At 53.0% G+C, this 209,633-nt stretch carries 183 protein-coding genes, 1 other RNA gene, 4 pseudogenes and 1 other annotated feature (1 of these 189 only partly in view); of the genes and pseudogenes, 111 read left to right on the top strand and 77 right to left on the bottom strand.

Going from position 1 to position 209,633, the window contains the following annotated elements:
* Nucleotides 1-177: 177 nt before the first annotated feature.
* Nucleotides 178-747, top strand: coding sequence for a DJ-1/PfpI family protein (locus tag NNO08_RS01185; protein WP_271456004.1), 570 nt, complete (start codon nucleotides 178-180; stop codon nucleotides 745-747).
* Between the two features lie 56 nt (nucleotides 748-803).
* On the opposite strand, the pseudogene NNO08_RS01180 reads toward NNO08_RS01185, so the two are convergent.
* The 3 genes and pseudogenes from NNO08_RS01180 to NNO08_RS01170 all read right to left on the bottom strand — a co-directional run.
* Nucleotides 804-938 (bottom strand): annotated as a pseudogene (locus NNO08_RS01180) (SAM-dependent methyltransferase); the annotation flags it as partial.
* Between the two features lie 91 nt (nucleotides 939-1,029).
* Complete coding sequence (locus tag NNO08_RS01175; protein ID WP_048212521.1) at nucleotides 1,030-1,287, bottom strand: YjhX family toxin; 258 nt, start codon at nucleotides 1,285-1,287, stop codon at nucleotides 1,030-1,032.
* 217 nt (nucleotides 1,288-1,504) lie between these two features.
* Nucleotides 1,505-2,131, bottom strand: a complete 627-nt coding sequence (locus NNO08_RS01170; RefSeq protein WP_271456003.1) for a LysE family translocator — start codon at nucleotides 2,129-2,131, stop codon at nucleotides 1,505-1,507.
* A 109-nt stretch (nucleotides 2,132-2,240) separates the two neighbouring features.
* On the opposite strand from NNO08_RS01170, the gene NNO08_RS01165 reads away from it, so the two are divergent.
* The 3 genes from NNO08_RS01165 (at nucleotide 2,241) to foxA (ending at nucleotide 6,475) form a co-directional block, all read left to right on the top strand.
* The gene (locus NNO08_RS01165) at nucleotides 2,241-3,146 is read left to right on the top strand and encodes a LysR substrate-binding domain-containing protein (RefSeq protein WP_271456012.1); all 906 of its coding nucleotides are present in this window, start codon (nucleotides 2,241-2,243) and stop codon (nucleotides 3,144-3,146) included.
* Between the two features lie 115 nt (nucleotides 3,147-3,261).
* The gene (locus NNO08_RS01160; RefSeq protein WP_271456002.1) at nucleotides 3,262-4,245 is read left to right on the top strand and encodes a helix-turn-helix transcriptional regulator; all 984 of its coding nucleotides are present in this window, start codon (nucleotides 3,262-3,264) and stop codon (nucleotides 4,243-4,245) included.
* A 121-nt stretch (nucleotides 4,246-4,366) separates the two neighbouring features.
* The gene (gene foxA, locus NNO08_RS01155) at nucleotides 4,367-6,475 is read left to right on the top strand and encodes a ferrioxamine B receptor FoxA (protein WP_271456001.1); all 2,109 of its coding nucleotides are present in this window, start codon (nucleotides 4,367-4,369) and stop codon (nucleotides 6,473-6,475) included.
* Between the two features lie 104 nt (nucleotides 6,476-6,579).
* Here foxA and NNO08_RS01150 read toward each other — a convergent pair whose 3' ends face one another.
* Nucleotides 6,580-7,089, bottom strand: coding sequence for a hypothetical protein (locus tag NNO08_RS01150; RefSeq protein WP_271449948.1), 510 nt, complete (start codon nucleotides 7,087-7,089; stop codon nucleotides 6,580-6,582).
* Nucleotides 7,090-7,270: 181 nt separating this feature from the next.
* Nucleotides 7,271-9,433, bottom strand: coding sequence for a TonB-dependent siderophore receptor (locus tag NNO08_RS01145; RefSeq protein ID WP_271456000.1), 2,163 nt, complete (start codon nucleotides 9,431-9,433; stop codon nucleotides 7,271-7,273).
* A 446-nt stretch (nucleotides 9,434-9,879) separates the two neighbouring features.
* Here NNO08_RS01145 and NNO08_RS01140 point away from each other — a divergent pair, with 446 nt between their 5' ends.
* Genes NNO08_RS01140 through NNO08_RS01120 form a run of 5 tightly spaced genes read left to right on the top strand, consistent with a single transcriptional unit; the run spans nucleotide 9,880 to nucleotide 14,625 of the window.
* On the top strand, nucleotides 9,880-10,707 hold the full coding sequence (locus NNO08_RS01140; RefSeq protein ID WP_137384452.1) for an ABC transporter ATP-binding protein: 828 nt from the start codon (nucleotides 9,880-9,882) through the stop codon (nucleotides 10,705-10,707).
* Nucleotides 10,704-11,717 (top strand): FecCD family ABC transporter permease, encoded by a 1,014-nt coding sequence (locus NNO08_RS01135; protein WP_271455999.1) that lies wholly within the window; start codon nucleotides 10,704-10,706, stop codon nucleotides 11,715-11,717. Before NNO08_RS01140 ends, NNO08_RS01135 begins: the two co-directional genes overlap by 4 nt.
* Nucleotides 11,714-12,766, top strand: coding sequence for a FecCD family ABC transporter permease (locus NNO08_RS01130; protein ID WP_271455998.1), 1,053 nt, complete (start codon nucleotides 11,714-11,716; stop codon nucleotides 12,764-12,766). Before NNO08_RS01135 ends, NNO08_RS01130 begins: the two co-directional genes overlap by 4 nt.
* 15 nt (nucleotides 12,767-12,781) lie before the next feature.
* Entirely contained in the window at nucleotides 12,782-13,729 is a 948-nt protein-coding gene (locus NNO08_RS01125) for an iron-siderophore ABC transporter substrate-binding protein (protein ID WP_271455274.1), read from the top strand.
* Nucleotides 13,730-13,731: 2 nt separating this feature from the next.
* Nucleotides 13,732-14,625, top strand: a complete 894-nt coding sequence (locus tag NNO08_RS01120; protein WP_005127925.1) for a MurR/RpiR family transcriptional regulator — start codon at nucleotides 13,732-13,734, stop codon at nucleotides 14,623-14,625.
* Nucleotides 14,626-14,698: 73 nt separating this feature from the next.
* On the opposite strand, the gene NNO08_RS01115 is transcribed toward NNO08_RS01120, so the two are convergent.
* The 3 genes from NNO08_RS01115 to NNO08_RS01105 all read right to left on the bottom strand — a co-directional run bounded on the left by NNO08_RS01115 (nucleotide 14,699) and on the right by NNO08_RS01105 (nucleotide 18,133).
* Nucleotides 14,699-15,805, bottom strand: coding sequence for a 4Fe-4S binding protein (locus NNO08_RS01115; RefSeq protein ID WP_271455997.1), 1,107 nt, complete (start codon nucleotides 15,803-15,805; stop codon nucleotides 14,699-14,701).
* A 219-nt stretch (nucleotides 15,806-16,024) separates the two neighbouring features.
* A complete protein-coding gene (locus NNO08_RS01110; RefSeq protein WP_271455996.1) occupies nucleotides 16,025-17,413 on the bottom strand; it encodes a diguanylate cyclase in 1,389 nt (462 codons plus the stop codon).
* A gap of 87 nt (nucleotides 17,414-17,500) precedes the next feature.
* Nucleotides 17,501-18,133: a LysE family transporter gene (locus NNO08_RS01105; protein ID WP_137384458.1), complete on the bottom strand. Its 633-nt coding sequence runs from the start codon at nucleotides 18,131-18,133 to the stop codon at nucleotides 17,501-17,503.
* Between the two features lie 348 nt (nucleotides 18,134-18,481).
* On the opposite strand from NNO08_RS01105, the gene yahO reads away from it, so the two are divergent.
* Entirely contained in the window at nucleotides 18,482-18,757 is a 276-nt protein-coding gene (gene yahO, locus NNO08_RS01100; RefSeq protein ID WP_003830901.1) for a DUF1471 family periplasmic protein YahO, read from the top strand.
* 48 nt (nucleotides 18,758-18,805) lie between these two features.
* Here yahO and prpR read toward each other — a convergent pair whose 3' ends face one another.
* Nucleotides 18,806-20,401 carry a propionate catabolism operon regulatory protein PrpR gene (gene prpR / locus NNO08_RS01095; RefSeq protein WP_271455995.1) on the bottom strand — a complete coding sequence of 532 codons (1,596 nt, stop codon included), beginning with the start codon at nucleotides 20,399-20,401 and terminating at the stop codon, nucleotides 18,806-18,808.
* Nucleotides 20,402-20,652: 251 nt separating this feature from the next.
* Between prpR and prpB the strand changes: the two genes are divergently transcribed.
* The 4 genes from prpB (at nucleotide 20,653) to prpE (ending at nucleotide 26,245) form a co-directional block, all read left to right on the top strand.
* Complete coding sequence (prpB, locus tag NNO08_RS01090) at nucleotides 20,653-21,537, top strand: methylisocitrate lyase (protein WP_137384459.1); 885 nt, start codon at nucleotides 20,653-20,655, stop codon at nucleotides 21,535-21,537.
* 119 nt (nucleotides 21,538-21,656) lie between these two features.
* Complete coding sequence (gene prpC, locus NNO08_RS01085) at nucleotides 21,657-22,826, top strand: bifunctional 2-methylcitrate synthase/citrate synthase (protein WP_137384460.1); 1,170 nt, start codon at nucleotides 21,657-21,659, stop codon at nucleotides 22,824-22,826.
* A gap of 40 nt (nucleotides 22,827-22,866) precedes the next feature.
* On the top strand, nucleotides 22,867-24,318 hold the full coding sequence (locus tag NNO08_RS01080) for a bifunctional 2-methylcitrate dehydratase/aconitate hydratase (RefSeq protein ID WP_137384461.1): 1,452 nt from the start codon (nucleotides 22,867-22,869) through the stop codon (nucleotides 24,316-24,318).
* Between the two features lie 40 nt (nucleotides 24,319-24,358).
* Entirely contained in the window at nucleotides 24,359-26,245 is a 1,887-nt protein-coding gene (prpE, locus tag NNO08_RS01075; protein WP_271455994.1) for a propionate--CoA ligase, read from the top strand.
* 87 nt (nucleotides 26,246-26,332) lie between these two features.
* Here prpE and NNO08_RS01070 read toward each other — a convergent pair whose 3' ends face one another.
* Nucleotides 26,333-29,410: a beta-galactosidase gene (locus NNO08_RS01070; protein WP_271455993.1), complete on the bottom strand. Its 3,078-nt coding sequence runs from the start codon at nucleotides 29,408-29,410 to the stop codon at nucleotides 26,333-26,335.
* Nucleotides 29,411-29,516: 106 nt separating this feature from the next.
* The gene (locus NNO08_RS01065) at nucleotides 29,517-30,611 is read right to left on the bottom strand and encodes a LacI family DNA-binding transcriptional regulator (protein ID WP_271456011.1); all 1,095 of its coding nucleotides are present in this window, start codon (nucleotides 30,609-30,611) and stop codon (nucleotides 29,517-29,519) included.
* A 125-nt stretch (nucleotides 30,612-30,736) separates the two neighbouring features.
* Here NNO08_RS01065 and NNO08_RS01060 point away from each other — a divergent pair, with 125 nt between their 5' ends.
* Nucleotides 30,737-31,387 carry a class I SAM-dependent DNA methyltransferase gene (locus NNO08_RS01060; RefSeq protein ID WP_271455992.1) on the top strand — a complete coding sequence of 217 codons (651 nt, stop codon included), beginning with the start codon at nucleotides 30,737-30,739 and terminating at the stop codon, nucleotides 31,385-31,387.
* Here the strand turns inward: NNO08_RS01060 and NNO08_RS01055 are convergent.
* The gene (locus NNO08_RS01055) at nucleotides 31,384-32,334 is read right to left on the bottom strand and encodes a GlxA family transcriptional regulator (RefSeq protein ID WP_271455991.1); all 951 of its coding nucleotides are present in this window, start codon (nucleotides 32,332-32,334) and stop codon (nucleotides 31,384-31,386) included. The two genes, NNO08_RS01060 and NNO08_RS01055, sit on opposite strands and share 4 nt — an antisense overlap.
* Nucleotides 32,335-32,352: 18 nt before the next feature.
* Nucleotides 32,353-33,129 carry an MBL fold metallo-hydrolase gene (locus tag NNO08_RS01050; RefSeq protein WP_271455990.1) on the bottom strand — a complete coding sequence of 259 codons (777 nt, stop codon included), beginning with the start codon at nucleotides 33,127-33,129 and terminating at the stop codon, nucleotides 32,353-32,355.
* Nucleotides 33,130-33,400: 271 nt separating this feature from the next.
* On the opposite strand from NNO08_RS01050, the gene NNO08_RS01045 reads away from it, so the two are divergent.
* The 10 genes and pseudogenes from NNO08_RS01045 (at nucleotide 33,401) to NNO08_RS01000 (ending at nucleotide 49,959) form a co-directional block, all read left to right on the top strand.
* Nucleotides 33,401-35,092: a ShlB/FhaC/HecB family hemolysin secretion/activation protein gene (locus NNO08_RS01045; RefSeq protein ID WP_442870770.1), complete on the top strand. Its 1,692-nt coding sequence runs from the start codon at nucleotides 33,401-33,403 to the stop codon at nucleotides 35,090-35,092.
* Nucleotides 35,093-35,104: 12 nt separating this feature from the next.
* The gene (locus tag NNO08_RS01040; protein ID WP_271456010.1) at nucleotides 35,105-45,037 is read left to right on the top strand and encodes a hemagglutinin repeat-containing protein; all 9,933 of its coding nucleotides are present in this window, start codon (nucleotides 35,105-35,107) and stop codon (nucleotides 45,035-45,037) included.
* Nucleotides 45,030-45,272, top strand: a complete 243-nt coding sequence (locus NNO08_RS01035) for a hypothetical protein (protein WP_271449933.1) — start codon at nucleotides 45,030-45,032, stop codon at nucleotides 45,270-45,272. The genes NNO08_RS01040 and NNO08_RS01035 overlap by 8 nt, the downstream gene beginning before the upstream one ends.
* 15 nt (nucleotides 45,273-45,287) lie before the next feature.
* Nucleotides 45,288-45,956: pseudogene (locus NNO08_RS01030) on the top strand (VENN motif pre-toxin domain-containing protein); the annotation flags it as partial.
* Nucleotides 45,953-46,171: a hypothetical protein gene (locus tag NNO08_RS01025; RefSeq protein ID WP_271455988.1), complete on the top strand. Its 219-nt coding sequence runs from the start codon at nucleotides 45,953-45,955 to the stop codon at nucleotides 46,169-46,171. The pseudogene NNO08_RS01030 and the gene NNO08_RS01025, both read left to right, overlap by 4 nt.
* 179 nt (nucleotides 46,172-46,350) lie before the next feature.
* Nucleotides 46,351-46,903, top strand: a pseudogene (locus NNO08_RS01020) (VENN motif pre-toxin domain-containing protein); the annotation flags it as partial.
* Between the two features lie 409 nt (nucleotides 46,904-47,312).
* Nucleotides 47,313-47,558, top strand: a complete 246-nt coding sequence (locus NNO08_RS01015; protein WP_271449927.1) for a YmjA family protein — start codon at nucleotides 47,313-47,315, stop codon at nucleotides 47,556-47,558.
* Nucleotides 47,559-47,644: 86 nt separating this feature from the next.
* Nucleotides 47,645-48,121: a cold-shock protein gene (locus NNO08_RS01010; protein WP_048212495.1), complete on the top strand. Its 477-nt coding sequence runs from the start codon at nucleotides 47,645-47,647 to the stop codon at nucleotides 48,119-48,121.
* A 431-nt stretch (nucleotides 48,122-48,552) separates the two neighbouring features.
* Complete coding sequence (locus tag NNO08_RS01005; protein ID WP_271441860.1) at nucleotides 48,553-49,269, top strand: YebC/PmpR family DNA-binding transcriptional regulator; 717 nt, start codon at nucleotides 48,553-48,555, stop codon at nucleotides 49,267-49,269.
* 237 nt (nucleotides 49,270-49,506) lie between these two features.
* Nucleotides 49,507-49,959 (top strand): acyltransferase, encoded by a 453-nt coding sequence (locus NNO08_RS01000; protein WP_271442649.1) that lies wholly within the window; start codon nucleotides 49,507-49,509, stop codon nucleotides 49,957-49,959.
* A 125-nt stretch (nucleotides 49,960-50,084) separates the two neighbouring features.
* Here the strand turns inward: NNO08_RS01000 and catA are convergent, their stop codons facing one another.
* The 3 genes from catA to NNO08_RS00985 form a co-directional block, all read right to left on the bottom strand.
* On the bottom strand, nucleotides 50,085-50,762 hold the full coding sequence (gene catA, locus NNO08_RS00995; RefSeq protein ID WP_271455986.1) for a type A chloramphenicol O-acetyltransferase: 678 nt from the start codon (nucleotides 50,760-50,762) through the stop codon (nucleotides 50,085-50,087).
* A gap of 148 nt (nucleotides 50,763-50,910) precedes the next feature.
* On the bottom strand, nucleotides 50,911-51,222 hold the full coding sequence (locus NNO08_RS00990; RefSeq protein WP_271442651.1) for a putative quinol monooxygenase: 312 nt from the start codon (nucleotides 51,220-51,222) through the stop codon (nucleotides 50,911-50,913).
* Nucleotides 51,223-51,357: 135 nt separating this feature from the next.
* The gene (locus NNO08_RS00985; protein ID WP_271455985.1) at nucleotides 51,358-52,170 is read right to left on the bottom strand and encodes a DNA-binding transcriptional regulator; all 813 of its coding nucleotides are present in this window, start codon (nucleotides 52,168-52,170) and stop codon (nucleotides 51,358-51,360) included.
* Between the two features lie 191 nt (nucleotides 52,171-52,361).
* Here NNO08_RS00985 and NNO08_RS00980 point away from each other — a divergent pair, with 191 nt between their 5' ends.
* From NNO08_RS00980 to mmuM, 9 genes are all read left to right on the top strand, one after another.
* Nucleotides 52,362-54,026 carry a bifunctional 3-(3-hydroxy-phenyl)propionate/3-hydroxycinnamic acid hydroxylase gene (locus tag NNO08_RS00980; RefSeq protein WP_271455984.1) on the top strand — a complete coding sequence of 555 codons (1,665 nt, stop codon included), beginning with the start codon at nucleotides 52,362-52,364 and terminating at the stop codon, nucleotides 54,024-54,026.
* A gap of 1 nt (nucleotide 54,027) precedes the next feature.
* Nucleotides 54,028-54,972 carry a 2,3-dihydroxyphenylpropionate/2,3-dihydroxicinnamic acid 1,2-dioxygenase gene (gene mhpB, locus NNO08_RS00975; protein ID WP_271442654.1) on the top strand — a complete coding sequence of 315 codons (945 nt, stop codon included), beginning with the start codon at nucleotides 54,028-54,030 and terminating at the stop codon, nucleotides 54,970-54,972.
* A gap of 17 nt (nucleotides 54,973-54,989) precedes the next feature.
* Nucleotides 54,990-55,856, top strand: a complete 867-nt coding sequence (gene mhpC / locus NNO08_RS00970) for a 2-hydroxy-6-oxonona-2,4-dienedioate hydrolase (protein WP_271456009.1) — start codon at nucleotides 54,990-54,992, stop codon at nucleotides 55,854-55,856.
* Between the two features lie 9 nt (nucleotides 55,857-55,865).
* Nucleotides 55,866-56,675, top strand: coding sequence for a 2-keto-4-pentenoate hydratase (mhpD, locus tag NNO08_RS00965; protein WP_271455983.1), 810 nt, complete (start codon nucleotides 55,866-55,868; stop codon nucleotides 56,673-56,675).
* Nucleotides 56,672-57,622 (top strand): acetaldehyde dehydrogenase, encoded by a 951-nt coding sequence (gene mhpF, locus NNO08_RS00960; protein ID WP_271455982.1) that lies wholly within the window; start codon nucleotides 56,672-56,674, stop codon nucleotides 57,620-57,622. Before mhpD ends, mhpF begins: the two co-directional genes overlap by 4 nt.
* Nucleotides 57,619-58,632, top strand: a complete 1,014-nt coding sequence (gene mhpE, locus NNO08_RS00955; protein WP_271455981.1) for a 4-hydroxy-2-oxovalerate aldolase — start codon at nucleotides 57,619-57,621, stop codon at nucleotides 58,630-58,632. The genes mhpF and mhpE overlap by 4 nt, the downstream gene beginning before the upstream one ends.
* A gap of 68 nt (nucleotides 58,633-58,700) precedes the next feature.
* Nucleotides 58,701-59,915 (top strand): 3-(3-hydroxy-phenyl)propionate transporter MhpT, encoded by a 1,215-nt coding sequence (mhpT, locus tag NNO08_RS00950; RefSeq protein WP_271455980.1) that lies wholly within the window; start codon nucleotides 58,701-58,703, stop codon nucleotides 59,913-59,915.
* Between the two features lie 273 nt (nucleotides 59,916-60,188).
* Nucleotides 60,189-61,592 carry an S-methylmethionine permease gene (mmuP, locus tag NNO08_RS00945; RefSeq protein ID WP_271442662.1) on the top strand — a complete coding sequence of 468 codons (1,404 nt, stop codon included), beginning with the start codon at nucleotides 60,189-60,191 and terminating at the stop codon, nucleotides 61,590-61,592.
* A complete protein-coding gene (mmuM, locus tag NNO08_RS00940; RefSeq protein WP_271455979.1) occupies nucleotides 61,579-62,511 on the top strand; it encodes a homocysteine S-methyltransferase in 933 nt (310 codons plus the stop codon). Before mmuP ends, mmuM begins: the two co-directional genes overlap by 14 nt.
* A gap of 251 nt (nucleotides 62,512-62,762) precedes the next feature.
* Here the strand turns inward: mmuM and fbpC are convergent, their stop codons facing one another.
* From fbpC to NNO08_RS00910, 6 genes are all read right to left on the bottom strand, one after another.
* Nucleotides 62,763-63,809: a ferric ABC transporter ATP-binding protein gene (gene fbpC, locus NNO08_RS00935; protein ID WP_271441122.1), complete on the bottom strand. Its 1,047-nt coding sequence runs from the start codon at nucleotides 63,807-63,809 to the stop codon at nucleotides 62,763-62,765.
* Between the two features lie 11 nt (nucleotides 63,810-63,820).
* Nucleotides 63,821-65,899: an ABC transporter permease gene (locus NNO08_RS00930; protein WP_271441121.1), complete on the bottom strand. Its 2,079-nt coding sequence runs from the start codon at nucleotides 65,897-65,899 to the stop codon at nucleotides 63,821-63,823.
* A gap of 136 nt (nucleotides 65,900-66,035) precedes the next feature.
* Nucleotides 66,036-67,067: an ABC transporter substrate-binding protein gene (locus tag NNO08_RS00925; protein ID WP_271455978.1), complete on the bottom strand. Its 1,032-nt coding sequence runs from the start codon at nucleotides 67,065-67,067 to the stop codon at nucleotides 66,036-66,038.
* Nucleotides 67,064-68,368: an MFS transporter family glucose-6-phosphate receptor UhpC gene (gene uhpC, locus NNO08_RS00920; RefSeq protein ID WP_271455977.1), complete on the bottom strand. Its 1,305-nt coding sequence runs from the start codon at nucleotides 68,366-68,368 to the stop codon at nucleotides 67,064-67,066. The genes NNO08_RS00925 and uhpC overlap by 4 nt, the downstream gene beginning before the upstream one ends.
* An 85-nt stretch (nucleotides 68,369-68,453) precedes the next feature.
* On the bottom strand, nucleotides 68,454-69,995 hold the full coding sequence (locus tag NNO08_RS00915; protein WP_271449916.1) for an MASE1 domain-containing sensor histidine kinase: 1,542 nt from the start codon (nucleotides 69,993-69,995) through the stop codon (nucleotides 68,454-68,456).
* Entirely contained in the window at nucleotides 69,995-70,624 is a 630-nt protein-coding gene (locus NNO08_RS00910) for a response regulator transcription factor (RefSeq protein ID WP_271449953.1), read from the bottom strand. Before NNO08_RS00910 ends, NNO08_RS00915 begins: the two co-directional genes overlap by 1 nt.
* A 338-nt stretch (nucleotides 70,625-70,962) precedes the next feature.
* On the opposite strand from NNO08_RS00910, the gene tauA reads away from it, so the two are divergent.
* The 4 genes from tauA to tauD are packed head-to-tail and all read left to right on the top strand — an operon-like array spanning nucleotide 70,963 to nucleotide 74,377.
* Nucleotides 70,963-71,925, top strand: a complete 963-nt coding sequence (gene tauA / locus NNO08_RS00905) for a taurine ABC transporter substrate-binding protein (protein WP_271455976.1) — start codon at nucleotides 70,963-70,965, stop codon at nucleotides 71,923-71,925.
* A gap of 12 nt (nucleotides 71,926-71,937) precedes the next feature.
* Complete coding sequence (gene tauB, locus NNO08_RS00900; protein WP_271455975.1) at nucleotides 71,938-72,705, top strand: taurine ABC transporter ATP-binding subunit; 768 nt, start codon at nucleotides 71,938-71,940, stop codon at nucleotides 72,703-72,705.
* The gene (gene tauC, locus NNO08_RS00895; RefSeq protein WP_271455974.1) at nucleotides 72,702-73,529 is read left to right on the top strand and encodes a taurine ABC transporter permease TauC; all 828 of its coding nucleotides are present in this window, start codon (nucleotides 72,702-72,704) and stop codon (nucleotides 73,527-73,529) included. Before tauB ends, tauC begins: the two co-directional genes overlap by 4 nt.
* Nucleotides 73,526-74,377, top strand: a complete 852-nt coding sequence (gene tauD, locus NNO08_RS00890) for a taurine dioxygenase (protein WP_271449912.1) — start codon at nucleotides 73,526-73,528, stop codon at nucleotides 74,375-74,377. Before tauC ends, tauD begins: the two co-directional genes overlap by 4 nt.
* Before the next feature lie 58 nt (nucleotides 74,378-74,435).
* Here the strand turns inward: tauD and NNO08_RS00885 are convergent, their stop codons facing one another.
* From NNO08_RS00885 to ampH, 3 genes are all read right to left on the bottom strand, one after another.
* Nucleotides 74,436-76,151 carry a lysophospholipid acyltransferase family protein gene (locus tag NNO08_RS00885; protein WP_271455973.1) on the bottom strand — a complete coding sequence of 572 codons (1,716 nt, stop codon included), beginning with the start codon at nucleotides 76,149-76,151 and terminating at the stop codon, nucleotides 74,436-74,438.
* 112 nt (nucleotides 76,152-76,263) lie between these two features.
* Nucleotides 76,264-77,238: a porphobilinogen synthase gene (hemB, locus tag NNO08_RS00880; RefSeq protein ID WP_045440399.1), complete on the bottom strand. Its 975-nt coding sequence runs from the start codon at nucleotides 77,236-77,238 to the stop codon at nucleotides 76,264-76,266.
* Between the two features lie 156 nt (nucleotides 77,239-77,394).
* Nucleotides 77,395-78,552: a D-alanyl-D-alanine-carboxypeptidase/endopeptidase AmpH gene (gene ampH, locus NNO08_RS00875; RefSeq protein ID WP_271441112.1), complete on the bottom strand. Its 1,158-nt coding sequence runs from the start codon at nucleotides 78,550-78,552 to the stop codon at nucleotides 77,395-77,397.
* A gap of 381 nt (nucleotides 78,553-78,933) precedes the next feature.
* Here ampH and sbmA point away from each other — a divergent pair, with 381 nt between their 5' ends.
* Nucleotides 78,934-80,154, top strand: coding sequence for a peptide antibiotic transporter SbmA (sbmA, locus tag NNO08_RS00870; protein WP_137384667.1), 1,221 nt, complete (start codon nucleotides 78,934-78,936; stop codon nucleotides 80,152-80,154).
* A 14-nt stretch (nucleotides 80,155-80,168) separates the two neighbouring features.
* Nucleotides 80,169-81,272: a DUF1615 domain-containing protein gene (locus NNO08_RS00865; protein WP_271455972.1), complete on the top strand. Its 1,104-nt coding sequence runs from the start codon at nucleotides 80,169-80,171 to the stop codon at nucleotides 81,270-81,272.
* Here NNO08_RS00865 and NNO08_RS00860 read toward each other — a convergent pair.
* Nucleotides 81,257-81,580 (bottom strand): YaiY family protein, encoded by a 324-nt coding sequence (locus tag NNO08_RS00860; protein WP_048212467.1) that lies wholly within the window; start codon nucleotides 81,578-81,580, stop codon nucleotides 81,257-81,259. The genes NNO08_RS00865 and NNO08_RS00860 overlap by 16 nt on opposite strands.
* 263 nt (nucleotides 81,581-81,843) lie before the next feature.
* On the opposite strand from NNO08_RS00860, the gene NNO08_RS00855 reads away from it, so the two are divergent.
* Entirely contained in the window at nucleotides 81,844-82,065 is a 222-nt protein-coding gene (locus NNO08_RS00855) for a DUF2754 domain-containing protein (protein ID WP_137384665.1), read from the top strand.
* A gap of 22 nt (nucleotides 82,066-82,087) precedes the next feature.
* Here the strand turns inward: NNO08_RS00855 and ddlA are convergent, their stop codons facing one another.
* Nucleotides 82,088-83,182 (bottom strand): D-alanine--D-alanine ligase, encoded by a 1,095-nt coding sequence (gene ddlA, locus NNO08_RS00850; protein WP_271441110.1) that lies wholly within the window; start codon nucleotides 83,180-83,182, stop codon nucleotides 82,088-82,090.
* Between the two features lie 301 nt (nucleotides 83,183-83,483).
* Here ddlA and NNO08_RS00845 point away from each other — a divergent pair, with 301 nt between their 5' ends.
* From NNO08_RS00845 to adrA, 5 genes are all read left to right on the top strand, one after another.
* Nucleotides 83,484-84,680 (top strand): multidrug efflux MFS transporter, encoded by a 1,197-nt coding sequence (locus NNO08_RS00845; protein WP_202039330.1) that lies wholly within the window; start codon nucleotides 83,484-83,486, stop codon nucleotides 84,678-84,680.
* Nucleotides 84,681-84,928: 248 nt separating this feature from the next.
* Nucleotides 84,929-85,171 carry a sigma-S stabilization anti-adapter protein IraP gene (locus NNO08_RS00840; RefSeq protein ID WP_271441109.1) on the top strand — a complete coding sequence of 81 codons (243 nt, stop codon included), beginning with the start codon at nucleotides 84,929-84,931 and terminating at the stop codon, nucleotides 85,169-85,171.
* Between the two features lie 104 nt (nucleotides 85,172-85,275).
* On the top strand, nucleotides 85,276-86,691 hold the full coding sequence (gene phoA / locus NNO08_RS00835; protein ID WP_271455971.1) for an alkaline phosphatase: 1,416 nt from the start codon (nucleotides 85,276-85,278) through the stop codon (nucleotides 86,689-86,691).
* A 147-nt stretch (nucleotides 86,692-86,838) separates the two neighbouring features.
* Complete coding sequence (psiF, locus tag NNO08_RS00830; RefSeq protein WP_048212462.1) at nucleotides 86,839-87,159, top strand: phosphate starvation-inducible protein PsiF; 321 nt, start codon at nucleotides 86,839-86,841, stop codon at nucleotides 87,157-87,159.
* A 91-nt stretch (nucleotides 87,160-87,250) separates the two neighbouring features.
* Entirely contained in the window at nucleotides 87,251-88,366 is a 1,116-nt protein-coding gene (gene adrA / locus NNO08_RS00825; RefSeq protein WP_271441123.1) for a diguanylate cyclase AdrA, read from the top strand.
* A gap of 14 nt (nucleotides 88,367-88,380) precedes the next feature.
* On the opposite strand, the gene proC is transcribed toward adrA, so the two are convergent.
* Entirely contained in the window at nucleotides 88,381-89,190 is an 810-nt protein-coding gene (gene proC, locus NNO08_RS00820; RefSeq protein WP_048212460.1) for a pyrroline-5-carboxylate reductase, read from the bottom strand.
* A gap of 189 nt (nucleotides 89,191-89,379) precedes the next feature.
* On the opposite strand from proC, the gene NNO08_RS00815 reads away from it, so the two are divergent.
* The 4 genes from NNO08_RS00815 (at nucleotide 89,380) to ppnP (ending at nucleotide 91,877) form a co-directional block, all read left to right on the top strand.
* A complete protein-coding gene (locus NNO08_RS00815) occupies nucleotides 89,380-89,835 on the top strand; it encodes a YaiI/YqxD family protein (protein ID WP_101741820.1) in 456 nt (151 codons plus the stop codon).
* 184 nt (nucleotides 89,836-90,019) lie between these two features.
* On the top strand, nucleotides 90,020-90,565 hold the full coding sequence (gene aroL / locus NNO08_RS00810; protein WP_137384660.1) for a shikimate kinase AroL: 546 nt from the start codon (nucleotides 90,020-90,022) through the stop codon (nucleotides 90,563-90,565).
* Between the two features lie 278 nt (nucleotides 90,566-90,843).
* The gene (locus NNO08_RS00805; protein WP_271455970.1) at nucleotides 90,844-91,521 is read left to right on the top strand and encodes an AroM family protein; all 678 of its coding nucleotides are present in this window, start codon (nucleotides 90,844-90,846) and stop codon (nucleotides 91,519-91,521) included.
* A gap of 71 nt (nucleotides 91,522-91,592) precedes the next feature.
* Nucleotides 91,593-91,877 (top strand): pyrimidine/purine nucleoside phosphorylase, encoded by a 285-nt coding sequence (gene ppnP, locus NNO08_RS00800; protein WP_003021477.1) that lies wholly within the window; start codon nucleotides 91,593-91,595, stop codon nucleotides 91,875-91,877.
* Nucleotides 91,878-91,970: 93 nt separating this feature from the next.
* On the opposite strand, the gene rdgC is transcribed toward ppnP, so the two are convergent.
* Complete coding sequence (gene rdgC / locus NNO08_RS00795) at nucleotides 91,971-92,882, bottom strand: recombination-associated protein RdgC (RefSeq protein ID WP_137384658.1); 912 nt, start codon at nucleotides 92,880-92,882, stop codon at nucleotides 91,971-91,973.
* 91 nt (nucleotides 92,883-92,973) lie between these two features.
* Between rdgC and mak the strand changes: the two genes are divergently transcribed.
* Nucleotides 92,974-93,882 (top strand): fructokinase, encoded by a 909-nt coding sequence (gene mak / locus NNO08_RS00790; RefSeq protein ID WP_271455969.1) that lies wholly within the window; start codon nucleotides 92,974-92,976, stop codon nucleotides 93,880-93,882.
* 4 nt (nucleotides 93,883-93,886) lie between these two features.
* Here the strand turns inward: mak and araJ are convergent, their stop codons facing one another.
* The 3 genes from araJ to sbcD form a co-directional block, all read right to left on the bottom strand.
* Entirely contained in the window at nucleotides 93,887-95,056 is a 1,170-nt protein-coding gene (gene araJ, locus NNO08_RS00785; protein ID WP_137384707.1) for an MFS transporter AraJ, read from the bottom strand.
* 194 nt (nucleotides 95,057-95,250) lie between these two features.
* A complete protein-coding gene (gene sbcC, locus NNO08_RS00780; protein WP_271455968.1) occupies nucleotides 95,251-98,394 on the bottom strand; it encodes an exonuclease subunit SbcC in 3,144 nt (1,047 codons plus the stop codon).
* Entirely contained in the window at nucleotides 98,391-99,593 is a 1,203-nt protein-coding gene (gene sbcD, locus NNO08_RS00775; protein ID WP_271455967.1) for an exonuclease subunit SbcD, read from the bottom strand. The genes sbcC and sbcD overlap by 4 nt, the downstream gene beginning before the upstream one ends.
* Nucleotides 99,594-99,782: 189 nt before the next feature.
* Between sbcD and phoB the strand changes: the two genes are divergently transcribed.
* The 5 genes from phoB (at nucleotide 99,783) to malZ (ending at nucleotide 106,958) form a co-directional block, all read left to right on the top strand.
* Entirely contained in the window at nucleotides 99,783-100,472 is a 690-nt protein-coding gene (gene phoB, locus NNO08_RS00770) for a phosphate response regulator transcription factor PhoB (RefSeq protein WP_003021496.1), read from the top strand.
* A gap of 50 nt (nucleotides 100,473-100,522) precedes the next feature.
* Nucleotides 100,523-101,818, top strand: a complete 1,296-nt coding sequence (phoR, locus tag NNO08_RS00765) for a phosphate regulon sensor histidine kinase PhoR (protein WP_137384654.1) — start codon at nucleotides 100,523-100,525, stop codon at nucleotides 101,816-101,818.
* Between the two features lie 407 nt (nucleotides 101,819-102,225).
* Nucleotides 102,226-103,545 (top strand): branched-chain amino acid transporter carrier protein BrnQ, encoded by a 1,320-nt coding sequence (gene brnQ, locus NNO08_RS00760; RefSeq protein ID WP_040232748.1) that lies wholly within the window; start codon nucleotides 102,226-102,228, stop codon nucleotides 103,543-103,545.
* An 81-nt stretch (nucleotides 103,546-103,626) separates the two neighbouring features.
* Nucleotides 103,627-105,000 (top strand): proline-specific permease ProY, encoded by a 1,374-nt coding sequence (gene proY, locus NNO08_RS00755; RefSeq protein ID WP_271455966.1) that lies wholly within the window; start codon nucleotides 103,627-103,629, stop codon nucleotides 104,998-105,000.
* Between the two features lie 140 nt (nucleotides 105,001-105,140).
* The gene (gene malZ, locus NNO08_RS00750) at nucleotides 105,141-106,958 is read left to right on the top strand and encodes a maltodextrin glucosidase (RefSeq protein ID WP_271455965.1); all 1,818 of its coding nucleotides are present in this window, start codon (nucleotides 105,141-105,143) and stop codon (nucleotides 106,956-106,958) included.
* On the opposite strand, the gene NNO08_RS00745 is transcribed toward malZ, so the two are convergent.
* Nucleotides 106,952-107,854: a LysR family transcriptional regulator gene (locus NNO08_RS00745; protein WP_271455964.1), complete on the bottom strand. Its 903-nt coding sequence runs from the start codon at nucleotides 107,852-107,854 to the stop codon at nucleotides 106,952-106,954. The two genes, malZ and NNO08_RS00745, sit on opposite strands and share 7 nt — an antisense overlap.
* Before the next feature lie 273 nt (nucleotides 107,855-108,127).
* On the opposite strand from NNO08_RS00745, the gene NNO08_RS00740 reads away from it, so the two are divergent.
* From NNO08_RS00740 to NNO08_RS00730, 3 genes are all read left to right on the top strand, one after another.
* Entirely contained in the window at nucleotides 108,128-108,769 is a 642-nt protein-coding gene (locus NNO08_RS00740) for a hydrolase (protein ID WP_047416914.1), read from the top strand.
* Nucleotides 108,770-108,941: 172 nt separating this feature from the next.
* On the top strand, nucleotides 108,942-109,487 hold the full coding sequence (locus tag NNO08_RS00735) for an antibiotic biosynthesis monooxygenase (RefSeq protein WP_005125120.1): 546 nt from the start codon (nucleotides 108,942-108,944) through the stop codon (nucleotides 109,485-109,487).
* 21 nt (nucleotides 109,488-109,508) lie between these two features.
* Nucleotides 109,509-111,377 carry an amidohydrolase gene (locus NNO08_RS00730; RefSeq protein WP_271455963.1) on the top strand — a complete coding sequence of 623 codons (1,869 nt, stop codon included), beginning with the start codon at nucleotides 109,509-109,511 and terminating at the stop codon, nucleotides 111,375-111,377.
* 60 nt (nucleotides 111,378-111,437) lie between these two features.
* On the opposite strand, the gene NNO08_RS00725 is transcribed toward NNO08_RS00730, so the two are convergent.
* Nucleotides 111,438-112,040 (bottom strand): peroxiredoxin, encoded by a 603-nt coding sequence (locus tag NNO08_RS00725; RefSeq protein WP_003021524.1) that lies wholly within the window; start codon nucleotides 112,038-112,040, stop codon nucleotides 111,438-111,440.
* A 169-nt stretch (nucleotides 112,041-112,209) separates the two neighbouring features.
* Nucleotides 112,210-112,791: an ACP phosphodiesterase gene (gene acpH, locus NNO08_RS00720; RefSeq protein WP_271441097.1), complete on the bottom strand. Its 582-nt coding sequence runs from the start codon at nucleotides 112,789-112,791 to the stop codon at nucleotides 112,210-112,212.
* A gap of 90 nt (nucleotides 112,792-112,881) precedes the next feature.
* Between acpH and queA the strand changes: the two genes are divergently transcribed.
* From queA to NNO08_RS00685, 7 genes are all read left to right on the top strand, one after another.
* A complete protein-coding gene (gene queA / locus NNO08_RS00715; protein WP_271455962.1) occupies nucleotides 112,882-113,946 on the top strand; it encodes a tRNA preQ1(34) S-adenosylmethionine ribosyltransferase-isomerase QueA in 1,065 nt (354 codons plus the stop codon).
* 208 nt (nucleotides 113,947-114,154) lie between these two features.
* On the top strand, nucleotides 114,155-115,282 hold the full coding sequence (gene tgt, locus NNO08_RS00710) for a tRNA guanosine(34) transglycosylase Tgt (RefSeq protein WP_045440480.1): 1,128 nt from the start codon (nucleotides 114,155-114,157) through the stop codon (nucleotides 115,280-115,282).
* Between the two features lie 22 nt (nucleotides 115,283-115,304).
* The gene (yajC, locus tag NNO08_RS00705; protein ID WP_061155582.1) at nucleotides 115,305-115,637 is read left to right on the top strand and encodes a preprotein translocase subunit YajC; all 333 of its coding nucleotides are present in this window, start codon (nucleotides 115,305-115,307) and stop codon (nucleotides 115,635-115,637) included.
* A gap of 27 nt (nucleotides 115,638-115,664) precedes the next feature.
* Complete coding sequence (secD, locus tag NNO08_RS00700; protein WP_137384646.1) at nucleotides 115,665-117,512, top strand: protein translocase subunit SecD; 1,848 nt, start codon at nucleotides 115,665-115,667, stop codon at nucleotides 117,510-117,512.
* A 10-nt stretch (nucleotides 117,513-117,522) separates the two neighbouring features.
* Complete coding sequence (gene secF, locus NNO08_RS00695) at nucleotides 117,523-118,494, top strand: protein translocase subunit SecF (protein WP_137384645.1); 972 nt, start codon at nucleotides 117,523-117,525, stop codon at nucleotides 118,492-118,494.
* Between the two features lie 168 nt (nucleotides 118,495-118,662).
* Nucleotides 118,663-119,028, top strand: a complete 366-nt coding sequence (locus NNO08_RS00690) for a VOC family protein (RefSeq protein ID WP_271441094.1) — start codon at nucleotides 118,663-118,665, stop codon at nucleotides 119,026-119,028.
* 23 nt (nucleotides 119,029-119,051) lie between these two features.
* Nucleotides 119,052-119,744: a helix-turn-helix transcriptional regulator gene (locus NNO08_RS00685; protein ID WP_271441093.1), complete on the top strand. Its 693-nt coding sequence runs from the start codon at nucleotides 119,052-119,054 to the stop codon at nucleotides 119,742-119,744.
* Nucleotides 119,745-119,789: 45 nt separating this feature from the next.
* Here the strand turns inward: NNO08_RS00685 and NNO08_RS00680 are convergent, their stop codons facing one another.
* Both NNO08_RS00680 and NNO08_RS00675 read right to left on the bottom strand, forming a co-directional pair.
* Complete coding sequence (locus NNO08_RS00680) at nucleotides 119,790-120,671, bottom strand: nucleoside-specific channel-forming protein Tsx (RefSeq protein ID WP_271454028.1); 882 nt, start codon at nucleotides 120,669-120,671, stop codon at nucleotides 119,790-119,792.
* 298 nt (nucleotides 120,672-120,969) lie between these two features.
* Nucleotides 120,970-121,509 (bottom strand): DUF3251 domain-containing protein, encoded by a 540-nt coding sequence (locus NNO08_RS00675; RefSeq protein ID WP_271455961.1) that lies wholly within the window; start codon nucleotides 121,507-121,509, stop codon nucleotides 120,970-120,972.
* Nucleotides 121,510-121,663: 154 nt separating this feature from the next.
* Here NNO08_RS00675 and nrdR point away from each other — a divergent pair, with 154 nt between their 5' ends.
* From nrdR to pgpA, 6 genes are all read left to right on the top strand, one after another.
* Nucleotides 121,664-122,113 (top strand): transcriptional regulator NrdR, encoded by a 450-nt coding sequence (gene nrdR / locus NNO08_RS00670; RefSeq protein ID WP_003021571.1) that lies wholly within the window; start codon nucleotides 121,664-121,666, stop codon nucleotides 122,111-122,113.
* 3 nt (nucleotides 122,114-122,116) lie between these two features.
* Nucleotides 122,117-123,220 carry a bifunctional diaminohydroxyphosphoribosylaminopyrimidine deaminase/5-amino-6-(5-phosphoribosylamino)uracil reductase RibD gene (gene ribD, locus NNO08_RS00665; protein ID WP_271455960.1) on the top strand — a complete coding sequence of 368 codons (1,104 nt, stop codon included), beginning with the start codon at nucleotides 122,117-122,119 and terminating at the stop codon, nucleotides 123,218-123,220.
* 86 nt (nucleotides 123,221-123,306) lie between these two features.
* Entirely contained in the window at nucleotides 123,307-123,777 is a 471-nt protein-coding gene (gene ribH / locus NNO08_RS00660; protein ID WP_003021575.1) for a 6,7-dimethyl-8-ribityllumazine synthase, read from the top strand.
* A 19-nt stretch (nucleotides 123,778-123,796) separates the two neighbouring features.
* Nucleotides 123,797-124,216, top strand: coding sequence for a transcription antitermination factor NusB (gene nusB, locus NNO08_RS00655; RefSeq protein ID WP_000801129.1), 420 nt, complete (start codon nucleotides 123,797-123,799; stop codon nucleotides 124,214-124,216).
* Between the two features lie 76 nt (nucleotides 124,217-124,292).
* The gene (gene thiL / locus NNO08_RS00650; protein WP_271450111.1) at nucleotides 124,293-125,270 is read left to right on the top strand and encodes a thiamine-phosphate kinase; all 978 of its coding nucleotides are present in this window, start codon (nucleotides 124,293-124,295) and stop codon (nucleotides 125,268-125,270) included.
* Nucleotides 125,248-125,766 carry a phosphatidylglycerophosphatase A gene (gene pgpA, locus NNO08_RS00645; RefSeq protein WP_003021578.1) on the top strand — a complete coding sequence of 173 codons (519 nt, stop codon included), beginning with the start codon at nucleotides 125,248-125,250 and terminating at the stop codon, nucleotides 125,764-125,766. Before thiL ends, pgpA begins: the two co-directional genes overlap by 23 nt.
* Before the next feature lie 106 nt (nucleotides 125,767-125,872).
* On the opposite strand, the gene yajO is transcribed toward pgpA, so the two are convergent.
* From yajO to xseB, 4 genes are read right to left on the bottom strand one after another with little or no spacing between them, the layout of a single operon-like run.
* Nucleotides 125,873-126,847, bottom strand: coding sequence for a 1-deoxyxylulose-5-phosphate synthase YajO (gene yajO / locus NNO08_RS00640; RefSeq protein ID WP_271450110.1), 975 nt, complete (start codon nucleotides 126,845-126,847; stop codon nucleotides 125,873-125,875).
* 57 nt (nucleotides 126,848-126,904) lie between these two features.
* Nucleotides 126,905-128,767 carry a 1-deoxy-D-xylulose-5-phosphate synthase gene (dxs, locus tag NNO08_RS00635; RefSeq protein WP_137384639.1) on the bottom strand — a complete coding sequence of 621 codons (1,863 nt, stop codon included), beginning with the start codon at nucleotides 128,765-128,767 and terminating at the stop codon, nucleotides 126,905-126,907.
* Nucleotides 128,768-128,791: 24 nt separating this feature from the next.
* Nucleotides 128,792-129,691: a (2E,6E)-farnesyl diphosphate synthase gene (ispA, locus tag NNO08_RS00630; protein ID WP_271454026.1), complete on the bottom strand. Its 900-nt coding sequence runs from the start codon at nucleotides 129,689-129,691 to the stop codon at nucleotides 128,792-128,794.
* Complete coding sequence (gene xseB / locus NNO08_RS00625) at nucleotides 129,692-129,934, bottom strand: exodeoxyribonuclease VII small subunit (protein ID WP_096759458.1); 243 nt, start codon at nucleotides 129,932-129,934, stop codon at nucleotides 129,692-129,694.
* A gap of 196 nt (nucleotides 129,935-130,130) precedes the next feature.
* Between xseB and thiI the strand changes: the two genes are divergently transcribed.
* Nucleotides 130,131-131,579: a tRNA uracil 4-sulfurtransferase ThiI gene (thiI, locus tag NNO08_RS00620; RefSeq protein ID WP_137384637.1), complete on the top strand. Its 1,449-nt coding sequence runs from the start codon at nucleotides 130,131-130,133 to the stop codon at nucleotides 131,577-131,579.
* 96 nt (nucleotides 131,580-131,675) lie between these two features.
* On the opposite strand, the gene yajL is transcribed toward thiI, so the two are convergent.
* Together yajL and panE are read right to left on the bottom strand one after the other, a co-directional pair.
* Complete coding sequence (gene yajL, locus NNO08_RS00615) at nucleotides 131,676-132,266, bottom strand: protein deglycase YajL (protein ID WP_271455959.1); 591 nt, start codon at nucleotides 132,264-132,266, stop codon at nucleotides 131,676-131,678.
* Complete coding sequence (panE, locus tag NNO08_RS00610; protein WP_271455958.1) at nucleotides 132,229-133,140, bottom strand: 2-dehydropantoate 2-reductase; 912 nt, start codon at nucleotides 133,138-133,140, stop codon at nucleotides 132,229-132,231. Before panE ends, yajL begins: the two co-directional genes overlap by 38 nt.
* A gap of 174 nt (nucleotides 133,141-133,314) precedes the next feature.
* Between panE and NNO08_RS00605 the strand changes: the two genes are divergently transcribed.
* Nucleotides 133,315-133,806, top strand: coding sequence for a YajQ family cyclic di-GMP-binding protein (locus tag NNO08_RS00605; protein WP_003831002.1), 492 nt, complete (start codon nucleotides 133,315-133,317; stop codon nucleotides 133,804-133,806).
* A 46-nt stretch (nucleotides 133,807-133,852) separates the two neighbouring features.
* Here the strand turns inward: NNO08_RS00605 and NNO08_RS00600 are convergent, their stop codons facing one another.
* The 8 genes from NNO08_RS00600 to NNO08_RS00565 all read right to left on the bottom strand — a co-directional run bounded on the left by NNO08_RS00600 (nucleotide 133,853) and on the right by NNO08_RS00565 (nucleotide 142,793).
* Nucleotides 133,853-135,217: an MFS transporter gene (locus NNO08_RS00600; RefSeq protein ID WP_271455957.1), complete on the bottom strand. Its 1,365-nt coding sequence runs from the start codon at nucleotides 135,215-135,217 to the stop codon at nucleotides 133,853-133,855.
* A 221-nt stretch (nucleotides 135,218-135,438) separates the two neighbouring features.
* Nucleotides 135,439-136,329, bottom strand: a complete 891-nt coding sequence (cyoE, locus tag NNO08_RS00595) for a heme o synthase (RefSeq protein WP_271455956.1) — start codon at nucleotides 136,327-136,329, stop codon at nucleotides 135,439-135,441.
* A gap of 11 nt (nucleotides 136,330-136,340) precedes the next feature.
* A complete protein-coding gene (locus NNO08_RS00590) occupies nucleotides 136,341-136,670 on the bottom strand; it encodes a cytochrome o ubiquinol oxidase subunit IV (protein ID WP_003831006.1) in 330 nt (109 codons plus the stop codon).
* Nucleotides 136,670-137,284 (bottom strand): cytochrome o ubiquinol oxidase subunit III, encoded by a 615-nt coding sequence (locus NNO08_RS00585; RefSeq protein WP_271441080.1) that lies wholly within the window; start codon nucleotides 137,282-137,284, stop codon nucleotides 136,670-136,672. The genes NNO08_RS00590 and NNO08_RS00585 overlap by 1 nt, the downstream gene beginning before the upstream one ends.
* Nucleotides 137,274-139,265, bottom strand: coding sequence for a cytochrome o ubiquinol oxidase subunit I (cyoB, locus tag NNO08_RS00580; RefSeq protein ID WP_003021610.1), 1,992 nt, complete (start codon nucleotides 139,263-139,265; stop codon nucleotides 137,274-137,276). Before cyoB ends, NNO08_RS00585 begins: the two co-directional genes overlap by 11 nt.
* A gap of 19 nt (nucleotides 139,266-139,284) precedes the next feature.
* Nucleotides 139,285-140,232, bottom strand: a complete 948-nt coding sequence (gene cyoA / locus NNO08_RS00575; RefSeq protein ID WP_271441079.1) for a cytochrome o ubiquinol oxidase subunit II — start codon at nucleotides 140,230-140,232, stop codon at nucleotides 139,285-139,287.
* A 459-nt stretch (nucleotides 140,233-140,691) separates the two neighbouring features.
* Complete coding sequence (gene ampG / locus NNO08_RS00570; protein ID WP_271456008.1) at nucleotides 140,692-142,167, bottom strand: muropeptide MFS transporter AmpG; 1,476 nt, start codon at nucleotides 142,165-142,167, stop codon at nucleotides 140,692-140,694.
* A 47-nt stretch (nucleotides 142,168-142,214) separates the two neighbouring features.
* Nucleotides 142,215-142,793: a lipoprotein gene (locus NNO08_RS00565; protein WP_005125164.1), complete on the bottom strand. Its 579-nt coding sequence runs from the start codon at nucleotides 142,791-142,793 to the stop codon at nucleotides 142,215-142,217.
* 306 nt (nucleotides 142,794-143,099) lie between these two features.
* On the opposite strand from NNO08_RS00565, the gene bolA reads away from it, so the two are divergent.
* The 9 genes from bolA (at nucleotide 143,100) to fadM (ending at nucleotide 153,522) form a co-directional block, all read left to right on the top strand.
* Nucleotides 143,100-143,417 (top strand): transcriptional regulator BolA, encoded by a 318-nt coding sequence (gene bolA / locus NNO08_RS00560; protein WP_040232707.1) that lies wholly within the window; start codon nucleotides 143,100-143,102, stop codon nucleotides 143,415-143,417.
* A gap of 345 nt (nucleotides 143,418-143,762) precedes the next feature.
* Entirely contained in the window at nucleotides 143,763-145,061 is a 1,299-nt protein-coding gene (tig, locus tag NNO08_RS00555) for a trigger factor (RefSeq protein WP_137384629.1), read from the top strand.
* A gap of 247 nt (nucleotides 145,062-145,308) precedes the next feature.
* Nucleotides 145,309-145,932, top strand: a complete 624-nt coding sequence (clpP, locus tag NNO08_RS00550; protein ID WP_003021624.1) for an ATP-dependent Clp endopeptidase proteolytic subunit ClpP — start codon at nucleotides 145,309-145,311, stop codon at nucleotides 145,930-145,932.
* A 126-nt stretch (nucleotides 145,933-146,058) separates the two neighbouring features.
* Nucleotides 146,059-147,333 (top strand): ATP-dependent protease ATP-binding subunit ClpX, encoded by a 1,275-nt coding sequence (clpX, locus tag NNO08_RS00545; protein WP_271441619.1) that lies wholly within the window; start codon nucleotides 146,059-146,061, stop codon nucleotides 147,331-147,333.
* A 184-nt stretch (nucleotides 147,334-147,517) separates the two neighbouring features.
* Entirely contained in the window at nucleotides 147,518-149,872 is a 2,355-nt protein-coding gene (lon, locus tag NNO08_RS00540) for an endopeptidase La (RefSeq protein ID WP_271455955.1), read from the top strand.
* A gap of 190 nt (nucleotides 149,873-150,062) precedes the next feature.
* Nucleotides 150,063-150,353, top strand: coding sequence for a nucleoid-associated protein HU-beta (hupB, locus tag NNO08_RS00535; protein ID WP_219352570.1), 291 nt, complete (start codon nucleotides 150,063-150,065; stop codon nucleotides 150,351-150,353).
* Between the two features lie 267 nt (nucleotides 150,354-150,620).
* A complete protein-coding gene (gene ppiD / locus NNO08_RS00530; protein ID WP_271455954.1) occupies nucleotides 150,621-152,495 on the top strand; it encodes a peptidylprolyl isomerase in 1,875 nt (624 codons plus the stop codon).
* A 147-nt stretch (nucleotides 152,496-152,642) separates the two neighbouring features.
* Nucleotides 152,643-153,017, top strand: a complete 375-nt coding sequence (locus tag NNO08_RS00525) for a helix-hairpin-helix domain-containing protein (RefSeq protein ID WP_271441617.1) — start codon at nucleotides 152,643-152,645, stop codon at nucleotides 153,015-153,017.
* 106 nt (nucleotides 153,018-153,123) lie between these two features.
* Entirely contained in the window at nucleotides 153,124-153,522 is a 399-nt protein-coding gene (gene fadM / locus NNO08_RS00520) for a long-chain acyl-CoA thioesterase FadM (protein ID WP_271441616.1), read from the top strand.
* A gap of 103 nt (nucleotides 153,523-153,625) precedes the next feature.
* Here fadM and queC read toward each other — a convergent pair whose 3' ends face one another.
* Both queC and NNO08_RS00510 read right to left on the bottom strand, forming a co-directional pair.
* Nucleotides 153,626-154,321 (bottom strand): 7-cyano-7-deazaguanine synthase QueC, encoded by a 696-nt coding sequence (gene queC / locus NNO08_RS00515; protein ID WP_271449483.1) that lies wholly within the window; start codon nucleotides 154,319-154,321, stop codon nucleotides 153,626-153,628.
* A 65-nt stretch (nucleotides 154,322-154,386) separates the two neighbouring features.
* On the bottom strand, nucleotides 154,387-156,087 hold the full coding sequence (locus NNO08_RS00510; RefSeq protein WP_271455953.1) for an SgrR family transcriptional regulator: 1,701 nt from the start codon (nucleotides 156,085-156,087) through the stop codon (nucleotides 154,387-154,389).
* A gap of 143 nt (nucleotides 156,088-156,230) precedes the next feature.
* Here NNO08_RS00510 and cof point away from each other — a divergent pair, with 143 nt between their 5' ends.
* Nucleotides 156,231-157,049: an HMP-PP phosphatase gene (gene cof, locus NNO08_RS00505; protein WP_271454020.1), complete on the top strand. Its 819-nt coding sequence runs from the start codon at nucleotides 156,231-156,233 to the stop codon at nucleotides 157,047-157,049.
* Between the two features lie 51 nt (nucleotides 157,050-157,100).
* Here cof and NNO08_RS00500 read toward each other — a convergent pair whose 3' ends face one another.
* Entirely contained in the window at nucleotides 157,101-158,156 is a 1,056-nt protein-coding gene (locus NNO08_RS00500; protein WP_271441612.1) for a PLP-dependent cysteine synthase family protein, read from the bottom strand.
* Between the two features lie 112 nt (nucleotides 158,157-158,268).
* Here NNO08_RS00500 and decR point away from each other — a divergent pair, with 112 nt between their 5' ends.
* The 5 genes from decR to amtB all read left to right on the top strand — a co-directional run bounded on the left by decR (nucleotide 158,269) and on the right by amtB (nucleotide 164,228).
* A complete protein-coding gene (gene decR / locus NNO08_RS00495; RefSeq protein WP_005125175.1) occupies nucleotides 158,269-158,727 on the top strand; it encodes a DNA-binding transcriptional regulator DecR in 459 nt (152 codons plus the stop codon).
* A gap of 44 nt (nucleotides 158,728-158,771) precedes the next feature.
* Nucleotides 158,772-160,544: a SmdA family multidrug ABC transporter permease/ATP-binding protein gene (locus NNO08_RS00490; protein WP_271455952.1), complete on the top strand. Its 1,773-nt coding sequence runs from the start codon at nucleotides 158,772-158,774 to the stop codon at nucleotides 160,542-160,544.
* Nucleotides 160,537-162,315, top strand: a complete 1,779-nt coding sequence (locus tag NNO08_RS00485) for a SmdB family multidrug efflux ABC transporter permease/ATP-binding protein (protein ID WP_271455951.1) — start codon at nucleotides 160,537-160,539, stop codon at nucleotides 162,313-162,315. The genes NNO08_RS00490 and NNO08_RS00485 overlap by 8 nt, the downstream gene beginning before the upstream one ends.
* Before the next feature lie 256 nt (nucleotides 162,316-162,571).
* The gene (gene glnK, locus NNO08_RS00480) at nucleotides 162,572-162,910 is read left to right on the top strand and encodes a P-II family nitrogen regulator (RefSeq protein WP_003021657.1); all 339 of its coding nucleotides are present in this window, start codon (nucleotides 162,572-162,574) and stop codon (nucleotides 162,908-162,910) included.
* Between the two features lie 31 nt (nucleotides 162,911-162,941).
* Entirely contained in the window at nucleotides 162,942-164,228 is a 1,287-nt protein-coding gene (gene amtB, locus NNO08_RS00475; RefSeq protein ID WP_271441609.1) for an ammonium transporter AmtB, read from the top strand.
* Between the two features lie 73 nt (nucleotides 164,229-164,301).
* Here the strand turns inward: amtB and tesB are convergent, their stop codons facing one another.
* Nucleotides 164,302-165,162, bottom strand: a complete 861-nt coding sequence (tesB, locus tag NNO08_RS00470) for an acyl-CoA thioesterase II (RefSeq protein WP_271441608.1) — start codon at nucleotides 165,160-165,162, stop codon at nucleotides 164,302-164,304.
* 212 nt (nucleotides 165,163-165,374) lie between these two features.
* Here tesB and NNO08_RS00465 point away from each other — a divergent pair, with 212 nt between their 5' ends.
* A complete protein-coding gene (locus NNO08_RS00465) occupies nucleotides 165,375-165,944 on the top strand; it encodes a YbaY family lipoprotein (protein ID WP_137384617.1) in 570 nt (189 codons plus the stop codon).
* Nucleotides 165,945-165,975: 31 nt separating this feature from the next.
* Here NNO08_RS00465 and NNO08_RS00460 read toward each other — a convergent pair whose 3' ends face one another.
* Nucleotides 165,976-166,287 carry an MGMT family protein gene (locus NNO08_RS00460; RefSeq protein WP_137384616.1) on the bottom strand — a complete coding sequence of 104 codons (312 nt, stop codon included), beginning with the start codon at nucleotides 166,285-166,287 and terminating at the stop codon, nucleotides 165,976-165,978.
* 162 nt (nucleotides 166,288-166,449) lie between these two features.
* On the opposite strand from NNO08_RS00460, the gene ffs reads away from it, so the two are divergent.
* From ffs to NNO08_RS00445, 3 genes are all read left to right on the top strand, one after another.
* An RNA gene (gene ffs / locus NNO08_RS00455) (signal recognition particle sRNA small type) lies at nucleotides 166,450-166,546 on the top strand.
* A 196-nt stretch (nucleotides 166,547-166,742) separates the two neighbouring features.
* Nucleotides 166,743-166,994, top strand: coding sequence for a hypothetical protein (locus tag NNO08_RS00450; protein ID WP_048212417.1), 252 nt, complete (start codon nucleotides 166,743-166,745; stop codon nucleotides 166,992-166,994).
* Nucleotides 166,991-167,209, top strand: coding sequence for a hypothetical protein (locus NNO08_RS00445; RefSeq protein ID WP_271441606.1), 219 nt, complete (start codon nucleotides 166,991-166,993; stop codon nucleotides 167,207-167,209). Before NNO08_RS00450 ends, NNO08_RS00445 begins: the two co-directional genes overlap by 4 nt.
* A gap of 47 nt (nucleotides 167,210-167,256) precedes the next feature.
* Here the strand turns inward: NNO08_RS00445 and yczR are convergent, their stop codons facing one another.
* On the bottom strand, nucleotides 167,257-168,684 hold the full coding sequence (gene yczR, locus NNO08_RS00440) for a MocR-like transcription factor YczR (protein ID WP_271455950.1): 1,428 nt from the start codon (nucleotides 168,682-168,684) through the stop codon (nucleotides 167,257-167,259).
* 86 nt (nucleotides 168,685-168,770) lie between these two features.
* Here yczR and yczE point away from each other — a divergent pair, with 86 nt between their 5' ends.
* Both yczE and NNO08_RS00430 read left to right on the top strand, forming a co-directional pair.
* Entirely contained in the window at nucleotides 168,771-169,382 is a 612-nt protein-coding gene (gene yczE / locus NNO08_RS00435; protein ID WP_271449476.1) for a membrane protein YczE, read from the top strand.
* An 82-nt stretch (nucleotides 169,383-169,464) separates the two neighbouring features.
* On the top strand, nucleotides 169,465-169,818 hold the full coding sequence (locus tag NNO08_RS00430) for a DUF1428 domain-containing protein (protein WP_061067436.1): 354 nt from the start codon (nucleotides 169,465-169,467) through the stop codon (nucleotides 169,816-169,818).
* Nucleotides 169,819-169,872: 54 nt separating this feature from the next.
* On the opposite strand, the gene NNO08_RS00425 is transcribed toward NNO08_RS00430, so the two are convergent.
* Nucleotides 169,873-171,426, bottom strand: coding sequence for an EAL domain-containing protein (locus NNO08_RS00425; protein WP_271455949.1), 1,554 nt, complete (start codon nucleotides 171,424-171,426; stop codon nucleotides 169,873-169,875).
* Nucleotides 171,427-171,614: 188 nt separating this feature from the next.
* Between NNO08_RS00425 and NNO08_RS00420 the strand changes: the two genes are divergently transcribed.
* Nucleotides 171,615-171,875 (top strand): type B 50S ribosomal protein L31, encoded by a 261-nt coding sequence (locus NNO08_RS00420; RefSeq protein WP_005125189.1) that lies wholly within the window; start codon nucleotides 171,615-171,617, stop codon nucleotides 171,873-171,875.
* Between the two features lies 1 nt (nucleotide 171,876).
* Nucleotides 171,877-172,017, top strand: a complete 141-nt coding sequence (gene ykgO / locus NNO08_RS00415) for a type B 50S ribosomal protein L36 (protein WP_005125190.1) — start codon at nucleotides 171,877-171,879, stop codon at nucleotides 172,015-172,017.
* 77 nt (nucleotides 172,018-172,094) lie between these two features.
* Here the strand turns inward: ykgO and NNO08_RS00410 are convergent, their stop codons facing one another.
* The 6 genes from NNO08_RS00410 to acrA form a co-directional block, all read right to left on the bottom strand.
* Nucleotides 172,095-172,565 (bottom strand): YlaC family protein, encoded by a 471-nt coding sequence (locus tag NNO08_RS00410; protein ID WP_271455948.1) that lies wholly within the window; start codon nucleotides 172,563-172,565, stop codon nucleotides 172,095-172,097.
* Between the two features lie 116 nt (nucleotides 172,566-172,681).
* On the bottom strand, nucleotides 172,682-173,233 hold the full coding sequence (gene maa, locus NNO08_RS00405) for a maltose O-acetyltransferase (protein WP_271441601.1): 552 nt from the start codon (nucleotides 173,231-173,233) through the stop codon (nucleotides 172,682-172,684).
* A 188-nt stretch (nucleotides 173,234-173,421) separates the two neighbouring features.
* Nucleotides 173,422-173,640, bottom strand: coding sequence for an HHA domain-containing protein (locus NNO08_RS00400; protein ID WP_002892050.1), 219 nt, complete (start codon nucleotides 173,638-173,640; stop codon nucleotides 173,422-173,424).
* 27 nt (nucleotides 173,641-173,667) lie between these two features.
* Nucleotides 173,668-174,042, bottom strand: coding sequence for an Hha toxicity modulator TomB (gene tomB / locus NNO08_RS00395; protein ID WP_003021733.1), 375 nt, complete (start codon nucleotides 174,040-174,042; stop codon nucleotides 173,668-173,670).
* Nucleotides 174,043-174,530: 488 nt separating this feature from the next.
* Nucleotides 174,531-177,680 (bottom strand): efflux RND transporter permease AcrB, encoded by a 3,150-nt coding sequence (acrB, locus tag NNO08_RS00390; protein WP_137384610.1) that lies wholly within the window; start codon nucleotides 177,678-177,680, stop codon nucleotides 174,531-174,533.
* Between the two features lie 22 nt (nucleotides 177,681-177,702).
* Nucleotides 177,703-178,896: a multidrug efflux RND transporter periplasmic adaptor subunit AcrA gene (gene acrA / locus NNO08_RS00385; protein ID WP_048212410.1), complete on the bottom strand. Its 1,194-nt coding sequence runs from the start codon at nucleotides 178,894-178,896 to the stop codon at nucleotides 177,703-177,705.
* Nucleotides 178,897-179,037: 141 nt separating this feature from the next.
* Here acrA and acrR point away from each other — a divergent pair, with 141 nt between their 5' ends.
* Both acrR and mscK read left to right on the top strand, forming a co-directional pair.
* Nucleotides 179,038-179,688 (top strand): multidrug efflux transporter transcriptional repressor AcrR, encoded by a 651-nt coding sequence (gene acrR, locus NNO08_RS00380; protein ID WP_271441600.1) that lies wholly within the window; start codon nucleotides 179,038-179,040, stop codon nucleotides 179,686-179,688.
* Nucleotides 179,689-179,815: 127 nt separating this feature from the next.
* Nucleotides 179,816-183,181: a mechanosensitive channel MscK gene (mscK, locus tag NNO08_RS00375; protein WP_271454015.1), complete on the top strand. Its 3,366-nt coding sequence runs from the start codon at nucleotides 179,816-179,818 to the stop codon at nucleotides 183,179-183,181.
* 253 nt (nucleotides 183,182-183,434) lie between these two features.
* Here the strand turns inward: mscK and rsmS are convergent, their stop codons facing one another.
* Together rsmS and priC are read right to left on the bottom strand one after the other, a co-directional pair.
* Nucleotides 183,435-183,602 carry a pleiotropic regulatory protein RsmS gene (gene rsmS, locus NNO08_RS00370; protein WP_096758034.1) on the bottom strand — a complete coding sequence of 56 codons (168 nt, stop codon included), beginning with the start codon at nucleotides 183,600-183,602 and terminating at the stop codon, nucleotides 183,435-183,437.
* A gap of 14 nt (nucleotides 183,603-183,616) precedes the next feature.
* Nucleotides 183,617-184,144 (bottom strand): primosomal replication protein N'', encoded by a 528-nt coding sequence (priC, locus tag NNO08_RS00365; RefSeq protein WP_271455947.1) that lies wholly within the window; start codon nucleotides 184,142-184,144, stop codon nucleotides 183,617-183,619.
* Nucleotides 184,145-184,213: 69 nt separating this feature from the next.
* On the opposite strand from priC, the gene NNO08_RS00360 reads away from it, so the two are divergent.
* From NNO08_RS00360 to adk, 7 genes are all read left to right on the top strand, one after another.
* Entirely contained in the window at nucleotides 184,214-184,591 is a 378-nt protein-coding gene (locus NNO08_RS00360; RefSeq protein ID WP_271449471.1) for a DUF454 family protein, read from the top strand.
* A 277-nt stretch (nucleotides 184,592-184,868) separates the two neighbouring features.
* Complete coding sequence (apt, locus tag NNO08_RS00355; RefSeq protein ID WP_006685676.1) at nucleotides 184,869-185,420, top strand: adenine phosphoribosyltransferase; 552 nt, start codon at nucleotides 184,869-184,871, stop codon at nucleotides 185,418-185,420.
* A gap of 210 nt (nucleotides 185,421-185,630) precedes the next feature.
* The gene (gene dnaX / locus NNO08_RS00350; protein ID WP_271449470.1) at nucleotides 185,631-187,556 is read left to right on the top strand and encodes a DNA polymerase III subunit gamma/tau; all 1,926 of its coding nucleotides are present in this window, start codon (nucleotides 185,631-185,633) and stop codon (nucleotides 187,554-187,556) included.
* Nucleotides 186,889-186,953, top strand: a sequence feature (DnaX frameshifting element). (Overlaps the previous gene by 65 nt.)
* Nucleotides 187,557-187,613: 57 nt before the next feature.
* Nucleotides 187,614-187,943, top strand: coding sequence for a YbaB/EbfC family nucleoid-associated protein (locus NNO08_RS00345; RefSeq protein ID WP_003021764.1), 330 nt, complete (start codon nucleotides 187,614-187,616; stop codon nucleotides 187,941-187,943).
* Nucleotides 187,943-188,548 carry a recombination mediator RecR gene (recR, locus tag NNO08_RS00340; RefSeq protein ID WP_079938353.1) on the top strand — a complete coding sequence of 202 codons (606 nt, stop codon included), beginning with the start codon at nucleotides 187,943-187,945 and terminating at the stop codon, nucleotides 188,546-188,548. The genes NNO08_RS00345 and recR overlap by 1 nt, the downstream gene beginning before the upstream one ends.
* A 110-nt stretch (nucleotides 188,549-188,658) precedes the next feature.
* Nucleotides 188,659-190,533, top strand: coding sequence for a molecular chaperone HtpG (gene htpG, locus NNO08_RS00335; RefSeq protein WP_271449469.1), 1,875 nt, complete (start codon nucleotides 188,659-188,661; stop codon nucleotides 190,531-190,533).
* Nucleotides 190,534-190,770: 237 nt separating this feature from the next.
* Nucleotides 190,771-191,415, top strand: a complete 645-nt coding sequence (gene adk, locus NNO08_RS00330; protein WP_003021773.1) for an adenylate kinase — start codon at nucleotides 190,771-190,773, stop codon at nucleotides 191,413-191,415.
* Nucleotides 191,416-191,431: 16 nt separating this feature from the next.
* Here the strand turns inward: adk and NNO08_RS23145 are convergent.
* Nucleotides 191,432-191,512 (bottom strand): annotated as a pseudogene (locus NNO08_RS23145) (hypothetical protein); the annotation flags it as partial.
* A gap of 82 nt (nucleotides 191,513-191,594) precedes the next feature.
* Between NNO08_RS23145 and hemH the strand changes: the two are divergent.
* Entirely contained in the window at nucleotides 191,595-192,557 is a 963-nt protein-coding gene (gene hemH, locus NNO08_RS00325; protein WP_271441594.1) for a ferrochelatase, read from the top strand.
* Here the strand turns inward: hemH and aes are convergent.
* Nucleotides 192,554-193,513 (bottom strand): acetyl esterase, encoded by a 960-nt coding sequence (gene aes / locus NNO08_RS00320; RefSeq protein ID WP_271441593.1) that lies wholly within the window; start codon nucleotides 193,511-193,513, stop codon nucleotides 192,554-192,556. The two genes, hemH and aes, sit on opposite strands and share 4 nt — an antisense overlap.
* Before the next feature lie 153 nt (nucleotides 193,514-193,666).
* On the opposite strand from aes, the gene gsk reads away from it, so the two are divergent.
* Nucleotides 193,667-194,971, top strand: coding sequence for an inosine/guanosine kinase (gsk, locus tag NNO08_RS00315; RefSeq protein WP_137384601.1), 1,305 nt, complete (start codon nucleotides 193,667-193,669; stop codon nucleotides 194,969-194,971).
* Between the two features lie 91 nt (nucleotides 194,972-195,062).
* Here gsk and ybaL read toward each other — a convergent pair whose 3' ends face one another.
* Complete coding sequence (gene ybaL, locus NNO08_RS00310; protein ID WP_271455946.1) at nucleotides 195,063-196,742, bottom strand: YbaL family putative K(+) efflux transporter; 1,680 nt, start codon at nucleotides 196,740-196,742, stop codon at nucleotides 195,063-195,065.
* Between the two features lie 225 nt (nucleotides 196,743-196,967).
* On the bottom strand, nucleotides 196,968-198,188 hold the full coding sequence (fsr, locus tag NNO08_RS00305; RefSeq protein WP_121584311.1) for a fosmidomycin MFS transporter: 1,221 nt from the start codon (nucleotides 198,186-198,188) through the stop codon (nucleotides 196,968-196,970).
* Between the two features lie 178 nt (nucleotides 198,189-198,366).
* On the opposite strand from fsr, the gene ushA reads away from it, so the two are divergent.
* Nucleotides 198,367-200,019, top strand: coding sequence for a bifunctional UDP-sugar hydrolase/5'-nucleotidase UshA (gene ushA / locus NNO08_RS00300; RefSeq protein WP_271455945.1), 1,653 nt, complete (start codon nucleotides 198,367-198,369; stop codon nucleotides 200,017-200,019).
* 112 nt (nucleotides 200,020-200,131) lie between these two features.
* Here ushA and ybaK read toward each other — a convergent pair whose 3' ends face one another.
* The 3 genes from ybaK to copA all read right to left on the bottom strand — a co-directional run bounded on the left by ybaK (nucleotide 200,132) and on the right by copA (nucleotide 204,267).
* A complete protein-coding gene (gene ybaK / locus NNO08_RS00295; protein ID WP_137384598.1) occupies nucleotides 200,132-200,611 on the bottom strand; it encodes a Cys-tRNA(Pro)/Cys-tRNA(Cys) deacylase YbaK in 480 nt (159 codons plus the stop codon).
* 202 nt (nucleotides 200,612-200,813) lie between these two features.
* Complete coding sequence (locus tag NNO08_RS00290; RefSeq protein ID WP_271454010.1) at nucleotides 200,814-201,608, bottom strand: TraB/GumN family protein; 795 nt, start codon at nucleotides 201,606-201,608, stop codon at nucleotides 200,814-200,816.
* A gap of 154 nt (nucleotides 201,609-201,762) precedes the next feature.
* A complete protein-coding gene (gene copA, locus NNO08_RS00285) occupies nucleotides 201,763-204,267 on the bottom strand; it encodes a copper-exporting P-type ATPase CopA (RefSeq protein ID WP_271455944.1) in 2,505 nt (834 codons plus the stop codon).
* 108 nt (nucleotides 204,268-204,375) lie between these two features.
* On the opposite strand from copA, the gene cueR reads away from it, so the two are divergent.
* Nucleotides 204,376-204,786 carry a Cu(I)-responsive transcriptional regulator gene (gene cueR / locus NNO08_RS00280; RefSeq protein ID WP_126318972.1) on the top strand — a complete coding sequence of 137 codons (411 nt, stop codon included), beginning with the start codon at nucleotides 204,376-204,378 and terminating at the stop codon, nucleotides 204,784-204,786.
* Here the strand turns inward: cueR and NNO08_RS00275 are convergent.
* From NNO08_RS00275 to NNO08_RS00260, 4 genes are read right to left on the bottom strand one after another with little or no spacing between them, the layout of a single operon-like run.
* Nucleotides 204,783-205,499, bottom strand: a complete 717-nt coding sequence (locus tag NNO08_RS00275) for a DUF3142 domain-containing protein (RefSeq protein ID WP_271441936.1) — start codon at nucleotides 205,497-205,499, stop codon at nucleotides 204,783-204,785. The genes cueR and NNO08_RS00275 overlap by 4 nt on opposite strands.
* Nucleotides 205,469-207,613, bottom strand: a complete 2,145-nt coding sequence (locus tag NNO08_RS00270; protein WP_271455943.1) for a hypothetical protein — start codon at nucleotides 207,611-207,613, stop codon at nucleotides 205,469-205,471. The genes NNO08_RS00275 and NNO08_RS00270 overlap by 31 nt, the downstream gene beginning before the upstream one ends.
* A gap of 20 nt (nucleotides 207,614-207,633) precedes the next feature.
* Nucleotides 207,634-208,092: an NfeD family protein gene (locus tag NNO08_RS00265; RefSeq protein WP_271454006.1), complete on the bottom strand. Its 459-nt coding sequence runs from the start codon at nucleotides 208,090-208,092 to the stop codon at nucleotides 207,634-207,636.
* The gene (locus tag NNO08_RS00260) at nucleotides 208,089-209,006 is read right to left on the bottom strand and encodes an SPFH domain-containing protein (protein ID WP_005125227.1); all 918 of its coding nucleotides are present in this window, start codon (nucleotides 209,004-209,006) and stop codon (nucleotides 208,089-208,091) included. The genes NNO08_RS00265 and NNO08_RS00260 overlap by 4 nt, the downstream gene beginning before the upstream one ends.
* A gap of 134 nt (nucleotides 209,007-209,140) precedes the next feature.
* Between NNO08_RS00260 and fetA the strand changes: the two genes are divergently transcribed.
* A protein-coding gene (gene fetA, locus NNO08_RS00255; protein WP_271455942.1) for an iron efflux ABC transporter ATP-binding subunit FetA crosses the window boundary here: on the top strand, nucleotides 209,141-209,633 show its 5' portion. It continues 179 nt past the right edge of the window; only the first 493 of its 672 coding nucleotides appear in the window; it begins with the start codon at nucleotides 209,141-209,143; its stop codon lies off the right edge, out of view.

The raw sequence follows: 209,633 nt of genomic DNA, 5'->3' as shown, positions 1-209,633 counted from the left end.
AATTTATATTTATTAAATGCACGTTGCTTTATCTAACTCACAGAAAGCCCTTCTGACGGGCCTCTGTATAGACTGTGATCCAGCCGATTGTTCTGCGGTATTTAGTAATGTCCCGAGTCGTGTGAACTATAGTAAAGATGGCCGTTATTTCTCATTATTAATAACCGTGAGTGGGGGATGTGCATGAAGAAGATTCTGATGCTGGTCGGGGATTATGCCGAAGATTATGAAACGATGGTGCCTTTCCAGGCTCTGCAAATGCTCGGTCACCGGGTTGATGCCGTCTGCCCGGATAAAAAACAAGGCGACTATGTTCAAACCGCCATTCACGATTTTGATGGGGCGCAGACCTACAGTGAGAAACCAGGGCATCGCTTCACCTTGAATGCGAATTTCTCTGATGCGCGCGAGGCGGATTATGACGCCTTGTTGATCCCTGGTGGGCGGGCTCCGGAGTATTTGCGTCTGAATCCGGATGTCATTCAACTGGTACAAGACTTTAACTCTGCGGGTAAACCTATCGCCGCTGTGTGTCATGGCCCGCAATTGCTGGCGGCAGCCGGGGTGTTAGAAAATCGGACCTGTAGCGCGTATCCAGCGTGTGCGCCAGAAGTTCGATTGAGCGGTGGGCATTATGCCGATATCGGGATTGACCAGGCGCACGTCGATGGCAATCTGGTTACCGCGCCGGCATGGCCTGCCCATCCTGCCTGGTTGGCTAAATTTGTTGAAGTATTAATGAAGTAACGGGTACCGGCTTTGCAGGTCGGTATAACTCATACGGCTATACCGACTGCAAAAAATTACCGTTGCATGAGTGCGAATACTCCCCAGCCGAGATATTCCCGGGTGAAGGTGACATGGCGCCCCGGTGACGTCCTCAGTTGCTCTCTGACTTCCTGCGTAAAGTCATCGTTTGGGTTCACCTCCAGCCATCGAACTGCCCCCGCATGCCTGGGCAATATCTTTCGTGGCGGGTATTTGACGCCAGTAATAGTAAAAATTCTGGGAATATCCATCACTCTCTCCTTAGCGATTATCTAACTGGGCGCGAACATTGTTTAATCCGGTGGTGTTGATGCGGTAGGGCTGACCATTGACGGATTTGATCAGTTTTTTGGTTCTGAGCTTTTTAAACACCTCAAGCGTGCAGTCGCAGAGCAGCAATCCTTCGCGGCTATAACATTCAACGGATGTGACGCGGCCAGCGCTATCTCGGACGTGCGCAATTCGGCCACCTTTGGCGAGAACGTGTAAGGTACGTTGTTCCTGACGGGATAAATTCATACTGGAAAACCTGTTTAATCATCATGTGCAAAACGTGCAAACACACTGCGGTGTCCGCATTCGATTTCGGCGCATTGATAACCAGTCCGGCCTGATAAGGTCGGCAAACTGATTATCTGATGATGACATTCTCCAGCATCAAAGCCTCGGGTTGAGTTGAAAGGTATTTACATGGTGAATAATAACAGGCGGTCCCTCGAGGGGAACCCTTGTGACGCTAATTTGTGATCTGTAACCGCAGTGCGGCCACATTATAGATAATGCCAAACACCGCTACCGCCAGCAGGAACAGGGATGAGATAAAAACGCTGTATCTGACACACCGCGTGGGCATCCAGCGTTTGAAAATCACGATATAAAATGACAGAACGGCAACGTCAAAAATGACCCATACCAGCGTGAGTACCAGCATGCTGGTGGCGAAATTATGTGTAACGGTGATGAACTGTGGAAAGAATGAAACGAAAAACAGAATATCTTTCGGGTTTGACACGCCAATCAGAAAACCGTTGATAAATCCCCCATGAGACGGCTGACGAGAGTCTTCGCGGGCGGCTTGATTTCTGGCCCACAGGCTGCAAAACGCGCTATAGCCGATATACAGCGATCCGGCGAGACCCAGCACACACAGCAGCAGAGGAGAGAGTGATACCACCCCCGCCAGCATCAGCGCAGCAAGCGCGAGCAGTAGCAATGAAGCACCGTTCGTTCCGCATAGCGTCATAAAGGCCTGGCGATAGCCGTACTGTACCGCCGTCGCGGTAATCAGCGCCACAACAGGGCCAGGCGTTAGCAACAGTGTTAGCACCGAGAGGCTGTATACAGCCAGTAAAGCGAGATTCATATCTGATGATCCTGACGTTATTTTTCATCAGTATTCCGCCTGCGTGTCACATTGAAAAACGAATAAAACTGCGCTCTACTGTGAGTAAAACTCAACATAGAAGCCGATGATGACGCTACCCCCACTGTATGCCCTGAGAGCTTTCGAAGCTGCTGCCCGTCTGGGGTCCTTTAGTAAAGCGGCTATTCAACTGAACGTCACGCCTGGTGCGGTAAGCCGTCATATCCGCACACTGGAAGCCTGGTTTGGCTGCGAACTGTTTGTTCGTAGCGGCCCCCGTATTGAGATAACGCCTTCAGGACAGGGGTTAGCGCAACAGCTGACGGTCGGGTTTCAAAGTTTAGAACATGCCTGCCATGCTTTCCGTAGCAGTAGTCATGAGCTGCGGTTGAAAGCACCCTCAACGTTGACCATGCGCTGGCTGCTGGATGTGCTGCGTCATTTCCGGGAAGCCCATCCAACGCCGGTGATTGAAATCTCCAGCGTGTGGATGGACACCGACTCCGTCGCATTCAGTCGCGAACCGTATGACTGTGCAATCCTGTTGGGGAATGGTTATTTTGGTGAGGATACGGACAGCCGTTTGCTGTTTCAGGAGTGGCTTATCCCGGTATGCGCGCCTGCGTTACAGGCTCAGGCGCAAAGTGATATCGCCGTCTGTGAATTGATTCATCCTTCCGCCGATCGCCGCGACTGGCGTCGGTGGCTGCAGCGTACCGGGGTATTTCCTGCGTTGAACCTGGCACGTGGCAAAGTGTTCGATACCCTGGAACAGGGGAGTCTTGCGGCAATGAGCGGGCATGGGGTAGCGGTCGCCGATCTGCTATTAAGCCTGACGGCTATTCAGACCGGGATGCTGGCGTTACCGTTTAAACAGGCGGTCGCGACAGGAGACGGCTATTACCTCGTCTGGCCAAAAGCGTCAACCCGGCTTCGAAATATTGAGTTGCTGTATCGCTGGTTAAAAGAAGCTGCGCCTGAGGCTGACATGGCAGAACTGCTCTGGCTGAAATAACCCGCTGAACACCATATTGATAACAATTCTCATTATTATTGTTGTGTTGTGCGGGTAATGGTAATGTTGCCACCAGTCGTACGTTGCAAATTCCATTTCCTGTGCAGAAGACAGCATGAACAACACCACCGCCCAGAATGCATCCGGACGTTTTACCCGCACCTTCTCCGTCAGTGAGTTTAGGGACTTTGGTGAGCGTTACGGGATCGATTACCGTTTTCCGTTGCTGGCGAAAAAACCGGGTCTTCCGTGTTCCAGTGCAGTGTTGCAAGGGGAAGTCGAGGAGATGATGCTCCCTTGCGGGATGTGCGTCACACACTCTGATGTACAGGTGCTGCAACCGTATGAAACCACCTCCCGGCACAGTAGTCCCTTGTATATGCTGGTGGTGCTGGAAGGTTGCGTGATACTGACGCTCAACGGGCAGGAACATGTGGTACGTTCTGGCATGGCGTTTAGTTCGCGTCTGAGTGAACACCTGGTAATGAGCGCCCGCCACCCTGCAGACTGCAAGCTACGGACGCTATCACTTGGGTTATATCCTGACGGGGCATGGCGCACAGGATTGCTTGAATCCCTTATGCGTGAGTGGGAAAGCTGCCAGACGCCAACGCTTATCTGGCAGGTGCCGGGGTTTTTACTCAGCGGATTACAGTATGCGCAGCAGGGCTCGCTTAGCCATGTTTCCCGCCAGTTGATGCTGGAAGGACTGATTTTACAATTATTTGGTCACGGTCTCAGTGTTTGTCAGGTAGAGAGCGGTACATGCCTCGCTGCCAGTGGCGAGCAGCAACGGCTGGAAAGTGTGCGTCGCCTGTTGGAGCAAACCCCTGAAAATGACTACACGCTTAACGAGTTGGCGCAGCGCGCAGCGATGAGCCCCAGCAGTTTGCGCAGTAAATTTCGCATGGCCTATGGCTGCTCGGTGTTTGACTACCTGCGTGACTGCCGCCTGGAGCGCGCGCGTGGCTATTTGTTGGAAGGGTATAGCGTACAGCAAGCGGCATGGATGTCTGGCTACCAGCACGCCACCAACTTTTCTACAGCCTTTCGTCGTCGCTATGGCTTCCCGCCTGGTGATGTTCTCAAACTTTGCTAATCCATTTTCCCGTTTTATGCGCGTGGCAGATTAATAATTTGGCGTTGCGCATACGCAACCTGGCATTCGGCATAGCGACTCCTGATACAAAAATGGCAATAATTCTCATTTACAATTAGATATGCCTTGGGAGATGTTCATGTTCGCGAAGACTCGGTTGGCGCTGCTGGTAGGATGGGTGACCGGCAGTGTGGCTTTTCCTCTGCTGGCGCAGGAAACACCAAAAAACGATACGGTGGTTGTCACCTCGCAAATGCAAAGTGGGGCAACCAAGCTTGCCACACCGGATATCGAAACGCCGCAATCGGTCTCTATCGTTACCCGTGAACAATTTGAAGAACAAGGTGCAACCAGCGTGCGCCAGGCCGTCAGCTATACGCCGGGGGTGTACAGCAATCAGATTGGCGCCTCCAACCGCTTTGACTACATCGTGCTGCGTGGCTTTTCTGACGGTAGCCTGGATAACGTCTATCTCGATGGTCTGAAGATGATGGGCGACACCAACTCGCACAGTTCGCTGGTGGTCGATCCGTGGTTTCTCGACAATATTGAAGTGGTGCGCGGCCCGGCTTCCGTGCTGTACGGCCGATCGTCTCCGGGCGGGATCGTGGCGCTGACATCGCGTAAACCGTCGTTTGATGCGGGCGGAGAAGTGAAACTGTTTGCCGGAAACAACAATCAGCGCGGCGCCGCGTTTGATGTCACCGGGGCGCTGGACGATAACGACCGCGTGGCGGCGCGCCTGAGTGGAATGACGCGCTATGCTGATTCGCAGTTTGGCCCGTTGAAAGAAGAGCGCTACGCGCTGATGCCCAGTCTGACCTGGCGCATCACCGATCAGACGCGTCTTGACCTGATGGCCTATCTGCACCGTGACCCGGAAGGTGGCAGCCACTCTGGCCTGCCGTATGACGGCACCGTTGTGCCACACTATGGGCAGAAGATCGCCAACACCTTCTACGAAGGCGAGGACGAATACGACAAATACGATCGCCGTGAAAATATGGTCGGCTACAACATTGAGCACATGTTTGATAGCGGCTGGTCGGTGCGGCAAAAGTTACGCTATTTGCATACCGACGTTGAACTGAACCAGGTGTATGCGGCAGGCTGGTTGAATGAAACAGAGCTTAATCGCGGTTATTCCGGCTCAGACGAAAAAATGTCGGCGATTACCCTGGATAATCAACTGGATGGTAGTTTTGATACCTGGCAGGTCAATCATCGCTTGCTGGTGGGCATCGATTATCAGGATCGCAGCAACAATACTACCGGCTATTACGGGGCATTTCCGCCGATCGATGCGTTTAACCCGGTGTACGGGGCGAAGCCGGATTACATCGATATGTATGCGCGCGAGAAGCACAAGTTGCGCCAGACGGGCTACTATTTGCAGGATCAGATGTCATGGGATCGCTGGCGTATAACGCTCGGTGGCCGCTACGATCAGGTGAGCATATCGAATATTGATAAGCAAAATGGCACTCGCAGCGATCTGGACAAAAATAACTTTAGCAGCCGCGCTGCTCTGCTTTATTTGTTCGATAACGGTGTTGCGCCGTACATCAGCTATTCCACCGCCTTTACGCCAACCAGTTTTGCTGATGAGAACGGTAACCTGTTGGAACCGATGAAAGGCAAACAATGGGAAGCCGGGCTGAAATATGAACCGGAAGGGTTGAATAGCCAGTTTAGCGCGTCGGTGTTCCGCATTAATCAGACCAATATTGCCACCAAAGAAGAGCCGACCGATCCGTACCGTTCGATTGGCGAAATTGAATCTGAAGGGGTGGAGCTGGAAGCTATTAGCCAACTGACGGACAGTTTCCGTTTGCAGGCGGCGTATACCTACACCGATATTCGCTATAAGAAAAGCAGCCCGGAGGAACAGGGTAAGCGTGCCGTTTATGCACCGCGCAATCAGGCCAGCACCTGGTTAAGCTACGATGTGAAAAGTGGCCCACTGGAGGGGCTGACGTTGGGTTCAGGCGTGCGCTACGTTAATGGTATTACCAGCGATCGCCAGAATACTCACACCCTGCCATCGTATACGCTGGTGGATCTGGCGGTGGGTTATGACTTAACGAACATCGGTATAAAAGGACTCAGTGCGCAGCTCAACGTTAACAACCTGACCGATAAACGCTATGTCGCGGCCTGCAACTCGCTTTCTTATTGTTACTTTGGCGCAGAGCGCAGCATTGTTGGTAGCGTATCCTGGAAATTCTGAGTCTCTCTTTTTAGCCGGATGCGGCGCTGGCGCCTTATCCGGCCTACGGCAGTGTGCAAATTGTGGGCCTGATAAGCGCAGTGCATCAGGCATAGTGAGTGCGGCTATTTTGTAAAACCGTTTTGCATACAAATCTGCGCGCTGGTTCTCAGGGTAAAGGCTAACTTGTCAGGATACTGACTGTAATAGTTATGTTCTTCTTCCAGCCCTTTTGCCTGCGCCAGACGTACCGTCTCCAACGAACAGGTTCGGTAGATCAAATCTTTATTCATATTACTCTGCTTCTCGCGCTGTTTATCTGCAGACAGCGCCAGCCAGCGTTCTGAAAGCGTATAATCGTAGACTACCCGATTATCTTTCGCCTGAACGTTCTCAATGGTAATGAATTCGTCAATTTTCAGTCTTGGCTGCCCGCGCATTTTTTTCTTATCTTCTGCGGCGGCATATTGCGCCAGCGCATTAATATCCATGCCGGCTATTTTTTGCTTATAGACTTCAACGTAAGCCGCAGGCTGCTGATAATGCTGAGCATAGGTATTTCTTAATTCCCCGTCACTCATTGAACAGCCAGCTAAAAATAAAGGTAATAGCAGCGTCAGTTTTGTTTTAGTCATAATGTTATCCCATTCATTATTGTGGTCCCCAGTCGCCCATAACAAAATAAACGTCATCGTATTACAGGTGATCTTTAGGGTTGTATAAACGGGGCGGCGACAGCACAAGTGCAATTATCTTAAAATGGTGGAGTAAGCGGGAAACCCTGCCAGAATTGGCAGGGTTAATGGATGAAGAAGATCAGAATTCCATTTTCACCGTGAACTGCACTTCTCGTGGGTCACCAATCTGATTACCCAGATTATTGGTGGCAATGGATGAGGTGTAATAGGTCTTATCAAACAGGTTTTTCACATTGAGCTGCAAGGTGACCGGATACTGCAGCTTCATTTTATAAGCGGCAAAGGCATCGGCGACAAAATAGCCCGGCAGATAATAGTCTGCGCCATTGGTTGCGGAACGGCGACTCACTCCATGACCCCCACCGCCAATCGTCAGGGTATTACCCATAAAGGCATTCTGAATATCGTAGGTGAGGAATAATGAGCCGGTATGCTTCGGTACATTAGGCAGCGGCTTACCTTTGTAATCAGGATCTTCCGTCACTTTCGCGGCGGTATAACCGTAGCTGGCGATGATATTGGTGTTGGTGGTCAACGAACCGGCGACATCCACTTCCACGCCTTGTGAACGCACGCGACCCGCCGTTTTCGCCACGGTTTCGCCATTGATCATTTCGTTGTACAGCACATTGCGTTTATCAATATCAAACAGAGCAATATTGGCGGTGATACCGTCAAAGATATCGAATTTTGCCCCCACTTCATACGCTGTTGAGGTTTCAGGTGGCAGTTCGCCAATATAACTGGCAATAGAATATTGCGGCATGAAGGATCGCGACACGTTACCGAACAGCGATACGGACGGCGTCAGTTTGTAAACCATACCGAATTTGGGCACCCACTGTTGGTCGGTACTGTCGGTATTGACGTTGAACGGACGGCCTTTGCCAGCGTATTCGGTGTAGTACTGATAACGCATCCCGGCGACGGCGATCCATTTATCGGTCAGGTACAGCGCGTCCTGCACATACGCAGAATAGCTCTCTTGTTGAATGGTCTGATCGCTATCAGCGGCAGAAACGTTAGTACATTTACCCAACGTACCGTAGACAGGATTATAAATATTGAACCCTTTTACGTTCTTACAGCGGATCATGTCGGTGCGTAGCAGATCGTAGTTCTCATAAGAGACACCGGTGAGGATCTCGTTATAAAAGCCAGCGATATCGACGTTGCCCTGCAAATCGGCACGCGTGGCGTGCATGCGCTGGGTGGAGCCTTGAGTGGCATCTACACGGCGGGTTAGATTTCCGGTGGCAGAATCATAAGCCATCACGCGAGCCTGATTATCGCTGTATTTATCCTGGCTAAAGCTGTAGTCGAATTTCGCTGTCCATTCGCTGTTGAAGCGGTATTCGGCATTCAACTGCGCCAGATCTGATTCGCCATCGGTGATATTAAACGGCTCATCAAAACGGGTTTTGCTATCCACATTCACCGCGTGTTTGGTGTTGAGATCGAAAATGGTGCCGCGATCGAACGGGGCTTTATAGTCGCGATGTGAGTAGAGCACGTTGACGGTGGCGTTGTCGCCAAACCAGGTCAGGGACGGGGAGATGAAAGTGCTCTGATTCGTGCCGAAGTTACGCCAGTAATCCTCATGCTGATATTCGCCAATCAGGCGATAGGCCAACTGCGTGCCTTCAATCGGCCCGGTCACGTCAAACTGTCCTGTGCCGCCGCCGAAGCTGCTGGAGGTTGCTGAAATCGACCCGCCAAACTGCGTTTCCGGACGTTTGGTGACGACATTAATCAGCCCGCCGGGATCGAGAATCCCGTACAGGGTTGAGGCCGGGCCTTTCAGCACTTCTACGCGTGAGGTGGCGGCGTTAAAGCTGCGCGGCAACACGGTTTTCAGACCGTTGGTCATCACCGAGCCGTCACGGTTTGCGCCGAAGCCGCGGCGGACAAACGCATCCTGCGTGCCACCTAATGTGTTGGTTTGCACAACGTTACTGACGTTATACAGCGCTTCGTCCAGCGTCGTGACATGCTGATCTTCCAGAACGTTATCGCTGACAGTGCTCACCACTTGTGGAATATCCAACAATGGCATGGATGTCAGCGTCGCGGTGGACGAGCTCAGCGGTTGGTAACCCGATGTTACGGCCTGATCGGCAGAAGACGCATCTGCCCGAACAGTGATGGTATCTTCCCCTGTAGGCGGAGTTGTCTCTTTCTCCGCTGCGAATACCGTAGATGTTGTTGTCATGCCCAGAAAGAGAGCAGAGCACAATGCCCGCCCTTTCATCCCCGAAAAGTAAGTCGTTAACTCAGCCATTATTTTATTTATTCCGCAAAAGACCCTGCCAAAAATGGGCAGGGAAACAGGTTGATTCAATTCATTGCCCGGCTTGCCAGCCCTGCATTTATCCATCTGTAAACCAGCGTTACTGGCGTCAGATGTGTAATTGAGAATCATTCAATCATGGGCGTTTGTAGTAGTAAACGTAAAAATGAAAAAGAAACTACAGGCGATTTACCGCAATTTAACCGTCTTTTTTTTGAGGGTATTTAATTTTCAATACATTGAAAAAGAATGATTTTTATTGATTTTTCAGCGGTTTTTATTTGTGCTTTAGTTGTTGGCTACAAGTGATGTAACTACAGGGTGTAATTGCTTGACTACTACAGTGCAAGCCAGCAAGATCACAAAGAGAATGAGTTTTATTTTTATTTAGAGAGTTACGCATGCAGGCTTTGCCATGCGGCGGCGCAGGAGTGAACATGCCACAGCATGTGGAAAATACCGCCCACAGAACGGGCATTGAACTACAACAGCTTTCTGCGGGTTATCGCCATAACACCATTGTCCACGATATCTGCCTCACTATCCCGCAAGGTAAAATGACGGTGCTGGTGGGGGCGAACGGCTCGGGTAAATCAACGTTGTTAAGCACAATCGCCCGTATGTTGAAACCGCACGGTGGCAGCGTATTACTGGATGGTAAAGCCATTCATCAGCAGCCCACCAAAGCGGTTTCACGGCAGCTCGGGATCCTGCCGCAATCCCCATTGGTGCCCGAAGGACTCACCGTTTTCGAACTGGTATCGCGCGGGCGTTTTCCCTGGCAGAACATGCTTTCGCAATGGACGGACGATGACGAACGCGCCGTGGAGCAGGCACTCCAGTTGACCGGAACTGCTGATTTTGCGCATTTACCGGTAGAGAGCCTTTCCGGTGGGCAACGTCAGCGCTGCTGGATTGCGATGGCGCTGGCACAGCAAACGCCGGTCATCTTGTTGGATGAGCCGACTACGTTTCTCGATCTGCGCTATCAGGTAGAGATCCTCGAACTGCTGCATTCACTGACTCGCCATCATGGCCGTACAGTGGTTGTGGTCCTGCATGACCTGAATTTTGCCGTGAATTACGGGGACATGCTGGTGTTCCTCAAGCAGGGGACGTTGCAGGGCGTCGTGCATGATGGCGAAAACTGCACGCCCGAGTTGATTAAGCATGTATTTGACGTCGACGTGCAGATGTCTGTGAATCCTCTCACCGGCAAACCGTTCTTTATGCCGTTCCGCGCGCCGGGCGGGCAAGCGCAATGACGGTCATGGCAACCACACAGGCTCGTCGCCGTGGCCGGTTTATGCTGGCGCTCCCCGTGTTAACGCTGCTGTTGTGTGTTTTGGCGGTGGTGCACCTGGGTGTTGGCGCACGCACTATCAGCCCGCAGACCGTCGTACAGGCGCTGTTCCACTTTGATGCGAAAAATTTTGACCACCGGATTATTGTCTCCTTACGTCTGCTGCGTATGACGGCGGCGATGCTGGTCGGCGCGGCGTTAGGTGTTGCGGGTGTGCTGTTGCAGGCATTGATTCGTAATCCGCTGGGAGAGCCGCATATTCTGGGGCTGAATGCCGGTGCGGCGTTTGTCGTTGTGTTGTGTGCCGCGCTTGGCGTGACGGGGGCAAGCCAGCCATTGCTGGCGGCAGGCGGTGCTGCGGCACTTTTTTCGTTGGTGATGGCGCTTTCATCTGCCGGGCGCGGTGGCTTAACGCCGCTGAAGGTCACGTTGTGCGGTGTGGCGTTGTCGGCCATGGTGTCATCGCTGACTGCGGCGATCCTGATTCTGGATGAACAAACCCTGTTGGCAATGCGCACCTGGCTGGTGGGGGGGCTCGCGGGTCTGAGTTGGGAAAGTGTCAAAAGCGCCGTTCCCCCGTCGCTTGCCGGTATGGTGCTGGCGCTCGCTATCGCGCCGGGCCTGAATATTCTGGCCCTCGGAGACCGTATGGCCTGTGGGTTAGGGGTGAACATTCTGCGCATACGCGTGCTGGCGATGATCGCCATTGCGCTGCTGTGCGGTGCGGCAGTCTCCGTCGTGGGGCCGCTGGGGTTTATCGGCCTGTTAGTACCTAACGTTATCCGCCGTCTGGTAACAGACGATATTCGTCAGATGCTACCGACGTCGGCATTGCTGGGTGCGGCGCTGCTGCTGCTGGCGGATATTGCCGCCCGCACGGTGCTGGCTCCGCAGGAGCTGGCTACAGGGATCATGACCGCCCTGGTGGGTGCTCCGGCGTTTATTTTCATTGCGTCGAGGTTTTTGAAATGAACGATATGCTGCAGCGTGCAGGGCTTCGTGCATGGCGGGTGGGGGGATTTTCTCGTGTCATTCGTCCCAAAACCGTGCTGTACAGCCTCGGCCTGACGGTGTTGGCCATCGCATTACTGCTGTTCGGCGTGATGCAGGGTTCGCTCCCGGTTCCGGCTTCCGCTATCGGACGGGCGTTATTTGATCCTCAGGCGTTGACGGCTCAGCAACAGTATGTCGTTTGGGATGTTCGACTGCCGCGACTGCTGATGGCGCTTCTGTGCGGGGCGATGCTCGGATTGGCCGGGGCGGCAATGCAATCGATCACCCGCAACGGGTTGGCCGATCCCGGGCTTATCGGTGTCAAAGAAGGGAGTTGCGTGGTGGTGCTGGCCCTGGTGCTGCTTTTCCCGTCCGCTAGTCTGGTCTGGCGGCCCCTGGCGGGAATGGCCGGCGGCGCACTGGTCGCCACACTGGTGATGCTGCTGGCCCGTGATTTCTCCCGGCCTCGCTTCGTGTTGATAGGCATTGGTGTGTCATGGTTCTTTGCAGCGGGAATGGGCGTATTTATGACCACCGCCGATGTCCGTGACGTACAGACTGCGCTGGTCTGGCTGGCGGGCAGCCTTCATGCCGCCACCTGGCCACTGCTGCTGGTGGCGCTGGTCTGGACGTTGCCTGCGGCCATTATCTTATTTGCCACGGCGCGAGCTTCGGATGTGGCGCTGCTTGGCAATGCGACGGCAACGGGGCTGGGGGTACGTTTACCCCGACTGGCGTTGTTGCGTTTTCTCGCGCCGGTTGTACTCACCGCCGCCAGTGTTGCCTGCGTGGGTAGCCTCGGTTTTGTCGGGTTGATGGCGCCACACATGGCACGATTCTGGCTGCGTGGCGGACAAACAGCGCTGCTGTGGGGAAGTGCGTTGATCGGTGCGTTGCTGGTGCTGGTGACCGATACCGTGGGTCGTCTGGCGTTTGCACCACTGCAAATCCCAGCAGGGATCGTCATTGCCCTGGTCGGTGGACCGTTCTTTTTACTGTTGCTCTGGCGTCGCCGGGATCGTTTGTAATTGTTAAGAGGGTATATGCGCTTAATCTTTTCATTGCTGCTGCTGGTCGGCTGCACCGTCCAGGCGGCGGGGCCTGTTCAGTCATTTACTGACGATCTCGGGCGGGTGGTGAACGTACCGCTACATCCGCAGCGCATTGTGTCATTGCACGATCTCGACATCACTATTCCGCTGATCGAGCTGGGCGTGCCTCCGGTGGCCAGTCACGGCCGAACGCGCCCGGATGGCAGCCATTTTTTACGCTCCGGCGTGCTGCTGACCGGCGTGGATTTTGATAATTCGACCATGACGTATATCGGTACGGCAGACATTGATATTGAAGCCATTGTCGCAGCGAAACCGGATTTAATTATCACCGAACCCAGCCGTAACACGCCGATTGAGCAACTGGAAAAAATAGCGCCGACGGTCAGTATCGACCATCTCGATGGCGGTGCGCCGGAGATCTACCGCAAGCTGGCGCAACTGACAGGTACGCAGAACCGGCTGGCATTGCTGGAACGGCGCTACCGTGAAGAAATTGCCCAGCTCAAGCGGACGGTCGATACGCAGCACATCTCTGTGGCGGTAATACAGGCCAATCAGGGCAAAATTAATGCGTTGCACACCTATCATTCCCTGGGGCGAGTGTTACGCGATGCTGGCTTCACCTTCCCGAAGCTTATTGACAGCATTCCGCCGGGTGGGCGCATTGATGTCAGTGCGGAACGTCTGCCTGAACTGGATGCAGATTTTGTCTTCGCGACCTGGCGTGGCGATACCGGCGGTAAACCGCAGGATGAAATCGCGGCGATGGATGCGGTGATGCCGGGCTGGTGTGAGTTCCTGACCGCCTGCCAGCGCGGACATTACGTTTTACTCTCCCGTGAAGAGGCGATATCCAATTCCTATGCCTCGCTGAGCCTGATGGTGGCGCAGGTGCAAACGCACATCGCCGGACGATGGCTACCGGAGGCTAAATAACCATGCTGACGGCGAAAAAAGCCAAAAATCGTATTGATGTCTATGGTGACCGTTTTCGCGCCAGGGCGCATTTACTCTCGCCACGTATGCAGGCCGTGGCGCGTTATATCAACGAAAACCGCGAAGTGGTGCTGGAGTTTACGGCGATAGAAATCGCTGCCGCCACTCAAACCTCTGATGCGACGGTGGTCAGGGCAATTCAGGCACTGGGGTTTGCCGGGTTGCGCGATTTAAAGCAGACCATTGAACACTGGTTTGGTCCTGGCGTGACCTCAGAAGAGAAGATGACCACCACGGTGAATACGCTCTCTTGCGATGTGAACTCCAGTATTGATTTTGTCTTGCAGGGCCATCAGCGCACCTGTGAAGCCCTTTCTACACCGCAAAACCGCTATGCAATTGCGCAGGCGGTGGCATTATTGGTAGAAGCTCGTCAGGTGGGGATTTTTGGTATTGGCGCATCCGGCGTATTGGCGGATTATACCGCGCGTCTGCTCAGCCGTATTGGCCTGCCTGCAGTAGCGTTTAATCGCACCGGGATTAACCTCGCGGAGCAACTGATCGCATTGCAGCGGGGAGATGTGCTGATCATGATGGCGCAAAAATCACCGCACCGGGAAGGGCTGACGACCATTCGTGAGGCCAGGCGGTTGGGTGTCCCGGTTATTTTACTGACGAACGCGCTGGACTCCCGTTTTAGTAAAGAAGCGGATGTGGTGATTAACGTGCCACGCGGCGGCGAGAATGGGAAAATGCCGCTCCACGGTACGGTGCTGGTGTGTCTGGAAATGATCGTGCTGTCTGTCGCGTCTACCGCGCCGCAGCGATCCATTAAATCCGTGAAGCGGATTAACGAACTGTACCGGGGCATTGGTAAATCCGGGGCGAAGAAATAAACCAGTGATACCCGATATGCAGGCCGGGTAGGGGGTCGTCACCACCCGGCATAAAGGCAGACAGATCAAACCATTAATGGCCGATCATTCTGGCCTTCGGGATCAGCTGGAAATACATATGATCCGGCACCGGCGTTTGCCAGACGTTGGCGTACACCGCATAGCCTACGGCGGCAAACAAAATACCGAGCAGCAGTAGCGTCATTGTCCACCCTGATAACCTACCTTGTCGCCACCATTGTTTCGGCGCTGCGCTGTGCCCTGATTGTGCGCCAGGCGGTGTTTTCAGTGACAGGGTCAGCGTCGAGGCTACCGGACAGGATTCCACACAGGTCATACATCCCGTGCACTCAACGGTGCGTACCTGAATTAAGCGATCGACCGGAATATTCGACGGGCAGTTCTTTGCGCATTTGCCGCAATCGATACAGCTGTCGGCATTGCGGCGGATCTTAAATGGCGAAAGCAAAGAGAACAGACCAAGCAGTGCGCCATAAGGGCACAGATAACGGCACCACGCATTGCGAATAAACAGGCTCATAATGCTGATAACCGCCACCACGATGAGCGTTGTCGTGCCGATATGACGAAAGAAATCGAGCATCTTAACGTCAATAATCATGCCGTAAGCTGACATCAGAAAATACTGAATCCCCTGTGCTGGCATCGACAGGGCGATATACAGAAAGAAGCTCAGCAGCAGATATTTCAGGCTCAGCAAAGGGAGATCCAGCCAGCGAGGCAGGGTGAAGTTGCGACCCACTATTTTTTTGCCCAGATTACCTATCAGCTCAGACAGCGTCCCCACCGGGCACAACCACGAGCAGAACGCTTTTTTTAACAGCAAACTCATCAGGATAAAGGCAACCAGCAGCAGCATGGAAGCGGCGTGAATGGGGGGAAGAAAACCGGTTTCCAGTGTGTATCTGATATTCATCAGACCGGCAATGGGAAGCCATCCCTCAATACCGCCGGGTCTTGGGATATAAACGCTGGTACCGGCTGTTTCGAAATAGCGAACCCAATACCAGAACGTCACGCCAATATAGATATTGATGGCCAACAGGAGAAACTGGGTGGCTTTTCTCCAGCTACTGGCATTGCGCCAGTCATTCCACGGCAGTTTCCCTCCGACTGTTCCAGGGCGGCGCTGCCAGCGCGTTTTCTTCTTCCCGTTCATGATCTCTTATTATCCCTCATATTTCCCCCTGCATTCAGGAAGACTCATCACCGGGATATGCTACCGCTATAAAGATATAGTGTATTTGATTTGCATCTTATTAATCGGCTGCCATTTCTATCACGCTAATGGGCATGTATAAAAATAACAGCACGATATTTATCACAGGTCAGATAAATACCCTGAACGGGGTATTTATTTATCTGTGGGGGACGACAGTCATTCCTGGTACGTTTCTACGCGGTTACGGCCATGGCTTTTCGCCAGATAGAGCGCGCGATCGGCTTTATCAACCAGTTGTTTGTAGTCGGGGTGATAGTCATATTCGGCAACGCCGATACTGACAGTAATAGAGAAGGATTCAGTCATGGAAGCAGCGATACGCAGCTCGGCAATTTTCTTACGCAGCGTTTCCAGAATAATCGAGGCCTGCGATTCGTCTGATTCGACCAGCAGGATCATAAACTCTTCACCACCATAGCGGAATACGTAATCGCTGCTGCGGATGTGCTCATAAATAACGGCTGCGACGTTTTTCAGCGTCATATCGCCAGTGTTATGTCCGTAGCTGTCGTTGATCTGCTTAAAATAATCAATGTCCAGCATTGCCAGGGTAAAGGGTTTTCGTGAATGTAACGCCAGCGAGATTTCACGGCGCATAATCGTCGGAATAAAGCGGCGATTAAGCAGCTGGGTCAGCGAATCTTTGCCATTTTCCTGTTTGACCAGCGCTTCAAACATTGAGGCGAGGAGAAAATGGATTTTGGCCGAGAGCTGTCGGACATCCTGCAATAAGCTCATCCGTTCGGCTTCGCCAGGCTGATGCTGATTCGAGAGCGTCTGTGTCAGACGGTTATCGATTTCAGCGATCACGGATTCCATTTCTGCCAGCAGATTACCGCTGCCAAGAATGTGTTTTCCCTTATGGGAGAACCACATACCAAAATCAGAGTCTGCCAGGAACACCAGATCACCGGACGGTAATCCGGTCGCAATGTTGTAGATAAACTGATTTTCCCAATCGGTAAACGAACGGATTTGCCGTTCGCGCTCGACGTTGACGTCGTCGTAAATGGTCTGCAGCCGATACTGCTCCTGCGTGTGCAGCGAGTTTTGATAGCTCGGGGAGTAGGAAACGGTCATGGCCTCCAGTGCGGTGTCCATCGCCAGGCTGCTGAAACAGATAGCATCGCTCAACAGGCTGACAGAGTAGTCTGCCTTACTTTTCAGCAACTGATACAGCTCTTCTTTTAGCTTACGCGCCCCGCGGTTAACCAGATCGATAGGCAGGCCGATACGGGCGTGTACCACACCTATTTCACGCTGTTTTGCCAGCAAGAGCGGGAGGTCTTCATATGCGCTGCCGAGCACGCTGCGCAACCAGTCAAACATACTGCCGCTCAGGCGCGTACTGACCTGCTCGGTATTCAAAAACAACGCGCTCTCCGCGTGAGAGAGCATGTAGTCATAAAAAACGGTCACTAAATGGCGGATCTCATCGTCGCTTAACCCTGTGAGGATCGTATGAACTTCAGGGGATGTCTGGCGTATTAGCGCCCGCCATTCTGTAAGGAGTAATGTGTCGTTTACGGGATCAACCTGTTCCATCTCACAGCCACTCAAATGTGATTGAAAAATTCAGGCGGTATTACGGACAATTACCTCACGATGGTCAAGTGAAACTCTCTTTACGCATTAACGATGGCGAATACCTTCATAAATCAGCCTTAAGGCGAAGACGCCGATGATGGCACCAATCACCCGGCTGGCAACGCGCTGAATACGACCATATGCACGACGCACCGCAGGAAGAGAAAACGCCTGGCTGAGAAAAATACGCCAAATAACAGAAGAAAGCACAATGCCTGCCCATGCCATCAGCCTGGCCCAGGTTGGGGTTTCTGCGCTTAAGGTGACCGAGAAAATACTAATAAAAAACAGTACGGTTTGCGGATTGGATAAATCCGTTAACAGCCCGCGACGAAAGAATACGTACCAGGGGGCGGAGATTGGTTGCTGTAAGGTGGGCATTTGCGGTGTGGCCTGATGGCGTATGCTGTTCCAGGCAAACCACAGTAAGTAGGCACCGCCGACGATTTTTATCAGTGAGAATATCTCTTCACATTGGGTGATAAGCGTCGCCATACCAAACAGGCCAAGCCCGGAGTAGAACGCATCGCCTAAGGCAACGCCCAGACCGGTCATCACACCCGCGCGTCGTCCCGACGCCAGGCTGGTTTGCACCACCACGAACAGGTTTGCTCCGGGGTTGAAAAAGGTTAAAACAAACAGGCTAACGGTGAGCACGACGGCGTGCAGAGGTTCCATAGACAACGATTCCATCAGTGAGAAAATGAATGTTTACCCGCAGGTCATTTAAGAATCTGCACCTACTATAGTTTTAGTGCAATCAATATTCTGAGTATTCACTCACAGTGCACCATCAAACGCAGTTAATTTCTCAATGTCATCATTAACACTATTTGTGTCACCGGAATCGTTGGATAACGCGGCAGCGCTGGATCGCCTGTTGTGGCTACGGCGCAAGATTTCTTTATATTTCCGTTGGCTCTGGATCTTTTAATCAGGCTGAACTACTTATTAATCATCCTTGACTCGCATGATGGATGTTCAGGGGTCGATGATGGCATATATAACAAAACCTGGAGCTTTGATATGAAAACTGGATATAAAGTACTTATTGGTGCGTTAGCTTTAGTTTTTTCCAACGCCTATGCTGCGGAATTTATGACAAAACTTGAGTTTGAAAAGGTTGAGTCGCAGTACACAAAAATCGGTGATATTTCAACGAGTAATGAAGTTTCTGTTGCAGATGCTAAAGAAGAGCTGCTGAAGAAAGCTGAAGAGAAAGGCGCTGATGTGGTGGTATTAACCTCCGGCCAAACGGATAACAAAATCCATGGCACAGCTAATATTTACAAGAAAAAATAACGCGCTGCATTGAAAGATAAAATACCCGCCAGCCTCTGTACTGGCGGGTTATTCTTTTAATCTGCGCCAAAACGTGGTTCGGCTGATACCGAGATATCGTGCCGCTGCGGTTTTATCGCCGTTGAATTGTGCCAGCACCTGTTGTGGTGTCAGTGATGATGATATCTGGGGTATTTCGGCGACAGTCGCCAGCTCGGGCAATAATTGCTGCAAGAAATGGACGTTAAGTTCTGGTTGTGGCTCAACGCTTAAAAATAATGCCAGACGCTCCATCATATTGCGTAGCTCACGAATATTCCCCGGCCAGCCGTAATTCAGCAGCATATGTTGGCTGAGCCCCAGTCCTTTACGCACAGGCTCAGAAAACGGCACATCTAATTCCGCCAGTGACTGTTTTAAAAAGCCTTCCGCCAGCGGTAAAACATCGGGTAGCCGTTCGCGTAGCGGGGGGAGTTTGAGGCGCAGAATGCTCAGGCGATAAAACAGATCGGTACGAAACTCGCCTTGTTTCATCTCTTGTTCCAGGTTGCAGTGCGTGGCGCTAATCACCCGTACCTCTACCGGAATCGGTTGATGTCCACCTACCCGGGTGACCTCTTTTTCTTCCAGTACGCGCAGCAGTCGGGTTTGTAGCGGCAACGGCATTTCACCGATCTCATCAAGAAACAGTGTTCCGCCGTGGGCGATTTCAAACAGACCCGCGCGTCCGCCGCGCCGTGAGCCGGTAAAAGCACCATCCTCATAGCCGAACAACTCCGCTTCCAGTAAGGATTCGGTGATTGCCCCGCAGTTGACGGCAACAAACGGTGGTGAGGGTTTACCGCGTCGATTCTCCTGACGGGTGAAATATTCACGATGAATGGCCTGCGCCGCCAGCTCTTTCCCCGTCCCCGTTTCGCCCTGAATCAGCACCGGTGCGCGAGAACGGGCATAGAGCATTATGGTGTGCCGTACCTGTTCCATCTGAGCAGAGTGGCCGCGCATATCTCCCAGTGCATAGCGGGTGCGCAGCGTATCGCCAGACGTGTATTGACCATTTCGCCGTAGCGTCAGGCGCGTCATATCCAGCGCATCGACAAAGGCCTGGCGCACGGTAGCCGCTGAATAGATAAAGATGCCGGTCATACCGGCTTCTTCCGCCAGATCGGTAATGAGTCCCGCCCCGACCACTGCTTGAGTGCCGTTGGCCTTCAGCTCGTTGATTTGTCCTCGGGCATCTTCTTCGGTGATATAGCTACGCTGTTCAAGCTGTAAATTGAAGGTCTTTTGAAAGGCGAGAAGCGCAGGAATGGTTTCCTGATAGGTAATGACGCCAATCGATGACGTGAGTTTTCCCGCTTTCGCCAATGCCTGTAGCACATCGAAGCCGCTGGGTTTAATCAGGATCACTGGAATTGATAAGCGGCTTTTCAGATAGGCACCGTTGGAGCCCGCCGCAATGATCGCATCACATCGCTCGGTCGCCAGCTTCTTGCGGATATAGGTGACCGCTTTTTCAAAACCGAGCTGGATAGGGGTGATGGTCGCCAGGTGGTCGAACTCCAGGCTGATGTCGCGGAACAGTTCAAACAGACGCGTAACGGAGACCGTCCAGATAACCGGTTTGTCGTCATTCATCCGCGGCGGAAGATGCGTATCAGCCATAAGCAACCCAAAAAGTAAGGAACTGAATATTGGGTTTAGTTGTGTTTCATAAATGTTGCAATGAAACGTTCATCTCGGTTTCATGAAACGATAGCTGACACGCTTTTGTACATAAAAAATGCAGATTTTAAATGTAATTCTTTGTTTTAAAAATGAAAAATAGAATTTGAGCCAAAATTCAGGTCTTTGGCATACCCCTTGCTTTAGGTTAATCAACGAACGATAACAAGTTGATAACAAGAGGACGGGATATGTCTCTACACTCCCCAGGGCAGGCGTTCCGCGCTGCGCTCACCAAAGAAAATCCATTACAAATCGTGGGTACCATTAACGCCAACCATGCGCTCCTGGCCCAACGCGCCGGATACCAGGCAATTTACCTGTCAGGCGGCGGCGTGGCGGCCGGCTCATTGGGATTGCCCGACCTCGGCATCTCTACGCTGGATGATGTGCTGACCGATATCCGCCGTATCACCGACGTTTGCCCGCTACCGTTGCTGGTGGATGCTGATATCGGGTTTGGATCGTCGGCATTTAACGTGGCGCGAACCGTGAAGTCGATTGCCAAAGCCGGTGCTGCTGCGCTGCACATTGAAGATCAGATTGGCGCTAAGCGCTGCGGTCATCGTCCGAACAAGGCGATCGTCTCGAAAGAAGAGATGGTCGACAGGATCCGCGCCGCCGTGGATGCGCGTACCGATCCCAACTTTGTCATCATGGCGCGTACCGATGCGCTGGCGGTGGAAGGGTTAGAGGCGGCTATCGATCGTGCGCAGGCGTATGTCGAAGCGGGCGCTGACATGCTGTTCCCGGAAGCGATCACCGAGCTGTCTATGTACCGCCAGTTTGCAGACGCGGTGCAGGTGCCGATCCTCGCTAACATTACCGAATTTGGTGCGACACCGCTGTTCACCACCGATGAGCTGCGCAGTGCAAATGTGGCGATGGCGCTCTATCCGCTGTCTGCCTTCCGTGCCATGAACCGCGCCGCTGAACGGGTATACAACGTGCTGCGCCAGGAAGGTACGCAAAAGAGCGTGATCGACATTATGCAGACGCGTAACGAGCTGTACGAAAGCATCAACTACTACCAGTTCGAAGAGAAACTCGACGCGCTGTACACCACGAAGCCGTAGGCCTGATAAGGCGCAGCTGCCATCAGGCAATGCCGGATGGCACTACGTTTATCCGGCCTACAACGTACTACGCGATGCATACCCTCAATACCCTATATATAAAAAATAACGAGGACAACATGAGCGACACAACGATCCTGCAAAACAGTACCCATGTCATTAAGCCGAAAAAATCCGTCGCGCTGTCCGGCGTCCCCGCCGGAAATACGGCGTTGTGTACCGTTGGTAAAAGTGGTAACGATTTACACTATCGTGGCTACGATATTCTCGACCTGGCGCAGCAGTGTGAATTTGAAGAGGTTGCGCACCTGCTGATCCACGGAAAATTGCCTACCCGCGATGAGCTCAACGCCTACAAGAGCAAATTAAAAGCGCTGCGTGGCTTACCTGCTAACGTGCGTACCGTGCTGGAAGCGCTGCCGGCAGCATCACACCCAATGGACGTCATGCGCACCGGCGTCTCCGCGTTAGGTTGTACGTTACCGGAAAAAGAGGGGCATACCGTCTCTGGCGCGCGCGACATCGCTGACAAACTTTTAGCCTCACTTAGCTCAATCCTTTTGTATTGGTATCACTACAGCCACAACGGCGAGCGCATTCAGCCGGAAACTGACGATGATTCGATTGGCGGCCACTTCCTGCATCTGCTGCATGGCGAAAAGCCGTCGCAAAGTTGGGAAAAGGCGATGCATATTTCGCTGGTGCTGTACGCCGAGCACGAATTTAACGCCTCCACCTTTACCGGCAGAGTGATCGCCGGTACTGGCTCAGACATGTATTCCGCGATTATCGGGGCGATTGGCGCACTGCGCGGCCCGAAACACGGCGGAGCCAACGAGGTATCGCTGGAAATCCAGCAGCGTTATGAAACACCGGATGAAGCCGAAGCGGATATCCGCAAACGTGTGGAAAACAAAGAAGTGGTTATTGGCTTTGGACATCCGGTGTACACCATTGCCGACCCGCGTCATCAGGTTATTAAGCGCGTGGCGAAACAGCTCTCTCAGGAAGGCGGTTCGCTGAAAATGTACAACATCGCCGACCGTCTGGAAGCGGTGATGTGGGAAACGAAAAAAATGTTCCCTAACCTCGACTGGTTCTCGGCGGTCTCCTACAACATGATGGGCGTCCCCACCGAAATGTTCACACCGCTGTTTGTCATCGCCCGTGTTACTGGCTGGGCGGCGCACATTATCGAACAGCGTCAGGACAACAAAATTATCCGTCCTTCCGCCAATTATGTTGGCCCGGAAGATCGCGAATTCGTCGCAATTGAAAAACGTTGCTAATGCCAAACCTCTAAAGATAAAAAAACAGGAAATGTACCCTATGTCTGCACATATTTCGAACGTTCGCCCTGAATTTGACCGTGAAATTGTTGATATCGTTGACTACGTTATGAATTACGAGATCACCTCAAAGGTGGCGTATGACACTGCACATTATTGCCTGCTTGATACCCTCGGCTGCGGCCTGGAAGCGCTGGAATATCCGGCCTGTAAAAAGCTGTTAGGGCCGATTGTGCCGGGTACGGTGGTGCCGAACGGTGTTCGTGTACCGGGCACTCAGTTCCAGCTCGATCCCGTTCAGGCGGCATTTAATATCGGCGCGATGATCCGTTGGCTGGACTTCAACGACACCTGGCTGGCCGCTGAATGGGGCCATCCTTCCGATAACCTCGGCGGTATTCTGGCGACGGCTGACTGGTTGTCACGCAATGCGGTGGCGGCGGGAAAAGCGCCGTTAACCATGAAAAAAGTGCTGACCGGCATGATTAAAGCCCACGAAATTCAGGGCTGTATCGCGCTGGAAAACTCCTTTAACCGCGTTGGACTTGACCACGTCCTGCTGGTGAAAGTCGCCTCGACCGCCGTTGTTGCCGAAATGCTCGGATTGACCCGCGATGAGATCCTCAACGCGGTGTCGCTGGCGTGGGTCGACGGACAGTCGCTGCGCACCTATCGCCATGCCCCGAATACCGGCACACGTAAATCCTGGGCTGCTGGCGATGCCACTTCACGTGCCGTGCGTCTGGCGCTGATGGCGAAAACCGGCGAGATGGGCTACCCGTCTGCGCTGACGGCAAAAACCTGGGGCTTTTATGACGTCTCCTTCAAAGGGGAATCGTTCCGCTTCCAGCGCCCGTACGGCTCATACGTGATGGAAAACGTGTTGTTTAAAATCTCCTTCCCGGCCGAGTTCCACTCACAAACAGCGGTTGAAGCGGCGATGACGCTGTATGAACAACTGCAGGCGGCGGGTAAAACGGCGGCGGATATCGAAAAAGTGACCATTCGTACGCACGAAGCCTGTATTCGTATCATCGATAAAAAAGGTCCACTGAATAACCCGGCGGATCGTGACCACTGCATTCAGTATATGGTGGCTATCCCGCTGCTGTTCGGACGCTTAACCGCAGCTGATTACGAAGACGGTGTGGCGCAGGACAAACGCATTGATGCGCTGCGCGAGAAGATCAATTGCTTCGAAGACCCAACCTTTACCGCGGACTATCACGACCCGGAAAAACGCGCCATCGCAAACGCCATCACCGTGGAATTTACCGATGGATCACGTTTTGAAGAAGTTGTGGTGGAGTACCCCATCGGCCACGCGCGTCGTCGTCATGACGGGATGCCGAAACTGGTCGAAAAATTCAAAATCAACCTGGCGCGTCAGTTCCCGACCCGTCAGCAGCAGCGCATTCTGGATGTCTCCCTGAACAGAGCAAGCCTGGAGCAGATGCCAGTCAACGAATACCTTGATTTGTTCGTTATCTAAACCTGCGTGCGGCAAGGCGTAAGTTCAACAGGAGAGCATTATGTCTTATAGCGATTTTTATCAGCGTTCGATTACGCAACCTGAGTCGTTCTGGGCCGAGCAGGCCCAGCGTATTGACTGGCAGCAGCCGTTTGCTCAGGTACTGGATCATTGTCATCCACCGTTTGCTCGCTGGTTTTGTGGCGGGACGACGAATCTGTGCCATAACGCCATCGACCGCTGGCTGGAGAAACAGCCTGACGCGCTGGCGCTGATCGCGGTTTCATCGGAAACCGAAGAAGAGCGCACATTTACCTTTCGTCAGTTGTATGACGAGGTAAACGTCGCGGCGGCGATGTTGCTGTCGCTGGGCGTACAGCGCGGCGACAGGGTGCTGGTTTATATGCCGATGATCGCCGAGGCGCACATTACGCTGCTGGCCTGTGCGCGGATTGGGGCGATCCATTCCGTGGTATTTGGCGGATTTGCCTCGCACAGTGTGGCGGCGCGGATCGACGATGCCCAGCCAAAGGTCATCGTATCGGCGGATGCCGGGGCGCGCGGCGGCAAGATCCTGCCGTATAAAAAGCTGCTCGATGATGCAATTGCGCAGGCTCAGCATCAGCCGCGCCATGTGGTACTGGTTGATCGTGGCCTGGCGAAAATGGCGTGGGTTGAAGGACGCGACCTCGACTTTGCCGCGCTGCGCCAACAGCATCTCGGCGCACGCGTGCCGGTGGTCTGGCTGGAATCGAATGAAACCTCCTGCATTCTCTACACGTCCGGTACAACCGGTAAACCAAAAGGCGTGCAGCGTGATGTCGGCGGTTATGCGGTAGCGCTGGCCACCTCGATGGACACCATTTTTGGTGGCAAAGCGGGCGGCGTGTTCTTCTGCGCGTCGGATATCGGCTGGGTGGTGGGACACTCGTACATCGTCTATGCCCCGTTGCTGGCGGGGATGGCGACAGTGGTGTACGAAGGGTTGCCAACCTGGCCGGACTGCGGCGTGTGGTGGAAAATCGTTGAAAAATACCAGGTCAGCCGGATGTTCTCGGCACCGACCGCCATCCGTGTGCTGAAGAAATTTCCGACCGCGCAGATCCGGAATCACGATCTCTCCTCGTTGGAAGTGCTGTATCTGGCCGGCGAGCCGCTGGATGAACCGACGGCAAGCTGGGTAACCCAAACGCTGGGTGTTCCGGTTATCGACAACTACTGGCAGACCGAATCTGGCTGGCCGATTATGGCGATTGCCCGTGGGCTGGACGACCGACCGTCGCGCCTGGGCAGTCCTGGCGTGCCGATGTACGGCTACAACGTGCAACTCCTCAATGAAGTGACTGGCGAACCTTGTGCTGCAAATGAGAAGGGGATGCTGGTGATTGAAGGGCCGCTGCCGCCGGGTTGCATTCAGACCATCTGGGGCGATGACGAACGCTTTGTGAATACCTACTGGTCGCTGTTCTCCCGCCAGGTGTACGCCACCTTTGACTGGGGCATTCGTGACGACGACGGGTACTACTTCATTCTGGGGCGTACGGATGACGTGATCAACGTCGCCGGGCACCGGTTGGGCACGCGCGAGATAGAAGAGAGTATCTCCAGCTATCCGAACGTAGCTGAGGTAGCGGTAGTGGGGGTGAAAGATGCGCTAAAAGGGCAGGTGGCCGTCGCGTTTGTCATTCCAAAGCAGAGTGACAGTCTGGAAGACCGCGACATTGCGCATTCTGAAGAGAAGGCGATTATGGCGCTGGTGGACAGCCAGATTGGTAACTTTGGCCGCCCGGCACATGTCTGGTTTGTGTCACAATTGCCGAAAACACGCTCCGGAAAAATGCTCAGGCGTACGATCCAGGCGATCTGCGAAGGCCGCGATCCTGGCGATCTGACCACCATTGACGATCCGACATCGTTGCAGCAAATCCGCCAGGCGATCGAGGAGTAAGGCGTTTCCGGATGGTGGCTTCGCCTTATCCGGCCTACGAAACCGCGTACCGTAGGCCGGATGAGCGCCGCGCCATCCGGCGCAGAGTTAGCACCAACTCAGCTGATAATGATAACGCCCTGCGCTCAACTGAAATTCCGGCGACACTGAAGGGCTCCACGAATCATCCCCGCCGACGCCCATATGGAAACCGTCAATGTTGAGCCATGTTCCGGCTTCAGGCTGCAGCAGGTGACGATGGCTGGTTTCCATCAGTTGCTTCTGGCTGTAACGGCTGATGTTGAACTGGAAGTCACCACGCCACAGGTGCGTCCCGTAGCGTAATTCGCGTGTCCCGCAGCGCAGGCCGTTTTCACTCGGGAAGACGTACGGCGTATACATCTCATCCAGCGTCAGTTCCCAACGATCAAAACAGGCAGCGCTCAGGCGATCCGGGTAGTTCTCGTGCGGCCCAAGGCCTAACCAGTTCACCCGTTCAGCCACCTGCGCCAACTGGCAGCTCAGGCCGATACGCGCCGGGTGCGGCGTGCCGTTGGCTACATCGACATCCACGGTAATCTGCATCTCGCCGTGGCCGTCGAAATGATATGACTTACGGCTGACGAACAGCGTTTCACCCTGATACTGCCAGGCATGCGCGGTGGTGATAAGGATGCTGTTCGACAGCGCTTCGGCTTCGCATTGCAATAGTAGTGGCTCAGCATGGTAATGGCCTGCGGCCTTCCAACGTTCGACCCAGGCATTAGGATCGATGCGCGTGACTTCGCTGATGCCGATATCGTTATCCAGCGGCGCGCGGGTAAACTGATCGATTAACGGCGCTAACAGTTGTGCTTCTTCGGCCAGCCAGTATTGTGTCAATAAACCTGTCTGGCGGCAGAATTCCCAGCGTTTATCGCTGACGATTACCGTAAATGTATCATCGCGGGTCGTCAGCTGTGGCGCTGTGTTGGCGCGAGGTTTAAGCGCCAGGCTGAGTTTCTCTTCCAGCTTCCACTGCTGCCAGGCACTGATATGCCCGGCGTCTGACCACGCAGTAGCCTGGGGTTGTTCCACGCGAACCGTCAGCCACAGCTGGCCTGCGGTTTCCGGCATCGGGATAGCCGGCAGGGTGATCAGCTGGCGGCCCTGTGGGGCGATATTCAGAGCGATTTCTCCGGCGGCCAGCGGGTTGCCGTCCTGGGTGATGGACCAGTGCAGGATTTCGTTATCGCTGCGGCGGAACAGGTATTCGCTGCGAACTTCAATCTGGCGCTCGTCACCCGGTAACAGCGTAAACTGGAAAAACTGCTGCGCGTGTTTGGCCTCATACAGCGACGGATGCGGCGTGCGGTCGGCAAATACCAGTCCGTTCATGCAGAACTGGCGGTCGTTCGGTGTGTCGCCAAAATCCCCGCCGTAGGCTGACCACGGATTACCGTTGTCGTCATATTTAATGAGCGACTGATCGACCCAGTCCCAGACGAATCCTCCTTGCAGACGCGGATACTGGCGGAATGCCTGCCAGTATTTGGCGTAGCCGCCGAGGCTGTTACCCATCGCATGAGCATATTCGCAGAGGATCAGCGGGCGCAGCTCGCCGGGCATCGACAGCCATTTTTTGATTGACCATTTGGGGACCGCCGGGAAGGGCTGATCCTGGTCTACGCGGGCGTACATCGGGCAAATAATGTCGGTGGCTACGGTATCCGCGCCGCCGCCTTCGTACTGCACAGGGCGAGAGGGATCTTCCGATTTCAGCCAACGATACAGCGCGTCGTGGTTCGCGCCGTGACCGGACTCATTGCCCAATGACCAGATGATGATACTTGGATGATTGCGGTCACGCTGTACCATGCGCGTGACGCGCTGGCTCATGGCAGGAAGCCATGTAGGGTCGTCGCTCAGGCGATTCATGGGCACCATACCGTGGGTTTCGATATTGGCCTCATCCACCACATACAGGCCGTAGCGGTCGCACAGGGTGTACCATAGCGGGTGGTTTGGGTAATGCGAGCAACGCACGGCGTTAAAGTTGTTCTGTTTCATCAGGATGATGTCCTGCACCATCGTCGCTTCGTCCATCACCTGACCGTTTTGCGGGTGATGTTCGTGGCGGTTAGCACCACGAATCAGCAGCGGTTGACCATTCAGCAACAGCAGGCCGTTTTCGATGCGGACCTCGCGGAAGCCGACGTCACAGGCCTCGGCTTCAATCAGCGTACCGTCAGCAGTATGAAGCTGCACCACGGCGCGGTACAGATTAGGCGTTTCGGCACTCCACAACGCCGGGTGTTGAACGTTGAGGCGCAGCGTAGTGCGATCGTGATAAGCGCCGCGTTCATCAACAATCTCGCTGCCGGGCGGTGAGGTGAGTTCGCCAACCAACGTTTCGCCGTTCCACAATTGCAGGGTTACGCGTACATCTTCACGCACGTCGCCTGCTATCCGGACTTCCGCTTCCATCACCGCGCGGCTGAAATCATCATTAAAGCGGGTGTTGATACGTAGGTCACGGATCTGTGTTGTGGGTTTATGCAGCAAAGAAACGTCGCGAAAGATGCCGCTCATGCGCCACATATCCTGATCTTCCAGATAGCTGCCATCGCTCCAGCGCAGCACCATGACGGCCAGGCGGTTTTCGCCGTGCAGCAGATAATCGCGAAGATCAAATTCAGACGGCAGGCGGCTGTCCTGACCGTAGCCGACCCAACGACCGTTGCACCACAGATGAAACGCGGAGTTCACGCCGTCAAAAATAATGCGCGTCTGACCCTCATCTAACCACGCATCTTCGATATGAAATGTGAGCGAGTAACACCCGGTAGGGTTCTGCGTCGGAACAGCGGGCGGATTGACCGGGAATGGATAGGTGATATTGGAGTAGATTGGCGCATCATAACCGCTCATCTGCCAGTTAGACGGTACGCAGAGGGTATCGGCCTGCGGTAAATCATGCTCAAGCCAGCTTTCTGGCACGGCCTCTGGTGCGGAAAACCAGGCGAACTGCCACTCGCCATTTAACGAAATCCGTTGGGATGAAGGCCGGTTGTTACGGGCATCATCCACGCAGCGCCAGCTACAAAATGGTGGATGTGCCTCCAGACGGTTTATCTGTGTGACGCCGGGGTTTTCCCAGTCACGGCGCGCCAGTACGGCGGCGAGTGAGTCCGAGCTTAGAGTCATAGCGGTATCTCATGTTTGTTATTCGCTCACAATTCAATAAACATAAGGCGTGCGGTGAGATGCTGTAAAGCCGGGCGGGTTTAATGGGTGAACTGACTCACAGTAATTAGCGTTCGCCGGATGGCAGCAGAGAGACCTGACGCGCCAGTTGCATCAACGACTCCGCCAGCATCTGTGGCGTGGCGGTTTGTGTGTCAGGCGGCAGTACGGTTTTCCGTTCGACCAGCGTGACCGGCAGCAGCAGATTGCCGGGGGCGGACATGCCCTGCGTAAGCTGCAACAGCCTGTCGACGCTGGTCTGTCCGAGCGTGGGGAAATCCTGCCTGATGGTGGTCAGCGGCGGGATGTAGCAGGCACTGTCTTCGGTGTCGTCGTAGCCGATCACGGAGATGTCCGCTGCAACTCGCAGGCCAGACTCGCTGATTGCCCGCATTGCGCCCAGCGCCATTTGATCGTTGGCGACCAGCATGGCAGTTGGAATGATACCGTCGTTAAGCATGTGCATGGTTTGATGAAAGCCGGACAGGGCGCTCCAGTCACCTTCACGTTCCGCAATGGGACGTAGCTGATAGTGAGCCAGGTATTTATGCCACCCGCTATGCCTTAACCTGGCGGAGACCGATGAGTGCGGCCCGGACAGCAGGGCAATGCGCTGATGTCCGTGTTGAATCAGATGTTCAACGCCGAGTCGCGCGCCGTCATCATGGGAGAAAACGATGCTATTAATCGGCACCTGGTCAGAGACATCGAGAAACAATACGGGCACCGTGCCGCAGGTGGCGGCGACCATCATGGCGTCTTCTTCATCCAGCGGATAGTTGATGATAAGCCCGGTTACGCGTTGAGAAAGCAGGTTGTGTATCGCGGCTTTACACGCCTCAACACCACTACGCTCAACCATGGCGATCACCACGCTGGCGCCGGACTGGTCGGCGCGGCTTTTTATGGCGGCCACAATTTGCGAGGGGGCATGCAGAGCAAGATTCGATGTGGCGACACCAATTAACGGCGTCTGTTTGCCTGCCAGCTGCTGCGCGACGCGGTTAGGAATGTAATTGAGCTCCGCCATCGCGGCCTCAACTTTTTGCCGGGTTTTTGTGGAAACGTGGCTGGCCTGATTTACGACGCGTGAGACGGTCTGGTAAGAGACGCCTGCATGGTCTGCGACATCGTATAGCGTTACCGGTTTCACATTGTTCACCCTGATCATGACGTTATCCACGCGCTATCATGCCACAGCGCAGACTATTTTTGGCTATTTGTGGTCGGGTTCTGCGAGTTGCATTCCAGGGACATGAATTGGGCGCTGGCAGGTCAACAGCCTTTATGCTTAACATAATGACAGAACAGCAGAAAAGTGAGGACATCGTGAGCGATGCTGCGGCAAACAACATTCTTTCTATCTATCGGCGTCATGCGGAGGCTTTTGCCCGCCAGCGTTCGTGCGCGCTGTTTGAAAAAAACTGGCTGGATAAGTTCATCGCGGTGATGGGCGGGCAGGGTCATATTGTGGATATTGGCTGCGGAAACGGCCAGCCGATTGCCGGTTATTTTATCCAGCAAGGTTTGCAGCTAACGGGGATTGACGGCTCGGCGGCGATGCTGGCGCGTGCCCGGCTCGCCTTTCCCGGGCAGCGCTGGCTGGAGCAGGATATGCGCGAGCTAACGCTTGATGAAACCTTTGACGGTCTGATCGCCTGGGACAGCTTTTTCCATTTAACCCAGTTGGACCAGCAAAAGATGTTCCCCATTTTTGACCGCCTCAGCCATCCCGGCAGCGCGCTGATGTTTACCAGCGGTACGGACAACGGCATCGCCATGGGACAATTTGAGGGCGAGCCGCTGTTTCACGCCAGCCTCGCGCCTGATGAGTACCACGCATTGTTGTCGGCGCACGGCTTTACGGTGATAGAGAGGGTGATGGAAGATCCGCTCTGTACCGGGCACACCATCTGGCTGGCGCAAAAAAGAGGTTAGTCGCCGCGAAAGGTTTTACGCCATTCAGCCGGACTGACGCCGAAGCGGGATTTAAAATGCTGCCGCCAGGTGACGGGAGAGAGAAAACCCACCTGTTCGGCAATGCGTTCAACGGGTAACTGACTGGACTCCAGCAGGATCTGGCTGCGGCGCAGGCGCTCGGTAATCAGCCATTCCGCCACGCTTGACCCGGTGGCCTTCATAAAATGACGGGTCAGCGTGCGACGACTCATCATTACCCGCTGCGCCAGAACGTCGAGATTATGCGGCTCGTGGAGATGTTGGCGCAAATAGTCGAGCAGGGCGTTGATGCGTTGATCCTGGGTATTTTTCGCGACCGGTTGTTCGATAAACTGGGCCTGACCGCCCTCACGATGCGGTGGCACAATCATCCGGCGGGCAATCTGATTCGCCACCGTGCTGCCAAAACGCTGGCGGATCACGTACAAACAGCAATCCAGCGCAGCGGCGGTACCTGCCGAGGTAATTATGCCGTCGTCATCCACGTACAGTGCGTTGATATCCAGGTGGGCCGCAGGAAAGCGCGCCTGAAAATCCTGCTCGAACTCCCAGTGTGTGGCTGCTCGTTTACCATCCAGTAACCCCGCATAGCCGAGGACAAACGCCCCCAGGCACAGCCCAACAATCTGTGCGCCGTTTTGCCGCGCACGGTTGAGCGCATCAAGCAGGCTTTGTGGTGGACGATGCGCGGTGGTGCCCCAGTAAGGGATTACCACGATGTCGGCTGCCTCCACCGCTTCATAGCCATGGGTTGCGGTAACGGAGAAACCATCCTGCGAGGAGATGATGCCCGGTGTTTCGGCGCACATCTGTACCTCAAAGCGCTTTTTCGCCGCCATTTTGTCACTGAAAATGATGCACGGCACCGAGAAGTGAAACGGGCTGAAATCTTCCACGGCAACAATGGCAACGTTAAGCGGCTGCATACGATTCCTTTGTAGAGATTAAAATGTCAGGGTTTCCCCATCTTCCGGTACGTGGACACATTGCGCAATCTGGTTGTCGCGGGCGTATTCTTTCAGAGCCGCGCGGGTCAGAAGACAGTGGTTAATCGCCTCCATATGGGTCGCCACAATTTGTGCTTCGGGTAGTGTGAAGTGGGTTTTCAGCACATCTTCCGCGCCCATGATAATTGGGCCAAACCCGATGACGTGCGCAAAACCCGCATTCAGAACCACCACGCCAGGCTGGAAAGTATGCATGTTGGCTTCCACCTCGTCTCGCCAGAGGGTGTCCCCGACCAGATACAACGTTTTTTCCGCCGGATGCATAAAGATAACGCCACAGGCATCACCCAGGCGCTCTGCCATTTGTGGAATGGCATAGGCGCGATCTGAGCCGTGCTGGCCGCCGGTTTTACGCAGGGTGATAGCGCCGACCACGGTATTGTGCGTCAGCACGGTGAGTTGTGTGAAACCCTGCTCCCGCAGCACGTGTGCATCATGGTCATTTTGCACATAGATTGGTTTGTCTTTCGGCACGACTCGAGCGGCAGCCTCGTCCCAGTGATCTTCATGCAGATGGGTCACGATAATCGCATCGACATTTAGCAAGGTATCGATGTCGATGGGCAGATCGACGGTTGGGTTGCGAATTTCGGCACGTGCGGTTCCGGCAAAACCCGGATATGCGCCTTTCGCGGCCAGCATAGGATCGACCAGAAAAGTCATTCCACCAAAGGTGATGCGCTGTGTGGCATTACGGATTTGCGTGATGTTCATGGTGTGCGCTCTACGTGTTGGGTTAGTGGTGTCATCGTAGAGTGTTGTCCAGAAGATGAATGTGGGCAAATGGGCGACTAACGGTGGGATTGGGCCAATAGGCGGGTCATTGAACGTAACAGGAGAACGTATTTAATTGTGGACCGGGCAATTTTCCTAAAAAGCAATAGGAAAGCGGTTACAAATTGAATATCACCGTGTCATTTATTTACATTTTGTGCCTTTTAACCTAGTTTGCTCATTTTTTAACAGCCATGATGGATTATGGAAAATGGGGCTGCGGGTGAAGATCAGGGACGTCGGGATTACTTTTTTACTGTCAGGGTGGGCTCTGTTATTGACCACCACGGGGCACGCCGCGCCTTTATCTCCTGCCGATCGCAGTTCCGTTCAACAACAGCAGCAGCAATTGCTTGATGAGAATCAGCGCCAGCGCGAAGAGTTAGGCCGTAGCGTGATCCTCCCTGAATCAGAAAGGTCAACGCTTCCTGCCACGCCCTCTGGTGCCTGTTTTACGACCTCTCGTATCGATATTGAGGGGGCAAACCAGTTATCACCCAAAGCCGCCAGAAAATTAACCGCGCCGTGGGTGAATCAGTGTCTGGACATCGCTCGTCTGACGGCGCTGACGAACGCGATTTCTGACTGGTACATCAGCCGCGGTTTTATCACCAGCCGTGCTTTTTTAAACGAGCAGGATCTCTCCTCCGGTGTGCTGCACATTGCGGTACTTGAGGGAAAATTGCAGGAGATTCGTCTCGAAGGTGTCCCGTCACGCACGCTGAAAATGACCTTCCCGGGACTGGAAGGAAAAATCCTTAATTTGCGCGATCTTGAACAGGGCATGGAGCAGTTGAACCGGGTTCGTCAGACGCCAGTGGAAATAGAAATTTTACCCGGCAGCCAGCAAGGTTTCTCGATAGTTAACCTGACGGCTGCCCCTGAATTCCCCGTTAACGGCTCCGTCAGTTTTGATAACAGCGGACAAAAGAGTACCGGTACCGGACAACTGGGCGGGGCATTATTTTTCAATAATATGCTTGGGCTGGCGGATAAATGGTTTATCAGCGGCGGGCGTAGCAGCGATTTTTCCAGCAGTAAAGATGCGCAGAACGTTGCTGCTGGCGTGAGTGTTCCTTACGGCTACGGATTGCTGGATTACAGCTACAGCTGGAGTAACTACCTCAGCACTATTGATAACAATGGCTATGCCTGGCGTTCGACTGGCGACAGTGAAACCCATCGTCTGACCGGCTCCTGGGGGCTGTTTCGCAATGGCGATATCAAAACCGTGGCTGCGCTGGGCCTGACCCATCGAATAAACCGCAATAAATTGAACGAGGTATTGCTGGAGACCAGCAGCCGCAAACTTTCCAGTATTTCACTGGGTATCAACCATACGCAAAAAATCGCCTCCGGTGTTGCCACGTTCAACCCCACTTTTACCCAGGGGGTGCCGTGGTTTGGCGCAGAGAATGACAAGAATAAACAGGGTGATGTTCCGAAGGCAGAATTTCGCAAGTGGAGCGTCAGCGGCAGCTTTCAGCGACCGCTGACAGAGAATCTGTGGTGGCTGAGCAGCGTCTATTTTCAGTGGTCACCGGACCGGCTTTACGGCAGCGAACGCCTGACGCTGGGCGGTGAAACATCAGTACGTGGCTATAAAGAACAATACATTTCAGGAGATAACGGCGGCTACTGGCGTAACGAAGTGAATTATTCGCTGTTTACGCTGCCGGTATTCGGACAGATTGGCGCGATGGCGGCATTTGACGGCGGCTGGCTGAAACAGGATGGCTTTGATCGTTATGCCTCCGGCACGTTGTGGGGGGCCGCGCTGGGATTAACCAGTTCAGGGCGCTGGTTCTCCAGTCAGTTTACCGTAGGAATGCCAGTGAATTATCCGGACTGGCTGGCACCGGATCATCTCAATTTGTATTACCGCATGGCCGTGGCATTTTAAGGAAGCAGGATGATGAAAAAGGATCAGATTCGTTTCTCTCAGCGTGTACTTAGTGGGGTATTGAGCGCTCTGTTAGCCACGCAGCCGCTGTTTCCGGCCATAGCTGCCACCATCACCCCTGCCGGCAATACGCAAATGGATAAAGCCGCCAACGGTGTTCCGGTAGTGAACATCGCTACGCCGAACGCGTCCGGAATTTCACACAACAAATATAACGACTACAACGTGGGAAAAGAGGGGCTGATTCTTAACAACGCCACCGGGCAATTAAATCAGACCCAGCTTGGCGGCATTATCCAGAACAACCCGAACCTGCGTTCAGGAAAAGAAGCGACAGGGATCATCAACGAAGTTACCGGGAGTAGCCGTTCACAACTCCAGGGCTATACCGAAGTGGCGGGGAAAGCTGCCAACGTCATGATCGCCAACCCTTATGGCATTACCTGTAACGGGTGCGGATTTATCAACACGCCTAACGTCACCCTGACTACCGGTAAACCGGTGCTGGATGCTAACGGGAATCTGCAGTCGCTGGATGTAAGTAAAGGCAGCATTACCATTGAAGGCAAAGGGCTGGATGGTAGTCAGGGCGATGCGGTGTCGATTATTGCCCGCGCCACGGAAATCAACGCGGCGCTGCATGCAAAAGATCTCAGTGTGATCGCTGGAACCAACCGCGTAACGACGAAGGGACAGGTGAGCCAACTACAAGGCGAAGGAGAAGCGCCAAAGGTGGCGGTGGATACCGGGGCGCTCGGCGGCATGTACGCCAATCGAATTCGTCTGGTTTCCAGTGAGAAAGGATTGGGGGTCAACCTCGGGAATCTGAATGCCCGTCAGGGTGATATCACGCTTGATGCGAATGGAAAACTAACCGTTAAGTCCAGCCTGGCCAGTGGGGCTATCTCCATGAAAGGGCAAGATATTGCGCTTTCTGGCGATCATAAAGCAGGGGGGAATGTATCCGTCGCCAGCCAGAGTGACATCGCCCTGAATGAAAGCGCACTGGTCAGTGATAAAACCCTGCTGCTGACTGCGCAAGGAAAGCTGGAGCAGAAGGGCGGCGCGCTTACTGCGGGTCAGGATATTGTGCTGACAGCCGGCGATATAGCCCAGCAGCGTGCGGCGCAAATGGATGCCGCCGGAAATGTTTCGCTGACCGGGCGCAATCATGTTGCCACGCAGGGAACGGTCACTGCCGGAAAACAGCTGAGAGTTAATGGTGATTCGCTGAGTAACAGCGGCCAATGGAGCGCGGGTGACGCCGCCCGTATTCAGGGCGGCAGCGTAACCAACAGCGGTGTGATGCAGGGGACATCGCTGGATATTGCCGCCACGCGTGATGTTAATCTTAGTGGTCAGCTCAATGCGGGAGATACGCTGACGATTAAAGGCCAGCGTATTTCTACAGCCACGGATGCTCAGGTGCAAAGCGGGAAGAATATCGCCTTGCAAGCCGAGACGGTAAGTCTGAACGGCACCCACGCGGCGAAAAATGACCTGACCGTGACGGCAAACACCCTCACCCATAACGGTAAATCGAGCGCCACGCAAATGAACCTGAACGTGGCGCAAACTACCACTCAAAACGGCACGCTGGTGGCAGACAGCCTCAGACTCGACAGTCAGCATATCGCCAACAGCGGTCTGCTGCAGGGTAACGCAGCGTTGAATCTGCAGACCGATAATCTGCAAAACCTGAGCGGCGGTACTATCTACAGCCTTGCCGCTCTGGTGCTGGACATTCCGTACCTGACTAACGACGGGATTATTGCTACCGATGGCGATCTGCGCCTTGGTGGTCTTCAGTTGATTAACGCAGGCGACATCCAGGCCGACACGCTTGAGCTGCAACTGCGCGACGCGATAAATAATTCCGGGCGTCTGCTCGCACATCAGAGTGCACAACTCTCGGCGCAAGCGCTGGAAAATAACGGCATGCTGGTGGCGAATACTATCACTCTCGACGGAAACACTGTTCAGAACGGTGGTCTGGTTCAGGGTAATGACAGCGCCTTGATTTCTGCGGGTACTCTGACGACGGAGACAACGGGGCAATGGTTAACCGGTAATGCGCTGACGGTGAATGCGGGTACGGTAGAACACGCCGGGGTGATGCAGGGTGATACCCTTACATTGACAGCCGATACGCTCAATAACAGCGGGGTGCTTAACGGCTTACGTGGCCTGGAAGGGACACTGACCGGGCAGTTGACCAATGTCGGGCAAATTCAAAGCGGCGGCGGGCTCTCGCTCACCGCAAACGACCTGACCAGCACCGGGCGTATCGTGGGGGATTCACTCACGCTTGCGGCAACGACGCTACGTAACAATGGCTTGTGGCAGGGGGCTAACGGACTGACTTTACGCAGCGATACGCTCAGCACGGACACAACGTCACTGACGCTGAGCGGCGGCGCGCTGACCGTTGATGTGGATACTCTGATCACGCAGGGCACGTTGCAGGGACAACAGGTCGCGGTGACGTCTGATGACTGGCGGCACGAGGGGGCGTTGGTCAGCCTTGGCGCACTGACGGCTGACATCAGTAACCGATTTACCCTGCCGGGCGAATTGATGAGTCAGGGAGCTCTGTCGTTAGCTGCACAGCAGTTGAAGAACGACGGAAACATCCTCAGTGAAAGTGACATTACGCTCAATGGTCAGCAATTTACAAACAGTGGGGTGGTACAGGGAAATACCCTGACGCTAAGCCAGGATCGTATTCATAACCAGGGCGTATTGATTGGCCTACAAAACCTGACGGTGGCAGCCCCGCAGCAGGAGCTGATGAATGCGGCGGGTGGGTCGCTACTGACCCAGGGAATGCTGAAAGTGACGTCCGGCGATGTGACCAACGCAGGAACGTGGCAGGGGCAATCGATTCTGCTCAATGCGCAGTCGCTGACTAACAGCGGAGCAATCCAAAGTGCGGATGCGTTACAGCTTATGCTCGTCAAAAATTTCACGTCTGCAGAGGGCAGCAAAGTCACCGCACTCGGTAATGCCACGCTCCAGGCGCTATCCCTGACGAATAACGGGCAATGGGCGGCGAGTCATTTGACGTTAAACGGCACCACGCTGGATAACGCCGGGGCGATCAGCGGGGTCAATGGCCTGACGTTAGCCATGAATGGTGAGGTCAACCAACAGGTGTCGGGTAGCATGCTCACCGGCGGCGCATTGGATCTCAATGCGGCATCGGTGGCTAACGCAGGCAGCATTCAGGGGACGACGCTAAGCATAACGTCCGGTGTGTTAACCAATAGCGGACGACTGCAGGGGGATAATGACGCCACGCTGGCGCTGAACGGTGAACTGACGAACCTGGCAGGGGGGGAAATTGTAAGCCGTCAGGGACTGGCGATCGCCACGCCCGTAATGTTTAACTACGGCTTCATTCAGAGCGGCGGCAACACACGTATTAACGCCACAACCCGCGCGCTGAACGAGGGGAAGCTGCTTTCCGGCGCCGAGTTGAGACTCGCCACGCCGCAGTATTCCGGCGCAGGCTGGTTACAGGCGACAAATCTCATTCTGAATGCGGCAACGGCCACCAACGACGGAAACTGGCTTGCCGACAGCGCAACGCTGACGGGGAGTCAGTTCACTAACCAGGGGACGACGCAGGCGGGACAACTAACACTCAATTACCAGCAGTTGACCAATAACGGTACGGTGTTAGGAACGTCTCAACTGACGGTTAATGCCGAACGCGTGAACCAGAATGCGGCTGGCAAACTGTTCAGCGGTGGCGATTTGACTCTCACTAGCCAGTCTCTGGAAGCGCTCGGGCAGGTGGTTGCGCTGGGTAATCTGACGCTGAAACTGGTGAATGCGTTCACCGCCAACAGCACGCTTGCTGCGGGCAACATCCTCACGATTAACAGCGAGGGCTCCATCGACAACCGCAACGTCATGCAGGGGCAGGCGGTCAACCTGACGGCAGGCGGGCAGTTGAGTAACAATGGGCAAATCACCACCGGCAGCGGTACGAGCAGCCTCAGCGGCAGCAACGTGGCGCTTAATGCCGCCGGAACGGTACAGGGTGGGGGTGACATCATGGTCACCAGTCACGGCAATATTACCGTAGACGGTTTTACCGGCACGCGCGGAACGCTCACGCTCAATACGCCGGGGGCAATCATCAACACGGCGCTGCTGTATGCGGCAAATAACATGGCGCTGTATGCCGACTCTATTACCAATCAGCGCGGCGATATTCTTGCGGGCAACAGCCTGTGGATGCAGAAGGATGCGGCGGGAAATGCCAACCGCGAGGTCATCAACACTTCCGGCACCATCGAGACGCAGGGCGGCGATATCACGATTAAAACTGGGTATCTGCTGAATCAGCGAGATGGGCTGGTGGTAAGCAAGGGTAACACTGAAGATCTGACACAACAGTATGCATGGCTGAATGAGGGATATGCCGACATTCCTCTGTCAGAGCTTACTCTGGGAATCGACTATGGCTATGTTGTTAGCGAATCCTGCAGCGGAGGCGGTAGCCCAGGGCACGGAGCTGCCCCCAGCTGTCGCGATATCGCAACACCCCGGGCGATGAAAAATAGCCCAGCAAAAGAGATCGCCATTTCACGTTCTACTCTTTCAGTCTCCGCAAACGGCGGTGCCGGGCGCATCAGTGCCGCGCGCGGGATGGTAATCCAGGCAGATCATCTGGAAAATAATGCCAGCACGTTGCTTGCGGGCGGGGATATGTCCCTTTCCGGTTCAACCCTGCAAAATCAGTCCTGGACTGACGGGACGATCACCCGTTATCGGACGTATGTTGCTGATCAATCAGGTTTTACCTGGGAGACCCCTGCCGCTTCGGTAGACGCGGATAGATATAATAGCGGCCCGATTCACTATATCGCTCAGGGTAATGACCGGGAGGAAACCTCTGGAGGAACGGCATACCGCGCTGTTATTCAGTCTGGTGGAACTGTTCTGGCTAATTTTTCGCAAGATATCAGTAATACCACAACCACTCCCAGTGCGGGTGGGGCGATAAACACCCTCGTTACCCCTACCCTGAACGCACTCAGTAACCAGACCATCGACGCTGGGGTGCAAAAGCAGACACTGGCAGATAGTGAAGCGGTTAGCGTTAATTCGCCGCAGTGGAACGATCAACTGCAAGATGCCCTGCAGCAGATTAACGGCGGTACGCTGGATGCCGGGAATGTCGCGGATACCACGCTGGACACGGTCTCTACCGATAAGAACAGCCAGATTAATCAGGAGAAAACGGTGGATACCAGTGAGTATCCATTGCCTTCTGGTCAACACGGTTACTTTGTTGTTTCCGACGATCCGCAAAGCCCGTACCTGATCAACATTAACCCCAAGCTCGATGGTTTGGGTCAGTTGGACCCGGCTCTGTTTGTCGAGTTGAACGCACTGCTGGGGATTACGCCTGGCGATGCCCCACGTGAAACCAACAGCGCCTATACCGATCAAAACCAGTTTCTGGGATCGGCGTATATGCTGGACCGTCTCAACCTGAACCCGGAATACGATTACCGTTTTCTTGGTGATGCGGCGTTCGATACCCGCTACGTCAGTAATGCGATGCTGAATCAGACAGGAAGCCGTTATATCAACGGTATAGGTTCTGATCTGGAACAAATGCGTTATCTGATGGACAGCGCCGCCGGCGCACAGCAGTCGCTGGGGCTGAAATTTGGCGTGGCCCTGACGGCGGAGCAAATTGCCTCTCTTGAGCAGAGCATGCTGTGGTGGGAAGCGGCGACCGTCAACGGTGAAACGGTGATGATACCGAAGCTCTATCTGTCGCCGAAGGATATCACCGTCAATAACGGGAGCGTCATCTCCGGAAATAACGTTCAGCTGGCAGGCGGTACTATCACTAACACCGGCAGTACGTTGCTGGCGAATAACACCCTGACCCTCGACAGCCAGAACAGCATTAACAATCTCAACAATGGCCTGATGCAGGCCGGGGGCGACCTCGACCTGAGCGCTATTGGTGATATCAATAACATCAGCGCGGCTATTAGCGGAAAAACGGTTCAGTTGACAAGTCTCGACGGCAGCATCAATAACCTGACGCAGGTGGAGCAGATTGACATCAATGCGTGGGATAAATACGGCAATGTGAGTTTTAAAGACACGCTGCTGGGCACGACGGCGTCGATTACCGCACAGGATGGGCTGTCGCTATCGGCAGGCACAAATATCACCGTCACGGGCGCAACGCTTTCGGCGGGCGATTCACTGCAGATGAATGCTGCGGGAGATATTGCGGTGAATGCGAATCACATTAACGATGCGCAGAGCCATGCCGGACGCTGGACTGACGAGACCAGCCGTTCATCACAGGGCTGGCAGGGAAGCAGCATCAGCGCGGGAGGGGACCTTGGCATCAATGCCGGGAATAATCTCAACCTGACGGCAAGCGACGTGAACGCTGGCGGTAGTGCGGTGCTGACTGCGGGTAACGATCTCAACCTGAATGCGGCCAGCACGCGTGAGAACAGCCGCGACGGGGGCAGCGAATCACACCGTTCCGGGCTGGATCGCACCACTATTTCTGCGGGCGATAACCTGGTCCTGATCGCGGGTCAGGATATTAACGCCCACGCGGCGGGCCTGGCGGCGGAAAATGATGTGGGTCTGCAGGCCGGACGTGATGTCAATTTGCTGGCCGAGGCCACGGCTGAAGGCGACAGTTACCACGCGAAGAAAAAAACCATCATCAATGAGTCCGTGCGCCAGCAGGGTACGGAAGTTGCCAGCGGTGGCGACACGGTCATTATAGCCGGACGCGATGTGAATGCGCAGGCAACCGATGTGATTGCTCAGGGAGATATCGGCGTAGCGGTGGGCCGGGATGTGAATCTCATTACGGCGACGGAAAGTGACTACCACTACGAAGAAACCACCAAAACCAAAAAAGGATTCCTCAATAAAAAGACCACCCACACGATTGAGGAAGACAGCGCCACGCGTGAAAAAGGCGCGTTGCTGAGCGGTGACAATGTGACTGTAGCTGCCGGGAACAGCATTCTGGTACAGGGCTCTGCCGTCGTCGGTGATGGTGATGTGGCGCTCGGTGCCGGAAACAACGTCGACATTATTGCCGCAACCAATACCGATACCTCTTGGCGGTTTAAAGAAACGAAAAAAAGCGGCGTGATGGGAACGGGCGGGATCGGTTTTTCCATCGGCAGCAGTAAAACCACGCATGATTTACGCGAGCAGGGCACCACCCAGAGCGAGAGCTTCAGCACGGTCGGGTCAACCGGCGGCAACGTCAGCATTTCCGCCGGTCAGCAGGTGCATATCGGCGGTGCGGATATCATCGCACAGAAAGATATTGCTATGCTCGGCGACAGCGTGGTGATTGAGCCAGGACATGATAAACGTACCCGCGATGAGACGTTTGAGCAGAAGAGCAGCGGCCTGACGGTGGCGCTGTCGGGGGCTGCAGGCAGCGCAGTAAACAGCGCAGTGCAGACTTCGCAGGATGCGAAGGGGGAGAGCGATGATCGTCTGGCGACACTGCAGGCCACCAAAGCGGTGCTTTCTGGCGCGCAGGCGGTGCAGGCGGCAGCGGTTGCCCGGGCCAGCGACAAAGCGGACAGCGGGCTGGGTATCAGCGTCTCGCTGACGTCGCAGAGCGCCAAATCTGAGCAACATGTTCAGACGGATACCGTGACGGGCAGTACCCTGAGTGCCGGTAATAATCTGATTATCGCTGCGACGGGCAGCGGCCAGAGCGGCAACAGCGGCGATATCCTGATCGGTGGCAGCCAGATAAAGGCGGGTGGTGACACCACGCTGGTGGCGGCGAACGATATTGTGCTGAGCGGTGCGGCAAACACTCAACAGACGACGGGCACAAACAGCAGCAGCGGGGGCGGGGTGGGCGTCGGTATCGGCGTCAACGCTGACAGTTACGGCATCAGCGTCTTCGCCAACGTCAACGGCGCAAAAGGCAGTGAAAAGGGTAACGGCACGGCGTGGACGGAGACCACGCTGGACAGCGGCGGTACGGTTTCGCTGGTCAGCGGGCGTGACGCCATCCTGAACGGGGCGCAGGTCAGCGGTGACCGCGTGGTGGCGGATATCGGTGGCGACCTGTGGATGAGCAGTGCCCAGGACAGCAATGACTACCGGTCGAAGCAGAGCAGCGCAGCGGCCGGGGGCAGCTTTACCTACGGCAGCATGTCCGGCTCAGGTTATATCAGCGCCAGCCAGGACCAGATGAAGAGCGACTACGCCTCGGTGCAGGAGCAGACGGGTCTGTTTGCCGACGACGGTGGATTTGACGTAACAGTGGGCGGGCACACGCAGCTGGACGGCGCGGTAATCGCCTCGACGGCGACGGCGGATAAAAACAGCCTGGACACCGGAACGCTGGGTTTCAGGGATATTCATAACGAAGCGGACTTTACGGTCAGTCATGCGGGAGCTGGCATGAGCGCTGGCACCGGAGACACGGGCGGCGGGTTCAAAGGCAACATGCCGGTCGGGATGGTCACGGTCGGGGGCAACAGCGGTCATGCGGACGGGACGACGCAGGCGGCGGTAGCGGACGGGACAATAACGGTTCGCGACGCGGCGAATCAGCAGCAGGATGTGGCGGGTCTGAGCCGTGACACAGAGCATGCGAACGACAGCATCAGCCCGATTTTTGACAAAGAGAAAGAGCAGAAACGGCTGCAGGAAGTGAGCCTCATCGGGGATATCGGCAGCCAGGCGGCGGATATCGCGCGGACGCAGGGGGAGCTGAATGCGCTGGAGGAAGCACGGAAGGTTTACCCGGATAAAACGGTGGAAGAGCTGAAAGAGACGCAGACCTGGCGTGATGCACAGGCGGAATATGGTACGGGGAGTGATTTTCAGCGTGGAATTCAGGCAGCGACGGCAGCGCTTCAGGGGCTGGTGGGCGGAGATGCCGGCGCGGCGCTGGCGGGGACATCGGCCCCGTACCTGGCGAATATAATTGGTCATGATTTGGGATTAAGCGATGAAGCGGCGCTGATAGCGCATGCGATACTGGGTGGCGCGGCAGCGGCGATGCAGGGAAACAGCGCGGCGGCGGGAGCGGCAGGGGCTGTCTCAGGCGAGCTGGCGGCAAAAGCGATAATGGAGGCGATGTATCCGGGTAAGCGGGTCAGTGAGCTGAGCGAAGCGGAAAAGCAGACCATCAGCATGCTGGCAAGTCTCTCAGCGGGAATGGCAGGCGCTCTGGCGGGAGACAGCTCATCATCAGCAGCAGCGGGTGCGCAGGCCGGGAAGAATGCGGCGGAGAATAACCTGATGGGCGGGAGTGAGGATGCGCAGGCTGCCTGGATACGCCAGCACGGCATCGATATGGCGACCTGTTCCGACAATCCGAGTGGGGCCGCATGTCAGAAAGCGATAAATGAGCGTGATGCGGTAGGGCTGGCGCTTGCAACAGGTACAGTGGCTCTGCTTCCTGGCAGTGCTCAGGCGATGTGGGGACTGGGCGCGGGGGCAAATGCAGGAATTGGCTACCTGGCGGATGGCACTATAGACCCGGCAAACGTAGCTATTGCGGGCTGGGTGAATGTGTTCAGTATGGGGAATGGCCTGGTGGGTACTGTTGGCTGGAATGCGGCAGGTGGTGCATTTGGTAACTGGATAGATGACAAAGATCCGCTGTCTGGGGCGATTATTAATGGTGCCGGTTCTGGTATCGGTTATGGCATTGGTAAAGGACTTTCATGGGGTGTTAATGCCGGAGCAAACTGGTGGAAAGGTGGCTGGGATCCGAAATTTAACCCGACACTTCAGAAGTATACTGAAGTAAAAGGTGATTTTGGGATTTCTAAGGAAATTACACCAAGCCAAATTCCCGGCATTGCTGGTGATGTAGCCGCTTCTTTCGCATCGGAATATGAGAGTAAAAGAATTGAATCCCATATTCAGGGAGAAAAAAATGAGTAATCGGCAGACAAGTTTAACTGATTTATCGGTTATTTTTTTGATCGCATTTTTATCAATTATCCTTTCTTTTCTTTGTATAGATATCCTTTTCTCTATTTTTGAGTGGATAGTTACAGGAAAGTTGAACATTACATGGAATAGTGTAAGCCGTGTTTTATTCATGGGGTGTGTGATTGGCTCATTTATCGGTGTTGGATGTGTTATAGCCCGGTGTTTAGGATTAAAAGGGTTTTAATAGCTGTTTGTTGCCAAGAATAACCTGATGGGCGGGAGCGAGGATGCGCAGGCAGCATGGATACGGCAGCATGGGATAGATATGGCGAGCTGTTCTGATAATCCTGGAGGGGCCGCCTGTCAGAAAGCGATAAATGAGCGTGATGCGGTAGGGCTGGCGCTGGCAACAAGTACAGTGACTCTGCTTCCTGGCTGTGCCCGGGCGATGTGGGGACTGGGCACGGGGGCAAATGCAGGAATTGGCTACCTGGCGGATGGCACTATAGACCCGGCAAACGTAGCTATTGCGGGCTGGGTGAATGTGTTCAGTATGGGGAATCGAGTGGTGGGAACTGTAGGCTGGAATGCGGCAGGTGGTGCATTTGGTAACTGGATAGATGACAAAGACCCGCTGTCTGGGGCGATTATTAATGGTGCTGGTTCTGGTATCGGTTATGGCATTGGTAAAGGACTTTCATGGGGTGTTAATGCAGGGGCAAACTGGTGGAAAGGTGGCTGGGATCCGAAATTTAACCCGACACTTCAGAAGTATACTGAAGTAAAAGGTGATTTTGGGATTTCGAAGGAAATATCCCCTAGCCGTGTTCCTGGTGCTTTTGGTGATTTTGGCGGCTCATTCTTCTCTGAAATAACAGGTAAAGGTATAGAAAAACGTACGGGCTCTGCGGGAGAGGGAGATAAATGATTAATGTTCTCTTTTTTATCTTCTCTGTAGTTGCGGGGATTATCATGGCTGAACTGGCTTATTTGTCATTACTTATTATTGATTATGTCATCCGGGGTAGCTTCAGTTTTTCTTTGCCCGAAGCCCTGCATAATCTAAAAGTAGGTGGCGGCGGTGGCTTTATTATTGGCGTTGGGATCGTTCTATGTCGTCTTTTTAAGATCAAAGGATTTTAATCGCGGAGAATAATACGCTGAGTGTTGCTCAAAACAAGTCCTGTGCTCAGAAAATGACTCAGTGCCCGGGCAATGTGGCTTGAGAAATTACGCCTCGGTGCAGGAGCAGACGGGTCTGTTTGCTGGCGACGGTGGATTTGACGTAACAAACGGTGGAAGAGCTGAAAGAGACGCAGACCTGGCGTGATGCACAGGCGGAATATGGTACGGGGAGTGATTTCCAGCGTGGAATTCAGGCAGCGACGGCAGCGCTTCAGGGGCTGGCGGGCGGAGATGCCGGCGCGGCGCTGGCGGGGACATCGGCCCCGTACCTGGCGAATATTATTGGTCATGATTTGGGATTAAGCGATGAAGCGGCGCTGATAGCGCATGCGATACTGGGTGGCGCGGTAGCGGGTGCGCAGGCCGGGAAGAATGCGGCGGAGAATAACCTGATGGGCGGGAGTGAGGATGCGCAGGCAGCATGGATACGTCAGCATGGGATAGATATGGCGAGTTGTTCTGATAACCCTGGTGGAGCCGTCTGTCAGAAAGCAATGAATGAACGTGATGCGGTAGGGCTGGTGCTGGCAACAGGTACAGTGGCTCTGCTTCCTGGCAGTGCTCAGGCGATGTGGGGACTGGCGCGGGGGCAAACGCAGGAATTGGCTACCTGGCGGAGGGCACTATAGACCCGGCAAACGTAGTCATTGTTGGCTTAGTGCATGAACGGTAGGCTGGAATGCAGCGGGGAGTTTGGTTAGCCTCTATTCGAAAGGGGACGGTGGCGAGTCACTGCCTGATGCGCTGCGCTTATCAGGCCTACGGGGTGAATCTTTATTTGCTTGCGTTAAATTAGCGGTAAATCGCTAAATCATGTAGCACACCAGGAAAGGTTTTTAACTATAGGGTCACTTTATGTTTATTAAGGCATCTTCGTACTGCGGTTAAAATAAAAACTTTCTTCATTACACTTTTATTTCACTAAAATTATTATACCGAACTGAATAAAATAAATGCGAAGCGGCTTCAGAAATATATTGGTTAAATGCAACATATTGCAACCAATAAAACAGATCGCGAACCATGAAATAACAATGCTATCATTCACCCCAGACGCGGCAGGCAACTGCTGGCACACGCATTTACCCCGGAGCACCTGATGAACAACGACATTCCGCTAAAATATTATGATATCGCCGATGAGTACGCGACCGAGGCCGCAAAGCCGGTGAGCGATGACGAACGCGATGCGCTGGCGCACTACTTCCAGCAACTGATCACCCGTTTGATGAACAACGAAGAGATCAGCGAAGACGCGCAGCAGGAGATGGCAACGGTGGCCGGCGTCGACGCACAGCGTATTGATGATATCGCGGAGTTTCTCAATCGCTGGGGTAACGAGTAGCCAAAGACGGGGCCTGTGTTTTACACTGCGCGCAAATTGAGTAGGTATACTCTACGAGTATTCGGTTTAATCAGGCGGAAACAGCAATGAACGGAACAATCACAACGTGGTTTAAAGATAAAGGCTTTGGATTTATCAAAGATGAAAACGGCGACAACCGCTATTTTCATGTGATTAAGGTTGCTAATCCTGAGCTGATCAAGAAAGACGCGGCGGTGACTTTTGAACCCACCACCAACAACAAAGGCCTGTCTGCCTATGCGGTGAAAGTCATACCCGACAGCAAGTACATCTATATCGCGGGCGAGCGCCTGAAGCTCACAGCGATCAAGTCTTACCTGGTGTACAGCGAAGAAGTACCGGTTGAAACCCGTATCGATAAAGAAAACGCGGTGCTGTCTGTCGGCGTGCTGATGAACAGCATCCGACCGAAATCAGACGTGAAGCCAGGCGAAATGCGCACACTGAAAAAGCTGGCGATCACAACCTTCCAGGGCACGACGCTGATCTTCTCGGAAGATGAAATTGACATCGACGAGACGGTGAAACTGCTGAAAGTCTGACGTCCTTCAGAGTGAATGAATGCCGAAACGCTGCGCTTTTCAAAAGCAGTGTTTCGGTTTTTTTTGCATTCAGTCAGACTGGGCAGGTATGTGGACGCAAAAGTGGCTTTGTGTCAGAAGAAAATGTGAGCGTTTTATATAAAAAGTGAACGCGGGACTATGCCGGGGTTATTACTTTTGATTCTCTTGTCTTATCTATTATTGCTGCGACTCCATTATTAAAAATAAAAACAGAAGCACCAGAATAAAATTTTGGAATAACTTATCCATAATGTTAATTATTGATGAAATTAAAGTAACACTCCGTAAGGTTTGGATGTTTTTATTTCTCATAGACGAGAATTTACATATGGTGATATAATATGGCGGGAAAAACAGGCAGGTTATTAACCTGCCTGTTATGTAAATAAATTTTCGAGGAGACTATTCCAGTGGGACGTAAATGGGCCAATATTGTTGGTAAAAAAACGGCTAAAGACGGTGCAACGTCTAAAGTATATTCAAAATTCGGTGTGGAAATCTATGCTGCGGCTAAACAAGGTGAACCAGACCCAGAATTAAACACAGCTTTAAAATTCGTTATTGAACGTGCGAAACAAGCCCAGGTTCCAAAGCATGTTATTGATAAAGCTATTGATAAAGCCAAAGGTGGCGGCGGCGAAACGTTCTTGCAAGGACGTTATGAAGGCTTTGGTCCAAGTGGTTCCATGATTATCGCTGAAACCCTGACTTCAAACGTTAACCGCACGATTGCTAATATTCGCTCAATCTTCAATAAAAAAGGCGGGAATATCGGGGCGGCAGGTTCTGTCAGCTACATGTTTGATAATACAGGTGTGATCGTATTTAAAGGCACTGACCCTGACCATATTTTTGAAATTTTGCTTGAAGCTGAAGTTGATGTTCGTGATGTCACCGAAGAAGAAGGCAACATCATTATTTACACTGAATCTACAGACCTCCATAAAGGAATTGCAGCCCTCAAAGCAGCGGGGATTACTGAATTCTCAACCACAGAATTAGAAATGATAGCTCAATCAGAAATTGAACTTTCACCAGAAGATTTAGAAATCTTTGAAGGACTTGTTGATGCCCTTGAAGATGATGATGATGTTCAAAAAGTATATCATAACGTTGCAAATCTCTAATTATAAATTAAAGAAATCTGTCATTATGGCAGATTTTATAAATTGTAAGTTTGTTATAATCAACATGTCTGATAAGATGTGTTGATTGTAAAAAAATAGATAAAGTACTATCGCTAAAAGAAACGCATTAGTTGAAATTTCTGGCCTTGGCTATCTGATGATAGATAGCGAAGGAGTTCCTGAAAATTCAGGTTTTCAATGCTGAGACGTATTATCTTGAGTAAGGACAGTGCTGATATGAATATTATTGAAAGTGGTATTCGTGACGTAAAACAAGGTAAAAATGTCACAATAGTCATGCCTGTGAATCTTTATGAATGCGACCTGGGCCATGATGTGTTTGTCGGACCATTTGTTGAGATACAAAAGGGATGCGTCATAGGCGATAGAACTAAAGTGCAGTCCCATACTTTCATCTGTGAGAACGTTACCTTAGGCGAGGACTGCTTTATAGGGCATGGCGTGACCTTTGCTAACGATCTTTTCAAGAGCGGAAGTCCTGACGCTTCTGCAAAAAGCTGGATTAATATTGTATTAGGCAATGCAGTAACGGTGGGGAGTGGAGCCACAATTTTAACAACGGAAATTTGCAGTGGTGCGGTGATTGGTGCCGGTAGTGTGGTGACAAAGCCCGTGCTGGTAAAAGGCGTGTATGCTGGCAATCCGGCCAGACTTTTGCGAAAGCTTTAGGTATTACCTTTGCTATCGCGAACCCCAATTTATGTTCTTCCCAGACCGTTCATGTCGACCCCGCTTGTTCGCAGACATGGCGATTATTCTTGCTGTTCACGCTATATAAAGAAACGTCTGCTGCATCAGACGTTGCGTTCCTCTGAATGGTGCCGTAGGTCATGACTCATTTCCTGTAGTTCATTGATTAGTCTTGCTAAATGAAAACCATCGCACACGGAGTGATGTACCTGAACGGCGAGAGGTAACACTACTTTCCCATCTTGTTCATAGTATTTTCCAAGTGTGAACATGGGGGCAAAAAAGTTCTGCATGTTCGCAATGTTGATATTAAAACTGGTAAAACTTACCCAAGGAATAGCCGATACGAAAAATACATTTTCCGGAGACTCTCCCTTCGGCCAATAAGAAAGATTATGACAATAGCGTGCAACGTCTTCTGAATAAGTGTTTTGGAAGTGATGAATATTGCCATCGTAGCGGCTCCATAATGATGAAAAAGTCTCAGTTTCATTATGGAAAATGGTATAACTTGGATGAATTTCATTCCATATGACAAGCTCATTGTTTTTTATGGCCATACGGAATTCAGTATGCTTGTTGACAACGTTAGCAAGGAGGGAAATCATAGTAGGGTAAAATTTCCAGCCAACCTCTTTTATATGTTTTAGTACCGCGGTAATGTCTAACAGAACAGTTTGGTTAATGGTACTTTGAGCAAAAGACTGAAATACCTCAAAATGCTCTTTTCTTGCCCAACGAGATAAGTCAACAGTCGTATATTCTGGAGTCGTTTTTTTCATTTTTTATCCTTCGATTTGCAATCAAGTACCATATTTTAGCCTAAGTCTTTCCGTGACTTAATCAAGCTACATGTCCCGAAGCATGTTACCAGCGAACGCATTTGTGAGAGTAGCGTAACCTTATACAGGAGGAAAGATTAAAGCTTCTTCACAAGAGACTTTGCGCCCCTGGATTTACGATGTTATTCATCAATATGTAACGTGCTTCTTTGCGCGTGTATTGATCGATTAACGGCACAAGTCGTCTGAAATGCTCGCTCGCACAATGTTCATCAAGCGCCGCGTGGTTTGGCCATTCTTCTATAAAAATAAAATGGCCGGGATCTTTTTCATCAATATAGAGGTCATAAGCAAGACAGAGTGGTTCTTTCTTCGTGGCGGATATGAGTTCACGATACAAAGGGAGAACGGTTTCAATATATTCAGGTTTTATAAAATCTTCAGCAATGACCTTTAACATGTAGCCTCCTGGCAGAAAATGAATGCACACTCTGCAATGAAGATATCATTTAAGCAAGATGACACCACGTGATATCGGCTGATGAGTGAATCATTCCAGCTATCAATCAGATGATGCGTATAACTGTGATCCACCTCACCTCCCGGCAACCAAAATCTCCTGCGATTCGACGCCATCTTCTATCTGTTTTGCCACCTTTTGTAAGGCCGGAAGATGTTTTTCCGCAGCCTGTTCGATGGTCATCGCGCTGGCCATATACACCAGGTTCAGACAGCCGATCACCCGCTGTTCGCTGCGAATGGGGACGGCGATGGAGGCGATTTTTTCCTCCAGATCCCAGCCGCGATAGTTCTGGCCAAAGCCGTCTTTCCGCGCGCGGGTCAGGATGGCATTGAGCTTCAGTGGCTCACGCGCCAACTGGTATTCTTCTCCGGGTCGCGAGGCCAGCATTTCAATCAGTTCCTGACGCTCATTCTCCGGGCAAAATGCCAGCCAGGTCAGGCCGGAGGCGGTTTTCAAGAGCGGTAAGCGACGTCCAACCATCGCGCGGTGAAACGATAAGCGGCTGAAGCGGTGGGTGGTTTCGCGCACCACCATTGCATCCACATCCAGGGTGGAAACATCGGTCGGCCAGATGACCTCGCGCAGCAAATCGCCCAGCAGCGGGGCAGCCAAGGCAGAAATCCACTGCTCATCACGAAATCCCTCACTGAGCTGGCGGACTTTAATGGTTAAACGAAAGCTGTCATCGGAAAGGCTGCGCCGGACGTAACCCTCATCCTGCAACGTTTCCAGTAGTCGCCTGACCGTGGTGCGGTGCAGGCCGCTCAGCTCAGCCAGCAGGCCAACGCTGGCTCCACCATCGAGCCGGTTTAACATATTTAATAACATTAATCCGCGCGTTAATCCGCGTACGGTTTTGTATTCGGCAGCGTCGTCATTTTTCATATTTATTGACAAATCTACAGGTAAAACAACGTTGTGCACTTAGTGCACATCCAGGCATGTTTTGATTGTAGCGCAAAAACCCACTCCTATACTGACCGCACAATAAAAAATTATTCACATTTTTTTAACGAAATGAGTTGCACCTCGCCAGGGTCTGCAATTGCGTTTTGTCCGAGTAGTGAGGTTCTGAAATGACAACGATAAACCCGGATATCCAGCCTGCTGTACAGCACACCGTGCAGGTGGCGATTGCTGGTGCCGGCCCGGTAGGGCTGATGATGGCCAACTACCTTGGCCAGATGGGCATTGAGGTACTGGTGGTGGAGAAACTCGACAAACTGATCGACTATCCCCGTGCCATCGGCATTGACGATGAAGCGCTGCGCACCATGCAGTCCGTTGGCCTGGTCGAAAACGTTCTGCCGCATACCACGCCGTGGCACGCGATGCGCTTTCTTACGCCGAAAGGCCGCTGCTTTGCCGATATCCAGCCGATGACCGACGAATTTGGCTGGTCGCGCCGCAACGCGTTCATTCAGCCACAAGTGGACGCGGTGATGTTGGAAGGGCTGTCGCGTTTTCCCAATGTGCGCTGCCTGTTCTCCCGCGAACTGGAAGCCTTCAGCCAACAAAACGGCGAAGTGACGCTGAACCTGAAAACGCCAGACGGTCAGCGCGAAACGGTGAAGGCGCAGTGGCTGGTGGCCTGCGATGGCGGCGGCAGCAATGTCAGACGTTCGTTGAATGTACCGTTTGAAGGCAAAACCGCGCCGAATCAGTGGATTGTGGTGGATATCGCCAACGACCCGCTCAGCACACCGCATGTCTATCTGTGCTGCGATCCGGTGCGTCCGTATGTCTCTGCCGCTCTGCCTCATGCGGTGCGTCGTTTTGAATTTATGGTGATGCCGGGGGAAACCGAAGCGCAACTGAGTGAGCCGCAGAATATGCGCCAGCTGTTGAGCAAAGTGCTGCCGAACCCGGATAACGTCGAGCTGATCCGCCAACGCGTATATACCCATAACGCCCGTCTGGCCGAACGTTTTCGGATTGACCGCATACTGCTGGCAGGCGACGCGGCGCACATTATGCCGGTCTGGCAGGGGCAGGGTTACAACAGCGGCATGCGTGATGCCTTCAACCTGGCGTGGAAACTGGCGTTGGTGATCGAGGGTAAAGCCGGTGATGCGCTGCTGGATACCTACCAGCAGGAACGCCGTGACCACGCCAAAGCGATGATTGATTTGTCCGTTACCGCAGGCAACGTGCTGGCTCCGCCGAAACGCTGGCACGGCGCGGTGCGCGACGGAGTCTCCTGGTTGTTGAACTACCTTCCGCCAGTCAAACGCTACTTCCTGGAAATGCGCTTTAAACCGATGCCGCAGTATCACGTCGGGGCGCTGGTACGTGAAGGCGAGGCGAAAACGTCACCGGTCGGCAAAATGTTTATCCAGCCGAAGGTGACGCGGGAAACGGGCGAGGTGACGCTGCTCGACAACGTTATCGGGGCGAATTTTGCGGTCATTGGCTGGGGCTGTAATCCGTTGTGGGGCATGAGCGAGGCGCAGATCCTGCAGTGGCAGGCGTTGGGCACGCGGTTTATTCAGGTGGTGCCGGATACGCAGATTGCCACCGATCAGGATAACCATGACGGCGTTATCCGCATTGGTGATACGCAGAACCGTTTGCGTGCCTGGTTTGCTCAGCATAACGCCGCGCTGGTGGTGATGCGCCCGGATCGCTTTGTTGCTGCCGTTGCCATTCCGCAAACCCTGGGCAATACCCTGAATAAACTGGCGTCGGTGATGACGCTGACTCGCGTCAATGCCGATCTTCTTGTTGAAAAGGTAGCCTGATATGCACGCTTATCTTCACTGTCTTTCCCACTCGCCGCTGGTGGGCTATGTCGACCCGGCGCAATACGTGCTCGATGAAGTCAACGGCGTGATCGCCAGCGCGCGTGCACGCATTGCGGCGTTCGATCCTGAACTGGTGGTGTTGTTTGCCCCCGATCATTACAACGGTTTTTTCTATGACGTGATGCCGCCGTTCTGTTTAGGCGTAGGTGCCACGGCAATTGGCGATTTCGGCAGCGCGGCGGGGGAACTGCCGGTGCCGACAGATCTCGCTGAAGCTTGTGCCCACGCGGTGATGAAAAGCGGCATTGATCTTGCCGTTTCCTACAACATGCAGGTCGATCACGGCTTTGCGCAGCCGCTGGAGTTTCTGCTCGGCGGTCTGGATAAGGTGCCGGTGTTACCCGTGTTTATTAACGGTGTCGCCACGCCGCTACCGGGCTTCCAGCGTACTCGTATGCTCGGCGAAGCGATTGGTCGTTTCGCCAGTTCGCTGAATAAGCGTGTGTTGTTTTTAGGTTCCGGTGGGCTGTCGCATCAGCCGCCGGTACCGGAACTGGCAAAGGCTGACGCGCATATGCGTGACCGTCTGCTCGGCAGCGGCAAACAGCTACCCGAAAACGAGCGAGAACTGCGCCAGCAGCGGGTAATCAGCGCCGCCGAGAAGTTCGTGACCGATCAAAACACACTGCACCCGCTTAACCCCGTCTGGGATAACCGCTTTATGACCCTGCTTGAGCAGGGACGTTTGCAGGAGCTGGATACGGTCAGTAATGAAGAGTTGTCCGCGATGGCGGGCAAATCAACACACGAAGTTAAAACCTGGGTTGCCGCCTTCGCCGCCATTTCTGCCTTTGGCAACTGGCGCAGTGAAGGCCGTTATTACCGCCCGATCCCGGAGTGGATCGCCGGGTTTGGCTCCCTGAGTGCCACTACACAGAACTGAATATGCAGGAGAACATGATGACTTACCAACCGCAAACCGAAGCCGCCACCAGCCGTTTTCTGGAGGTGCAGGAAGCAGGTGAAACCCTGCGTGTGCATTTTAATGACTGTGGGCAGGGCGAAGAAACCGTCGTGCTGTTACATGGTTCAGGACCGGGGGCGACGGGCTGGGCGAACTTCAGCCGTAATATCGATCCGTTGGTGGAGGCCGGTTATCGGGTGATCCTGCTGGATTGTCCTGGCTGGGGAAAAAGCGATGGGATCGTTAACCGTGGGTCGCGATCCGATCTCAATGCCCGCATCCTGAAAAGTGTGGTTGATCAACTGGATATTCAGAAAATTCATCTGCTGGGTAACTCGATGGGGGGCCACAGCTCAGTGGCATTTACCCTGAGCTGGCCGGAACGCGTGGGCAAACTGGTGCTGATGGGCGGCGGGACGGGCGGCATGAGCCTGTTTACCCCGATGCCGACCGAAGGAATCAAGCGCCTGAATCAGCTGTATCGCGAACCGACCATCGAAAACCTGAAACTGATGATGGAAATCTTCGTTTTCGATACCAGTGATTTGACCGAATCGCTGTTTGAGGCGCGTCTGAACAACATGCTGTCGCGCCGCGACCACCTGGACAATTTTGTTCAGAGTCTGGAAGCTAACCCGAAACAATTCCCGGATTTCGGTCCACGTCTGGCGGAAATCAAAGCTCAGACCCTGATCGTCTGGGGGCGCAACGACCGCTTTGTGCCGATGGATGCGGGGCTGCGTCTGCTTTCCGGTATTGCTGGCTCTGAGCTGCACATTTACCGCGATTGCGGGCACTGGGCGCAGTGGGAACATGCGGAAGCCTTTAATCAGCTGGTGCTGAACTTCCTCGCACGCCCTTAAGGAACGGACATGACGAAGCAAAATCTTGAGCAGTTAGCCGCCGATTTACGTCAGGCGGAGGAAAAGGGCGAAGCGATAGGGCCATTGCGTGAGTTGATTGGCATGGACAACGCCGAGGCGGCTTACGCTATTCAGCGCATCAACGTGCAGTACGATGCGGCGCGCGGGCGTCGCGTGGTTGGGCGCAAAGTGGGATTGACGCACCCGAAAGTGCAGCAACAGCTGGGTGTCGATCAACCGGACTTCGGTACGCTGTTTGCCGACATGTGCTACGGCGACAACGAAACTATCCCGTTTTCCCGCGTGCTGCAACCGCGTATTGAAGCCGAAATTGCGCTGGTACTGAACCGCGATTTGCCTGATGCCGACACCACCTTTGATGAGCTGGTCAACGCCATTGAGTGGGTATTACCGGCGCTGGAAGTGGTCGGTAGCCGTATCCGCGACTGGTCAATTCAGTTTGTCGATACCGTGGCGGATAACGCCTCCTGCGGCGTGTATGTGGTCGGTGGTCCGGCGCAACGTCCGGCGGGATTAGATCTGAAAAACTGTGCGATGACAATGACGCGCAATAACGAAGAGGTCTCCAGCGGACGCGGCAGCGAATGTCTGGGGCATCCGATCAACGCCGCCGTCTGGCTGGCGCGCAAAATGGCCAGCCTCGGCGAGCCGCTGCGTGCGGGAGACATCATTCTCACCGGGGCGTTAGGTCCGATGGTGGCGGTGAATGCGGGCGATCGTTTTGAAGCCCATATCGACGGTATTGGTTCAGTCGCCGCCACCTTTTCTGCGGCGGTTACAAAAGGAAGTCAGTCATGAGTAAGCGTAAAGTCGCCATTATCGGCTCCGGCAACATCGGCACCGATTTGATGATTAAAATTCTGCGTCACGGCACGCATCTGGACATGGCGGTGATGGTCGGTATTGATCCGGAGTCCGATGGTCTGGCACGCGCCCGGCGCATGGGCGTTGCCACCACTCACGAAGGGGTGATGGGGCTGATAGCGATGCCGGAGTTTGCCGATATTGACATCGTCTTTGATGCCACCAGCGCGGGGGCGCACGTGAAAAACGATGCCGCCTTACGGGCGGTGAAACCAGGCATTCGCCTGATCGATCTCACACCCGCGGCCATTGGCCCATACTGCGTACCCGTGGTGAATCTGGAAGCCAACGCTGATCAGCAGAACGTCAATATGGTGACCTGCGGCGGGCAGGCGACGATCCCAATGGTCGCGGCGGTTTCTCGTGTGGCACGTGTCCATTACGCCGAGATTATTGCCTCAATTGCCAGTAAATCGGCGGGGCCGGGCACCCGCGCCAATATCGATGAGTTTACTGAAACCACGTCGAAGGCGATTGAAGTGGTGGGGGGCGCGGAAAAAGGTAAAGCCATTATTGTGCTTAACCCTGCCGAGCCGCCGCTGATGATGCGCGATACGGTGTATGTACTGAGTGAAGCGGCCTCGCAGGCGGAAATTGAGGCGTCGATTAATGAAATGGCTGCGGCGGTACAGGCGTATGTGCCGGGCTATCGCCTGAAGCAACGTGTGCAGTTTGACGTCATCCCTGAGGATAAACCAGTGAATCTGCCGGGTATCGGCCAGTTCTCCGGGCTGAAAACTGCGGTCTATCTGGAAGTGGAAGGTGCGGCGCATTACCTGCCAGCCTACGCCGGCAACCTCGATATTATGACCTCCAGTGCGCTGGCGACCGCAGAGAAGATGGCGCAGTCACTCACCCGTCAGGCAGGAGAAGCAGCATGAACGGTAAGAAACTTTATATCTCTGACGTGACCCTGCGCGATGGCATGCACGCCATTCGTCACCAGTATTCACTGGATAACGTGCGCCAGATTGCCAAAGCGCTGGACGACGCGCGAGTCGATTCCATTGAAGTGGCACACGGTGACGGTTTACAGGGCTCCAGCTTTAACTATGGCTTTGGTGCACACAGCGATCTGGAGTGGATTGAAGCCGCAGCGGAGGTGGTGAAACACGCCAAAATCGCCACGTTATTACTGCCGGGTATCGGCACCATTCACGATCTGAAAAATGCGTATCAGGCCGGTGCGCGGGTCGTGCGCGTGGCGACCCACTGTACCGAAGCAGATGTGTCGGCCCAGCATATTCAGTATGCACGCGAACTGGGCATGGATACCGTCGGCTTTCTGATGATGAGCCACATGACCACGCCGGAAAATCTGGCGCAGCAGGCGAAGCTGATGGAAAACTACGGCGCCACCTGTATCTACGTGGTCGATTCCGGCGGGGCGATGAACATGAGCGATATTCGCGCCCGCTTCCGCGCCCTGAAAGCCGTACTGAAACCGGAAACGGAAACCGGGATGCACGCCCACCATAACCTGAGCCTCGGTGTGGCGAACTCAATTGCCGCGGTGGAAGAGGGCTGCGATCGTATCGATGCAAGCCTGGCGGGGATGGGCGCAGGCGCGGGTAATGCGCCACTGGAGGTGTTTATCGCCGCGGCGGATAAGCTCGGCTGGCAGCACGGCACCGATCTTTATGCGTTGATGGACGCCGCCGACGATCTGGTGCGCCCGCTGCAGGATCGCCCGGTGCGGGTGGATCGTGAAACACTGGCGCTGGGCTATGCCGGGGTGTACTCCAGCTTCCTGCGCCATTGCGAAGTGGCGGCAGCGCGTTACGGTTTGAGCGCGGTCGATATTTTGGTTGAACTGGGCAAACGCCGAATGGTCGGCGGCCAGGAAGATATGATCGTTGATGTGGCGCTGGATCTGCGCAACAGCAAGTAAAAATGATTACGCGGCTGGCAATGTATCAGCCGCGATTCACCTGCATCGTGACCTCTGAGGGACATCTTATGACGACCCGTACCCCCGCATCCTCTTCGCGCCTGACGCTGACCGTCGGGCTTTGCTTTTTAGTCGCCCTGATGGAGGGGCTGGATTTACAAGCTGCCGGTATCGCTGCCGTTGGTATCGCTCAAGCCTTTGCGTTGGATAAAATGCAAATGGGCTGGATCTTCAGCGCCGGGATTTTGGGATTACTGCCCGGCGCGTTGGTGGGCGGCATGCTGGCCGACCGCTATGGGCGCAAGCGCATTCTCATTGGCTCCGTGGCGCTGTTTGGCCTGTTCTCCCTGGCAACAGCGCTGTCGTGGGACTTTTCAACGTTAGTCATCGCCCGCCTGATGACCGGCGTCGGACTGGGAGCCGCATTGCCGAACCTGATTGCCTTAACCTCCGAAGCAGCGGGCCCGCGTTTTCGTGGTACAGCGGTGAGCCTGATGTACTGCGGTGTGCCAATTGGTGCAGCGTTGGCGGCGGCGCTCGGGTTTAGCGGCCTGGCGTCTGCCTGGCAAACGGTATTCTGGGTGGGAGGTGTGATCCCGCTGCTGCTGGTGCTGCTGTTGATGTGCTGGCTGCCGGAATCACAGGTTTATACCCAGCAAACACAGGTGGCCGCTGCGCCGCTGCGCGCGCTGTTCGCTCCTGCTACCGCGACCGCTACGCTGCTGCTGTGGCTGTGCTATTTCTTCACCTTGCTGGTGGTGTACATGCTGATTAACTGGCTGCCGATGCTGCTGGTGGAGCAGGGCTTTCGCCCATCGCAGGCGGCAGGCGTGATGTTTGCTCTGCAAATCGGTGCGGCCAGCGGCACGTTAATCCTCGGGGCGTTGATGGACAAGCTACGTCCGGTGGTGATGTCGTTACTGATTTACACCGGGATGCTGGTCTCGTTGCTGGCGCTGGGGACGGTTTCGTCATGGAGCGGCATGCTGATGGCCGGCTTTGTTGCTGGCATGTTTGCCACCGGCGGACAAAGCGTGCTGTATGCGCTGGCGCCTCTGTTTTATAACACGCAGATTCGCGCCACCGGCGTGGGCACCGCCGTTGCAGTCGGACGTTTGGGCGCGATGAGCGGCCCGCTGCTGGCCGTGAAAATGCTGGCGCTGGGCACCGGAACTGTGGGCGTAATGGCGGCGTCTGCGCCGGGGATTTTGCTGGCCGGTCTGGCGGTATTTATTCTGATGAGCCGTAAATCGCAGATGACGGTCCAGGCCAGCGGTTCCTGAGGGTCATCCGGTTGTATGAACGGGAACATTCGCTTCCTACTTCCGGATGAACGCAAGTCGGCGGCTCTGTTGCCAGAGTTTACATACAGTCTGGCAACGGAGGCGTTATGAGCTGGCGGCCCTTTTTATATCTCATTATTAACCCTCATCCAGTGTTAAGCGCCCGACGCGGGCATCTGCATCTGGTGCAGGGTTGACTTTGCATTCTGTTAACAAACACGGTATAACAAACCTTCTTTGGATGTTTAGATGTCCATACGTTTAGAAGGTTATATGCAAACAACACAACAAAATGCGCCACTGAAGCGCACGATGAAAACGCGTCACCTGATTATGCTCTCCTTAGGCGGCGTGATTGGCACAGGGTTATTCTTCAATACCGGGTACATCATCTCGACCACGGGGGCGGCGGGAACGCTGCTGGCATATCTGATAGGTGCGCTGGTGGTCTGGCTGGTGATGCAGTGCCTGGGCGAGTTGTCGGTCGCGATGCCGGAAACCGGGGCGTTTCACGTCTATGCTGCGCGCTACCTCGGACCGGCGACGGGGTATACCGTCGCCTGGCTCTACTGGCTGACCTGGACTGTGGCGCTGGGTTCGAGCTTTACTGCTGCCGGATTCTGTATGCAGTACTGGTTTCCTCAGGTGCCGGTATGGATCTGGTGTGTGGTGTTCTGCGCGATTATTTTTGCCCTCAACGTTATCTCTACACGCTTTTTTGCCGAAGGGGAGTTCTGGTTTTCGTTAGTGAAAGTGGTCACCATCATCGCTTTTATTCTCCTCGGCGGAGCGGCTATTTTCGGCTTTATCCCGATGCAGGATGGTTCACCCGCACCGGGACTGAGTAACATCACGGCGGAAGGCTGGTTCCCGCACGGCGGCCTGCCGATCCTGATGACCATGGTCGCGGTGAACTTTGCCTTTTCGGGGACTGAGCTTATCGGTATTGCCGCCGGCGAAACGGAAAATCCGCGCAAGGTGATCCCGGTGGCGATTCGTACCACCATCGCCCGGTTGATTATTTTCTTTATCGGCACTGTGTTTGTACTGGCGGCGCTAATCCCAATGCAGCAGGCCGGCGTGGAGAAGAGCCCGTTTGTGCTGGTGTTTGAGAAAGTGGGCATTCCGTATGCCGCTGATATTTTTAACTTCGTGATCCTGACCGCCATTCTTTCTGCGGCGAACTCCGGGCTGTATGCTTCCGGGCGCATGCTGTGGTCGCTGTCGAATGAACGAACGCTGCCAGCCTGTTTTGCGCAGGTCACGAAAAATGGCGTACCGTTGACGGCGCTGTCGGTCAGTATGCTTGGCGGTGTGCTGGCGCTGTTTTCCAGCGTCGTGGCCCCGGATACGGTGTTTGTCGCATTGTCGGCGATCTCCGGATTTGCGGTAGTGGCGGTATGGCTGAGTATCTGCGCCTCGCATTTTGTGTTTCGCCGCCGCCATCTGCAGCAGGGTAACGCATTGAGTGAATTGCATTATCGCGCCCCCTGGTATCCGTTGGTACCCGTACTGGGTTTTGTGCTGTGCCTGGTGGCCTGTGTGGGACTGGCATTCGATCCGGCGCAGAGAATTGCGTTGTGGTGCGGGTTACCGTTTGTCGCGTTGTGTTATGGTGCTTATTTCCTTACTCAACCCCGTAAAGCAAAACAGGAGCCAGAACATGTCGCAGAATAATCCGTTACGCGCTCTCCTTGATAAACAGGATATCCTGTTGCTGGATGGTGCTCTGGCGACGGAGCTGGAAGCGCGAGGGTGTAACTTAGCCGACAGCCTGTGGTCTGCCAGGGTGCTGGTAGAAAACCCGGCGCTTATCCGCGAAGTTCACCTGGATTACTTCCGGGCAGGGGCACAGTGCGCAATCACCGCCAGCTATCAGGCAACTCCCGCGGGTTTTGCCACGCTCGGCCTGGATGAGGCGCAGTCGAAAGCGCTGATTGGCAAAAGCGTGGAGCTGGCGCGCAAAGCGCGTGAGGCGTATCTGGCGGAAAATCCGCAGGCCGGGACGTTACTGGTGGCGGGTTCCGTCGGACCTTATGGTGCCTTTCTGGCCGATGGCTCCGAGTACCGTGGCGATTACGCGTTAAGCATTGAAGCGTTACAGGCATTTCATCGTTCGCGTGTTGAAGCGTTGCTGGATGCCGGGGCCGATCTGCTGGCCTGTGAAACCCTGCCAAATTTTGCCGAAATTCGCGCACTGGCTGAGTTGTTGACCGCGTATCCACGTGCGCGGGCATGGTTCTCGTTTACCCTGCGTGACAGCGAACATCTGATCGACGGTACACCGCTGCGCGACGTGGTCGCTTTCCTCGCGCAATATCCGCAGGTGGTGGCGTTAGGCATTAACTGCATTGCGCTGGAAAAGACCACCGCTGCGTTGCAGCATCTGCATGGCTTAACGGCGCTGCCGCTGGTGGTGTATCCGAACTCGGGCGAGCAGTACGATGCGGTGAGCAAAACCTGGCATCATCACGGTGATCATTGCGCGCAGCTGGCGGATTATCTACCGCAGTGGCAGGCGGCGGGCGCACGGTTGATTGGCGGGTGCTGTCGCACCACGCCTGCGGATATCGCCGCGCTAAAAGCGCGAAGCTGAGCGTTATTGCCCGATGGCGGCTTACGCCTTATCGGGCCTACAAATAGCACGAACTATAGGCCTGATAAGCGCAGCGCATCAGGCATTGCCGGGTGGCGGCACAAGCGCCTAATCGGGTCTACAAATAGCACGAACTGTAGGCCTGATAAGCGCAGCGCATCAGGCATTGCCGGGTGGCGGCACAAGCGCCTAATCGGGCCTACAAATAGCACGAACTGTAGGCCTGATAAGCGCAGCGCATCAGGCACAAGTCATGCCGCATCCGCCAGGATAAACATGCCGTACGGGTGGATTTCGAGGTAATACTGTTCGCCAACGTCCGGCTGCAGACGCGTGGCGTTAACCTGCAATAGAATCTCCTGCCCGTGCCACTCCACCGTGACCTCATACTGCGGCCCCATATAGGCCACGTGGCTGATCACGCAGCGCTGACTCTCTTCGCCGCGATCGCTAAGCGTGATGGCCTCCGGGCGCACGCCGACCATGCCTTCCCCCTGCGTGCCAAAGTGCAGCGGGCGCGGCAGATGATAGCCGTGGATATCCACGTATTTGTCGCTGAAGGTCGCCGGAAACAGGTTGGCATCGCCCATAAAGCTCGCCATAAAGCGTGAGGCCGGCTGGCGATAGAGATCCTGCGGTGAGCCAATCTGCATGATGTGCCCCTTGTTCATGACCAGTACGGTATCGGACACCGCAAAAGCTTCGCTTTGATCGTGGGTGACGTACAGCGAGGTGATATCAAACTGTTTTTGCAGCTCGCGGATCTTATCGCGCATGCTGCGGCGCAGGTTGGCATCAAGGTTACTTAGCGGCTCATCAAACAGCAGTACCTTTGGTTTGAGGATCAGCGCGCGCGCCAGTGCTACGCGCTGCTGCTGCCCCCCGGAGATTTGATCGACATAGCGGTCTTCGAAACCCTCCAGATCGACCATCGCCAGCGCTTCTTTGACGCGAGCCTTCACCTCTGAGCGCGATACGCCAAGCATTTTCAGACCATAGCCGACGTTTTCCCCCAGCGACATATGCGGAAACAGGGCGTAGGACTGAAATACCATACAGATATCGCGCTGCTGAATAGAGCGGTGGGTGACATCTTCGCCATCAATAAAAATCTGCCCTTCGCTCGGTTTTTCCAGTCCGGCAACCAGGCGCAAAATGGTGGTTTTGCCACAACCGGACGGGCCGAGCAGCGTCACCATTTGCCCCTGCGGGATGGTGAGGTTGATATTGTCGATAACCGTGTTGCTGCCAAATCGTTTGGTGACGTTGCGCAGTTCAACGAAATTTTTCTGAGTCATAGTGCGCTCCATTACGCCTGGTTTTTGGCTTTTGAACGGGAAGTACGTGATTCACCGATCAGCCAGTCAAAGATAAAAATAATCGCCAGCATCACCACGATCAGAATTGAACCGTAGGCAATTGCCACGCCGTATTCGCCGTCTTCTACGCGGTTCAGTATGTAAGCCGTTGCCACACGGGTATCCGGTGTGACGAGGAACACAATGGCGCTGACGGTGGTAATAGCACGGACAAAGCTGTAGATCAGCGCCGAGAGGATTGCCGGGCGCAGCAGCGGCAGCAGGATATGCGTAATAGTACGCAGCGAACCGGCACGCAGGCTGAGTGAGGCTTCATCCAGTGATTTATCGATCTGGCCTAAGCCCGCGATACCCGCACGAATACCGACCGGTACGTTACGCATCACCATCGAGATAATGACGATGGCTGCGGTACCGGTGAGGTATACCGGGGCGCTGTTAAAGGCCAGAATATAGGACACACCCGCGACGGTACCCGGTACGGCAAAGCACAGCATGGTGGTGAACTCGATGGTCTTCTTACCTTTGAACTGCTGACGCACCACAATCCATGCGATAAGCAGACCGAAGATGGCGGTGATCGGTGCGGCAATCCCGGCGTAGAGTAGGGTATCGAGCAGTGAAGGCCATGCACCGTCGCTCATTCCCTGGCCGAACAATTTGGTAAAGTTCGCCAGCGTCAGGGTGTAGTCCACGCCCCAGTTGACGGTGAAGCTGCCGTAGAAAATACTTCCGTACAGCAGGGCGTTAAAGGCAATCCACACCGCCAGCAGGGCAACCACGCTCCACACCAGCGTGACAGGTAGCGGCTGCACGTCGCCACGATAGGATTTACCAGAAACGGTGACGTACGAGCGTTTACCGATCCACATGTACTGCACGCAGAATACCAGCAGTGAGAACAGCAGCAGGAAAGCGCCCAGCGTACTGGCGGCCTGGTAGTCGAGCTGTGAGCCGGTGATATAGAAGTAAATTTGCGTTGCCAGCACGTCGAAGTTACCGCCGAGCACCAGTGGGTTACTGAAGTCGGCCAGCGACTGCACCACCACGATCAAAAAGGCGTTCGCCAGCGCCGGTTTCAGCAGCGGGACAAATACGCCGTTAAAGGTCTGCCAGCGGCTGGCACGCAGGGTGTATGACGCCTCTTCCAGCGAGGGATGAATGGTTTTGATCGCGCCGTCGAGGATCATAAACGCCATCGGGGTAAAGGCCAGTACTTGCGCCAGCCAAATGCCAGTAAAGCCGTACAGCCAGTTGGTGTTGGTTAAGCCAAACCACTCGACCATAAATTCGGTGATGTAGCCGGAGCGTCCCATCATCAGGGTGACACCCAGGCCAACGACAAACGGCGGGGTGACGATCGGCAGAATCGAGAAAATACGTCCGATAATGGCGCTGCGTTTGGCGATGCGGGTGGTGTAGATCGCCAGCACCAAACCGAAGAAGGTACAGCCAATACCAACGGCAATCGACAACATAATCGAGTTGAGGATCACTTGAATAATATGCGCCTGGGACAGCACATTCATAAACGCCAGCGGGGCAAACTCCCCGGTGTCGTTAGTGAACATCGGAATGAAAATCGCGATGCTCGGCCAGACGATAAAAATACCGATCAGCGCGACAATCGCGGTGAGTGAACCGATGACGAAACGGTCACCACCTAGCCATTCCAGACGGGTAAGCGCCAGGGTCATGATTGCGCCCAGGGCGACAAACAGTACGATGGTGGCATAACCTAAGCCGCGCCCTTCAAGGGTGGCGCTGGCAACGATAAAGGCCATGCAGAAGAATGCCCAGCCCGCGTCAAGATAATGGCGGCTGCGCTGTTCGCGTCGGGCTTCATTAAACGGACGCACCAGCAGCAGGCTCGGCAGCAGATACCATAGCCAGCTAATGTTGAAATGTGACCAACTGTAGGCGTCGAGAATTTCGTCGCGCGTCGACTCCAGCAGACCGTAGTCCAGGCTCCAGCTCGGCAGCAGAGCAAATGCCAGCCAGCCGAGCAAAACCCAAAGGAATATCGCATCCCGTTTTTTCACGGGATGGAGTGCAAGTGTCTGTGACATAGCGTTTCCGGTGTTCAATCCTGATGTAGGCCGGATAAGCGTATGCGCCATCCGGCATTCAGGGTGACAATCGTTGCCGGATGCGGCGTTGCCTTATCCGGCCTACGTAACCTTATCCGAAGAAGGTCATCATGTTTTATTTACCCATCTTCACTTCGCTAACCCACTTATTGATCAACGCTTTACGCACGTCAGTGGAACCGTACTTATCCATGTCGTAATTGATAAGCTTCAGATCGTCGAGTTTCAGCGAGTTTGGCGAGGTCTCGGCGGTGGTGTTGGTCAGGATCTGATAGGACTTGCCTTTCTTCCACGCCAGCTCCTGAGCCTCTTTTGACAGTACCCAGTCAACGAACAGTTTGGCGTTGTCGAGGTTACGCGCCCCTTTCAGAATGCTGACGCCGCCAATTTCATAGCCGGTACCTTCGCATGGGGAGATGAGCTCCAGCGGGGCACCCTGTTCTTTTTCCAGCGAGTAGTCGTGCAGGAAGCCAATGCCAATCGCCGTTTCGCCACGGGCGGCGTTACGCGCTGGGGCAATGCCTGATTTAGTGTATTGAGAGACGTTGGCGTTGAGCTGTTTCAGGTAGTCAAAGGCCTGATCTTCCCCCCACAGTTGAGCAAAGGTCGCCAGTGCGGTGTAGGCAGTGCCTGAGCTTTGCGGGTCGGCAATCTGAATTTCGCCTTTGTATTCCGGTTTGGTCAGATCTTTCCAACATTTTGGCACCGGCAGGTTTTTCTCTTTCAGACGCTGAGTATTGACGCCAAAGCCCAGGATACCGACATAAACCGCGGAGGAGAGGTTGCCTTTTACTTTTGCCGGATCGCGGAATTTCTCCATGATTTGTGTGAGGTTTGGTGATTTATACGGTTGCAGCAGACCCATTTCGCCCGCCTGAGACTGCGGGTCCAGCGTACCGCCGTACCACACATCCGCCTGTGGGTTTTTCTTCTCGGCATCGACTTTCGCCAGCGTACTGCCGGAGCCGTTGCGAATGAACGACGTCTTCACGTCATATTTGTCGCCGAAGGCTTTGGTTTCGGTTTCACACATCTCGTTCGTGGCGCTGCAATAGACCACCAGACGACCTTGTGCTTGTGCCGCACTGCTGAAGGCAGCCAGCGCCAGAGTAGAGGCAATCAGGGTAGAGGTAGGCGTCAGTTTCATTGTTTTATCCTTTGACTGAGAGAAGGGGCGATACCCGCGATGAGCAGCGGCATCAGCAATAAACCCATAAAGACAGCGGCAACCGAGAGCAAACTGAACATCCCCGACCAGCCGTAATGTTCTATGACCAACGACAGCGGCCAACCCGCTAACGCGGCCCCCAGATAGGCGAAGAGCCCGAGAAAACCGGTGATTGAACCTGCTGCCGCCTTGTGTCCGCATTCGACGGCCGCCAGACCAATCAACATCTGTGGGCCAAAAACGAAAAAGCCCACGGTAAAGAAACAGACAGCCAGCAGCGCGTAGTGGTGAACCGGCGCCAGCCACAACGCGGCGACGGAAACCATCAGCCCCAGCGTGAACAGCAAAATCATCGGCGCACGCTGGCCGCTGAACAGCAAATCCGATCCCCAGCCGGCAAACAGCGCACCGAGCAAGCCGCCGACCTCAAACAGCATCACCGTGGCATTAGCGCTGAGCAGATTCACGCCGTGGCTTTCCGTCAGCCAAATGTTGCCCCAGTCGTTGAGCGCGATGCGGATCAAATACACCAGCACATACGACACCCCCAGCAGCCAGATCATCGGATTCTTCAGCATGGTGGTGCGTAACATTTGCCACAACCCCATCGGTGGGCTTTGCTGCTCCTGACGCAGCTCCAGCGGGTCATGCCGCCATTCTCCAACGGTAGGGAGTCCCTCTTCGCGGGGCGTGCCTTTCAGTTGCAGCGTCAGCCAGATACCTAATGCCATGCTGATGATCCCTGGTGCCAGCATCGCTGCCTGCCATCCCCACCAATGGGCGGCAAAGGCGCTAATCAGTGGGATGATGGCCCCACCGATGTTGATTGACATATTCCAGCAGCCCCACCAGAAGCCGCGTTCGTTACGCGAATACCAGTGGGTCAGCAGGCGGGCGCAGGGCGGCCAGCCCCAGCCCTGAAAAAATCCGTTGAGCGTCCAGACCGCCAGCAGCAGCGTTAGCGATTCACCAAACGCGAACACCACGTTCAGGATGCCGGTAGCGAACAGGCCTATTCCCATAAATGCGCGCTGCCCATGGCTGTCGTGCCAGAGTCCCGCGGTAAACTTCGACAAACCATAGGTCAGGTAAAACAGCGAACCCAACAGACCGATATCACTTTTATCCAGTCCCAGATCCGTTTGCAGTGCCGGGAGCACGTAGTTAACGCTTTTGCGCGTCAGGTAAAACGCGGCGTATCCCACCACCATACACATCAGCAGCCGGGGACGTAGTGCCCGATAACGTTGGTCTGTTTCGCTGGCTGAGCGTGCATGCATAGCTGTCTCCGTTTGTGCTGACTATAGGTAAGCGAAAGCAAAAGGGGATGAGAGAAAGTCCGGAGTGACTAAGACTTTTTCCTGGTTAAGGGGCGGTTTGTTGCAAATTTGTGGGCAGGTTAACAATTACCCGCGTGCCGTGGTGAGACTCGAGGGTCAGCTCGCCGCCGAGCGCGCTGACCCGTTCACGCATCCCCTGGATACCAAAGCCGGGAATTTTTTCAGGAAGAATGCCCACGCCGTTGTCCGTGACTTCCAGCAACAGGCAGCGATCCCGTTGGCGCAGCGCAATCGACACCTCGCTGGCATCGGCATGTTTACAGACATTATTGAGTAACTCCTGCAACAGACGGTACAGCGTAAAGCGCACCGTTTCATTTTCAGGCGTATTTGCCAGTCGGTAATCAAACCGGCAGTGAATACCCCGTTCGGCAAAGGCAAATTCATTGACCAGATGGTGTAGCGCATCTTTAAAAGACAGCTCGTCAAGCGCGGGCGGGCGTAGCTGGCGCAGTAATTGGCGGGTCGAGTGGTGGATACGCCGGGCAAGATCGTTGATCTGGTTCGCCGCGTCGAGCGCTTGCTCAGGACCCTGCGAACGTTTAACCAACTGAGACTGAATTTGAATGGCGGTAATGTTCTGGCCAATTTCATCATGCAGTTCCCGCGCCAGGCTTTTGCGCGTGTTTTCTTCCGTGCGGATCAGTTGTTCAGTTAACGCGCGGCGGGCCGCCAGTTCGCTTTCCAGACGCTGGCGATAATGGTGCAGGTTTTGCGCCAGATGCTGCTGGCGGCTGATGGCGATTCCCAGCCCTATGCCCAGCAGCGCCTGGGTGGCGAGGAAAATCTCCAGTTCGACGAGGTTGCTAAATCCCACGCCTATCTGGCGGGCGATGGTGATCATCATACTGCCGAGCAGTCCGGACAAAACGCCGCCCTGCCAGCCGAATTTCCATGCCATCACCACGTTGGGCAGGAACACAACAATCAGCAGCAGGCGTTCGATGTCTGGCGAGAGCACCATCTGCGTGCCGATACCAATAATAAAGAACAGGCTGCACCAGATGATAAGTGAAGTGCGCAGCGGTGGATTGGTCGTATCCAGACCGAGTAAATGATAGCGGTGTTGCTGGCGCAGAAATTCGTAGATCAGATAAACAAACGGGGTGAGCAGCACGCCACCGGTAAACGATGCCAGCCCAATCAACATCGCCGGGCTTTGAATAAAGGGAGACAGCAGCGTGGTATTGAGCAGCGACGTGACCGTCACGGCAGCCAGCAACAAGGTGAGCCGCTGCCAGTAGAGCGGGAAGCGGTGCCAGTATGACTGACCGATACTGGCCGGTATCAGGCTTATCAGCGGTGCGGCCAGCAGAAGATAACCATTGAGTAACTGTTCGTTGTGCAGCCAGAACAGGATCAACACTGGCGGCAATACCAGCGCGGGCCAGTAGCGGCGGGACAGCAGGATCAAGAGCGCGAGATACACGCCGTGCGGCAGAAATAATGCCGCCTGCTGACCGTTATGGGTCAGGTAAAAACCTAACGTCCACAGCATTAGCCAGCCCGAACCCCAGGCCAGCAGAATAAACAGAGAGATAACCCAGTGGCGAGCAGAGCGAGACATTAATGCCCCGTCAGCAACTGGTGGTCGAGAGCAAAATGCACCAGATCGATGGTGCTTTGACATTGCAGCTTGCCCAGTACATTCGCACGGTGGACGTGGACCGTTTTATGACTGAGGTCGAGCTTAAAGGCGATCTCTTTCACGCTGTCACCTTTGACCAGCAGATCAAACACTTCGCGTTCGCGTGGGGTTAATACCTCCAGCACCTGTGCAGGTTGCTCACCACCGCGTAACGCCCGCAGCGCGTCGGCGCACAGGTAATGGCCTCCCATACCGACTGAGCGCACCGCCTGTACTAGCTCTTCCGGTCCACAGCGTTTGGTCAGATAACCGCTGGCCCCGGCATCCAGCGCGCTTTGTACAAACGTCGGCGCGTCATAAATACTGAGAATAATGGCGCGAAAGCCGGGTTTTTGCGCCCGCAGCCGTTTTAGCAGACTCAGACCATTTTCATCCGGCATGGCGATATCCATGACCGCGACATTGACGTCCTCGCGCAGTAATGCCGGCCAGGCCTCTGCCGCACTGCTGTACTGGCCGATAACGGCGAGATCCTCTTCAAGACCGAGTAATTGCGCAAAGCCGGAACGCACCACCACATGGTCATCCACCAGCACAACATGAATCATGATATTGCTCTCTTGCCTGACAAGGATATCTATGATGCCTGCCAGCGCCACGCTGGCAATCATCCAGGCGCAGTTATGTAACGAATGTAACAAAATCGCAATAATTTGCCGGGTGTTGTAGCGAGTGTAGGCCTGATAAGCGCAGCGCATCAGGCATGGATTGCCGGATGGTGGCGTGAGGGCCTTATCCGGCCTACGTTCTGTAATGAGCGAAATAGCTAACTATTGCCGCTTTTTTTCTAAAAACGCTTTGTTCTTAGCCAGAATTTTTAATTCCTTTATCAAATTGTGCCGCAACGAAATACTGCCTCCATAACAAGACAGGGGAGCAGACAATCATGGTTATTTCATCGCGTAACACACTTCTTACCGCACTGGCATTCATCGCATTTCAGGCTCAGGCGGTAAACGTCACTGTCGCCTATCAGACTTCCGCCGAACCGGCCAAAGTGGCGCAGGCGGATAACACCTTTGCTAAAGAGAGCGGAGCCACCGTTGATTGGCGCAAATTCGACAGCGGGGCGAGCATCGTGCGTGCACTGGCTTCCGGCGATGTGCAGATTGGCAATCTCGGCTCCAGCCCGCTGGCCGTAGCTGCCAGTCAGCAGGTACCTATTGAAGTTTTCCTGCTGGCGTCAAAACTGGGTAGCTCTGAAGCGCTGATAGTGAAGAAAAATATCAGTAAGCCGGAGGATTTGATCGGCAAACGCATTGCCGTGCCGTTTATTTCCACCACCCATTACAGCCTGCTGGCTGCACTGAAACACTGGGGTATCAAACCCGGTCAGGTGGAGATTGTGAACCTGCAGCCACCGGCAATTATTGCCGCCTGGCAGCGTGGCGACATTGATGGTGCTTACGTCTGGGCACCGGCCGTCAATGCGCTGGAAAAAGAGGGCAAGGTATTAACTGATTCTGAAAAGGTTGGTGAGTGGGGTGCGCCGACGCTGGACGTGTGGGTGGTGCGCAAAGATTTTGCCGAGAAACATCCCGAGGTGGTGAGAGCCTTTGCCAAAAGCGCGATTGATGCGCAGCAACCCTATATTGCTAACCCCGATGAATGGCTGAAACAGCCGGAGAATATCAGCAAGCTGTCGCGCTTAAGCGGCGTGCCGGAGGCAGATGTGCCGGGGCTGGTGAAAGGGAATACCTACCTGACTGTGCAACAGCAAACCGCCGAGCTTACCGGACCGGTAAACAAAGCGATTGTCGATACTGCGCAGTTCCTCAAAGAGCAGGGCAAAGTGCCTGCTGTCGCGACGGATTACAGCCAGTACGTTACCGATCGCTTCGTGCAATAAAAGGAGGCGCTGATGCTGCAAATCTCTCATCTCGCAGCCAGCTACGGTGGAAAACCGGTGCTGGACGATATCAACCTGACGCTTGATAGCGGTGAACTGCTGGTGGTGCTCGGGTCTTCCGGCTGCGGCAAAACCACGCTGCTGAATCTGATTGCCGGGTTCGTGCCGTATCAGCACGGCAGCATCACGCTGTCAGGTCAGAAGGTGGAAGGTCCAGGTGCGGAACGCGGGGTGGTATTCCAGAATGAAGGTCTGCTGCCCTGGCGTAACGTGCAGGATAATGTGGCCTTTGGTCTGCAACTGGCAGGGGTAGAGAAAGTGCAGCGTCAGCGTATCGCCCAGGAGATGTTGCAGAAAGTAGGGCTGGACGGTGCCGGAAAACGTTTTATATGGCAGCTTTCTGGTGGCCAGCGTCAACGTGTTGGCATTGCCCGGGCGCTGGCGGCTAATCCACAGCTCCTGCTGCTCGATGAACCGTTTGGTGCGCTCGATGCGTTTACCCGCGAGCAGATGCAAACCCTGCTGCTGAAACTCTGGCATGAGACCGGCAAACAGGTGTTGTTAATTACGCACGATATTGAAGAAGCGGTATTTATGGCCACCGAGCTGGTGCTGCTCTCATCCGGCCCTGGTCGGGTGATGGAGCGTCTGCCGCTTAACTTTGCCCGGCGCTTTGTGGCCGGGGAAGCGAGCCGCAGTATTAAGTCCGATCCGCAGTTTATTGCCATGCGCGAGTACGTGTTAAGCCGCGTCTTTGCGCAACGGGAGGCGTTCTCATGAGCGTAGTGATTAATGATAAACCGCGACAGCGCACGCTGAACTGGCGCTGGCCGTTTTCACGTCAGATAACGTTAAGCCTTGGTACGCTGGTCGTCATTCTGGCGGTGTGGTGGACGGTGGCAGCGCTGCAATTAATCAGCCCGCTGTTTTTGCCAGCGCCTGGTCAGGTACTGCAAAAGTTGATCACCATCGCCGGGCCACAAGGATTTATGGATGCCACGCTGTGGCAACATGTGACCGCGAGCCTGGCGCGAATCGTCATCGCCCTGCTGGCCGCCGTACTGCTGGGCGTTCCGGTCGGGATCGCGATGGGCCTGAGCCCGACAATTCGCGGCATTCTCGATCCGATCATTGAATTGTACCGTCCGGTTCCGCCGCTGGCCTATTTACCGCTGATGGTGATCTGGTTTGGTATTGGTGAAACCTCCAAGATCTTATTGATCTACCTGGCGATTTTCGCGCCTGTTGCGATGTCGGCGTTGGCCGGTGTCCGCAGCGCGCTGCTGGTAAGAGTACGCGCCGCACAATCACTGGGGGCCAGCCGTGTGCAAGTGTTGTGGTTTGTTATTTTACCCGGTGCATTGCCTGAAATTCTGACCGGGCTGCGCATCGGACTGGGTGTCGGCTGGTCAACGCTGGTGGCCGCAGAGTTGATTGCTGCCACGCGAGGTTTGGGTTTTATGGTCCAGTCCGCCGGTGAATTTCTGGCAACGGATGTGGTGCTGGCGGGGATCGCGGTCATTGCCGTTATCGCCTTTATTTTAGAACTGGGTCTGCGCGCGGTTCAGCGTCGTCTGACGCCCTGGCATGGAGAAGTACAATGAGTGAACGTCTGAGCATTACCCCGCTGGGGCCGTATATTGGCGCACAAATTTCCGGTGCGGACCTGACGCGTCCGCTAAGCGATAACCAGTTTGAGCAGCTTTATCATGCGGTGCTGCGCCATCAGGTGGTGTTTCTGCGTGAGCAGGTGATTACGCCGCAGCAGCAGAGAGCGCTAGCGCTGCGTTTTGGCGATCTGCATATTCATCCGGTCTACCCGCATGCCGAAGACGTGGAGGAGATTATCGTGCTGGATACTCACAACGATAATCCGCCAGATAACGATAACTGGCACACCGATGTGACCTTTATCGACACGCCGCCAGCTGGGGCCATTCTGGCAGCAAAAACGCTGCCTTCGACCGGAGGTGATACGCTGTGGACCAGTGGAATTGCCGCTTATGAGGCGCTCTCTGAGCCGTTTCGTCAGTTGCTGAGCGGCCTACGGGCGGAGCATGATTTCCGCAAATCGTTCCAGGAGTATAAATACCGTAAGACGGAAGAAGAGCACCAGCGCTGGCTGGAAGCGGTCGCCAAACATCCCCCGTTGCTGCATCCGGTGGTGAGAACGCATCCGGTAAGCGGTAAACAGGCGCTGTTTGTGAACGAGGGATTTACTACGCGGATTGTGGATGTCACGGAGAAAGAGAGCGAAGCTCTACTCGGGTTTCTGTTTGCGCATGTCACTAAACCAGAGTTTCAGGTGCGCTGGCGCTGGCAGCCTGACGATGTGGCAATTTGGGATAACCGCGTAACGCAGCATTACGCCAATGCGGATTATCTGCCGCAGCGGCGCATTATGCATCGGGCCACGATTTTAGGGGATAAGCCGTTCTATCGTGCGTCGTGACAGAGAATTACACCATTCGGCACGCTGCGACACCGTGCCGAATGGCGACACAAACGTCTTATTCTGGCTGCGAAACCAAATGCGGTCCGATATACCGCTGGTAGCGATTTGCCTTCAGATACGTTAAATCCACCAGTACCAAACCATCCACGCAGTTGTTAAAGTCCGGGTCGCTGCCAAAGTCGATAAACTGTACGCCACCTGGCTCACATACTTCGGAATATTGCTTGTAGAGTGGTGGAATACCACAACCAAGGTTGCCGAGCAGAGACTTCAGCCGCGTCAGGTCTTCACTGTAATTTTCCCCGCCAAACTGCGCCAGTGCGTCGGGTAACGAGGCCGGGTATGGTCGGCGCGACTCCGCCAGTGGATGCGTTGCCGGAAACCACAGGCGATAAAAGGCAACCAGCAAATCGCGGGCCGAAGGCGGTAGCCCACCAGAAATAGAGACCGGGCCAAACAGGTAGCGATAGTGTGGATGGCGCGCCAGATACGCGCCGATACCGGACCACAGATAGTCCAGCCCGCGGCGTCCCCAGTAGCGTGGCTGAATAAAGCTGCGCCCCAGCTCAATGCCGTGCTGGAGGATATCATCCATCCGTTCGTCGTAATGAAACAGGCTATAGCTGTAAATGCCGTCCAGCCCGCGCTTTTCCATCTGTAGGGCGGTCGGCATGAAGCGGTAGGCACCGACGATCTCCAAATCGTCTTCATCCCACAGGATCAGATGCAGATAGTCATCGTCATAACTGTCGATGTCGCGGCGTTTGCCGCTGCCTTCACCTACCGCGCGGAAGGCGATTTCCCGCAGACGGCCCAGCTCACGTAGCAACGGAACCTCTTCCTGACCGTTAGGTTGCCAGAGATAGATAACCTTACCGTCTGCTGTACGCCCCAGGCACTCGGCCTGGTGTAGCTCGCGCTTGAGCAGAGCACGGGGTTCCGGGCGAGCGATCGCGCTTTCGGTTTTAAAGACGCCCGGCAGTCCTTTCCCCAGTAGCTGAACGTGTCGGTAGCACTTGTCTGTCATTTCTCGTGGTGTGGTTTGCGGCGTACACCATGTCGACCACGCAATTTGCTCGCCAATGGTCACCGGCAGGTTGCTGTTCCGGCGGCGGAACATCTGCTGCATTAACAACAGCATCGGCAGGTTCTGCGACACCAGGGTGCTGGCATAAAACAGCGTACTGTTGCGTGCCTCAATCCACGCAGGTAAGAGCGGTGCGCGGTATTTGGCGGCGAGCTTAATAAAGCCGGAGTGCCATTTTTTATCGTGAATGCCACGCCGGGTTATGCGCGAAACTTCACCGGCCGGGAAGAAGATCAGCACACCGCCGTTTTGCAACTGTCGGTCCATCTGCTGTAGCGCTGCTTTAGCGGTGCGGCCATTGATATTATCCACCGGAATAAACAGCGAACTGAGCGGTTCGAGATGGGTGAGCATGCGGTTGGTGACGACTTTAACATCGCGGCGAACGCGAGATACGGCGTACAGCAGGGCCAGACCGTCGAGTGTGCCGGTAGGGTGGTTGGCGATGATAACCAGCGGCCCTTGTTCGGGAATTTGTTCCAGACTACGGATCGGAATTTGACAGTGAATGTTGAGATGCTCCAGCACCTGTTCGACGGTATCTAACCCTTTCAGATGGCGGTGACGAGCGGCAAACTGTTGGAATTCCTCTTCATGTAACAGTTTTCTCAGTACTTTTTTTTGCCACGGGGCGGGCCTCGCTTCTGGCCACAGGTCGTCGATGACATTGTCGAGACTAAACATAGCGGCTCCTCCTCTGTCCTTTTGTGACAGTAGAAGGGCGATGTGTCGGTTAGATGGCGGTTTGGTGACGTTTTATGATAAAACGCCCCGCATTGCGGGGCGTTGAAAGGAATTAGCGCAGGATTTTTTTCTCAGCTAGATCCAGTGCGAAGTAGCTGAAGATCAGATCTGCGCCAGCGCGTTTGATCGAGCCTAAGCTTTCCAGCACCACTTTCTCTTCATCTATAGCACCGGCCATGGCCGCGAATTTGATCATCGCGTACTCACCGCTGACCTGATAAGCGCCAATCGGCAGCTCGGTGCGCTCGCGGATATCGCGCAGGATATCCAGATAGGCACCCGCCGGTTTGACCATCAGGCAGTCTGCACCCTGAGCTTCATCCAGCAATGATTCGCGGATTGCCTCGCGGCGGTTCATCGGGTTCATCTGATAGGTTTTACGATCGCCCTTCAGCGCAGTGCCTGCGGCTTCACGGAACGGACCGTAGAACGAAGAGGCAAACTTGGTGGAATAGGACATGATCGCGGTATCGGTGAAGCCTGCAGCGTCCAGCGCCTGGCGAATCGCCTGTACCTGGCCATCCATTGCGGCGGAAGGGGCGATGAAATCTGCGCCCGCTGCGGCGGCAACGACCGCCTGTTTGCCGAGGTTAGCAAGGGTTAAGTCGTTATCAACACCGTGCTCGCATAATACGCCGCAGTGGCCGTGCGAGGTGTATTCACAGAAGCAGGTGTCGGACATGACGATCATTTCCGGTACGGTCTGCTTACAGATACGCGACATGCGCGCCACCAGACCGTCTTCTTTCCAGGCGTCGCTGCCGGTGTCATCGGTGTGGTGGGAGATACCGAAGGTCATCACCGAACGGATTCCGGCGTTGGCAATGCGTTCAATCTCGCGTGCCAGATGTTTTTCCGGAATGCGCATCACGCCTGGCATGGCTTCGATGGCTTTGTAATCGTCGAGTTCTTCTTCAACAAAGATCGGCAACACCAGGTCATTTAAGCTCAGTGTTGTCTCTTCAAACATAGCGCGCAGCGCAGGGGATTTGCGCAGGCGGCGAGGGCGTTGGATTAGGTCTGTCATGGTATGCCTGATGTTTGTGAAATCGAAGGCCGTAGTATACCTGAACCTGTTGCAAGGGAGTTTATGAAAGTTGCCTTTATGCCGCATCCGCCAGGAAAGCGTTTGTGAACACAGGCAAACGGGAGATTTTCAACCCGTTGCCTGTGGCGTGCTGAATCAGGAGGCAGGGATTACTTGCGGTTTGTTGCCGCTCAGTTCGCTCACCAGATTGTTGATTCCGTCGCTCATATTGGTAAAGCGGGTCAGCGGGGAGCGGGTCACAACGACAAAGGCGCCCACGTTTTGCTGCGGGATCATGGCCATATAGGTGATGAATCCACCGCCGCCACCTGTTTTTTGAATAATCCCCGGACGGCCATTCTTCGGTGCCATATAGACCCAGCCTAAACCCAGTGCATCGGCTTTGCCGGGAACGTCCATCCCAATTACTTTGGTTAACTGTGTGCGCTGGTAAATCAACGTCTGCATCCGGTCGGCCTGCTGGCTACGATGATAAAAATCAGAGGAGAGATACTGCTGCATCCAGCGCATCATATCGCCCGGCGTAGAATAGACGCCGCCGCTGCCCATGGCCGCCAGCGTATTGTTACACGGGCTGGCGCCTTTTTCCGCGACCATCAGACGTGCGCACTGATCAGGTGACGGGGTAAAGGTGGTGTCTTTCATCCCGAGTGGTCGGGTGATTTTCTCTTCAAACAACTGCGGATAAGGTTTGCCGGACGCGGTTCCCAGCGCATCGGCCAGCAGGTCAAACGCCAGGTTCGAATAGGATGCCTGCGAGCCTGGTGCAGCTTTTAGCGTTGCGGTAGAGAGATAGCTCCAGCGTTGTTCGCGAGTCGGCCAGACAAAGACCGGGCGTTTTGCCGCGCCGCCAGGCTGCTCGCGTGGCAGTGCGCTGGTGTGCGTCGCCAGATTCACCAGCGTGATAGGCGTTCCCTGATATGTCGGCACGCGTGCGCCTGGTGGTGCATATTTACTCAATGGATCGTTGAGTTTTACCGTACCCTGATCGAGTAATTTCACTAACATTTCACTGGTCATTAATTTGGTCAACGACGCAATGCGAATGACGGAATCCAACTGTGGGTGAACATTATTGCCGGGGCGCGTTTCACCAAAGCTACGAAACACGCGCTGATTACCATCAATCACCACAAGCGCCATCCCTGTAGCTCCGCTGCCGTAGAAAATATGATCGGCATACCGGTCGACGATGTCAGAGGCAAAGACGGGATCGGTTATAGGCTGTGCCGCCTGGACAGATGTCAATGACGCCGCACACAGCGCGGCAGAAAAAAGCAGACTACGTTTCAACGGTGGTGTCCATGAGTTAGAGGAAGTAAAAGATGACGTGCGTATGCGTATTTATACTACTCGTTGGCATATTGCAAAGCGCTTATCAGCCAATGATAGTGGGAAAAACGTAACGATGAGTAAACGTGGGCTTTTCCCGGAGAGTGGATGTTCGCTTTTGTGATCTCACGCTGTAATAATCTGAACATGCCGGAACGCTGTCGGTGTGAAAACCGCAGAAACAATTCTACAAAACCAGATAGCGAACTAAGTGCGTCGGTTCTGGTCACAATTGTCGGTTTCAGCTTGTGTTTTTTGGGCGTAAGCCGTCTTGTCGCGGTAAACCACCGTGGCAAATGCACAGCAGTCGTCATAACGATAAGAAGTTAGCAGGAGAGCACTATGTTTAAGTCTTTTTTCCCAAAGCCGGGGCCGTTCTTTATTTCGGCATTTATTTGGGCACTGGTCGCTGTTGTATTTTGGCAGGCGGGTGGGGGAGCCTGGGTTGCACAGATTACCGGCGCATCGGGGGATGTACCGATTAGCGCAGCGCGATTCTGGTCGCTGGATTATCTGATTTTTTATGCGTACTACATTCTGTGCGTTGGCGTGTTTGCGCTGTTCTGGTTTCTCTACAGTCCGCACCGCTGGCAGTACTGGTCGATACTCGGTACCTCGCTGATTATCTTCGTTACCTGGTTTCTGGTTGAAGTCGGCGTCGCCGTCAACGCCTGGTATGCCCCGTTCTACGACCTGATTCAAACCGCGCTCAGCACGCCGCATAAGGTGAAGATTGAGCAGTTCTATCAGGAAGTGGGGATATTTCTCGGGATTGCGCTGATAGCCGTCGTCATTGGCGTGATGAACAACTTCTTCGTCAGCCATTACGTCTTCCGCTGGCGTACCGCGATGAACGAACATTATATGGCGCACTGGCAGCATCTGCGTCATATCGAAGGTGCGGCGCAGCGTGTGCAGGAAGACACCATGCGTTTCGCTTCCACGCTGGAAGACATGGGCGTGAGTTTTATTAACGCGATTATGACACTGATTGCCTTCCTGCCGGTACTGGTTACGCTCTCTGCGCATGTCCCGGATCTGCCGATTGTTGGACATATTCCCTACGGTCTGGTGATTGCCGCGATTGTCTGGTCGTTGATGGGGACTGGGCTGCTGGCCGTGGTGGGGATCAAACTGCCTGGGCTGGAGTTCAAAAATCAGCGGGTGGAAGCGGCGTACCGTAAAGAGCTGGTGTACGGTGAAGATGATGGTAATCGCGCAACGCCGCCGACGGTGCGCGAGCTGTTCCATGCGGTGCGTCAGAACTATTTTCGCCTCTATTTTCACTATATGTACTTCAATATCGCCCGTATTCTTTACCTGCAGGTTGATAACGTTTTCGGCTTGTTCCTGCTGTTTCCATCGATTGTTGCCGGTACGATTACGCTCGGCCTGATGACGCAAATCACCAACGTGTTTGGTCAGGTACGCGGCTCGTTCCAGTATTTGATTAATTCGTGGACGACGCTGGTTGAACTGATGTCTATCTATAAGCGTCTGCGCAGTTTCGAACGTGAACTGGATGGTCAGGAAATTCAGGCTGTTACCCATACGCTTAGCTAACAAAAGGAGATGTTATGTCGACGGTTTCCCGTCTTTACCCCTGGTCTGGTCTGGCGGCGTTGGTGCTGGTGGGGTGTAGTAGCCAACCTGCGCAACCATTAAAAAAAGGGGAGAAAGCCGTCGATGTGGCGAGCGTGGTGCGGCAAAAAATGCCTGCCAGTGTGAAAGACCGGGACGCGTGGGGGCAGGACCTGGCGAAAACGTTTGCCAGTCAGAAGCTGGCACCGACGGTTGAAAATATCTGTTCGGTGTTGGCGGTGGCGCAGCAGGAGTCCAACTATCAGGCCGATCCGGTTGTCCCGAATTTAAGTAAAATAGCCTGGAAAGAGATTGACCGTCGCGCCGAGCGTATGCATATCCCGGTGTTTTTGGTTCATACCGCACTGAAGATTAACTCGCCAAATGGGAAAAGTTATAGCGAGCGTCTGGATTCGGTGAAGACGGAAAAGCAGCTTAGTGCCATTTTTGATGATTTCATCAATATGGTGCCGATGGGGCAGACGTTGTTTGGTTCGCTCAACCCGGTGCATACCGGGGGACCGATGCAGGTCAGCATTGCGTTTGCCGAACAGCATACTTCCGGGTATCCGTGGAAAATGGAAGGAACGGTACGTCAGGAAGTCTTCACCCTGCGCGGTGGACTCTGGTTTGGCACGTATCACTTGCTGAATTACCCGGCGAACTATAGCGCACCCATCTTCCGTTTCGCGGATTTTAATGCGGGATGGTACGCCAGCCGTAATGCGGCGTTTCAGAATGCCGTCAGCAAAGCCAGTGGTGTGAAGCTGGCGCTGGATGGGGATTTGATTCTCTACAACAGCAAAGAACCGGGTAAAACGGAGCTGGCGGTACGCAAGCTTGCCGGGAAGCTGGGGATGAGTGAGAGCGATATCCATCGTCAGTTGCAAAAAGGCGACAGCCTGGCTTTTGAGGACACCGCGCTGTACGAGAAGATGTATAAGCTGGCGGAAGCGAAGGCAGGAAAAGCGTTACCACGGGAAATGCTGCCAGGTATTCAACTGGAAAGCCCGAAGATTACGCGTAATTTGACCACGGCATGGTTTGCTAAACGTGTGGACGATCGTCGGGCGAAGTGTATGGGTCAGTCATCGTTGTGATGACGATGGCGCCAGCGCACCACCGCCGCGATGACGCCAAGGATAAGGCATCCAGTGAGGAAGGGAATCAGTCCAAACAGGGTGCCGACGCCTAAGCCAATCTCAACGCGTGGGCGTCCGGTCTCTTGCATCTGTAGCTGCATCAGTTCTTCATAGATACCGGGCGCATGGGCTAACAGATTTAAAACCTGAGCTCCGGCCCAGAAGCAAAACAGCACAAAAACGGCATACGCGATGTTGCCGGGCAGAGAGGAGGTATCTCGATGCTTGCCCTTAAACAGGGATTTTGAGAGCGTAAAATCAGCCATAGGGACCTCCAGAAATATCCTGCGTTGTCGATGCCATACCAGTAACTGACAGTGAGTCTGACAGGTGATCGGGATTGTCAATATCAGAATGATGGTAATTTCAGGTAGAGATTATTCCTGGATTTTGGTTTTTTGTTGAGCGTCACAAATATGTAACCTTAAGTTATATTAACTCACATTTCAGAATTTCCGCACAGGACACAGACGCCCACAGGGAAATGTGCGAGGATGCTGCTCAACGATGTACTTCCACCGGAGTTGTTATGAACCTGCCTGTAAAAATTCGCCGCGACTGGCACTATTACGCGTTTGCCATTGGGCTGATCTTTATTTTGAATGGCGTGGTGGGATTATTGGGGTTTGAAGCGAAAGGATGGCAAACCTATGCGGTGGGGCTGGTTACGTGGGTGATTAGCTTTTGGCTCGCGGGACTTATTATTCGCCGCCGTGTCGATGAGGATGAAGACGTCAAGGATGCCCAATAGTTATCGGGCATCCTGTCTGTTTTTACATGCTGGTTTTCAGCGCGCTATCGGCAGCGTGGCGCTCCAGCGCCAGCTCGATCAGACGTGTGATCAGATCGGTATAGCCTAAGCCGCTGGCCTGCCACAGTTTGGGATACATACTGATGTTGGTAAAGCCTGGCAGCGTGTTGATCTCGTTGATCACCACATCATTCTCTGCGGTCAGGAACACATCCACCCGCGCCATCCCGGCGCAACCCAGCGTCTGGTAGGCCTGAATAGCGATCTCACGGATCTTGTCGTTAATTTCTGGCGCAATTGCCGCCGGAACCACGACTTTGGCCCCGTTATCGTCAATATATTTGGTGTCGTAGGCGTAGAAATCGCTGTTCAGGACGATCTCGCCACAGGTGCTGGCCTGCGGGTGATCGTTTCCCAGTACCGCACATTCGATCTCGCGGCCTTTGATCCCTTGTTCCACCACCACTTTATGATCGAACTCAAACGCCAGTGCTACAGCCTGGTCGTATTGCGCTTCGCTGGTGACTTTGCTGACGCCAACGGATGATCCCTGATTGGCTGGCTTCACAAACAGCGGCAGGCCCAGACGCGATTCGACCTCAGCAAAGCTGATGGCATTGCGATTGGCGCGGGTGAGCGTAATAAATGGCGCGATGTTTAATCCGGCATCGCGCAGCAGACGTTTGGTGACGTCTTTATCCATGCAGGCCGCAGAGCCCAGCACATCAGAACCGACGAACGGTAAATTTGCCACGCGCAGCATGCCTTGCAGTGAACCATCTTCACCCAGCGTGCCGTGCACGATAGGGAAAATAACATCGACCGTAGGCAGTGGCTGACCGTTTTGAGCATCGATCAGTTGCTGTTCTTGTTTACCCGGTACCTGCGCCAGACTGGTCGCGGAAGGACGCAACGCAATGCGTGCCGGATCGTCAGCGTTGAGCAGATAGTTGCTGGCATCGCTCACGTGCCACTGCCCTTGTTTATCAATACCTAACAGCACAACGTCAAAGCGAGTCTTGTCGATGGCATCGACAATATTTTTTGCCGATTGCAATGACACTTCATGTTCCGCTGATTTACCACCAAATACGATTCCTACTCGCAACTTTGCCATCTTAAAAACCCATTCCTTGAATGCAAAGCACATACATTACCACGACAAAACGCAGGATTCCTCGGCTTCTGGCAGATTGTTTTGGTGGATTCCACGGGAATGAATACGCACAAACCCACAGGGCATGTTCGAAGCATAATCCCCTGCTTGTAATGTGGGTTTGATGTGATGAATATCACAAATATGATGAGCGGGGAGATAAAATACTAAACTGTGAAACATCGCACCTCTGGACCCTCGTTTGCAGGCGTAATTTGTTAAGCTGCTCGCAGTTTTCAGCTACTTACCGTTATGAGTCCTTATGGAATCCTGGAGAGTTAACCTTATTTCCGTGTGGTTCGGTTGCTTTTTCACCGGACTGGCGATCAGCCAAATCCTGCCTTTTCTACCGCTCTATATCTCCCAACTGGGAGTCACCTCGCACGAAGCGCTCTCAATGTGGTCCGGGTTAACGTTTAGCGTCACGTTCCTTATTTCTGCCATTGTTTCACCGATGTGGGGCAGTTTGGCTGACCGTAAAGGGCGTAAGCTGATGCTGTTACGGGCCTCGCTGGGCATGGCCATTGCCATTTTGCTGCAGGCATTTGCAACGAACGTCTGGCAGCTTTTTCTGCTGCGAGGAGTGATGGGGTTAACGTCGGGATATATTCCTAATGCGATGGCGTTGGTGGCGTCGCAAGTCCCGCGCGAGCGTAGTGGCTGGGCGTTGAGCACGCTCTCCACGGCGCAAATTAGTGGGGTGATTGGCGGGCCGCTGATGGGCGGTTTTATTGCTGACCATGTTGGCTTACGTGCGGTATTTTGCATTACCGCCGCGCTGTTGGTGGTGAGTTTTTTGGTCACACTGTTCTTAATTAAAGAGGGTGTCCGTCCGGCGATTAAAAAAAGCGAGCGTTTAAGCGGAAAAGCTGTTTTTGCTTCGTTACCGTATCCCGCGCTGGTCATTAGCCTGTTTTTTACCACCATGGTGATTCAACTGTGTAACGGCTCTATTGGCCCCATTTTGGCGCTGTTTATCAAATCGATGGTGCCAGATAGCTCAAATATCGCTTTTCTCAGCGGGTTGATTGCCTCTGTTCCTGGCATATCCGCTTTGATTTCAGCACCACGTCTTGGAAAACTGGGGGACAGAATTGGTACTGAACGGATTCTAATGGCAACGCTTATCTTCGCCGTGGTGCTGTTTTTCGCCATGTCATGGGTTACCACTCCGTTGCAATTAGGGATATTACGTTTTCTGCTCGGCTTTGCCGATGGTGCAATGCTGCCTGCGGTGCAAACGCTCTTAGTGAAATACTCCAGCGAGCAGATTACCGGGCGCATCTTTGGGTATAACCAGTCGTTTATGTACCTTGGAAACGTCGCTGGACCCTTGATGGGTGCAACCGTATCGGCAATGGCGGGTTTCCGCTGGGTCTTTATCGCCACCGCGAGCATTGTGCTTATTAATATCTGGCAACTGGCTATCGCGTTGCGACGCCGGCGTCTCGCTCGCTGAATGGCGGATTAACAACGCGGGTTGCCCGCGTTGTTAATCCATAATTGAAGATTATATATCCGGGTGACTATTAATCTCCTTACCCTTTTATATTGAATTATTCTGCAGAAAGCGTCATTCCCCCTTATTTTGTGTTGTGATTGTTTTCGCAAAACGCTTTATTTCTGCAATAAATACAACTTTCATCCTCTAGGAAGTTGTGAGTCTTAGTGATAACGTGGCCTTTATTTGGTTAAGGGAATACGAAAATGAAAAATCTCATCACTGAGTTGTTACTTAAGCTCGCCCAAAAAGAAGAAGAGTCGCAAGACCTGGCCGCGCAAGTCGCAACGTTAGAACGGGTCATCATGGAAATGCTGCGCAACATGGCAGCAAATGAGCAGCAAACACTGATTCGTCAAATAGAAGGTGCGCTGGCAGGGGTAAGTCAAATGCCCGCATTTCTAACGACGATGCAAAGTGCTGGCGAGAACTTACCCAAAACGTGTTGAGATATCTGCAGATACTTGTCCACGAATTATCATAAAAGTGTCACATCAAATACTTATAGTCGCTTTGTTTTAATTTTACCGTATTTGTACATGGAGAAAATAAAGTGAAACAAAGCGCACTCGCTATTGCCCTGTTACCCTTGCTGTTTACCCCGGTTATTTATGCAGAAACATCTACCGTAGTGGTTATGGATAATCGTGCCGCACAGGGAGATATCACCACTCCGGGTGGCGCACGTCGATTAACGACTGATCAAACGGCAGCACTACGAGATTCTCTGAGCGATAAACCAGCCAAAAATATTATTTTATTGATCGGCGATGGTATGGGGGACTCGGAAATTACCGCTGCGCGAAATTATGCTGAAGGCGCGGGTGGTTTTTTTAAAGGTATTGATGCGTTACCCCTGACCGGACAATACACGCACTACGCGTTGGATAAAAAAACGGGTAAACCTGACTATGTGACCGATTCTGCAGCTTCTGCGACGGCATGGACGACCGGGGTTAAAACATATAATGGTGCGCTGGGCGTTGATATTCACGAAAAAGATCACGCCACTATTCTGGAAATGGCCAAAATTGCCGGTCTGGCGACAGGCAACGTATCCACTGCTGAATTGCAGGATGCCACCCCCGCCGCGCTGGTTGCGCATGTGACGTCGCGTAAATGTTACGGTCCGAGCGTCACCGCTGAGAAATGCCCGACGAATGCGCTGGAAAAAGGCGGTAAAGGGTCAATCACCGAGCAATTATTGAATGCCCGTGCTGATGTTACGCTGGGCGGCGGGGCAAAAACCTTTGCTGAGAACGCTGCAGCGGGCGAGTGGCAGGGTAAAACGCTGCGTGAGCAGGCTCAAGCTCGTGGTTATCAGATGGTCAGTGATACCGCGACGCTGGCAGCCATTACCGAAGCGAATCAGGATAAACCGCTGTTAGGCTTGTTCTCTGACGGCAACATGCCGGTACGTTGGGAAGGGCCAAAAGCGTCTTACCACGGTAACCTTGATAAGCCAGTCGTGACCTGTACGCCAAATCCAAAACGCAACGACACGGTGCCAACGCTTGCCCAGATGACGGATAAAGCGATTGAGTTATTAAGCAAGAATGAAAAAGGCTTTTTCCTGCAGGTAGAAGGCGCGTCCATCGATAAGCAGGATCACGCCGCAAACCCGTGCGGCCAGATTGGTGAAACGGTCGATCTGGATGAAGCCGTACAACGTGCGCTGGCCTTCGCGAAGAAAGACGGCAACACGCTGGTCGTCGTGACCGCTGACCACGCGCATGCCAGCCAGATTGTTGCGCCAGACACCAAAGCCCCAGGCCTGACTCAGGCGCTGAATACCAAAGATGGCGCGGTGATGGTTATCAGCTATGGTAACTCGGAAGAGGAATCACAGGAGCATACTGGCAGCCAACTGCGTATTGCTGCCTATGGCCCGCATGCGGCGAATGTGGTTGGCCTGACCGACCAGACCGACCTGTTTTACACCATGAAAGCGGCGTTAGGGCTGAAGTAACCTGCTATTTGGTCACTTAATTTTAAAAATGAGGTGGCTATTTCTGCGTCAGCAACCAGACTTACTACACGTCATCCTTCAAGCAGCCAACATCGAGGTCGCTTGAAAGGTGACGTGTAGAGTGAATACTCACAACAGGATGGTGCTATGAAAATAACATTGCTCGTTACCCTATTATTTGGCCTGGTTTTCTTAACTACCGTCGGCGCTGCCGAGAAGACGTTAACCCCGCAACAACAGCGTATGACCACCTGCAACCAGCAGGCGACGGCGCAGACCTTAAAAGGGGATGCCCGGAAGACATATATGAGTGATTGCCTGAAAAACAGTAAGTCTGCGCCTGATGAAAAGAGTCTGACGCCGCAGCAGCAGAAAATGCGTGAATGCAACGTTCAGGCAACAGAGCAGTCGCTGAAAGGCGACGATCGTAAAAAATTTATGAGCGCTTGCCTGAAAAAAGCTGCGTAATACATACGGGTGAGCGGATAAAATCGCTCACCCGAAATATCATACTTCCGCCGTCAGACCCCTTTCTATAATTTGGGAAATTTGTTTCAGAATATTCCCAAATACGATGAATGATGAAAACTTTTATCAAAAGAAGGCCGTACCGAATGAAGCATTTATATCGCTTCATCAAAACGACCACCAACGTTCCGGTCTGCGATTTGCCCGACGGATAAGACTGCCTCGCGCAGTCGGGCTAGGGGGAATGTTTTTCCCCATCGCGTCGGTATTAGTCTCGCAACCCATAACCGGAGGTTGGTGGCTATTACTGGTGGGATGGGCGTTTGTCTGGCCACACCTGGCGTGGCAGTTGGCGAGCAAAGCGGAAGATCCGCTGTACAGTGAATTTACGAATATTAAAGCCGATGCGATCCTCGCTGGCATGTGGATGGGGATCATGGGGGTAAACCTGCTGCCATCCACGGCGCTGTTGATGATTATCTGCATCAACCTGATGGGCGCAGGTGGGGTGCGATTATTCATCGCTGGCGTCGTGTTGATGGTGGTTTCATGCCTGGTGACGCTACAGTTAACGGATATTCCGGTCGTGTTTAGCAGTACGCAACTGAGCGTGCTGTTGTCGCTGCCGGTACTGGTGATTTATCCGCTACTGTTTGCCTGGGTTAGCTACCAGACGGTGATCAAATTGGCGGAGCATAAACGCCGCCTGCAGGTAATGAGTACGCGGGATGGAATGACCGGAGTTTATAACCGGCGCCATTGGGAGCTACTGCTGCGCAATGAATTTGATAATTGCCGTCGTCAGCAACGTGATGCCACGCTGCTTATTATCGATATCGACCATTTTAAGAGCATCAATGATACCTGGGGTCATGACGTTGGGGATCAGGCGATTGTTGCGCTGACGCGTCAGTTGCAAATGACGCTGCGCGGCAGTGATGTGATTGGGCGTTTTGGTGGTGATGAGTTTGCGGTAATTATGTGCGGTACACCTGCAGCCAGCGCAATCGCGGCGATGTCGCGCGTCCATGAAAGACTTAGCCAGTTACGCTTGTCCTGTGCTCCGCAAGTAGCCCTGCGGATTAGCGTCGGTGTTGCTCCGCTGACTTCTGAAACAGAGCACTATCGGGAATGGTTGAAGTCAGCGGATATGGCGCTTTACAAAGCAAAGAATGCCGGACGTAACCGTACTGAAGCGGCGGCCTGACGTCCGACTTGCACTCAGGATTTGCTGAGTTTCTCTGATTGTTCCATGCACTTAACCATCGCTTCGATGACTGACGAACGGAAGCCGCGTTCTTCGAGGACGCGCACTGCCTCAATGGTGGTCCCGCCAGGCGAGCACACCATATCTTTCAGTTCTCCGGGATGTTTACCCGTTTCCAGTACCATCTTCGCCGAGCCCATGACCGCCTGTGCCGCGAATTTATAGGCTTGTGCGCGTGGCATGCCGCCCTGAACGGCGGCATCCGCCATGGCTTCGATAAACATAAACACATATGCCGGGGCTGAACCGCTGACGCCAACGACCGGGTGAATCATCGATTCTGCGATGACTTCGGCTTCGCCAAAGCAGCGGAAAATATTCAACACATCAGCAGTATCTTCCGGTGTTACCAGCGCATTTGGGGTGACGGACGTCATTCCTGCATTGACCAGTGACGGCGTGTTAGGCATTGCGCGGATAATTTTACGGTCATGACCCAGTGCGCGGGCGAGCTGATCGAGGGTGACGCCCGCCGCGATGGATACCACCAGAGAATCTTTGTTCAGGCTGGAGGTGATTTCACTCAGCACCTTAATCATGATACCTGGCTTCACGGCGCCAAAGACAATATCTGCGATTTGCGCGACTTCTTGCGCAGACTGCGCCGCATTTATGCCGTACTGATCGTGCAGTGCTGCGACTTTATCGGGAGAGGGGGTATAGACCCAGATTTGTCCGGGGAGTACCTGGCCGCTGGCGATCAGGCCGCCAAGAATCGCTTTACCCATATTACCGCAGCCGATAAAACCAATTTTCTTGTCCATCTTGTCACTCCCTATGCGTGATATTCATTGTTTTATACCCGTTATTCTTCAATTCACTTGAATTATTTAGGGTAAATCTGGGAAAGCTAAGCTTAGCGCGGAATGAAGGCGTTCAGAAGGAGAAACAGCGCTTTGCCTGAAAGTAAAAGCACGAGACAATGTGCAATTGCACATGTGTCTGGAGGTGTTATGACGATTTGGGTGGATGCGGATGCGTGTCCGAATGTGATTAAAGACATTTTATATCGGGCTTCCGAGCGAATGCAGATGCCGCTCATTTTGGTCGCCAATCAGAGTTTGCGCGTTCCGCCTTCGCGTTTTATCCGCACCTTACGTGTTCCGGCCGGGTTTGATGTCGCCGATAACGAAATTGTGCGCCAGTGCAGCGCGGGAGACTTGGTTGTCACGGCGGATATTCCGCTGGCCTCTGAAGTCATTGAAAAAGGCGCTGCGGCACTCAACCCACGCGGTGAACGCTATACCGAGGCGACGATTCGTGAACGCCTGACGATGCGTGATTTTATGGATACGCTGCGCGCCAGCGGGATCCAGACCGGAGGGCCTGACAGCCTTTCGCCGCGTGACAGGCAACATTTTGCGGCTGAACTGGACAAGTGGTGGCTGGAAGTTCAACGTAGAAAATAACAACTGTAATTTATTTTTTACACTTTCTTCGTTGTGAATTCTTGTTATAGTAGGGTTTAATCGATTTTATCGCCTTATTGGAATTTATTCTTTACACTTTGGCGATGTACTAGTTTGATGGTATGATTATAACTTTAACAGCATCAGATCCCGCTTATCTGCGGTTCTCTGGGGAACTTCTGTGATGACACAACCGCTTTATCTTGTTGGCCCCCGGGGGTGTGGTAAAACGACAACCGGTATGGCGCTGGCGAAAGCCATCGACTTTCAGTTCGTTGATACCGATCGCTGGTTGCAATCACACGTGCAGATGACCGTGGCTGAAATTGTTGAAAGAGAAGGATGGGAAGGTTTTCGTGCCCAGGAAACGACCGCCTTGCAGGCCGTTACGGCCCCCTCAACCGTCGTGGCGACTGGCGGCGGTATTATTCTTACTGAATATAATCGTCACTACATGCGTAGTCACGGCATGGTCATCTATTTAAACGCACCGGTATCGGTACTGGTAAACCGCCTGGAAGTGGCGCCTGAGGAAGGATTGCGCCCGACGTTAACCGGCAAGCCATTAACCGAAGAAGTGCAGGAAGTTCTTGAGCAGCGCGATGCGCTGTATCGTGAAGCGGCGCATTATATTGTTGATGCGACGAATGAACCTTCGCAGGTTGTGGCCGATATTCTTGCGATACTGTCGCAAGCCCGGTCACGGCTACAGGGCGGAGCTTATTGTTAAGGGCTGCCCGATATAGACCGACCTTTCCACGCTATCCCAGGCGCGCAGACAAATTATCTGTCCTCTGCCAGAGCGTGCCTGTATCACAATTTTCGAACCTCCCGGTATACCGCGGAAAGTGAAAATTAAGCGATAACAATATAGTACTGGAATGATTTGGAATCTTTACACTATGCATCGCCGATCTGCTGCTACGCTTTTGAGCATTTGTAGCGCAGGTCAGCACCCGGCATTTGTCCGGAAATTCACGGCAAAGTAAGAAGACGGTGGAGCAACAAATGAGTACGTCGTTGGCTATCCTCACGATTGGTGTTGTGCCGATCTGTGAGGTGTTACCGCTCCTGACGGAATATATCGATGAACAACACATTACTCACCACAGCCTGCTGGGACAGATGCGGCGAGAAGATGTGATGGCTGAGTATGCAGTATCGCCCGGCGACGAGTCGTTATTGACGCTGCTGAGCGACCATCAACTGGCTCATGTCTCGCGCCAGAAAGTCGAGCGCGATTTGCAAAGTATTGTTGAAGTGCTGGATAACCAGGGGTTTGACGTTATTTTGCTGATGAGCACGGCCTCAATTTCCCGCCTGACGGCCCGCAATAGTATCCTGCTGGAGCCTTTACGAATTATTCCTCCCCTGGTGGCCTCCATTGTGGAAGGGCATCAGGTTGGGGTGATTGTGCCGGTCGCCGAATTGCTCCATGCCCAGGAACAAAAATGGCAGGTGCTACAGACGCCCCCCGTCTATGCCGTGGCAAACCCGATTCACGGTTCTGAACAACAGCTGATTGATGCCGGAAAAGATCTGCTTGAGCAAGGCGCGGATGTGATCATGCTGGATTGTTTGGGTTTTAACCAACGCCATCGTGATTTACTGCAAAAGTCGCTGGATGTCCCGGTTCTTCTGTCTAACGTACTGATTGCCCGACTGGCATCCGAGTTGCTCGCTTAATTTTGCGTGACAGCTACAACGTCAGGCCCCTATATTGGTTATCAACTTAATCACGAGATAGGGCCAGTTGTATGCTTCAAAGTAATGAATACTTTTCCGGCAAAGTAAAATCGATTGGTTTTACCAGCAGCAGTACTGGCCGCGCCAGCGTTGGCGTTATGGCGGAAGGTGAATACACCTTTGGTACGGCGGCACCTGAAGAGATGACGGTGGTAAGCGGTGCGTTAAATGTGTTACTGCCGGGGGAAACAGAGTGGAAAGTGTATGCCGCAGGGGACGTGTTTAACGTACCGGGCAACAGCGAATTTCATCTGCAAGTGGCAGAGCCAACATCCTATCTTTGCCGCTATTTGTAATTGTTTAGTGCCTGATAGTACTCACTTATCTGGCCTACGCCTATTGTAGGCCAGATAAGTCGTAAGGGGTGACCTCAGGCAATACGACGTCACTTAGCGCTGTGCTTCGCCGCCTAATCCTTCCACCAGGCTTTTAATCAACGCGGCCAGTTCACCCGTCATCAGGATGAAATCGGCATCAAAACGTTGAGCATAGTCTTCACGGTCGATGTCTTCATTTTGATCGCGCAGTTCATCGCTGAACTTCAGACGCTTAATGGAACCGTCGTCGCACATGACAAACTGAATACGCTGCTGCCAGTCGAGCGCCAGCTTGGTGACCAGTTTGCCTGCTTCGATGTGTACGGCAATTTCATCGCAAACCAGATCCTGTTTCTTCGCACGGATCACGCCACCATCTTCCAGCATCGCTTTCAGTTCGGCTTCATCCAGTAACTGGAAACCTTGCGCCGTCGTGCCGGAACGGACCCATTCGGTCAGCGTCAGTTCGATTGGGTTTTCCATCGTCAACGGGACAACCGGCAGTGAACCGAGGCTTTTACGCAGCAGTGCCAGCGTGTCCTCTGCTTTCTTTGCGCTGGCACAGTCGACAATGATCAGGTCATTGACGGTGTCGATCCACATCATTGTCTGGCTGAAGCGGCTAAAGGCGCGCGGCAGCAATGAGTGCAACACTTCATCTTTCAGCGAGTCTTTTTCGGTCTTTTTGAGCTTGCGACCCTGCTCAGCTTCCAGTTTGGCTATTTTTGCTTCCAGCGCCTGTTTAATAACCGGCGACGGCAGAATTTTTTCTTCTTTGCGGGCGCAGATAATAATTTGGCCATTGGCGGTATGCGTTAATGCATCGCTGTGCGATCCCATCGGCGGCACCCAGCCCATTTTTGCCATATCCTGGCTACCGCAAGGGGTGAACGTCATTGATGCCAGCTGTTTTTCCATCTCTTCGGCACGCAAAGAAACATCGCGGCTAAGACGGTAAACCATTAAATTTTTGAACCACAGCATGATAATTTCCACGGCCTTGTCGTTAAATCCAGCGGGCATGATAGCGAATTGTCGCTATGCTTGCATTGTTAATCGGGAAGAGGAGTAAACCGTGCGTATAGGTATCGATTTAGGCGGTACGAAAACGGAAGTTATCGCGCTTGGCGATGCGGGTGAGCAGCTTTTTCGCTATCGCCTGCCGACGCCGCGTGATGATTATCGACAAACCATAGAAACCATCGCCGCGCTGGTGGAGATGGCGGAAAAAGCTACCGGGAAGACGGGCACCGTGGGGATGGGCATTCCCGGTTCAATTTCGCCTTATACCGGGGTGGTGAAAAATGCCAACTCAACCTGGCTCAATGGACAACCCTTTGACAAAGACCTGAGTACGCGACTGAACCGTGAGGTCCGCCTGGCAAACGATGCTAACTGCCTGGCGGTGTCTGAAGCGGTCGATGGCGCAGCCGCGGGAGCGCAGACCGTGTTTGCGGTGATAATTGGTACCGGCTGTGGTTCCGGTGTGGCGCTCAATGGCCGGGTACATACCGGTGGTAATGGCACGGCGGGCGAGTGGGGGCATAATCCACTGCCGTGGATGGATGATGATGAGTTGCGCTATCGACAAGAGGTGCCTTGCTATTGCGGTAAACAAGGCTGCATCGAAACCTTTATCTCAGGGACGGGTTTTGCCACTGATTATCATCGCCTGAGCGGAAATCCGCTAACAGGCAGTGACATTATCCGTCTGGTAAACGAACAGGATGCGCTGGCGGAACAGGCGCTGAGTCGGTACGAATTACGCCTGGCGAAATCGCTAGCGCATGTGGTGAATATTCTCGACCCGGATGTCATTGTGCTGGGCGGGGGAATGAGCAATGTCGACAGGCTGTACCAAAACGTTCCGTCACTGATTAAGCAGTTTGTTTTTGGCGGTGAGTGTGAAACGCCTCTGCGCAAGGCGTTACACGGTGACTCCAGTGGTGTGCGCGGCGCGGCCTGGCTGTGGCCGCAGGCATAAACGTTTACGTCGCGGGTGCAACCTGTTGCACACCGCGCTTCAGACGACCATAGATCAGCAGTGATGACATCGCGGAAAAAGACAGTAGCGCCGCAGGGATCGTGACGTAGTTGTAGGCAAAGCCCAGCGTCAACATTAAGCCGCCGAAGTAAGCGCCAATAGCGCTACCCAGATTAAAGGCCATTTGCCCTCCGGCCGCGCCCAGCAGTTCACCGCCCTTTGCGTTTTGCAGCAGTAAAATTTGCAGCGGTGCTGATAGCGCAAATAGCCCTGCACAGCAAATAAAGGCAAACGTCAGCGAGGCGGCTTTGATGCCGCCGAATGCAAACAGCAGCAGCAGGGCCACTACAATCACAAAATCGGTTACTACCGCAATGCGTAGCGGCGTGTAGCGACCAGACAGTCGTCCGCTCAGCAAGTTGCCCAACACCATCCCCAGCCCAACCAGCATCATGATGAAAGTCATCAGCGTTTCGGAGAAACCAGAGATGTACATCATGTAGGGTTTTACGTAGCTGAACCAGGCAAAAACACCGGCGTTCCCAAACATGGTGGCGGAGAAAATGAGCCACGGTGCGGGACTTTTCAGAAAGTGAAATTGCTCGCGTAGCCTGCCTTTTGCTTCGTCGCGGAGGTTGGGTACCCAAAACATAACCGACAGAATAACGGCGATGTTAAACACGGCAATCAGCAGGAACGTGTAGCGCCAGCTAAACGTCTGACTCAGCCAGGTGCCAACGGGAATGCCAATCAGATTGGCGACGGTCATGCCGGAAATCATACCCGCTACGGCAGCGGTGACTTTACCAGGACGCGCCAGCTTTGACAGGATAATCGCGCCGACGCCAAAAAATGCCCCGTGTGGAAACCCGGAGACCAGCCGACCTACCGCCAGCATAAAATAGCTGGAAGAGAGGGTGAAGATGGCGTTACCGACCACACACAGCGTGACCAGAAACAGCAGAATATGCTTGAGCGAAAAACGATTGGAAAACACGGCAATAATGGGGGCGCCGATGACAACGCCAAAGGCGTAAAACGAAATCATATGGCCAGCATCGGGAATGGAAATGCCCACGTCACGCGCCAGTTCGGTTAAGACGCCCATAATGCCAAACTCGGCCATGCCCAGCCCAAACGTCCCGAGAGCTAAAGAGAAAATGACTTTTTTCATACTACCTGCCAACAATAAAGACGCAGGATGTGCGCCACAGCGTCGAATGCTCGCCGCCAATAAAGGGATAGCTTGCGGATAAGAAAAAGGGATTGCCATTTCATATCCGTCTTTGTGTATTCACGATCGTGCTATGTATTATGCCGGATGATGCTTACGCATATCCGGCCCGTGAATCCACATCCGTTGGTTGATTACTCCACCGCAAACATCTTATCGAGTTTGCTGTAACCTAATCCGTTGATTTTTTTAACCTTGATCTGCACCGGAATCCGTTCTTTCATCGCTTCGACGTGACTGATGACGCCAATGGTCTTGCCGGTGGCGTTCAGGGCATCCAGCGCGTCGAGGGCGGTATCCAGCGTTTCGCTGTCCAGCGTGCCGAAACCTTCATCGAGGAACAGAGAGTCAATGCGTGTTTTGTGACTGACCAGGTCGGACAGCGCCAGCGCCAGCGCCAGGCTCACGAGGAAGCTTTCGCCGCCGGAGAGCGTGCGGGTATCACGCACGGCATCGGCCTGCCAGGTATCCACCACTTCGAGTTCCAGCGCCTCACTGGCCTTGCGTTGCAACAGATAGCGACCGTGCAGGCGGGTCAGCTGATTGTTGGCCAACCAGACCAGGTTATCCAGCGTCAGTCCCTGCGCAAATTTGCGGAATTTATCACCTTCTTTCGAGCCGATCAGCGCATTCAGGTAGCCCCAGTCTTCGACCTGCAGTGAGGCCTTTTCAATCTCTTGCATCAGGGTCTGCTGCTGCTGGCGGTTTTCGGCATCCTGCCTGAGCTGCTGGCGAATTTCGCCCTGGCGCGTAGTGTTGTCCCGCAGTTGTTGCGTGAGCTGTGCCAGTGCATCGCGAAGATAGTCCACGGTGAGTGTGAGATCCGCGCCGACAGGCGGTTGCTGCTGATGCGTTGCCAGCGCCTGCTGAGCCTGGTTAAGCAGCGTTTGCGCTTGTTGTAGCTGGCCTTCCAGCGACTGCTTAAGCTGCTCAAGATGGTTAAATGCTTCTTCATCCAGCAGGGCGGCAAGGAAGGCGTCGCGATCGTCAAAAACACTGGCCTGCAATGCGCTATCAAACTGTGCCTGAATTTCTGCTGCGCGTTGAGCTTCCTGTGCTTCCTGTTGTTGCAGCGACTGCCACTGGCCCTGTAATGAGAGGCAGTCATCGTGCACCTGCCGCCAGTTTTCCAGCGCCAGGCTTTCTGTTGTTTCTTCATTTGTGCCGGTTTCGGGCAATGTTTCCAGCAATGGTACAAGCTGTGCCATTTTCGCCTGGAGCTCGGTCAGCTCATTCTGGCGACGTTGCCACACCTGCGCTTCGCCCGCACGTGCGTTAAGCCAGGCGGTGATCTCGTCATCGGCAGGAAGTGACAGACCGTAGCGGGCTAATTCAGCCAGAAGCGTCGTCTGCCGCTGTTCAATATGCTGCTGAAGCTGGATTATCTGTTCGGAATGCGCAGTAATTTGTGCCTGCAGGGCATGACGCAGGCTCAACTGGTGAAGCTGTTGTTCGTGTTCCTCCTGGGCTGCAAGCCAGGGGGCGATATCATCCTGCGGTTGTAACGTTATGTTCAGATGGGTAGTCAGCGCCTGCCACTCTTGAGTAAGTGCTTGCTCCTCCTGAGAAAGCGTCTGTACCTCGCGTTCATCGCGCTGTAGCTGTTGGGTTATCGCGTCGAGCTGTCCGCGTAGCGTTGACCCCTCATCGGCCAGCGTTTTGACCTCTTTTTCCAGGGCTTCACGCCGGGTCTGATTCACGCTCAGTTCGAGCGTTTGATAGCGCTCAATCGCCGGATGCGCGGTGGAGCCGCAAAGCGGACAAGGCTGTCCGGATTGCAGTAAAGCACGCTGGCTTTCCAGATCTTTAATCCGTGCTTCCTGCTCGCAGAGCGTTTTTACATCAGTCAGATGCTGATTTTTATCTTTATAACGCTGACGTTTTTCGGCCAGGGCCGCGTTGCGTTGCGCTTGCTCCTGCTGGCGCTGCTGAATTGTGGTGCGTAGCTGTACCAGCTGTTTTTGTTTCGGCGCAATTTGTCCATGCAGATTGCTCAGTTGCTGGCGTATTGGGCGCAACTGTGAGTGCTGCGCCAGCGCTACCGTGACCTCTTGCGCGCTAAGGGCCAGCGAGGGAAGCGGCAGTGCATCCAGCTTGCGCACATCGCTGTCGCGGAGTTTTTGCCACTGACGTAACTGCTCGTTAGCGTCAGATTGCTGTGCCAATAGCGCTTTCCATCCCGCCAGTTCGCTGCTCCATAAGCGGAAACGGTCATGTTCGTTCAGCCAGTCGGTTAGCGTCTGCTGTTCGGTGAGCAGGGTCGCCGACTGTTTTTGTGCCTGCTGACGGATGCGCCCACGCAGCGCTAAGCTGCTTTGTAAGCGAGCATTCACTTCCTGAATATTCTGTCGTGTTCGGCTGAGCGTGGCGGATTGTTCCTGAATTCGCTCCCAGTGCGGACGCAACGCTCTGGCGGGATGTGCCAGGCTAAGTGTCGCCAACTGCGGTTGCGCTTTTTCTTGCGCCTCTTTTGCGGTCTGTAAGGCTTGCTGGTGGCGGCTTATTTCTGCCTGAAGCTCATTTTGTCGGATGAGCCAATTGAGATGCTGTTGCTGAATTTGCTGACGGGTAAGATGCTGTTTTTCTTCGTCAGTAAGTACCTGCAAACTTTCTGTCAGGGACTGCACCTGCTCTGCGGCGAGCAAGGCTACACCGCTGGCCTGCGCCTGTAGCTTTTCCAGCTCTGTGCGCGCCGCTTTATGTTTTTCGAACACCATGGCGGAGATTTGTCCATAAATCTCGGTCCCCGTCAGTTCTTCCAGTAGCTCGGCGCGTTCTTTCGGTTTTGCATTGAGAAAAGCAGCGAACTGCCCCTGAGACAGCAGCATAGAACGGGTAAAGCGTCCGTAGTCCAGACCAGTAAGTTCGGCGGTCATTTCCAGCTTGTCTTTAACTTTATCGGCGAGAATTTTGCCATCCGCGCAGCGAGCCAGTTCGACACGCGGAACCTGCAGGTTACCTTCCGGTTGATTGCGCGCGCGGTTCTGACTCCAGAATGCGCGATAGGCTTCGCCTCTGACTTCGAATTCAACTTCGGCCAGACATTCCGCCGTGTCGCGGGTCATCAGGTCATTTTGCGACTGCGAGACGGTATTGAGTCGTGGTGTTTCGTGGTACAGCGCGAGGCAAATCGCGTCCAGCAGGGTGGTCTTCCCGGCACCGGTTGGACCGGTGATGGCAAATAGCCCGTTGCTGGCAAAAGGCTCTGCCGTGAAATCAACTTTCCATTCCCCTTTCAGGGAGTTGAGGTTTTTTAGACGCAGGCTGAGAATTTTCATGCTTCGGTCTCCCCGGCGAACGTGTGTAAGGTTCTGCTAAACAGGTGATTCAGACGCTCACGCTGTGGATCGTCGAGTTCTTCCAGTGCCAGACGGCGGTCAAACACCTCCGTCACGCTCAATTCACTCAACGTTTCGCGCCGTTCATTGGCCATGATGCGCTCGCGTTGTTCACGACTACGCCGCACCAATAAGACTTCTACCGGTAAGTCTTCGGTCAGGGCCTGGATTTTGCGCTGCATATCGTGCAGATAGTCATCGGTCGCGATTTCTATATCTAGCCACACCGGCGGTTCATGATGCGTGCCACGCCATTGTTCCAGCTGTGCGCTAATCGTCGCTAAATCGCCTTTCAACACGGCAAGCTGTTGGGTTACTGGCACGATGAGGTTTTCAACGGTGCTCAGCTTACCGTTTTCAAAGCTCACCAGGTGGACACATTTGCTTTTGCCGCACTCGTCAAAACTGAGTGCAATTGGCGAGCCACAATAGCGAATATGTTCTGTACCGCCGATGACCTGTGCCCGGTGAATATGTCCCAGCGCGATGTAATCCGCTGGTGGGAAGTTTTGTGCCGGAAAAGCATCCAGCGTCCCAATATAAATATCACGTACGGCGTCACTTTTACTGGCGCCGACGGTGGTCAGATGCCCTGTCGCAATAATCGGCAGATTCTGCTCGCCACGCAGCGCGCAGGCGTCCTGATATTGCTGTTGGTAATAGTCGGTGATTGCACCTAATAAATGCTGCTGTTTTTCGTGACCGGTTAGCCCCGCCTGGCTGGTAATGATGTCACGTGGACGTAAAAAAGGAACCGGACAGAGGATCGCGCCCGGCGTGCCGTCGCGTTGAGGGAGCACTTGCGGCGTGTGGCCCGCGCTGGCCACAACGGTGGTGTTGAGGAACGCCAGAATATCGCGGGATTCATTGAGTGTGGCAACGGAGTCATGGTTTCCTGCCAGCACGACCAGATGACAGCCCGTTTGCTGTAGATTGACAACAAAACGGTTATACAGCTCGCGGGCGTAGCTTGGCGGTGAACCGGTATCAAAAATATCACCTGCCACAATAATGGCATCCACCTGATGGGATTGTGCCGTTTCCAGCAGCCAGTCGAGAAAGGCCTGGTGTTCAGCGGCGCGGCTCTTGCTGTAGAAATTTTGGCCCAGATGCCAGTCAGACGTGTGGAGGATGCGCATAAGAGTTCCATGACAAAAAACGATGGCGGAGATTATAACCTTGCAAGGGCGGTAATATCTTGTTTCCGGGCTGTCATAATTCGCCTGGCTGCGTTAAACCTGGACTATCTTTTCATAAATCTGTCATAAAAGTGACGCATAATGCCACGGTATTGATGGCAAACGATTTAATTATAAACAGGGCAAATCATGGCGAGACGTATTCTGGTCGTAGAAGATGAAGCTCCAATTCGTGAAATGGTCTGCTTCGTGCTCGAGCAAAACGGTTTTCAACCCGTAGAAGCCGAAGACTATGACAGTGCTGTGAACCAACTTAATGAACCCTGGCCGGATCTCGTCCTGCTTGACTGGATGCTTCCCGGTGGCTCGGGTCTACAGTTTATTAAACACCTCAAGCGGGAAGCGATGACGAGGGATATCCCCGTGATGATGCTGACGGCGCGCGGTGAAGAAGAAGACCGTGTGCGGGGTCTGGAAACCGGCGCGGATGACTATATTACTAAGCCGTTCTCTCCGAAGGAGCTGGTGGCGCGTATTAAAGCCGTCTTACGACGTATTTCCCCCATGGCGGTGGAAGAGGTTATCGAGATGCAAGGGCTGAGTCTTGACCCTACCTCGCACCGTGTGATGACCGGTGAGGACCCGCTGGATATGGGGCCTACCGAATTCAAATTGCTCCATTTCTTTATGACTCATCCTGAGCGTGTCTACAGCCGCGAGCAATTACTCAATCATGTGTGGGGAACCAACGTATATGTAGAGGACCGGACGGTCGATGTGCATATTCGCCGGTTGCGTAAAGCGCTGGAGCATAGCGGACACGATCGTATGGTGCAGACGGTACGCGGGACGGGATATCGCTTTTCGACCCGCTTCTGACTGCAGGTAATAAGAGCCTGAGGGATTAGGCTGTAAATGGAGTAAGACGTTTGCTTGAACGATTGTCATGGAAAAGGCTGGTACTGGAGCTGATCCTCTGCTGCATACCGGCTTTTATCCTTAGCGCTTTTTTTGGTTATCTACCCTGGTTTTTACTGGCGTCGGTAACGGGCCTGCTTATTTGGCATTTCTGGAATTTATTGCGTTTGTCCTGGTGGCTGTGGGTCGACAGGAGTATGACGCCTCCACCGGGTCGTGGCAGTTGGGAGCCACTGCTCTACGGCCTGCATCAAATGCAGTTGCGTAACAAAAAGCGCCGTCGCGAATTGGGCAACCTCATTAAACGCTTTCGCAGCGGTGCCGAATCTCTGCCCGACGCAGTGGTACTGACCACTGAAGAAGGCGGGATTTTCTGGTGTAACGGACTGGCACAGCAGGTTTTAGGGTTACGCTGGCCGGATGATAGCGGGCAAAACATTCTTAACCTGCTGCGCTATCCGGAATTTACGCTGTATCTGAAAACACGCGACTTTAGTCGGCCAATTAATCTGGTACTCAACACCGGACGGCATCTGGAAATTCGTGTAATGCCCTACACCGATAAGCAATTGCTGATGGTGGCGCGTGATGTTACGCAGATGCACCAGTTGGAAGGTTCCCGACGTAACTTTTTCGCCAACGCCAGCCATGAGCTGCGCACGCCGCTGACGGTGTTGCAAGGTTATCTGGAGATGATGCAGGAGCATCCGCTGGAAGGGACGACGCGAGAAAAAGCGCTGCATACCATGCGTGAGCAAACCTACCGTATGGAAGGGCTGGTGAAGCAGTTGCTGACACTGTCGAAAATTGAAGCCGCACCGGCGATGATGCTCAATGAAAAGGTGGATGTGCCGATGATGCTGCGCGTGGTTGAACACGAAGCACAGACGCTGAGCCAGCATAAACACACGTTTACTTTTGACGTTGATAGCCAACTGAATGTGCGGGGCAACGAAGAACAACTGCGTAGCGCAATCTCAAACCTCGTGTATAACGCAGTGAATCACACGCCTGCGGGAACGCATATTACCGTACGCTGGCAGCATGTGGCGTCGGGAGCGGAGTTTAGCGTGGAAGATAACGGTCCGGGGATTGCTGCTGAGCATATTCCACGTCTGACTGAGCGTTTTTATCGTGTAGATAAAGCACGATCCCGACAAACGGGGGGGAGCGGATTAGGACTGGCGATTGTGAAGCATGCCCTGCATCATCACGACAGCCGTTTGAATATCGACAGCACCCCAGGCAAAGGGACACGATTTAGTTTTGTGCTCGCGGAACGTTTAATTGCCAAAAATAACGGTTGAAACGTATTCGTAAGCTTATCTTTCCAAAAGCCAGCGCAAGCTGGCTTTTTTTGTTGCAGTCAATAAATAGATCCTGAATTTTACGACGTTTGATTGTTTTTTGTTCGCATGATTACCCATGTCTTTTTCCCGGGAATGGTGTTTTGTGCTAGCTCAATTTTTCATATCGCTATATTGTTCTGGTTTTTAGATCCCACCTTGCTTTAAAACGTTATAAGCGTTTAAATTGCGCATCAAATGCTGTCATACCGACTGCATTTACGCGGTAAATCGAAAAACTATTCTTCGCCGCGCCAGGCAGGGAGAATTTCCCGCTGGAATTGCTTAAAAATGCCGCTGTATCATCCCGCAGGGAAAGGCAGAAAATTAAACGTTTTCAACACCACATCCACAGGCAGTAAGACTTTATGACCCATCAGTTAAAATCGCGCGATATTATCGCTCTGGGATTTATGACATTTGCACTGTTCGTTGGTGCAGGTAACATTATTTTCCCCCCAATGGTTGGTTTGCAGGCAGGCGAACACGTCTGGACCGCAGCCTTTGGCTTCCTGATTACCGCCGTAGGCCTTCCGGTACTTACCGTGGTCGCACTGGCGAAAGTGGGCGGCGGCGTGGACAGCCTGAGCACGCCTATTGGTAAAGTTGCCGGTCTGCTGCTGGCTACCGTCTGCTATCTGGCCGTGGGGCCATTATTCGCCACGCCGCGTACTGCAACGGTTTCGTTCGAAGTTGGGATTGCGCCGCTGACCGGTGATTCCGCGCTGCCGCTGTTTATCTACAGCGTGGTGTACTTCGCGATTGTGATTCTGGTGTCACTGTATCCCGGCAAACTGCTGGATACCGTGGGCAACTTCCTTGCTCCGTTGAAAATTCTGGCACTGGTTGTGCTTTCCGTGGCGGCGATTGTCTGGCCAGCGGGCCCTATCAGCAATGCGATGGAAGCCTATCAAAACGCAGCTTTCTCGAATGGTTTTGTGAACGGCTATCTGACGATGGATACGCTGGGTGCGATGGTATTTGGTATTGTTATTGTGAACGCAGCTCGTTCGCGTGGCGTTACCGAAGCGCGTCTGTTGACCCGTTACACCGTCTGGGCGGGTCTGATGGCGGGCGTGGGTTTAACGCTGCTGTACCTCGCGTTGTTCCGCCTGGGTTCAGACAGTGCGACGCTGGTCGATCAATCTGCTAACGGCGCGGCAATTCTGCATGCGTATGTTCAGCACACCTTCGGTGGTGCAGGCAGTTTCCTGCTGGCGGCGTTGATTTTCATCGCTTGTCTGGTAACTGCGGTTGGCCTGACCTGTGCGTGCGCTGAGTTCTTCGCACAGTATGTTCCACTGTCTTATCGTACGCTGGTGTTTATCCTTGGCGGCTTCTCGATGGTGGTCTCTAACCTGGGCCTGAGCCATCTGATTCAGATCTCTATTCCGGTGCTGACGGCTATCTATCCGCCATGTATCGCACTGGTTGTATTAAGCTTTACCCGCTCATGGTGGCATAATTCTTCCCGCGTCATTGCACCTGCGATGTTTATCAGCCTGATTTTTGGTATCCTTGATGGCATTAAAGCTTCTGCAATTGGCGATGTCTTACCAGCCTGGACCCAGCGTTTACCGCTGGCAGAACAAGGGCTGGCGTGGTTGATGCCAACAGTCGTGATGGTGGTCCTGGCCGTTATCTGGGATCGCGCAGCGGGTCGACAAGTGACCTCCAGCGCACACTAATATCACTGACAATAAGTTTTAACCACGGGGCTATTAATATGGCCCCGTGGTTTTTTTATTGTGTTAACAGGTTAGGAATCGATGGAAAGTAATAACAAGCTAAAGCGTGGGCTGAGCACCCGGCACATTCGCTTTATGGCATTAGGTTCAGCAATTGGTACCGGGCTGTTCTACGGTTCAGCCGATGCTATCAAAATGGCGGGGCCGAGCGTGTTGTTGGCCTATATTATCGGTGGCGTCGCGGCGTACATTATTATGCGTGCACTGGGCGAAATGTCAGTCCATAACCCCGCAGCCAGCTCTTTCTCGCGCTATGCGCAGGAAAACCTCGGACCGTTGGCTGGCTACATTACCGGCTGGACCTACTGTTTTGAAATCCTGATTGTCGCCATTGCCGACGTGACAGCCTTTGGTATTTACATGGGCGTCTGGTTCCCGGCCGTACCGCACTGGATTTGGGTACTCAGCGTGGTGCTGATTATCTGCGCCATTAACCTGATGAGCGTGAAGGTGTTTGGTGAGCTGGAATTCTGGTTCTCGTTCTTCAAAGTCGCCACCATCATCATCATGATTGTTGCTGGTTTCGGCATTATCATTTGGGGGATTGGCAACGGCGGACAGCCTACCGGTATCCATAACCTGTGGAGCAACGGCGGCTTCTTCAGTAACGGCTGGCTCGGCATGGTGATGTCGCTACAAATGGTGATGTTCGCCTACGGCGGGATTGAGATTATCGGGATTACCGCGGGTGAAGCAAAAGACCCGGAAAAATCTATTCCGCGTGCCATCAATTCTGTCCCCATGCGCATTCTGGTGTTCTATGTGGGGACGCTGTTCGTCATCATGTCTATCTACCCGTGGAACCAGGTGGGTACCGACGGCAGCCCGTTCGTTATGACATTCCAGCACATGGGCATTACCTTTGCAGCGGGCATTCTCAACTTTGTGGTTCTGACTGCGTCGCTGTCAGCCATTAACTCTGATGTATTCGGTGTAGGCCGTATGCTGCACGGTATGGCGGAGCAGGGCAGTGCCCCGAAAATGTTCGCCAAGACGTCGCGTCGTGGCGTGCCGTGGGTCACGGTGATGGTGATGACTATCGCGCTGCTGTTTGCGGTGTATCTTAACTACATCATGCCGGAAAACGTCTTCCTGGTGATCGCCTCTTTGGCAACGTTCGCCACGGTTTGGGTGTGGATAATGATCCTGCTGTCGCAGATTGCTTTCCGTCGTCGTCTGCCGCCGGAAGAGGTCAACGCGCTGAAGTTTAAAGTACCGGGTGGGGTAACGACGACCGTTGTTGGCCTGATATTCCTGGTCTTTATTATTGCGCTTATCGGCTATCATCCGGATACCCGCATTTCGCTGTACGTCGGCTTTGCGTGGATTGTCCTGCTGCTGGTCGGCTGGGGATTCAAGCGCCGCCGCGAGCGCCAACTGGCTGAAGTACAGTAATTTGTTTGCCGGGTAAGACAGTGTCGACGCCCGGCAACATCTCCTCCCCCGTACTCCTCCCCCAATAAACGTTAAGATGATGAGTGATCCTGCACTTCGCTATGGCAAGGTGTCGTCATTATCATCAAAGGGGATACGTGATGTTGAACGCCTGGCACCTTCCGGTTGCCCCATTTGTGAAGCAAAACAAAGATCAACTGACGATTACGTTATGGCTGGCAGGGGAAAATCCTCCTCAGCGGGTGACGCTACGCGCAGAAAACGATAACGAAGAGATTTCGCTAGCTATGCACAAGCAGCGTAGCCAACCGCACCCAGGTGTCACCGCGTGGCGTGCGGCGATCGATCTTACCCGCGGGCAGCCCCGCCGACGCTATAGCTTTAAATTACTGTGGCTCGATCGCCAGTTGTGGTTCACCCCGCAGGGATTCAACCGCTTTCCGCCTGCGCGTCTGGAGCAGTTTGCCGTCGATGTACCGGATAATGGTCCACAGTGGGTAGCCGATCAGATTTTTTATCAGATTTTCCCGGATCGCTTTGCCCGCAGCCAGTCGCGTGAAGCGGGCCAGGATAACGTCTATTATCACCACGCTGCTGGACACGACATCGTGCGGCGCGAGTGGGACGAGCCGCTTACGGCTCAGGCCGGTGGTTCGACGTTTTATGGCGGAGATTTGGACGGCATCAGCGAAAAGCTGCCGTATCTGAAGACGTTAGGGGTCACGGCGCTGTACCTGAATCCGGTATTTACCGCGCCGAGCGTACATAAATACGATACTGAAGATTATCGCCATGTCGATCCGCAGTTTGGCGGCGATCGGGCGTTGTTGCGCTTGCGGCAGAACACGCAACGGCAGGGGATGCGGCTGATTCTGGACGGTGTCTTTAACCATAGCGGCGACTCGCACGCCTGGTTTGACCGGCATAATCGCGGGACGGGTGGAGCGTGTCATAATCCGGATTCCCCCTGGCGTGACTGGTACCATTTCTCTGATGATGGGGTTGCGCTGGACTGGTTGGGGTACTCAAGCCTACCCAAACTGGACTTTTCCTCTGACAGCCTGGTGAATGAAATTTATCGTGGCGAAGACAGTATTGTTCGCCACTGGCTAAAAGCACCGTGGAGTATGGACGGCTGGCGACTGGATGTCGTGCATATGCTGGGCGAAGCGGGTGGCGCACGTAACAACTTACAGCATGTCGCCGGAATTACGCTGGCGGCGAAGGAAACCCAGCCAGAGGCGTATGTGGTGGGTGAACATTTTGGCGATGCACGCCAGTGGTTGCAGGCCGATGCGGAAGATGCCGCCATGAACTATCGCGGCTTTACTTTCCCCCTCTGGGGATTCCTCGCCAATACCGATATTTCATACGACCCACAATCTATTGACGCTCAGACCTGTATGGCGTGGATGGATAACTACCGTGCGGGGTTGTCGCATCAGCAGCAGTTGCGGATGTTTAATCAACTCGACAGCCACGATACCGCCCGCTTTAAATCGCTGCTGGGTAAAGACGTTGCACGGTTACCGCTGGCGGTGGTGTGGCTGTTTACCTGGCCTGGCGTGCCCTGTATTTACTACGGTGACGAAGTGGGGCTGGACGGGAATAACGATCCATTTTGCCGCAAGACGTTCCCGTGGCAGCCTGAACATCAGGACGCTAACCTGCTGGCGTTGTACCAGCGACTGGCAAAATTACGCCACCAGAGCCAGACGTTACGCCATGGTGGTTGTCAGGTGATTTACGCCGAGGATAACGTGGTGGTATTTGTACGCGTACTAAACCGCCAGCGCGTGTTGGTGGCGATCAATCGCGGTCACGCTTGTGAAGTCGTGCTGCCAGCCTCACCGTTGCTCAATGTCAGTCAATGGCAACACCAGGAGGGCAAGGGCCAACTCGTCGATGATATCCTGACGCTGCCCGCAATATCGGCTTCAGTCTGGATGAGTCATTGATACAAGCGCGCAATTTCCTCACAGGCCAGCAGCGCGTCTCGCCACCAGCGCTGCGCCAGTCCTTCGCTACTATTGCGCCATGCCATATAGGCGACGTCTTTTTGACGAAATGAGATAACCGTCTTTTCCACCAGTTCACCGCTGGCAATCCATGGGCTGGCAATGTGGCGGGGGAGAAATCCGCAGCCCATTCCCGCCCGCAGCAGCATCACCTTACTGTGGAAATCATCGACGCGAATCTGCGCCTGTTCATCCATCAGGTTAGTCTGTAACGGGTGGCAAAAGCGAGCGCTGTCGCTGATAACAATCGCCCGGTGCAGGCACAATTGCTCGTTCGTCAGGTCATCAGGCACGCTCGCCAGCGGGTGTCCTGGGGCGACGACAAAGACATTGTCCAGCGTGCCGAGCATTTTGTAGGACCAGGCTGCGGATGTGGGCGGTTCATTAATTGCGCCGAGGATAATATCCGCCCCGTTATGGGTCAGTTCTTCCCATGAACCCGCCAGCGTATGGTGGGTGAAGTTGAGACGAGTTTGTTTATTAAGTGCATGAAATTCATCAATAATGGGTAGTAATGTGGCAAAGGGGAAGGAGTCATCGAGCGCGATTGCCAGCTCCTTTTCCCAGCCGGAACTTAGCTGTATTGCTTGCTTTTCGAGATCTTTTGCCGCACTCAGCAGCAGACGCCCCTTTTCCAGCATCATCCGTCCGGTGTCGGTGAATTTTGCCCGGTGTCCGGAACGGTCAAGCAACTCGATGTTCAGATCGCTTTCCAGCTTCTGAATCATATAGCTGAGTGCTGCAGGTGTTTTAAATAGCGATTCGGCCGCTGCGGCAAAAGAACCGTGCTTGTCGAGTGCATCGAGGATCAGCAGAACATCCAGATTGAGGCGCATAAGCAGAAAATATCCTGATAATTAAACCCCTCTGTTGTACCGAACGACGAAAAACAATGCCAGTGAATAAATTAGATGAGTCATGTGTATTTTTTTGATGATGACCGGGATATATCGCAACGTGAAATAATTAATTTCACGGGATGGTAAGTTTTCTTTAATAACTCGTTAGAAATTTCCCGCTATACTCAACAAGCTTTCTGATTCAGGATCCTGCTGCTGACGGCAGATACAGACCGTTGCCTTTTAACTTATTGATTAAGAAGGTATGATATGTCTATTCGGGAACTGATTGACCCTCAAAACTCCACGCTGATTTTTATTGACCATCAACCGCAAATGTCATTTGGTGTGGCGAATATTGATCGCCAGACATTGAAGAATAATACCGTTGCATTAGCCAAAGCCGGGAAAATATTCAATGTTCCAGTAATTTATACTTCAGTGGAAACGAAAAGTTTTAGCGGATATATCTGGCCGGAATTGTTAGCCGTTCATCCTGATGTGAAACCGATTGAACGTACGTCTATGAACTCCTGGGAAGATGCAGCCTTTGTTAAGGCGGTAGCAGCGACAGGGCGTAAAAAACTGATTATTTCCGCGTTGTGGACCGAAGTCTGCCTGACTTTCCCGGCGTTAATGGCGCTGGAAGCGGGCTATGAAGTGTATGTCGTGACTGATACCTCCGGTGGTACGTCTGTGGATGCTCATGAACGTTCGATTGATCGCATGGTGCAGGCAGGGGCCGTTCCGGTCACCTGGCAGCAAGTGTTGTTGGAGTATCAGCGTGACTGGTCACGTAAAGAAACCTACGACGCCGTCATGGATTTGGTGCGTGAACACAGCGGTGCTTACGGTATGGGTGTGGATTACGCATATACCATGGTGCATGGCGCGCCGGAACGTAAAGCCTGAATACACGCCATTTTTCATGTTGCCTCTTTGTTGGCTTAGCTTACGTACCCTGGTCACTGACTTCTGCAAGTGACCGGGGCTACACAATCTTGCCACCTCGATGTTTCACGAATGATTGTGTATTGCTTTCATGGCTTAAGCAGGTCAATTTCCCTTTAGCAAGGAACCTTTCATGGCGCAGAACAAACATGTGACGTTGGTAATTACTCACACCCTGCGGCCTGACCAGGCGCAGCGTTATGAGCAGTGGCTGGGGAAAATCATGCCGCTGGCCGCCGAGTTTCCCGGGCATCTTGGGGCGAATGTCATTCGACCCACAGATGGACAAAACCTGTGGAACATCATTATCCGTTTCGACACCCTTGAGCATCTGTATAACTGGACTCAATCTGATACACGCCGGGAGCTGGTCGAGGAAATTGCGCCGCTGCTGGCCGAAGGCGATAAAACAGAAGTGCGCACCGAAGCGGCCTTCTGGTTTACTCCGCCAGCCCCCCATGTACGCCAGCCCAAACGCTGGAAGCAGTTTTTGATAACGCTGCTGGTGATTTTCCCCAGTACCAACCTGGTGCCGTGGCTGACCGGTATTCTGCTGCCTTCAATGAAAGGCTCGTTACTCCTGCATCTGATTAATGATGCCTGTGTGGTTGCGCTGGTGGTCTGGTTGTGGATGCCCATCGTAACCCGTCTGTTTGCCGGATGGCTGAAAAAAGCCTGACCGGTTTCTCAGGAGATTGTTATGTCTCAAACTGCCACACTGATTCTGACTCACGGAAAAATTCATACTCTCGAAAAGCAAAGCCCGCAGGTAGAGGCGGTGGCGATCGCCAACGGGAAGATCCTCGCGACGGGTAGTCACGATCGGGTAATGAGCTTTGCAACCGACGGTACGCAGATTGTCGATCTGCAGGGACACACTGTGATCCCGGGTTTAAATGATTCACACCTGCACCTCATTCGCGGTGGGTTGAACTACAACCTGGAACTACGCTGGGAAGGGGTCCCATCGCTTGCAGATGCGCTGCGCATGCTCAAAGAGCAAGCCGATCGGACGCCGTCTCCGCAATGGGTGCGGGTGGTTGGCGGCTGGAGCGAGTTTCAGTTTGCCGAACGCCGTATGCCGACGTTGGAAGAACTGAACGATGCTGCACCGGATACACCGGTATTTGTTTTGCACCTCTACGACCGGGCGTTGTTGAATCGCGCGGCGCTGAAAGCCGTTGGCTACACCAAAGCCACACCGGACCCGGCGGGGGGAGAGATTGTGCGTGACGGCAATGGTAATCCAACCGGAATGTTGATAGCCAAACCGAATGCCATGATCCTCTATTCGACGCTGGCGAAAGGGCCAAAACTGCCGTTGGAGATGCAGGTTAACTCGACCCGCCAGTTTATGCGTGAGCTGAACCGACTGGGGCTGACCAGCGCCATCGATGCCGGCGGCGGCTTCCAGAACTACCCTGAAGATTACGAGATCATCGAGCAACTGCACGCTAACCAGCAGATGACAGTGCGTATTGCCTACAACCTGTTTACCCAGCGTCCGAAGCAGGAAGTGGAAGATTTTGAGCGCTGGACGGATATGCTCAAACCCGGGCAGGGAACCGACTTCTATCGTGCTAACGGGGCAGGGGAAATGTTGGTCTTCTCGGCGGCTGACTTCGAAGATTTTCTGCAGCCACGTCCGGATTTACCGGAAGGGATGGAAGAGGAACTGGAGCGCGTGGTGCGCCACCTGGTGGAACATCGTTGGCCGTTCCGCCTGCATGCGACCTATGATGAGTCCATCAGCCGTATGCTCGACGTGTTTGAGAAGGTGAACCGTGACATCCCGTTCAATGGCCTGCACTGGTTCTTCGATCACGCCGAAACGATTACTGAACGCAACATCGAGCGGGTAAAAGCGCTGGGCGGTGGCATTGCCGTTCAGCACCGTATGGCGTTCCAGGGCGAGTATTTTATCGATCGCTATGGCAAAGAGGCGGTGAAACATACGCCGCCGGTGGCGAAAATGCTGGCGGCTGATGTACCGGTTGGTCTGGGTACCGATGCTACGCGCGTGGCAAGTTACAACCCGTGGACAGCGTTGTACTGGCTGGTATCAGGACGCACCGTTGGCGGTATGGCGATGTACGATGATAACAACCGCCTGGCGCGAGATGTTGCCCTGGAACTGTGGACAGCCGGCAGCGCCTGGTTCTCCAGCGAGCAGGGGAAGAAAGGGCGTATTGAAAAGGATCAACTGGCAGATCTGGTGGTGCTGTCAAAAGACTATTTCAGCGTGCCGGAAGAAGAGATCAAAGGCATTGAGTCAGTGATGACCATTGTCGATGGCAAAGTAGTTTATGCGGTCGGACATTTCTCCCCGCTGGCCCCCCCAGCGATTCCGGTTGTCCCTGACTGGTCGCCCGTTGTGAAAGTACCGGGACATTATCGCTCAGCACCGCCAGCTGCCGCGAAGGTTGGGGCGATGGTGCAGATGCATCAGTGCTGCGGAAGTTGTGGTGTACATGGCCACCAGCATGATATTGCGCGTAAATCAGGGATACCGGTATCAGATGACCGGGCCTTCTGGGGTGCGCTCGGCTGCTCCTGCTTCGCGTTTTAACGGACGGGTCAGTGCCAATAAAAAAGGCCGCTTTTGCGGCCTTTTTTCGATTCGTGCCAATTACAGGCTGGAAACGTTTTCGGTCAGGTATTTTGCTACGCCGTCCGGAGACGCGTTCATACCTTCTTTACCTTTTTCCCACTGCGCCGGGCAAACGTCACCGTGCTCTTCGTGGAACTGCAGCGCGTCAACCATGCGCAGCATTTCGTCGATGTTACGGCCCAGCGGCAGGTCGTTAACAACCTGATGGCGAACAACGCCGTTAGCGTCGATCAGGAAAGAACCACGCAGAGCAACGCCCGCTTCCGGGTGCTCGATGCCGTAGGCTTTCTGGATTTCGCGTTTGATGTCAGCAACCATTGCGTATTTCACTGCACCGATGCCGCCTTTGTCGACAGGGGTGTTACGCCATGCGTTGTGGACAAATTCAGAGTCAAAAGAAACGCCAACCACTTCAACGCCACGTTTCTGGAATTCTTCGTAACGCTTGTCGAATGCGATCAGTTCAGACGGGCAAACGAAGGTGAAGTCCATTGGCCAGAAGAACAGAACGGTGGTTTTACCGTTGGTATGCTGTTTGAAGTTGAAGTTTTCAACAATCTCACCGCTACCCAGTACCGCAGCTGCTGTGAAATCCGGAGCCTGACGAGTTACCAGTACCATATAAATTCTCCTGCAAAGTTAAGGGGTTTTTGGAACGCAACGCGGGCCAGTATAGAGAGTGTTTGGCAATAAGACAAAGAGGCGCTGGCAATCAATGAGACAGGTTTTGACTATCAATGTTCGCCAGATAGTGGCCTCGCCTTATCCGGCCCTACAACGCATGCTGCAATCAAAGCGTTTTACGGCGTGCCTGTTCCATCATCTGCGGGTAAAACTGCCAGAAGCGCTCTTCTAAGGCATTGTAATGGGTGTCCAGGTCGTACCATGAATCACGCAGAGCATCGAGACGTGGACGGCGACTGGCCATCCCGTTGAGTACGTTCTGGATAAAATCCATGTCGCGATAGCGCTCAAGCCATTTCTCTGACCACATATAATTGTTCAGATTAATAAAGCGCGGCGGTGATTCTGGCAGAATAGTGGCAACCTGAGTGTGCGCGTAGCGAACAAAATCCGTCAGCGGGAAATCGGGAGAGATTTCTGACCAGTGCCGAGACAGGAAGTGATCCCACATGACGTCCAGCGTAATCGGTGCGACGCGACGCGTTTCGCTACGAAACCACTCTCTGGCTTCACGCACCTGCGGCAGGTTATCGGTCATTACGTCGATTCGGCGGTGCATGAAAATGCCTTCCACCACGTCAGGCGAGTAGAGCGTTTCCGGATTACCCCGGACAAAATCGGCCAGCAGATTGCCGGAAAGCGAGCTGTCGGCAAGGTGAGCGAGATGCAAATGTGCAAGAAAATTCATAGTTAAACGTTTATCCAGAGGGGTAAAGGTTGCAGGGAGAACGCCCCGGCACTAGACTACCCGCCTCTTATTTTAGTCTGAGTCAGTGTCATGCGCGTTACCGATTTCACCTTTGAATTACCCGAATCCCTGATTGCCCACTATCCGCAAGCTGAGCGCAGCAGTTGCCGCTTGCTGTCACTGGATGGGCCGACGGGCGCGCTGACGCACGGTACTTTCACCGATTTGCTCGATAAGCTCAACCCTGGAGATCTGCTGGTCTTTAACAACACCCGCGTGATCCCGGCTCGTCTGTTTGGTCGTAAAACCAGCGGCGGCAAGATTGAAGTGCTGGTCGAGCGTATGCTGGATGACAAACGTATTCTGGCGCATATTCGCGCCTCGAAAGCGCCAAAACCGGGCGCTGAACTGCTACTGGGTGACGACGAAAGTATTAACGCGACGATGGTCGCCCGCCATGACGCGCTGTTTGAAGTTGAGTTTAACGACGAACGCAGCGTGCTGGATATCCTCAACGCCATCGGCCATATGCCGCTGCCGCCGTATATCGATCGCCCGGATGAAGATGCTGACCGCGAACTGTACCAGACCGTGTATAGCGAAAAACCGGGCGCGGTCGCCGCGCCGACCGCGGGTCTGCACTTTGACGATCCGCTGCTGGCCAAACTGCGCGATAAAGGCATTGAGATGGCGTTCGTTACGCTACACGTGGGGGCAGGGACATTCCAGCCGGTGCGTGTAGACACTATCGAAGATCACATCATGCACTCGGAATACGCGGAAGTACCGCAGGATGTGGTTGATGCTGTGCTGGCGGCAAAAGCGCGCGGTAACCGTGTTATTGCCGTGGGCACTACCTCCGTGCGTTCACTGGAAAGCGCAGCGCAGGCAGCCAAAAACGACCTTATTGAACCGTTCTTCGGCGATACGCAGATCTTCATCTATCCAGGTTATCAATACAAAGTGATAGACGCGTTGGTAACCAACTTCCATCTGCCGGAATCGACGCTGATCATGCTGGTTTCTGCCTTTGCTGGCTACAAAAACACCATGCACGCCTATCATGAAGCGGTAAAAGCGGAATATCGCTTTTTTAGTTACGGTGATGCCATGTTTATCACGTACAATCCGCAGGCTATTTCTGAGCGACCGTGAGAAGGCTATCTCACTTGCCATTTTGATGTCGGGCAGTGCTCGCCATCCTCACGTACTGCGTGTACGCTCCGGTGGCTGCGCGCTGGTCGCCCCCAAACTGGCTGCGCCGATTGCGCCTTCGCCAGTGGGTTAAAATATTTATACTCCGTGGAGTGAATCCATGGGGAAAGTTTAATCATCAGACTGTCTCTCTGATGCAGGAGAAAAAATGAAATTTGAACTGGATACCACAGACGGTCGCGCACGCCGCGGCCGCCTGGTTTTTGATCGTGGCGTAGTGGAAACGCCTGCTTTTATGCCGGTTGGTACTTACGGCACAGTAAAAGGCATGACGCCGGAAGAAGTTGAAGCGACCGGCGCACAGATCATCCTCGGCAACACCTTCCACCTGTGGCTGCGCCCGGGTCAGGAAATCATGAAACTGCACGGCGATCTGCACGATTTCATGCAGTGGAAAGGACCGATCCTCACTGATTCCGGTGGTTTCCAGGTGTTCAGCCTGGGCGATATCCGTAAGATAACCGAACAGGGTGTGCATTTCCGTAATCCGATCAACGGCGATCCGATTTTCCTCGATCCCGAGAAGTCGATGGAGATTCAATACGATCTCGGTTCCGATATCGTGATGATTTTCGATGAATGTACACCGTATCCGGCTGACTGGGACTATGCTAAACGCTCAATGGAGATGTCTTTGCGTTGGGCGAAGCGCAGCCGTGACCGTTTTGATGGCCTTGGCAACAAAAATGCGCTTTTTGGCATCATTCAGGGCAGTGTTTACGAAGATTTACGTGATATCTCTGTCAAAGGTCTGGTAGATATTGGCTTTGATGGCTACGCTGTCGGCGGTTTGGCTGTCGGTGAGCCGAAAGCAGATATGCACCGCATTCTGGAACATGTTTGCCCGCAAATTCCGGCAGATAAACCTCGCTATCTGATGGGCGTTGGCAAACCAGAAGATCTGGTTGAAGGCGTGCGTCGTGGTATCGATATGTTTGACTGCGTGATGCCAACGCGAAATGCCCGTAATGGTCATTTGTTTGTGACTGACGGCGTGGTAAAAATCCGTAATGCGAAACATAAAAGCGACACCAGTCCGCTCGATGCCGAGTGTGATTGCTACACCTGTCGCAATTATTCGCGTGCTTACTTGCATCATCTCGACCGTTGCAACGAAATATTGGGCGCGCGACTCAACACGATTCATAACCTTCGCTACTACCAGCGTTTGATGGCGGGTTTACGCAAGGCTATTGAAGAGGGTAAATTAGAGAGCTTCGTGACCGATTTTTACCAACGTCAGGGTCGACCTGTTCCACCTTTGAACGTTGATTAATTTTAATAATGAGGGAATTTGAATGAGCTTTTTTATTTCTGATGCGGTAGCGGCAACAGGTGCTCCGGCGCAGGGCAGCCCGATGTCTCTGATTCTGATGCTGGTGGTGTTTGGTCTGATTTTCTACTTCATGATCCTGCGCCCACAGCAAAAGCGTACCAAAGAACATAAAAACCTGATGAGCTCCATTGCCAAGGGTGATGAAGTGCTGACTAACGGTGGCCTGGTAGGTCGCGTGACCAAAGTAGCAGAAACTGGCTACATCGCTATCGCGCTGAACGACACCACTGAAGTGGTTATCAAACGTGATTTCGTAGCTGCCGTTCTGCCGAAAGGCACGATGAAGGCGCTGTAATTTATTGTTTTCCCAAAGGGAACTGCCGTGTTAAACCGTTATCCTTTGTGGAAGTACATTATGCTGGTCGTCGTTATTATCGTCGGCCTGCTTTACGCACTTCCCAACCTGTATGGTGAGGATCCGGCTGTTCAAATCACTGGCGTGCGCGGTGCCGCCGCCAGTGAGCAAACGCTGATCCAGGTCCAGAAAACGTTACAAGAAGATAAAATCACACCTAAGTCTGTGGCTCTGGAAGAGGGCGCTATTCTTGCGCGCTTTGACTCCACCGATACCCAACTGCGCGCACGTGAAGTGTTGATGGGCGTGCTGGGTGATCAATACGTCGTGGCGCTTAACCTTGCTCCGGCAACACCCCGTTGGCTGGCAGCCATTCACGCAGAACCGATGAAACTCGGTCTTGATCTGCGTGGCGGCGTTCACTTCCTGATGGAAGTGGATATGGACACCGCACTGGGTAAATTGCAGGAACAAAATATCGATAGCCTGCGCAGCGATCTGCGTGAAAAAGGCATTCCTTATACTACCGTTCGGAAAGAAGATAACTACGGTCTGAGCATCACCTTCCGTGATGGAAATGCCCGTGATGAAGCGATCTCTTACCTGAGCAAGCGTCACCAGGATCTGGTGATTTCCAGCCAGGGCAGCAATGCGCTGCGTGCGGTGATGACCGATGCGCGCCTGAGTGAAGCGCGTGAATATGCGGTCCAGCAGAACATCAACATCCTGCGTAACCGTGTTAACCAGTTGGGTGTTGCTGAACCTGTTGTTCAGCGTCAGGGTGCTGACCGTATCGTCGTCGAACTGCCTGGTATCCAGGATACTGCGCGTGCGAAAGAAATTTTGGGCGCCACCGCGACGCTGGAATTCCGTCTGGTAAATACCAACGTTGACCAGTCTGCTGCGGCATCCGGACGCGTTCCGGGTGATTCGGAAGTGAAACAATCCCGTGAAGGTCAGCCAGTAGTGCTGTACAAGCGCGTGATCCTGACCGGTGACCATATCACCGATTCCACTTCCAGCCAGGACGAATACAATCAGCCGCAGGTTAACATCTCGCTGGATAGCGCAGGTGGTAACATCATGTCTAACTTCACCAAGGACAACATCGGTAAGCCGATGGCGACCCTGTTCGTGGAGTACAAAGACAGCGGTAAGAAAGATGCCAACGGTCGTGCCGTTCTGGTGAAACAGGAAGAGGTGATTAACATTGCCAACATCCAGTCTCGCCTGGGCAACAGCTTCCGTATTACCGGTATCAACAACCCGAACGAAGCGCGTCAGCTTTCCCTGCTGTTACGTGCTGGTGCATTGATTGCGCCGATTCAGATTGTTGAAGAAAGGACAATCGGCCCAACCCTGGGTATGCAGAACATTAAACAGGGTCTGGAAGCGTGTCTGGCCGGTCTGGTGGTTTCAATTCTGTTCATGATCTTCTTCTATAAGAAGTTCGGTCTGATTGCGACAAGCGCGCTGATTGCCAACCTGGTATTGATTGTCGGCATTATGTCACTGTTGCCGGGGGCGACGTTGAGTATGCCGGGTATTGCGGGGATCGTCTTAACCCTTGCCGTCGCGGTCGATGCTAACGTACTGATCAACGAACGTATCAAAGAAGAGTTGAGCAACGGACGTTCGGTGCAGCAAGCAATCAATGAAGGTTATGCGGGTGCATTTAGCTCCATCTTCGATGCGAACATTACGACGTTGATCAAGGTCATCATCCTGTACGCGGTCGGCACCGGGGCAATTAAAGGGTTCGCGATTACTACTGGTATTGGTGTGGCGACGTCGATGTTTACCGCGATTGTCGGTACACGTGCCATCGTAAACCTGTTGTATGGCGGCAAGCGCGTCAAAAAGCTGTCAATCTGAGGAGTGCGATGTGGCACAGGAATATACTGTTGAACAATTGAACCACGGCCGTAAAGTCTGGGACTTTATGCGCTGGGACTACTGGGCTTTCGGCATTTCTGGTTTCCTGCTGATTGCGGCCATCATTGTGATGGGCGTACGCGGGTTTAACTGGGGTCTCGATTTCACCGGTGGTACGGTGATTGAAATTACGCTGGAAAAACCAGCGGACATGGACGTGATGCGCGATGCGCTGGAGAAAGCGGGCTTTGTGGATCCGCTGCTGCAGAACTTCGGCAGCAGCCACGACATTATGGTGCGTATGCCGCCAACTGAAGGGGCAAACGGCGGCCAGGTGTTGGGCAGCAAAGTGTTGAGTGTGATTAACGAATCCACCAACCAAAACGCGGCGGTGAAGCGAATTGAATTCGTTGGGCCGAGCGTGGGGGCCGATCTTGCTCAAACTGGTGCGATGGCGCTGATGGCGGCGCTGATCTCCATCTTGGTCTATGTTGGTTTCCGCTTCGAGTGGCGACTGGCGGCAGGTGTGGTTATCGCATTGGCGCACGACGTTATCATTACGCTCGGGATCCTGTCGTTGTTCCATATCGAGATTGACCTGACTATCGTTGCATCACTGATGTCGGTAATCGGTTACTCGTTGAACGACAGTATCGTGGTATCTGACCGTATTCGTGAAAACTTCCGCAAGATTCGTCGCGGTACGCCTTACGAAATTTTTAACGTGTCATTGACCCAGACGCTGCACCGTACGTTGATTACATCCGGTACCACGTTGATGGTTATCCTGATGCTGTTCTTGTTCGGTGGCCCGGTACTGGAAGGCTTCTCGCTGACCATGCTTATCGGTGTGTCCATCGGTACAGCATCGTCTATCTATGTGGCTTCGGCTCTGGCGTTGAAGCTGGGTATGAAGCGCGAGCACATGCTGCAGCAGAAGGTCGAGAAAGAAGGGGCGGATCAACCGTCAATTCTGCCTTAACCAACGCAGGCAAAAGAACTGAAATCCCGATCGTAAGGTCGGGATTTTTTTTGCCTGCGATTTAGCAGCAGACCATGATCTTTTTCTGTCGTCACATTACTGACAGTATGCTGTCAGTAGCCCTGTCTTATAGTCCTTCTGAGACTACTCACACAGGCAGGAGGATGTATGAAAAACGTTATTAACTGGTTTGAAATCCCCGTGGTACAAATGGATCGCGCCATCGCTTTTTATGAGCCAGTGATGCAGATTTCTTTGCGCCGGGAGAACATGGACTGCGCTGAGCTGGCCGTATTCCCGTATCAGGAGCCTGCTCCTGGTGGGGCGCTGGCTAAATTTGACGGTATTACGCCTTCAGCGCAGGGCGCTATTATTTATCTGCATACGGATGATTTAGTGGCAACGCTTGAACGCGTCGCTACCGCGGGCGGCCAGTGCGTGTTTGGCCCGATCGAACTGGGGCAGGATATTGGCACGATTGCGCTGTTTACTGACAGTGAAGGCAATCGTGTTGGTTTACATCAACCCGCGTAATATTTTCAGGACAGAGGACTAAAATGACCCGACGCGCCGACCGCTTGTTTCAGATTGTACAAATCCTGCGTGGCAGGCGAGTGACAACGGCGGCGCTGCTGGCAGAGCGTCTTGAGGTTTCTGAACGGACGATTTATCGCGATATCCGCGATCTCTCTTTATCCGGCGTGCCCATTGAGGGTGAAGTGGGCAGTGGCTATCGCTTAATGGCCGGGTTTGATCTGCCGCCGTTGATGTTAACGCATCACGAATCAGAAGCGTTGATGGTAGCGATTCGGCTGTTGAAAACATGGGGCGGGGATTCACTCTCACAAGCGCTGGAATCCGCGCAGGAAAAAGTGCTGGCGATATTGCCGCCAGAGAGTCGGCGCAGGGCCGAACAAACGCGGATTTTCGCACCAGATTTTGGTAATCAGCCGCATTCACGTAGTGCGTTCGATCTTATTCATCGCGCGGTTTCGGCGCAGCAGATTCTGGCGCTGCATTATCGCGATGAGTCCGGGAATCTCTCCTGGCGAGACGTTCAGCCGTTGGGGTTATTTTTCGGGGGCGAGCACTGGCTGCTGGTTGCATGGTGTGAGAATCGTGACGATTATCGCTGTTTTCGCGTTGATCGTTGTCTGAAGATCACGCCACTCGACAGGCATTTTCGCGAATCGGCGGATCGTTCGCTAAGTGACTTTTTACGTAAGGTACGCTGTGAAGATCAGCCATAAAAAAGCCAGCGGTTAAGCTGGCTTGTCTTTGATAAATTTACTGGATTAGAAGTTGTAACCTACAACCAGGTAACCACCCCAACCGGTAGAACGAACGTTTTCATTCATCCAGTTCAGATCCGCGTTATCGTTCCACTGACCACCGTTGTGCCAGTAACGGGCAACGACAGAATAATGCCAGTGGTCATAGTTTAGCGCCAGAATGTGGCTGGAGGCGATAGAGTTGTTAGTACGCTGTTTAATGCCATTCTCAGCGTAGGCGCTCTTATCACCCAGATCGGAACCCCAGTCAAAGTTGGTAAAACCGATGTAGCTCAGGTTACCGCCCCACAGTTCGGTAATCGGTACAAAGTACTTCACTTTGAAACGGTAGCCGTCCCAATCATTTTCGTTCTCAGCACCGTAGTTCTGCCACTGGTACTTAGCGTACACGTTCATGGACAGGCTCATCGGCAAGCCGGTGTCGATGTCGGTACCCAGACCCATGTACCAGGTACTCTGGCGGCCATCTTTGTTACGACCCATGTCGTAGATGTAGTTGTTCGCGAAATACCACTCTTTGAACGGACCGAAGCTCAGGTCGGTACCGGTCAGTTTGTCGATGGAGAAACGGGGTTCGATTTCCATGAACAGCGGAGAGCCGTGGTTCCAGATACCTTTCGCATCGGTGTTACCACCGAAGAATACCGGTGCATCCATGTAACCATAGAAGTCGAACCAATCTTTCTTGGCAAACGCTTCGTATTCCAGGTAGGTATCGTTACGGAGCTGCGGTCCGAAGCGAGTGTGGTAGCTACCCACAACGTTAACGCTCTGATGCCACCAGTCGGAAAGATATTGCGGTTTGTCATTTTCTGCCGCGTTTGCAACAGTAAATGACGAGGAGAGCGCCAGCACTGCACCGGCTGCAAGTAATGTTTTTTTCATATGTATGCCACTGTTTGAAATCCCTTTCGGGAGTGAAAAAGGCGCAAATTGCGTTTCTAAATATTTCGTATTTCTTCGGAGCTTATTATAAAAATCATTGTTCACAAAAATATGTCTTGTTTCACAGTTCTATCATTTACGTAATCGATTGCGTTCACGTTTGCGTACTTTAGGCGGCGAATTGTACTGGCTCCGATGAATGTTGCCAAGTTTTACTGGAAATATCGCTTATGTCATAGGAGTAACAAAATAGGGCGGGTTGGTGTTGCGGAACGCACAAAAACGTTCCGCAAAAAGTTTATTGACTAACAGGCTGGATGTCGTGGATGCGAACAAAACCTAACTGGTCAGGAGACAGTCCGTTTAGCTGCAACGAAATATCCACGTCGCTGGGGGCAAGGATACTTGCCGGGGCGTTTATCAACTGATTCTGTACATTCACTTCCTGGTAGTTGTCTGTGGTGCCCTGAATCTGTCCGTACTCTACAGTACCGCTAAAGGCAGGGAGCGGGGTATTCGATTCCCCCTGAATACGCAGTGTCAGGCGCGTTCCTGCCGCATTTGGCGCAATATTCACCAGCGACATACGCAACGTGCCGATCTGACTATCCAGCCGGGCAGGTGTTTTGGAACCGGGTAGCAGGTAAGCTCCACTGGTCGATTTGGCATTCAACATATTTTGTTGCGTAATTTTTACCGTTTCCTGATTGAGCTGTGTCATCTCTTTATTCAACGTGCTAACGCTTTGATGCATCTGGCGTACTTCGCTTTGTTGTGCACAGGCGCTGAGGCTAAAGAGGCTTCCCACCAGGAGAATTCTTAGGTAACGTCTTGTCATTGTGATTACTTCCTTCATTGTCGCGATAGCATAATGGTAGTGTGCACAGAGCACGAAGGCATCGATCCTTTGTCTCAAAAGCGCTCCGCCTTTGTTGTCACGCCAGTTCAGGGTAAAATAGATTTCTGCGAACCACTAAGGTACAGGACGCCGTATGCATTGCCCATTCTGTTTCGCCGTAGACACTAAGGTAATTGACTCTCGTCTTGTGGGCGAGGGCTCTTCGGTACGCCGCCGCCGACAGTGTCTGGTCTGTAACGAACGTTTCACCACCTTTGAGGTGGCTGAACTTGTTATGCCGCGCGTTGTAAAAAGCAACGATGTGCGTGAACCCTTTAATGAAGAGAAGCTGCGTAGCGGCATGCTCAGAGCGCTTGAAAAACGTCCGGTCAGCGCTGATGACGTCGAAATGGCGTTAAACCATATAAAATCACAGCTGCGTGCGACAGGCGAGCGTGAAGTGCCGAGTAAGATGATTGGCAATCTGGTGATGGAGCAGTTGAAAAAGCTCGATAAAGTCGCTTACATCCGCTTTGCCTCGGTTTACCGGAGCTTCGAAGATATCAAAGAATTTGGCGAAGAGATTGCTCGCCTACAGGACTAAGCCATGCAGGATGAATTGTACATGGCGCGAGCGCTGAAGCTTGCTGCGCGCGGACGTTTTACTACTCACCCCAATCCCAACGTGGGCTGTGTGATTGTTAAAGATGGGGAAATCGTCGGTGAGGGGTACCACCATCGCGCGGGCGAGCCTCATGCCGAAGTCCATGCTCTGCGTATGGCGGGAGAAAAAGCGCAGGGGGCAACGGCCTATGTGACGCTTGAACCCTGTAGCCATCATGGTCGCACGCCGCCGTGCTGCGATGCGCTGATCGCCGCCGGTGTGACGCGTGTGGTTGCCGCTATGCAGGATCCCAATCCGCAGGTAGCAGGTCGTGGTCTCTACCGTTTGCAGCAGGCGGGCGTTGACGTCAGCCATGGCCTGATGATGAGCGAAGTTGAGCAGCTTAATAAGGGCTTTCTCAAACGGATGCGTACCGGATTCCCTTACGTACAGCTCAAGCTGGGTGCCTCGCTTGATGGGCGTACGGCGATGGCCAGTGGTGAAAGCCAGTGGATCACCTCGCCGCAGGCACGTCGCGATGTGCAACGCCTGCGCGCGCAAAGTCATGCCATTTTAACCAGCAGTGCCACGGTACTGGCGGATGACCCTCAGCTTACCGTTCGTTGGGAAGAACTGGGGGAGTCAACCCAGGCGAGTTATCCGCAGGAAAATGTGCGTCAGCCAATCCGAATTGTACTTGATAGCCAGAACCAGGTGACACCGGCGCATCGCATTGTGCAACAGCCCGGAGAAACCTGGATTGTCCGTACCCAGGACGATCCTCGCAGCTGGCCGGAAACGGTTCGTAGCCTGAAGGTGCCGGAACATAACGGGCATCTGGATCTGGTGGTGTTGATGATGCAGTTGGGCAAACAGCAAATTAACAGCATTTGGGTTGAGGCCGGGCCAACACTTGCAGGTGCGTTATTACAGGCCGGCGTGGTGGATGAGCTAATCGTCTATGTTGCGCCTAAACTGTTAGGAAGCAATGCCCGAGGATTATGTGTGCTTCCAGGCCTTGAGAAACTGGCTGACGCCCCCCATTTCAAATTCAACGAAATACGCCATGTGGGTCCGGACCTTTGCCTGCATTTAGTGGGCGCATGATCTCCCGGTTCGAAAGGGAAGCAGCGCACAGATTATTATGATAAAATCCGCCCCCCTGCGGGGTCTAGTGAATCCGAAGGAAGAATATGAACATTATTGAAGCTAACGTTGCTACCCCGGACGCTCGCGTCGCCATCACCATTGCGCGTTTCAACAACTTTATCAATGACAGCCTGCTGGAAGGTGCGATCGACGCCCTGAAACGTATTGGTCAGGTTAAAGATGAAAATATTACCGTCGTTTGGGTTCCAGGCGCGTATGAGCTGCCGCTGGCGGCTGACGCACTGGCAAAAACCGGTAAATATGACGCGGTGATTGCGCTGGGTACGGTTATCCGTGGTGGTACCGCACACTTCGAATATGTGGCTGGCGGTGCAAGCAATGGCCTGGCGCATGTCGCTCAGGACAGCGGTATCCCGGTAGCCTTCGGTGTTCTGACCACCGAAAGTATTGAACAAGCCATCGAACGTGCTGGCACCAAAGCCGGCAACAAAGGCGCAGAAGCTGCACTGACTGCGCTTGAAATGATTAATGTATTGAAAGCCATTAAGGCCTGATTTTTGTAAGGGGAAATCCGTGAAACCTGCTGCTCGTCGCCGCGCCCGTGAGTGTGCCGTCCAGGCGCTCTACTCCTGGCAGTTGTCCCAGAACGACATCGCTGATGTTGAATACCAGTTCCTGGCGGAACAGGACGTAAAAGATGTTGACGTTCTGTATTTCCGTGAACTGCTGTCCGGGGTGGCGACTAACAGCGCGTACCTGGATGGACTGATGAAGCCTTACCTGTCTCGCCTGTTGGAAGAGCTGGGTCAGGTAGAAAAAGCCGTGCTGCGTATTGCGCTGTTTGAACTGTCTAAGCGTAGTGATGTGCCGTATAAAGTGGCCATTAACGAAGCGATTGAACTGGCGAAAACCTTCGGCGCTGAAGATAGCCACAAATTCGTCAACGGCGTACTGGATAAAGCAGCACCTGTGATTCGCCCCAACAAAAAGTGATCCCGAGGCCGGCTGGAGGGTGGAACCTGTTTCCACTGTCCCCGGCTTTTTCTTTTTTCCTGCTGAGGCATAACGTATGGCATGTGGCGAGTTTTCCCTGATTGCCCGTTATTTTGACCGCGTAAGAAGCTCTCGTCTTGATGTCGAAACCGGTATTGGCGACGATTGCGCACTTCTGAACATCCCTGAAAAACAAACGCTGGCGATCAGTACCGATACGCTGGTGGCAGGCAACCACTTCCTCCCCGATATTGATCCCACAGACCTTGCCTGGAAAGCGCTGGCGGTGAACTTGAGCGATCTGGCGGCGATGGGGGCCGATCCTGCATGGCTGACGCTGGCAATCACATTACCTGACGTCGATGAAGCCTGGCTTGAAGCTTTCAGTGATGGCCTGTTTGAGCTCCTGAATTACTATGATATGCAGTTGATTGGCGGCGACACCACACGTGGGCCACTGTCGATGACGCTGGGTATTCATGGCTACGTCCCGGTTGGACGGGCCTTAAAACGCTCCGGTGCGAAGCCGGGCGACTGGATTTACGTTACCGGTACGCCGGGCGACAGCGCTGCCGGGTTGGCTATTCTGCAAAACCGATTGCAGGTAACTGATGCCAAAGATGCTGACTATCTGCTCAAGCGGCACCTGCGTCCCACGCCGCGAATTTTACAAGGGCAAGCCCTGCGCGACCTGGCGAGTGCCGCTATCGATCTCTCGGACGGTCTGATTTCAGATCTGGGGCATATCGTTAATGCCAGTGGCTGCGGCGCACGGATTAACGTTGATGCACTGCCATATTCCACTGCGTTTACCCAATACGTCGAGCCTGAACAGGCGTTGCGTTGGGCGCTCTCGGGCGGTGAAGATTATGAGTTATGCTTTACCGTACCGGAAATGAATCGTGGGGCGCTGGACGTCGCGCTGGGGCATCTCGGCACACCGTTTACCTGCATTGGGCAGATGAGTGCGGATGTGGAAGGCATTCATTTTACGCGTGATGGAAAACCCGTCACGTTCGACTGGAAAGGATATGACCATTTTGCCGCGCCTTAAAAAAGATGTCGCAAAAAGCCGTTTGAGCATGCGCAATCCGTGGCACCTGCTGGCTACCGGATTTGGCAGCGGATTGAGCCCGATTGTACCGGGCACCATGGGATCGCTGGCGGCGATCCCATTTTGGTATTTAATGACATTTCTGCCGTGGCAACTCTATTCACTGGTGGTCATGCTGTCGATCTGTATTGGCGTCTATCTGTGCCATCAAACGGCAAAAGATATGGGCGTGCACGATCACGGAAGCATTGTCTGGGATGAGTTTGTCGGGATGTGGATAACCCTGATGGCGCTGCCGACCAACGACTGGCAGTGGGTTGCCGCTGGGTTTGTGATTTTCCGTATTCTGGATATGTGGAAACCCTGGCCGATTCGCTGGTTCGATCGTAACGTACATGGCGGCACGGGGATCATGATCGATGATATTGTCGCTGGGATACTATCTGCAGGGATACTGTATTTTATCGGCCATCACTGGCCGGTAGGTATTATTTAACCCCTTTTTGAGGCCGTTGTAGGCCGGATAAGCATAGCGCATCCGGCACTGATTGCCCGATGGCGCGTCGCTTATCGGGCCTACGATCTATAATCTACAACCGCGCTTATTTAAATCCCACCACCGGATGCTGTTTGTACGGCATTTCCAGTTCGGCAATGTGCTCTGGTTTCAGCGTTAAATCTACCGCATTAAGTAATTCATCCAACTGTTCTTCACGCGATGTGCCGATAATCGGTGCGGCGACGCCAGGTTTGCTTAACAGCCATGCCAGAGCGACCTGCGCTCGTGTAGCGCCCAGTTCTTCACTGACGCCAGTCAATCGTGCAGCAATTTGCGCGTCGTTTTCATCACTTTCTTCGTACAGGTTTTTGCCGACTTCATCGGAAACCAGGCGTGCGGTGGTTTCTCCCCACGGGCGCGTCAGGCGACCACGTGCCAGCGGACTCCATGGGATCACCGCGACACCTTCCTGAGAGCAAAGCGGTAGCATTTCGCGTTCTTCTTCGCGGTAGATCAGGTTGTAGTGATCCTGCATGCTAACAAATTGCGCCCAACCGTGTTGTTTCTGCAGGGCCAGTGCCTGAGCAAACTGCGAAGCGTGCATGGATGATGCGCCGATGTAGCGCGCTTTCCCGGCTTTCACGACGTCATTAAGCGCTTCCAGCGTTTCTTCAATGGGCGTGTTGTAGTCCCAACGGTGAATTTGCAGGATATCGACATAGTCCATACCAAGACGCTTCAGACTGTCATCAATAGAACGCAGAATTTGCGCACGAGATAATCCTTCCGGCAGGTCGTCAACACGGTGAAAAACTTTGGTGGCTACTACGACGTCATCCCGACGAGCGAAATCGCGCAGCGCACGGCCGACAATTTCCTCACTGCTGCCTGCAGAGTAACTGTTTGCGGTATCGAAAAAGTTAATACCACCCTCAAGGGCATGTTTGATAATCGGGCGGCTACTTTCTTCTGGTAGCGTCCAGGCGTGATTGCCGCGATTGGGTTCGCCAAACGTCATGCAGCCCAGACAAAGGCGGGAGACCCGAAGGTCTGTTTTTCCTAAGGTGTTGTATTGCATAAATTCGCTCCTGCTTAGCGTGTTATTCATTAAGCATAGCAGGAGCGAGGGGGGGGATTATGCCAGCCAGGCCTTGATTTTGGCCTCAATTCCGGCTGCATTCAGGCCCAGTTCGGCGCGAGCCTCGTCCTGAGTACCCTGGGGAATGAAGAAGTCAGGCAGGCCGATATTCAGTACCGGAACCGGCTTACGGTGCGCCATCAGCACTTCGTTTACACCGCTGCCTGCGCCGCCCATAATGGCGTTTTCTTCAATCGTCACCAGCACGTCGTGCTGTGCTGCCATTTCCAGAATCAGTGCTTCATCCAGCGGTTTCACGAAGCGCATATCGACCAGCGTTGCGTTCAGCGATTCCGCGACCTGAGCCGCTTCCGGCATCAGCGTACCGAAGTTCAGAATTGCCAGTTTCTCACCGTGACGCTTGACGATACCTTTGCCGATAGGCAATTGTTCCAGCGGCGTCAGCTCAACACCTACGGCAGTACCGCGTGGATAACGCACGACCGTTGGGCCATTGTTGTAGTGATAGCCGGTAAACAACATTTGGCGACATTCGTTCTCATCGCTCGGGGTCATAATGACCATTTCCGGGATGCAGCGCAGGAAGGAAAGATCGAACGCACCCTGGTGGGTTTGCCCATCGGCACCCACGATTCCTGCCCGGTCAACGGCGAACAGTACCGGCAGCTTCTGAATGGCAACATCGTGCAGCACCTGATCGTAGGCGCGTTGCAGGAACGTGGAATAGATAGCGACGATGGGTTTATAACCACCAATCGCCAGGCCAGCCGCAAAGGTCACTGCATGCTGCTCGGCAATGGCCACGTCGAAGTAGCGATCCGGGAATTTACGGGAAAACTCCACCATACCGGAGCCTTCACGCATTGCCGGGGTAATCGCCATCAGCTTGTTGTCTTTTGCTGCAGTTTCACACAGCCAGTCACCGAAGATTTTTGAATAGCTCGGCAGACCGCCGCTGCTTTTCGGCAGACATCCGCTGGACGGATCGAATTTTGGCACCGCGTGGAAGGTGATCGGATCTTTTTCCGCCGGTTCGTAGCCACGACCTTTCTTGGTCATGATGTGCAGGAACTGCGGGCCTTTCAGATCCCGCATGTTTTTCAGCGTGGTGATAAGACCCAGCACGTCGTGACCGTCTACCGGGCCAATATAGTTAAAGCCCAGCTCTTCAAACAGCGTACCCGGCACAACCATACCTTTGATGTGTTCTTCGGTACGTTTGAGCAGCTCTTTAATCGGCGGAACACCGGAGAACACTTTCTTCCCGCCTTCGCGCAACGACGAATAGAGTTTTCCAGAGAGCAGTTGCGCCAGGTGGTTATTCAGCGCACCGACGTTTTCCGAAATCGACATTTCGTTGTCGTTGAGGATAACCAGCATGTCAGGCTTAATATCGCCCGCATGGTTCATCGCTTCAAACGCCATCCCGGCGGTGATGGCACCGTCGCCAATGACGCATACGGTGCGGCGCTCTTTGCCTTCTTTCTCGGCGGCAACTGCAATGCCGATGCCTGCGCTGATAGAGGTTGAGGAGTGGCCAACGCTCAGTACGTCATACTCACTCTCGCCGCGCCACGGGAACGGATGCAGGCCGCCTTTCTGGCGAATAGTGCCAATCTTATCGCGGCGGCCGGTAAGAATTTTGTGCGGATAAGCCTGATGTCCCACATCCCAGATTAACTGGTCGAACGGGGTGTTGTAGACATAGTGCAGCGCGACGGTGAGTTCCACCGTGCCCAGACCAGAGGCGAAGTGCCCGCTGGAACGGCTCACGCTGTCGAGCAAATAGCGGCGCAGTTCGTCGCAAAGCTTAGGCAGGCTCTCTTTTGGCAGCAGTCTTAACTCCTGGGTGGAGTCGACCAACGCCAGGGTCGGGTATTTGGCTATATCAAAACTCATCGCAAGCTCATTGGATATGTTGGTTTATTTATCACGCTGGATTATGTAGTCCGCTAGCGCTTCCAGTGCCGAGGTATCGAGAGATTGTGCGGCCAGCAAACTTAACGACTGGCGGGCATCCTCAATTAAATCCCGGGCTTTATTCCGGGCTTGCTCAAGACCCAGAAGTGCAGGATAGGTACTTTTGCCAAGCTGCTGGTCGGCACCCTGACGTTTACCCAATGTTGCAGTATCGCCTACCACATCCAGTATGTCATCCTGAACCTGGAAGGCCAGACCGATACTTTCGGCGTATTTGTCGAGTATCGGCAGAAGTTCTCTCCCTTTATCTCCAGCACTTAACGCACCCAAACGAACGGCGGCGCGAATCAATGCGCCGGTTTTATGGCGGTGAATACGCTCCAGCGCCGCCAGTTCTACCTGCTGACCTTCTGCTGCCAGATCCAGCGCCTGACCGCCACACATACCGGCGATACCGCTGGCTTGAGCCAGTTCAGAGATCATGGCGATGCGGTCACGGTCGGTGACTTCTGGCATCGGGGCGTCGCTGATAATAGAGAACGCCAGCGTTTGCAGCGCATCACCGGCCAGAATCGCATTCGCTTCACCAAACTTGACGTGGCAGGTTGGCAGGCCGCGACGCAGATCATCGTCGTCCATCGCGGGTAAATCGTCGTGCATCAGCGAATAGGCATGGATGCACTCAACCGCGGCTGCGGGGGCGTCAAGCGTACTCAGGCTCACGCCAAACATCTGACCGGTAGCATAAACCAAAAATGGGCGCAGACGTTTGCCGCCTAATAATGCGCCATATTGCATGGTTTCGACCACGGGAGTGTTCTGAAAGGGCAGTGGCGCGATAAAACGGCTCAGTGCCTGGTTAGCCTGCTCAACGCAAGCCTGTAGCTGCTGCGTAAAATCCATTTACTCATTATCCGGTGTAAAAGGCGTGAGGGCGGCGTCTTCAGTTTCTGACAGCAGGATTTGCACGCGCTGTTCAGCCTGTTGCAATTTGACTTGTCCCTGACGTGCCAGCTGTACGCCACGTTCGAATTCGTTCAGCGCCTCTTCCAGCGGCAAATCGCCGCTTTCCAGACGGGTGACAATCTGTTCCAGCTCGCTCAGCGCAGTTTCAAAACTGGCGGGCGCTTCATTTTTCTTCGGCATAATGAATGTCTGACTCTCTGTATTGACAGCACAAGACTATGGTAACGGACTCGCACTGATAAGCAAATAACGCGCAATGTGCACAGTAGCCGCGCGATGGTGGTATACTTGCGCGCCTGGATGCAGTCGCGGGTATGGGCTGCTGTATTATTTTCCATCACAAGTCGTTCAGACTTGCCAAAGAACCATTGCCGCCATGAAGTTTATCATTAAATTGTTCCCAGAAATCACCATCAAAAGCCAATCTGTGCGTTTGCGCTTTATAAAAATTCTGACAGGGAACATCCGTAACGTTTTAAAGCACTACGATGAAGACCTTGCCGTTGTCCGTCACTGGGATCACGTTGAGGTTCGCGCCAAAGATGAAAGCCAGCGTCTGGATATTCGTGACGCGTTAACCCGAATCCCGGGCATTCACCATATTCTCGAAGTAGAAGACGTGCCGTTTACCGATATGCACGACATTTTCGAGAAAGCACTGGTGCAATACCGCGATCAACTGGAAGGAAAAACCTTCTGTGTGCGCGTCAAGCGCCGCGGCAAGCATGAGTTTAGCTCCATCGAGGTGGAACGTTATGTTGGCGGCGGACTGAATCAGCATATTGAATCTGCGCGCGTGAAGCTGACGAAGCCGGATGTGACGGTTAATCTTGAAATCGAAAACGACCGTCTGCTGCTGGTTAAAGGCCGCTATGAAGGTATCGGCGGTTTCCCGATTGGTACACAAGAAGACGTTCTGTCGCTGATCTCCGGTGGTTTTGACTCCGGTGTGTCCAGCTACATGCTGATGCGTCGCGGCTGCCGCGTACACTATTGCTTCTTCAACCTCGGCGGCGCAGCGCATGAAATCGGCGTTCGCCAGGTGGCGCATTATCTGTGGAACCGCTTTGGTAGCTCACATCGCGTACGTTTTGTTGCGATCAACTTTGAACCGGTGGTTGGTGAGATCCTGGAAAAAGTCGACGACGGTCAGATGGGCGTGGTCCTTAAGCGCATGATGGTCCGTGCTGCGTCTAAAGTGGCTGAACGCTATGGCGTACAGGCGCTGGTGACCGGTGAAGCGCTGGGCCAGGTGTCCAGCCAGACGCTAACCAACCTGCGCTTGATCGATAACGTTTCGGATACGCTGATCCTGCGTCCGCTAATCTCTCATGACAAAGAGCACATCATTAATCTGGCGCGTGAAATCGGTACTGAAGACTTCGCCCGTACCATGCCGGAATACTGCGGTGTGATTTCAAAAAGCCCGACGGTGAAAGCGGTTAAAGCGAAGATTGAGGCCGAAGAAGAAAACTTCGATTTCTCGATCCTCGATAAAGTGGTTGAAGAAGCGAACAATATTGACATTCGCGACATCGCCCAGCAGACGCAGCAGACCGTGGTGGAAGTTGAAACCGTGAGCGGCTTCGGTCCGAACGATGTGATTCTGGATATTCGCTCCGTGGATGAACAGGATGACAAACCGCTGAAGGTGGAAGGTGTGGACGTGGTTTCTCTGCCGTTCTACAAGTTGAGCACTAAATTCGGCGATCTGGACCAGAATAAAACCTGGCTGCTGTGGTGTGAACGCGGGGTGATGAGCCGCCTGCAGGCGCTGTATCTGCGCGAGCAGGGCTTTGAAAACGTAAAAGTGTATCGCCCGTAATCCCTTTTGCCTGATGGCGCTGCGCTTATCAGGCCTACAAATTGTACGTTTTTGTAGGTCTGATAAGGCGGTTACGCCGCCATCCGGCAAGCATGCTTACTCGTAGTAGTTATAAATGCCTGCAGCCATCACCAGTTGTGACGCCACTTCATGAGCTTTTTCTCGCCCGACCAGTAGATCGATAATTTTTAAGCCAAAATCGATGGCGGTACCCGGTCCCTGGCTGGTTAACAGGTTGACGCGTGGATCCCATACGACGCGCTTGTCCTGCCATTGATCGGTGGGAATTTGGTCTTTCAGCGCCGGGAAACCAGTCATATTACCGATGGGGAAAATATCGTGTGGGACGAGCACGGTGGCGGCAGCGGCACAAATTGCGGCGACAATACGTCCGGAACGATGGAATTGCTTCACCGTTTCGATAAGCAACGGGCTGTCACGAAAACATTCAGCGCCTTTAATACCGCCCGGCAACACGATAATGTCGAAATCGCCGTCCGCAACTTCGACCAGGGGCGCATCAGCCAGTAACTTCACGCCACGCGAACAGACAATCGTCAGGTTGCCATCGCTGGCGACGCTTGCGGTCGTGACCTTAATGCCGCCACGAACCAGCAGATCGATAGTAGTGACCGCTTCGGTCTCTTCACTACCAGGGGCGAGGCAAACCAGTGCCTGAGCGCTCATACTCACTCTCCTTTCGCTTTACCATTTCAAACAGGCGGGCATTTTCCGGGACGGCGATGCCGTGCGCACGTGCGCGTTTTAACAAATAACCGGTAATGTAGTCGATCTCCGTATGACGCAAGGCACGAATGTCCTGCAGCATCGATGAGATATTTTCTGCCGTGCTGTCAATTACTTGCTCGACATAATAACGTAAATCATCCGCTGATGTGTGATGACCTTCGCGCTCAATGACCGCCGCCACTTCCTCGCATATCAATGCTATTTTTTCTGGATGCTGACGCAGTTCGCCGTTGGGACAGTTCCAGAGTGCGGTGAGTGGGTTAATGACACAGTTCACAGCCAGCTTACGCCACAGCTCAGCGCGAATAGTGTTGTGCCAGGCGACATCGGGCAGGACATCTTGCAGGATTTCAGCCAGATAGCTGAAATCGCCATCTTGTTCACGCGCCGGACCGATGCGCGTTGTGCCCTGGGCGACATGAATAATAACGTTCCCGTCACGGCGTGCCGCGTGAGTGGTGGTGCCCATCAGCAGAGGTTGCTTAATGTTATGCAACTCTTCAATCGTTCCCATGCCGTTGTGAATTAACAGAATGGGCGTGGTTTCAGGCAGAATAGCGGCCAGGCTTTTGACTGCGTCAGAAACCTGCCAGGCTTTTAGTGTCACCAGCAGCAGATCGCTTTTCGCCAAAAAATCGGGGTCGTTTGCCGTCAGGGATTCATTAAAAACGGATCCATCCGTGTCAATCAGGTTCACGCTGCAATAAGGTTGTGGCACGCGTAGCCACCCTTGCACCTCATGCCCATGTTTGCACAGCGCTGTAAGCCACAGCTGTCCTAACGCTCCGCATCCCAGTACGGTAATTTTCATTCTTCCTCCTCACCTGCAACAGCACCAGGTGTTAATCCATATCCGCTACATCCCATTATTGTTCGCAGCTATCAGTACCACGTACAATTAAAGGATACAGCCTAGTATAGCGCTGTCTGTTGAGTAACTTTGCAGGTATTATGCTTCGCATCAAAAATGAAGGGAGAGGAAAAGATGCCATCTTTCGATATTGTTTCTGAAGTTGATCTTCAGGAAGCCCGTAACGCGGTCGATAATGCCAGCCGCGAAGTGGAGTCACGCTTCGATTTTCGTGGCGTTGAGGCCACCTTTGAGCTGAACGAGTCAAATAAGACGATTAAGGTGCTGAGCGAGTCTGATTTCCAGGTTAATCAGTTGCTGGATATTTTGCGTGCCAAACTGCTGAAACGTGGTATTGAAGGCACGTCGCTGGATGTACCAGAAACTTTCGTGCACAGCGGTAAAACCTGGTTTGTCGAAGCTAAGCTGAAGCAAGGCATTGAAAGCGCAGTGCAGAAGAAAATCGTCAAGCTGATCAAAGACAGCAAACTGAAGGTGCAGGCACAGATTCAGGGTGAAGAAATTCGTGTAACCGGTAAGGCGCGTGACGATCTGCAATCCGTTATGGCGCTGGTTCGCGGTGGCGATCTCGGCCAGCCGTTCCAGTTCAAGAACTTCCGCGATTAAGTCGTTATGTCAGATGGCGTGAGCCGCCATCTGACAAATCTCATCTTCAAGCCTGGCTAATCGTCTGTTCAACTTCAAATCGATTCGTCACTTTACTGTCGATCTTCACGTAGGCCGAATGCTCTTTTGCCACCAGTAATACTTCACTGACGCCTTCTTTTGCCAGCAGGCGCTGTTTAAGAGAGTCATCTGCTGCAATCTCTGACGGGATCTCAATACGCAGACTGCTGACATACGGCGGCTCTTTCATTGTACTGGCCACCGCCAACCAAACTGCCGCCAGAAGCGCACCGACCAGGAATACGGCCTGACCATCAAACATTTCGACCACCCAACCGCCGAGCGAACCGCCAATCGCCACGCCAAGAAACTGGCTGGTGGAGTAAACGCCCATCGCCGTGCCTTTATAGCCTGCGGGGGACTCTTTGCTGATAAGTGAGGGGAGGAGGGCTTCCATCAGGTTGAAGGCGAGGAAGAATATTTGCACGCCGGCAATCAGACCCCAGAAACGAATGTTAGCGCTCCACAATACAATCTCTGCGATAAGGATCAGTAACACGCAGGCGAGGAACACGCGTTTCATCTTGCGCTTCACTTCGGCGTAAATGATGAACGGCACCACGGAGACAAAGGACAGCAGCATCGTCACCAGATAAATTTTCCAGTGCTCTGCGGCGGGGAAGCCCGCTTTTGCCAGTTGACCCGGCAAAGCAACGAAAGTGGACATCAGCAAAATGTGCAGGCACATGATGCCGAAATTGAGCTTCAGGAGCTTAGGCTCTGCCAGTACTTTGCGGAAGCTACTTTTGACCATGCCCGATTCGCGGTTAAGCACATGGGTGGTGCTATTGGGAACGACCCAAATGGTCAGCACAATCCCGGTGGTGGCGAGCGCGGCAATCATCCAGAACAGCGCATGTAACCCCAGCGCATGGGTGACGATGGGCCCCAGTACCATCGCAATGGCGAAGGTGATACCAAAGCTGACGCCGATAAACGCCATCGCTTTGGTACGGTTTTGCTCACGGGTTAAGTCGGAAAGCAGCGCCATTACGGCAGCAGCAATTGCGCCAGAACCTTGTAGGGCACGACCAAGAATAATGCCCCAGATTGAATCGGAGAGGGCGGCAATTATGCTGCCGAGAACGAATACCGCCAGCCCGCCAACAATAAGCGGCTTACGACCAATGCGGTCAGAGAGCAGACCAAAGGGGATTTGGAAAACGGCTTGCGCCAGGCCATAAATGCCGATAGCAAGGCCTATCAGCGCTTCGCTGGCACCTTGTAACGCCATACCGTACGTGGTCAGAACTGGCAGGACCATAAACATGCCAAGCATGCGCAACGAGAATACGGTCCCTAAACCCCAGGTGGCGCGCAACTCACCGGGCGTCATTTTGTAATCGTTCATTCCCACCTCTGTATTAATTTCGCGCCTAGTGTAAAGCGCTAAGCAGGCTGGGTAAATATGCGCTTTATTAACAAATGTTGGGGTTGTGAGGGGCGTCGGCTGGAAACGAAAATGCCGGATGACGATACTCACGTATCTTACCCGGCCTACAAGCAATGTACTTTTTTGTAGGCCGGATAAGGCGTCAGCCGCCATCCGGCATAGAAGAGGTGACGATTAACTTACCAGACGTAAGTCAGCAGGTTCTGCGAGTTTGGCACCATAAAATCGACGGACATCATCACGGAAAGCGCGGTAATGGCGATGATGGAGAAACCGAACAGCTTGCGCGCCCAGACTCTGTCATCTTCCACTTTATAACCGCGCAGCGCCATGCCCAACCACCAAACGCTCACCGCCGCAGCAACAACCAGGTATTTATAACCGGCATAGCCGCCCAGGGTTAGCATCAGCGTGGCAATAGCAAACGCCACGATGTAAAGCGTGATATGGTTTTTCGCGACCGAAATACCTTTCACCACCGGCAGCACCGGGATGTTGGCCGCCTGATAATCCTTGAAGCGGAAAATCGCAATCGCGTAAGAGTGCGGCATCTGCCACAGGCTGAAAATAGCCAGCAGAATCAACGCACCGCTATCGAACACACCGGTTACGGCGCAGTAGCCAATCACCGGCGGCGCAGCGCCGGAGAGTGAGCCAATCAGCGTACCGTAAACGGAATGACGCTTCATATACAGGCTATAAACGCCTACATAAACCACGAAGCCCATTACCCCCAGCCAGCAGGCCAGAGGGTTCGCGCCAAACCACAGCAGCATAAAGCCAGCAATACCCAGCAAGGTGGCGTATACCAGCGAGACCGCAGGGGATATCAGACCTTTAACCAGCACGCGGTTTTTGGTCCTCTCCATCTTCCTGTCGATATCCCTGTCGATGTAGTTGTTAAATACACAACCTGACGCCACAACCAGTGACACCCCAACCAACGTGTAGATAAACAGGGGATAATCAATGCTGCCCTTCGAGGCCAGCAGGAACCCCCCAATCACCGAGATCAGGTTGCCAAAGATGATGCCTGGTTTCGTTACTTGCAGGTATTGCTTAAACATCATAATCGCCGCTCTTAGTGCATCATCATGTTGTAGTTAAGGTTCCACATAATCCAGATGGAGCCCACAACCAGGATGGCGATGATTAGCACAGTAAAGACAAAGGCCGTCATGTTCCAACCTTCATCAGATTTGCTATTCATGTGCAGGAAGCACACCAGGTGCACCAGAATCTGTACCACTGCCATTGCCAGAATAGTTCCCAGAATGACGGCCGGAGAAGCAGAACCTGTCATGACCATCCAGAACGGAATGACCGTCAGGATGATCGACAGGATAAAACCTGTCATGTAGGTTTTTACGCTGCCATGGGATGCGCCGCCGCTCTCGTTAGAATGACTCATTACATCGCCCCCATCAGATAAACAACAGTGAACACACAGATCCACACCACGTCCAGGAAGTGCCAGAACAGGCTCAGGCACATGATACGGGTACGGTTAGTGCTGGTCAGGCCGCGACGAGCAACTTGCACCATCAGCACCGCCATCCAGATAAGACCGGAGGTGACGTGCAGACCGTGCGTGCCGACCAGCGCGAAGAACGCAGAAAGGAAGCCGCTGCGATCCGGGCCCATACCGTTAACAATCAGGTGATGGAATTCATAGAGTTCCATCCCGATGAATCCGGCACCGAACAAGAAGGTCAACGCCAGCCAGGAGATAACCTGGCTCTTGTTGTTCTTGTACATGGCGATAGCTGCCATGCCGTAAGTAATGGAGCTGAATAACAGCAGGAATGTTTCAACCAGAACGAACGGCAGTTCAAAAATGTCCTTACCTGTTGGGCCACCTGCGGTGCCGTTCACCAGAACGGCGTAGGTTGCAAACAGAATAGAGAACAGAATGCAGTCGCTCATCAGGTAGACCCAAAATCCGAAGATTTTGGTCTGGCCTGCATCGTGGTGCCCGTGTTCGTGCGCGTGGGCATTCGCGTGCGTTAAAGTATCAGTTGCCATTTTTCAGCCCTGCCTTTGTAATCTCATCGAAATGCTGGTTTTCCAGTTTTTCGACTTCCGGTACCGGCACGTAGTAATCCACGTCTTCATCAAAGCTTTTCACGATCCAGCTGATGATCATGCCTGCGAAGCTTGCAATCGCCAGCCACCAGATATGCCAGATCATGGCGAAACCAAACAGTGTTGCGAAGGCCGTAATGACGATACCTGCACCGCTGTTTTTCGGCATATGAATCTCTTCATAATGCGCAGGCTGTTTGTACGCTTCACCTTTCTCTTTCATTTCCCAGAAGGCATCACGCTCGTGGACGTGTGGCACAACGGCAAAGTTATAGAACGGAGGCGGGGAAGAGGTTGCCCACTCCAGCGTACGACCACCCCATGGGTCACCGGTCAGGTCACGGTTCTGCTCGCGGTCGCGAATAGACACGTAGATCTGAATCAGCTGGCACAGGATACCCAGTGCAATCAGCGCGGCGCCGCAAGCGGCAACGACCAGCATTGGGTGGAACTGAGGGTCAATCTGCTGACTGAGGCGACGGGTCATACCCATAAAGCCCAGCACGTACAGCGGCATAAATGCGACGAAGAAGCCGATGATCCAGAACCAGAATGCGCGTTTACCCCATGTTTCGTTCAGCGTGAAGCCAAACGCTTTTGGCCACCAGTAGGTCATACCTGCGAAGCAGCCAAATACGACGCCGCCGATGATAACGTTATGGAAGTGCGCAATCAGGAACAGACTGTTGTGCAGCACGAAGTCTGCACCCGGAACCGCCAGCAGCACGCCGGTCATACCGCCGACTGAGAAGGTGACGATAAAGCCAATCGTCCACAGCATTGCTGAGTGGAATACGATACGGCCCTGATACATGGTGAACAGCCAGTTGAAGATCTTCACCCCGGTTGGGATGGCGATAATCATGGTGGTAATACCGAAGAAGGCGTTTACGTTAGCGCCTGCACCCATGGTGAAGAAGTGGTGCAGCCAAACAACGAACGACAGAACGGTGATACACACGGTTGCCCACACCAGTGAGGTGTAACCAAACAGGCGTTTACGCGAGAAGGTTGCAGCGATTTCGGAGAACACACCGAAGACCGGCAGAACCAGAATGTACACTTCCGGATGGCCCCAGGCCCAAATCAGGTTGATGTACATCATCATGTTGCCGCCCATATCGTTGGTAAAGAAATGGGTGCCCAGATAGCGATCCAGGGTCAGCAACGCGACGGTAACCGTCAGGATTGGGAAAGAAGCGATAATCAGGATGTTCGCACACAGAGATGCCCAGCTAAACACCGGCATCTTGAACATGGTCATTCCTGGTGCACGCATCTTAATGATGGTCACAAAGAAGTTGATACCGGTCAGGGTTGTACCAATACCGGACAACTGGACTGCCCATATCCAATAGTCGACCCCGACGCTTGGACTGTACTCTATTCCCGAAAGTGGCGGATACGCCAGCCAACCGGTCTGTGCGAATTCACCTACGCCCAGAGACAGGTTAACCAGAATGACGCCGACAACGGTGAACCAGAAGCTCAGGTTGTTCAGGAACGGGAATGCAACGTCACGTGCGCCGATCTGCAGCGGAACCACCAGGTTCATCAGACCGATAACAAATGGCATTGCCACGAAGAAGATCATAATCACGCCGTGAGCCGTGAAGATCTGGTCGTAGTGGTGAGGAGGCAGGAAGCCCGCTTCACCTGCAGAAGCCAGCGCTTGCTGACTACGCATCATGATGGCGTCGGCAAAGCCACGAATCAACATGACGATTGCGACGATGACATACATGATGCCAAGGCGTTTGTGGTCAACCGAAGTCAGCCACTCTTTCCACAGGTAGGTCCACTTACCGAAGTAAGTGATAAGGCCCAGTAAGGCCGCACCACCGATGATAATGGCAGCGATCGTAACCATGACAATGGGTTCATGGAACGGCACTGCATCCAGCGTCAATTTTCCGAACATCGTATTCTTCCTCGGCCCCTTAGTGAGCGGATTCCGCGTGGCTCATGTCCATGCCTTCCATTCCTTCATGTGCGTTGTGCTCACCTTCGGGTTGGGTCATGTCCATGCTCTTACCGTGAGCCATAAATTTGTTAATAACGTCTTTAAACAAATCCGGTTTCACGTTGGAGAAATATTCCACCTGGTTATATTCGCTTGGCGCAGCCACTTTCTCGAACGCAGCCATGTCGCTCATGGTGTTCGTGGACTGTTTAGCTTTAGCAACCCATTGGTCGAATTCGGCGCGGTCCTTTGTTGCGATAGCCTTGAACTTCATACCGGAGAAGCCTGGTCCGCTATAACTTGCGGAGATACCATCATAAGTACCGACTTCGTTGGCGATCAGATGCAGTCGAGTCTGCATGCCGGCCATGGCATAAATCTGGCTACCCAGACGCGGGATAAAGAAGGAGTTCATCACGGAGTTGGATGTCACTTTGAATTCAACCGGAGTATTCGCCGGGAAGGCGATTTCATTCACGGTAGCGATACCTTGTTCCGGATAGATGAAGAACCATTTCCAGTCCATGGAAACCACTTCGATGGTAATGGGCTTCTCGTCATGCGCCAGCGGTTTGCTTGGCTCAAGAGCGTGAGTGGTTTTCCAGGTCAGAACGGCAAGGAAAATGATGATTAAGATAGGCACCGTCCAGACCACAGCTTCCACTTTATTGGAGTGTGACCAGTTCGGGCTGTACTTCGCATCTTTATTGCTTGCACGGTACTTCCAGGCAAAACCAACAGCCATCAAGATGGCAGGAATAACGACAATCAACATCAGGCCAAATGCCGTCAGTATCAATGACCGTTGTTCCAGTCCAATCTGTCCTTTAGGGTCAAGCAGCGCAGAATTACAGCCACTGAGTAATGCAGTGCCTGCAATTAATGACAACCATCCCAAACTTTTATTGTATTTCCTGAGTCTCATTTAACGACCTCAATTCCACGGGACCGGGTGGCGTTTAAAGTGTGAGGGCATTTTACGGGAAGGTTACATTACTGTAAACATCATTGGATCTGTGTTACCGGGTTCTGCCGTGCATGTCACATATGTTGCAATATATGTCGCCTCAGCTTTAAGAACCTGTTGCAACATCACGTTATAACGAAAGCGGGCGAGCTGGGGAGGTGTCGAGGGCAATTGGTATAACCAATACGAAAATAAAACAATTGTTTAACAATTGATTATCAATAAAAAGACAAATAATGAACAAAAAATAAATCTGATTCGGCTGAATCGAGTAAGGAAAATAGAATTTATAAAAGGAGTCAATAATTTCCAAATTCTATGGCGCACAAAACAACAAATATTATTTTTATCAACTGCTGTTTATTTAGCCGTTATAATTACGCAAGGTGATTACAACGGCCAAATTAATGTGAAAAATTACATCAGACGTGTTTTCCGTAGTGCAAGATAGTCCAGTAAGCCACCAAATACGACGCCACAGATGGCGACCGCGACTGAGACTTCAAGCAGCCCAGCCAGGAAAGAGAAGTTGGTGTAATCCAGTGCGTTCATGGTAAGCAGCAACAGCCAAACAGCCAGCAAACAGCAGCCCGTCACTAACGTCATCAAAGCCAGATTGTACGCCCCACGGAACTCTGTGCGTGGAATAAAACTCTCATTTTGCCAGCTATGTTCCAGCGTCTGGCGACAAACCAGCAGCAGCAGGAGTCCAGGGATCGCGGCAAACACGGAAAACAGATAAAACGTTGGCCAACCGTGAGCCTCGACGAACCAACCTGCCACTGGGCCCACATAGACGCGACCAACAGCCGAAAGGGCTGAGAGTAGGGCAAACTGGGTTGCGGAGAACGATTTATTACACAGCGTCATTAATAAGGCGACAAACGCCGCAGTACCCATCCCGCCGCACAGGTTTTCGAAGAAGACCGCTGCTGCCATACTGAACATGTGCTTGTCGGTAATAGAAAGCAGCCAGTATCCGGCGTTCGATACGCCCTGCAGAATGCCGAAAATGAGTAACGCGCGAAACAGCGAAAGACGCTGCATCAGGATCCCACCGTACAGCGCACCGACTATTGTCGCCAGCAGCCCCAGCGTTTTATTGACGACGCCGACTTCACCGGCATCAAATCCGACGCCGCGGATTAAAAACGTTGTGGTCAGGCTCATGGCGAAGGCATCCCCGAGCTTATACAGCACAATAAGCAGCAGGATCAGCCAGGCGTTGTTACGACCAAAAAAGTCACGCAGTGGCGCAGCAACCGCTTGTTCCAGTGTTTTAGGCACCGGAATGGTGTCAGTGGGTTCGGGTGCCAACAGGGTGGCGATAATGCAGGGAATCAGTAGTGCCGCCATCAGCCAGTACATACCTTGCCAGCCGAGCCAGCGGTCAGCCATCCACAGTGCCAGGCCACCGGAAACCAGCATCCCCAGGCGGTAACCCAGTACGCTGATTGCTGCACCGGTACCACGTTCTTCTGCCGGTAAAACGTCTGTTTTCCAGGCGTCAAAAACAATATCCTGCGACGCCGAACAAAATGCGATCACCACTGCGAGTGCCGCCATCCAGCGTAACTGCGTTCCAGGTTCCAGAAAACCCATCGCGGCGATGGAAATAAGAAGCAACACCTGAGTCGTCAACAGCCAACCGCGACGACGACCTAAAAACGGTGGGGTGTAGCGGTCCATCACCGGGGACCAGAGAAACTTAAATACGTAGGCCTGGCCGACCAGAGAAAAGAAACCGATAGTTTTCAGATCGATATTTTCGACCGTCATCCACGCCTGAAGCGTACCGGAGGTCAGGGCGAGCGGTAAACCGGAAGCAAAACCTAACATCAGCAGAATCGCTGATTTTGGTTGCTGAAAAATACGTAAATAGTGATTGGACATGGGCATTAAAAGCTGACCCGGCGAAATACCGGGTCAGGGGGCTTAAATTAGCGAGCGTTCTGCTTGATGAAATCGTGAACGCTGGTGTCCTGGGACATATCAGCGATGGTGTCGGTCAAGACGCTGTTAACGGCATCAGCAATATTTTTGTTAGAGGCCTGGAATGCGCCTTCAACAGAGTAGCTTGCACGGTAGTTTTTGGTCATCTTGTTGCCGTTGGCAGCCGTTGCAATAATGGCGATATCTGCTTTGGTTGCGATGTTATAGCGCACGCTACCTTGCGACACATCAGCGTACAGCTGGCTTACGATGATTTGCAGGTTAACTGCACCGTTTGGACCCACCATATAACCGCGTGCAGTCATCTGCTTTTCCAGCACTTCTTGCAGCAGGAAGCGCAGATCGCGAGACGCAGTCAGAGTAACCAGTTGATTGTCGCGGGTCACTTTTGCCAGCGCCTGATCCTGACGCTGGTCGGCGCCATTGATACTGACAGTTACTCCCATCAGACTCGGATCCTGCTGTGGCAGGGTAATTTTCGGCGATACGTTGATGGTAGTGGGCGGAGTTGCGCAGCCAGCCAACATAAACAGCGCGACTAAAGGGAAGAGGATTTTTTTAAACATGCCAGGGCTCTCAGCGAATCTAAATTGTATGGTTAGAGAAAATTCCCGCCATCATAACATCGCCAACGATGAGGGGAAGTGGGTAACGCATGTAAATTCATCATGTTGTCCGTTTGATGATGTTGTAGAGACCATAAATGGCCTTTTTGCAATAACGCGAACACAAGAATCAGTGAACTTCATTCGTTTGGGTGAGAAAATCAGACAAGCGCTAATTTTTTGTTGCTAAGGTGTAATGAAAACGGTAAAAGCGGCTAGTATTTAAAGGGATGGGTGACATCTCAGCGTTGTCGGAGGAAAAATTTCATGATGATTCGTGAGCAAATAGAAGAAAAATTAAGGGCAGCGTTCCAACCCGTGTTCCTCGAAGTTGTGGATGAAAGCTATCGTCACAATGTCCCGGCAGGTTCTGAAAGCCACTTTAAGGTTGTGCTGGTCAGCGATCGCTTTACAGGTGAACGTTTTCTTAATCGTCATCGGATGATTTACAGCACGTTAACGGCGGAGCTTTCCACAACCGTACATGCTCTTGCCCTGCATACCTACACCATTAAGGAGTGGGAAGCGTTGCAGGACACCATTTTTGCATCGCCTCCGTGTCGTGGGGCGGGAAGCATCGCCTAAAAAACGGATTTGCAACAACCGGCGCTTTTCCAGTATGTTGCTACAGATTATGTGAAAACGGCCTGCGGGCCGTTTTGTTTTGTCTGAATTCTGAGTAGGTCGTCCAGTATTCAGACAAAAATTAGCCGGGAATTGTGAAAAAAGCCGCAGCAACGCGCGATAACCGTTCTCGACTCATAAAAGTGATGCCGCTATAATGCGCGTCTTATTTTTCGGAATGTCTTCGGGATGATTCTGACGACAGGGAATGTGATTGATTATGAGAACATCCCAGTTCCGCGAAGCCAACAACCTGTGCTTGCGGAGAAGAGTTGACCGAGCACTGTGATTTTTTGAGGTAACAAGATGCAAGTTTCAGTTGAAACCACTCAAGGCCTTGGCCGCCGTGTAACGATTACTATCGCTGCTGACAGCATCGAGACCGCTGTGAAAAGCGAGCTGGTCAACGTAGCGAAGAAAGTGCGTATTGACGGTTTCCGCAAAGGAAAAGTACCGATGAATGTCGTTGCTCAGCGTTATGGCGCTTCTGTTCGCCAGGACGTTCTGGGTGACCTGATGAGCCGTAACTTCGTTGATGCCATCATCAAAGAAAAAATTAATCCGGCTGGCGCACCGAACTACGTTCCGGGCGAATACAAACTGGGTGAAGATTTCACTTACGCGGTAGAGTTCGAAGTTTACCCGGAAGTTGAACTGACCGGTCTGGACGCAATCGAAGTTGAAAAACCGGTTGTTGAAGTTACCGATGCTGACGTTGACGTTATGCTGGATACCCTGCGTAAGCAGCAGGCTACCTGGAAAGACAAAGACGGCGCTGCTGATGCAGAAGACCGTGTAACCATCGACTTTACCGGTTCTGTAGACGGCGAAGAGTTCGAAGGCGGCAAAGCGTCTGACTTCGTACTGGCGATGGGCCAGGGTCGTATGATCCCAGGCTTTGAAGAAGGCGTTAAAGGCCACAAAGCTGGCGAAGAGTTCACCATCGACGTGACCTTCCCGGAAGAGTACCACGCTGAAAACCTGAAAGGTAAAGCCGCTAAATTCGTTATCAACCTGAAGAAAGTTGAAGAACGTGAACTGCCGGAACTGACCGAAGAATTCATCAAACGTTTTGGCGTTGAAGATGGTTCCGTAGCGGGTCTGCGCGCTGAAGTGCGTAAAAACATGGAACGTGAGCTGAAAGGCGCTGTACGTAACCGCGTTAAGTCTCAGGCGATCGAAGGTCTGGTTAAAGCCAACGACATCGACGTTCCTGCAGCACTGATCGACAGCGAAATCGACGTTCTGCGTCGTCAGGCTGCACAGCGTTTCGGTGGCAACGAGAAGCAAGCTCTGGAACTGCCGCGTGAACTGTTCGAAGAACAGGCTAAGCGTCGCGTAGTTGTTGGTCTGCTGCTGGGCGAAGTGATTCGTACCAACGAACTGAAAGCTGATGAAGATCGCGTAAAAGGCCTGATCGAAGAAATGGCTTCTGCTTACGAAGATCCGAAAGAAGTTGTTGAGTTCTACAGCAAAAACAAAGAGCTGATGGACAACATGCGTAACGTCGCTCTGGAAGAACAGGCTGTTGAAGCGGTTCTGGCGAAAGCTAAAGTGACTGAAAAAGCCACTACTTTCAACGAACTGATGAACCAGCAGGCGTAATTCGTTGCTTTTATAGCACGAAATTCGCACATAAACCCGTCACCTTCTGGTGGCGGGTTTTTTTTTGTCACGCATTTTGCATGGGAAGGGTGCGAAAACAGCGTTTCAGTGTTAGCGTTACAACAAAAGATTGTTATGCTTGAATTATGGCGATGTCGTACCCATTACAGAGGGACTAGCTGATAATCCGTCCATAAGGTTACAATCAGCACAGCAGGTTTTTTCAAATTTTATCCAGGAGACGGAAATGTCATACAGCGGCGAACGAGATAACTTTGCACCCCATATGGCGCTGGTGCCGATGGTCATTGAACAGACCTCGCGTGGTGAGCGCTCTTTTGATATCTATTCTCGTCTACTTAAGGAACGCGTCATTTTTCTGACCGGCCAGGTCGAAGACCATATGGCTAACCTGATTGTGGCGCAGATGCTGTTCCTGGAAGCAGAAAACCCGGAAAAAGATATCTACCTGTATATTAACTCCCCTGGTGGCGTGATTACTGCAGGGATGTCTATCTATGACACCATGCAGTTTATTAAGCCGGACGTTAGCACCATTTGTATGGGACAGGCGGCCTCAATGGGCGCGTTTCTGCTGACTGCCGGGGCGAAAGGTAAACGTTTTTGCCTGCCTAATTCTCGCGTCATGATCCACCAGCCTCTGGGCGGTTACCAGGGTCAGGCAACGGATATTGAAATTCATGCCCGTGAAATCTTGAAGGTAAAAGGGCGCATGAACGAACTTATGGCGCATCATACGGGTCAATCTCTTGAGCAGATTGAACGTGATACCGAGCGCGATCGCTTCCTCTCCGCTTCTGAAGCGGTGGAGTACGGTCTGGTCGACTCGATTTTGACCCATCGTAATTAATGCCCAGGGCGCAGGTGTGCCGCTATAATTACCTGGAGCGGCACAACGCTGACTAGCGTCTTGCGCCTGAGAATGGCATTTGCGTCGTCGTGTGCGGCACAAAGAACAAAGAAGAGGTTTTGACCCATGACAGATAAACGCAAAGATGGCTCGGGCAAATTGTTGTACTGCTCTTTTTGCGGCAAAAGCCAGCATGAAGTGCGTAAGCTGATTGCCGGACCATCCGTGTATATCTGCGACGAATGTGTTGATTTATGTAACGACATCATTCGCGAAGAGATTAAGGAAGTAGCACCGCACCGTGAACGCAGTGCGCTGCCGACGCCACATGAAATTCGCAACCACCTGGACGATTACGTTATTGGCCAGGAACAGGCGAAGAAAGTGCTGGCGGTCGCGGTATACAACCATTACAAACGTCTGCGCAACGGCGACACCAGCAATGGCGTCGAGTTGGGCAAAAGTAACATCCTGCTGATTGGCCCGACGGGTTCTGGTAAAACGCTGTTGGCTGAAACGCTGGCGCGTCTGCTGGACGTTCCGTTCACAATGGCCGATGCCACCACCCTGACCGAAGCCGGTTATGTGGGTGAAGATGTTGAAAATATTATTCAGAAGCTGTTGCAGAAGTGCGATTACGACGTGCAGAAAGCGCAGCGCGGTATTGTCTATATCGATGAGATCGACAAGATTTCGCGTAAATCAGACAATCCGTCTATTACCCGTGACGTTTCCGGTGAAGGCGTGCAGCAGGCGCTGTTGAAACTGATCGAAGGAACGGTTGCCGCCGTTCCGCCACAGGGTGGACGCAAACATCCGCAGCAGGAGTTCTTGCAGGTTGATACCTCCAAGATTCTGTTTATCTGTGGTGGTGCGTTTGCCGGTCTGGATAAGGTGATTGCTAACCGTGTTGAAACCGGCTCCGGCATTGGTTTTGGCGCGACGGTAAAAGCCCAGTCCGATAAGGCCAGCGAAGGTGAACTGTTGTCGCAGGTTGAACCAGAAGATCTGATCAAATTTGGTCTGATCCCTGAGTTCATCGGCCGTCTGCCCGTTGTGGCAACGCTGAGCGAACTGAGTGAAGAAGCGCTGATCCAGATCCTGAAAGAACCGAAAAACGCCCTGACTAAGCAGTATCAGGCGCTGTTCAATCTTGAAGGTGTGGATCTGGAATTCCGCGAGGAAGCGCTGGATGCTATCGCCAAGAAAGCGATGATTCGTAAAACCGGTGCGCGTGGTCTGCGTTCTATCGTGGAAGCCGCGTTGCTCGACACCATGTACGATCTTCCTTCTATGGAGGACGTTGAAAAAGTGGTGATCGACGAGTCTGTGATTGGCGGTCAGAGCAAGCCGTTGCTGATTTACGGTAAGCCGGAAGCACAGCAGGCATCTGGCGAATAATTCATCAATTCATACAGACGTTTAACCAAAAAGGGGGGATTTTATCTCCCCTTTTATTTTTCCGTAAACATGGCGTTGAATGTGTGGGAAACATCCCCATATACTGACATACATGTTAAAGGTGGTGTGAAGCACAGTCGTACCACCTGATTACCTGGCGGAAACTAAACTAAGAGAGAGCTCTATGAATCCTGAGCGTTCTGAACGCATTGAAATCCCCGTATTGCCGTTGCGCGATGTGGTGGTTTATCCGCACATGGTCATACCCTTATTTGTAGGGCGGGAAAAATCTATCCGTTGTCTTGAAGCGGCTATGGACCATGATAAAAAAATCATGCTGGTCGCGCAGAAAGAAGCTTCAACGGATGAGCCGGGTGTAAACGATCTTTTCACCGTCGGGACCGTGGCCTCTATTTTGCAGATGCTGAAACTGCCTGACGGCACCGTAAAAGTGCTGGTCGAGGGGTTACAGCGCGCGCGTATTTCTGCGTTGTCAGACAACGGCGAGCATTTCTCTGCGAAAGCGGAGTACCTTGATTCGCCTGCTATTGATGAGCGCGAACAGGAAGTGCTGGTACGTACAGCTATCAGCCAGTTCGAAGGCTATATCAAGCTAAACAAAAAAATCCCACCAGAGGTGCTGACGTCGCTTAACAGCATTGACGATCCCGCTCGTCTGGCGGACACCATCGCTGCCCATATGCCGCTGAAGCTGGCGGATAAGCAGTCCGTGCTGGAGATGTCCGACGTGAATGAACGTCTGGAATATCTGATGGCAATGATGGAATCCGAAATCGATCTGCTGCAGGTTGAAAAACGTATTCGCAACCGCGTGAAAAAGCAGATGGAGAAGTCTCAGCGTGAGTACTATCTGAACGAGCAAATGAAAGCGATTCAGAAAGAGCTCGGCGAGATGGACGATGCGCCGGATGAAAACGAAGCGCTGAAACGCAAGATCGACGCGGCGAAGATGCCGAAAGAGGCAAAAGAGAAAGCGGAAGCAGAGCTGCAGAAGCTGAAAATGATGTCTCCGATGTCGGCGGAAGCAACGGTCGTGCGTGGCTACATCGACTGGATGGTACAGGTTCCGTGGAATGCGCGTAGCAAGGTCAAAAAAGACCTGCGTCAGGCGCAGGAAATCCTCGATACCGACCATTATGGTCTGGAGCGTGTGAAAGACCGTATTCTTGAGTATCTTGCGGTCCAGAGCCGTGTGAACAAAATCAAGGGACCGATCCTGTGTCTGGTTGGACCGCCGGGGGTGGGTAAAACCTCTCTGGGTCAGTCCATCGCGAAGGCGACAGGGCGTAAATACATCCGTATGGCGCTTGGCGGCGTGCGTGATGAGGCTGAAATTCGTGGTCACCGCCGAACCTATATCGGTTCGATGCCGGGCAAACTGATCCAGAAAATGGCCAAAGTGGGCGTGAAAAACCCGCTGTTCCTGCTTGATGAGATCGACAAAATGTCTTCTGACATGCGTGGCGATCCGGCATCAGCACTGCTTGAGGTGCTGGATCCAGAGCAGAACGTGGCGTTCAGCGATCACTACCTGGAAGTGGACTACGACCTCAGCGACGTCATGTTTGTTGCGACGTCGAACTCCATGAACATTCCGGCACCGTTGCTGGATCGTATGGAAGTGATTCGTCTGTCTGGCTATACCGAAGACGAGAAGCTTAATATAGCTAAGCGTCATCTGTTGCCAAAACAGATTGAGCGTAATGCGCTGAAAAAAGGCGAGCTGACGGTTGATGATAGCGCCATTGTGGGCATCATTCGTTACTACACCCGTGAAGCGGGCGTGCGTAGTCTGGAGCGTGAAATCTCCAAACTGTGCCGTAAAGCGGTTAAGCAATTGTTGCTCGATAACTCACTGAAACACATCGAGATCAATGGTGATAACCTGCACGACTACCTGGGTGTGCAGCGCTTTGACTATGGCCGTGCGGATAACGAAAACCGCGTTGGTCAGGTCACGGGGCTGGCATGGACAGAAGTGGGCGGCGATCTGCTGACCATTGAAACCGCCTGTGTTCCTGGTAAAGGCAAGCTGACTTACACCGGATCGCTCGGCGAAGTGATGCAGGAATCCATTCAGGCTGCACTGACCGTGGTGCGTGCGCGTGCGGAAAAACTGGGTATTAACCCGGACTTTTACGAAAAACGCGACATCCACGTTCACGTACCTGAAGGCGCGACGCCGAAAGATGGTCCAAGCGCGGGTATTGCCATGTGCACAGCGCTGGTCTCATGCCTGACCGGTAACCCGGTTCGTGCCGATGTGGCGATGACTGGCGAGATCACCCTGCGTGGTCAGGTTCTGCCTATCGGTGGCTTGAAAGAAAAACTGTTGGCGGCGCACCGTGGTGGCATTAAGACGGTCTTAATTCCAGACGAAAACAAACGTGACCTGGAAGAGATTCCGGACAACGTTATTGCCGATCTTAATATTCACCCGGTGAAACGTATTGAGGAAGTTCTGACTCTTGCGTTGCAAAATGAACCCTCTGGAATGCAGGTTGTGACGGCAAAATAGTGACCTCGCGCAAAGAGCATTAATAAAAACAGGGCTGGCAGGCCATTTCGGGCTTGCCAGCCTTTTTTTGTATAGCTAATTTAGATAACGGATTGGGCTTGCCATCATTATCGGGTGTTGTAAGGGCATGGCAGGCCTGATATAACTGCTGCGCGGTCGCACTTTGAAGGATTCAGGTGCGATATATATTATAAAGAGGAAGAGAAGAGTGAATAAATCTCAACTGATCGACAAAATTGCTGCAGGGGCTGATATCTCTAAAGCTGCGGCTGGACGTGCGTTAGATGCAATTATTGCTTCTGTTACCGAATCCCTGAAAGAAGGTGATGACGTAGCACTGGTAGGTTTTGGTACTTTTGCCGTTAAAGAGCGTGCTGCCCGTACTGGTCGCAACCCGCAAACAGGTAAAGAGATCACCATCGCCGCGGCTAAAGTACCGGGCTTCCGTGCAGGTAAAGCACTGAAAGACGCGGTAAACTAAGTGATTTCCCCTTTGGGGATGTGACTAAGTACAAGGGCGCATCAACCGATGTGCCTTTTTTATTTCTGATTCCGGTACTTTCTACGCGTTGTGGGCTGACAATTGCCCCAGTTTCTTGTCACAATAGGCCTTTGTGCGCAGCGTTCAGGAAACGCTATGCTGCGTGAAGCATATATACTCAAAATCCTTGCCGCCGTCGTTGTAACTAACGCGGAGGCGGCCTGAAGGATACGCGTATAGTCATCTACAGCGGAGTGTGGTTACACCATGATGGACAGCTTACGCACGGCTGCTAACAGTCTCGTGCTCAAGATTATTTTCGGTATCATTATCGTGTCGTTCATTTTGACCGGCGTGAGTGGTTACCTGATTGGCGGGGGCAATAACTACGCCGCTAAAGTGAATGGCCAGGAGATCAGCCGCGGGCAGTTCGAGAATGCGTTCAACAGCGAACGTAACCGCATGCAGCAACAGCTGGGCGATCAATATTCTGAGCTGGCGGCGAACGAAGGTTATATGAAAACGCTGCGTCAGCAGGTGCTGAATCGTCTTGTGGACGAAGCGCTGCTGGATCAGTATTCCCGTGAGCTTAAGCTCAACATTAGCGACGATCAGATTAAGCAGGCTATTTTCGCCACCCCGGCTTTCCAGGTTGACGGAAAATTTGATAACAACCGCTACAATGCGATTGTGAATCAGATGGGAATGACTGCAGATCAGTATGCTCAGGCATTGCGTAACCAGCTCACCACGCAACAGTTGATCAACGGTGTTGCCGGGACCGACTTCATGCTGAAGGGTGAAACGGACGAACTGGCTGCACTGGTTGCACAGCAACGTATCGTACGTGAAGCGACGATTGATGTTAATGCTCTTGCCGCGAAGCAGTCGGTTACCGACGAAGAAGTGGCCAGTTACTACGAGCAGAATAAAAATCGCTTTATGACGCCGGAACAGTTCCGTGTGAGCTATATCAAGCTGGATGCTGCAGCAATGCAGGAAACCGCCAGCGATGCTGATATTCAGTCTTACTATGACCAGCATCAGGATCAGTTCACTCAGCCGCAGCGTAATCGCTACAGCATCATCCAGACCAAAACAGAAGATGAAGCAAAAGCGGTGCTTGATGCGCTGAACAAAGGGGGTGATTTTGCGACCCTGGCGAAAGAAAAATCTGCCGATATCATTTCTGCCCGTAACGGCGGTGATATGGGTTGGCTGGAAGACGCCACCACCCCAGATGAACTGAAAAATGCCGGTCTGAAAGAAAAAGGCCAACTGTCAGGCGTGATTAAGTCTTCTGTTGGTTTCCTCGTTGCGCGCCTTGATGATGTGCAACCTGCGCAGGTTAAACCGCTGAGTGAAGCCCGTGACGACATTGCAGCGAAAGTTAAGCAGGAAAAAGCGCTGGATGCCTACTATGCGTTGCAGCAGAAAGTGAGTGATGCTGCCAGCAATGATAACGAATCTCTGGCGGGTGCGGAGCAGGCAGCAGGGATGAAAGCGGTTGAAACGGGCTGGTTTAGCCGTGACAGCTTGCCGGAAGAACTGAATTTCAAACCTGTTGCTGACATCATTTTCAATGGTGGTCTGATAGGCGAGAACGGTACGCCGGGCAGCAACTCAGACATCATCACCGTGGATGGCGATCGTGCGTTTGTGCTGCGTATTAGCGAACACAAAGCAGAAGCAGTTAAGCCGTTAGCGGAAGTGAAAGAGCAGGTTACCGCGCTCGTTAAGCACAATAAAGCTGAGCAGCAGGCGAAACTGGATGCAGATAAACTGCTGGCCGATCTGAAAGCTGGTAAAGGCGATGAAGCGCTGAAAGCGGCGGGTCTGAGCTTTGGCGAAGCGAAAACGCTGAGCCGTACGGGTCAGGATCCGCTGAGTCAGGCGGCCTTTGGCCTGAGCCTGCCTGCGAAAGACAAGCCGAGCTACGGTGTTGCGAACGACATGCAGGGTAACGTTGTACTGTTGGCGCTGGACGAAGTAAAAGCAGGCTCTATGCCAGAAGCACAGAAAAAAGCGATGGTTCAGGGGATTACTCAGAACAACGCTCAGATTGTCTTCGAAGCACTGATGAGCAACCTGCGTAAAGCGGCAAAAATTAAAGTCGGTGACGCGCTGGAACAGCAGCAATAACCGAGGCTTCTCGCAAATAATTGCAAAAAGTTGTATATACCAAAGGCCGCTTTCGCGGCCTTTTCCATTTCTGAAAATTGCCATTTGTCTGCCGTTTATCCCCCCGCTATCGTGGCTCCACTGTTAACCAACAAGGAGCAAAACAGTATGAAACATGGAATTAAAGCCCTGCTTATTACCTTTTCATTGACCTGTGCCGGTATGGTGCAAACTGCACTTGCAGCGGAACCTGTCGCCAAAAGTCAGGCGGTTCAGACCAAAGCGGATGCCTCAGGAAGCACACACAGCAAAGCCACGCCAGCGACAAAGCCGAGTGATGATGAAGGTACCAGGGTAAGCATCAACAGCGCCTCAGCGGAGGATTTAGCGCGAGTGATGAATGGGGTTGGATTGAAGAAAGCACAGGCCATTGTCAGCTATCGTGAGGAGTACGGACCATTTAAAACGGTCGATGATTTAAAGCAGGTACCGGGGATGGGAAGTTCGCTGGTGGAACGTAATCTGGCATTTTTAACACTTTAATAACTTGCAGAGCGTTGAAAGTTTGCCAGACTGTAGAGGTCATACCAGTTATGACCTCTTTACCCTGAAGTCTGTTCCTATAAAAACAACGTAAGGTTTCTGCGCTATGCAAACACAAATCAAAGTTCGTGGTTTTCATCTTGATGTCTATCAGCACGTTAACAATGCCCGCTATCTTGAGTTTCTGGAAGAAGCCCGCTGGGATGGCCTGGAAAACAGTGACAGTTTTCAATGGATGACTGCACACCACATTGCGTTTGTGGTTGTTAACATCAATATCAACTACCGCCGTCCTGCCGTGCTGAGCGATCTGTTGACCATAACCAGTCAGGTACAACAGCTAAATGGCAAAAGCGGCGTATTAAACCAGACCATCACACTGGAGCCAGAAGGGCAGGTAGTGGCTGATGCGTTGATTACTTTCGTCTGTATTGATTTGAAAACGCAGAAAGCGCTGCCGTTGGAAGGAGAGTTACGCGAGAAACTGGAACAAATGGTGAAGTAACGGAAAGTTGCCTGATGGCGCTTCGCTTATCAGGCCTACAAAACGAGAAGTAGATGTAGGCCGGATAAGGTGCATGCACCGCCATCCGGCACAACTCAGCAGATTACTGTAACCCGGTTTTCTGCTTCATCGCCGCCATCACCGCCGGCTTATCCGCCAGATAATGGTTCAGACCGTTGGCACGCAGATTACAGGCAGCACAATGGCCGCAACCGTTGCCCTTGATCCCGTTATAGCAGGTCAGCGTCTCTTCACGCACCAGGTCTAACTTGCCCCAATAGTCGGCTAACGCCCAGGTTTCGGCTTTATCAATCCACATCAACGGGGTTTCGAAACGGATGTCTTTTGCCATTCCCAGGCTCACGGCATGATTCAGGGCTTTGACAAACTCGTCACGACAGTCCGGATAACCAGAGAAATCGGTCTCGCAAACGCCGGTAATGACCGCCTCTGCCTGTACCTGGTAAGCGTAAATTGCCGCCAGTGTTAAGAACAGAATGTTACGTCCAGGCACAAAAGTATTCGGGATCCCGTCCGCGTCCGGTTCATAATCGGGTACCGGGATATTGTCGCGGGTCAGGCTGCTGACAGCCAGTTCGCTGAGCAGCGTCACGTCGAGAACTTTGTGTGCACGGGCGCCGAGTTTTAAGGCCAGATCACGTGCGACGTCAATTTCAGCGCGATGGCGCTGACCATAATCAAAGGTCACGCAGTGCACTTCATCATACTGATGTAGCGCTTGCACCAGACAGGTCGTGGAGTCCTGGCCTCCACTAAATACAACAACGGCACGTTTCATGGCTTTTCCTGACAAATAACGAAAGCGCTTATGGTAGCGTCTGGGCGTGCCGCCGACCAGCTTCTTCACGCTGAAGGGGGCGGTAACCAGGCCTCGGTGAACTCAAACCAGCCACGCGGATTCAAACGTACGCCATTTACGCCCGGCGGAGCGCTAATTCGATAGTGATAATTGAACAGCGGCGTCAGGGTAGCGTCATGCATCAGCGTGGCGAAAACCTGCTGTAAAGCCGCATGACGATCGCCCTCATCGGCCTGAATTTGCAAAGCATCCAGCGTGGTTTGCAGATGAGTATATGCGGATGCATTCAGAACATGTGACCATAGCTGATCGCAACGTAACCACTGTTCGAGGGTATACTCGGGGGCTTCGCCAATCAGCCTGTCTCCCATCATCAGATCGGCCTGGGCTAAAGGATGATCGCCATCCCAGTTTTTAGCATTATGAAAAATAAGCGTTAATTCACAACCCAGTTTTGCCAGCGCCTGGCGCAGCTGTTCCGCCATCGTATGCAGTTCGACCGGTAAGTGGTAGGCCAGCGTCAGTTTTTCCGGCAACGCCACCTCGTCCAGCGCATCCCATTGTGGGATCGTCCATCCTGGCAGCAGGGCATTGCTGGGGGTAATGAGGTTTTCATCCACCTCCAGCGTCTGTAGCAGCGAAGAGCGGTGGATAATATTGACCAGTCGACGGGCTTGCTGTGTATTCAGTCGCACACTTTTTCTGAGTGTGAGATAGCAAAAACCGAGGCTGATTCCGCTACTCACTTGGCTTAGCATGGGCAGTTCCTCTGGTTTACCAATCGCAATTTGCACCGGGTGGCGGCAGCTGGTGCCCAGATCCTGGGAAAAGAGTTGCGGGGTTATCCAGTATTCAATAGCTTTCAGCAGCGGATGGCCAAGATGGTAGTTATCGTGGCTCTCGATGCGAACCAGTTCTGGTGTAAACAGCGTCAGTCGGAATGGGCCAGTCCCGACAAAGGGCTGTTCTGGGTGAGCGAGATGGCTACTGTAACTTGCCAGACGGTGTGCCAGCCAAAAGTCAGGACGATGCAAAATAAAAGTCAGACATTGAGGGTGCGTCACCTCTATGCGTTTAACGCTGATAAACAATCTGGCCAGTGCGGGCAGTTCAAGCAACATCAACAGCCGTTGGTGTAACTGAGCACTGTTGACAACATCACCGTTATGCCAGTGCAGTGTTGAGCGAATATAGAAATCCCAACGCAGCCCGTCGGCAGAGATATTCCAGTGGTGGGCTAAATCGCCGCAGGGGCGTTGCGTGTGACTGTCAAAACGTGTCAGGCCAGAGAACACCTGCCCGGCAAGATGCTGTTCTGCACGACCGGGCAGGAATCCAGGATGCAAAGGTTCGAGCTGGCGATAATAGGGGATACGCAGGGTTGGCGTATCATTTTGCCATTGTCCGCCCATAAATGGCTGCAGCAGGGTTCTTAATTCCCCGGGGGCCAGTTGAGCCAGTTCCAGTACGCTGAGCTGTTCACCCTTTTGCAGTGCCTGCTCCATCATCGTGTTGCGCAGAGAGTCCGGAGTGACCAAAAAACGTAATGTTCCGCGTTTCCCGCGTCCGGACTGAGCTTGCCATACCAGCCAACCGGCATCCTGCGCTTGCCTGAGCAGGGTACGGACATGGCGCTCGCTGCAAAAGCAGCGTTCAGCCAGTTCCCCGACGGTGACTGACTGCGGCTCTCCGTTTGAAGGTTGCCACAGACGTTGGTACTGATTCAGACGATTAAGCAAACGCATTGATACATCATCCTTCAAGATGCCCACTAGCGGTTTTACGTAGAAAAAACCGGAACAATTTTCTTTATCTATTCACTATTACTTCCGTATATCTCAGGAGATACTGAATCACAAGTTAACCGCGTCACAGTGTGGAGAAAGAAATGGCTCGTCTGGCTGCATTTGATATGGATGGCACCCTTTTGATGCCGAATCACCATTTAGGTGATGAAACCCTTTCGACGCTGGCACGCCTGCGTGAACGAGATATCACTCTGACGTTTGCGACCGGTCGTCATGTGCTGGAGATGCGTCATATTTTGGGCTCGATCTCGCTGGACGCCTTTTTAATCACCGGTAACGGGACGCGTATTCACTCGCTGGAAGGTGATGTATTGCATCGTCAGGATCTGGCTCCCTCGGTTGCCGATATCGTATTGCACCAGCGGTGGGAAACGCAGGCCAGCATGCATGTTTTTAATGACAACGGCTGGTTCACCGGGCAAGAGATTCCGTCACTGTTGCAAGCGCATGTGTACAGCGGATTTCGTTACCAGATAGTGGATGTGAAGCGTATTCCTGCCCATCAGGTCACAAAAATCTGCTTCTGTGGCGATCATGACGATTTGGTCCGTCTGCGTATTCAGTTGAATGACGCGCTGGGCGAGCAGGCGAATCTCTGTTTTTCTGCGGTTGATTGCCTCGAAGTACTGCCGCTGGGCTGTAACAAAGGCTCCGCACTGGCAGTGCTGAGCGAGCACTTGGGGTATTCCATGGCTGACTGCATGGCGTTTGGCGATGCCATGAACGATCGTGAAATGTTGGGCCGCGTTGGGCGTGGTCTGATTATGGGGAACGCGATGCCGCAGCTTATTGCTGCGCTGCCTCATTTATCGGTGATTGGGCATTGCCGCAATCAGGCTGTATCACACTTTTTGACGCATTGGCTGGACAATCCGCATCTACCTTATTCCCCCGAATGAGAGATCCCTTCCAGCAAGCCAGACCTTAGCGTCTGGCTTTTTTTTGACCGATTAATGGGTGTTCAGCAGGCGGGCAAGTTCAGCTTTCGATGGCGTTAAATCACCAATATGCGCCTCGACCCATTGCGGGTTGTAATAGGTTTCCAGATAGCGTTCTCCGCTGTCACACAGCAACGTAACCAGCGACCCCGTTTCTCCTGCGTCGCGCATACGGGCGGCAAGTTGTAACGCTCCCCACATGTTGGTTCCGGTTGAGGCGCCCACTTTACGGCCCAGCTGCGTTTCCAGCCAGTGTGCGGTGGCAACGCTTGCCGCATCCGGAACGCGCAACATTTCATCAACCACATCAGGAATGAAAGAAGGCTCTACGCGTGGGCGGCCAATGCCTTCAATTTTGCTGCCGACCGGACTGCGTAACGACGCATCGCGATCCTGCCAGTAAGGCAGAAAGACCGAGTTTTCCGGGTCAACGACCATCAGGTGTGTGTCGTAACCCTGGCAGCGAATATAACGGCCAATGGTTGCGGAGGTACCGCCGGTTCCTGCGCTCATCACGATATGGCGAGGCACGGGGTTTGGCTCACACTGCATCTGGCGGAAGATACTGTCGGCAATATTGTTGTTACCACGCCAGTCAGTAGCGCGTTCAGCGTAGGTGAACTGGTCCATATAATGTCCGTTCAGTTCATGTGCCAGCTGTTCAGACGCTGCATAGATTTCACAGGCGCTTTCCACGAAGTGGCAGCGACCGCCATAAAATTCAATCTGTTCAATTTTGCGTTTTGCCGTACAGGAAGGCATAACGGCAATAAATGGCAGTCCAAGCAGACGGGCGAAATAGGCCTCAGAGACCGCTGTTGAACCCGAAGACGATTCGATAATCGTGGTGCCTTCTTTAATCCAGCCATTACACAGTCCGTAGAGAAACAGTGAACGTGCCAGGCGATGTTTCAGGCTACCGGTTGGATGTGTGCTCTCATCTTTCAAATAGAGCTGAATACCCGGAAACGCCGGAAGCGACAGGCGAATGAGATGCGTATCGGCAGAACGCTGGTAATCCGCATTGATTTCATTGATGGCGTTTTTAACCCAGGAGCTATTCATCATTAATATCCATTTGTCATTTTGTGCCCAGAATAGCGAAAAGCACGGAAAAAATTGTTGCCATTTAGCCTTTAAAATAGAATGTAAGGAGAAAATTCTTCTCTGTGGAGTGGATATGTTAGACAAAATTGACCGTAAGCTGCTTGGCCTACTACAACAAGACTGCACCCTTTCTTTGCAGGCGTTAGCCGATGCCGTTAATCTGACAACCACCCCCTGCTGGAAACGCCTCAAGCGGCTTGAGGATGACGGCATTCTGCTGGGCAAGGTTGCCCTTCTGGATCCAGAAAAACTGGGGCTGGGCTTAACCGCGTTTGTGCTGATTAAAACCCAGCATCACAGCAGCGAGTGGTACTGCCGCTTTGTCACCGAAGTGACCGGGATGCCAGAGGTACTGGGTTTCTGGCGAATGGCTGGAGAGTACGACTACCTGATGCGGGTGCAGGTTGCTGATATGAAACGCTATGATGATTTCTATAAGCGTCTGGTGAATAGCGTACCGGGCCTGTCTGATGTTACCTCCAGTTTTGCGATGGAACAGATTAAATACACGACTGCTCTACCTATTGAATAACTCTCCCGGTGGTCATTGCCGGAAATCTTGTCAGGACATAACGCGTGCGATTATTTGCTCAATTAAGCTGGTACTTCCGCCGGGAGTGGCGTCGCTACCTCGGGGCTGTAGCCTTGCTTATCATCATCGCTATTCTTCAGCTTATCCCGCCAAAAGTGGTCGGTATCATCGTGGACGGCGTAACGACACAGCGCTTCACAACCGAGCGACTGCTGATGTGGGTCGGCACAATTGCCCTGATTGCGGTGGTGGTCTATTTGTTGCGCTATGTCTGGCGCGTACTGTTGTTTGGCGCATCCTACCAACTGGCAGTTGAACTACGCGAAGACTATTACCGCCAGTTGAGCCGCCAGCATCCCGAATTTTATCTGCGTCATCGCACAGGCGATCTGATGGCGCGTGCAACTAACGATGTTGATCGGGTGGTGTTTGCGGCTGGCGAAGGTGTATTGACGCTGGTGGACTCACTGGTCATGGGGTGCGCGGTGTTGATCGTGATGTCTACGCAAATCAGTTGGGAGCTGACGCTGATCGCGTTACTCCCAATGCCGGTGATGGCGATAATGATCAAGCGTTACGGCGATCGACTGCATAATCGCTTTAAGGTTGCGCAAGCAGCGTTCTCCAGCCTGAACGATCGTACTCAGGAAAGTCTTACCAGTATCCGCATGATTAAGGCTTTTGGTCTGGAAGACCGACAGTCGGCGCTATTTGCCGAAGATGCTAAAGATACCGGCAAGAAAAACTTGCGGGTCGCCCGCATTGACGCCCGTTTTGACCCCACGATTTATATCGCCATAGGTATGGCTAACCTGCTGGCTATCTCCGGGGGAAGTTGGATGGTGGTGCATGGTTCTCTGACCCTTGGTCAGTTAACCAGCTTTATGATGTATCTCGGTCTGATGATTTGGCCGATGCTGGCACTGGCATGGATGTTTAATATTGTTGAGCGAGGCAGCGCCGCATATAGCCGTATTCGCGCGATGCTGGCTGAAGCCCCCGTGGTGGATGATGGGACAGAACCCGTACCAGAAGGACGTGGTGAGTTAGCGGTGGCCATTCGCGAATTTCGCTATCCACAGACGGCTCATCCGGTGCTGGAGAATGTGAATTTCCAGCTTAAGCCGGGGCAGATGCTGGGCATTTGTGGCCCAACTGGGGCTGGGAAAAGCACCGTACTGTCGCTGCTCCAGCGCCACTTCGATATCACTCAAGGGGATGTGCGTTTTCATGATATTCCGTTAACGCGCTTGCAGCTTGATAGCTGGCGTAGCCGCCTGGCCGTGGTCAGCCAGACACCTTTCTTGTTCTCGGATACGGTCGCTAACAACATAGCGCTTGGACGCCCGCAGGCCACACAGGATGAAATTGAACATGTTGCACGTCTGGCCAGCGTGCATGAGGATATTTTACGTCTTCCTCAGGGGTACGACACTGAAGTGGGTGAACGCGGCGTGATGCTGTCCGGTGGACAAAAACAGCGTATTTCTATCGCTCGTGCGCTGCTGCTGAATGCTGAAATCCTGATTCTTGATGATGCGTTATCGGCGGTGGATGGTCGTACTGAACATCAAATCCTGCATAACCTGCGCCAGTGGGGAGAAGGCAGAACCGTGATAATCAGCGCTCACCGTTTATCTGCGCTGACAGAAGCTAATGAAATTATCGTGATGCAGCACGGACATATTGCTCAGCGTGGCGAACACGATGCGCTGGTGCAACAACCTGGCTGGTATCGTGATATGTACCGTTATCAGCAACTGGAAGCGGCATTGTCTGATGCGCCGGCTATCGATGAGGAGGCGGCTAATGCGTAGTTTTGGACAATTATGGCCGACCCTGAAAAGGCTGCTGGCGTACGGCTCGCCGTGGCGAAAGCAGCTGTCTATCGCTGTTGTCATGCTGTGGGTAGCGGCAGCGGCGGAAGTTAGTGGTCCGCTGCTCATCAGTTATTTTATCGACAACATGGTGGCGAAAAACAATCTGCCGCTGGCGATGGTGTCTGGACTGGTGGCGGCCTATGTCGGTCTGCAACTGTTGGCGGCGGGCCTGCATTACGCGCAGTCATTACTCTTTAACCAGGCGGCCGTTGGTGTGGTGCAGCAGTTACGTACCGATGTGATGGATGCCGCGCTGCGTCAGCCGCTCAGTGCTTTTGATACTCAGCCTGTCGGGCAGCTTATCTCCCGGGTGACCAATGACACCGAAGTGATTCGCGACCTGTACGTGACGGTAGTCGCGACGGTACTGCGCAGTGCCGCCTTAATCGGTGCCATGCTGGTAGCGATGTTCAGCCTTGAGTGGCGGATGGCGCTGGTTGCGATGGCCATATTCCCGGCTGTGCTGGTGGTGATGGTGATTTATCAGCGCTATAGCACTCCTATTGTGCGTCGCGTTCGCGCCTATCTGGCAGATATTAATGATGGCTTTAACGAAGTTATTAATGGCATGAGCGTGATCCAGCAGTTCCGTCAGCAGGCGCGTTTTGGTGAACGAATGGGCGAAGCCAGCCGTTCGCACTATATGGCGCGCATGCAAACGCTGCGATTGGATGGCTTTTTGTTGCGCCCGTTGCTCAGCTTGTTTTCGGCCCTGATCCTCTGCGGTTTGCTGACACTGTTTAGCTTTACGTCCGGCACGTCCATTGAGGTTGGGGTGCTGTATGCGTTTATCAGCTATCTGGGGCGTTTGAACGAGCCGTTGATCGAGCTGACGACCCAGCAATCAATGCTGCAACAGGCGGTGGTAGCGGGTGAACGTGTATTTGAACTGATGGATGGCCCACGCCAGCGTTATGGTGAGGATATCCACCCCCTGAAAAGCGGAGACATTGAGGTGGATAACGTTTCATTTGCCTATCGCGACAACAATCTGGTGCTGCAAAACATCAGTTTGTCCGTGCCTTCTCGTCGTTTTGTTGCGTTGGTTGGGCATACCGGTAGCGGCAAAAGTACGCTGGCCAGCCTGCTGATGGGGTACTACCCGTTGACGCAGGGTGAAATCCGTCTGGACGGTCGACCGCTGTCTTCATTGAGCCACAGTGTGTTACGCCAGGGCGTTGCGATGGTGCAGCAAGATCCGGTGGTGATGGCGGATACCTTCCTGGCCAACGTCACGCTGGGCCGCGATATCTCAGAAGAGCGGGTGTGGCAGGCGCTGGAGACGGTTCAACTGGCGGAGCTGGCGCGCGGGCTGAGTGACGGTATTCATACCCGACTGGGCGAGCAGGGCAATAATTTATCAGTCGGGCAGAAACAGCTGCTGGCGCTGGCGCGTGTGCTGGTCGAAACGCCGCAGGTGCTGATTTTGGACGAAGCGACGGCCAGCATTGACTCCGGTACTGAACAGGCTATTCAGCAGGCGTTGGCAGCAGTGCGTAAGCACACCACGCTGGTGGTGATTGCGCATCGGTTATCCACCATTGTCGATGCCGACACTATTCTGGTACTGCACCGGGGGCAGGCCGTTGAGCGCGGCACGCACCAGCAACTGCTTGCCGCACAGGGCCGCTACTGGCAAATGTATCAACTGCAGTTGGCGGGCGAAGAGTTGGCGGCTAGCGTAAACGAAGATTCGGCAATCGCCTGATGGCGCTGCGTTTATCAGACCTACAGCCAGTGTGGTTTCGTAGGCCTGATGACGCGTTTTCGCCGCCATCCTGCAATCAACAATCTGGTGCAAAAATGTAACGCACTATGCACCGTTATAGTGCGTTTTTTCTTTTTCTATCCTCGCCGTACCCCGTGCGGCTGAATCATCCCGCGTTTTTCATTCCTGGCACACCCCTTGCAATGTTCAGTATGTGTATCTGCAGCCACTACTGAATTCTGACTGGAGGGGATCTATGAAGCTGGTTACCGTGGTAATCAAACCGTTCAAACTGGAAGACGTCCGTGAAGCATTGTCGTCTATTGGTATTCAGGGGCTGACCGTCACCGAAGTGAAGGGGTTTGGCCGACAAAAAGGTCATGCTGAGTTGTACCGGGGAGCGGAATACAGCGTCAACTTCTTACCCAAAGTGAAGATTGATGTGGCAATTGCTGATGACCAACTGGATGGCGTAATTGATGTCATCAGTAAGGCCGCCTACACCGGAAAAATTGGCGACGGCAAAATTTTCGTCGCCGAGCTACAACGCGTGATTCGTATTCGTACCGGCGAAGCCGACGAAGCCGCACTGTAACGTCTGGCACACAGTGATAGGAAACCAAAAGATGAAGATAGCAACGATGAAAACGGGTATTGCATCACTGGCGCTGCTGCCGGGACTGGCGATGGCGGCACCGGCGGTCGCGGATAAAGCCGATAACGCTTTTATGATGATTTGCACTGCGCTGGTGCTGTTTATGACTATTCCTGGCATTGCGTTGTTCTACGGCGGTTTAATTCGCGGTAAGAACGTGCTGTCAATGCTGACCCAGGTTACGGTGACATTCGCTCTGGTCTGTATTTTGTGGGTCGTTTATGGCTACTCGCTGACTTTCGGCGAAGGAAATAATTTTTTTGGTAACTTCAACTGGGTCATGCTGAAGAATATTGCACTGACGGCGGTGACGGGGAGTATCTATCAGTATATTCACGTTGCTTTTCAGGGGTCTTTCGCCTGTATCACTGTTGGGCTTATCGTCGGTGCGTTGGCGGAGCGCATACGGTTCTCTGCGGTGCTGATTTTTGTGGTGGTGTGGCTGACGTTGTCCTACATCCCTATTGCACACATGGTCTGGGGCGGTGGTTTGCTGGCTACTCACGGTGCGCTGGATTTTGCAGGCGGCACGGTAGTGCATATCAACGCCGCGATTGCCGGTCTGGTTGGGGCTTATCTGATTGGTAAACGGGTCGGTTTTGGCAAAGAAGCGTTTAAGCCGCATAACCTGCCAATGGTTTTTACCGGCACGGCTATTCTCTATATCGGCTGGTTTGGCTTTAACGCGGGCTCCGCGGGGATGGCGAATGAAATTGCCGCGCTGGCCTTCGTGAATACCGTTGTTGCAACCGCGGCCGCTATTCTCGGCTGGATCTTCGGTGAATGGGCGCTGCGTGGCAAACCATCATTGCTGGGAGCCTGTTCTGGCGCCATTGCGGGTCTGGTTGGTGTGACGCCTGCCTGTGGTTATATCGGTGTTGGTGGGGCGTTGATCATCGGCGTGGTTGCCGGTTTGGCAGGGCTGTGGGGAGTGACGATGCTGAAGCGCTTTCTGCGCGTTGATGACCCGTGTGATGTCTTCGGTGTTCACGGTGTCTGTGGGATTGTCGGATGTATCCTGACTGGCGTATTCGCCGCCAGCTCTTTAGGCGGAGTGGGCTTTGCCGAAGGTGTTACCATGGGGCATCAGCTTCTTGTGCAGTTGGAAAGTGTGGCGATCACCATTGTCTGGTCCGGTGTCGTGGCATTTATCGGCTATAAATTGGCGGACATGACGGTAGGTCTGCGCGTACCGGAAGAGCAGGAGCGCGAAGGGTTGGATGTGAACAGCCACGGCGAAAACGCCTACAACGCCTGATGTTTCAATTTCTCGGATAGTGCTAAACGCTTTTCCGGCCTACAACAATTTACCCTGTAGGCCGGAAAAAAAATCAATTACGATTACGCATTACCCCTTCCTGCACGGTAGAGGCGACCAGCACGCCATCCTGCGTATAGAACTCCCCGCGTACAAATCCCCGGGCACCGGAGGCCGATGTACTTTCTACGTTGTACAACAACCACTCATTGATATTAAAAGGACGATGGAACCACATAGAATGGTCGATCGTAGCGATCTGAATTCCTTTTTCCAGAAAACCAATGCCATACGGCTGTAAAGCAACGGGCAAGAAGTTCAGATCAGAGGCGTAACCGAGCAGATACTGATGTACACGAAGATCGTCCTGCAGCGTGCCGTTAGCGCGGATCCATACCTGGCGAGTCGGGTTGGCAACGTGACCTTTTAACGGATTATGAAATTCCACCGGACGGACTTCCAGCGGGCGGTCGTTGATAAATTTTTCTTTCAATAGCGGTGGCAGCAGGTGAGCTACTGAACGGGCGATCTCAGTTTCTGATTTAAGCTCTTCAGGACCAGGCGCATCCGGCATCTCTTTTTGATGCTCAAACCCATCTTCTGGTGCCTGGAAAGAGGCGGTCATATAAAAAATGGGTTTCCCATTCTGGATCGCGGCAACGCGGCGGGCACTGAAGCTGTTACCATCGCGCAGTACCTCGACATCATAGATGATGGGCTTTTGGCTGTCGCCCGGCCGTAAAAAGTAGCTGTGGAAGGAATGCACCAGACGTTCTTCCGGCACGGTCTCTTTCGCGGCGTACAACGCCTGACCGACAACCTGTCCACCAAAAACCTGACGTAACCCTAAGTCTTCACTTTGGCCCCGAAAGAGTCCTTCTTCAATTTTTTCCAGATTTAACAATGTCAGCAAATTTTTCAGTGCCAGACTCATACGTGCTCTCCAGGTAATAGCGATCTCGCAGCGAGGTAGGCAGAGTATAACGCAATTTTGAAAGTGGTCCGATGGGTGCAATTGTCTGAATTACAGGCCTATTACAAGCAGAAATTGCTAATTTGTGCCACACTTAGTCATGTTATGTTTTTGTTAACCACTCTTCTGGCGAGGAAAGTTCTCGCTGGTGCATAGATGAGAAGGAGAATTTAATGAAACTCGTGCACATGGTAAGTGGTTTAGCGGTTGCGGTCGCTCTGGCGGCCTGTGCTGGTAAAAGTGCAGATATTCAAACACCTGCGCCAAGTCCTAATACGTCAATTGCTGACACACAGTCAAAAATTCAACAGCCGAATGTGTCTGGTACGGTATGGATCCGCCAGAAAGTTGCTTTACCGCCGGATGCCGTGCTGACCGTTACACTGTCAGATGCATCGCTTGCCGATGCACCGTCAAAAGTGCTGTCGCAAAAAGTTGTACGTACCGAGGGCAAACAAGCACCATTCAGCTTCGTGCTCCCGTTTAATCCGGCAGATATTCAGCCAAACGCGCGTATTCTGCTGAGTGCGGCGATTACGGTGAATGATAAGCTGGTCTTTATTACTGATACCGTCCAGACGGTGATTAATCAGGGGGGGACTAAAGCCGACCTGACCCTGGTCCCGGTCCAGCAGACGGCCGTTCCTGTACAGGCGAGCGGTGGTGCCGCGACAACGGTACCGTCAACATCACCCACGCAGGTGAATCCGTCTTCCGCAGTTCCTGCTCCGACACAGTACTAAGGGCATACTAACCCTCTCCGTCCGGAGGGGGTTAGTACACCCAGCGATAGCGCTGTAAATCGATTTGTCCACTCCCTGAAACCACAATACCTTCCGCCAGCAATGCCTGGCGTTGTCGTTGCAGGTCAGGACCTGTCAGTGAAATCATTCCGTGACGATTAACCACTCGATACCAGGGCAGGGTGCTACCTTCAGGCAGTCGCTTGAGTACACCGCCCACCTGGCGTGCAGCGCGCGGTGAGCCAGCGAGCCTGGCGACATCGCCATAGGTGGTGACGAATCCTTCGGGGATTGAGGCAACGATTTGCCAGACGCGTTGAGGGAAAGAGTCTTGTATATCCATCGTTTATTCCTGCGCTAATCCTCCAGCATAATCCCGAATGACGAGGTAGTGAAGCTTCATTGCACAAGAAAACAGCATCCGATGCGGGATGGGTTGCAATTACAGGGTGCAGCAGTGATAATGCGCCTGCGCGTTGGTTAACAACGCTCTCAATGGGGGCTCTGTTGGTTCTCCCGCAACGCTACTCTGTTCACCAGGTCAGGTCCGGAAGGAAGCAGCCAGGGCAGATGACGTGTGTGCCGGGATGTAGCTGGCAGGGCCCCCACCCAATTCCGCCGTCCGGCAATCTCAATTCTTCTCATCTTCTTTTCTTTGTCATCGTATTGTCATTTTATTGTCATCAAATGCTGTCAATGTGTTTCGGGGATGTTATTTGATGCTTTTGCCGTCGCCATCGCGCAGAGATATGACTCTTGCGGCCGGTGGACTTTGGCTGACCACAAGGACTTTTTACGATGTCGACCGCAGTATTGAATGTCAAAATTGATGAGGCGCTAAAAGAAAAGCTGCGTCATTACGCTGAAGTGAATAATGAGAACCTAAGTATCTCGACGGAAAAATTGCTGCTTATCGCGTTTTCCGCCATTGAAGAGGCGGGAGTCTCCGCTGACGATATTGATAGCCAGCATACGGAAGAATCCGTGGTTGAAGCACTGACTCCTAAAGAAATCAAAGCGCTGCGCAGATTACTGAAGAAGAAAAAATGAAACAACAACCGCTCTCAACCGCCTGTAATTATGGCGAAGCCTGTGAATTGCTTCGTTCCGGTTATGTGAAACATGTTCGTCTGAGCTGGAATGTCGGTAGCGATGAATTTTTCCGTATTGCTTCTGACTGGTGCGATGCCGGGGCGAAAATTAAGAAAGACGGGGAGAATTTTGTGATTTCCCTGAAAGGTTTTCCGGTTCCCCGCCAACTGTAGATATTGAGGGTTTAAGTTAGCGCATGACGAGCTTTGTGGCTCGTCGCTCATATTATTTTGCGCATTTTCCCGTGACTTGCCTGTAAACGCAGGTTGTCCCAAATGGGTTGCAATGTCCGGAAGGCCGAGCGCATTGTGTCATCGGGCAGTGCGAAGGGCATGCGTAAGAAGCGATCGAATGCGCCATCCAGGCCAAAGCGCGTCCCGGTACCCAACTGAATACCTGCACTTTCAGCGCGCGCGGCAAACAACGTCGCCAGCGTATCGGGTAATTCAACCCAGAAAGAGAGTCCCCCCTGCGGTTGAGTAAACTGCCACTCCGGGAAATGTGTCTTCATCAGGTCATGGCACCGATCGCGCCGGGTGGTGAGCAATTGCCGTCTGTCTGGAAGAAAATCGGTCGCATTGTCCAGCAACCAGCCCGTGGCAAGCTGTTCAAGTACTGGTGATCCTAAATCAAATGTGTCGCGAGTCTGTACCAGCGCGGCAATGGTACGCGATGAGGCCCGAATCCATCCCAGACGCAGACCTCCCCAAAAACTTTTCCCCGCCGATCCCAGCATGATGATGGGCGCGTCATCATGGAATGCCGCCAGCGGTGGTGGTGGCGGGGCGTCATACCACAGATTGACCATGGTTTCGTCCACCACCAGTGTCGTGCGGGTTCTGGCGGAGATATCGGCGATAGCCTGGCGTGTCGCCGCATCCATACAACGTCCGGTAGGATTGTGAAAATCAGGCATCAGGTAGGCCATTCTCGGCGCGGTTTGCGCGATAGTGGCAACAAGGCCCGATGTATCCCAACCGTGTTCGGGCAGTGACACGCCCACGGGGCGGCAGGACGCACCTTGAATGGCTGCAATGGCGAGCGGATAGGTAGGATGATCGACCAACACACGATCGCCGGGACCCGTGAGCAAACGCAGGATCAGCGCCAGGCCGCTGACTGCGCCATTCACCACCATTATTTCATCCGGCTGTGTGGGTAATCCGCGTTCGCAATAATGCCGGGCAATAGATTCGCGCAGCGTTGGTAACCCCTGGGGTAAATACCCTGAACTTAGCAAATGCTGTGGCATCGCGAGCAGGGCTTGCTGGTATGCATGATGAATTTCGGGCCCGGCGCTGAGCGCCGCTGTGGACAAATCCAGCGCGGTGCTGGTGCCGGTTCGCGTCGGAACATGGCGGATATGTTCCGGCAGGATCACGCGTGAACCACTTCCATGGCGGCTTTCCAGATACCCTTCTTCCCGCAGTTGCGCCATTGCGCTGGCAATCGTCGTGCGACTGACTTCAAGCACGGCGGCCAGTTCGCGTTCGCCGGGTAAGCGCGTATCCAGTGCCAGTCGGCCATCCAGGATCAGCAGGCGCAGTGCCTCTGCCAACTGTCGCCAGATAGGTGTACGTGAGGGGGTCTCCTGCCAGTGCCCGAGCAGGCGCTGCAGGGACTGGCTTCCATAACGGCGAGATGACATAGCAGTCCACTTTCTGAAAACTGGACATTAATCATAGTGCCAATTGCGGTGAAGATGAAAGCTATCTGAGAGGTGAGGAGAAAATTATGCTGCGTCGTTTACTTCAGCTGTATATCGGACTGGCGCTGTACGGCGTTTCGACGGCGATGTTTGTACGTGCAGATTTAGGGGCTGACCCGTGGAACGTATTTCATCTGGGCGTGGCAAATCTATTATCGATGAATATCGGCCTGGTGATCATCGCCGTGGGGGTACTGGTCCTGCTGGCATGGATACCACTGCGCCAGCGCCCCGGATTTGGCACTCTCAGCAATGTCATTATGATTGGTTTGGCTGCAGATGCCGCGCTGGCGGTGATCCCGGGATTTGAATCGCTACTGACGCGCAGTGGACTGTTGGTGGCGGCGGTTATCTTGAATGCGCTAGCGACCAGTCTGTACATCGGTGCCGGTTTTGGGGCGGGCCCACGTGACGGCTTGATGACCGGCATTCATGCGCGTACTGGTTGGTCTGTACGGACTATCCGGACCGCAATTGAGGTGTCGGTTTTGCTCAGTGGTTGGCTTCTTGGCGGAACCGTGGGTGTTGGAACGGTGCTGTATGCGTTAGCTATTGGACCGTTAATTCAGATTTGCCTGCCGTGGTTTCGTCATCAGCCGCAGTCACGTATTCGTGTTCGGAATGAGCCTACGGCGTAATCGCCTGCTGACGACTAAACTTAACCTCGACTGACGCGGCCGGAATCGGCTTGCCGCGCAGTACACTTCGGAGGTTTATCTGATGAAGTATGTTGATGGTTTTGTTGTTGCCGTTCCTGCCGAAAACAAGGAGGCATATATCGCGATGGCAGCAAAGGCTGCGCCGCTTTTCAAGGAGTTCGGTGCACTGCGCGTTGTGGAGTGTTGGGCTGATGATGTTCCCGACGGTAAGTTGACCGATTTTCGTATGGCGGTAAAAGCGCAGGATCATGAAGAAGTGGTATTCAGCTGGATTGAATACCCTTCTAAAGAAGTCCGCGATGCGGCGAATCAGAAGATGATGTCCGATCCCCGTATGAAGGAGTTTGGTGAGTCTATGCCATTTGATGGCAAGCGAATGATCTACGGTGGATTCTCGCCCATTATGGAAGAGTGACGTGACTGGCTGTGCGGCGTGCCGCCAGCCATCTCAATACACGCCAGTGCCCTGTTAGAGTCGTTTTTCCGCCCACAGAATAAATTCCGCCTTTGGCAGTGCTTTGCTGTACAGCCAGCCTTGACCATACTGTACGCCATGTTGACGGAGCCAGCTTTCCTGGTTCTCGGTCTCGATGCCTTCCGCCACCATTTCCAGCTTCAGCGTTTTGGCTATCTCGATAATATGTGGCGTGACGTTATTGTATTCCAGCGCGTCAACAAACGATTTGTCTATCTTCAGGATATCTACATCCAGATCCTGCAAATAACTCAGGCTGGAGTAGCCTGTACCAAAATCATCAATATAAATAGAGTGGCCTGCCTGACGGTATTTGGCGATAAACGGTGCACTGTTTTTCGGGTCGGCAAATTCACGCTCAGTCAGTTCCAGGGCAATTTGTGCGGGTTGTAGTTGCCAGTGGTTCACCATGCGGCTTAGCAGTGCCGGAAGTGTTTCGGACTTTAAATCGGCCGACTCAAGGTTGAGTGATATATGCTGTTGAGGATGTTGATGCAGCCATTTACCTAGATCTTCGAAGACGTTTTCAATAATCAAACGTGTGAGTGGTTCTGTCAGGCCGGTCTCTTCGGCCAGGGGGATAAAAATATCGGGTGAGAGATAGCTACCGTCAGCTTGTCGCCAACGAGCCAGTGCTTCTGCACCCACGACCTTTCCTGTTTTGAGCGAAATAATGGGCTGGTAATGGACCTTGATAGCCCGGTTCTGAATGGCGTCTTGCAATTGGTGATGGAGGGACTGCAAGCGGCGCAAAATACGCAGAATAAAGAAGGCGGTGAGCAGGCCAATAATAATCCCTGCCGGGAGCCAGATCAGCGCCTGTCGGTGCCAGGATTTTTGCAAAGGTAATGTCGACGCCCAGCTGACGATAGTGATACCTAGTTCGGGGAAAGGGCGAGAATTATAAATACTGCCCTCTTTTTGAAAATGGCTGATAGAACTGTCTTTTTGCAGTTGATGTAACACGTCCAAGGGGAGATCGGCACTACTGGCCACCACGACGTTGCTTACTGTACCCACAATGGCGACTTCGATAGGCCATGAACCAAATGGGATAACATCAATGAACGAGCCAGGGTCGATCATCACCACATAATGCTCGCTGCCGAGCGCCGCCATAAAACGCTGTATTCCGAGGTCATTTTGCGAAGTTAACCAGGCACGATAGCCATCAAGCGTAATTTTCATTGGTGGCGGAAACGCAGCAGCCTGGCTCCTTTTCTCAAGGGAGGAACATTGTGGAACATTGTCTTTGAGGTACATCACTTCCTGAATATAACGGTAGCTGTAGGACAACCGGCGCATTTCCAGCAAATGTTCCTCTGAGCAGGGCACACCCTGGAAGGCTTCTATTTTGCGTAGCGCTTTTTTTGCCTGCTCGCCAACGCGTTCCGTACGCAAAGCGACCCGGCTGGAAAATGAATCAAGCTCATCTATAAATTTCGTTTCGACCTGACGATGTGCCAGCCACAGGCTTAAACACACCGGTACGAGGATGGACAGAACCAGTATTCCCGCCACCAGGCCAATCAGATGTCGTGTTGTCACAGTGATATCCTTATTAACACAGCGTAGAGAAAGTATATCCGAAAGCTAAAAAAGCAATTCGATTGGCATCATATATTTAGGGCCACTTATCACTCCGATAAATTACCCATAGCATAAATCAGGTTGAGATCTGTACGGGAGTGGTGTATTTTGATGGATATGTTATAACGTAACAAATTGAGGTTGCCATGAAACCGGATATCCATCCTTTTTATCGCCCAGTGGTGTTTCACGATACCAGTGCCAATGAATACTTTAAGGTCGGTTCGACTATCAAAACCGAACGAGAGATTGAGTTCGAGGGACAAATGTACCCGTACGTAACGCTTGATATCTCGTCTAAGTCACATCCGTACTACACCGGTAAACAAAAAACCTTCGATAACGAAGGCAGCGCGGCTCGTTTCCAGAAACGTTTCGGCCACTTTATTGGCACTAAGCGAGGTTAAGATGCAGGTACTCAATTCACTTCGCAGCGCCAAACAACGGCACCCTGACTGCCAGATAGTCAAACGCAAAGGGCGTTTGTATGTCATCTGCAAAACGAATCCGCGGTTTAAAGCGGTACAGGGCCGTAAAAAAAGACGTTAGTCACTTTGCCAGCATTGCAGGGACTGAAGTGCGTTCCCCTCGGGGGACGCACTTTTTTTGTTTGTGACAGGGCGTGATTACTGACTGGTCTGCGCGCGGGTTAATGTGAAGACATCATAAAATGACAGTTCACCTTTCCGCGTTATCATTTTTTGCAATTGGGCTTTATGCTCACTGTCGACTTGGGGAGAACGCAGGATAGTGTCGATGAGTGAGGGCGGCACAAAGCGCGTGTTATACCATTCACCGTTATAGCAGACTCTGAAATCCAGTACGTCAATATCTTCAAAGCGGTAACGCGGCGCAACGTCAAAAAAGAAAAAGGCGTTGAGTAAGACGAACAGTACAACCAACAGCCATACCGAATCGACCAGCGTTTCTGATTGCAGCATTACCGCCAGCGTGGCAAAAAACGCAACATACATGCCGATAAATAGCCCTGGATGTTTACGAATAAAGCTGATGCTAAAGCGCGGTTTGTTGTCGCGCTTTTCGCGAATATTTAAGTCGTCGATGGTTTCGGTAAGCAGGCGTTGTATTTCTGTCATCTCTTGCCTTCGTGAAGTCTGCAATAGTCAGGAGGGATCAGCCTATTTTAAAAGGGGATACTCTCTGAGAAAAGTAACAGATTAACCACAATTTAGCATAACAGTTACATATCAGATCACAGTGTTTTGATGATCCGTGCCGGATTGCCCCCGACGACGGTGTTTGCCGGAACGCTTTTAGTCACCACTGCACCTGACGCCACAACCACGTTGTCGCCCAGAGTTACGCCCGGATTTATTACTGCGCGCCCCCCGATCCAGACATTATTCCCGATGGTTACAGGTTTCCCTAGTTCAACTCCGCTGTTGCGTTCGTTAGCGTCCAATGGATGGGTTGCCGTATAGATATGGACTCCCGGTGCCAGCATACAGTTATCACCGATGTGGATTGGGCAGACATCAAGCATGACGCAGTCGAAGTTGGCGTAAAACGCTTTGCCGAGATAAATGTTATACCCGTAGTCACAACGAAAAGAGGGCTCAATGTAAGCGTCTTCGCTTTGACCCAATAGATCGCGCAAGATAGCCTGACGTTCACTCTGCGCATCGGGTGCGGTGGCATTGTATCGGTGGATGAGTTGGCGTGCGCGGAGACGATCGTTGCGCAACGTTTCATCTGCCGGGCGATACAATTCGCCGGCGATCATCTTTTGCTTATCTTCACTCATTACGAACTTTCCTGTTTGCTGATAGGCAGTCACAGTACAGTAAAACGCAATGCAGGGAAGGGGAACGTTCCCGTTTTCTCACTGTGATCGCAATCACGTGATTTGAATTAAATAATGGTTGTTGGTACGGGAAATGGTCAGTCAGACAAACAAATGTTTCGCGATACCTGACTTAACCTCATGAGCAATTAACGAATAAATTTCCAAACAGATGTTGGGATCTTGTCGTAGAGCTTATTCATTGTCAATTCAGCAAGACGATGATCGGCGGCTGAGTAAAATACAGCCAGTTCATTGTCAGACAATTCATATTTATTTTTCTCAATAACACGTTCAAGCGTGTCAATTGTTTGACAGCGTCGTAGGCGCATCAAATAATCTGTTTTAGTTAATGGTTTATCGGACATAACTCTTACCTATGATTGTAATAATTTTTAACAAGACAAACTGACAGGATTAGCCCTGGTGGCATTGACAAAACAGCGAAATAGTCGATTACCTGACTTCCGCCATTTCTGCAGATCCTGCGTATTAATACCATAACTGCTGAACAACATAAAAGTGTCATCCAGGTATTCATCAATCTGCGCGATCAGCTTATTGTCCTCATTGTACTTAATTTTATAATTAAGTGCGAAGGTTGCAATATGCTCTATCAGTTCATTGAGCTGCAAGCTGGTTGCAGAGGTAGGGTCATTTACCCAACCATGGTTGCTTTGTTCAAGGTTTGCAAGACAGTCATGATACAGAGTTTCGCAGAGAAATTTAAGCTGCGCGATATCATGTCTTTTCGGTGAGTATTCATCCATAACGCATCCCCTTCTTAGTGGTTTAGACTAACCGAACACCTTTCGGGATGGATACAACAAACGACCTGGAACTTGCCCGCGACTCCTGATGATTTAACTATAATCTACTCTAAAAAAGATTTCATCGTCATATCACGAAAAATTACAATTATGTAAAATTATGATGCAGTCCCATTTTTACATTTTAACAGATACATGCCGGTATTCGAAATGGAACAACTTCTTTATTCTCGGTCAATCATCAAGTTATCTTGTTTAGGTTTAGCAACGAAAGGCGACAACCGACTCCGTGAACGAAAACTAGGAATAGTCTTAATATTTATTTAAGTAAATAAGGGTTCGTGACGTTTTTTAAGAATAGCCTTTAAGCTCACAAGGATTATATCGCTTATTTAAACAAGAGAAAATAAACGAAATCGCAATAAGCGCTTTTTATGATTTTTTTCCAGAAAAAAGGCCGCTTGCGCGGCCTTATCTTTAGGAATGTATCAATGATGCTCAACTGAGTGGCTATGTTCAACATCTTCGTTCTTGCGGCTAAAGCGGCGGCGGACCACCACAAAGAACACCGGAACAAAGAAGATAGCCAATACGGTTGCAGTGACCATCCCGCCCATTACGCCAGTACCGACGGCGTTCTGCGCGCCACTACCTGCACCGGAGCTGATAACCAACGGCATTACGCCGAGGATAAAGGCTAACGATGTCATCAGAATCGGACGTAAACGCATACGAACCGCGTCCAGTGTCGCCTCTACCAGACCTTTGCCTTCTTTATCCATCAAGTCTTTGGCGAATTCGACGATCAATATCGCGTTCTTCGCCGACAACCCAATGGTTGTGAGCAGGCCCACCTGGAAGTAAACGTCGTTGGTCAAACCACGGAACGTTGCCGCCAGCAGCGCACCGATAACCCCCAGCGGAACGACCAGCATAACGGAGAATGGAATTGACCAGCTCTCGTACAATGCTGCCAGACACAGGAAGACGACGATCAGTGAAATCGCATACAGGGCAGGTGCCTGGTTACCGGACAGTCGTTCCTGGTAGGACATGCCTGTCCAGTCATAGCCGATACCGGATGGCAGTTTGCTGGCCAGTTGTTCCATCATTGCCATCGCTTCACCGGTACTTTTACCCGGTGCGGCCTGGCCTAAGATTTCCATGGACGGCAGACCGTTATAGCGTTCCAGACGCGGTGAACCATATTCCCAACGCGAGGAAGAGAACGCAGAGAACGGCACCATTTGTCCATCACTACCACGGACATACCAGTTTCCAATATCTTCCGGCAACATACGGTATTTGGCTTCAGACATGACGTAAACTTTCTTCACACGACCACGGTCGATGAAGTCGTTCACGTAGCTTCCGCCCCATGCAGCGCCCAGCGTTGTATTAATGTCACTAATGGAAACACCCAGAGCCTGCGCTTTTTCCTGATCGATATCGATCTTGAATTGCGGAGTATCTTCCAGACCGTTAGGACGTACGCCCACTAACAGATCAGGATGTTTCGCGACTTCACCAAACAACTGGTTACGCGCCTGAGTCAATTTTTCATGGCCCAGACCGGCCTGGTCAATCAACTGGAAGTCGAAACCCGTCGCGGTGCCCAGTTCTACGATTGCTGGCAGGTTAAAGGCGAATACCATGGCGTCTTTAATCTGCGAGAACGCCCCCATCGCACGCTGAGTAATCGCTTCTACCTTGTTCTCTTCACCTGGACGTTCACTCCAGTCTTTCAGAGAGACGAATGCGATACCGGTGTTCTGACCACGACCAGCAAAGCCGAAGCCGTTAACCGCAAACACCGATTCAACGTTCGCTTTTTCTTTGGTCAGGTAGTAATCCGTCACTTCGTCCAGCACTTTCTGGGTACGCTCTTGCGTTGCACCTGCTGGCAGCTGAGCCATGGTCAGGAATACACCCTGGTCTTCATCTGGCAGGAAGGAGCTTGGCAGGCGAACAAACAGATAGGCCATGCCGACGACGATGATCAGATACAGCGCCAGGTAACGACCGGTGCTGCGCAGAATACCGCCTACGCTATCGGTGTAGTGGTGCGTGCTCTTATCGAACATGCGGTTGAACCAACCGAAGAAGCCCGTTTTACCTTCACCGTGATCGCCTTTAGCAATCGGTTTAAGCATTGTTGCACACAGGGCAGGGGTCAGAATCAACGCCACCAGTACAGACAACGCCATTGCGGAAACAATGGTGATGGAGAACTGACGGTAAATCGCACCGGTAGAACCCCCGAAGAAGGCCATTGGGATAAATACCGCTGACAATACCATCGCGATACCCACCAATGCGCCCTGAATCTGGCCCATTGATTTACGCGTTGCTTCTTTCGGTGGTAGCCCTTCTTCAGCCATGACACGTTCAACGTTCTCGACCACCACGATGGCGTCATCCACCAACAGGCCGATGGCGAGCACCATCCCGAACATCGTTAGCGTGTTTATCGAGAAGCCGAAAATCGCCAGCACAGCAAAAGTACCCAACAACACGACCGGGACGGCGATGGTCGGAATCAGCGTCGCGCGGAAGTTCTGCAGGAACAGATACATAACCAGGAATACGAGGATGATTGCTTCCGCCAGCGTCTTCACGACTTCGTGAATAGAGATTTTCACGAACGGTGTTGTGTCATACGGATAAACAATTTTCAGGCCTGATGGGAAGAACGGTTCCATCTTCACCAGTTCAGCGCGGATAGCCGCTGCGGTATCCAGGGCGTTCGCACCGGTAGCCAGTTTGATACCCAGACCAGACGCAGGCTTGCCGTTGAACTTCGCAATGATGTCGTAGTTTTCACCACCCAGTTCAATCTTCGCTACATCGCGCAGACGAACCTGGGAGCCATCCTGGTTCACTTTCAGCAGAATTTTGCCGAATTCGTCGGTGGAGGTCAGACGCGTCTGAGCAATGATAGAGGCGTTCAGTTGCTGGCCTTTCACGGGTGGCGTACCACCAAGCTGACCGGCTGCAACCTGGGCGTTCTGCGCTTTAATCGCGGAAATTACATCAACCGGCGTAAGCTGGTATTTGTTCAGTTCGGTTGGGTCCATCCAGATACGCATCGCGTACTGTGAACCGAATAGCTGCACGTCACCGACGCCTGAAGTACGGCTGATGGTGTCTTTCATGTTAGCGGCGACGTAATCCGAGATATCTTCCTGCGTCATTGTGCCATCGGTGTTGATAACACCAACAACCATCAGGAAGCTACTGGATGATTTCTCAACGCTAACCCCTTGCTGCTGTACTTCCTGAGGCAGTAACGGCATGGCCAGCTGCAGTTTGTTCTGCACCTGTACCTGCGCGATATCCGCATCAGTACCGGACTGGAAGGTTAAGGTGATCTGCACGGTACCCGTGGAGTCACTGTTTGAGGACATGTACATCAGGTTATCGATACCGTTCATATTCTGTTCGATAACCTGCGTAACAGTATCCTGTACTGTTTTGGCATCAGCGCCAGGGTAGGTCGCGGAGATCGTCACTGCCGGAGGTGCAATAGTAGGATATTGCGCTACCGGCAATTTGAGGATCGCGAGCCCCCCTGCCAACATGATGATAATGGCGATCACCCACGCAAATATGGGGCGATCGATAAAGAAATTAGGCATGTCTTAACGGCTCCTGTTTAAGTTAAGACTTGGACTGTTCAGGCTGGCTACCGCTTGCGGCTGGCTGGTTATTATCCGCGGTGACTTCCTGCGCTTTTACCTGAGCGCCAGGACGAACTTTCTGCAGCCCACTTACAATCACACGGTCGCCCGGCTTAAGTCCTTCAGTGACTAACCATTTGTCGCCAATTGCTTGTGCTGCCACAATTTGACGCGTTTCAACTTTGTCATCAGCACCGATAACCAATGCACTGGCATCACCACGCGGTGTGCGAGTAACGCCTTGCTGCGGAACCAGTAACGCCGTTGGGTTTGTCCCTTCTTCCAGACGCGCACGGACGAACATACCCGGCAGTAAGGTGTGATCCGGGTTCGGGAAGATTGCGCGTAACGTAATTGATCCAGTGGTTTGATCAACCGTCACATCCGAAAACTCCAGCGTACCGGACTGCGGGAATTTAATACCGTCGCTGGTGACCAGTTCAACTTTCGCTTTACCGTTCTCTTGCTTCAGCGTGCCATTGGCCAGCTCTTGTTTCAGGCGCAGGAAATCGTTACTTGACTGCGTCACATCGACATAGATGGGATCCAGCTGCTGAACGGTCGCCAGTGCGGTCGCCTGACCGTTTTGCACCAGTGCGCCTTCAGTAACGGATGACTTACCAATGCGGCCGCTGATTGGCGACGTGACTTTGGTATAGGCCAGATTGATACGAGCGGTTTCTACCGCGGCTTTCGCAGCGACAACAGCAGCGTTCGCCTGTTGTGCATCTGCCTGCGCGCTATCGTAGTCCTGTTGACTGATGTACTTCGTACCCAACAGTTTCTGATAACGTTTAACCGTCAGCTGAGCGATATTTGCCGCTGCTTGTGCTTTGGCCAGATCGCCTTTCGCACTTTCGTACGCGGCCTGGTAAGTAGCAGGATCAATCTGATAGAGAGACACACCCGCTTCAATGTCGCCGCCTTCGGTAAAGTTACGCTTCAGGATAATACCGCTGACCTGAGGGCGAACTTCCGCAATGCGAAAAGCACTGGTGCGACCTGGGAGTTCAGTTGTGATCTGTAGAGGTTCAGTTTTGAGCGTCACAACTCCAACTTCTGGCATCTGCTGGCCCCCTTGTTGGGCCTGTTTGTCGTCACATCCTGTTAGCGCTAAGCTGCCTGAGAGCATCAGAACGACTGCCAGAGGCGTTAACCCTCTGTTTTTGTTCATATGTAAACCTCGAGTGTCCGATTTCAAATTGATCAATGGCTTAAAGCCCATAAACCCATTGCTGCGTTTATATTATCGTCGTGCTATGGTACATACATTCACAAATGTATGTAAATCTAACGCCTGTAAATTCACTGACATATGGCACGAAAAACCAAACAACAAGCACAGGAAACACGGCAGCACATTCTGGATGTTGCTCTGCGTTTGTTTTCGCAGCAAGGGGTATCATCCACCTCGCTTGCGGAGATCGCAAAAGCCGCTGGTGTAACTCGCGGTGCTATCTATTGGCATTTCAAAAACAAGTCGGATTTATTCAGTGAAATCTGGGAGCTAGCAAAACCTAACATTGATGAGTTAGAAACTGAGTATCAGGCAAAATTCCCCGACGATCCACTATCAGTATTAAGAGAAATATTAGTTTACGTTCTTGAAGCGACCGTGACTGAAGAACGCCGACGTTTATTGATGGAGATTATATTCCACAAATGCGAATTTGTCGGGGAAATAGCAACAGTTCAACTGGTTCAACGCAGCCTGTGTCTTGAAAACTATGACCGGATCGAACAAACGCTGCGACACTGTATGGCTGCAAACATGTTGCCGGAGAATCTGAATACGCGCCGTGTGGCAGTACTACTGCGTAGTTATATCTCCGGGATCATTGAGAACTGGTTATTTGCGCCCGAATCGTTTGATTTGCGAAAAGAGGCGCGCGACTACGTTGCAGTGCTACTGGAGATGTGTCTGCTTTGTCCGACACTGCGTGTGAAGGTCGCAGAGACGAGCTAACTGTCAGACCCAATACCAGGAATTCTCCTGGAGGGTTTCCCTCCTGCTATTCTGTCCGCCACAGCCGTGATATTCTTGCCGCTTGACTATTTTCGGTCACTTTCCCGGTTCAGAAACGTTCATTCTCATGACTATGTTGCAGCTCTATAAACGTTCACAGCATCTTATTGCTATAAGCATTCTTTTCTTCATTCTATTGCTGTCCAGCCAGTCATCAGCATTTGCGCGAGCGCAACAGAATGGTGAACTGCCGACAAAAGTGGATATTCAGAGCCAGTTGGATGCGCTGAATAAACAAAAAGATCTTTCCGCGCAGGACAAACTGGTTCAGCAGGATCTTATCGATACTATCGCCACGCTGGATAAAATAGATCGCGTAAAAGATGAGACCGTACAGCTTCGTCAGAAAGTGGCTCAGGCGCCGGAGAAAATGCGCCAGGCAACGGATGCGTTGAATTCACTCAGCGATGTCGATAATGACGATGAAACGCGGAAAACGCTAAGTACGCTCTCTCTGCGCCAGCTTGAATCTCGTGTCGCCCAGGTGCTGGACGATCTGCAAAGCGCGCAAAACGACCTTGCAGCCTACAACAGTCAGTTGGTTTCGCTGCAAACGCAGCCAGAGCGTGTGCAAAATGCGATGTACACCGCATCACAGCAAATGCAGCAAATCCGCAATCGCCTGGATGGGACTAATGTGGGTGAGGCGGCATTACGCCCCAGCCAACAGGTGTTGCTGCAGGCGCAGCAAGCGTTGCTGAGCGCGCAGATCGATCAACAGCGTAAGAGTCTGGAAGGCAACACGGTTTTGCAGGATACCTTGCAGAAACAACGTGATTATGTAACGGCGAATACGAATCGTCTCGAACATCAGCTTCAGTTGCTGCAAGAAGCGGTGAACAGCAAACGTCTGACGCTAACCGAAAAGACGGCGCAGGAAGCGGTAACACCAGACGAAGCGGCGCGTATCCAGACCAACCCGCTAGTTAAACAAGAACTTGATATTAACCATCAGCTCAGCCAGCGTCTGATATCTGCCACCGAAAACGGCAACACGCTGATGCAGCAAAACATTAAAGTCAAAAACTGGCTTGATCGTGCGTTGCAATCTGAGCGCAATATTAAAGAACAAATCGCCGTGCTGAAAGGCAGCCTGCTGTTGTCACGCATTCTGTACCAGCAACAGCAAACGCTGCCGTCGGCAGATGAACTTGCCGACATGACCAACCGTATTGCCGACTTACGTCTGGAACAATTCGAGGTCAACCAGCAGCGTGATGCGCTATTCCAGAATGATGCGTTTGTCGCCAAGCTAGAAGAAGGGCACAGCAATGAGGTGAATGGCGAAGTCCATGATGCCCTGCTGCAGGTTGTGGATATGCGTCGTGAACTGTTGGACCAACTGAATAAGCAGTTGGGTAACCAATTGATGATGGCCATTAACCTGCAAATTAATCAACAGCAGTTAATGAGCGTATCGAAAAATCTGAAAGGGATCCTCACGCAGCAAATCTTCTGGGTAAACAGTAACCGCCCGATGGACTGGGACTGGATCAAGGCGTTCCCGCAAACGCTTAAAGACCAGTTTAAGTCGATGAAAATTACCGTGAACTGGGAAAAAGCCTGGCCGGCGGTATTCATTGCGTTCCTGGCCGGTCTGCCGTTGCTGCTTATTGCCGGGCTCATCCGCTGGCGTCTGAAATGGCTGAAAGAGTATCAGGCAAAACTCGCCGCGGCGGTGGGGAACTTGCGTAATGACAGCCAGCTCAATACGCCAAAAGCGATACTGATTGATTTGATCAGAGCCTTACCCGCATGTCTGATTATTCTCGCTGTAGGCTTGATTCTGCTGACGATGCAATTAAACGTCAGCGATCTGCTGTGGGCATTCAGTAAGAAGATGACCGTTTTCTGGCTGGTGTTCGGTCTGTGCTGGAAGGTACTGGAAAAAGATGGCGTGGCGATACGTCATTTTGGCATGCCAGCGAAACAGACCAGCCACTGGCGTCGCCAGATTGTGCGTATTAGCCTTGCGCTGTTGCCGCTTAACTTCTGGTCGGTTATTGCTGAACTGTCGCCGCTGAATCTGATGGATGATGTGTTAGGGCAAGTCGTTATTTTCCTTAACCTGCTGCTGATCGCCTTCCTGGTGTGGCCAATGTGCCGTGAAAGCTGGCGTGACAAAGAGTCGCACGGTCTGCGTCTGGTCACTATCACCGTGCTGTCCATTATTCCGGTTGCGTTGATGGTGCTGACGGCGACGGGTTATTTCTATACCACGCTGCGCCTGTCCGGTCGTTGGATTGAAACGGTTTATCTGGTTATTGTCTGGAACCTGCTATACCAGACGGTGCTGCGTGGGTTGAGCGTGGCGGCACGCCGCATCGCCTGGCGTCGCGCGTTAGCGCGTCGCCAGAATCTGGTGAAAGAAGGGGCCGAAGGCGCAGAGCCGCAGGAAGAACCGACCATAGCGCTGGAACAGGTAAACCAGCAAACGCTGCGTATTACGATGCTGTTGATGGTGGCTCTGTTTGGTGTTCTGTTCTGGGCAATTTGGTCCGATCTGATCACTGTGTTTAGTTATCTCGACAGCATTACGCTTTGGCATTACAACGGTACTGAAGCGGGAGCTGCAGTGGTGAAAGATGTCACCATGGGCAGTTTGTTGTTTGCCATTATTGCCTCGATGGTGGCGTGGGCACTGATCCGCAACTTACCGGGTCTGCTCGAAGTGCTGGTGCTCTCGCGACTCAAAATGCGCCAGGGCGCATCGTATGCCATCACCACGATCCTCAATTACGCGATTATAGCTATCGGCGCAATGACCGTCTTCGGATCGCTCGGCGTATCGTGGGACAAACTCCAGTGGCTGGCAGCGGCCCTGTCGGTTGGTCTGGGTTTTGGCTTACAGGAAATCTTCGGTAACTTCGTCTCGGGCCTGATTATTCTGTTTGAACGTCCGGTACGTATTGGCGATACGGTTACCATTGGTACGTTCTCCGGTACGGTCAGCAAGATCCGTATTCGTGCAACAACGATTACCGACTTCGATCGCAAAGAGGTCATTATCCCGAATAAGGCGTTTGTGACGGAACGTCTGATCAACTGGTCACTGTCTGATACCACCACACGTTTGGTTATTCGTATTGGTGTGGCTTATGGTTCAGATCTGGATAAAGTGAAGAAAGTGCTGCTACAGGCGGCAACAGAACATCCGAAAGTGATGCACGATCCGGAGCCGGCAGTGTTCTTTACTGCTTTCGGTGCCAGCACGCTGGATCATGAACTGCGTTTATACGTTCGCGAACTGCGGGATCGCAGCCACACGGTCGATGAACTGAACCGCGCGGTTGATCGTTTATGTCGTGAAAACAATATTGATATCGCCTTTAACCAACTCGAAGTGCACCTGCATAATGCCAAAGGTGACACAGTGACAGAGGTTAAGCGTGACATCATCAAAGGCGACGATCCGACGCCTTCTGTAGGTTAAGTTGCAATCAGGGCGGCAAATAGCCGCCCTGATTGCATTTAGTGCGACAGCGCGACCAGTTCTTCCTGCGTCAGGCCCGTAAGGTGCGTAATCAAATCCAGTTCCAGACCGCGGGTGAGCATTTTTTGTGCGATATTACGTGATTCAACCTGCCGAAAGACCGCATCGTGGGGAGTCGTTCCATGATCGGTCCGTTATTGTCGTGATGTTGCGACGACTCTGGCACCGAAGCCAATGGCAGACCAGAGAGCAATTAATCAGTTTGCGAGGCGTCTTCCGCAGTTTTAAGTTTGTTTTCATAATCACGCATAACGATCTCCAGCGCGCGTAGCACCGTGCGCGCTGGTAGCTGATTCTCTTCAAGCAAAACAATCAAATCGACGGCCAATTTGACCTCGTCCGGGGCGTTTTCAAGGGACATACATTCTCCGGTGATTAGCGGGTTAAACGCGCCAGCACGTTTTCAATCCTTGCCAGCGCATGACGGCAGCGTGCCAGTCGTGCTTCGAACGCCTCGACTTCTCGGTGCAGCTTTTGCTGCTCCTCAAACCCCGAGGCCAGAGCCAATTGCTCTTTACGTTTGCGTGTCATCTCAACCAGACGCCGTTCAAATTCCTGATGCTGAACGCGTTTACGTTGCCAGCGGGCAAGACCCGGCGAGGCGCTGTCCCACTCCCTCAGTGACCAGGTGGCGGATTCGCGTGAAATCGCTTCTAACTGTGAGGCGAGATGTTCCGCAAGCCAGGCAATTTGCGGCAATTGTTGCTGCTCAACGGCACGACGCAGGGCGGCAAGATTATCGCCAGCTTCATCCAGACAAGCCTGCAACAGCGTGCTGCGAGTACGAAAAAGATGACGATCGAAACGGGCGCTGAGCGTTGCGTGATGCGCCAGGGGGGCACATTGCTGGCGCAGGCTATTGAGTTGACTTTCGAGCTTCTGTAGTAGCATGACGATTTTCACGACAACACTCCGATGAAAATGAGAACTGTTATGCTAAAGTAGCGATTCTCTGTGTTAAGTACTCATATTATGCAACGCATTATTCTAATCATCATTGGCTGGGTAGCGGTAGTGTTAGGCACGCTGGGCATTGTATTGCCACTGTTGCCTACCACGCCATTTATCCTGCTGGCCGCCTGGTGTTTTGCGCGTTCATCGCCTCGCTTTCACGCCTGGCTGCTTTATCGTTCGTGGTTTGGCGGTTATTTGCGCCACTGGCAAAAACACCGCGCGATGCCGCCGGGAGCCAAACCTCGCGCTATTTTGTTGATCGTGCTGACCTTTAGCGTTTCGTTGTGGTTCGTTAATATGTTGTGGGTTCGCGTGCTGCTGCTGGTGATTCTCACCTGTTTGCTGATTTTTATGTGGCGAATCCCGGTGGTTGATGAAAAGCAACAAAAGCACTGAAGCACAATAATCGCTGTTGCAATTGTCTCTCACAGCCAGTAAATTCAACCGTTTTCGAGCACAGGCGCAGGTGGTCAAAGGTTAAGCAAATGTAACCCTGGCCCTTAATATAGACACAAAATCATTCAAGATACGTCGAGGCGGCAACTGAATGAATCCCCGGAGCTTACATCAGTAAGTGACTGGGATGAATGAAGGCAGCCAACAAAGAGGTAGCTTGAAGGATGAAGTGTATAGTGCGCCGTGAAGTAATACTGTATTAATCAGGCACAAACTTATGACCGCGACTGCACAGCAGCTTGAGTTTCTCAAAAATAGCATCAAAAGCATCCACGACTACCCGAAACCGGGCATTCTTTTCCGTGATGTCACCAGTTTGCTGGAAGACCCGAAAGCGTACGCGCTCAGCATCGAATTGCTGGTTGAACGTTACAAAAATGCCGGTATTACCAAAGTGGTCGGTACTGAAGCGCGTGGCTTCCTGTTTGGCGCACCGGTCGCGTTGGGCCTGGGCGTCGGGTTTGTTCCCGTGCGTAAACCGCGTAAGCTTCCGCGTGAAGTCATTGCTGAGAGCTACGAGCTGGAATACGGCACCGATCAGCTGGAAATCCATGTTGATGCCATCAAACCAGGCGATAAAGTTCTGGTCGTTGACGACCTGCTGGCAACCGGTGGCACGATTGAAGCGACCGTGAAGCTGATCCGTCGTCTGGGCGGCGAAGTGACCGATGCTGCTTTTATCATTAATCTGTTCGATCTGGGCGGCGAACAACGCCTGGAAAAACAGGGGCTGACTTGTTACAGCCTGGTCCCATTCCCGGGCCACTAAGTTCGGACTCTCTTTTTTGCCATTTTGGCTCCGGTCAGTGCTCAACATCCTCACGTACTGCGTGTACGTTCCGGTTTCTGCGCGCTGCCCGAAACCAAACTGGCTGTAACGATAGCGCCCGAATATAACGTGTCAACCTCGCCGTCGGTGCGAGGTTGTGTTAGCATTACCCCCTTGTGAATCCACCCTCCAGCCTTTCAGAGCCAGCCAATGAGTTATCAGGTCTTAGCCCGAAAATGGCGCCCACAAACCTTTGCTGACGTCGTCGGCCAGGAACATGTGCTGACGGCACTGGCGAACGGCTTGTCGTTAGGGCGTATTCATCATGCATATCTTTTTTCCGGCACTCGTGGCGTCGGAAAAACCTCTATCGCCCGTTTGTTGGCGAAGGGACTGAACTGTGAAACCGGCATCACGGCTACGCCTTGTGGTGTATGTGATAACTGCCGCGAAATCGAGCAGGGGCGTTTTGTCGATCTGATTGAGATCGATGCTGCGTCGCGAACCAAAGTTGAAGACACCCGCGATCTGCTGGATAACGTCCAGTATGCGCCAGCGCGTGGTCGCTTTAAGGTCTATCTGATCGACGAAGTGCACATGCTGTCGCGCCACAGTTTTAACGCTTTACTGAAAACGCTCGAAGAGCCGCCTGCGCACGTCAAATTCCTGCTGGCGACCACCGATCCGCAAAAACTGCCTGTGACTATCCTGTCACGTTGTTTGCAATTCCACCTTAAGGCGTTGGATGTTGAGCAGATTCGTCATCAGCTTGAACATATCCTCAATGAAGAGCATATCGTTCATGAGCCTCGTGCGCTGCAGTTGCTGGCCCGTGCAGCGGATGGCAGCCTGCGTGATGCGCTGAGTCTGACCGATCAGGCGATTGCCAGCGGCGATGGACAGGTCTCTACCCAGGCGGTGAGCACTATGCTCGGTACGCTGGATGACGATCAGGCGCTGTCGCTCGTTGAGGCGGTTGTTGCTGCGGATGGTGAGCGCGTCATGACGCTGCTGCATGATGCCGCCGCGCGCGGCATTGAATGGGAAGCGTTGTTGGTTGAGATGTCGGCTTTGCTGCATCGTATTGCGATGGTACAACTTTCACCCGCCGCGCTTGGCAGTGATATGGCCGCAATTGAGCAGCGTTTACGCGAACTGGCGCGGACTGTACCACCGACCGATGTGCAGCTTTACTACCAGACGTTGTTAATTGGGCGCAAAGAATTACCGTATGCGCCAGACCGACGTATGGGGGTAGAAATGACGCTGCTGCGTGCACTGGCTTTTCATCCGCGCCAGCCGCTTCCGGAGCCTGAAGTACCGCGACAGTCGTTTGCCCCGGCAGCACCCACCGCGGTGCTGACCCCGACGCAGGTCCCACCGCAACAGTCTGCACCGGTGCATCATGATGTGCCGTTATCTGACGCCACCAGCCAGGTACTGGCGGCACGTAGTCAGCTGCAGCGCGCTCAGGGAGCGACCAAACCAAAAAAGAGTGAACCGGCAGCCGCTTCCCGCGCGCGGCCGGTGAATAATGCTGCGCTGGAAAGACTGGCTTCGGTGTCTGAACGTGTTCAGGCTCGCCCTGCTGTCTCTGCGCTGGAAAACGCGCCGGCGAAAAAAGAAGCCTATCGCTGGAAAGCGACCAATCCAGTTGCAGAAGTCAAAGAAGTCGTCGCCACGCCGAAAGCGCTGAAAAAAGCGCTGGAACACGAAAAAACGCCAGAGCTGGCCGCAAAGCTTGCGGCTGAAGCCATTGAGCGCGATCCCTGGGCTGCGCAGGTGAGCCAGCTTTCGTTGCCCAAACTGGTGGAGCAGGTAGCGCTGAATGCCTGGAAAGAAGAAAATGGCAATGTGGTTTGCCTGCATCTGCGTTCTACGCAGCGCCATCTTAATTCCAGCGGCGCGCAGCAAAAACTGGCTGAAGCATTGAGTACCTTAACGGGGTCAACAGTTGAATTGACCATCGTTGAAGATGATAATCCTGCGGTGCGTACGCCGCTGGAATGGCGTCAGGCCATTTACGAAGAGAAACTCGCGCAGGCGCGTGAGTCGATTATTGCGGATAATAACATTCAGACGCTGCGCCGTTTTTTCGACGCGGACCTGGACGAAGAGAGTATTCGCCCCATTTGATCGTGAGCCTAATGGTTTGACGGTCGTCATCCCTTAACGTGATTGAGAGAGAAGCCTATGTTTGGTAAAGGCGGTCTGGGTAACCTGATGAAACAGGCCCAGCAGATGCAAGAAAAAATGCAGCAGATGCAAGAAGAAGTCGCCAAGCTGGAAGTCACCGGAGAATCTGGCGCAGGTCTGGTAAAAGTGACCATCAACGGTGCGCATAACTGCCGTCGCGTGGAAATCGATCCAAGCCTGCTGGAAGACGACAAAGAGATGCTGGAAGATCTGGTTGCTGCAGCATTCAACGATGCGGCACGTCGCATTGAAGAAACGCAGAAAGAGAAAATGGCCTCCGTTTCCTCCGGTATGCAGTTGCCACCTGGCTTTAAGATGCCGTTCTGATGCAAACCAGCCCGCTGTTAACTCAGCTGATGGAAGCATTGCGCTGTCTGCCGGGTGTTGGCCCGAAGTCGGCGCAGCGCATGGCGTTCACGCTCCTGCAGCGCGATCGCAGCGGCGGGATGCGTCTGGCGCAGGCGTTAACGAAAGCGATGTCGGAAATCGGCCACTGTGCCGATTGCCGCACCTTCACGGAGCAAGATGTCTGCAACATCTGTTCAAACCCGCGTCGCCAGGAAAATGGTCAGATTTGTGTGGTGGAGAGTCCGGCGGACATCTACGCCATTGAGCAAACCGGGCAGTTTTCCGGACGTTACTTTGTGCTGATGGGACACCTGTCGCCGCTGGATGGCATCGGGCCTGATGATATCGGGCTCGATCGTCTGGAGCAGCGACTGGCGTCTGAACACATCAACGAACTGATCCTGGCGACCAATCCCACGGTCGAAGGAGAGGCAACCGCCAACTATATTGCTGAGCTTTGTATGCAATATGGCGTTGAAGCCAGCCGTATCGCTCATGGCGTACCGGTAGGCGGCGAGCTGGAAATGGTCGACGGTACGACACTGTCGCACTCTCTGGCAGGACGACACAAGATTAAATTCTGAACAAACGGAGGCCGCGACGGCGGCTTCCGCTTGAAATCCTTCCCGCTTGTCCCCATTTCACCCTCAACGTGTTTTTACCATTAAAAATGGCATTGTTGAGGTAGATCTACATGAAAGGACAAGAAACTCGTGGTTTTCAGTCAGAAGTAAAACAGCTTCTGCACCTGATGATCCATTCTCTGTATTCCAATAAAGAAATCTTCCTGCGTGAGCTTATCTCTAACGCCTCGGATGCGGCAGACAAGCTGCGTTTCCGCGCCCTGTCTAATCCGGACCTGTATGAAGGTGATGGTGAGCTGCGTGTGCGTGTTTCCTTCGATAAAGATAAGCGTACGTTGACCATTGCTGATAACGGCGTGGGGATGAACCGTGATGACGTTATCGATCATCTGGGGACCATTGCGAAATCCGGTACCAAATCTTTCCTCGAATCCATGGGCTCCGATCAGGCAAAAGACAGCCAGTTGATCGGCCAGTTCGGGGTAGGCTTCTATTCCGCGTTTATTGTGGCGGATAAAGTCACTGTGCGTACCCGTGCTGCGGGTGATAAGCCTGAAAACGGTGTGTTCTGGGAATCTGCGGGCGAAGGTGAATACACCGTTGCCGACATTACCAAAGAAGACCGCGGTACCGAAATCACTCTGCACCTGCGTGAAGGGGAAGACGAGTTCCTGGATGACTGGCGCGTGCGTTCCATCATCAGCAAATATTCCGATCATATCGCGCTGCCGGTAGAGATTGAAAAACAGGAAGAAAAAGACGGTGAAACCGTTGTTTCCTGGGAGAAAATCAACAAGGCACAGGCGCTGTGGACGCGTAACAAGTCAGAAATCAAAGACGACGAGTACAACGAATTCTACAAGCATATCGCGCATGACTTCACCGATCCGCTGACCTGGAGCCACAACCGTGTGGAAGGTAAGCAGGAATACACCAGCCTGCTGTACATTCCGTCACAGGCCCCGTGGGATATGTGGAACCGCGATCACAAGCATGGTCTGAAACTGTACGTTCAACGTGTATTCATCATGGATGACGCTGAGCAGTTCATGCCGAACTATCTGCGCTTTGTGCGCGGTCTGATAGATTCCAACGATCTGCCGCTGAACGTGTCTCGTGAGATCCTGCAGGACAGCACCGTCACCCGTAATCTGCGTAGCGCACTGACCAAACGTGTATTGCAGATGCTGGAAAAACTGGCAAAAGATGACGCTGAAAAATACCAGACCTTCTGGAAACAGTTTGGCCTGGTACTGAAAGAAGGGCCGGCGGAAGATCACGCTAACCAGGAAACCATCGCTAAGCTGATGCGCTTCGCATCCACACACACAGATTCTTCCGCACAGACCGTGTCGCTGGAAGACTATGTCTCACGGATGAAAGAAGGGCAGGAGAAGATCTACTACATTACTGCAGACAGCTATGCGGCGGCGAAGAGCAGCCCGCACCTCGAATTGCTGCGTAAGAAAGGTATCGAAGTCCTGCTGCTTTCTGACCGCATCGATGAGTGGATGATGAACTACCTGACTGAATTCGACGGTAAGGCGTTCCAGTCTGTCGCTAAAGCTGACGAGTCTATCGACAAGCTGGCAGACGAAGTTGATGAATCGGCAAAAGAAGCGGAAAAAGCGCTGACGCCGTTTGTTGAACGCGTGAAAACCCTGCTGGGCGACCGTGTGAAAGAAGTGCGTCTGACGCACCGTCTAACCGATACGCCAGCGATTGTCACCACTGACGCAGACGAAATGAGTACCCAGATGGCGAAGTTGTTTGCCGCTGCGGGCCAGGCTGTGCCGGAAGTGAAATATATCTTTGAACTGAATCCAGACCACGTGTTGGTAAAACGCACGGCGGATACTCAGGACGAAGCTCAGTTTAAAGAGTGGGTCGAACTGCTGCTGGATCAGGCGTTGTTTGCTGAGCGCGGTACGCTGGAAGACCCTAACCAGTTCATCCGTCGAATGAACCAGTTGCTGGTATCCTGATAGCGGTTGCGTTACGTGATGCCGGATGGCGCTAACGCTTATCCGGCCTACAAAATCTCGTATACCGTAGGCCGGATAAGGTGTTTACACCGCTATCCGGCATTTTCTCTTCTTATTTTCAATTTTCCCGCCGTTAACCGTTTCAGCGTCAGGCGTCTTTCTTGAGCCAATTGCGTGATGGTGGTATCGTTTAGCGCTTTTTAAAAAATATCGACAACCTTTAAGGGGATTTTCGTAATGCGTATCATTCTGCTTGGCGCTCCGGGCGCGGGTAAAGGAACTCAGGCTCAGTTCATCATGGAGAAATATGGTATTCCGCAAATCTCCACCGGTGATATGCTGCGTGCCGCCGTGAAATCTGGCTCCGAGCTGGGCAAACAAGCGAAAGACATCATGGACGCCGGCAAGCTGGTGACTGATGAGCTGGTGATCGCGCTGGTAAAAGAGCGTATTGCTCAGGAAGACTGCCGTAATGGTTTCCTGCTGGACGGCTTCCCGCGTACTATCCCGCAGGCTGATGCCATGAAAGAAGCGGGCATCAACGTGGACTACGTTCTGGAGTTTGACGTTCCGGATGAGCTGATCGTTGATCGTATCGTTGGTCGTCGCGTACACGCTGCTTCTGGCCGCGTTTACCACATCAAATTCAATCCGCCTAAGGTTGAAGGTAAAGACGACGTGACCGGCGAAGAGCTGACCACCCGTAAAGACGATCAGGAAGAGACCGTACGTAAGCGTCTGGTGGAATACCATCAGATGACCGCTCCGCTGATCGGCTACTACTCTAAAGAAGCGCAGGCGGGTAACACCAAATACGCGAAAGTTGACGGCACTCAGGCCGTGGCTGACGTTCGCGCAGCGCTGGAAAAAATCCTCGGTTAATTTTTTCGCGCTTAATGCCGGATGGCGGTGTATACACCTTATCCGGCCTACGATTTTTTGTAGGCCTGATAAGCGCAGCGCCATCAGGCAAATTCTCGTCTTACCTCTCACAGCAATTAGTTCTTCTTCTCCGCTTTTCCGCTACAATTATCAACAATTTGAATCGATAAGAGGCGGTAATGCGTCAGACGAAAACCGGTATCCTGCTGGCTAATCTCGGCACTCCCGATGCCCCAACCCCTGAAGCTGTTAAACGTTACCTGCGCCAGTTTTTAAGCGATACCCGCGTAGTTGATACATCCCGTCTACTGTGGTGGCCGTTGCTGCGTGGTGTGATTTTACCGTTGCGTGCGCCGCGTGTGGCAAAGCTGTACCAGTCAATCTGGATGGAGGAGGGTTCTCCACTGATGGTTTACAGTCGTGCGCAGCAGCAGGCACTGGCGGAGCGTTTACCCGATACGCCCGTCGCACTGGGAATGAGCTACGGTTCACCTTCGCTGGAAAGCGCGGTTGATGAATTGCTGGCAAGCGGCGTTGACCACATTGTGGTGTTAACGCTGTACCCGCAATACTCCTGTTCGACGGTAGCGGCAGTCTGGGATGAGCTGGCGCGTATCCTGGCGCGTAAGCGCGGTATTCCTGGGGTTTCCTTTATCCGTGATTACGCAGACGACAACAGCTATATTGATGCGCTGGCTAAAAGTGCCCGCGATTCGTTTGCACAGCACGGTGAACCCGATTTACTGCTGCTCTCCTACCACGGTATTCCACAACGCTATGCGGATGAAGGCGATGATTACCCGCAGCGCTGCCGTGATACCACTCGTGAACTGGTCTCTGCGCTTGGCCTGGCCCCGGAAAAAGTGATGATGACCTTTCAGTCACGCTTTGGCCGTGAGCCTTGGTTGACGCCATATACTGACGAAACGTTAAAAATGCTGGCGGAGAAAGGGACCGGACATATCCAGGTGATGTGTCCAGGCTTTGCGGCAGATTGCCTCGAAACACTGGAAGAGATTGCGGTGCAAAACCGGGAGATTTTCCTCGAGGCTGGCGGTAAGAAATATGAGTATATTCCGGCGCTGAATGCCGCGCCGGAGCATATTGAAATGATGGTTAAACTGACCGAAGCCTACCGCTAAAGCTGTTGCTGAAAGAAACGCGCGCCATCCTGCAGAGCCTCATCGGCGGTTTTCATCATCCGCGAATAATGCAGGAAGGCGTGCAACATGCCGGGGTACATTTGATACTGACAGGTCTGCTGATGCGCATGCAGCGTCTGGAAAAGTAACCGGCTGTCATCAATCAACGGATCGAACTCGGCGCTGGCGATAAAGCAGGGCGGCACGTCGTGCGTAAGATCGTTATTAAACAGGCAATAATACGGCGACTCACGATCGTCGACGCTACGCAGATAGGCATTTTCGTACATCTGCAGATCCTCACGTCCTAAACCATCCCACGCTCCGCCCATCAGTCGGCGGCTAAGCGAATCCTGCAGACCGTAAAGCCCGTACCACAACAGTACGCCAATGACCTTACCGCAGGGGATCTGTTTATCACGTAACCACAACGCACTGGCGAGTGCCAGCATGGCACCTGCGGAATCGCCGGCAAAACCAATATGTTTCACATTGAGAGAATAATCGTCGGCGTGGTGATGGAAATATTGGCAGGCGGCGACAATCTCTTCGATGGCCTGCGGGAAGCGCGCTTCTGGCGACAGTGAGTAGTCGATGCCAATGACTGTGCACTGCGTGTAGTGCGCCAGTAGACGCATAATGCGATCGTGCGTATCCAGATTACCGAGAATAAAGCCGCCGCCGTGTAAATAATAGAGCGTGGCCTGGCTGTGAGGCTGCGGTGAATAAATACGTGTGTTAACAGAGCCATAGCGGGTGGAAACCGCACACTCTTGGGTACTCATTTGCGGTGCATCAGCATTCCAGAATTGCCGTTCATGTATGTAGTACTTTCGTTGGGCCACGATATCATCGGCAGCGGGCCAGGGTGGCAGGTCATCGCGATGAAAATTCACCACGACGTTCATTTCATCTGAAATTCTGTCGAGTACGGGGATCTTGTTATCCGGCTTCATAAAACGCTCCTTGTGGACGATGATTTATTGTAGAAACTGAGACCGGATAAACTGCGATCCCGCCGTCCGATATTGAAACTTAGCGCCGCATCGCATGCATATCAGGTAATGTGCTACCATGCATCGCTCAGTTAACCACCCATATAATCGACCATGAAATTTCCCGGTAAACGTAAATCCAAACACTATTTCCCCGTCAGCGCGCGCGATCCGTTGCTGCAACAAATTCAGCCTGAAAATGAGACCAGCGCGGCCTGGGTAGTCGGTATCGACCAAACGCTGGTGGATATTGAAGCCAAAGTGGATGATGATTTTGTAAAACGTTATGGATTAAGCGCCGGGCACTCTCTGGTGATTGAAGATGATGTTGCGGAAGCACTCTACCAGGAGCTGGTACGCGAAAACCTGATCACCCATCAGTTTGCAGGCGGCACCATCGGTAACACCATGCACAACTACTCCGTGCTGGCAGATGACCGCTCGGTACTGTTGGGTGTGATGTGCAGCAATATCGAAATTGGTAGCTACGCGTATCGCTATTTATGCAACACTTCCAGCCGCACCGATTTGAACTATCTACAGGGTGTAGATGGCCCGATTGGCCGCTGCTTTACACTGATTGGTGAATCCGGCGAGCGCACATTTGCCATCAGCCCCGGTCACATGAACCAGTTGCGCGCGGAGAGCATCCCTGAATCGGTGATTGCCGGGGCTTCCGCGCTGGTGTTGACCTCCTATCTGGTACGCTGTAAGCCGGGCGAACCGATGCCTGAAGCGACCATGAAGGCGATTGAATTTGCCAAAAAGCACAACGTTCCGGTGGTTCTGACGCTGGGTACCAAATTCGTTATTGCGGATAACCCACAGTGGTGGCAGGAATTTCTGAAAGAGAATGTCTCTATTCTGGCGATGAACGAAGAAGAAGCTGAAGCGCTGACCGGTGAAAACGATCCGCTGCTGGCGTCAGATAAAGCACTGGATTGGGTAGATTTAGTCTTGTGTACTGCCGGGCCGGTGGGACTGTATATGGCCGGCTTTACTGAAGAAGAGGCGAAACGCAAAACTCAGCATCCGCTGCTGCCAGGCGCTATTGCTGAATTCAACCAGTACGAATTTAGCCGCGCAATGCGCCATAAAGATTGTACGAATCCGCTGCGTGTGTATTCACATATCGCACCATATATGGGCGGGCCTGAAAAAATCATGAACACCAACGGTGCTGGCGACGGTGCATTGGCTGCATTGCTGCATGATATTACCGCGAACAGCTATCACCGCGGCAATGTACCCAACTCCAGCAAGCACAAATATACCTGGCTGACATATTCATCTTTAGCCCAGGTGTGTAAATATGCTAATCGCGTGAGTTATCAGGTGCTGAACCAGCATTCACCGCGTCTGACGCGCGGTTTGCCGGAACGTGAAGACAGTCTCGAAGAGTCGTACTGGGACCGCTGAGTTCTTGCCCGATAGCGCTGCGCTTATCGGGCTTACACCAGTGTGGGAATACGTAGGCCGGATAAGCGTAAGCGCCATCCGGCACGTAACATTAACTGGCCGTAGCAACGTCACCGGCAGGCGGTGTTTCAATCAGTTCCAGCATAGTGCGGGCGATTTCACGCTCGCCCATGACGACCTGATTAGCCCCACGCTCGGTGATATATTCCACTTCATCGTCATAATGCGCGCGGGCGATAATCTCAATCGACGGGCACTTCTGACGCGCACAAGCGACAATCTCACCCGCTTCGTAACCATTTGGAATGGTCAGCAGCAGCCAGCGTGCGCAATCCAGATGCGCCAGATTCATAATTTCTTCGTTAGCCGCATTACCGAGCACGGCACGGATCCCACGTTCACGCAGTTCATCCACGCGGGTACGCGATGTTTCAATAACGACCAGCGGGACACCCGCCGCCATCAGCTTTTCACCTAACAGGCTGCCGACACGACCAAAACCGACCAGCAGTGCATGATTACAAATATCAACCGGGATCTGCTTCTCTTCTTCGATAGCCTCTTCCAGTGTCTGCTCTTCCAGTGTTTCGGTTTTGGCGAGATATTTCTCTAATACAGCAAACAGCACCGGGTTGAGCATAATGGAGAGAATTGCACCTGCCAGCACCAGGTTTTGTCCGGCTTGTGGTAATAGGTTCAGTGCCATACCAAGGCCCGCCAGGATAAAGGCAAACTCACCAATCTGCGCCAGGCTGGTAGCAATGGTGAGCGCTGTACGCTGAGAGTGACCAAACAGGCGTACCAGGAAGTAGGCAGCGACGGATTTACCGAAGATAATAATCGCCAGCGTGCCCAGCACGGCCAGTGGCTGCTGGATCAGGACTAACGGATCAAACAGCATACCGACGGAAACAAAGAACAGTACGGCGAAAGCATCGCGTAGCGGTAGGGTATCGTGCGCCGCTCGGTGGCTCAATTCTGACTCGTTCAGCACCATACCGGCAAAGAACGCACCCAGTGCAAAGGAAACATCGAACAGCTCCACCGCGCCAAAGGCGATACCCAGCGCTAACGCCAGCACCGACAGGGTAAACAGTTCGCGGGAACCTGTTGCGGCGCTGCGGGCCATAATCCACGGTACCAGCCGGCGACCAACCAGCATCATAATGGCGATAAATGCCACGACCTTACCGATGGTAATGCCCATATCCACGGCCAGCGAAGTAAAGCCGACGTTTTCTTTTTCCAGCATTCCGGCGACAGCAGGCAGGAGAACCAGCGTCAGCACCATCATCAAATCTTCGACAATCAGCCAGCCAATCGCGATTTGCCCGCGCTGGCTATCAATGAGCTGCCGTTCTTCAAGCGCACGTAACAGCACCACGGTACTGGCGGTTGAAAGACACAGCCCAAAGACGATACCGACCATCAGCGACCAGCCCATCACCGCTGAAAGCGCCATACCCAGTAGCGTCGCCACGGCAATTTGGGCGATAGCGCCGGGAATGGCGATGGACTTTACCGCCATTAAATCCTTCAAGGAGAAGTGCAGCCCCACGCCGAACATCAGTAGGATAACGCCAAGCTCCGCCAGTTCAGGTGCAAGCTTAGTATCAGCAACAAAACCAGGTGTAAATGGACCGGCCAGAACGCCCGCTAACAGATATCCCACCAGAGGAGAAATACGTAGTTTATTGGCAATCATGCCTAATATAAAAGCGAGCACAAGGCCGCCGACAATGGTGGTGATAAGCGGGGTGGCGTGATGCATTCCGTCTCCTTTGGTTGCTGTGTTGATCCTGAAAACCCAAATTCCGAGTAATAGTTTATGACAATTTTAATGTTTATGTTTATGAATAATTATTGAATTTTGATGAAAATAGGATTTTAAGCGTAAAAAAGCACGGATCGGAAAACTACGGGGGGATGTATGAGGCAAAGGCTGATGGTCACTGTAAGTGATGACGGCCAAAGTTTACTTTTGGCCGTCAGAAAATCAGGCTTTATGTCGGTTATCAGGTAAGAATATGGTCAGTATCCCCAGAAGAGGCAGGAAAGCACATATTTTATAGACCAAATCGATACTGGTATGGTCGGCAATCAGCCCTAACACCGCGGCACCCAAGCCGCCCATGCCGAAGGCAAAACCGAAAAATAGCCCAGAAACCATACCGATACGCCCCGGAAGTAGCTCCTGTGCGTAGACCAGAATGGCAGAAAAGGCCGATGCAAGGATAAAACCAATAATCACGGTTAAAATCCCAGTCCATTCAAGGGTTGCATAGGGCAAAATGAGGGTAAACGGCGCTACGCCGAGGATAGAGCCCCAAATAACGTATTTTCTGCCAATCTTATCACCTAATGGCCCACCAATTACCGTCCCGGCCGCAACGGCAAACAGGAAGGCAAACAGGTGGAACTGAGCATTTTGTACCGATAATCCGAATTTTTGCATCAGATAAAAGGTGTAATAGCTACTGATGCTCGCCATATAGAAGTATTTGGAGAAAATCAGCACCAGCAGAATCCCCACCGCCAGTACCACTTTATTTCGTGGTAGCGGATTGACGATGGCGACCTTCGGTTTCCCTTTACTCATCCGATGTTGTGCGGCATACCAACGGCTAATCTGTGCCAGTACCACAATCGCCAGCAGGGCCGCCAGAACGAACCAGGCCACATTCCCCTTACCGTATGGCGCGATGATGACAGCGGCCAGTAGTGGTCCCAGAGAACTACCGAAGTTACCACCGACCTGGAAAATAGATTGAGCCAACCCATGACGGCCACCGGAGGCCATACGTGCCACACGAGAGGATTCCGGGTGGAATACTGAAGACCCGGTACCGACCAGCGCTGCGGCGAGCAAGACCATATGGAAACTGCCTGCCATCGCCAGTAGCACAAGCCCACTGAGCGTGAAGCACATTCCAATCGGTAGCGACCATGGCATCGGGTATTTGTCCGTCCAGTAGCCGACAACCGGTTGCAGCAGCGAAGAGGCGAGCTGGAAGGTTAGCGTAATCATCCCGATCTGCATAAACGTCAGTGAAAACTCTGACTGTAAAAGCGGATAAATCGCCAGAATCAGCGATTGGATCATATCGTTTAGCAGATGAGAGAGGCTGATCGCCCCTAAAATGCCAAATGAGGTGCGTGCTTTAGCAACCGACGCTGACGCGCCAGCCACTGGCTGGGTTGGTTCACTTATTGCCATAGAAAGTCACTTCTGTTTGGGTTGCGATTATGAGGGTAATCTAATTTGTTATTATTACTTGCCTAACATACCTGCGGAAGGTGTTTGAAGGAAGTCTCATTTCTGAAAACATTTTCGACTATTATTTCATATCATTTCATTGTAATTTCAGTCGTTGATATTGGCTCAGGGAGAGTACATGAAATTTTTAACACGGGGTGTGGCGCTGGCGTTATTGGCCGCATTTGCGCTGGCAGGTCAGCCTGCCCAAGCGTACGAAAAAGATAAAACCTACAAAATTACCATTCTGCATACCAACGATCATCACGGTCACTTCTGGCGCAGTGAATACGGGGAATATGGACTGGCGGCGCAAAAAACGCTGGTGGACGGTATTCGTAAAGAGGTGGCTGAGGAGGGCGGCAGTGTACTGCTGCTTTCCGGTGGCGACATTAATACCGGCGTACCAGAATCCGATCTCCAGGATGCGGAACCTGATTTTCGCGGGATGAACCTGATTGGCTACGACGCGATGGCGGTCGGAAACCACGAGTTTGATAATCCCATGACCGTCTTGCGCCAGCAGGAAAAATGGTCGAAATTCCCGTTTCTCTCGGCCAATATCTACCAGAAAAGCACTGGCGAACGCTTGTTTAAGCCGTGGGCTATCTTTAAGCGCCAGGATTTAAAAATCGCGGTTCTGGGTTTAACAACCGATGATACGGCGAAAATTGGCAACCCGGAGTTCTTCACCGATATTGAGTTTCGCAAACCTGCGGAAGAAGCAAAGCTGGTTATCCAGGAACTCAATATGAATGAAAAGCCAGACATCATTATCGCGACCACGCATATGGGGCATTATGACAACGGCAATCACGGCTCGAACGCCCCTGGCGATGTCGAAATGGCGCGTAGCCTGCCCACCGGGGCGCTGGCGATGATTGTGGGTGGTCACTCACAGGATCCGGTGTGCATGGCATCGGAAAACAAAAAGCAGGTTGATTACGTACCGGGTACGCCATGTGCGCCAGATAAGCAAAACGGTATCTGGATTGTGCAGGCGCATGAGTGGGGTAAATACGTTGGCCGGGCGGACTTTGAATTCCGCAATGGCGAAATGAAAATGGTCAACTACCAACTCATTCCGGTAAACCTGAAGAAAAAAGTGACCTGGGATAACGGTAAAAGTGAGCGCGTACTTTACACCCCAGAAATTGCTGAAAACCAGCAAATGCTGTCGTTACTGACACCATTCCAGAATAAAGGCAAAGCGCAGTTGGATGTCAAAATTGGCAGTGTCAATGCGCGTCTGGAAGGCGACCGTAGCAAGGTGCGTTTTGTGCAGACCAATATGGGGCATCTGCTGCTCGCGGCGCAAATGGCACGCACCGGCGCTGATTTTGGTGTGATGAGCGGCGGTGGTATTCGTGATTCCATTGAAGGCGGTGATATCACCTATAAGAGTGTGCTGAAGGTACAACCGTTCGGCAATATTGTGGTGTATGCCGACATGAGTGGGAAAGAGGTGATTGACTATCTGACCGCCGTGGCGCAAATGAAGCCGGACTCCGGGGCCTATCCGCAGTTTGCCAACGTCAGCTTTGTGGCGAAAGACGGTAAACTTAACGATCTGAAAATCAAAGGCGAACCTGTTGACCCGGCTAAAACGTATCGCATGGCAACGCTGAGCTTCAATGCCACCGGTGGCGATGGTTATCCGCAGATCGCTGACAAACCAGGGTATGTGAATACCGGGTTTATCGATGCGGAAGTGCTGAAAGAGTACGTACAGAAAAACTCACCGCTGGATGCCAGTATGTATGAGCCGAAGGGTGAAGTTACCTGGCAGTAACAGGGGGAGTGCCGGATGGCGGTGCTGGCACCTTATCCGGCCTACAGGCTGTAAGCGTATTCGGTTTGTAGGCCTTAAAGCTGCGCGCCATCAGGCAATCTTCCATACCGGCTTAATCGCGGCGTGCGATGTCGGCGAATTTCGCATCCAGAATTTTCGCCAGATCGTTCGCCGCCAGTTCAATATCCAGCCCGCGTTTGCCGCCGGAAACATAAATAGTGTCGAATGTCTGAGCGGGGGCATCAATCAGCGTTGGCAAACGTTTTTTCTGCCCAAGCGGGCTAATACCGCCGACCAGATATCCCGTTGTGCGTTGCGCAACCATTGGGTCGGCCATATCGACCTTTTTGGCGCCCAGCGCCTTCGCGACCTTTTTAAGATCCAGCTGTCCGGCTACCGGGGTGACGGCAACCGCCAGATGTTTCATATCGCCATTCACGGCAACCAGCAGCGTTTTGTAGACCTGATCCGCATTCAGCCCTAATTTACGGACCACTTCGTCGCCAAAGTTGGTCTCGGACGGATCGTGATCGTAGGTGTGGATCTGAAAAGAAATTTTGTTTTTTTCGAGTAGTTTAACGGCGGGTGTCATAGCAATTTTTCCTGGCCCAGACAAAATACGCCATAAGCATACGCCTGATGGCGGTGGAAAAAATAGTACCATCTTGCGCAATAGTATTGGCAGGATGACGACTTTGAGCGACAATCGACCTACACCGATGCTTTAAGCGTCGGCATAATAATAATGATGAAATTCCTCTTTGACGGGCCAATAGAAATATTGGCCATTTTTTTTATCGCATCATCTCCGGTAAGTTTCCCTCCCCATACAGATGCAGTGCGCCCACTGCGACCACATAGTGGCCCGCAGGCATTGCCTTGAGTTTGTCCCGCCAGGCCTCATTACGCTGGTGCATGAGTACGTCATATAACGACTGGCTGAATGTGTTGGGTAATGTGAGTTCGCCATTTTGTGGTGGTGATTCAAGCCACCAACCCATCATTTGTTGCAGCAACCTGGCGTTGGTATGCCAGTGTGTCAGGGTATCGTCGAGCAAAGCCAAACCGTTATCAGGTAATTGGCATAACAGGTCGATTTGGCTGGAAGCGCCTTCCAGTTCAATAATGGGTTTTTGCGCCTGTTTAGCCGCTTTGAGCAGTTGGTAGTCAATACCATATTCCGCCCGTAATCCCAGCTGTTGCGCCTGCGTGGCTTGCAAGATCATGGCTATTTGCCACAGGGGCTGAGTCGAAAACAGGGAGGGGGAAATACCAAGATCGCCAGAAACTTTTTGCAGGTTGCGCAATTGCTCTTCGCTGATGCGTTCTTCCAGCGCAGCAAAAACTGGAAGATTGGCAAACGGTGCATCGTCACCGGAGACATCGGCTTCGACAATCAGTGCATCAGCGCGGCTGAGTTTTTTCAGTAACCTGGCAGGCAGAGGGGCCATACCCCGGCTACCCATATGAATACTGCCAATCAGATGAAAATGGCGGTTGCCAGGCAAAGAGACATCGATGGCCGGCCAGGTATAATGGTTACCGCGCAGTGCAGACCATAATGCTTTTACCCGGTATAACAAATCCATACGGCCTCCCTTGAGTAGACTTCCATGCTAGCGCGTGGTCCAGGAAGGTGCAATCCGTGAATCGTTGAATGGCGACGCAAAATCGTCTTATCCGGCCTACATTATCACTTACTTTTTGTAGGCCGGATAAACGAAAGTGCCGTTTGGCAAAGGGTTACTCTTTCGGTTTAAAGCGCAGCAGTCGGTTGGCGTTGCTCACCACGGTAATAGAAGAGAGCGCCATCGCAGCTCCGGCAACGACCGGGTTCAGCAGGGTCCCGGTGAACGGCCACAGAATCCCGGCGGCAACGGGGATACCGATGCTGTTGTAGATAAATGCGCCGAGCAGGTTCTGCTTCATATTACGCAGCGTTGCCCGCGAGATAGAGAGCGCATCCGCAACGCCCATCAGGCTATGACGCATCAGCGTGATCGCAGCGGTCTCAATCGCCACATCGCTGCCTCCGCCCATTGCAATACCCACATCGGCCTGGGCCAGGGCAGGGGCATCGTTAATGCCGTCACCGACCATGGCGACCTGACGTCCCTGGCTCTGCAGACGTTTAATGGCTTCCGCTTTACCGTCTGGCAGTACGCCGGCTATCACCTCATCAATACCTGCTTCTTTGGCAATGGCATTGGCCGTAGTTGGGTTATCACCGGTGAGCATCACCAGACGATAGCCAGCGCGGTGCAGACGCTGAAGCGCGGCCACGCTGTCGCTGCGCAATGGGTCACGTACCGCTAACAAGGCTGCCGCTTGCCCGTCAATGGCTAACAGCACCGGGGTTGTCCCCTGGGAAGCCTGAGCCGTGATCTCGGCTTCCATTTCGGTGGTAACAACGTGCTGTTCGTTGAGCAGCGCCTGGTTACCCAGTAATAACGTATGGCCTTCAGCTTCCCCGCTGACGCCTAAACCGCGCAGCGTACGGAAACCATTGACTTGCGGCAACGTAACATCGCCCGCTTTATCCAGAATCGCCCGGGCCAGCGGATGGCTGGAACCCTGTTCAAGGGCGGCTGCCAGGCGAACAGCCAGCGCTTCGTCGGTATTGCCGAACGTTTTGATGGCGACAACCTGCGGTTTACCCTCAGTCAGCGTACCGGTCTTGTCAAAGACGACGGTATCAAGCGTGCTGGCGCGTTGCAGCGCATCAGCATCACGTACCAGCACCCCAAACTCAGCGGCACGACCCACCCCGGAAATAATCGACATGGGTGTGGCCAGACCTAGCGCACAAGGACAGGCAATAATCAGTACGGTGGTGGCAATCACCAGCGTATAAACAATTTGTGGTGCCGGGCCGAAAAAGTACCAAATTGCTGCACTCACCAGTGCAATCACTACCACCACCGGAACGAATACCGAGGAAATACGGTCGGCCAGTTTACCAATCTCGGGCTTACTGCTTTGTGCCTGACGCACCATGCGAATAATACGCGATAACGTCGTGTGGCTGCCGACGGCACTGGCGCGGAACAGTACGCTACCATCCTGAACGACAGTACCGGCGTGGACGCTATCACCTTCCCCTTTTTGTTGCGGGATTGGTTCGCCGGTCAGCATCGCTTCATCCAGCCAGGCCTCGCCCTGTGTGATTTCGCCATCTACCGGAACGCGATCGCCGGTAGTCAGACGTAGCAACATGCCTGCCTGCACATCGGCCAGTGGCACGTTTTTTTCACCGTCATCAGTCACAACACGTGCGGTTGGCGGTGTTAAATCGAGTAGTTTTTCCAGCGCTTTGGAAGAGCGTTGGCGGGCGCGTGCTTCCAGCATATGGCCAAGGTTAATCAGACCGATAATCATGGCACTGGCTTCATAATAGAGATGCCGCGCTTCCATTGGGAACCATTGCGGCCAGAGGTTTACGCTCATGGAATAGAGCCAGGCGACCCCCGTGCCCAGCGCGACCAGTGTATCCATGGTCGCGGTGCCGTTCATCAGGCTTTTCCACGCGCTGCGGTAGAAGTGACCGCCTGCGAAGACCATGACAGCGAGTGTTGCCAGACCAATGACCAGCCACAGGCTACGGTTGTCGGCACTCACCATCATGTTATCGCCAATCATTCCCCATACCATGACCGGGACACCCAGCAACAGCGCAACCGCCGCCTGCCAGCGAAAACGTTTCATGGTCGCCACGGCGGTTTCCTGCTGGCGTTCGCGACGCTTAGCGTCGTCTTCGATCGCTTCCGCGCCATAGCCGGCTTTTTCCACCGCCTGCACTAAATCTGCGGCGGATGCACTGCCCATTACCAGCGCAGTGCGCTCCGCCAGGTTTACCCGTGCCTGCGTGACACCCGGTACGCTTTGCAGCGCATTTTGTACGCGGGAGACACAGCTGGCGCAGCTCATGCCGTTTAACAGCAACTGTTGGCTATCATCTTCTTCAGCCGTAGCTGCCGGAAGCTCAGGGGGGACCGCTGCCAGTGCTTCCGACGGGATTGATGACTCCGCCAGCGGTTTAGCCTTTGGGTGGCTTAACTCCGCGCCATAACCGGCTTGTTTGATGGTTTCGATCAGCGCCTCGGCACTGGCGCTACCGGTGACATGGGCTTCTGTCACCGTGACATCCGCGAGTTCCACGTCCGGGCGTTGTTCGAGACTTTCTTTAACGCGTTTTACGCAGTGACCACAGGACAGACCGTCCAGAGTCAGATCGATAGTTTGAGACATAACAAATTTCCTCTATGATTGGTCGGTAAACGTTGACCTTAGCAGTCGTTTTGACTAACTGTTATAAAGGTTAAACCTTCCATCAAGGGGAAGGTCAAGGGGGAAGATGTGAATATATCCGATGTTGCTAAAAAAACCGGTTTAACCAGTAAAGCGATACGCTTTTATGAAGAAAAAGGTCTGGTGACGCCGCCACTACGTAGCGAAAACGGCTATCGCACATACAACCAGCAGCATCTGAATGAACTGACGCTGTTGCGTCAGGCGCGGCAGGTTGGCTTTAACCTGGAAGAGTGTGGTGAGCTGGTCAATTTGTTTAACGATCCGGCGCGTCACAGCGCGGATGTCAAAAAGCGCACGTTAGAAAAAGTGGCGGACATCGAGCGGCATATCAGCGAGCTGCAGGCCATGCGCTTGCATTTGCTGGCGCTGGCGGACAGTTGCCCTGGTGATGATAGCGCCGAATGCCCGATCATGGATAATCTCTCCGGCTGCTGCCATCACAAAGCAAAGGCTTAACGGCGAGAGGGATTGAGCATAAACACCACTGTGCCACGGTACCACGGGGATTTTTCAAGCTGAGCCTCAGCCTGCAGGTCCCTGCTACCGTTTTGCACCAGCCCCAGCTTAAACGGAATACGCAGACGGGCGAGTGCAGGCAGATACGCCTGATAATTTGCCACCGTCTGACGCCCCTGATAGCTCTGCACCACCAGTTCATCGACCGCCAGTGCGTTTAGCGTGGCGACATCCCCGGTTTTTGCCCAGTCCAGCAGACCTGTCACGCCAAGCGCAAACTCTGGCGGCAACTGTTGACGCAATTGGTGCAGAAAACGGGCGTAATCAGCAAGCTGGTGGGTCGCCGCGTCAAAATCGACCTGCAGGCCGACGACGTGGTTGCCGGCGCTCTGCCAGCGTTGCATCAGCCGTATGATTCGGGCAGGAATCTCCTCCGGTACGTCGAGCGTGGTAAAGCGGACCGTCAGCCAGATTGAGGGAAAAGTCAGACGACTGACCGGCAGTCCCAGACGCTGGAAAACCACGTTACCCGATCGAACCAGCACCTCGCCCTGATGCAGATAGACCGTTTGCGCATTTTGCAGTTCAGCACTGGCTTTCACCCCGGACCACAGCCAGAAGGCCGAATGGTCACGGGCGGCGACAATATCCGCCGCCTGTGCCTGACCGGCCAGCAGCGCGATTACCAGTAGTATTTGAGTTTTTGCGCCCACGGGCTTCCCGGATACTGCGTCTTTAACTGTGTGAACCAGTCTTTTCGCTGCGATTTATCCACGTCTTCGCCGCCGCATTCGTTATAACCTGACGGGGAGTAGCACATGATGGCCCGATACAGCGCAAAGCTTTTATCCTCGACTTCCGCTGTTGGGGACGCGATAACCTGTTGGTAATAGCGCTGCCTGTCGAACTGGCCGAACGGCTCCTGTCGCGTAATGGCCACTTCCAGCACATCGTTACCGCTACTGTTTTTCCACAGATCGACATGGGTTTGTGTGGTACGGAAGAACTCACCCAGACAGTTCAGTGCGTGGGCGTCATCGGCTTTGCGGCTTAATACCGTGACCGTTTCATTGAGGCTGCGGCAGGTATAGCCGGCCTGAGCGGCATCACCGTTCCAGTCAAACACGCTCAGATTGACGTCATCAAATGCGGTGCCAACCACCGGTTGGCTAATGGCACGGGCCAGTTTCCGGTCATTCAACCAGTCCGCAAAACGGTTCTCGGTAAGATCCCGAACCAGCAACGTATGCAGGGCTATCGTGCGCTCTTCATTGTTAGGCCCATGGGTAGCCTGCTGGCGTAGCAGTTCAGGCGTTGCCTGTGTTTTCAGCACCTGAGAGCGGAAACGCAGATTGGTTACCGCACTGTCCGGGGCGAATATCGCCGCGCTGTCACCACTATAGACCAGCGTAGCCGCCAGCTTGGCCTGCACATATTGCTGCTGCTCGTTATCTTTGCTCACTTTCAGCAACTGCTGCCAGAACGCGCGTGCGGTAGACCATTGCTGTTGGCCCATTAGCGCTTCGCCGTAGAGCACCTGTTCGCTAAACGCGAGCGTATCGTGTGCGGAAAGTTGTTGCGCCGGGGTTACTGTCTGAACAATGGCCGCATAGTTGCCCGCCGCCATCCATAAATTCAGCTGTAGATTGCGCCACAGCGGCATGTGTTGGCTTTGTTCAAATACCGGCTTGCTCGCATCAAGTTGCGCCTGGGTCAGCGTGGGTTTTTTATCGCTATTCAGACGCAGTGCGCGTAACAGTTCGATATAGCTCACGCGGGGGGCATCAGGAAAGGCTTCAATTACGGATTGATCATAGAATTGCATACCGTAGACGTTATCGTATTCTGTCACGGTCTCACGCAACTGCTGCGCATTGGCCGACGTATCGAGAGCCTGCTCATACAGTCCGGCCAGCTGTGGCCAGGCTTGTAAATACCAGTTGATACGCCGCAGCATACCGCGCGTCGAATCGGCGTACTGGCCTTGCGGCCAGCGATGCAGATAGGCTTGCGCCTGTGTCTGTGCCTGAGCGGCATCCTGGTGGTTAATTCTGGCGATATCAAAATCACCGTATTCACCGACGCTGTTCTGACTACTTTTATTCAGTGCTGTGCGCATTAGCATGTACTGCGCCGTTTCTGCCAGCCATGGGCGATCGCTTTTCGCCAACTGAGTAAACGCTTGTTCGGCATTCACATAATCACCGGCATAGAAATTGGCGGCGGCAATCAGGTACGTTTTATAGCGTTGGGCACTGGAATCCACAGGCAGAGTAGTCAATGAGGCATCAATCTGCTCACGGGTTGCGCCGGACAACAGCCCCATCCGCGCTTGCGCCAGAGCCTGGCGTTGTTCCACCGTCAACGAGGTATCGGTGAGCAGTGCGCCAAAGAATTGACTGGCGCTGCCCATATTATTCGAAACATGTCGGTTTTCGAGATCATCATTATTGCGGATTACCTCATCCGCGCTGATGTGCAGTTCGGCCATTTGCCGGGTTAGCGTGTCATCAGCGTTTTGCTCCGGGACTGCGGCTGCGGGCGACGTGATGTCATCCCACTGCGGGTGATAAGCGAAATAGAAATCACGGGAGCGGGTGATATCCTCAGGCATCGCCTGTATCGGCAGGGCGAACGATTTCTCCTGACTCAGCAGTCGTAGCAGGTTATCACGGCTGTCGTTTCCGGGGCTGAAGGTAGGCGTGCCTTTCAGCAGACAGTGGTCATCGCTCCATTTGCAATCTTCTATATCTGATGAGGCAAACGCCTGAGGAGCAGTTGCCAGTAGGGTAAAAAGGGCAAAGGCGAGGGGTGTCTTCCTGACCATAGTCTTATTTCCTGTCTGTTTTATGGTGATACGGCTTTGATTACCAGAGTAATGCCTTCAACGGCAACCACTTCAACGTGTGTTCCGGCGCTTAAGTCATCATTGGCGCTGACGGGCCACGAGCTGTCGCCGACGCGCATATGCCCGCGACCATTGACCAGGGCGGTTTCCAGTGTAAACCGACGACCGACTAGCTGTTGTCCGCGCTGATTAAGATGGCTGTCGGCCGGTTTCTGCTCTTGCACGCGCTTCGCCAGCCATTTCCACCACAACCAGGCTGCCAGCAGTGTTAATACGGCGAACATTGCTCCCTGCCACGCCCAGTCGAGCGGTACGAGCCAGATAACCAGCCCGGTTATCACCGCCGCTACACCGCTCCATAGCAGATAACCGTTACCGCCCAGCATCTCGGCGGCCAATAGCAGGCCCCCGAGGCTAAGCCAGAAGATATGTGGGTGAACCAGGATCATCGCTATCATGATTTTTTCCGTTCGCTGGCGCTGTCCTTAATCAGCTCAGTGATCCCGGCGATGGAGCCCATCAGACTGCTGGCATCCAGCGGCATCATCACCACTTTACTGTTATTCGACGAACCGATATGTTGCAGCGCTTCGGTGTATTTCTGTGCCACAAAGTAATTCACAGCCTGAATGTCCCCAGCAGCAATGGCTTCAGATACCATCTGCGTTGCACGAGCTTCCGCTTCCGCTGAACGTTCACGTGCTTCGGCCTGTAAGAAAGCGGACTGGCGTTCACCTTCTGCTTTCAGGATTTTCGACTGTTTCTCACCTTCGGCCTTGACGATCTCCGCCTGACGGATACCCTCGGCTTCAAGAATGTAGGCACGCTTGGTACGCTCTGCTTTCATCTGTGCGTTCATCGCATCGATAAGCTCTGCCGGTGGGCGAACATCGCGGATCTCGATACGGGTAATTTTGATGCCCCAGGGATTGGTGGCTTCATCAACGATATGCAGCAAGCGCGTATTGATGTTGTCGCGCTGGGAGAGCATCTCATCGAGTTCCATCGAGCCAAGCACGGTACGGATGTTGGTCATGGTCAGGTTAATGATCGCCAGTTCCAGGTTACTGACTTCATACGCCGCCTTTGGCGCGTCGATGACCTGAATAAAGCACACGGCATCAATGGCAACGTTAGCGTTGTCTTTGGAGATGACCTCTTGCGACGGAATATCAAGAACCTGTTCCATCATGTTGATCTTACGACCAATTCGGTCCATAAATGGCACAACAAGACTTAACCCCGGTTGCAGGGTCTTGGTGTAACGCCCGAAACGTTCCACCGTCCACTGGTATCCCTGCGGGACGATTTTCACGCCCGCACCGACGATGACCAGTGCGACAAAAATAAGAATAGGAATAAAAATGAGCATCGATGAAACCTCCTGTTGTGCTGTCCTTTACTGCCTCATTAATCAAATTATACCCGATTTATCAAGGTGGGCTCCCCTATAATAAATTACAGGGATAGACTGTCTGCACGAAAGAGGTAAAAAAGGGATTGGTAATGGAAGAAAGCAGAATGCTGCTTCAGTTAAAGAATGTCGCCTGGCAGGCGGGAACAACGAAAATTCTTAATAACATCAGTTTTAATCTTAATGCCGGAGAATTTAAGCTGATTACCGGCCAGTCCGGTTGCGGTAAAAGCACGTTGTTGAAAATTGTCGCGTCGTTAATTAGCCCGAGCGCGGGTGAGATTATCTTTGAGGGCAAGGAGATAACGACCCTCAAGCCGGAAGCGTATCGTCAGCAGGTCTCTTATTGCGCGCAAACGCCCGCTTTGTTTGGTGACACCGTTTACGACAATCTCATTTTCCCCTGGCAAATCCGCAATAAAAGTCCGGATCCAGATGTGTTTCTGACCGATCTGGCCCGCTTTGAGTTACCCGAGACGATCCTCAAAAAAAACATCAATGACCTGTCCGGCGGCGAAAAGCAGCGCGTCTCGTTAATTCGTAATTTGCAGTTTCTGCCGAAAATCCTGCTGCTTGATGAAATAA

The sequence above is a fragment of the Citrobacter sp. Igbk 17 genome (assembly GCF_028069775.1).
Lineage (GTDB): Bacteria > Pseudomonadota > Gammaproteobacteria > Enterobacterales > Enterobacteriaceae > Citrobacter.
This window is presented reverse-complemented; position numbering and strand designations above follow the sequence as displayed.

Bases quoted from the DNA above. Each gene is read 5' to 3' on its own strand.
- prpR (WP_271455995.1), bottom strand. From the start codon at position 20,401: ATGGCTGATACGCATCTTCCGCCGCGGATGAATGACGACAAACCGGTT.
- acrB (WP_137384610.1), bottom strand. From the start codon at position 177,680: ATGCCTAATTTCTTTATCGATCGCCCCATATTTGCGTGGGTGATCGCC.
- NNO08_RS01115 (WP_271455997.1), bottom strand. From the start codon at position 15,805: ATGAACGGGAAGAAGAAAACGCGCTGGCAGCGCCGCCCTGGAACAGTC.
- NNO08_RS01160 (WP_271456002.1), top strand. From the start codon at position 3,262: ATGAACAACACCACCGCCCAGAATGCATCCGGACGTTTTACCCGCACC.
- NNO08_RS01130 (WP_271455998.1), top strand. From the start codon at position 11,714: ATGAACGATATGCTGCAGCGTGCAGGGCTTCGTGCATGGCGGGTGGGG.
- tomB (WP_003021733.1), bottom strand. From the start codon at position 174,042: ATGGATGAATACTCACCGAAAAGACATGATATCGCGCAGCTTAAATTT.
- mhpF (WP_271455982.1), top strand. From the start codon at position 56,672: ATGAGTAAGCGTAAAGTCGCCATTATCGGCTCCGGCAACATCGGCACC.
- NNO08_RS01170 (WP_271456003.1), bottom strand. From the start codon at position 2,131: ATGAATCTCGCTTTACTGGCTGTATACAGCCTCTCGGTGCTAACACTG.
- clpP (WP_003021624.1), top strand. From the start codon at position 145,309: ATGTCATACAGCGGCGAACGAGATAACTTTGCACCCCATATGGCGCTG.
- thiI (WP_137384637.1), top strand. From the start codon at position 130,131: ATGAAGTTTATCATTAAATTGTTCCCAGAAATCACCATCAAAAGCCAA.
- mhpB (WP_271442654.1), top strand. From the start codon at position 54,028: ATGCACGCTTATCTTCACTGTCTTTCCCACTCGCCGCTGGTGGGCTAT.
- NNO08_RS00840 (WP_271441109.1), top strand. From the start codon at position 84,929: ATGAAAAATCTCATCACTGAGTTGTTACTTAAGCTCGCCCAAAAAGAA.
- NNO08_RS00730 (WP_271455963.1), top strand. From the start codon at position 109,509: ATGTCTCAAACTGCCACACTGATTCTGACTCACGGAAAAATTCATACT.
- NNO08_RS01040 (WP_271456010.1), top strand. From the start codon at position 35,105: ATGAAAAAGGATCAGATTCGTTTCTCTCAGCGTGTACTTAGTGGGGTA.
- NNO08_RS01120 (WP_005127925.1), top strand. From the start codon at position 13,732: ATGCTGACGGCGAAAAAAGCCAAAAATCGTATTGATGTCTATGGTGAC.
- araJ (WP_137384707.1), bottom strand. From the start codon at position 95,056: ATGAAAAAAGTCATTTTCTCTTTAGCTCTCGGGACGTTTGGGCTGGGC.
- clpX (WP_271441619.1), top strand. From the start codon at position 146,059: ATGACAGATAAACGCAAAGATGGCTCGGGCAAATTGTTGTACTGCTCT.
- uhpC (WP_271455977.1), bottom strand. From the start codon at position 68,368: ATGCATGCACGCTCAGCCAGCGAAACAGACCAACGTTATCGGGCACTA.
- mmuP (WP_271442662.1), top strand. From the start codon at position 60,189: ATGCAAACAACACAACAAAATGCGCCACTGAAGCGCACGATGAAAACG.
- proC (WP_048212460.1), bottom strand. From the start codon at position 89,190: ATGGACAAGAAAATTGGTTTTATCGGCTGCGGTAATATGGGTAAAGCG.
- xseB (WP_096759458.1), bottom strand. From the start codon at position 129,934: ATGCCGAAGAAAAATGAAGCGCCCGCCAGTTTTGAAACTGCGCTGAGC.
- tauD (WP_271449912.1), top strand. From the start codon at position 73,526: ATGAGTGAACGTCTGAGCATTACCCCGCTGGGGCCGTATATTGGCGCA.
- prpC (WP_137384460.1), top strand. From the start codon at position 21,657: ATGAGCGACACAACGATCCTGCAAAACAGTACCCATGTCATTAAGCCG.
- NNO08_RS00865 (WP_271455972.1), top strand. From the start codon at position 80,169: ATGTCGACGGTTTCCCGTCTTTACCCCTGGTCTGGTCTGGCGGCGTTG.
- NNO08_RS00815 (WP_101741820.1), top strand. From the start codon at position 89,380: ATGACGATTTGGGTGGATGCGGATGCGTGTCCGAATGTGATTAAAGAC.
- mscK (WP_271454015.1), top strand. From the start codon at position 179,816: ATGACTATGTTGCAGCTCTATAAACGTTCACAGCATCTTATTGCTATA.
- foxA (WP_271456001.1), top strand. From the start codon at position 4,367: ATGCCTTGGGAGATGTTCATGTTCGCGAAGACTCGGTTGGCGCTGCTG.
- sbcC (WP_271455968.1), bottom strand. From the start codon at position 98,394: ATGAAAATTCTCAGCCTGCGTCTAAAAAACCTCAACTCCCTGAAAGGG.
- tesB (WP_271441608.1), bottom strand. From the start codon at position 165,162: ATGAGTCTGGCACTGAAAAATTTGCTGACATTGTTAAATCTGGAAAAA.
- ykgO (WP_005125190.1), top strand. From the start codon at position 171,877: ATGCAGGTACTCAATTCACTTCGCAGCGCCAAACAACGGCACCCTGAC.
- NNO08_RS00290 (WP_271454010.1), bottom strand. From the start codon at position 201,608: ATGGATTTGTTATACCGGGTAAAAGCATTATGGTCTGCACTGCGCGGT.
- NNO08_RS00485 (WP_271455951.1), top strand. From the start codon at position 160,537: ATGCGTAGTTTTGGACAATTATGGCCGACCCTGAAAAGGCTGCTGGCG.
- NNO08_RS00745 (WP_271455964.1), bottom strand. From the start codon at position 107,854: ATGCGCCTCAATCTGGATGTTCTGCTGATCCTCGATGCACTCGACAAG.
- dnaX (WP_271449470.1), top strand. From the start codon at position 185,631: ATGAGTTATCAGGTCTTAGCCCGAAAATGGCGCCCACAAACCTTTGCT.
- NNO08_RS00345 (WP_003021764.1), top strand. From the start codon at position 187,614: ATGTTTGGTAAAGGCGGTCTGGGTAACCTGATGAAACAGGCCCAGCAG.
- NNO08_RS01045 (WP_442870770.1), top strand. From the start codon at position 33,401: ATGGGGCTGCGGGTGAAGATCAGGGACGTCGGGATTACTTTTTTACTG.
- NNO08_RS00460 (WP_137384616.1), bottom strand. From the start codon at position 166,287: ATGGATATACAAGACTCTTTCCCTCAACGCGTCTGGCAAATCGTTGCC.
- NNO08_RS01070 (WP_271455993.1), bottom strand. From the start codon at position 29,410: ATGACTCTAAGCTCGGACTCACTCGCCGCCGTACTGGCGCGCCGTGAC.
- ribH (WP_003021575.1), top strand. From the start codon at position 123,307: ATGAACATTATTGAAGCTAACGTTGCTACCCCGGACGCTCGCGTCGCC.
- NNO08_RS01060 (WP_271455992.1), top strand. From the start codon at position 30,737: ATGCTTAACATAATGACAGAACAGCAGAAAAGTGAGGACATCGTGAGC.
- brnQ (WP_040232748.1), top strand. From the start codon at position 102,226: ATGACCCATCAGTTAAAATCGCGCGATATTATCGCTCTGGGATTTATG.
- mhpC (WP_271456009.1), top strand. From the start codon at position 54,990: ATGACTTACCAACCGCAAACCGAAGCCGCCACCAGCCGTTTTCTGGAG.
- NNO08_RS00925 (WP_271455978.1), bottom strand. From the start codon at position 67,067: ATGAAACTGACGCCTACCTCTACCCTGATTGCCTCTACTCTGGCGCTG.
- proY (WP_271455966.1), top strand. From the start codon at position 103,627: ATGGAAAGTAATAACAAGCTAAAGCGTGGGCTGAGCACCCGGCACATT.
- gsk (WP_137384601.1), top strand. From the start codon at position 193,667: ATGAAATTTCCCGGTAAACGTAAATCCAAACACTATTTCCCCGTCAGC.
- acpH (WP_271441097.1), bottom strand. From the start codon at position 112,791: ATGAATTTTCTTGCACATTTGCATCTCGCTCACCTTGCCGACAGCTCG.
- NNO08_RS00270 (WP_271455943.1), bottom strand. From the start codon at position 207,613: ATGGTCAGGAAGACACCCCTCGCCTTTGCCCTTTTTACCCTACTGGCA.
- mmuM (WP_271455979.1), top strand. From the start codon at position 61,579: ATGTCGCAGAATAATCCGTTACGCGCTCTCCTTGATAAACAGGATATC.
- acrA (WP_048212410.1), bottom strand. From the start codon at position 178,896: ATGAACAAAAACAGAGGGTTAACGCCTCTGGCAGTCGTTCTGATGCTC.
- NNO08_RS01050 (WP_271455990.1), bottom strand. From the start codon at position 33,129: ATGAACATCACGCAAATCCGTAATGCCACACAGCGCATCACCTTTGGT.
- nrdR (WP_003021571.1), top strand. From the start codon at position 121,664: ATGCATTGCCCATTCTGTTTCGCCGTAGACACTAAGGTAATTGACTCT.
- cyoB (WP_003021610.1), bottom strand. From the start codon at position 139,265: ATGTTCGGAAAATTGACGCTGGATGCAGTGCCGTTCCATGAACCCATT.
- NNO08_RS01010 (WP_048212495.1), top strand. From the start codon at position 47,645: ATGAACGGAACAATCACAACGTGGTTTAAAGATAAAGGCTTTGGATTT.
- NNO08_RS00465 (WP_137384617.1), top strand. From the start codon at position 165,375: ATGAAACTCGTGCACATGGTAAGTGGTTTAGCGGTTGCGGTCGCTCTG.
- glnK (WP_003021657.1), top strand. From the start codon at position 162,572: ATGAAGCTGGTTACCGTGGTAATCAAACCGTTCAAACTGGAAGACGTC.
- prpB (WP_137384459.1), top strand. From the start codon at position 20,653: ATGTCTCTACACTCCCCAGGGCAGGCGTTCCGCGCTGCGCTCACCAAA.
- NNO08_RS00845 (WP_202039330.1), top strand. From the start codon at position 83,484: ATGGAATCCTGGAGAGTTAACCTTATTTCCGTGTGGTTCGGTTGCTTT.
- NNO08_RS00680 (WP_271454028.1), bottom strand. From the start codon at position 120,671: ATGAAAAAAACATTACTTGCAGCCGGTGCAGTGCTGGCGCTCTCCTCG.
- hemB (WP_045440399.1), bottom strand. From the start codon at position 77,238: ATGACAGACCTAATCCAACGCCCTCGCCGCCTGCGCAAATCCCCTGCG.
- maa (WP_271441601.1), bottom strand. From the start codon at position 173,233: ATGAGTGAAGATAAGCAAAAGATGATCGCCGGCGAATTGTATCGCCCG.
- rsmS (WP_096758034.1), bottom strand. From the start codon at position 183,602: ATGTCCCTTGAAAACGCCCCGGACGAGGTCAAATTGGCCGTCGATTTG.
- prpE (WP_271455994.1), top strand. From the start codon at position 24,359: ATGTCTTATAGCGATTTTTATCAGCGTTCGATTACGCAACCTGAGTCG.
- NNO08_RS01185 (WP_271456004.1), top strand. From the start codon at position 178: ATGTGCATGAAGAAGATTCTGATGCTGGTCGGGGATTATGCCGAAGAT.
- copA (WP_271455944.1), bottom strand. From the start codon at position 204,267: ATGTCTCAAACTATCGATCTGACTCTGGACGGTCTGTCCTGTGGTCAC.
- mhpD (WP_271455983.1), top strand. From the start codon at position 55,866: ATGACGAAGCAAAATCTTGAGCAGTTAGCCGCCGATTTACGTCAGGCG.
- dxs (WP_137384639.1), bottom strand. From the start codon at position 128,767: ATGAGTTTTGATATAGCCAAATACCCGACCCTGGCGTTGGTCGACTCC.
- yczE (WP_271449476.1), top strand. From the start codon at position 168,771: ATGCTGCGTCGTTTACTTCAGCTGTATATCGGACTGGCGCTGTACGGC.
- NNO08_RS00980 (WP_271455984.1), top strand. From the start codon at position 52,362: ATGACAACGATAAACCCGGATATCCAGCCTGCTGTACAGCACACCGTG.
- mhpT (WP_271455980.1), top strand. From the start codon at position 58,701: ATGACGACCCGTACCCCCGCATCCTCTTCGCGCCTGACGCTGACCGTC.
- ppiD (WP_271455954.1), top strand. From the start codon at position 150,621: ATGATGGACAGCTTACGCACGGCTGCTAACAGTCTCGTGCTCAAGATT.
- queC (WP_271449483.1), bottom strand. From the start codon at position 154,321: ATGAAACGTGCCGTTGTTGTATTTAGTGGAGGCCAGGACTCCACGACC.
- malZ (WP_271455965.1), top strand. From the start codon at position 105,141: ATGTTGAACGCCTGGCACCTTCCGGTTGCCCCATTTGTGAAGCAAAAC.
- NNO08_RS00500 (WP_271441612.1), bottom strand. From the start codon at position 158,156: ATGATGAATAGCTCCTGGGTTAAAAACGCCATCAATGAAATCAATGCG.
- NNO08_RS01025 (WP_271455988.1), top strand. From the start codon at position 45,953: ATGATTAATGTTCTCTTTTTTATCTTCTCTGTAGTTGCGGGGATTATC.
- ispA (WP_271454026.1), bottom strand. From the start codon at position 129,691: ATGGATTTTACGCAGCAGCTACAGGCTTGCGTTGAGCAGGCTAACCAG.
- NNO08_RS01145 (WP_271456000.1), bottom strand. From the start codon at position 9,433: ATGGCTGAGTTAACGACTTACTTTTCGGGGATGAAAGGGCGGGCATTG.
- ppnP (WP_003021477.1), top strand. From the start codon at position 91,593: ATGCTTCAAAGTAATGAATACTTTTCCGGCAAAGTAAAATCGATTGGT.
- NNO08_RS01015 (WP_271449927.1), top strand. From the start codon at position 47,313: ATGAACAACGACATTCCGCTAAAATATTATGATATCGCCGATGAGTAC.
- NNO08_RS00725 (WP_003021524.1), bottom strand. From the start codon at position 112,040: ATGGTACTGGTAACTCGTCAGGCTCCGGATTTCACAGCAGCTGCGGTA.
- NNO08_RS00410 (WP_271455948.1), bottom strand. From the start codon at position 172,565: ATGACAGAAATACAACGCCTGCTTACCGAAACCATCGACGACTTAAAT.
- tauB (WP_271455975.1), top strand. From the start codon at position 71,938: ATGCTGCAAATCTCTCATCTCGCAGCCAGCTACGGTGGAAAACCGGTG.
- sbcD (WP_271455967.1), bottom strand. From the start codon at position 99,593: ATGCGCATCCTCCACACGTCTGACTGGCATCTGGGCCAAAATTTCTAC.
- cyoA (WP_271441079.1), bottom strand. From the start codon at position 140,232: ATGAGACTCAGGAAATACAATAAAAGTTTGGGATGGTTGTCATTAATT.
- NNO08_RS00740 (WP_047416914.1), top strand. From the start codon at position 108,128: ATGTCTATTCGGGAACTGATTGACCCTCAAAACTCCACGCTGATTTTT.
- NNO08_RS00430 (WP_061067436.1), top strand. From the start codon at position 169,465: ATGAAGTATGTTGATGGTTTTGTTGTTGCCGTTCCTGCCGAAAACAAG.
- NNO08_RS00510 (WP_271455953.1), bottom strand. From the start codon at position 156,087: ATGCGTTTGCTTAATCGTCTGAATCAGTACCAACGTCTGTGGCAACCT.
- rdgC (WP_137384658.1), bottom strand. From the start codon at position 92,882: ATGCTGTGGTTCAAAAATTTAATGGTTTACCGTCTTAGCCGCGATGTT.
- cyoE (WP_271455956.1), bottom strand. From the start codon at position 136,329: ATGATGTTTAAGCAATACCTGCAAGTAACGAAACCAGGCATCATCTTT.
- NNO08_RS00400 (WP_002892050.1), bottom strand. From the start codon at position 173,640: ATGTCCGATAAACCATTAACTAAAACAGATTATTTGATGCGCCTACGA.
- NNO08_RS00420 (WP_005125189.1), top strand. From the start codon at position 171,615: ATGAAACCGGATATCCATCCTTTTTATCGCCCAGTGGTGTTTCACGAT.
- cof (WP_271454020.1), top strand. From the start codon at position 156,231: ATGGCTCGTCTGGCTGCATTTGATATGGATGGCACCCTTTTGATGCCG.
- NNO08_RS01000 (WP_271442649.1), top strand. From the start codon at position 49,507: ATGAATATTATTGAAAGTGGTATTCGTGACGTAAAACAAGGTAAAAAT.
- NNO08_RS01055 (WP_271455991.1), bottom strand. From the start codon at position 32,334: ATGCAGCCGCTTAACGTTGCCATTGTTGCCGTGGAAGATTTCAGCCCG.
- NNO08_RS00450 (WP_048212417.1), top strand. From the start codon at position 166,743: ATGTCGACCGCAGTATTGAATGTCAAAATTGATGAGGCGCTAAAAGAA.
- NNO08_RS00930 (WP_271441121.1), bottom strand. From the start codon at position 65,899: ATGTCACAGACACTTGCACTCCATCCCGTGAAAAAACGGGATGCGATA.
- yajO (WP_271450110.1), bottom strand. From the start codon at position 126,847: ATGCAATACAACACCTTAGGAAAAACAGACCTTCGGGTCTCCCGCCTT.
- yajL (WP_271455959.1), bottom strand. From the start codon at position 132,266: ATGAGCGCTCAGGCACTGGTTTGCCTCGCCCCTGGTAGTGAAGAGACC.
- NNO08_RS00600 (WP_271455957.1), bottom strand. From the start codon at position 135,217: ATGAACGATTACAAAATGACGCCCGGTGAGTTGCGCGCCACCTGGGGT.
- tig (WP_137384629.1), top strand. From the start codon at position 143,763: ATGCAAGTTTCAGTTGAAACCACTCAAGGCCTTGGCCGCCGTGTAACG.
- NNO08_RS01135 (WP_271455999.1), top strand. From the start codon at position 10,704: ATGACGGTCATGGCAACCACACAGGCTCGTCGCCGTGGCCGGTTTATG.
- amtB (WP_271441609.1), top strand. From the start codon at position 162,942: ATGAAGATAGCAACGATGAAAACGGGTATTGCATCACTGGCGCTGCTG.
- NNO08_RS00805 (WP_271455970.1), top strand. From the start codon at position 90,844: ATGAGTACGTCGTTGGCTATCCTCACGATTGGTGTTGTGCCGATCTGT.
- NNO08_RS00855 (WP_137384665.1), top strand. From the start codon at position 81,844: ATGAACCTGCCTGTAAAAATTCGCCGCGACTGGCACTATTACGCGTTT.
- NNO08_RS00525 (WP_271441617.1), top strand. From the start codon at position 152,643: ATGAAACATGGAATTAAAGCCCTGCTTATTACCTTTTCATTGACCTGT.
- thiL (WP_271450111.1), top strand. From the start codon at position 124,293: ATGGCATGTGGCGAGTTTTCCCTGATTGCCCGTTATTTTGACCGCGTA.
- apt (WP_006685676.1), top strand. From the start codon at position 184,869: ATGACCGCGACTGCACAGCAGCTTGAGTTTCTCAAAAATAGCATCAAA.
- fsr (WP_121584311.1), bottom strand. From the start codon at position 198,188: ATGGCAATAAGTGAACCAACCCAGCCAGTGGCTGGCGCGTCAGCGTCG.
- NNO08_RS00265 (WP_271454006.1), bottom strand. From the start codon at position 208,092: ATGATAGCGATGATCCTGGTTCACCCACATATCTTCTGGCTTAGCCTC.
- ybaL (WP_271455946.1), bottom strand. From the start codon at position 196,742: ATGCATCACGCCACCCCGCTTATCACCACCATTGTCGGCGGCCTTGTG.
- recR (WP_079938353.1), top strand. From the start codon at position 187,943: ATGCAAACCAGCCCGCTGTTAACTCAGCTGATGGAAGCATTGCGCTGT.
- lon (WP_271455955.1), top strand. From the start codon at position 147,518: ATGAATCCTGAGCGTTCTGAACGCATTGAAATCCCCGTATTGCCGTTG.
- NNO08_RS00445 (WP_271441606.1), top strand. From the start codon at position 166,991: ATGAAACAACAACCGCTCTCAACCGCCTGTAATTATGGCGAAGCCTGT.
- hemH (WP_271441594.1), top strand. From the start codon at position 191,595: ATGCGTCAGACGAAAACCGGTATCCTGCTGGCTAATCTCGGCACTCCC.
- NNO08_RS00735 (WP_005125120.1), top strand. From the start codon at position 108,942: ATGGCGCAGAACAAACATGTGACGTTGGTAATTACTCACACCCTGCGG.
- ampG (WP_271456008.1), bottom strand. From the start codon at position 142,167: ATGTCCAATCACTATTTACGTATTTTTCAGCAACCAAAATCAGCGATT.
- NNO08_RS01150 (WP_271449948.1), bottom strand. From the start codon at position 7,089: ATGACTAAAACAAAACTGACGCTGCTATTACCTTTATTTTTAGCTGGC.
- NNO08_RS00685 (WP_271441093.1), top strand. From the start codon at position 119,052: ATGACCCGACGCGCCGACCGCTTGTTTCAGATTGTACAAATCCTGCGT.
- tauC (WP_271455974.1), top strand. From the start codon at position 72,702: ATGAGCGTAGTGATTAATGATAAACCGCGACAGCGCACGCTGAACTGG.
- sbmA (WP_137384667.1), top strand. From the start codon at position 78,934: ATGTTTAAGTCTTTTTTCCCAAAGCCGGGGCCGTTCTTTATTTCGGCA.
- NNO08_RS00690 (WP_271441094.1), top strand. From the start codon at position 118,663: ATGAAAAACGTTATTAACTGGTTTGAAATCCCCGTGGTACAAATGGAT.
- phoB (WP_003021496.1), top strand. From the start codon at position 99,783: ATGGCGAGACGTATTCTGGTCGTAGAAGATGAAGCTCCAATTCGTGAA.
- panE (WP_271455958.1), bottom strand. From the start codon at position 133,140: ATGAAAATTACCGTACTGGGATGCGGAGCGTTAGGACAGCTGTGGCTT.
- psiF (WP_048212462.1), top strand. From the start codon at position 86,839: ATGAAAATAACATTGCTCGTTACCCTATTATTTGGCCTGGTTTTCTTA.
- NNO08_RS00885 (WP_271455973.1), bottom strand. From the start codon at position 76,151: ATGTTTAGTCTCGACAATGTCATCGACGACCTGTGGCCAGAAGCGAGG.
- yajC (WP_061155582.1), top strand. From the start codon at position 115,305: ATGAGCTTTTTTATTTCTGATGCGGTAGCGGCAACAGGTGCTCCGGCG.
- acrR (WP_271441600.1), top strand. From the start codon at position 179,038: ATGGCACGAAAAACCAAACAACAAGCACAGGAAACACGGCAGCACATT.
- htpG (WP_271449469.1), top strand. From the start codon at position 188,659: ATGAAAGGACAAGAAACTCGTGGTTTTCAGTCAGAAGTAAAACAGCTT.
- pgpA (WP_003021578.1), top strand. From the start codon at position 125,248: ATGACCATTTTGCCGCGCCTTAAAAAAGATGTCGCAAAAAGCCGTTTG.
- fadM (WP_271441616.1), top strand. From the start codon at position 153,124: ATGCAAACACAAATCAAAGTTCGTGGTTTTCATCTTGATGTCTATCAG.
- yczR (WP_271455950.1), bottom strand. From the start codon at position 168,684: ATGTCATCTCGCCGTTATGGAAGCCAGTCCCTGCAGCGCCTGCTCGGG.
- ribD (WP_271455960.1), top strand. From the start codon at position 122,117: ATGCAGGATGAATTGTACATGGCGCGAGCGCTGAAGCTTGCTGCGCGC.
- ddlA (WP_271441110.1), bottom strand. From the start codon at position 83,182: ATGGCAAAGTTGCGAGTAGGAATCGTATTTGGTGGTAAATCAGCGGAA.
- bolA (WP_040232707.1), top strand. From the start codon at position 143,100: ATGATGATTCGTGAGCAAATAGAAGAAAAATTAAGGGCAGCGTTCCAA.
- NNO08_RS00605 (WP_003831002.1), top strand. From the start codon at position 133,315: ATGCCATCTTTCGATATTGTTTCTGAAGTTGATCTTCAGGAAGCCCGT.
- NNO08_RS01105 (WP_137384458.1), bottom strand. From the start codon at position 18,133: ATGGAACCTCTGCACGCCGTCGTGCTCACCGTTAGCCTGTTTGTTTTA.
- adk (WP_003021773.1), top strand. From the start codon at position 190,771: ATGCGTATCATTCTGCTTGGCGCTCCGGGCGCGGGTAAAGGAACTCAG.
- NNO08_RS00910 (WP_271449953.1), bottom strand. From the start codon at position 70,624: ATGATTCATGTTGTGCTGGTGGATGACCATGTGGTGGTGCGTTCCGGC.
- NNO08_RS00915 (WP_271449916.1), bottom strand. From the start codon at position 69,995: ATGTCTCGCTCTGCTCGCCACTGGGTTATCTCTCTGTTTATTCTGCTG.
- tauA (WP_271455976.1), top strand. From the start codon at position 70,963: ATGGTTATTTCATCGCGTAACACACTTCTTACCGCACTGGCATTCATC.
- NNO08_RS01110 (WP_271455996.1), bottom strand. From the start codon at position 17,413: ATGGAACAGGTTGATCCCGTAAACGACACATTACTCCTTACAGAATGG.
- NNO08_RS00860 (WP_048212467.1), bottom strand. From the start codon at position 81,580: ATGGCTGATTTTACGCTCTCAAAATCCCTGTTTAAGGGCAAGCATCGA.
- NNO08_RS01125 (WP_271455274.1), top strand. From the start codon at position 12,782: ATGCGCTTAATCTTTTCATTGCTGCTGCTGGTCGGCTGCACCGTCCAG.
- queA (WP_271455962.1), top strand. From the start codon at position 112,882: ATGCGCGTTACCGATTTCACCTTTGAATTACCCGAATCCCTGATTGCC.
- NNO08_RS00675 (WP_271455961.1), bottom strand. From the start codon at position 121,509: ATGACAAGACGTTACCTAAGAATTCTCCTGGTGGGAAGCCTCTTTAGC.
- NNO08_RS01035 (WP_271449933.1), top strand. From the start codon at position 45,030: ATGAGTAATCGGCAGACAAGTTTAACTGATTTATCGGTTATTTTTTTG.
- NNO08_RS00260 (WP_005125227.1), bottom strand. From the start codon at position 209,006: ATGCTCATTTTTATTCCTATTCTTATTTTTGTCGCACTGGTCATCGTC.
- ybaK (WP_137384598.1), bottom strand. From the start codon at position 200,611: ATGACACCCGCCGTTAAACTACTCGAAAAAAACAAAATTTCTTTTCAG.
- NNO08_RS00590 (WP_003831006.1), bottom strand. From the start codon at position 136,670: ATGAGTCATTCTAACGAGAGCGGCGGCGCATCCCATGGCAGCGTAAAA.
- NNO08_RS01080 (WP_137384461.1), top strand. From the start codon at position 22,867: ATGTCTGCACATATTTCGAACGTTCGCCCTGAATTTGACCGTGAAATT.
- NNO08_RS00585 (WP_271441080.1), bottom strand. From the start codon at position 137,284: ATGGCAACTGATACTTTAACGCACGCGAATGCCCACGCGCACGAACAC.
- mhpE (WP_271455981.1), top strand. From the start codon at position 57,619: ATGAACGGTAAGAAACTTTATATCTCTGACGTGACCCTGCGCGATGGC.
- NNO08_RS01140 (WP_137384452.1), top strand. From the start codon at position 9,880: ATGCCACAGCATGTGGAAAATACCGCCCACAGAACGGGCATTGAACTA.
- tgt (WP_045440480.1), top strand. From the start codon at position 114,155: ATGAAATTTGAACTGGATACCACAGACGGTCGCGCACGCCGCGGCCGC.
- NNO08_RS01165 (WP_271456012.1), top strand. From the start codon at position 2,241: ATGACGCTACCCCCACTGTATGCCCTGAGAGCTTTCGAAGCTGCTGCC.
- aes (WP_271441593.1), bottom strand. From the start codon at position 193,513: ATGAAGCCGGATAACAAGATCCCCGTACTCGACAGAATTTCAGATGAA.
- NNO08_RS00360 (WP_271449471.1), top strand. From the start codon at position 184,214: ATGCAACGCATTATTCTAATCATCATTGGCTGGGTAGCGGTAGTGTTA.
- decR (WP_005125175.1), top strand. From the start codon at position 158,269: ATGTTAGACAAAATTGACCGTAAGCTGCTTGGCCTACTACAACAAGAC.
- aroL (WP_137384660.1), top strand. From the start codon at position 90,020: ATGACACAACCGCTTTATCTTGTTGGCCCCCGGGGGTGTGGTAAAACG.
- NNO08_RS00990 (WP_271442651.1), bottom strand. From the start codon at position 51,222: ATGTTAAAGGTCATTGCTGAAGATTTTATAAAACCTGAATATATTGAA.
- yahO (WP_003830901.1), top strand. From the start codon at position 18,482: ATGAAAACTGGATATAAAGTACTTATTGGTGCGTTAGCTTTAGTTTTT.
- NNO08_RS00565 (WP_005125164.1), bottom strand. From the start codon at position 142,793: ATGTTTAAAAAAATCCTCTTCCCTTTAGTCGCGCTGTTTATGTTGGCT.
- ushA (WP_271455945.1), top strand. From the start codon at position 198,367: ATGAAATTTTTAACACGGGGTGTGGCGCTGGCGTTATTGGCCGCATTT.
- NNO08_RS01175 (WP_048212521.1), bottom strand. From the start codon at position 1,287: ATGAATTTATCCCGTCAGGAACAACGTACCTTACACGTTCTCGCCAAA.
- NNO08_RS00985 (WP_271455985.1), bottom strand. From the start codon at position 52,170: ATGAAAAATGACGACGCTGCCGAATACAAAACCGTACGCGGATTAACG.
- fbpC (WP_271441122.1), bottom strand. From the start codon at position 63,809: ATGACTCAGAAAAATTTCGTTGAACTGCGCAACGTCACCAAACGATTT.
- catA (WP_271455986.1), bottom strand. From the start codon at position 50,762: ATGAAAAAAACGACTCCAGAATATACGACTGTTGACTTATCTCGTTGG.